The sequence below is a fragment of the Mycolicibacterium austroafricanum genome, from assembly GCF_000612725.1.
Taxonomy (GTDB): Bacteria; Actinomycetota; Actinomycetes; order Mycobacteriales; family Mycobacteriaceae; genus Mycobacterium; species Mycobacterium austroafricanum.
In genome coordinates this window covers 57672-288357 of record NZ_HG964456.1, presented here as the reverse complement: position 1 = coordinate 288357, position 230686 = coordinate 57672, and the positions used below count along the sequence as shown (strand labels likewise).

The 230686-nt window shown below is 67.0% G+C and carries 205 protein-coding genes, 1 other RNA gene and 6 pseudogenes (2 of these 212 only partly in view); 97 read left to right on the top strand and 115 right to left on the bottom strand.

Translation table 11 applies throughout. From position 1 onward, the window contains the following. From BN976_RS23895 to BN976_RS23885, 3 genes are all read right to left on the bottom strand, one after another. A protein-coding gene (locus BN976_RS23895) for a replication initiator (RefSeq protein ID WP_005086571.1) crosses the window boundary here: on the bottom strand, positions 1-1458 show its 5' portion. It extends 33 nt beyond the left edge of the window; the window shows 1458 of its 1491 coding nt (coding positions 1-1458); its start codon is at positions 1456-1458; its stop codon lies off the left edge, out of view. Then, entirely contained in the window at positions 1451-2896 is a 1446-nt protein-coding gene (locus BN976_RS23890) for an FtsK/SpoIIIE domain-containing protein (protein WP_005086572.1), read from the bottom strand. The genes BN976_RS23895 and BN976_RS23890 overlap by 8 nt, the downstream gene beginning before the upstream one ends. Before the next feature lie 104 nt (positions 2897-3000). Then, positions 3001-3345 (bottom strand): SCO3933 family regulatory protein, encoded by a 345-nt coding sequence (locus tag BN976_RS23885; protein ID WP_005086573.1) that lies wholly within the window; start codon positions 3343-3345, stop codon positions 3001-3003. A gap of 254 nt (positions 3346-3599) precedes the next feature. Between BN976_RS23885 and BN976_RS23880 the strand changes: the two genes are divergently transcribed. Together BN976_RS23880 and BN976_RS23875 are read left to right on the top strand one after the other, a co-directional pair. Beyond that, positions 3600-4400, top strand: a complete 801-nt coding sequence (locus BN976_RS23880) for a hypothetical protein (RefSeq protein ID WP_005086574.1) — start codon at positions 3600-3602, stop codon at positions 4398-4400. A gap of 5 nt (positions 4401-4405) precedes the next feature. After that, complete coding sequence (locus BN976_RS23875; protein WP_005086575.1) at positions 4406-4873, top strand: NUDIX hydrolase; 468 nt, start codon at positions 4406-4408, stop codon at positions 4871-4873. Between the two features lie 10 nt (positions 4874-4883). Here the strand turns inward: BN976_RS23875 and BN976_RS23870 are convergent, their stop codons facing one another. From BN976_RS23870 to BN976_RS23800, 15 genes are all read right to left on the bottom strand, one after another. After that, a complete protein-coding gene (locus BN976_RS23870) occupies positions 4884-5420 on the bottom strand; it encodes an HD domain-containing protein (RefSeq protein ID WP_005116484.1) in 537 nt (178 codons plus the stop codon). Between the two features lie 370 nt (positions 5421-5790). Continuing rightward, positions 5791-6990, bottom strand: a complete 1200-nt coding sequence (locus tag BN976_RS23865; protein WP_005086577.1) for an acyl-CoA dehydrogenase family protein — start codon at positions 6988-6990, stop codon at positions 5791-5793. Between the two features lie 159 nt (positions 6991-7149). Further along, positions 7150-8256, bottom strand: a complete 1107-nt coding sequence (locus tag BN976_RS23860) for an NDMA-dependent alcohol dehydrogenase (protein WP_005086578.1) — start codon at positions 8254-8256, stop codon at positions 7150-7152. A gap of 148 nt (positions 8257-8404) precedes the next feature. After that, positions 8405-8815, bottom strand: coding sequence for an SCP2 sterol-binding domain-containing protein (locus BN976_RS23855; RefSeq protein WP_005086579.1), 411 nt, complete (start codon positions 8813-8815; stop codon positions 8405-8407). 91 nt (positions 8816-8906) lie between these two features. Beyond that, positions 8907-9965 carry a BtrH N-terminal domain-containing protein gene (locus BN976_RS23850; protein WP_005086581.1) on the bottom strand — a complete coding sequence of 353 codons (1059 nt, stop codon included), beginning with the start codon at positions 9963-9965 and terminating at the stop codon, positions 8907-8909. Positions 9966-10014: 49 nt separating this feature from the next. Beyond that, positions 10015-11160 (bottom strand): acyl-CoA dehydrogenase family protein, encoded by a 1146-nt coding sequence (locus BN976_RS23845; RefSeq protein ID WP_005086582.1) that lies wholly within the window; start codon positions 11158-11160, stop codon positions 10015-10017. Positions 11161-11198: 38 nt separating this feature from the next. Then, positions 11199-12818, bottom strand: a complete 1620-nt coding sequence (locus BN976_RS23840; RefSeq protein WP_017205326.1) for a fatty acid--CoA ligase — start codon at positions 12816-12818, stop codon at positions 11199-11201. Between the two features lie 26 nt (positions 12819-12844). Further along, positions 12845-13498 (bottom strand): transglutaminase-like domain-containing protein, encoded by a 654-nt coding sequence (locus BN976_RS23835; protein ID WP_011560574.1) that lies wholly within the window; start codon positions 13496-13498, stop codon positions 12845-12847. Continuing rightward, the gene (locus tag BN976_RS23830) at positions 13495-14952 is read right to left on the bottom strand and encodes a cytochrome P450 (protein WP_011560575.1); all 1458 of its coding nucleotides are present in this window, start codon (positions 14950-14952) and stop codon (positions 13495-13497) included. Before BN976_RS23830 ends, BN976_RS23835 begins: the two co-directional genes overlap by 4 nt. 145 nt (positions 14953-15097) lie before the next feature. Further along, positions 15098-16597, bottom strand: coding sequence for a flavin-containing monooxygenase (locus BN976_RS23825; protein WP_017205328.1), 1500 nt, complete (start codon positions 16595-16597; stop codon positions 15098-15100). Positions 16598-16673: 76 nt separating this feature from the next. Continuing rightward, positions 16674-17639 carry an alpha/beta hydrolase gene (locus BN976_RS23820; RefSeq protein WP_012296509.1) on the bottom strand — a complete coding sequence of 322 codons (966 nt, stop codon included), beginning with the start codon at positions 17637-17639 and terminating at the stop codon, positions 16674-16676. After that, positions 17636-19153 carry a flavin-containing monooxygenase gene (locus BN976_RS23815; RefSeq protein WP_011560579.1) on the bottom strand — a complete coding sequence of 506 codons (1518 nt, stop codon included), beginning with the start codon at positions 19151-19153 and terminating at the stop codon, positions 17636-17638. Before BN976_RS23815 ends, BN976_RS23820 begins: the two co-directional genes overlap by 4 nt. A 44-nt stretch (positions 19154-19197) precedes the next feature. Next, positions 19198-20691: a flavin-containing monooxygenase gene (locus tag BN976_RS23810; RefSeq protein WP_011560580.1), complete on the bottom strand. Its 1494-nt coding sequence runs from the start codon at positions 20689-20691 to the stop codon at positions 19198-19200. Beyond that, positions 20688-21611: a hypothetical protein gene (locus tag BN976_RS23805; RefSeq protein ID WP_005086594.1), complete on the bottom strand. Its 924-nt coding sequence runs from the start codon at positions 21609-21611 to the stop codon at positions 20688-20690. The genes BN976_RS23810 and BN976_RS23805 overlap by 4 nt, the downstream gene beginning before the upstream one ends. 13 nt (positions 21612-21624) lie before the next feature. Next, the gene (locus BN976_RS23800) at positions 21625-22479 is read right to left on the bottom strand and encodes an SDR family NAD(P)-dependent oxidoreductase (RefSeq protein ID WP_011560581.1); all 855 of its coding nucleotides are present in this window, start codon (positions 22477-22479) and stop codon (positions 21625-21627) included. A 197-nt stretch (positions 22480-22676) separates the two neighbouring features. Here BN976_RS23800 and BN976_RS23795 point away from each other — a divergent pair, with 197 nt between their 5' ends. Next, on the top strand, positions 22677-23240 hold the full coding sequence (locus tag BN976_RS23795; protein ID WP_005131302.1) for a TetR/AcrR family transcriptional regulator: 564 nt from the start codon (positions 22677-22679) through the stop codon (positions 23238-23240). A 181-nt stretch (positions 23241-23421) separates the two neighbouring features. On the opposite strand, the gene BN976_RS23790 is transcribed toward BN976_RS23795, so the two are convergent. Then, positions 23422-24291, bottom strand: a complete 870-nt coding sequence (locus tag BN976_RS23790) for a metal-dependent hydrolase (RefSeq protein ID WP_011560583.1) — start codon at positions 24289-24291, stop codon at positions 23422-23424. Between the two features lie 69 nt (positions 24292-24360). On the opposite strand from BN976_RS23790, the gene BN976_RS23785 reads away from it, so the two are divergent. From BN976_RS23785 to BN976_RS23760, 6 genes are all read left to right on the top strand, one after another. Next, the gene (locus BN976_RS23785) at positions 24361-25035 is read left to right on the top strand and encodes a TetR/AcrR family transcriptional regulator (protein WP_011560584.1); all 675 of its coding nucleotides are present in this window, start codon (positions 24361-24363) and stop codon (positions 25033-25035) included. A 343-nt stretch (positions 25036-25378) separates the two neighbouring features. After that, positions 25379-26980, top strand: a complete 1602-nt coding sequence (locus tag BN976_RS23780) for an acyl-CoA carboxylase subunit beta (RefSeq protein ID WP_011560585.1) — start codon at positions 25379-25381, stop codon at positions 26978-26980. 5 nt (positions 26981-26985) lie between these two features. Continuing rightward, on the top strand, positions 26986-29019 hold the full coding sequence (locus BN976_RS23775; protein WP_005116476.1) for an ATP-binding protein: 2034 nt from the start codon (positions 26986-26988) through the stop codon (positions 29017-29019). 54 nt (positions 29020-29073) lie between these two features. Continuing rightward, positions 29074-30228, top strand: coding sequence for an acyl-CoA dehydrogenase family protein (locus BN976_RS23770; RefSeq protein WP_011560586.1), 1155 nt, complete (start codon positions 29074-29076; stop codon positions 30226-30228). 26 nt (positions 30229-30254) lie between these two features. Beyond that, the gene (locus BN976_RS23765) at positions 30255-31808 is read left to right on the top strand and encodes an acyl-CoA synthetase (RefSeq protein WP_011560587.1); all 1554 of its coding nucleotides are present in this window, start codon (positions 30255-30257) and stop codon (positions 31806-31808) included. A 219-nt stretch (positions 31809-32027) separates the two neighbouring features. Further along, complete coding sequence (locus tag BN976_RS23760; RefSeq protein WP_011560588.1) at positions 32028-32621, top strand: TetR/AcrR family transcriptional regulator; 594 nt, start codon at positions 32028-32030, stop codon at positions 32619-32621. Here the strand turns inward: BN976_RS23760 and BN976_RS23755 are convergent. The 11 genes from BN976_RS23755 to BN976_RS23705 all read right to left on the bottom strand — a co-directional run bounded on the left by BN976_RS23755 (position 32618) and on the right by BN976_RS23705 (position 41743). Next, positions 32618-34342 (bottom strand): acyclic terpene utilization AtuA family protein, encoded by a 1725-nt coding sequence (locus tag BN976_RS23755; protein WP_011560589.1) that lies wholly within the window; start codon positions 34340-34342, stop codon positions 32618-32620. The two genes, BN976_RS23760 and BN976_RS23755, sit on opposite strands and share 4 nt — an antisense overlap. Further along, the gene (locus tag BN976_RS23750; protein WP_011560590.1) at positions 34339-35151 is read right to left on the bottom strand and encodes a TIGR03084 family metal-binding protein; all 813 of its coding nucleotides are present in this window, start codon (positions 35149-35151) and stop codon (positions 34339-34341) included. The genes BN976_RS23755 and BN976_RS23750 overlap by 4 nt, the downstream gene beginning before the upstream one ends. 1 nt (position 35152) lies before the next feature. Then, complete coding sequence (locus tag BN976_RS23745; protein ID WP_011560591.1) at positions 35153-35920, bottom strand: enoyl-CoA hydratase/isomerase family protein; 768 nt, start codon at positions 35918-35920, stop codon at positions 35153-35155. A gap of 43 nt (positions 35921-35963) precedes the next feature. Continuing rightward, on the bottom strand, positions 35964-36434 hold the full coding sequence (locus BN976_RS23740) for a hotdog family protein (protein WP_011560592.1): 471 nt from the start codon (positions 36432-36434) through the stop codon (positions 35964-35966). Then, entirely contained in the window at positions 36431-36922 is a 492-nt protein-coding gene (locus BN976_RS23735) for an FAS1-like dehydratase domain-containing protein (protein WP_017205330.1), read from the bottom strand. The genes BN976_RS23740 and BN976_RS23735 overlap by 4 nt, the downstream gene beginning before the upstream one ends. A 32-nt stretch (positions 36923-36954) precedes the next feature. Then, positions 36955-37380 (bottom strand): dihydroxy-acid dehydratase, encoded by a 426-nt coding sequence (locus BN976_RS23730; RefSeq protein WP_011560594.1) that lies wholly within the window; start codon positions 37378-37380, stop codon positions 36955-36957. Continuing rightward, positions 37377-37835, bottom strand: a complete 459-nt coding sequence (locus tag BN976_RS23725; RefSeq protein ID WP_036374624.1) for an FAS1-like dehydratase domain-containing protein — start codon at positions 37833-37835, stop codon at positions 37377-37379. The genes BN976_RS23730 and BN976_RS23725 overlap by 4 nt, the downstream gene beginning before the upstream one ends. Beyond that, the gene (locus BN976_RS23720) at positions 37828-38871 is read right to left on the bottom strand and encodes an LLM class flavin-dependent oxidoreductase (protein WP_036374621.1); all 1044 of its coding nucleotides are present in this window, start codon (positions 38869-38871) and stop codon (positions 37828-37830) included. The genes BN976_RS23725 and BN976_RS23720 overlap by 8 nt, the downstream gene beginning before the upstream one ends. Further along, entirely contained in the window at positions 38868-39305 is a 438-nt protein-coding gene (locus BN976_RS23715) for a Zn-ribbon domain-containing OB-fold protein (RefSeq protein WP_005061010.1), read from the bottom strand. The genes BN976_RS23720 and BN976_RS23715 overlap by 4 nt, the downstream gene beginning before the upstream one ends. Next, positions 39302-40468: a thiolase family protein gene (locus BN976_RS23710; protein WP_036374614.1), complete on the bottom strand. Its 1167-nt coding sequence runs from the start codon at positions 40466-40468 to the stop codon at positions 39302-39304. The genes BN976_RS23715 and BN976_RS23710 overlap by 4 nt, the downstream gene beginning before the upstream one ends. Before the next feature lie 270 nt (positions 40469-40738). Further along, positions 40739-41743 (bottom strand): helix-turn-helix domain-containing protein, encoded by a 1005-nt coding sequence (locus BN976_RS23705; RefSeq protein ID WP_036374611.1) that lies wholly within the window; start codon positions 41741-41743, stop codon positions 40739-40741. 115 nt (positions 41744-41858) lie between these two features. Here BN976_RS23705 and BN976_RS23700 point away from each other — a divergent pair, with 115 nt between their 5' ends. From BN976_RS23700 to BN976_RS23690, 3 genes are read left to right on the top strand one after another with little or no spacing between them, the layout of a single operon-like run. Then, complete coding sequence (locus tag BN976_RS23700) at positions 41859-42179, top strand: 2Fe-2S iron-sulfur cluster-binding protein (protein ID WP_036374609.1); 321 nt, start codon at positions 41859-41861, stop codon at positions 42177-42179. 30 nt (positions 42180-42209) lie between these two features. Next, a complete protein-coding gene (locus tag BN976_RS23695; protein WP_036374606.1) occupies positions 42210-43598 on the top strand; it encodes a cytochrome P450 in 1389 nt (462 codons plus the stop codon). Next, a complete protein-coding gene (locus tag BN976_RS23690) occupies positions 43595-44794 on the top strand; it encodes an NAD(P)/FAD-dependent oxidoreductase (RefSeq protein WP_036374603.1) in 1200 nt (399 codons plus the stop codon). The genes BN976_RS23695 and BN976_RS23690 overlap by 4 nt, the downstream gene beginning before the upstream one ends. Positions 44795-44810: 16 nt before the next feature. Here BN976_RS23690 and BN976_RS23685 read toward each other — a convergent pair whose 3' ends face one another. The 4 genes from BN976_RS23685 to BN976_RS23670 all read right to left on the bottom strand — a co-directional run bounded on the left by BN976_RS23685 (position 44811) and on the right by BN976_RS23670 (position 47563). Next, complete coding sequence (locus BN976_RS23685) at positions 44811-45392, bottom strand: TetR/AcrR family transcriptional regulator (RefSeq protein ID WP_199559006.1); 582 nt, start codon at positions 45390-45392, stop codon at positions 44811-44813. Between the two features lie 90 nt (positions 45393-45482). Then, a complete protein-coding gene (locus BN976_RS23680) occupies positions 45483-46394 on the bottom strand; it encodes an alpha/beta fold hydrolase (RefSeq protein WP_036374598.1) in 912 nt (303 codons plus the stop codon). Then, on the bottom strand, positions 46394-46831 hold the full coding sequence (locus BN976_RS23675; protein ID WP_036374595.1) for a PaaI family thioesterase: 438 nt from the start codon (positions 46829-46831) through the stop codon (positions 46394-46396). The genes BN976_RS23680 and BN976_RS23675 overlap by 1 nt, the downstream gene beginning before the upstream one ends. Before the next feature lie 45 nt (positions 46832-46876). Next, entirely contained in the window at positions 46877-47563 is a 687-nt protein-coding gene (locus BN976_RS23670; protein ID WP_109489656.1) for a TetR/AcrR family transcriptional regulator, read from the bottom strand. A 51-nt stretch (positions 47564-47614) separates the two neighbouring features. Here BN976_RS23670 and BN976_RS23665 point away from each other — a divergent pair, with 51 nt between their 5' ends. The 4 genes from BN976_RS23665 (at position 47615) to BN976_RS23650 (ending at position 52272) form a co-directional block, all read left to right on the top strand. Continuing rightward, positions 47615-49108 (top strand): acetyl-CoA acetyltransferase, encoded by a 1494-nt coding sequence (locus BN976_RS23665; protein ID WP_036374593.1) that lies wholly within the window; start codon positions 47615-47617, stop codon positions 49106-49108. After that, positions 49105-50205, top strand: coding sequence for a zinc-dependent alcohol dehydrogenase (locus BN976_RS23660; protein ID WP_036374591.1), 1101 nt, complete (start codon positions 49105-49107; stop codon positions 50203-50205). Before BN976_RS23665 ends, BN976_RS23660 begins: the two co-directional genes overlap by 4 nt. Before the next feature lie 35 nt (positions 50206-50240). Continuing rightward, positions 50241-50819: a carboxymuconolactone decarboxylase family protein gene (locus BN976_RS23655; RefSeq protein ID WP_036374589.1), complete on the top strand. Its 579-nt coding sequence runs from the start codon at positions 50241-50243 to the stop codon at positions 50817-50819. Between the two features lie 145 nt (positions 50820-50964). Beyond that, the gene (locus BN976_RS23650; protein ID WP_409366020.1) at positions 50965-52272 is read left to right on the top strand and encodes an acyltransferase family protein; all 1308 of its coding nucleotides are present in this window, start codon (positions 50965-50967) and stop codon (positions 52270-52272) included. 9 nt (positions 52273-52281) lie between these two features. On the opposite strand, the gene BN976_RS23645 is transcribed toward BN976_RS23650, so the two are convergent. Together BN976_RS23645 and BN976_RS23640 are read right to left on the bottom strand one after the other, a co-directional pair. Beyond that, positions 52282-56220, bottom strand: a complete 3939-nt coding sequence (locus tag BN976_RS23645) for a bifunctional nitrate reductase/sulfite reductase flavoprotein subunit alpha (protein ID WP_036374584.1) — start codon at positions 56218-56220, stop codon at positions 52282-52284. A 7-nt stretch (positions 56221-56227) separates the two neighbouring features. After that, entirely contained in the window at positions 56228-57631 is a 1404-nt protein-coding gene (locus BN976_RS23640) for an MFS transporter (protein ID WP_036374582.1), read from the bottom strand. Positions 57632-57863: 232 nt separating this feature from the next. On the opposite strand from BN976_RS23640, the gene BN976_RS23635 reads away from it, so the two are divergent. Genes BN976_RS23635 through BN976_RS23625 form a run of 3 tightly spaced genes read left to right on the top strand, consistent with a single transcriptional unit; the run spans position 57864 to position 61019 of the window. Further along, the gene (locus tag BN976_RS23635; protein WP_011780692.1) at positions 57864-58217 is read left to right on the top strand and encodes a hypothetical protein; all 354 of its coding nucleotides are present in this window, start codon (positions 57864-57866) and stop codon (positions 58215-58217) included. Between the two features lie 2 nt (positions 58218-58219). Beyond that, positions 58220-60688, top strand: coding sequence for a nitrite reductase large subunit NirB (gene nirB, locus BN976_RS23630; protein ID WP_036374580.1), 2469 nt, complete (start codon positions 58220-58222; stop codon positions 60686-60688). Between the two features lie 28 nt (positions 60689-60716). Continuing rightward, positions 60717-61019: a Rieske (2Fe-2S) protein gene (locus tag BN976_RS23625; protein WP_036374578.1), complete on the top strand. Its 303-nt coding sequence runs from the start codon at positions 60717-60719 to the stop codon at positions 61017-61019. Here BN976_RS23625 and BN976_RS23620 read toward each other — a convergent pair. Beyond that, positions 61009-61617 carry a TetR/AcrR family transcriptional regulator gene (locus tag BN976_RS23620; RefSeq protein WP_036374576.1) on the bottom strand — a complete coding sequence of 203 codons (609 nt, stop codon included), beginning with the start codon at positions 61615-61617 and terminating at the stop codon, positions 61009-61011. The two genes, BN976_RS23625 and BN976_RS23620, sit on opposite strands and share 11 nt — an antisense overlap. Positions 61618-61722: 105 nt before the next feature. On the opposite strand from BN976_RS23620, the gene BN976_RS23615 reads away from it, so the two are divergent. Beyond that, a complete protein-coding gene (locus tag BN976_RS23615; protein WP_011780696.1) occupies positions 61723-62658 on the top strand; it encodes a metal-dependent hydrolase in 936 nt (311 codons plus the stop codon). After that, complete coding sequence (locus BN976_RS23610; RefSeq protein WP_036374574.1) at positions 62651-63808, top strand: DUF7802 domain-containing protein; 1158 nt, start codon at positions 62651-62653, stop codon at positions 63806-63808. The genes BN976_RS23615 and BN976_RS23610 overlap by 8 nt, the downstream gene beginning before the upstream one ends. Here BN976_RS23610 and BN976_RS23605 read toward each other — a convergent pair. The 4 genes from BN976_RS23605 to BN976_RS23590 are packed head-to-tail and all read right to left on the bottom strand — an operon-like array spanning position 63789 to position 67209. Beyond that, positions 63789-64181 (bottom strand): universal stress protein, encoded by a 393-nt coding sequence (locus BN976_RS23605; RefSeq protein WP_036374572.1) that lies wholly within the window; start codon positions 64179-64181, stop codon positions 63789-63791. The genes BN976_RS23610 and BN976_RS23605 overlap by 20 nt on opposite strands. Beyond that, positions 64181-65722 (bottom strand): tripartite tricarboxylate transporter permease, encoded by a 1542-nt coding sequence (locus BN976_RS23600; protein ID WP_011780699.1) that lies wholly within the window; start codon positions 65720-65722, stop codon positions 64181-64183. Before BN976_RS23600 ends, BN976_RS23605 begins: the two co-directional genes overlap by 1 nt. Continuing rightward, a complete protein-coding gene (locus BN976_RS23595; protein WP_036374570.1) occupies positions 65723-66223 on the bottom strand; it encodes a tripartite tricarboxylate transporter TctB family protein in 501 nt (166 codons plus the stop codon). Next, positions 66220-67209: a Bug family tripartite tricarboxylate transporter substrate binding protein gene (locus BN976_RS23590; RefSeq protein WP_036374944.1), complete on the bottom strand. Its 990-nt coding sequence runs from the start codon at positions 67207-67209 to the stop codon at positions 66220-66222. Before BN976_RS23590 ends, BN976_RS23595 begins: the two co-directional genes overlap by 4 nt. Positions 67210-67302: 93 nt before the next feature. On the opposite strand from BN976_RS23590, the gene BN976_RS23585 reads away from it, so the two are divergent. Both BN976_RS23585 and BN976_RS23580 read left to right on the top strand, forming a co-directional pair. Beyond that, a complete protein-coding gene (locus BN976_RS23585; RefSeq protein ID WP_036374941.1) occupies positions 67303-68937 on the top strand; it encodes a sensor histidine kinase in 1635 nt (544 codons plus the stop codon). After that, on the top strand, positions 68930-69595 hold the full coding sequence (locus BN976_RS23580) for a response regulator (protein WP_036374568.1): 666 nt from the start codon (positions 68930-68932) through the stop codon (positions 69593-69595). The genes BN976_RS23585 and BN976_RS23580 overlap by 8 nt, the downstream gene beginning before the upstream one ends. Here BN976_RS23580 and BN976_RS23575 read toward each other — a convergent pair. Continuing rightward, the gene (locus tag BN976_RS23575; protein ID WP_235622120.1) at positions 69592-76530 is read right to left on the bottom strand and encodes a Calx-beta domain-containing protein; all 6939 of its coding nucleotides are present in this window, start codon (positions 76528-76530) and stop codon (positions 69592-69594) included. The genes BN976_RS23580 and BN976_RS23575 overlap by 4 nt on opposite strands. A gap of 826 nt (positions 76531-77356) precedes the next feature. On the opposite strand from BN976_RS23575, the gene BN976_RS23570 reads away from it, so the two are divergent. Continuing rightward, positions 77357-77656, top strand: coding sequence for a hypothetical protein (locus BN976_RS23570; protein ID WP_011780705.1), 300 nt, complete (start codon positions 77357-77359; stop codon positions 77654-77656). A gap of 270 nt (positions 77657-77926) precedes the next feature. Beyond that, positions 77927-78778, top strand: a complete 852-nt coding sequence (locus BN976_RS23565; RefSeq protein ID WP_036374567.1) for a MerR family transcriptional regulator — start codon at positions 77927-77929, stop codon at positions 78776-78778. Between the two features lie 11 nt (positions 78779-78789). Here BN976_RS23565 and BN976_RS23560 read toward each other — a convergent pair whose 3' ends face one another. Continuing rightward, positions 78790-79626, bottom strand: coding sequence for an SDR family NAD(P)-dependent oxidoreductase (locus BN976_RS23560; RefSeq protein ID WP_036374565.1), 837 nt, complete (start codon positions 79624-79626; stop codon positions 78790-78792). Next, positions 79623-79979 carry a hypothetical protein gene (locus tag BN976_RS23555; RefSeq protein ID WP_036374564.1) on the bottom strand — a complete coding sequence of 119 codons (357 nt, stop codon included), beginning with the start codon at positions 79977-79979 and terminating at the stop codon, positions 79623-79625. The genes BN976_RS23560 and BN976_RS23555 overlap by 4 nt, the downstream gene beginning before the upstream one ends. 75 nt (positions 79980-80054) lie before the next feature. Between BN976_RS23555 and BN976_RS23550 the strand changes: the two genes are divergently transcribed. Then, a complete protein-coding gene (locus BN976_RS23550) occupies positions 80055-81284 on the top strand; it encodes a serine hydrolase domain-containing protein (RefSeq protein ID WP_036374563.1) in 1230 nt (409 codons plus the stop codon). Further along, positions 81284-82015, top strand: a complete 732-nt coding sequence (locus BN976_RS23545) for a type 1 glutamine amidotransferase (RefSeq protein WP_036374561.1) — start codon at positions 81284-81286, stop codon at positions 82013-82015. The genes BN976_RS23550 and BN976_RS23545 overlap by 1 nt, the downstream gene beginning before the upstream one ends. Here BN976_RS23545 and BN976_RS23540 read toward each other — a convergent pair. Then, on the bottom strand, positions 81997-83346 hold the full coding sequence (locus BN976_RS23540) for a TIGR01777 family oxidoreductase (RefSeq protein ID WP_036374559.1): 1350 nt from the start codon (positions 83344-83346) through the stop codon (positions 81997-81999). The genes BN976_RS23545 and BN976_RS23540 overlap by 19 nt on opposite strands. 103 nt (positions 83347-83449) lie before the next feature. Here BN976_RS23540 and BN976_RS23535 point away from each other — a divergent pair, with 103 nt between their 5' ends. Further along, entirely contained in the window at positions 83450-84112 is a 663-nt protein-coding gene (locus tag BN976_RS23535) for a phosphoribosyltransferase (protein WP_109489653.1), read from the top strand. Positions 84113-84121: 9 nt separating this feature from the next. Here the strand turns inward: BN976_RS23535 and BN976_RS23530 are convergent, their stop codons facing one another. The 20 genes from BN976_RS23530 to BN976_RS23435 form a co-directional block, all read right to left on the bottom strand. Beyond that, the gene (locus tag BN976_RS23530; protein WP_036374555.1) at positions 84122-84487 is read right to left on the bottom strand and encodes a DUF308 domain-containing protein; all 366 of its coding nucleotides are present in this window, start codon (positions 84485-84487) and stop codon (positions 84122-84124) included. Between the two features lie 30 nt (positions 84488-84517). Beyond that, positions 84518-85333, bottom strand: coding sequence for a DivIVA-like cell division protein Wag31 (gene wag31 / locus BN976_RS23525; protein ID WP_011780714.1), 816 nt, complete (start codon positions 85331-85333; stop codon positions 84518-84520). Between the two features lie 192 nt (positions 85334-85525). Continuing rightward, on the bottom strand, positions 85526-85816 hold the full coding sequence (locus tag BN976_RS23520; protein ID WP_011780715.1) for a YggT family protein: 291 nt from the start codon (positions 85814-85816) through the stop codon (positions 85526-85528). 119 nt (positions 85817-85935) lie between these two features. Next, positions 85936-86568 carry a cell division protein SepF gene (locus tag BN976_RS23515; RefSeq protein ID WP_011780716.1) on the bottom strand — a complete coding sequence of 211 codons (633 nt, stop codon included), beginning with the start codon at positions 86566-86568 and terminating at the stop codon, positions 85936-85938. Next, positions 86565-87392 (bottom strand): YggS family pyridoxal phosphate-dependent enzyme, encoded by an 828-nt coding sequence (locus tag BN976_RS23510; RefSeq protein WP_011780717.1) that lies wholly within the window; start codon positions 87390-87392, stop codon positions 86565-86567. Before BN976_RS23510 ends, BN976_RS23515 begins: the two co-directional genes overlap by 4 nt. Next, positions 87389-88099: a peptidoglycan editing factor PgeF gene (gene pgeF / locus BN976_RS23505; RefSeq protein ID WP_036374552.1), complete on the bottom strand. Its 711-nt coding sequence runs from the start codon at positions 88097-88099 to the stop codon at positions 87389-87391. The genes BN976_RS23510 and pgeF overlap by 4 nt, the downstream gene beginning before the upstream one ends. 14 nt (positions 88100-88113) lie before the next feature. After that, positions 88114-89280, bottom strand: coding sequence for a cell division protein FtsZ (ftsZ, locus tag BN976_RS23500; protein WP_011780719.1), 1167 nt, complete (start codon positions 89278-89280; stop codon positions 88114-88116). 193 nt (positions 89281-89473) lie between these two features. Beyond that, the gene (locus BN976_RS23495; RefSeq protein WP_036374547.1) at positions 89474-90418 is read right to left on the bottom strand and encodes a cell division protein FtsQ/DivIB; all 945 of its coding nucleotides are present in this window, start codon (positions 90416-90418) and stop codon (positions 89474-89476) included. Then, positions 90415-91797, bottom strand: a complete 1383-nt coding sequence (gene murC, locus BN976_RS23490) for a UDP-N-acetylmuramate--L-alanine ligase (protein ID WP_051558551.1) — start codon at positions 91795-91797, stop codon at positions 90415-90417. The genes BN976_RS23495 and murC overlap by 4 nt, the downstream gene beginning before the upstream one ends. 50 nt (positions 91798-91847) lie before the next feature. Beyond that, on the bottom strand, positions 91848-93014 hold the full coding sequence (murG, locus tag BN976_RS23485) for an undecaprenyldiphospho-muramoylpentapeptide beta-N-acetylglucosaminyltransferase (RefSeq protein ID WP_036374544.1): 1167 nt from the start codon (positions 93012-93014) through the stop codon (positions 91848-91850). Continuing rightward, on the bottom strand, positions 93011-94516 hold the full coding sequence (gene ftsW, locus BN976_RS23480) for a putative lipid II flippase FtsW (RefSeq protein ID WP_011780723.1): 1506 nt from the start codon (positions 94514-94516) through the stop codon (positions 93011-93013). The genes murG and ftsW overlap by 4 nt, the downstream gene beginning before the upstream one ends. A 13-nt stretch (positions 94517-94529) precedes the next feature. Then, positions 94530-95981 carry a UDP-N-acetylmuramoyl-L-alanine--D-glutamate ligase gene (gene murD, locus BN976_RS23475; protein ID WP_011780724.1) on the bottom strand — a complete coding sequence of 484 codons (1452 nt, stop codon included), beginning with the start codon at positions 95979-95981 and terminating at the stop codon, positions 94530-94532. Between the two features lies 1 nt (position 95982). Continuing rightward, the gene (gene mraY / locus BN976_RS23470) at positions 95983-97062 is read right to left on the bottom strand and encodes a phospho-N-acetylmuramoyl-pentapeptide-transferase (RefSeq protein ID WP_011780725.1); all 1080 of its coding nucleotides are present in this window, start codon (positions 97060-97062) and stop codon (positions 95983-95985) included. Further along, positions 97059-98591, bottom strand: coding sequence for a UDP-N-acetylmuramoyl-tripeptide--D-alanyl-D-alanine ligase (locus tag BN976_RS23465; protein WP_036374541.1), 1533 nt, complete (start codon positions 98589-98591; stop codon positions 97059-97061). Before BN976_RS23465 ends, mraY begins: the two co-directional genes overlap by 4 nt. Beyond that, complete coding sequence (locus BN976_RS23460; RefSeq protein WP_036374538.1) at positions 98588-100123, bottom strand: UDP-N-acetylmuramoyl-L-alanyl-D-glutamate--2,6-diaminopimelate ligase; 1536 nt, start codon at positions 100121-100123, stop codon at positions 98588-98590. Before BN976_RS23460 ends, BN976_RS23465 begins: the two co-directional genes overlap by 4 nt. A gap of 63 nt (positions 100124-100186) precedes the next feature. After that, positions 100187-102016: a peptidoglycan D,D-transpeptidase FtsI family protein gene (locus tag BN976_RS23455; protein ID WP_234935607.1), complete on the bottom strand. Its 1830-nt coding sequence runs from the start codon at positions 102014-102016 to the stop codon at positions 100187-100189. A gap of 125 nt (positions 102017-102141) precedes the next feature. Then, a complete protein-coding gene (locus tag BN976_RS23450) occupies positions 102142-103173 on the bottom strand; it encodes a cell division protein FtsL (protein WP_036374535.1) in 1032 nt (343 codons plus the stop codon). Between the two features lie 2 nt (positions 103174-103175). Further along, the gene (gene rsmH, locus BN976_RS23445) at positions 103176-104312 is read right to left on the bottom strand and encodes a 16S rRNA (cytosine(1402)-N(4))-methyltransferase RsmH (RefSeq protein ID WP_084182371.1); all 1137 of its coding nucleotides are present in this window, start codon (positions 104310-104312) and stop codon (positions 103176-103178) included. After that, a complete protein-coding gene (locus BN976_RS23440) occupies positions 104287-104721 on the bottom strand; it encodes a division/cell wall cluster transcriptional repressor MraZ (RefSeq protein WP_011780731.1) in 435 nt (144 codons plus the stop codon). Before BN976_RS23440 ends, rsmH begins: the two co-directional genes overlap by 26 nt. A 303-nt stretch (positions 104722-105024) precedes the next feature. Next, positions 105025-105429 carry an SCO2097 family morphological protein gene (locus tag BN976_RS23435; RefSeq protein WP_036374528.1) on the bottom strand — a complete coding sequence of 135 codons (405 nt, stop codon included), beginning with the start codon at positions 105427-105429 and terminating at the stop codon, positions 105025-105027. Between the two features lie 241 nt (positions 105430-105670). On the opposite strand from BN976_RS23435, the gene BN976_RS23430 reads away from it, so the two are divergent. From BN976_RS23430 to BN976_RS23415, 4 genes are all read left to right on the top strand, one after another. Further along, positions 105671-106261, top strand: coding sequence for a GNAT family N-acetyltransferase (locus BN976_RS23430; protein WP_011780733.1), 591 nt, complete (start codon positions 105671-105673; stop codon positions 106259-106261). Between the two features lie 41 nt (positions 106262-106302). Then, positions 106303-106992 carry an LppM family (lipo)protein gene (locus BN976_RS23425; RefSeq protein ID WP_011780734.1) on the top strand — a complete coding sequence of 230 codons (690 nt, stop codon included), beginning with the start codon at positions 106303-106305 and terminating at the stop codon, positions 106990-106992. Positions 106993-107077: 85 nt separating this feature from the next. Continuing rightward, a complete protein-coding gene (gene idsA2, locus BN976_RS23420; protein ID WP_011780735.1) occupies positions 107078-108157 on the top strand; it encodes a bifunctional (2E,6E)-farnesyl/geranyl diphosphate synthase in 1080 nt (359 codons plus the stop codon). A 4-nt stretch (positions 108158-108161) separates the two neighbouring features. Further along, entirely contained in the window at positions 108162-109751 is a 1590-nt protein-coding gene (locus tag BN976_RS23415) for an alpha-(1->6)-mannopyranosyltransferase A (protein ID WP_036374525.1), read from the top strand. Here the strand turns inward: BN976_RS23415 and BN976_RS23410 are convergent. Beyond that, on the bottom strand, positions 109672-110076 hold the full coding sequence (locus BN976_RS23410; RefSeq protein ID WP_036374522.1) for an Rv2175c family DNA-binding protein: 405 nt from the start codon (positions 110074-110076) through the stop codon (positions 109672-109674). The genes BN976_RS23415 and BN976_RS23410 overlap by 80 nt on opposite strands. 52 nt (positions 110077-110128) lie before the next feature. Here BN976_RS23410 and BN976_RS23405 point away from each other — a divergent pair, with 52 nt between their 5' ends. After that, positions 110129-111349, top strand: a complete 1221-nt coding sequence (locus tag BN976_RS23405) for a protein kinase domain-containing protein (RefSeq protein ID WP_036374519.1) — start codon at positions 110129-110131, stop codon at positions 111347-111349. Here BN976_RS23405 and BN976_RS23400 read toward each other — a convergent pair. The 3 genes from BN976_RS23400 to BN976_RS23390 form a co-directional block, all read right to left on the bottom strand. Beyond that, on the bottom strand, positions 111346-112752 hold the full coding sequence (locus BN976_RS23400; protein WP_011780739.1) for a class II 3-deoxy-7-phosphoheptulonate synthase: 1407 nt from the start codon (positions 112750-112752) through the stop codon (positions 111346-111348). The genes BN976_RS23405 and BN976_RS23400 overlap by 4 nt on opposite strands. A gap of 95 nt (positions 112753-112847) precedes the next feature. Then, entirely contained in the window at positions 112848-113339 is a 492-nt protein-coding gene (locus BN976_RS23395; protein WP_011780740.1) for a polyadenylate-specific 3'-exoribonuclease AS, read from the bottom strand. A 1-nt stretch (position 113340) separates the two neighbouring features. After that, complete coding sequence (locus tag BN976_RS23390) at positions 113341-114231, bottom strand: hypothetical protein (protein WP_011780741.1); 891 nt, start codon at positions 114229-114231, stop codon at positions 113341-113343. An 84-nt stretch (positions 114232-114315) separates the two neighbouring features. Between BN976_RS23390 and BN976_RS23385 the strand changes: the two genes are divergently transcribed. After that, positions 114316-115602, top strand: coding sequence for a glycosyltransferase family 87 protein (locus BN976_RS23385; RefSeq protein WP_036374516.1), 1287 nt, complete (start codon positions 114316-114318; stop codon positions 115600-115602). A gap of 60 nt (positions 115603-115662) precedes the next feature. Here BN976_RS23385 and BN976_RS23380 read toward each other — a convergent pair whose 3' ends face one another. The 5 genes from BN976_RS23380 to BN976_RS23360 form a co-directional block, all read right to left on the bottom strand. Beyond that, on the bottom strand, positions 115663-116385 hold the full coding sequence (locus BN976_RS23380; protein ID WP_011780743.1) for a lysophospholipid acyltransferase family protein: 723 nt from the start codon (positions 116383-116385) through the stop codon (positions 115663-115665). Positions 116386-116475: 90 nt separating this feature from the next. Continuing rightward, a complete protein-coding gene (locus BN976_RS23375; protein ID WP_011780744.1) occupies positions 116476-116895 on the bottom strand; it encodes a hypothetical protein in 420 nt (139 codons plus the stop codon). After that, a complete protein-coding gene (locus tag BN976_RS23370) occupies positions 116892-118184 on the bottom strand; it encodes an ArsA family ATPase (RefSeq protein WP_199559000.1) in 1293 nt (430 codons plus the stop codon). The genes BN976_RS23375 and BN976_RS23370 overlap by 4 nt, the downstream gene beginning before the upstream one ends. Then, the gene (locus tag BN976_RS23365) at positions 118171-118608 is read right to left on the bottom strand and encodes an SRPBCC family protein (RefSeq protein ID WP_036374513.1); all 438 of its coding nucleotides are present in this window, start codon (positions 118606-118608) and stop codon (positions 118171-118173) included. Before BN976_RS23365 ends, BN976_RS23370 begins: the two co-directional genes overlap by 14 nt. 71 nt (positions 118609-118679) lie before the next feature. Further along, positions 118680-119069 carry a hypothetical protein gene (locus BN976_RS23360; RefSeq protein ID WP_036374510.1) on the bottom strand — a complete coding sequence of 130 codons (390 nt, stop codon included), beginning with the start codon at positions 119067-119069 and terminating at the stop codon, positions 118680-118682. A 105-nt stretch (positions 119070-119174) separates the two neighbouring features. On the opposite strand from BN976_RS23360, the gene BN976_RS23355 reads away from it, so the two are divergent. Then, entirely contained in the window at positions 119175-120983 is a 1809-nt protein-coding gene (locus tag BN976_RS23355; protein WP_036374508.1) for an AMP-dependent synthetase/ligase, read from the top strand. Here BN976_RS23355 and BN976_RS23350 read toward each other — a convergent pair. From BN976_RS23350 to BN976_RS23335, 4 genes are all read right to left on the bottom strand, one after another. Then, positions 120980-122116: a glycosyltransferase family 4 protein gene (locus BN976_RS23350; protein ID WP_036374505.1), complete on the bottom strand. Its 1137-nt coding sequence runs from the start codon at positions 122114-122116 to the stop codon at positions 120980-120982. The two genes, BN976_RS23355 and BN976_RS23350, sit on opposite strands and share 4 nt — an antisense overlap. Continuing rightward, entirely contained in the window at positions 122113-122940 is an 828-nt protein-coding gene (locus tag BN976_RS23345; RefSeq protein ID WP_036374502.1) for a peptidase, read from the bottom strand. Before BN976_RS23345 ends, BN976_RS23350 begins: the two co-directional genes overlap by 4 nt. Beyond that, positions 122909-124045 carry a peptidoglycan hydrolase RipC gene (gene ripC, locus BN976_RS23340; protein WP_011780751.1) on the bottom strand — a complete coding sequence of 379 codons (1137 nt, stop codon included), beginning with the start codon at positions 124043-124045 and terminating at the stop codon, positions 122909-122911. The genes BN976_RS23345 and ripC overlap by 32 nt, the downstream gene beginning before the upstream one ends. A 150-nt stretch (positions 124046-124195) precedes the next feature. Then, on the bottom strand, positions 124196-124438 hold the full coding sequence (locus BN976_RS23335) for a hypothetical protein (RefSeq protein ID WP_036374930.1): 243 nt from the start codon (positions 124436-124438) through the stop codon (positions 124196-124198). Positions 124439-124556: 118 nt separating this feature from the next. Between BN976_RS23335 and BN976_RS23330 the strand changes: the two are divergent. Further along, positions 124557-126362, top strand: a pseudogene (locus BN976_RS23330) (DEDD exonuclease domain-containing protein); the annotation flags it as partial. Here the strand turns inward: BN976_RS23330 and trpD are convergent. Continuing rightward, positions 126300-127394, bottom strand: coding sequence for an anthranilate phosphoribosyltransferase (trpD, locus tag BN976_RS32895; RefSeq protein ID WP_011780753.1), 1095 nt, complete (start codon positions 127392-127394; stop codon positions 126300-126302). The pseudogene BN976_RS23330 and the gene trpD sit on opposite strands and share 63 nt — an antisense overlap. A gap of 69 nt (positions 127395-127463) precedes the next feature. Here trpD and ctaE point away from each other — a divergent pair, with 69 nt between their 5' ends. Genes ctaE through qcrB form a run of 4 tightly spaced genes read left to right on the top strand, consistent with a single transcriptional unit; the run spans position 127464 to position 131801 of the window. Next, complete coding sequence (gene ctaE, locus BN976_RS23315; protein ID WP_036374493.1) at positions 127464-128075, top strand: aa3-type cytochrome oxidase subunit III; 612 nt, start codon at positions 127464-127466, stop codon at positions 128073-128075. Positions 128076-128128: 53 nt separating this feature from the next. Then, positions 128129-128950, top strand: a complete 822-nt coding sequence (gene qcrC / locus BN976_RS23310; RefSeq protein WP_011780755.1) for a cytochrome bc1 complex diheme cytochrome c subunit — start codon at positions 128129-128131, stop codon at positions 128948-128950. Further along, a complete protein-coding gene (qcrA, locus tag BN976_RS23305; protein ID WP_011780756.1) occupies positions 128947-130155 on the top strand; it encodes a cytochrome bc1 complex Rieske iron-sulfur subunit in 1209 nt (402 codons plus the stop codon). The genes qcrC and qcrA overlap by 4 nt, the downstream gene beginning before the upstream one ends. Then, on the top strand, positions 130152-131801 hold the full coding sequence (gene qcrB / locus BN976_RS23300; protein WP_011780757.1) for a cytochrome bc1 complex cytochrome b subunit: 1650 nt from the start codon (positions 130152-130154) through the stop codon (positions 131799-131801). Before qcrA ends, qcrB begins: the two co-directional genes overlap by 4 nt. 183 nt (positions 131802-131984) lie before the next feature. Here the strand turns inward: qcrB and BN976_RS23295 are convergent, their stop codons facing one another. The 4 genes from BN976_RS23295 to ctaC form a co-directional block, all read right to left on the bottom strand. After that, positions 131985-132644 (bottom strand): DUF2561 family protein, encoded by a 660-nt coding sequence (locus BN976_RS23295; RefSeq protein WP_036374490.1) that lies wholly within the window; start codon positions 132642-132644, stop codon positions 131985-131987. Positions 132645-132659: 15 nt separating this feature from the next. After that, complete coding sequence (locus BN976_RS23290; RefSeq protein WP_036374488.1) at positions 132660-133496, bottom strand: MmpS family transport accessory protein; 837 nt, start codon at positions 133494-133496, stop codon at positions 132660-132662. A 157-nt stretch (positions 133497-133653) separates the two neighbouring features. Continuing rightward, complete coding sequence (locus BN976_RS23285) at positions 133654-134073, bottom strand: cytochrome c oxidase subunit 4 (protein WP_011780760.1); 420 nt, start codon at positions 134071-134073, stop codon at positions 133654-133656. A gap of 9 nt (positions 134074-134082) precedes the next feature. Further along, entirely contained in the window at positions 134083-135174 is a 1092-nt protein-coding gene (gene ctaC / locus BN976_RS23280; RefSeq protein WP_370501419.1) for an aa3-type cytochrome oxidase subunit II, read from the bottom strand. A 102-nt stretch (positions 135175-135276) separates the two neighbouring features. Between ctaC and asnB the strand changes: the two genes are divergently transcribed. Continuing rightward, a complete protein-coding gene (asnB, locus tag BN976_RS23275; RefSeq protein ID WP_036374485.1) occupies positions 135277-137208 on the top strand; it encodes an asparagine synthase (glutamine-hydrolyzing) in 1932 nt (643 codons plus the stop codon). Between the two features lie 12 nt (positions 137209-137220). Here the strand turns inward: asnB and BN976_RS23270 are convergent, their stop codons facing one another. Continuing rightward, on the bottom strand, positions 137221-138192 hold the full coding sequence (locus BN976_RS23270; RefSeq protein WP_011780763.1) for a carbohydrate kinase family protein: 972 nt from the start codon (positions 138190-138192) through the stop codon (positions 137221-137223). A 189-nt stretch (positions 138193-138381) separates the two neighbouring features. Here BN976_RS23270 and BN976_RS23265 point away from each other — a divergent pair, with 189 nt between their 5' ends. After that, positions 138382-139023 carry an Rv0361 family membrane protein gene (locus tag BN976_RS23265; protein WP_011780764.1) on the top strand — a complete coding sequence of 214 codons (642 nt, stop codon included), beginning with the start codon at positions 138382-138384 and terminating at the stop codon, positions 139021-139023. 23 nt (positions 139024-139046) lie between these two features. Here BN976_RS23265 and BN976_RS23260 read toward each other — a convergent pair whose 3' ends face one another. Both BN976_RS23260 and BN976_RS23255 read right to left on the bottom strand, forming a co-directional pair. Next, positions 139047-139424 (bottom strand): HesB/IscA family protein, encoded by a 378-nt coding sequence (locus BN976_RS23260; protein ID WP_011780765.1) that lies wholly within the window; start codon positions 139422-139424, stop codon positions 139047-139049. Between the two features lie 111 nt (positions 139425-139535). Further along, the gene (locus tag BN976_RS23255; protein ID WP_011780766.1) at positions 139536-140597 is read right to left on the bottom strand and encodes a glycerate kinase family protein; all 1062 of its coding nucleotides are present in this window, start codon (positions 140595-140597) and stop codon (positions 139536-139538) included. A gap of 80 nt (positions 140598-140677) precedes the next feature. Here BN976_RS23255 and BN976_RS23250 point away from each other — a divergent pair, with 80 nt between their 5' ends. The 3 genes from BN976_RS23250 to BN976_RS23240 are packed head-to-tail and all read left to right on the top strand — an operon-like array spanning position 140678 to position 143159. After that, the gene (locus BN976_RS23250; RefSeq protein ID WP_036374928.1) at positions 140678-141358 is read left to right on the top strand and encodes a DUF3043 domain-containing protein; all 681 of its coding nucleotides are present in this window, start codon (positions 140678-140680) and stop codon (positions 141356-141358) included. Continuing rightward, a complete protein-coding gene (gene cobT, locus BN976_RS23245; RefSeq protein WP_235622119.1) occupies positions 141355-142410 on the top strand; it encodes a nicotinate-nucleotide--dimethylbenzimidazole phosphoribosyltransferase in 1056 nt (351 codons plus the stop codon). The genes BN976_RS23250 and cobT overlap by 4 nt, the downstream gene beginning before the upstream one ends. A 17-nt stretch (positions 142411-142427) precedes the next feature. Continuing rightward, positions 142428-143159, top strand: a complete 732-nt coding sequence (locus BN976_RS23240; RefSeq protein ID WP_036374922.1) for an adenosylcobinamide-GDP ribazoletransferase — start codon at positions 142428-142430, stop codon at positions 143157-143159. Here the strand turns inward: BN976_RS23240 and BN976_RS23235 are convergent. Together BN976_RS23235 and gcvT are read right to left on the bottom strand one after the other, a co-directional pair. Then, on the bottom strand, positions 143156-144259 hold the full coding sequence (locus BN976_RS23235; protein ID WP_011780770.1) for a branched-chain amino acid aminotransferase: 1104 nt from the start codon (positions 144257-144259) through the stop codon (positions 143156-143158). The two genes, BN976_RS23240 and BN976_RS23235, sit on opposite strands and share 4 nt — an antisense overlap. A 51-nt stretch (positions 144260-144310) precedes the next feature. After that, positions 144311-145420: a glycine cleavage system aminomethyltransferase GcvT gene (gcvT, locus tag BN976_RS23230; RefSeq protein WP_036374478.1), complete on the bottom strand. Its 1110-nt coding sequence runs from the start codon at positions 145418-145420 to the stop codon at positions 144311-144313. 45 nt (positions 145421-145465) lie between these two features. Between gcvT and BN976_RS23225 the strand changes: the two genes are divergently transcribed. Further along, the gene (locus tag BN976_RS23225) at positions 145466-146998 is read left to right on the top strand and encodes a leucyl aminopeptidase (RefSeq protein ID WP_036374475.1); all 1533 of its coding nucleotides are present in this window, start codon (positions 145466-145468) and stop codon (positions 146996-146998) included. Positions 146999-147002: 4 nt separating this feature from the next. On the opposite strand, the gene BN976_RS23220 is transcribed toward BN976_RS23225, so the two are convergent. The 3 genes from BN976_RS23220 to BN976_RS23210 all read right to left on the bottom strand — a co-directional run bounded on the left by BN976_RS23220 (position 147003) and on the right by BN976_RS23210 (position 150403). Next, a complete protein-coding gene (locus BN976_RS23220; RefSeq protein ID WP_036374473.1) occupies positions 147003-148619 on the bottom strand; it encodes an SDR family oxidoreductase in 1617 nt (538 codons plus the stop codon). Positions 148620-148656: 37 nt separating this feature from the next. Beyond that, positions 148657-149970 (bottom strand): alkaline phosphatase, encoded by a 1314-nt coding sequence (locus tag BN976_RS23215; protein WP_036374470.1) that lies wholly within the window; start codon positions 149968-149970, stop codon positions 148657-148659. Positions 149971-150052: 82 nt separating this feature from the next. Continuing rightward, on the bottom strand, positions 150053-150403 hold the full coding sequence (locus BN976_RS23210) for a hypothetical protein (RefSeq protein ID WP_011780775.1): 351 nt from the start codon (positions 150401-150403) through the stop codon (positions 150053-150055). Between the two features lie 160 nt (positions 150404-150563). Between BN976_RS23210 and sucB the strand changes: the two genes are divergently transcribed. The 5 genes from sucB to BN976_RS23185 are packed head-to-tail and all read left to right on the top strand — an operon-like array spanning position 150564 to position 155685. Continuing rightward, entirely contained in the window at positions 150564-152300 is a 1737-nt protein-coding gene (sucB, locus tag BN976_RS23205) for a 2-oxoglutarate dehydrogenase, E2 component, dihydrolipoamide succinyltransferase (protein WP_036374467.1), read from the top strand. Between the two features lie 12 nt (positions 152301-152312). Next, entirely contained in the window at positions 152313-153224 is a 912-nt protein-coding gene (locus tag BN976_RS23200; protein ID WP_036374918.1) for a TIGR01777 family oxidoreductase, read from the top strand. A gap of 10 nt (positions 153225-153234) precedes the next feature. Further along, on the top strand, positions 153235-153933 hold the full coding sequence (gene lipB / locus BN976_RS23195; protein ID WP_036374463.1) for a lipoyl(octanoyl) transferase LipB: 699 nt from the start codon (positions 153235-153237) through the stop codon (positions 153931-153933). Continuing rightward, on the top strand, positions 153930-154928 hold the full coding sequence (lipA, locus tag BN976_RS23190) for a lipoyl synthase (RefSeq protein WP_011780779.1): 999 nt from the start codon (positions 153930-153932) through the stop codon (positions 154926-154928). The genes lipB and lipA overlap by 4 nt, the downstream gene beginning before the upstream one ends. 4 nt (positions 154929-154932) lie before the next feature. Beyond that, positions 154933-155685: a DUF4191 domain-containing protein gene (locus BN976_RS23185; RefSeq protein ID WP_011780780.1), complete on the top strand. Its 753-nt coding sequence runs from the start codon at positions 154933-154935 to the stop codon at positions 155683-155685. Between the two features lie 25 nt (positions 155686-155710). On the opposite strand, the gene BN976_RS23180 is transcribed toward BN976_RS23185, so the two are convergent. Further along, positions 155711-156178 (bottom strand): RDD family protein, encoded by a 468-nt coding sequence (locus BN976_RS23180; protein ID WP_011780781.1) that lies wholly within the window; start codon positions 156176-156178, stop codon positions 155711-155713. A gap of 144 nt (positions 156179-156322) precedes the next feature. Here BN976_RS23180 and glnA (BN976_RS23175) point away from each other — a divergent pair, with 144 nt between their 5' ends. The 3 genes from glnA (BN976_RS23175) (at position 156323) to BN976_RS23165 (ending at position 161725) form a co-directional block, all read left to right on the top strand. After that, a complete protein-coding gene (gene glnA / locus BN976_RS23175) occupies positions 156323-157759 on the top strand; it encodes a type I glutamate--ammonia ligase (protein WP_011780782.1) in 1437 nt (478 codons plus the stop codon). 175 nt (positions 157760-157934) lie between these two features. Continuing rightward, positions 157935-158381 (top strand): DoxX family protein, encoded by a 447-nt coding sequence (locus BN976_RS23170; RefSeq protein WP_011780786.1) that lies wholly within the window; start codon positions 157935-157937, stop codon positions 158379-158381. A gap of 149 nt (positions 158382-158530) precedes the next feature. Continuing rightward, positions 158531-161725: a cadherin-like domain-containing protein gene (locus tag BN976_RS23165; protein ID WP_036374460.1), complete on the top strand. Its 3195-nt coding sequence runs from the start codon at positions 158531-158533 to the stop codon at positions 161723-161725. Here the strand turns inward: BN976_RS23165 and BN976_RS23160 are convergent. From BN976_RS23160 to BN976_RS23130, 7 genes are all read right to left on the bottom strand, one after another. Next, complete coding sequence (locus BN976_RS23160; RefSeq protein ID WP_036374457.1) at positions 161722-162579, bottom strand: TIGR03619 family F420-dependent LLM class oxidoreductase; 858 nt, start codon at positions 162577-162579, stop codon at positions 161722-161724. The two genes, BN976_RS23165 and BN976_RS23160, sit on opposite strands and share 4 nt — an antisense overlap. Then, on the bottom strand, positions 162576-163205 hold the full coding sequence (locus tag BN976_RS23155; protein ID WP_036374454.1) for a PaaI family thioesterase: 630 nt from the start codon (positions 163203-163205) through the stop codon (positions 162576-162578). Before BN976_RS23155 ends, BN976_RS23160 begins: the two co-directional genes overlap by 4 nt. 100 nt (positions 163206-163305) lie before the next feature. Further along, on the bottom strand, positions 163306-166287 hold the full coding sequence (locus BN976_RS23150; RefSeq protein ID WP_036374451.1) for a bifunctional [glutamine synthetase] adenylyltransferase/[glutamine synthetase]-adenylyl-L-tyrosine phosphorylase: 2982 nt from the start codon (positions 166285-166287) through the stop codon (positions 163306-163308). Between the two features lie 38 nt (positions 166288-166325). Continuing rightward, positions 166326-167666 carry a type I glutamate--ammonia ligase gene (gene glnA / locus BN976_RS23145; protein WP_011780791.1) on the bottom strand — a complete coding sequence of 447 codons (1341 nt, stop codon included), beginning with the start codon at positions 167664-167666 and terminating at the stop codon, positions 166326-166328. A gap of 45 nt (positions 167667-167711) precedes the next feature. After that, positions 167712-169229 (bottom strand): alpha/beta hydrolase, encoded by a 1518-nt coding sequence (locus BN976_RS23140; protein ID WP_011780792.1) that lies wholly within the window; start codon positions 169227-169229, stop codon positions 167712-167714. Between the two features lie 78 nt (positions 169230-169307). After that, positions 169308-170840, bottom strand: coding sequence for an alpha/beta hydrolase (locus BN976_RS23135; protein WP_199558999.1), 1533 nt, complete (start codon positions 170838-170840; stop codon positions 169308-169310). Between the two features lie 59 nt (positions 170841-170899). Beyond that, positions 170900-172291, bottom strand: a complete 1392-nt coding sequence (locus BN976_RS23130) for a WS/DGAT/MGAT family O-acyltransferase (protein ID WP_036374445.1) — start codon at positions 172289-172291, stop codon at positions 170900-170902. A 159-nt stretch (positions 172292-172450) separates the two neighbouring features. Between BN976_RS23130 and panB the strand changes: the two genes are divergently transcribed. Next, on the top strand, positions 172451-173293 hold the full coding sequence (gene panB, locus BN976_RS23125) for a 3-methyl-2-oxobutanoate hydroxymethyltransferase (protein ID WP_011780795.1): 843 nt from the start codon (positions 172451-172453) through the stop codon (positions 173291-173293). Positions 173294-173458: 165 nt separating this feature from the next. On the opposite strand, the gene BN976_RS23120 is transcribed toward panB, so the two are convergent. Both BN976_RS23120 and BN976_RS23115 read right to left on the bottom strand, forming a co-directional pair. After that, on the bottom strand, positions 173459-174253 hold the full coding sequence (locus BN976_RS23120; RefSeq protein ID WP_036374442.1) for an enoyl-CoA hydratase/isomerase family protein: 795 nt from the start codon (positions 174251-174253) through the stop codon (positions 173459-173461). Positions 174254-174269: 16 nt separating this feature from the next. Beyond that, a complete protein-coding gene (locus tag BN976_RS23115) occupies positions 174270-176051 on the bottom strand; it encodes a fatty acyl-AMP ligase (RefSeq protein WP_036374439.1) in 1782 nt (593 codons plus the stop codon). Between the two features lie 154 nt (positions 176052-176205). Between BN976_RS23115 and BN976_RS23110 the strand changes: the two genes are divergently transcribed. Beyond that, positions 176206-177714 (top strand): CYTH and CHAD domain-containing protein, encoded by a 1509-nt coding sequence (locus tag BN976_RS23110; protein WP_036374916.1) that lies wholly within the window; start codon positions 176206-176208, stop codon positions 177712-177714. Between the two features lie 2 nt (positions 177715-177716). On the opposite strand, the gene rnpB is transcribed toward BN976_RS23110, so the two are convergent. Next, positions 177717-178137: RNase P RNA component class A (gene rnpB / locus BN976_RS32175), an RNA gene on the bottom strand. A gap of 72 nt (positions 178138-178209) precedes the next feature. On the opposite strand from rnpB, the gene BN976_RS23105 reads away from it, so the two are divergent. Continuing rightward, positions 178210-178650 carry a helix-turn-helix transcriptional regulator gene (locus BN976_RS23105; RefSeq protein ID WP_109489651.1) on the top strand — a complete coding sequence of 147 codons (441 nt, stop codon included), beginning with the start codon at positions 178210-178212 and terminating at the stop codon, positions 178648-178650. A 25-nt stretch (positions 178651-178675) separates the two neighbouring features. After that, entirely contained in the window at positions 178676-179110 is a 435-nt protein-coding gene (locus tag BN976_RS23100) for a VOC family protein (RefSeq protein ID WP_084182369.1), read from the top strand. A gap of 24 nt (positions 179111-179134) precedes the next feature. On the opposite strand, the gene BN976_RS23095 is transcribed toward BN976_RS23100, so the two are convergent. From BN976_RS23095 to BN976_RS23085, 3 genes are all read right to left on the bottom strand, one after another. After that, positions 179135-180460, bottom strand: coding sequence for a 13E12 repeat family protein (locus BN976_RS23095; protein WP_036374433.1), 1326 nt, complete (start codon positions 180458-180460; stop codon positions 179135-179137). Positions 180461-180577: 117 nt separating this feature from the next. Further along, complete coding sequence (locus BN976_RS23090) at positions 180578-181198, bottom strand: class I SAM-dependent methyltransferase (protein WP_036374430.1); 621 nt, start codon at positions 181196-181198, stop codon at positions 180578-180580. Continuing rightward, positions 181195-182109, bottom strand: a complete 915-nt coding sequence (locus tag BN976_RS23085) for an NAD(P)/FAD-dependent oxidoreductase (RefSeq protein WP_036374427.1) — start codon at positions 182107-182109, stop codon at positions 181195-181197. The genes BN976_RS23090 and BN976_RS23085 overlap by 4 nt, the downstream gene beginning before the upstream one ends. A gap of 46 nt (positions 182110-182155) precedes the next feature. Here BN976_RS23085 and BN976_RS23080 point away from each other — a divergent pair, with 46 nt between their 5' ends. Further along, positions 182156-182743: a helix-turn-helix domain-containing protein gene (locus BN976_RS23080; RefSeq protein ID WP_011780809.1), complete on the top strand. Its 588-nt coding sequence runs from the start codon at positions 182156-182158 to the stop codon at positions 182741-182743. On the opposite strand, the gene BN976_RS23075 is transcribed toward BN976_RS23080, so the two are convergent. Genes BN976_RS23075 through BN976_RS23065 form a run of 3 tightly spaced genes read right to left on the bottom strand, consistent with a single transcriptional unit; the run spans position 182734 to position 185703 of the window. Further along, positions 182734-183843 carry a bifunctional RNase H/acid phosphatase gene (locus BN976_RS23075; RefSeq protein ID WP_036374424.1) on the bottom strand — a complete coding sequence of 370 codons (1110 nt, stop codon included), beginning with the start codon at positions 183841-183843 and terminating at the stop codon, positions 182734-182736. The two genes, BN976_RS23080 and BN976_RS23075, sit on opposite strands and share 10 nt — an antisense overlap. Then, positions 183840-184577 carry a zinc ribbon domain-containing protein gene (locus BN976_RS23070; RefSeq protein ID WP_011780811.1) on the bottom strand — a complete coding sequence of 246 codons (738 nt, stop codon included), beginning with the start codon at positions 184575-184577 and terminating at the stop codon, positions 183840-183842. Before BN976_RS23070 ends, BN976_RS23075 begins: the two co-directional genes overlap by 4 nt. 1 nt (position 184578) lies before the next feature. After that, positions 184579-185703 carry a Nif3-like dinuclear metal center hexameric protein gene (locus BN976_RS23065; protein ID WP_011780812.1) on the bottom strand — a complete coding sequence of 375 codons (1125 nt, stop codon included), beginning with the start codon at positions 185701-185703 and terminating at the stop codon, positions 184579-184581. 82 nt (positions 185704-185785) lie between these two features. On the opposite strand from BN976_RS23065, the gene BN976_RS23060 reads away from it, so the two are divergent. The 3 genes from BN976_RS23060 to BN976_RS23050 are packed head-to-tail and all read left to right on the top strand — an operon-like array spanning position 185786 to position 187795. Next, on the top strand, positions 185786-186463 hold the full coding sequence (locus BN976_RS23060) for an HAD hydrolase-like protein (RefSeq protein WP_049778240.1): 678 nt from the start codon (positions 185786-185788) through the stop codon (positions 186461-186463). After that, the gene (locus tag BN976_RS23055; RefSeq protein ID WP_011780814.1) at positions 186456-186950 is read left to right on the top strand and encodes a low molecular weight protein-tyrosine-phosphatase; all 495 of its coding nucleotides are present in this window, start codon (positions 186456-186458) and stop codon (positions 186948-186950) included. Before BN976_RS23060 ends, BN976_RS23055 begins: the two co-directional genes overlap by 8 nt. A gap of 2 nt (positions 186951-186952) precedes the next feature. Continuing rightward, positions 186953-187795 (top strand): SURF1 family cytochrome oxidase biogenesis protein, encoded by an 843-nt coding sequence (locus BN976_RS23050; protein ID WP_011780815.1) that lies wholly within the window; start codon positions 186953-186955, stop codon positions 187793-187795. On the opposite strand, the gene BN976_RS23045 is transcribed toward BN976_RS23050, so the two are convergent. Next, the gene (locus BN976_RS23045; protein WP_011780816.1) at positions 187749-188702 is read right to left on the bottom strand and encodes a cobalamin biosynthesis protein; all 954 of its coding nucleotides are present in this window, start codon (positions 188700-188702) and stop codon (positions 187749-187751) included. The genes BN976_RS23050 and BN976_RS23045 overlap by 47 nt on opposite strands. Positions 188703-188765: 63 nt before the next feature. Between BN976_RS23045 and BN976_RS23040 the strand changes: the two genes are divergently transcribed. From BN976_RS23040 to BN976_RS32890, 7 genes are all read left to right on the top strand, one after another. Further along, the gene (locus BN976_RS23040) at positions 188766-190475 is read left to right on the top strand and encodes an amidohydrolase (RefSeq protein WP_036374420.1); all 1710 of its coding nucleotides are present in this window, start codon (positions 188766-188768) and stop codon (positions 190473-190475) included. Positions 190476-190546: 71 nt separating this feature from the next. After that, entirely contained in the window at positions 190547-193132 is a 2586-nt protein-coding gene (locus tag BN976_RS23035; protein ID WP_235622118.1) for a multicopper oxidase domain-containing protein, read from the top strand. Between the two features lie 5 nt (positions 193133-193137). After that, the gene (locus tag BN976_RS23030; protein ID WP_036374907.1) at positions 193138-193578 is read left to right on the top strand and encodes a hypothetical protein; all 441 of its coding nucleotides are present in this window, start codon (positions 193138-193140) and stop codon (positions 193576-193578) included. Positions 193579-193609: 31 nt separating this feature from the next. Further along, positions 193610-194209 carry an SOUL family heme-binding protein gene (locus BN976_RS23025; RefSeq protein ID WP_011780820.1) on the top strand — a complete coding sequence of 200 codons (600 nt, stop codon included), beginning with the start codon at positions 193610-193612 and terminating at the stop codon, positions 194207-194209. 150 nt (positions 194210-194359) lie between these two features. Further along, complete coding sequence (locus tag BN976_RS23020) at positions 194360-196912, top strand: sensor domain-containing diguanylate cyclase (RefSeq protein WP_011780821.1); 2553 nt, start codon at positions 194360-194362, stop codon at positions 196910-196912. Between the two features lie 497 nt (positions 196913-197409). Beyond that, a complete protein-coding gene (locus tag BN976_RS23015; protein WP_011780822.1) occupies positions 197410-197928 on the top strand; it encodes a helix-turn-helix domain-containing protein in 519 nt (172 codons plus the stop codon). Beyond that, positions 197928-198509 carry a DUF6036 family nucleotidyltransferase gene (locus tag BN976_RS32890; RefSeq protein ID WP_011780823.1) on the top strand — a complete coding sequence of 194 codons (582 nt, stop codon included), beginning with the start codon at positions 197928-197930 and terminating at the stop codon, positions 198507-198509. Before BN976_RS23015 ends, BN976_RS32890 begins: the two co-directional genes overlap by 1 nt. A 33-nt stretch (positions 198510-198542) precedes the next feature. Here the strand turns inward: BN976_RS32890 and BN976_RS23005 are convergent, their stop codons facing one another. Both BN976_RS23005 and BN976_RS23000 read right to left on the bottom strand, forming a co-directional pair. After that, positions 198543-200411, bottom strand: coding sequence for a hypothetical protein (locus BN976_RS23005; RefSeq protein WP_145977982.1), 1869 nt, complete (start codon positions 200409-200411; stop codon positions 198543-198545). 489 nt (positions 200412-200900) lie between these two features. Further along, complete coding sequence (locus BN976_RS23000; RefSeq protein ID WP_109489650.1) at positions 200901-202070, bottom strand: hypothetical protein; 1170 nt, start codon at positions 202068-202070, stop codon at positions 200901-200903. Between the two features lie 644 nt (positions 202071-202714). Between BN976_RS23000 and BN976_RS22995 the strand changes: the two are divergent. From BN976_RS22995 to BN976_RS32880, 13 genes and pseudogenes are all read left to right on the top strand, one after another. Beyond that, a pseudogene (locus BN976_RS22995) lies at positions 202715-202954 on the top strand (ArsR/SmtB family transcription factor); the annotation flags it as partial. 74 nt (positions 202955-203028) lie between these two features. After that, positions 203029-203667 carry a cation diffusion facilitator family transporter gene (locus tag BN976_RS22990; protein ID WP_049778241.1) on the top strand — a complete coding sequence of 213 codons (639 nt, stop codon included), beginning with the start codon at positions 203029-203031 and terminating at the stop codon, positions 203665-203667. A gap of 273 nt (positions 203668-203940) precedes the next feature. Continuing rightward, positions 203941-204201, top strand: a complete 261-nt coding sequence (locus BN976_RS22985) for an SHOCT domain-containing protein (RefSeq protein WP_407635616.1) — start codon at positions 203941-203943, stop codon at positions 204199-204201. Next, positions 204198-204824, top strand: a complete 627-nt coding sequence (locus BN976_RS22980) for a sulfocyanin-like copper-binding protein (RefSeq protein ID WP_011780829.1) — start codon at positions 204198-204200, stop codon at positions 204822-204824. The genes BN976_RS22985 and BN976_RS22980 overlap by 4 nt, the downstream gene beginning before the upstream one ends. Before the next feature lie 87 nt (positions 204825-204911). Then, a complete protein-coding gene (locus BN976_RS22975) occupies positions 204912-205337 on the top strand; it encodes a DUF302 domain-containing protein (protein WP_036374884.1) in 426 nt (141 codons plus the stop codon). A gap of 70 nt (positions 205338-205407) precedes the next feature. Then, on the top strand, positions 205408-205869 hold the full coding sequence (locus tag BN976_RS22970; RefSeq protein WP_011780831.1) for a hypothetical protein: 462 nt from the start codon (positions 205408-205410) through the stop codon (positions 205867-205869). Between the two features lie 531 nt (positions 205870-206400). Continuing rightward, positions 206401-206805, top strand: a complete 405-nt coding sequence (locus tag BN976_RS22965; RefSeq protein ID WP_011780832.1) for an ArsR/SmtB family transcription factor — start codon at positions 206401-206403, stop codon at positions 206803-206805. Then, on the top strand, positions 206805-208775 hold the full coding sequence (locus BN976_RS22960) for a heavy metal translocating P-type ATPase (protein ID WP_011780833.1): 1971 nt from the start codon (positions 206805-206807) through the stop codon (positions 208773-208775). Before BN976_RS22965 ends, BN976_RS22960 begins: the two co-directional genes overlap by 1 nt. Positions 208776-208842: 67 nt before the next feature. After that, on the top strand, positions 208843-209451 hold the full coding sequence (locus BN976_RS22955) for a cadmium resistance transporter (RefSeq protein WP_011780834.1): 609 nt from the start codon (positions 208843-208845) through the stop codon (positions 209449-209451). A gap of 322 nt (positions 209452-209773) precedes the next feature. After that, complete coding sequence (locus BN976_RS22950; RefSeq protein WP_011780835.1) at positions 209774-209968, top strand: antitoxin VbhA family protein; 195 nt, start codon at positions 209774-209776, stop codon at positions 209966-209968. A gap of 12 nt (positions 209969-209980) precedes the next feature. Next, complete coding sequence (locus BN976_RS22945; RefSeq protein ID WP_011780836.1) at positions 209981-210619, top strand: Fic/DOC family protein; 639 nt, start codon at positions 209981-209983, stop codon at positions 210617-210619. 606 nt (positions 210620-211225) lie between these two features. Continuing rightward, a pseudogene (locus BN976_RS33300) lies at positions 211226-211421 on the top strand (ATP-binding protein); the annotation flags it as partial. After that, positions 211413-211643 (top strand): annotated as a pseudogene (locus tag BN976_RS32880) (integrase core domain-containing protein); the annotation flags it as partial. The pseudogenes BN976_RS33300 and BN976_RS32880, both read left to right, overlap by 9 nt. Here BN976_RS32880 and BN976_RS22935 read toward each other — a convergent pair. After that, a complete protein-coding gene (locus BN976_RS22935) occupies positions 211640-212029 on the bottom strand; it encodes an antitoxin Xre/MbcA/ParS toxin-binding domain-containing protein (protein ID WP_235622117.1) in 390 nt (129 codons plus the stop codon). The pseudogene BN976_RS32880 and the gene BN976_RS22935 overlap by 4 nt on opposite strands. Positions 212030-212703: 674 nt before the next feature. On the opposite strand from BN976_RS22935, the gene BN976_RS32875 reads away from it, so the two are divergent. From BN976_RS32875 to ripB, 5 genes are all read left to right on the top strand, one after another. Continuing rightward, positions 212704-213564 (top strand): hypothetical protein, encoded by an 861-nt coding sequence (locus BN976_RS32875; protein WP_011780838.1) that lies wholly within the window; start codon positions 212704-212706, stop codon positions 213562-213564. Between the two features lie 572 nt (positions 213565-214136). Next, complete coding sequence (locus BN976_RS22920; RefSeq protein ID WP_036374876.1) at positions 214137-214907, top strand: helix-turn-helix domain-containing protein; 771 nt, start codon at positions 214137-214139, stop codon at positions 214905-214907. A gap of 48 nt (positions 214908-214955) precedes the next feature. Continuing rightward, a complete protein-coding gene (locus BN976_RS22915) occupies positions 214956-215927 on the top strand; it encodes a sterol desaturase family protein (RefSeq protein WP_036374401.1) in 972 nt (323 codons plus the stop codon). 341 nt (positions 215928-216268) lie between these two features. Next, entirely contained in the window at positions 216269-217492 is a 1224-nt protein-coding gene (locus tag BN976_RS22910; protein ID WP_036374398.1) for a L,D-transpeptidase, read from the top strand. Positions 217493-218014: 522 nt separating this feature from the next. Further along, positions 218015-218788: an NlpC/P60 family peptidoglycan endopeptidase RipB gene (ripB, locus tag BN976_RS22905; protein ID WP_011767914.1), complete on the top strand. Its 774-nt coding sequence runs from the start codon at positions 218015-218017 to the stop codon at positions 218786-218788. 63 nt (positions 218789-218851) lie between these two features. Here the strand turns inward: ripB and BN976_RS32865 are convergent, their stop codons facing one another. The 3 genes from BN976_RS32865 to BN976_RS22890 all read right to left on the bottom strand — a co-directional run bounded on the left by BN976_RS32865 (position 218852) and on the right by BN976_RS22890 (position 221256). Next, complete coding sequence (locus BN976_RS32865) at positions 218852-219448, bottom strand: winged helix-turn-helix domain-containing protein (RefSeq protein WP_235622116.1); 597 nt, start codon at positions 219446-219448, stop codon at positions 218852-218854. Positions 219449-219973: 525 nt separating this feature from the next. Further along, positions 219974-220894, bottom strand: coding sequence for a M56 family metallopeptidase (locus BN976_RS22895; RefSeq protein ID WP_036374392.1), 921 nt, complete (start codon positions 220892-220894; stop codon positions 219974-219976). Then, positions 220891-221256: a BlaI/MecI/CopY family transcriptional regulator gene (locus tag BN976_RS22890; RefSeq protein ID WP_011780842.1), complete on the bottom strand. Its 366-nt coding sequence runs from the start codon at positions 221254-221256 to the stop codon at positions 220891-220893. The genes BN976_RS22895 and BN976_RS22890 overlap by 4 nt, the downstream gene beginning before the upstream one ends. A 380-nt stretch (positions 221257-221636) precedes the next feature. Between BN976_RS22890 and ripA the strand changes: the two genes are divergently transcribed. The 10 genes and pseudogenes from ripA to BN976_RS22840 all read left to right on the top strand — a co-directional run. Further along, positions 221637-223046, top strand: a complete 1410-nt coding sequence (gene ripA, locus BN976_RS22885; RefSeq protein WP_036374388.1) for an NlpC/P60 family peptidoglycan endopeptidase RipA — start codon at positions 221637-221639, stop codon at positions 223044-223046. Between the two features lie 362 nt (positions 223047-223408). Beyond that, positions 223409-223633 (top strand): annotated as a pseudogene (locus BN976_RS22880) (response regulator transcription factor); the annotation flags it as partial. A gap of 801 nt (positions 223634-224434) precedes the next feature. Next, positions 224435-225365 (top strand): annotated as a pseudogene (locus tag BN976_RS22875) (L,D-transpeptidase). A gap of 518 nt (positions 225366-225883) precedes the next feature. Then, positions 225884-226111, top strand: coding sequence for a DUF2933 domain-containing protein (locus BN976_RS22870; protein ID WP_011780846.1), 228 nt, complete (start codon positions 225884-225886; stop codon positions 226109-226111). A 36-nt stretch (positions 226112-226147) separates the two neighbouring features. Next, positions 226148-226909, top strand: a complete 762-nt coding sequence (locus tag BN976_RS22865) for a methyltransferase family protein (protein WP_011780847.1) — start codon at positions 226148-226150, stop codon at positions 226907-226909. Next, positions 226906-227637 (top strand): ATP-binding cassette domain-containing protein, encoded by a 732-nt coding sequence (locus BN976_RS22860; protein WP_011780848.1) that lies wholly within the window; start codon positions 226906-226908, stop codon positions 227635-227637. The genes BN976_RS22865 and BN976_RS22860 overlap by 4 nt, the downstream gene beginning before the upstream one ends. Next, a complete protein-coding gene (locus BN976_RS22855; RefSeq protein WP_036374384.1) occupies positions 227618-229117 on the top strand; it encodes an ABC transporter permease in 1500 nt (499 codons plus the stop codon). Before BN976_RS22860 ends, BN976_RS22855 begins: the two co-directional genes overlap by 20 nt. Next, on the top strand, positions 229117-229524 hold the full coding sequence (locus BN976_RS22850) for a hypothetical protein (protein ID WP_011780850.1): 408 nt from the start codon (positions 229117-229119) through the stop codon (positions 229522-229524). The genes BN976_RS22855 and BN976_RS22850 overlap by 1 nt, the downstream gene beginning before the upstream one ends. Before the next feature lie 151 nt (positions 229525-229675). After that, positions 229676-230203 (top strand): pyridoxamine 5'-phosphate oxidase family protein, encoded by a 528-nt coding sequence (locus tag BN976_RS22845; RefSeq protein WP_011780851.1) that lies wholly within the window; start codon positions 229676-229678, stop codon positions 230201-230203. A gap of 227 nt (positions 230204-230430) precedes the next feature. Further along, positions 230431-230686: the 5' portion of a metal-sensitive transcriptional regulator gene (locus tag BN976_RS22840; RefSeq protein ID WP_011780852.1), read on the top strand. The gene runs 38 nt beyond the window's last position; the window shows 256 of its 294 coding nt (coding positions 1-256); its start codon is at positions 230431-230433; its stop codon lies off the right edge, out of view.

Sequence of the window (230686 nt, the reverse complement as noted above, 5' to 3'; positions counted from 1 at the left end):
CTGGCTGCGTGTGTGGCGACGGGCTTCCACTAGTCCGATGCGGCGGATGTGAATACGTTGGAGGGCCGCGGAATAGACGAGACTGCGATCGCCGAGGCTGCCGGGGCCGGCACGGTCAAACTCCCACGCCACCAGATCATCGCCACCGGCGAAGTCACAGTCGGGATCGTATTGGTATGCAGTGCTTTTCGAGCTTTCCTGACGCGTCCAAATGGCGCGCTGTTCGCGCAGCACGGTCATGGTAGTCGAATAACGGCGGGATTTGCTGGTGATGTGGCCGCGGAATCCGAGGGTGTGCAACCACCGCCCGATGCCGGACAGTCCTTTGTCCGCGAGATCGCTGATGGTGGTCAGGATGGTCCGCACATGCTCGGACACGTCCAGGTCGGGTATGGCTTCCGTAGATAGGCGGCGTGCGCTGATTCCGAGGGCTGCCAAGGATTTGGTGACATACTTGGCGAGATAGCGCGCCACCAGCCGGCTAGACATGGACCGGCTTGAGCCTGAATTGTGCTCATTTGGCGGCGGATCCACCGATGCGGTTAGCGGTTGGGTGTCGATCTGTGTGCCGAACCGTATCGTCTGCCCACCGCCATCGGCTGTCGGGTCGTTGACGGTGAGTGTGACGGTGCGGATGGCGTACTGGATGACCTTAGCGAGTTCGACTGCACCGATAGGTGATTCCCACCCGGGGCGGTCAAGGTCGTCGTGGGGATCCAGGCGGATCAGTGCGTGGATGTGTGGGATAGCGCGGGCTTGCAGTTCGACGATCTTGATGAAGCTCACTCGCACCGTATCCGGGTCAACTCCGGCGGCTTTCAGGCTTTTGCGTAGGGCGCGCCGCAGGGTGATGGTGAAGCGTCGCCACAGTTCGGGCAGGTGCCACGTGAACAGCACATGCCCGGCATAGTCGTAGCACTCCGGACACAGCGGCTGGCCGACCCGCTCGTCGCCATGATCATGGGACATGCTGCACCACAATTGTTTTCCATGCGGGCAGCGTCGGTAGCCGCCGACCCGGTGCTGGTCGCGGCACACCTGCGCTGCCTTCTCCCGTGACTTCGTGGCGGTGTGGACGGCCCCGAAGCTCGGTGCGGTGAGAGTGACAAACACTTGCGGATGATCGGCCACCGTGGTGGGCATGCCGTGGTGACCGCCAGCGGCACCGGCGTGCACGAGTTGCCAGGTGTCGCGGGCGTAGAGATCCGAGCAGGAGGGGCAGATGTGGGCGCGACGGTTGTTGCAGCGCGTCCATACCACCCGCTGACGCCCGTACTCATCGGCACCGATCAGCTGGATGGGGTGGGCGCAGAATCCGACGGATTCTGCTCGTCGCCACCAGGATTCGTATCCCATCGAGGCGGCGCGCCGCACCATCTGCTCGACCACCCGGGCGGTGTCAGCTGTATCCGGAACACCCGGTAGGACAAGCTGCGCCGATGTCGTGGAGCTATTCACCGCTGCCCTCACTCGCGGTGTGGCCGGTATCGGTGTTGTGTGGCTGGTGGGGCTTGTTCGGTCGCCTCGCGGTTCGGCGGAACCGGCTGGCCAGGGCGGTAATGTCGTGGTCGGTGACGTGAAAGGCCCGCACCCGCTGGGCGTGGGCGGTGCCGTCAACCATCATGTAGCCCACCCCGGGGGTGGTGTCGGGGATGCGGTCGCATTCTGCCCCGGCATCGCGCGCCCCTTGGCCGAGGACCATGGTGGTTTGGGTGGCTTCGGTCAGCCGCAACCCGATCCGCACCGTGAACAGCTGCCGTACCGGCAGGGTGTCTTTGGCCGGGTCTTGGACCGCGGCGACCACGCTGATGCCGACTGCGCGGCCTTGGGAGAGCAGCAGGCCCAGGAGTTGTTCGACTTCGGTGCGGACCTTGCGGTCGGTCACGTATGCGGTCAGTGCGGCGATCTCATCGATCACCGCAACGAACAACGGCTCCGACGTCGTGGGGGTGTGTAGGCGGGTGTGGCCGCGCAGACGATTCGCCCGGGCGTGCATCACCGTGACGAGCTGGCGTAGCAACTCCAGGGTGGTGTCGGTGGCGTCGTGGGTGAACACGGTGAACAGGGGTGCTCCGGCACCGAGTTCCATGCCGCCTTTGGGGTCGATGACACACAACCGGACCAGCCCGGTCTTCACCGCGGGGGCAATGCCGGCGATCAACGACCACAGCACTGAGCCTTTGCCTGCGCCGGTTGCCCCGGCGATCAGCACGTGGTGACCGAGCAGCGGCACCTGCCACCAATGTCGCGTTTCGGTGATCCCGACCCGCACCGACACCAGATCGACCGGGGTGGCCGGGGTTGGCATGGGCAGGGCGATCGGTTCAGCCAGCACGTCTGCGCGCATTAACGTGATGCGCAGTTCGCCGGGCGAGATGGCGGTGATGCTGATGCGGCCGGCGCGCCACGCGGCGGCCAGCGCGTCGGACTGTTTATGCCAATCTGCCACGGACTGGCCGGTGACGATCCGCACCACGAGCACATCGGTGGTTTTACCGATCGTCACCGTGCGCAGGGTGGGAGTGAGAGTGCGTCCGCCGAGGGTGGCGGTCAGGCCGTGCAAGGTGCAGGTCGATTCCCAGGTGCGGGTGTAGCGCGACCACGTGAGCCAGCGCCGCCGTACCGGTTCGGTCACCCAGGCGCGAAATGACCCCGGTTGGAGCCAGGCCCAGCCCGCATACCCGGCACTGCACACGATCGCGCAGATCAGGCCCACGCGTGGGCCGTGGCTGATAGCAAGGACGAGGCTGGCGATGATGGGCACGCTGATCGCCGGGAACAGCACCGCCCACCACAGCACATACCCGGATGCGGTGAACAGCGACATGACCAGTTCTCCGAACCAGTCGTCATCGCCTGATCCACTGTTGGTGGTGTTCTTCTTGTTCGATGTCATGAGAGATGCCCTCCGTGAGCGTGTGGTCAACAGCAATGCCCGGGGTGTCGGGGTGGCGGGGTGCGATGATCTGCTCACCGCACCCCACACCCGCTTGGGGGTTGTTACTTCTGCGGGCGTGTCTGCTCACTCGGCGCAGCACCACTGGCGGTGGCGGCGGTGAGGGCATCAGCACGGAACGCCACCCCGCTGCGATCACCTTGGGCCCACGGGATGGCCACCAGACCAACTACCGAAACAGGCTGCGTGACTGTCACTTTGGGGTCTCCTGCCACAGTGACAATGAGCACTTCGCCGCCGGAGTCATCCAGCGCGAGGACCTGGGTGGCGTACATCGGCATCCCGGTGGCGGTGTCGACTTTCGGGGCGCCGGTTTCGAAGTTCAGCCGTGGCTCAGGAGCGCGGGTGACGATAAAACGAGTCCCAGACGTATCGATTCTCAAACGCATTGTCCTACTGGTCCTTTCGTGAGCTGTTGACGCCGGTCCGGCGCTGGACTCAGTTCACGTGGACATCACGGACGTTGCGAGAGACATATGCCGACATTTCCGACACATCCACGGGCATTTCGGACACGGCCCGGACATACCCACGGACATCACACCGGCACTATCGCCGCCGGGTGGCGGCAGTCGCATGGCAAACTAGACACCACGCGCTGAGGGATGGATACGGACGACACGGGAAGATGTGCGCTGGCACGATGGACGAGCAGGACGGCACCGAGGCCGCCATCACTCCCAACGATCGCCTCGTGCAGCGGCTACACGCCAAAGGTCTGTCCTCGCAGCGGTTCGCCACCGCGGTGGGTGTCGATATCAAGTCGGTGCGACGCTGGCTGGCCGATAGCGACTACAGAATTCGCGAACACAACGCCCACAGAGCCAGCGAGGTGCTCGACTGCACCCCGCATGACCTGTGGCCCAACCAGTACCCACCCTCCACCGCGAGCGCAGTGGCAACAGCGTCTGCGGGTGGGCCGTTCACCGCGACCCTGTATGCCAGCCGCACCCAGCTACCCATCACCATGTGGCAGCAGCATTTCGCCGACGCCACCACCGGCATCGACATCCTCGTCCTGGCGGCCACGTTCCTGTTCGACACCCTCGACGGATTCCTCGACACCCTGCTCGCCGCCGCCGCCCGCGGTGTGACGGTGCGGTTTCTCGTCGGGGACCCCGACACCCCCACCACGATCCTGCGCGGCGAGGAGGAAGGGATCGGCGAGGCCGTCATCGCCCGCTGCCGCACGTCCGTGGAACTGCTCGCCCCTCACGCCGGCACCCCGGGGCTGGACATCCGCACCCACGACACCGCGCTCTACACGTCGATCTTTCGGGTCGATGACGCCATGATCGTCAACTTCCACATCTACGGCTCAGCCGGGCGCAACAACCCTGTGCTGGTTCTGTCACGTCACCACGAGCCACGGCTCTGGGCCACCCTTGAAGACGCTTTCACCCAGGTCTGGGACCATGCCAGACCGCTGACCTCGAAAGGCTGACCCCGATGCGCACCGACTACTACAACGACCCCAACGCCCCGGCGCCCAACAGTGTCGTTCCGTCGGCCTCGGCCATCGTCACCGACGAACACGGTCGCATTCTGCTGATCAAACGCCGCGACAACACCCTGTGGGCGCTACCGGGCGGCGGCCACGACATCGGCGAAACTATCGCCGACACCGCCGTGCGGGAAGTCAAAGAGGAAACCGGGCTTGACGTCAAAGTCACGGGTCTGGTCGGTGTCTACACCAATCCCCGCCACGTGGTCGCGTTCACCGATGGCGAAGTCCGCCAGCAATTCTCGCTCCTGTTCACCACCACGGTGCTCGGCGGCACCCTTGCCATCGACCACGAAAGCACGGACATCGCCTGGACTGCACCCGACGAGATCCCTAACCTGGATATGCATCCGTCGATGAGGCTGCGCATCGAGCACTACCTGCAACACCGCGACGGCCCCTACCTCGGCTAACCGGCTGGGTTTATAGCCAGTCGCGTACTCGCCGGACGGCCGCCAACAATTCGTCGCGGCCCGCGTCGACCGCCCGGTGCACCGGGTCCTCGGATCCATAACGCGACAGCACGTCGCGTAACCGATCGCGCGGTGATATCGGCGCCCCGTCAGGTCCGGTCGTCAGATCGCAAAAAGTCAGCACATCAAGGAAATCGCTGGGCGGATCACTGAACGCGGATAAGCCTGACAAGCCCCGCTCGGCAGCCTCCGCGTGCGCTCCGGTATGAAAGGCCACCAAGGAGGCGGCCAGCTCCCCGAAGCCGGCCGCTCGCACGTACTCCGCTCCATCGAGCGGATGAAACCCGGTCCGGCGCAACGACGATGCGTAACCGATATCGTGCAGCCACGCCGCTGCGACCAGACAGTCCGCTGTCTGGGGATCGAAACGCCGACTCAACCGCTCGGCAGTCGCCGCGACGCCCCGGACATGCGCCAACCGCCGCGGCTGCTCAGCCAGCCGCGTCTCGGTCTCGCGCCGTGCACGCTGCGTCAGAACCCCGCTCACAGCCGCCAGCTTACGAGCCACAGCACCATGACGCAGCCCCCTCGCAGCTTATGACGTAGATCCTGGAGGCCAGGATCTGCGAGGAACGGCGGCTACCTGCAGGCTTCGCTACGCTCGCTCTGCTCCCGTACGCTGGCGCTCCCGTCCGCGCCGCTCCCTGCGCTTCGCCCTCCGTCCGCCGCCACGCACACATGCACCCACGACCGGCGCCGGAACTAAGTCGCAGGCCACCACAGCTCTGGCATCACGACGAAGCGCAGCTGCCCTCGCTCCTCGCCGCATCGAGACGCCGCGAGCGGCAGGCTGGACCAACAGCCGCCTGACCGTCGTTGACCTGCGATGTGAGAACTTTCTTTACTGGTATCAAGAACTAGAGTCCGATACGTTTGGCAATGATCTCATTCATGATTTCGTTGGTGCCGCCGCCTATTCCGAGAATCCGGCAGTCTCGGTAGTGTCTCTCGATCTCAGACTCACGCATGTAGCCCATCCCACCAAAGATCTGAACCGCCTCATTGACCACGTAGTCGCACGCATACACAGCGGTGTTCTTGGCCATCGACACCTCGGCAACGACATCCTCCCCCGCTAGCCACCTCTGCATGACCGCACGGGTATAGGTGCACGCCACGTCGACCTGTCGAGCCATCTCCGCGAGCTTATGGCGAATGACCTGGCGCCCCGTCAAGGGTCTACCGAACGTTTCACGCTCCCGCGCCCAACTCTTGGCGAGATCGAGAGCCCGACCCGCCGTCGCGTACGCCTGGACGGCGATGCCGAGCCGTTCAGCCTGAAATTGCTGCATGATCTGCAAAAACCCGCTGTTTGCTGCCCCCACCAGGTTCTCAGCCGGTACGCGAACGTCGACGAAAGACAACTCGGCGGTGTCGCTACATCGCCATCCCATCTTGTCCAACCGGCGGGACACTTCGAATCCAGGCGAATTCTTGTCGATCACGAGCAATGAAACTCCACCGTAACCCGGTCCGCCGGTGCGTACCGCCGTAGTAACGAAGTCCGCCCGAACTCCGCTGGTGATGAACGTCTTTGCTCCGTTGACCACGTAGGTGTCGCCGTCGCGCACTGCGCGTGTGCGCAAATTCGCGACATCTGAACCTGCCCCAGGCTCGGTAACGCCCAGCGAGCCGATCATCTTTCCTGCGAGCGTCGGACGGACATATCGTTCAATCAGGGCGTCGGAGCCATTGGCGGCAATGTGGGGAAGGGCAATGCCATGGGTGAACAAGGCGGCGCAGACGCCAGTGGACCCGCCTGCGGCCAGGATGGCCTCAGTGACCAGTGCAGAGTCAATCGCATTGCCGCCGCTGCCGCCGACTTCTTCCGGGAACCCGATTCCGAGAAGCCCCACCTCGGCAGCATTGAGATGCAGGTCGCGCGGAATCTCACCCACGTGCTCCCATTCCGCTAGCTTCGGCGCGATTTCACGTTCCACGAAAGACCGCGCCATTTGGCTCAGCGCTCGTCGCTCCGGCGTGGTCCACACCTCCGGGGCGATAGCGAAACGAGCAGCCCCATCCCCGCTTGCCGTGGTCGTGCCAGCGTCCGTCATCTCAGCCTCCAGAGAATTTGATAAATGATCTATGAGGTGTCTGATGCTTGCCGTCCTCACGACGGGAAAGAAGGACGCGACGCCAACCACCCAAGCGGCCCGGCCGCATGATCTGCAGCGACGCAAGGACATGAAGACCAGCAGTGGGCATGATGCTCTTCAGAACCGGACCAGCCCTCGGATGTTTTTTCCTGAACGCATATCCTCGTAGCCCTCATTGATTTGGTCGAGGGAGTATTCGCGGGTGACCAATTCATCGAGCTTCAACAACCCAGCGGAGTACAGCTCGACCAGTCGCGGAATATCGTGCGGCGCATTGGATGAGCCATACAAAGCGCCACGAATCTGCTTCTCGTAAAGCGTCATTTCAAGCAGTGATCCTGAGATCGATGAGTCGTCGGGGTGCCCGATGGCCGTGACCACGACGCGCCCGCGCTTTCCGACCAAGGCCAGCGCTTCCGCGGTGTAGGAGGCCTCAGCCACATCGGTGGTGAGGATGCAGACATCAGCCAGCTTGCCCAGCGTCATATCGCTGACCAGCGACCAAGCTTCATCCATCGAGGCCGCGGTGTGCGTCGCACCGAACCCGCTCGCTTGCTCTCGCTTGAACTTCACCGGATCGACCGCCACAATCGCCAGCGCTCCCGCGATTCGCGCGCCCTGAATCGCATTCATTCCGATTCCGCCCGCTCCCACTACCACGACGGTGTCCCCGGCGCGCACCTCCCCAGTCCGCACCGCAGATCCGTAACCGGTCGTGACGCCGCAACCGATCAAGGCTGCCCGATCCAGGGGGATTCCGCCGTCAATCTTGACCACGGACGCCTGCGGCACCACTGTGTACTCGGAAAACGTCCCGAGCAAACACATCTGCCCGACGTCCTCGCCTCGTGCGTGAAAGCGATAGGTGCCGTCGATCTGCGGTCCCATCATGAGCGCCGCTCCCAACTCACAGAGATTGCCCATGCCGCGCGCGCAGTACGAGCAGCGCCCACACGAGGGAAGGAAGGTCAAGATGACAGAATCACCTTCGGACAGTTCCTCAACCCCTTCGCCGCACTCCACGACTGTGCCAGCACCCTCATGACCCCCCACTACCGGCAATGGGATCGGGAGGTCGCCGGTCACCAGATGTTCGTCGGAATGGCACAAGCCGGTGGCCGCCAGCCGCACGAGGACCTCCCCGGGACCTGGCGGATCCAAATCGACTTCTTCGACCTCCCACTTCTGCTCCAAGCCCCACAAAACAGCCGCACGTGTCTTCATGTTGAAGTCCCTTCTATCGAATTACGCTTCTCGAGTAGTTATCCCGACCGCGCACGGTGGTCGCGCGAACTGTCCTGGATGATCTCCGGGCACATCGCCCAGAGGCCCGCGCCGCTCACCCGTGCCCGGGCGCGGTACCGCACCGACATCACACATTGAGCAGGTCGTGACGCTTGTCGGCCTCAAGGATTGCCCGGTATTCCGGAAAGAGGTTCTTTGCCTGCGGTATGAGCTTGATCAGTTTGGTGACAGGACCTTTCGCTCGTACAGTTCCTTTCGCCATCGCCATGGTCAAGTTCACCTTCCCCAACCAGAACCTGTTGCCGGTATCCGCGGACATGAACAATTCGACATTCGGTGTAACGCCACTGTCCGCGCCGGTCTCTACGACCTTCTCCGGCATATCCACGGTTAGTACCGCATCCGGATCGGTGTAGTGGATCCGTAACACCACCCCGGACCCGGCAAGTCTGTTCGCAAGGTCTTCGTTCTCCAAACCTCGTCGAAAGATGCCGGCGAGGTAGCGGTAAACCTCTTCCGCATCAGCGAAGACAGCCATCGTGATTCTCCCTTCTTATGACACAATTCAAAGCGCTCAAATAAATCTGCTGGGTCGCAACCAGTTCGGCTTGCTCCGAAGCAATCAGAACTCATAGGAGTAGATCTCCTGCCTCCCTCAGCGCCTCCGCGAGTCGACGTTCGGCTGTCGGCAATTGCGCAGCCACGGACGCGGCGCCGCTCGCTCTTCGGTGCGGATCTGCACCGCGGTCATAAGCGGCGTGCGCAACCGCGGTCCACAACTCAGATGCGGTCTTTGCAGCCTCCGCTGCTTTAAACGCAGGTTCGAAACTCAACTCTTCAGCGACGCGCCGACATCCACGTGCTTGCAGATCTCGGAACAGACCGCCTCCGGTTCCGGCTTTTTCGATGAAGGCGCTCAGCGCAAACAAGGCTCCGTCGAGGGTGTCGTCGTCAAAGATCTTCGGCCACCGCTTGAGATCCTCCACAAAAGTCGATACCCCTGGTAGCCCACGCACCTGAATTTCACAATCGGAGTCCTCGGTGATCGGCGCGCTCACACACGAACCCTGCATCGCGTCCGCGGACCTACGGAAGGCCGACCGGGCAGCATTGCCGAGATCTGGTGCCGCGCCGGGCCACTCGACTACGTAGGTGGTGTGCCGCGTGGGGACGGGAAATCCCGTCGATGCCCGCGCCTTCCGTAGATTCTCGTAAGGCACGGCTTGAGGTGTATCGCGATCGTTATCGACCACGAAGGCGAGTTCCTCGTCGTCGTCGTACCCTACGATCACGACATCGTGCCGGCTCATACTCAGACGCGTTCTCAGATAGGGCAATTCGGCGATGTCAGTCCACACCATGACCGGCGTACCGGCATCGATCTGTTCGGTCACCCATTTCCACCCGAGATCGGGGTCGTCTGTCGAACGACACTCGAAGCGCGCGCCCAACCGGGTCAAGTATTCGTCTTCGAGGTCCGCGCTGCGTCCAACGAGGTAGATCGGTGGACGTAGGTGGGCCGAGCGAACATACGAGAAGTCGAGGGCCCCGCCGAGAGCAAACACGATGCCTTCGTCCGGGGTGTCATCACCCCAACGGATCCCGGCCCATTCGGTCAAATCCCGAAGAGCCCCCGATCCGCAGTGGCCGCCCATGTCGTGGCGATACGGCACCACCATCGATGCCATCAGTCCTCCTCCTCTAGATGACTAACGTGCGGGCGGCAACTCCTCTGAGTCATAGGGAACGCGAGATGATTTCCTTCATCACCTCGTTCGTGCCGGCATAGATTTTTTGCACGCGCTGATCCACCCACAACCTCGAGATGGGGTACTCGGTCATGTAGCCATATCCGCCGTGAAGCTGCATACAGTCATCGAGTACCTTCATCGCTCGCTCAGTGGTCCACCACTTCGCCATGGCGACGGTCTGCACGTCGAGTTGACCCGCAAGGTGCAGGTCGATGCAGTAGTCGAGGAACACTCGTGCGATGCGCGTTTCTGTCGCGGCTTCAGCCAGCGTGAACTTGGTGTTCTGAAAGCCAAAGACAGGCCGACCGAACGCCTCCCGCTCACGCGTGTACTTGAGCGTCTGCTCCAGGGCAAGTTCCATCGCTGCGACAGCCCCCACCGCGACGATGAGTCGCTCTTGTGGCAGCTGCGTCATCAGCTGAATGAAGCCCTGTCCCTCAGACTGGCCCAGTAGATGCGAGCGCGGAACTCTCACTTCATCGAAGAACAACTCGGAGGTGTCCTGGCCGCGCTGGCCGATTTTGTCGAGAACCTTGCCGCGCCGGAATCCCGCCCGGTCAGCCTCGACAACGATCAAAGAGATGCCCGCAGCGCCCTGGCTCGGATCTGTCTTGGCAACAACGATGATGAGGTCGGCCTGTTGGCCGTTGGTGATGAAAGTCTTGGAGCCGGTGATCACGTACTCGTCACCGTCCAGGAGGGCTTTTGTCTTGACGCTCTGCAGATCGGACCCGGTCCCCGGTTCTGTCATGGCGATCGCCCCGATCATTTCACCGGACGCCATCTTGGGAAGCCACTGCGCGCGCAGCTCTTCAGTCGCGTACTGCAGGATGTAGTGGGCGACGATTCCGCTGTGCAGTCCCGCGCCCCATGAGCTGTCACCTATGCGGGCCTGCTCTTCAAGCACGACCGCTTCGTGCGCGAAAGTGCCACCGCCTCCGCCGTATTCCTCAGGTATAGACATGCAGAGCAGGCCCAGCTCGCCTGCTCGGTTCCACAGTTCTCGGTCGACGTGGTGCTGGTCTGCAAAGCGGTTCGCATGCGGCGCCAATTCGGCCGAGAAGAACTTCGCAGCGAGGTCACGAAGCTCGAGTAATTCGGCATTCATCCAGGGAGAGATTGGTGAGGACATGATTACCTTCCGACTGTTGGAATTCCAGGGATTTGACGTTATGACGTTTCGATTTCGATGAGGTATTCGCCGGCAGAGTGGCGCGCACGGATGACCTTTTTGTCGTACTTTCCGACGCTCGTCCTCGGAATATCGGACACGAAGCTCCATCGCTCGGGAATCCACCATTTGGCGACTTTGTCCGCAAGGAACGATCGGAGTTGGTCAATGTCAACGTCGGTTCCGGGGTGGACGACGACAAGCGCCAACGGCCTTTCCTGCCATTTATCGTCCGCGACGCCGACTACCGCCGCTTCGTACACGGCAGGGTGGCCGATCAGCGTGTTTTCCAGCTCCACCGAGGAGATCCATTCGCCACCTGACTTGATGACGTCTTTCGAGCGGTCGGTCAGTGTCAGATAGCCCTCGGCGTCGATCTTGCCCACATCACCGGTACGCAGCCATCCTTCGTCGAACTTCTCCGTATCGTTGTTTCCGAAATAGGACCCGGTGATCCAGGGACCGCGCGCCTGGATCTCCCCAACTGATTGCCCGTCCCACGGCACGTCTTTCCCGTCGTCGTCCCGCAACCGGATTTCGACACCGCAGATCGGTCGGCCCTGGGATGCGCGCAGCTCCCAGCGCCGCGTCGCGTCGGCTCTGTGAGCCGGACGTGCAACGGTCGCCAACGGAGAGGTTTCGGTCATACCCCAGGCCTGCACAATGGGCACGTCGTACTTCTCTTCGAATGCCCGCATCAACGAAAGCGGAACAGCAGACCCCCCGCACGCGACCAGCCGTAACGAAGAAATGTCCCGCTCAGGGTGCGAATCCAGATATCGGTCGACATCGTTCCAGATCGTCGGCACTGCACCGGCCAAGGTCGGTCTGGTGTCTTCGATGATCGACACCAACGGTTCGGCTTGGAGATACCGGTCAGGCAGTACCAGATCCGCACCGGACATCAACGCTGCGTAAATAAGCCCCCACGCATTGGCGTGAAACATTGGGACGATGGCCAGCACACGGTCGGCCTCGCTGACTGACAAAGCGTTAGCTGTGCAGGCGGTCAGGGAGTGAAGGTACGTCGAACGGTGGCTGTAGACGACGCCTTTGGGATCTCCGGTGGTACCGCTCGTATAACACATGGCCGCGGCGGACAGCTCGTCGAGCTCAGGCCAGTCAAATGATTCTTCTTGGCCGGCAAGCACTTCCTCGTAACGCAGAACGGTCTTCCCGCATCCCTGGAGCGGGGCAAGGTCGCCCTCTCCGGTGACGATGACGGTGTGCACCGACGCCATCGCTGGGAGCGCGCGCGCCAACAACGGGGCAACCGAAGCGTCGACTAGGACGATCTGATCGCTCGCGTGATTGGCGATGTACGCCAGTTGCTCTGGGGCCAAACGAATGTTGAGCGTGTGCAGGACCGCGCCCATGGAGGGAATCGCACAGTAGGCCTCCAGATGTTCCTGGTTGCTCCACTGGAAGGTGGCCACGCGTTGGTCTGCCGTGACGCCAAGACTGCGCAGCGCATTGGCAAGGCGAGCCACTCGCGCCAGCACAATGCGGTAAGGCGTTCTCCGATATCCATTTCCGGTCGGAGTGACGACCTCGCTGTCACCGTGTATGGCTGCCGCATGCTGGACGATCGCCGACACCGTGAGCGGAACATTTTGCATTGTGCTTTGCATCGTGTAGTGCCCTTTCAGGCGAAGAGGTCGGGACGGCTGTTCGGCTGATCGATGAATGTGCCGTAATGCGTTCTCAGTGCTTGCAGGATGTCTGCTAGGGGTAGATCGTCGTAGGCTCCCCGGTCGCGCAGATACTCCATGTGCTGGGTGCCGTCAGCGGTGAAACCATGGAGTAGCGCGTCGCTACGGCCGTCGAATTCGATCGGCGAGACACCGAAGCGTGCGCACAGCTCGCGATTGAACGCCGGGGTGGCCTTTACCCACGCACCGTTGAGGAACATGAGACTGTAGCCGTGGTAGACGAAAACGTCGCTACCACCCATCCGCTCGCGCAATGCCTTGGTCTGGAGGTGGTTTCGGACGTCGGCGAACCCCAGCCGCGCCGGGATTCCCGCCGCTCGGCACGCTGCAGTCAAGAGCACGGCCTTCGGGACGCAGTAGGCCCGTTCTGCGGTCGCGACGGTGCTGGCGCGATACGCGTGCGGGTTGTCGGTCACCGTGTAGGGGTCGTACCAAATGGAGTCACGGACCGCGGTGAAGATGGCGATGGCCTTCTCGGTGTCGCCGCAGGCACCACGGATCGCCGATGACACGAAGTCACGTACCGAATCTTGTTGCCAGTCAAGAAACTCCGTGGGTTCGAGGTAGGGGCTGTGGTCGACGGTCATCGGCGCTTCATCTCCAACGGAAGTCCGTCCACCGGAATGGGCAGCGAGGTGTTGTCCCATCGGACGTGATAGTTCTCCGGAACCTTCCAAGTGAACGAACGCAGCATCCTGTGCAGGATTGCTTTGACTTCGAGCGTCCCGAATTGCATGCCGATGCACTTGTGCGCTCCACCTCCGAACGGAACCCAGGCGAATCGGTGGTGTTGGTCTTCGCGCCGAGGCTCGTCGAAACGTGAGGGATCGAACCGCTCCGGATCACTCCAGATCGTTCGATCGAAGTGATTCACGGCAGGCGTTATAGCGCATAACGTGTTCGAGGGGATGTGATATCCATCGATGGCGACATCTCGAACCGTCTTGCGCATCACCAGCGGAACAGGTGCAAGCAGTCTGAGCGCTTCCTTGATCACGAGGTCGATGACCGTCATCTTCTCCAGGGCCTCGATGTCCGGCAACCCGTCACCGATGGCCGCGGCTTCCGCAGCCGCAGCCTCCTGCCACTGCGGATACTTGGCAAGGAAATAGGTGACCGCTGTGGTGGTGATCGTCGAGGTGTCGTGGGCCGCCATCATCAAGAAGATCATGTGATTCACCACATCCTCGTCGGAAAACCGCTCCCCGTCTTCGGTCGTGGCTTGACAGAGAGCAGCGAACAGATCCTCCGTTTCACCGGCTCGCGCGGCCGGCAGATGCCGGAAGAAGTAGTCCTCCAAAACGCGCCGCCCTTGCACACCAGCGCGGAATCTGGTTCCCGGAAGCGGAGCACGCACAAGGGAACTCGCCGCCCGGACCGTAGCGACGAACGCCTTGTTGACAGCATCGCTCTCGTCCTTGCCGCGGCCGCCCATGAAGACGTCGGTAGCGATGTCGAGGGTGAGTTCCTTCAACAGTGGGTAGATTCGAACCGACGGGCCCACCGGCCACGCAGGCACTGCCGAGCGAACGCATGGCGTTACCTGTTCGACGTATCCGGTCAGGCGCGGACGCGTAAACGCCTCCTGCATGATGCGCCGGTGCATCAAGTGCTCGTCGAAGCTCATGAGCATCAAACCGCGATGGAAGAAGGCGTCGATCAGGAAGGACCAGCCATCCTGAGAGAATGCTTTCGCTTCGCTCGTGAACGCCTCTCGAGTGGCGTCAGGGCCGGCGATGACCACCATCTTGGTGCCGAACGCGCCCATCCACGACACCGAACCCAGACGGTCGTAGCGCTCTCGACTGAAATCCGAGCCGAATCGGATGTAGTCGAGCGTGTGACCTACGAAGGGCAGTCCGGCATCCCCCCGGACGGCTTTCAATCCACTGCCCGCGGGTGCCGGTGCCAGTTCACGAACCGGCCAGTCCCGGCTCCATCGACGCCATCTGTCGTCGACGGCGTGAGGCGCGGGGACCATGATCACAGAGGACAACCGCTCCTTCACGTGGTGCGCAGGTGCGAGAAGGTGATTCGTCATGGTTCCTCCTGGACGCTGGGCCGCTTTGACGGCGTCCACCAGTCTTTACAAAGATGCCATTGATGTCAATATCTAGACATTATTGGCCTAGCGGTTAAGTGCGCGTCTCGTGCCCTTAGTCGGCCAGGCTCGGTTCTGCAGGGTCTCAGACCTTTAGACGCCCGACGTTTCTCAAGACGTAATCGCCGCTGTGCGGCTTCCGGGTAAGGAGTCGATAAACCAAGGTAGGCCCCGGCCAGTTCGTCGGGATTTCCCCGCTCGAGGTTCGATACCAGCTCGCACACAGCGCCCACACCGACCTCCGTAGTCGCCTTCTCAAGCGCGTGTTGTAGCGTTGCGCGCTCTCCGTCCTGACATCGATCGCATGACCCGGATGAGCAGCCACGGCTTTGATGAGCGTTGCGATGTGACGGACTTGTGACTCGATCATGTAGAGGATCGACCCCGAGCCCACATTCGTGTTGGGACCATAAAGCAGGAACAGGTTCGGGAACATGGGGACAGTGATGCCCAGATATGCGTACGCCTGGGTCTTCCACACCTCGGCCAAGGAGACTCCGCGAGAGCCGCGCACGGACATCGGGGCGAGAAAATCGGTGGCGCGAAACCCGGTTCCGTAGATCACGACATCTGCAGGACGAAACTCTCCATCCACGGTCTTGACACCGTTGTCGCAGAGCTCTGCGATAGCCTTCGGCACCAACGACACGCGATCACTCGCGATTGCTGGATAGTAATCATTCGAGAACAGCACTCGCTTGCACCCTGGCGCGTCCGAAGGCATCAATTGCTCGCGCAAAGATGGGCTAGCAACCTGCCGATGTAGGTGGCGGCGCGCGATCGCACCGAGGACGCGTGAGAGGGGCTTCGCGTCGACTAGCGTCACAGCGAGCAACTCGAAAATTAGCCATACCGCGAAACGCTCGAGGCGCAGCGCCATCGGCAATAACTCGCTCACCCTGTCGTGAAGGACTCCATACCTGCTGTCCCACTTCGGCAAGATCCACGGAGCCGTGCGCTGATATAGCGTGACATGCTCCGCCTCCTGGGCGATGTGTGGCACGAATTGGATGGCACTAGCTCCTGTGCCGATGACGGCTACTTGCTTGCCGCGAAGCGAAACCGATCGGTCCCAACGCGCCGAATGAAAGCGCGGCCCCTGGAAGGTGTCTGCGTCGGCAATAACGGGTACGTGGGGCAAGGAGAGCTGACCCACGGCCGAGACGACGACATCGCAGGTTATTGTCTCGTTCGAGTTCGTAACCAGGGTCCAACGCCCTAGCTGGTCATCGAAGGTCATTGCGACAACTTCGGTCTGGGTACGCAGATGCGCGGCCAGTCCGCCACTCTCCACGAGTTGTTGGAGGTACTTGAGTATCTCGGGTTGCTCGGCATATCGCCGTGACCAACGAGGATTGGGCTTGTACGAGAGTGAGTACAACGCTGACGGCACGTCGCAGGCCGCTCCCGGATAGGTGTTGTCACGCCAAACACCCCCGATGTCTGCAGCCTTTTCCAGGATCGTGAAGTTCGTGAACCCGTCCTTCTTCAGCCGGTGGGCCATCGCAACCCCGGCGAAGCCGGCCCCGATGATCACGATCGACGGATCGTATGCGCGACAGGCCGTCGCGAAGTTGCTGCTCATGAGGCAGAGACGACTGACTTCACGCTGCGGCGGTCGAGGTGGTGTAGGTGTAGGAGCATTGCCTGTTCGGACACTTTCACCTGACTTCCGAGGCTTCAAGGAAGCGTCCCGCTCGATGAATCGCGTCTCGGGCTTCGGGAAGAATCCGGAACATAGCCTGGAATACATGGATCTGTCCCCGGTATACCTGGATCTCGACGTGGGATCCAGCTGATTGAAGTCGCTCGGCGAGACGGCGCGAGTCATCGATCAACATTTCTCTCCCGCCCACCTGAATGAGGATCGGCGGCATCGAGGTGAGGTCCGCGTCAAGCACGCTGAGGCGCGGATCTCCGCGATCTGCGCCACCTACGTAGAGGTCAAGAGCGCGCGCCGCTGATTGAGCGGAGGCAAAAGGATCCCGGCGGCGAATTTCACGCGCTCTGGCAAGTTCGCACCTGAGATCCAGGACGGGAGACATCAGCAGCATCGCATCAGGGAGCGGCAATCCAACTGCACGTGCGCCCAAGGCCGTGGCCATCGTGAGCTGACCGCCCGCTGAATCGCCGGCAACCGCGACGGTGCGCTGACAAGAACCCGGGGACCCTCCGCTGGTAAGCCAGCGATACGCATTCAGCGCATCGTCCGCGGCTGCGGGATAGGGATACCGCGGGGCAAGACGATACTTCACTGCGAAGATGGGGCGCCCGCTCGCCGAGGCGAGTTCACCAAGAAGACCGCGGTGCGTCTCCGGCGAGCACATAGAATAGGCGCCGCCGTGGATGTACAGCAAAGGGTTGGCATGCGGATTAATGGCAGGCGTGGTGATCCAGTCCCCACGAACCGGGCCTCCGGCGAATACAGTGTCAACCTTGCGCACTGTGACGCCGCGCCGAGGCCGTGAGGCTACGAGCGCTGTTCGAAGCACGCGATCCATCACCGCAAGTCCGTAGGCGTTTGATGGCATCAGCTGCGCCAGTGGCCGCAGCGTGGTTCGCGAGGACATCGCGACGAGATGACTGGCAAGACTGGGCTGCCAGTCAGGGGCATCCATTCTGGTCACCGGGGACACACCTCTTCGGGCCGATTCTCGAATCGGTAGTCCGAGAGGCGAAAGGTGCGGCTCCGCCAATAGGTCTCCAGAGTCGTTGATGGACGGAGTGGAACGTCACCGTGCCTGTCGAAGTAGTAGCTGTTGGCATTGGAACAGCTCGGCTGCCAGAAAACCTGTCTGTGACGCCGCCTTAGCACTTCGGCGAAATAACGGTCGTTCGCCTCCTTCTTGACCTCCACGCAGTTAGCACCCAGCGCCCGCGCGCGACGAAGACACCGGACGATGTGCCGACTCTGCGCCTCGATGAGCGTGAAGTACGAGGAACCGTTGTAGCCGTACGGGCCGAAGATGTTGAAATGATTCGGAAATCCCGGGACGCTCACCCCTTCGAAGGCCTGCAGTCGATGCTCGTCCCACCATGTAGCCTGCTCCAGCCCGCCGCGTCCCTTCAATACGTAAGTTGGCATGTTGCCCGACTCCATCACTTTGAAGCCGGTGGCCAGGATCAAGACGTCAATGGGATGAGCTTTGCCGTCTCGAGTATGGACGGATGCATGGTCGATATGGGTTATGCCGCTCGTCTCGAGCGAAACGTTGGACCGGTTGTACGTTGCGAGATAGGAATTGTGGAAGCTGGGTCGTTTACAGCCCAACGAGTAGCGCGGAATGAGTTGTTCTCTCGTCGTCGGGTCATGGACCTCACGCCGCATGTACCGCTTTGCGGCGCTCTCCATGACATCGGCGAACGGTATCACCGTATGAAAGTGAGCGGCGATTGGGAAAGTGATTTCCACGAACGCCTGGCTGGCGGTCCGGGTCGCCAATTGTGCCCCCGGCAGGAAATGTAGAAGCCTTCCACCCCACGTCGGTATGGGGAAGTCTGGCTTCGGCAGACAATAAATTGGAGTTCGCTGAAATACCGTCAGACTCTCTGCTTTCTTTGCGACTTCGGGTATCAGTTGCACCGCCGATGCACCGGTACCGATTACTGCAACCCTCTTCCCGCTGAGATCTTTGGCATTGTCCCATCTAGCCGTGTGGAGCGTAACGCCGGCGAAATCTCGCACCCCCTTGATTTCAGGCCACTTTGGCCGACTGAGAACGCCGGAGCAATTTATCACGAAGCGTGCCGTGAACTCCTCACCATTGGCACTGGTCAAATGCCACCGTGTTGCGTTCTCGTCGAAACAAGCCTCGGTAATGGTTGTGTTGAAACGAATATGGTCCCAGAGCCGATACTTTTCAACACATCGCTCGGCATAGGCTTTGAGCTCATTGCCGTGGGCGTACGTGCGCGACCAAGAGGGCCGCATTTCGTATGAGAATTGATAACTGAACGACGGTATATCGACAGCGATACCCGGGTAGGTGTTCCAGTGCCACGTACCACCTACGCCATCGGCGTCATCAACCATCAAGAAGTCGGTAAATCCCGCCTTCATCAAGCTAATGCCAGACCCGATGCCGGAAAATCCAGCTCCTATGATAATTATCTCGTAATTACGGTCGGACTTGCGATCCATTCCTGTATTTCACCGTTCTGACGGTCAGCCCTGCAAACTTGTATTCAGAGTGATTGCGTCAGCTCGACGTGTGTATCGTCGCGCCGGGTTATCACGTAATCATGAGGATCCAAGCGGGATAGTTCTCTCATAAACTGGGTCGCGAAACCTGGGTACATCGTGCCGTTGTAGCCGTCCTCGGTCAAATACCAACTGCTGCACCCCGAATTCCAAGTCGTTCGTCGAAGGCGGCGCTGAATTTCGGAGTGATAGCGGTCCTGACGATCCTCCCTCACATCCAAAGTGCCGATGTCATTTTGCTGAAGGAGCTTGATCGCCTTGACTATATAGTCAATTGCAGCCTCCATATATACGAGCGCCGAGTTGTGGCCTGGCCCGGAATTCGGTCCGAAAGTGAAGAATAAGTTCGGATACCCGGCCACGCTCACGCTCTTGAAGGCAAATGTCCCCTGAGACCATTCATCGCCGAGCTTCCGACCGCCGAGGCCGCTAATCGGGAACGGGGTGCCACGTTTGGCCACATCGAAGCCAGTGGCAAATACGATACAGTCCACTTCGTGCTCGACACCGTCGGCGGTCCGAACACCGTTGGGTGACAATGTGGCGATCGGCCAGCTGATCAGCTTGCAGTTATCCGCCTGTAGCGCAGGGTAATAATCACTGGTCATGAGCATGCGCTTGCATCCAGGCCTGAAATGGGGCGTCAACTGACGTCTCAACCAGGAGTCTTTCACCTGCCGACGGAGATGAGCCTTGGCCGCCAGCTGTATCGCGGACGTCGCGGCGGTGTTCCAGACCATACCCACTGCCATCACTTCGTGGGCCCAAAACCACGCGTCGCGGAGCGCTTGTTCGCTCACCGGCAGGTGTGTGAAGGTCGAACGCGCCCAGGCCGGATGCCTGAAGTTCACCCTGGGCAACACCCAGCCGGGCGTTCTCTGGAAGACTTTGACCGAGGCAGCCGACTTTACGAGCTCGGGAATGATCTGAACCGCGCTCGCGCCTGTCCCGATGACTGCAACCCTCTTACCGCCGAGATCGTAGCCATGGTCCCATCGAGCGCTGTGGATCTTTTTTCCACCGTACGAGTCAATACCCCGAATATCGGGAAAGCTGGCGTTGGCAAGTGGTCCACTGGCCATCACAACTGACCGGGTGTGATACCGCTTTCCATCTGCCGTGTCGGCCATCCAGATGCCGGCACTCTCATCGAATTCCAAGGCAGTCACGTCGGTATCAAACTGGATGAACCGGGCAAGATCGTACTTGTCGACCATATCGTCGATATATTCGAGGATCTCAGCGCTCCCCGAGTAGGTACGAGTCCAGCCCGGATTCGGCTCGAACGAGTAGGAGTAGAGAAGCGAGGGAATATCGCAGGCCGCACCGGGATAAGTATTGTCTCGCCAGGTGCCTCCGACGCGATCTGACCGTTCCAGGATGACGAAGTCATCCGTGCCCTCTTGAAGCAGTCTGATCGCCGCACCGATACCTGCGAACCCGGCGCCGACGATCAACGTCGTCGTGGTGCCTGTCATTTGGCAACCGGTTCGTAGGTCAGTTCGTCCGTCCAGGATGGCGGCCGACCGAAAATCTGAACAGGGAAAACATCGATCGCATTGCCAAGGCGCTGAGACACGAAGTGCAGAGGCTGGGACCGCTTGATGGACGACGACATGTGCGCCTTCAAGATGTGATAGCCGGGCACCCTCCGCGTATGCTCACTGCGATCGCCGACATTGGCATACCGCGTCACTGCGTTGTATAACTTCTCCTCGGACAGACCCATAGCGTTGAGATTCATCAACATGCGCGTCAGGAGCGGGATATACAGCAACGCGCCGGTGAGAATGCGCGGGTCGACAAGAGCACCCGCAGTTTGAATGGCGTGGATTCGCATCGGGCTGGCGCCCAGGTCATTCAAGACCTGGAAGCCAACCGCGAGATGCCTTGATTCGTCGCTGTTGACCTTGTTGAACACCTCCCCGCACACAGGGTCGTCAACCTCATCGAGGAGAAACTTCAGCAGCGCTCCATCGAGCGCAGTCTCCAGTGCCGGAATCGCGGCCCCGATGACGGTCAGGGGCAGGGCTTCCGCATAACGGTCCAGCCATTCGATGACCAGCCGAATATTCTTGTTCGGGACCGGTTTCTCGCCTTCCTCGAGCATGCCCCAGCGACGCATCAAGGCAAGTTCGGCATTGGCGTGACGCTGCTCCTCGGCGTGAAAGTAACGGTAAATGTCTCCGAGCGCTTCGAATGGCGCCTTTGGAGCCATCGCGGCGAAGGCACGTGCTCCAACATGCTCAATCCACACCACGTCGGACATGAATTGCTTGAGTTTGGGACGCTGTTCATCGGTGATCAGTTCCGCGCCAGGGGCGTTCCAATCGATATCGGCAAGAGCCCATTGCTTGTTTTTGATTGTCTCGAGCATGTCACTGTATGCGAAAGCCATTTTCCCTGCTCCTCTACTCGGCTGAATCGTTCCATGAGGCCATGCGCTCCACGAGGCCCAGCGTGCGAGTAAAGGGGCCGGGTAGGGCTCTCTTGAGTTGCCACAAGACTTTGGCATCGAGTTGGGGTACTACATAAATTTGTCCGCGATCGTGCGCGTTCAACGTCGTTCGAGCAACGTGCTGTGGCGAAATGCCGGTCCATTTCATCAGGTTGGCCGCGAGTCTTGCAGCCGCCTCGTCGATTTGAGGATTGTTGACGATGTTCGTCTTCACGAAGGTGGGGCAAAGCACTGTGACGTTGATGTCAGTACCGCTCAGTTCGGCCGCCAATGTCTCCGACAGAGCGAGCACCCCGGCCTTGCTCACGTTGTAAGCCGCCATCCGAGGGGCCGAGCCAAAGCTCGCTGCCGACGCCACATTGATGACTCCGCCATGCCCATTGCTGCGGAGCCGAGGCACAAAAGTCTCGCAGCCGTAGATAACGCCCCAGAGGTTGACAGAAATCGCCGCGTTCCAGTCCTCGATCGACGTCGCGCCGATGCGGTTGCCGCCCGCACCGATTCCGGCGTTGTTGATGACGAGGCTCGCAGCCTTCTCGAACCAGTCTTCGCTCACATCAGCGAGGTTGCGGACCTGCTCAAGATCGGTGACATCGCATTCGATGTCGAAGCCCTCGCCGCCAGCCTGCCTCACCAACTCTGCCGACTCTTTTGCAGTGACGGGATCTTTGTCGGCGCACACCACGCGTCCACCTCGGCGCGCAAGCTCCACGGCGAATGCGCGGCCGATACCGCTTCCTGCGCCCGTGACGACTGCATCGGCGCGGTGCGTTCTGCCTGGTGCGCCGCCGAAGGGCAGCAATCTCATCCGTCTGCCTTTCGGGTCGCGACATGGACGTCTGCTGTGGGGAAACTCTCATCTGGGGGCACCAGCCACCATTGGTGTCGCATGCCACCAGTTTGGTGGTGGAACGAGCACCTTGTCAAGATGGAGAGGTGCGGTCGAGAAACAAGCGCTGGGGTGGTCGGACCGGGGCCGAGCGTCGTGCCGAGCGACGGCAGCAATTGATCGAGGCCGCAACCGAGATTTGGAGTGAGAGCGGTTGGGCCGCGGTCACTATGCGCGGCGTATGCGCCCGCACAGGGCTGAACGATCGATACTTCTACGAGGGCTTCAAGACGCGCGATGAGCTGCTCGTTGCTGCGTGGGATGGCGTCCGCAATGACATGCTCGGCGAGGTCGCCGCGCTCTTCAACGAGCGTGCGAATCGGCCGCCGATCGAAACCATCACCGCGGCGATCACCATCGTGGTCGACCGGATCGCACGCGATCCCGGCCGGGCACGCATCCTCCTCGCTCAGCATGTCGGTAGCTCACCGCTACAAGACCGCCGCGCCGTGGCGCTACAGGAAGCAACGCAGTTGGTCGTTGAGGCAAGCCGGCCACACCTCCGACAAGATGCCGACGAGATAGCCCTTCGCATGGACACCCTGATCGCTGTCGGGGGATTCGTCGAAGTCATCACCGCCTGGCACTCCGGTTTGCTTGCGGTGACCGAGAAAGAAGTGGTCGCGCACACCAGCAGACTTGCTGAAACCCTGGCTCAACGCTATGTCATCAGCGACTGATCGAGGCTCACAACAGGCCAGCCAGCCCCGTGGCGATCGCTGCGAACCGCATTTGCGGGTCCGACCGCCACCTTCACCGGCCACCGAGCACCGAATCCGTGAGTCACCGACGCGTCGCACCCTGTTCGGAAGGAGCGACGCAGGAACGGTGCTCCTGCGTCGCCGCACTTCCGCATCTTTGCTATCCCGACGAAGCGATAACTCGCTGTGAACCGTCTTGGTCGAACAGTTCTTTGCTCCAATGCTCCAGGACCGCGGCGCTGTCCCAATCATCAGGATGGAAACCCGGGCGATTGTAGGAACGGAAACGCCGCAGCGCATCGGCGGTGAACATCGGGGTGCGACTAAAGCGGTACAGACTGCGCACCAGGGTGACCGGGTTATATGAGGCTCTATCAGCGGCCATAGACAAGGCAGTCTGCAGAATGAGCTCGCCGAACAGAATTACTGAAGCGATCCGCATGCCCCGTACACGGGTGCGCTCGGTTGCTCCCACCAGCCGATAGACATCAAAGGCAACCGCTTTGTGCTCCGACTCCTCGAAGGCATGCCACAGCAGAATCGGTCGAACCTCTGTCTGGCCGATGAGCTTCTGGGCGTCTTCGCTGGTAAGAATGATTTCTGCCAGCGTAGCGGTGTAGTGCTCCAACGCGGAGGTCATGGACAGCCGCATTTCCGGCGAAAAGCGCCGTTCCAATCGCTTGATCAAGCGTCCGACATGACGGTCGATTCGCGCGGTCGGATAACCCATGACCTGGAGTCGCTCGTTTAGGAGACGATGCTGGTGTCGATGTGTGGCCTCTTGTCCGATGAAACCCTTGACCGCTGTCTCTAGTTGGGGATCGTCGATGGAACTCTGGAAGTTCCTGACCGAGCGGATGAAGAAATCCTCGCCTTCCGGGAACGTCGCAGAAAGCACCGAGATGAAATGGCTCATCACCAGGTCGCCATCGACAAAATGTTGCCGCTTCGTGGAGGTCGGCATCGGAAACCGAACGCGCCTGGGTTTTGGCAGCACCCGGGTCGGGGTCGGGGCTTGATCGTCCGACATTTGAGGTCCTTCCTCGAAGTTTGGATCTGACTTTATGCCTTGTCAGATAAGACTGCCAGACTGTAGGACATGAGTCCAGCACGTGTCTATGGCGGGCTGTCCGCAACTCAACGCGATGCACAGCGTCGCGTGATGTTGATTGATGCCGCGGTCTCAATCATGGGCACCCACGGAGCTACCGCGTGCACCGTGACCGCCGTGTGTGCGAAATCAGGAGTGACGAGCCGGTACTTCTACCAACAGTTTCGCGATCGAGACGCGCTCTTGCGTGCGGTATTTGCCAAGATCTCCACTACCTTCCAAGCGGTGATAACCAGCGCCATTCCGGACGACACGGTTGCTCCTCAAGAACTGGCTTACGCTCCGATCAAGGCCCTGGTTCAGGTGATCGAGAACGATCCCCGCATGGCCCGCATACTGTTTGTCGAGTCGGGCGCAGAACCCCTCCTTCGGCAGCTGCGAAGCGATCTGATGACCGATTTTGCGGAGCTGGTGCTCAGAGAGGCCCGCTTGCACCTCGATATACCCAGCGATGTGCTCCAAGTCGCAGATCTCGCCGCTACCTACGGTGTCGGGGGCCTGTTCGAGATACTCCGTCGCTGGATAGATGGACAACTGAACCTCTCGACTGAAATGCTCATCGAGCACTGTGCGGGTTTTCTCGGCATTCTCGGCCTGTATACCCTCGGACAGGCGCCTGATCAGGCCGCTCCGCCGCTGGCCAAAGCCGAGGAGACCCGATAGATTCTGGCCGACCGGCGTTATGCACTACTCGGTTGGCTGAAGGGCATGGCGCGACACTGACAATCGCTGCGGGTGTTCACCCGAGATCGCGAACCGTAGACTCCACGCGCGCCGGACGAGGAACTCGATACGACCTCGCACGGGCCCTGTGTGCCGTCCCTCCCCAGTCAATTCCTTCGATCGCTCGATCTGCAGCGAACGCACCGCTTCGATCCTCGCCATTCGACGGAACCACGGCGCGGAACAAATCCGACGCCCGCCTGCGCCGTTGTCACCTGATGTTAATTGCGGCTAACATCAGCGCCTAGTAGATCGACGTCGATGCTCGCCCGGAAGGAAAACTTTGGTACAGGTCCTGCCCGATCGGGTCGACGACACCGCGCCCGGCTATCTCAAGAACCGCGAAGGACTGAGCGCGCAACTCGACACCATCGCGGAGCAACTGGCGCTGGTCAACGGCGGCGGCGGCGCGAAATACGTTGCGCGCCACCGTAAGCGGGGCAAGCTGCTTGTCCGCGAGCGCATCGAGCTGATGCTCGACCCCGACACGGCGTTCCTCGAACTATGCCCCTTCGCCGCCTGGGGCAGTAAGTTCCCCGTCGGCGGTAGCGTGGTGGTAGGCATCGGCGTGGTCGAGGGCATCGAGTCGATGATCATCGCCCACGACCCCACCGTCCGCGGCGGCGCATCGAACCCTTATACCTTCCGCAAGGTGTTCCGCGGCATGGCCATCGCGCGGGAGAACCGACTGCCCATCATCAACATCGTCGAATCTGGCGGCGCCGACCTGCCCACACAGGCAGAGATCTTCGTGCCCGGCGGACAGCTGTTCCACGACTTGACCCAGCACAGCGCAGCGGGGCTGCCGACACTGGCCCTGGTCTTCGGCAACTCGACCGCGGGAGGTGCGTACGTCCCGGGCATGTGCGACTACGTCGTGATGGTGCGCAACCGTTCCAAGGTGTTCCTCGGCGGTCCGCCGCTGGTCAAGATGGCCACGGGCGAGGTCTCCGATGACGAGTCGCTCGGCGGCGCCGACATGCACGCCCGCACCTCGGGGCTGGCCGATTACATGGCCGAGGACGAGCAGGATGCGATCCGCATCGGCCGTCGCATCATGGCGCGGCTCAACTGGCGGAAGAACGGCCCCGGACCCACCACGCCGCCGCACCCACCGGTGCACGACCCCGATCAGCTGCTCGGCATCGCGTCGGTCGATCCGAAGGTGCCCTTCGACCCCCGCGACGTCATCGCCCGAGTGGTCGACGGCTCGGCCTTCGACGAGTTCAAACCTCTCTACGGCACGTCACTCGTCACCGGCTGGGCCTCGATCCACGGCTTCCCGGTCGGCATCCTCGCAAACGCACGGGGCATCCTGTTCAGTGAGGAGGCCGAGAAAGGTTCGCAGTTCATCCAACTGGCAAATCAGATCGACACCCCCCTCATCTTCCTGCAGAACACCACCGGTTTCATGGTCGGTGCCGAGTACGAACAGGGCGGCATCATCAAGGACGGCGCCAAGATGATCAACGCCGTATCAAACAGCACGGTCCCCCACGTGACCATCACCATGGGTGCGTCCTACGGTGCCGGGAACTACGGCATGTGCGGGCGATCGTACTCACCGCGTTTCCTATTCGCTTGGCCTAACTCGAAGTCGGCCGTGATGGGTCCGGCGCAACTGGCCGGAGTGCTGTCCATCGTGGCGCGCGAGTCCGCCGCCGACCGCGGGCTGCCCTTCGACGAGCAGGCCGACGCCCAGATGCGCGCCGCCGTCGAGGAACAGATCGAGCGCGAATCCGTCGCACTGGCCAACAGCGGCCGACTTTACGACGACGGGATCATCGATCCCCGCGATACGCGGACCGTTCTCGGGTTCTGCCTGTCGGTGATCCACAACGGCGAGGTCCGTGGCCAGCGTGGCTACGGCGTGTTCCGGATGTGATGGCGATGCCCAAGATCCGCAAGGTCCTGGTCGCCAACCGTGGCGAGATCGCGCGGCGGGTGTTCCGCACTTGCCGCGATCTCGGGATCGCCACCGTCGCGGTCTATTCCGACGCCGACGCCGACGCGTGGCACGTCGCCGACGCCGACGAGGCCGTGCACCTTCCCGGCTCGTCTGCCGCCGAGACCTACCTCGACATCCACCGGATCATCGCCGCTGCCTCGCTCACCGGCGCGGACGCAGTACACCCCGGCTACGGCTTCCTTTCGGAAAACGCCGGGTTCGCGCGCGCCTGTGCCGCCGCCGACCTCGTCTTCATCGGTCCGCCGCCCGGGGCGATCGACGCGATGGGCTCGAAGCTGCAGGCCAAGAAGACGATGTCCGACGCGGGGGTGCCTGTGCTGCCCGGTGGCGACACGACGGGGCTATCGGCCGAGCAGCTGGCGAAGCTGGCCGCCGACGTCGGCTACCCCGTGCTGGTCAAGGCCAGCGCCGGCGGCGGTGGCCGAGGCATGCGCATTGTCGCGTCGCCGGACGAGCTCGACGAAGCGGTCACCTCCGCTTCGCGTGAGGCCGCCGCCGCGTTCGCCGACGGCACCGTCTTCCTCGAGCGTTACGTCCAGCGCCCACGCCACGTCGAGATCCAGATCATGGCCGACACGCACGGAAACGTCGTCTCTCTGTTCGAGCGCGAGTGCTCCGTGCAGCGTCGACACCAGAAGGTGATCGAGGAGGCGCCGTCACCGGTCGTCGACGACGCGTTGCGCGCTCGGATGAGCGAGGCCGCCATCGCCGCCGCGCGCGCCGTCGGCTACGTAGGCGCCGGGACGGTCGAGTTCGTCTACGACGCCGCTCAGGATGGCAAAGCCGACTCCTTCGCCTTCCTAGAGATGAACACCCGGCTGCAGGTCGAGCACCCGGTTACCGAGCTGATCACCGGCCTCGACCTGGTGCGTGCCCAGCTGCTCGTAGCCATGGGCCGCCCGCTGCCTGAGGAGATGCACAACCCGCGAATTCGCGGTCACGCGGTCGAGGCCCGGCTGTGCGCCGAGGATCCGGCCGATGACTACCGGCCCTGTACCGGCACCCTGCGCACCTTGGATGTCCCGGCGCTTGCCGGCGTGCGGGTTGACTCGGGTTTTCGTGCCGGTTCGGTCATCAGTCATTACTACGATTCGCTGCTGGCCAAGGTCATCGCGTGGGCACCAACGCGCGACGAGGCACTTGCCAGCCTCTCGGCGGCGCTGGCCGGCGCCCGTATTCACGGCGTGACCACCAATCGCAACCTGCTTGTTCGCGTCCTGCGCCATGACGAGTTCGCCGGGCGGGGCACCGACACTGGGTTCCTTGACCGACACGACGTCGCCCAACTCGGCGCTGCCCTCCCAGACACGCAGTCCGAGCGCCTGCACGCCGTCGCGGCGACCGTGGCCGGGGTGGCCGCGCGGCGTGCCGTCGCAACTCTGCAGGCCACGTTGCCCGCCGGCTGGCGCAACAACCCTTCGCAGCCGCAGACCACAACCTGGCAGACCCAGGGCGGGCGCGAAGTGCGCGTCGGGTACACGTTAGGTTCGACAGGGACCTGCCTGCAGGTCGACGACGAGCCGTTGGCCGACGTCGAGGTTGTCGAGGGCAGTAGCGAGCGGGTGGTGCTGCGCGTCGACGGGGTGCGCCGCACTTATGATGTCGTCCTCGACGGCGATGTTGCCCACCTCGACTCGGTCGCCGGCTACTCCGCCCTGCGGCTGGCGCCACGCTTCGTCGACCCGAGCACTCTGAACCCGCCCGGGTCGCTCACCGCGCCGATGCCGGGCTCGGTGATCCGACTACCGGTCGCCGAGGGCGAGACGGTGTCAGCCGGTCAAACGCTCGTCGTCCTGGAGGCGATGAAGATGGAGCACACCGTCGCGAGCCCGATCGACGGGGTGCTGAGCGCCCTGCCGGTCCAGGTCGGCCATCAGGTCTCGAGCGGTGACGTCCTCGCCGTGGTCGAGGCGGTGGACGGCGGTGAAGTGGCGTCGGACGCCACGGAGCTCTAATGAAGCCGGCGCGCTCCCGATCGGTGGCGCGTCGATACCGATGTGAGGAGTGTCATGGAATTGCACGAGACAGAGGAACGTCAGGACCTGCGCAAGGCGGTCGCCGAGATCGCCAAGGACTTCGGACACGAGTACTACCTGGAAAAGTCGCTGGCCGGCGGGAAGAGCACCGAGCTGTGGCAGGCCGTGGGCAAACAGGGCTTCCTCGGGGTGAACCTTTCCGAGCAGTACGGCGGCGGCGGCGGCGGCATCTACGACATGCAGATCGTCGGTGAGGAGCTCGCCGCGGCGGGCTGCCCGCTGCTGATGACCGTCGTCTCGCCGACCATCTGCGGCACGATCATCCAGGCATTCGGCAGTGAGGAACTCAAGCAGCAGTGGCTGCCGGGCATCGCCAGCGGCGAGACGATCATGGCATTCGCGATCACCGAGCCGGACGCGGGCTCGAACTCGCACAACATCTCCACGACCGCGAAACGCGACGGCGACGACTGGGTCATCAACGGCACCAAGTACTACATTTCTGGTGTCGACGAAGCCGAAGCGATCCTGGTCGTCACCCGAACGTCTACCAACGACAGTGGTCGCGGACTACTCAGCTTGCTCGTCGTGCCCACCGATGTCCCCGGGCTCACCAAGTCACTCATCCCGGTGCAGGCGGTCACTCCAGAGAAGCAGTTCACTCTATTCTTCGATGACGTCCGCGTGCCGGCCGCCAACCTTATCGGCGCGGAGAACGAGGGCCTGCGCCAGGTCTTCATGGGCCTGAACCCGGAGCGAATCATGGGGGCGGCGCTCGGCAACGGCATCGGTCGCTACGCGCTGGATAAAGCCGCCGATTACGCCCGCAACCGCCACGTGTGGGGAACGCCGATCGGCTCGCACCAAGGCGTATCGCACCCGCTCGCCCACGCCAAGATCCAGGTTGAGCTGGCCCGGTTGATGACTCAGCGTGCCGCCTCCCTGCACGACGCCGGCGATCCGGGGTCGGGTGAGGCGTCGAACATGGCGAAATATGCCGCAGCCGAGGCGGGCATCCTGGCGCTCGACCAGGCGATTCAAACCCACGGCGGCAACGGCATGGCCACCGAGTACGGCCTCGCCACGTTGTGGGGTCCGGCCCGGCTCATGCGCACCGCGCCGATCAGCCGCGAAATGATCCTCAACTTCGTGGCGCAGCACAGCCTGAAACTGCCCGCGTCCTACTGAGTCGCCGCGGAATGAAAGGGAATCGAATGCAACTCGGCATCGGTCAGTGGGTGAGCCGGCGCGCCTTCCTCAACGGCGGGCGCACCGCGTTGATCAGCAACGGCGCGCACATCACCTACGCCGACCTCGATCGGCGCACCAACCAGGTCGCCGCCGCACTCATCGCCCTCGGCGTGCGCAAGGGCGATCGGGTCGCGATGCTGCTGGTCAATTCGACCGAGTTCATCGAGGTGCTGCTGGGCTGCGCCAAAATCGGCGCACTTGCAGTTCCGCTCAACGTGCGCCTTGCCGGACCCGAGATCGGCTACATCCTGGCCGACTCAGGCGCCGATGTTCTGGTCTTCCACGAGCCGTTCGCCGCGCAGGCCAGGAGCGCCGTCACCGAGTCCGGAGTCCGCGTGCGCCATGTCGTGCGCGCCGGTGGGGTGCCGGCGCCGGGCGAGCTCGGCTACGAAGACGTCGTCTCGGGCGCCGCGCCCGAACCGCTCAACGGTGACGTCGACGGCCGCGACCCCGCGTTCATCATGTACACGTCGGGGACGACGGGCCGACCCAAGGGCGCGATCCTCACCCACGACAACCTGCTATGGAACGCGATCAACGTCCTCGGCACCGACATCGGCCTGCGGGGCGAGGACGTCACCGTCGCGGTGGCGCCGATGTTCCACATCGGCGGGCTGGGAGTACACACCCTGCCGCTGTTGTACGTCGGCGGCACCAGCGTGATCATGCCGTCCTTCGAGCCGCGAGCGACGTTACAGGCGATGGCCGACCACCACGTCACGGTCCAGTTCATGGTGCCGGCCATGTGGACCGCACTCACACAGGTGCCCGACTTCGACTCCTTCAACCTGTCTGCGCTGCGTTTCGCCATGGGCGGCGGGTCGCCCGTCCCCCTCACGGTCATCGACTTCATGCGCGAGCGAGGCGTGCCCTTCACCGAGGGCTTCGGCATGACCGAGACCGCTCCCTTGGTGACCGTCCTCGACGCCGAGAACGTCAGCACGCGGGCCGGGTCGATCGGCCGCGTCGCAATGCATGTCGACGCCCGCATCGTCGACGACGACGACCGCGACGTCGCGACCGACACCGTGGGCGAACTGATCGTGCGCGGCCCGAATGTGTTCACCGGCTACTGGATGAAGGCCGAGGCGAGCGCCGAGGCGTTACGCGGGGGCTGGTTCCACACGGGCGACCTCGGGCGCATGGACGCCGAGGGCTTCATCACCCTCGTCGACCGCAAGAAGGACATGATCATCTCCGGCGGCGAGAACGTCTACCCGATCGAGGTCGAGCAGGTTCTCTTCCGCCACCCGGCGGTGTTCGACGCCGCCGTGATCGGCGGTAAGGACGCGAAGTGGGGCGAACGCGTCGTCGCGGTCGTGGTCGCCGACCCGGCGACACAGGCGCCGAGCGCCGAGGAGATCGTAGCGTGGTGCCGGGAGCGGCTGGCACACTTCAAGTGTCCGCGTGACGTGCACTTCGTCGCCGAACTGCCGCGCAATGCCACCGGCAAGCTGCTCAAGACCGAGCTGCGCGCGCAGTTCACGGGCATCGAGGGCGGAGTCGTTTTGCGCTGAGTCGTGCCGCTGCACATCGCGGGTTCGAAGCAGGGCCCCTAAATCATGAACTGAGAAGAGGATGCGACAGCATCGGCGGGGGCTAGCGGTTTCGTTCACCTCCCTTGATTTGGTGCGGCGGGTGCCGACGCAGGCAACCCCAGCGCCGGTAGGATCCCAGCCCGGCCCAGCGGATCGGACGGCGAACAACGTAACCACAAATCGACAGGAGGCCTGAAAGTGGCCGGTTTGCGCCGCAAACTGCTCCTCGAGGCCGCCGCCGACCTGTTCGCGCGGCAAGGCTTTCACGCCGTGGGCATCGACGACATCGGTGCCGCAGCAGGGGTGAGCGGGCCGGCCGTCTACCGGCACTTTCAGAACAAGGACGCGATCCTGCGCGAGTTATGCGACGCCGCCATGACTGAGCTGCTGGCCGGCGCCCGGCGCGCCACCAACGCCGGCACACCGACGGAGGTCCTGCACGCCCTTGTCGACCTACACGCGGCCTTCGGCGCGCGACGACGCGGCCTGTTGGCCGTCTACGCCCGCGAGCACCGCTCGCTGTCGCCGCTGGCGACCCGTGCCCTGCGACGCCGACAGCACAGGTACGAGTCCTTCTGGGTCGACGCGCTCGTACGAGCACGGGGCGATCTGGACCGTGAGCGCGCACAGGGCCTGGTCGCCGCCGTGCTGTCATTGCTCAACGCGTCCGCGTACATGCCGGCGTCGCTGGACGACGCGACGATTGAGGCGATGCTGGCCGCCGCGGCCGTTGCGGCGCTGTTCAGCCGCGCGGTTACACAGCAGGTAGACGGCGCCCCGCACCGGATTTAGTGTGTGTCGAGCAGCGATTCGGGAACGTCCACCACTCGGGATCGCACGTACTCCCCGAGCCCCTTGGCCTGCGCGTCCGGCCGGGTCGAGGAGGCCACCCCGTCACCGAGCAAGCCGTGCACCACCACGTTGAGCGCGCGCAGGTTCGGCAGTTCGAAGCGCTCGATGCGCAGGTGCGCCGTCTCCGGCCCGAGCAGTGTGCGCAGCCGCTCGACGCTCAGGTACTCGCGCGCCCACGCGTAACCGGGGTCGTCGCGTGCCCACAGTCCGAGGTTGGCGTTGCCGCCCTTATCTCCGGACCGCGCACCGAGTACCGACCCGAGCGGCGCGAGCCGCGTCGGCCCGGATGGCGCCGGCAGCTTCGCGGGCGGGGCGATCCCAGCCGGCGGGACCGCACCGGTCGGCGGGTCAGGGATCACGTGCCGATTGCCGTCGGCGTCGACGAGCACGTGCGTGAGGGCCGAGCGCGGAACGTAGGCCGGCCGGTAGACGCCGAACGCGGTCTCCGAGGACGGTGGCGTGGTGGTGTGGAAGCCGGCGAAACCAGCCAGGGCGATCTCCATGACCCCGCCGGAGAAGGCTCGGCCCACCTTTCGCGGGTCGGCGTCCTTCACCGTCACACGCAGGTGCGCGCAGGCTTGCTCGTTCGTCGGCGCATCGGAGACGTCGAAACGCAACAGTCGCACGTCGACTTCGTCGAAGGCGTCGCGTCCGCCGAGAACGTCGAAGAGCTGCTGTTCGGCGAAGGCCGCCTTGGCCTCGATGTCGAGGCCGGTGAGCACCATGGTCATCGTGTTGCGGAAGCCGCCCACCTCGTTCAGCGCCACCTTCAACGTGTCCGGCGGCGGACTGCCTTTCGTACCGCTGATCGCGACACGGTGCTCACCCTGTTGAGCCAGGCGAATGGTGTCGAAGTGGGCGACGACGTCGGGGCCGAGGTAGGCAGGTTCAGCGATCTCGTAGAGCAGCTGGGCGGTGACCGTGCCGACTGAGACCAGTCCCCCGGTGCCGGGATGCTTCGTGATCACCGAAGAGCCGTCCTCGGCGACCTCGGCGATCGGAAACCCCGGGTAGCGGCGGTCGGTGATCTCGTCGAGGAACGCGTAGTTGCCGCCCGTCGCCTGAGGGCCGCACTCGATCACGTGCCCGGCGACGACCGCACCCGCGAGCCGATCCCAGTCGGCGCGTGCCCAGGCGTGCCACCAGGCCGCGGGACCGACCACGAGGGATGCGTCGGTGACCCGGCCGGTCACGACGACGTCGGCGCCCGAATGCAGCGCCTCGGTGATGCCCCAGGCGCCGAGGTAGGCGTTGGCCGACACCGGTTTGATGTCGCCGACGGGCGGCGTGATTGCGTGGAGGTCGCCACGTAGGTCGTCGCCCTCGACGTGCGCGACGCGCGCGGTGAGGCCGAGACGTGCGGACAGCTCGCGCAACGCGGCGGCCAAGCCGGCGGGATTCAGCCCGCCCGCGTTCGCGACGACCTTGATGCCACGATCGAGACAGGTGCCCAGCACCTGTTCCATTTGGGTGAGGAAAGTCCGCGCGTACCCGCCGGACGGGTCTTTGGCCTGGGCCTTGGCCAGGATGAGCATGGTCAGCTCGGCCAGATAGTCACCGCACAGGACGTCGATCGGTCCGCCCTCGACCATCTCGCGGGCTGCGGCGATGCGGTCGCCGTAAAAGCCGGAGCAGTTGCCGATGCGGACCGGGACGCTCACCGCTGACCCCCTGCGAACTGGCCCGCCACGCGCCCGCCGCCAGGGGGCCCCGCGAAGGCCTGGGCGATCGCGAGCCACTGGTCGGCCAGCGGTCCGTCGGCGACCAAAGCGGTGTCGTCGCGGTGGCGGCGTTGGGTCACCAACAGGCAAAAGTCCAGCGCCGGCCCGCTCACGCGGTTGGCGGCGTCGGCTGGCCCCCACGTCCAGACGCTGCCGTCCGGAGCGGTCAGCTCGACGCGTACCGGGTCCGCGGGGAGGTCCAGACCGTTGGCCAGGTAGCTGAAAGCGCGCGCACCCACCCCGATGTGGGCCACGTGCCGCAGCCGTGCCGTGGCCTCGCGGGTCGCGCCGAGCGCGTCGACGATGTCCTGGCCGTGCGCCCAGGTCTCCATGAGTCGCGCTGTCAGCGACGAGACCGCGCTCATCGTCGGCCCGAACCACGGCAGGCGGGTCGCCGGGGCAATGTCCGCGAACGCCGCAACGAGGGCTGCACGCGACGTGTCGAACCACGCGAGCAGGTCGGCAGCCGGCATTTGACGGTAGCGCTCAGCGATGACGTCGGGTGAGATGCTTCCGTCGGCCATCATCGGCAGGTAGTCGCTGCTGAAACCGTCGGGGTCGGTGGCCGAGCGCACCGCCACGTCGTCGAAGAACGCCAGATGGCTGATCTGGTCGCGGATCGCCCAGCCCACGGCCGGAGTCGGCGCGTCCCAGCCGCGCGGACCTTCGGGCAGCGGTGCGATGAGTTCGCGCAACGCGGCCGTTTCGGCTTCGATGTCGGCGATTACCGACTGCATGGTCACCGCCATGTCAGCGTCCCTTCCACTGTGGTGCGCGCTTCTCGCGGAACGCCGTCGGGCCTTCCTGCGCGTCGTCGCTCAGATAGACCGGCTCCCATATCTCGTCGGCCAGGTCGTAGGCGGCGGCGAGGTGGTGCTGTGCCGAGAGGTACACGGTGCGCTTGGACGCAAGCACCGATAGCGGTGCGTTCGCGGCGATGCTGAGCGCCAACTGCCGGGTACGCTCGCGCAACTGATCGGCCGGCACCACCTCATTGACTAAGCCGACCTGGTGGGCGCGCTCGGCGGTGATCGGGTCGCCGGTCAGCAGGATCTGCATGGCAACGCGTGGGGGCACCAGCCACGATAGCGGTGCCGCCCACGGCGACCCGCGGCCGACTTTGACCTCGCTGACGGCGAAGGTCGCGTGTTCGGCAGCCACGACCAGGTCGCACTGCTGCGCGAGCAGGAAGCCCCCGGCGAACGCGACACCGTTGACGGCCGCGATCGTCGGCTTCGCGACATCGATGTTGCGGCCGAACTGCGGAGCGAAGTCCTTCGGGGGCACCTTGAGCGCGTTCTGCGCCATCTCCTTCAAGTCCCCGCCGGCGCAGAACGCCTTATCGCCCACGCCGGTGAGGACGAGCACCTTCGCCGCGTCGTCGTCATTGAAGCGGCGTACCGCGTCGAAAAGCCCCGTGCGCACAGCGTTGTTCAGCGCGTTGCGCGCCTCGGGCCGGTTGATCGTCAGCCAGGCCACGCTGTCGACGACCTCGTAGCGAACCGGTTGCTCGGCCACCGAGCCTCCGTCCCTCACCGTCGCCTCGCATGTGAGTGGCAGCTCACCCCGGCACCTCGACAAACGGGTCGGCCAGCTCAACGGTGGCTTCACTCGGCACGCACGGACCATCTTCGCTCGAGACGAGCAACTCGAGGTCGACGAGGCGCCGTCCGCCATCGTCGCGTTTGGCCACGACCTTGCCGCTCAGGGTTGCGGTCTGGCCCGGATAGATCGACCGGATCATTGAGATTCTGCGGCGCCGGATGAGCGCGTCGGGTCCGGCCCATTCGTTGAGGCCGCGGTCGATGAAGCCATGGAAGAAGAGGGTTGACAGGTAGATCGTGCGCTGGCCCTGGCTGCGCGCGTAGTCGGGGTCGTGGTGACCGGGGAACCAGTCCCATGTCGAAGCCGCGTTCATGCAGATGCGCTTGTAGCTGATCTCGATCGAGACGGGCGTCAGGGTGTCGCCGACGGCGATGTCCTCGAACCGCACGGGGACGCGGACCATGCTGCGCTCGGTGGAGTCGTTCATGATGCGCCTTCACTATCGGCGGTGTCGTATCGGAAGAGCACGTTGGTGTTGCGGCCGATGACCTCACCGTGCTGGTCGGAGAAGGTGCTCACCGTGGTGATGAACACACCGGTGCCCACCCGCGTCGTCTTGGGCTCGGAGATCGAGGCGATCTCCTCCACGATCGACACGTGATCGCCTACCCGGGGCCGGCGTTCGAACTCCGTCGTCGTCGAGGCGTTGATGATGTGGTGGCCCGGCAACGGGACGCTGAGCGCGAACATCATGTCGGCACGCGCTAGGTACCCGGGCACCCACTGCGGCGCGAAGCCGAGGCTCATCAGCAGCCCGGGCGGGCAGTCCTCACCCTCCCAGTAACGGGGGTTCGCGTCCTCGACGAGCGAGCAGTAGTACAACACCATCGAGCGGTCGATCGGGAACCACGCATGCCGCGGTTCGGAGCGATGACCGACCCACGCCCGGCCTTCGTCGAAGGTCCCGAACGTCATCCCGAGGCCGGTGACGTCGCTCGTTGGCGCGCTCACCGGGTCACCTGCACGACGGCGCTCCCCTTTATCGCGGGTTCGCCGGTCTGGCGCGTGACCACGAGTTCGAGGTCTGCCACCTGCTGCCCTCCGGCCTCGCGCACGCCGGTGACCCTGCCGCCGAAGCTGAGCAGGTCACCGGGCCATACCTGACCGGTGAACCGGATGCGGAACGAGCGGATGTTGGCCAGCCCCACCCAGGCGGTCAGCCGCTGCGCGAGCACACCGCCGTGCAGCAGTCCCATGCCGAACACACCGGGCATGCCGGCCGCGCGGGCGAACTCTTCGTCGTGGTGGATCGGGTTGAAGTCGCCGCCGGAGCCGGCGTAGCGAACGATGTGCGAGCGCGTCAGCGGGCCGAACTGTGAGGTCGGCATCTCGTCGCCGATGGCCAACGCCACCGGCGCGGGGGATGTCGTCATTGGGTGGAGCCTCCGGTTTCGATCAAGACGTCGGTCTGGCGCACGACGAGTTCGTCGCGCTGGTTGGTGAAGTCGGTCTCGATCGTCACGATTGTCATGATGCCGCCGCGCTTCCCCTCGCGGCTGGTCACGTTCGACACCCGACGAGTCTCGGTGAGCTCGTCGCCGACGAACACCGGCGCGAAATACTCCCAGCCGCACTCACCGTGCAGTACGCGTCGCAGGTCGAGCCCGAGGGCGCCGAACATGTCGTCGTCGGCGCGCCAGTGAGCCGAGGAGACGACGAAGGTCGGAGGAGCGGGGATCGCGCCGAAGCCGGCGGCGCGGGCGGCCGCGACGTCCTGGTAGACCGGGTCGCGGTCGCCGAGCGAAAGTGCGAACTCGCGCACTTTGGACCGGTCGACGGGAAACGTGGTCCTCCCGAGTTGCGTCCCGATGAGCGATGCGTCAGCCACTCTGGTCACCTTTCCCGCCGGCGAAGGCCGGCGCACAATCGCGAATGAGGCTGCCGAGGTTCTCGGCGATGCGCTCGGGCGCGAGGCCAATCGAGGGTGAGTAGAGAACGATGTGGTCCAGCACGCCCTCGTAGCGGCGCAGCCCTTCTCGGACCTCGGCGGCGGTGCCGGCCACCGCCATCGCGTCGATCATGTCGTCGGTGACCGCGGCGAACATGGCCGGCAGGTCACGCCGCGCGAACGCGTCGCGGATGGCCGCTCCCTGCCTGGCGAAACCGCTGACGTCGAGCACGTGCTCGTAGGTCTTCACCGAGGAGTAGAACGCGATCTGCTGCGCGGCCTCACGACGTGCGATCTGTGGGTCGTCGTGCACCGCGCAGATGACCATCGAGACGATCTCAATGTCGGCGGGATCGCGTCCGGCCCGCTCCGCACCGCGCACGACGGCTGGGCGGGCGACCTCCTCGACGTAAGCCGTGGTGAACAGCGGATGACCAGCCAACCCGTCGGCTACGCGCCCTGCCACCTCGCACATCCGCGGACGCACGCCCGCGGTGATGATCGGGATCGCTCGCTTCGGCGGCGCGACGTCGCCGGTTGGGACGAGATTCATCCGGTAGAAGCGCCCCTCATGGCGCACGGGGCCCTCGTGCAGGTTCCAGATCCGACGCACGAGCGGGACCAGCTCCTCCATGCGCAGAGCGGGAGCGGAGGTGTCCTCCACGCCGTGCCAGTCGCTCATCATGCGGCGTGTGCCGTTGCCGAGCCCGAGTACGACGCGCCCGCCTGAAAGCTCGTCGAGGTCACGCGCCTCGGTGGCGAGCACGAGCGGGCTGCGCCCGACGCCATACAGGATCGACGACCCGATGCGGCAGCGCTTTGTGCGCGCGGCCATCGCGGCCATCGAGATCGAGCCGGAGCGCGAGTAGAACTCCGAGGCCCAGGCGGCGTCGAAGCCGGCGAGGTCGGTAGCCTCGGCGGTCTCGACAAGGGTGGCCAAGTCCGCGCCGAGCACCGAGACCCCGTACGTGCTCACGACGCCGCCGGCCTGAATCGGACCAGCCCAAGGTCCTCGTTCACCCGCTCGAACACTGCGCGCACTCTTGCGCCGATCGCAACTTCATCGGGGGCCACGCCCTCGAGACTGGCCAACAACTGCGGCCCCTCGTCCAGACGAACGAGCACGACGACGTACGGCTCGCTGCGCGGGAACGAGTCCCACGGGGGGCGGTACACCGGCGCGAAACTGACGATCTCACCAGTACCCGCCGCGGTCTCCCAGGCCAACTCACCGTCATGGCAGACGGGACACACCAGCCGCGGGTAGAGGAACGGGTGGCCGTTCGCGCACCGCTGGAAGACGAGTACGCCGCGGGCCGCTGCTGCGAAGTAGGGACGGTTGACATCGGTCAGCGGCGGCAGCGCCTCAGGATCGTGCAAACCGTCGAGGGAACTCGAAGCTGCGGTCATGACGCTCCCTCCATCACCATGCTGACGTGACTGCACAGCATCGAGCCGTAGCTGTGCACGAACGCGGTGTCCGCCCCGAAGACCTGACGGCCCTCGGCGCGACCGGACAACTGCCAATAACCCTCGAGGATCTGCGAAATGCCAGAGGAGGTCCCGGTGTGCCCGAACCGGATCAGGCCGCCGTCAGTGTTCACCGGAAGGTCGCCGCCCGGATCGGCGCGGCCGTCACGGTAGAAATCGCCTGCCCCGCCGGGCTTCACGAAGCCCGCCTCCTCCAGGATCATCGCCGGGTTTGAGGCGAAGGCGTCGTAGAGCAAGGCGATGTCGATGTCGGCCGGCGCCCGTCCGGAGCGCTCGAAGGCTATCGGACCAGAACGGGCGGCCCCGGTACGACCGGGGCGGGCCAGCGAGGTCAGGAAGCCGTGGGTGTGACCCTCTCCAAACCCGAGCAGGTGTACCGGCCGGTGTTTGCCCTGGCGGGCCCGGCGGGCCGAGCCCAGCACGAGCGCGCCACCGCCCTCGCAGGGAATCGAGCAGTGGTAGAAGTGGAACGGCCCGGCGATCGGTCGGGACGCCAGCACGTCCTCCACGCTCAGGCGTTGCGAGCGGTGCGCGATCGCCGCGGGGTTCAGCGCCGCCCAGCGGTCCTGCGACGCGGTGACCTCGGCGATGTCCGCCTTGCCCTGTCCTGTCTCGTGCATCCAGGCCTGCGCGATCAAGCCGTAGAGCGCCGGCACGGACGGTCCGTAGGGCATCTCGAACGCGTGGTCACACACCAGCGCCATCAGTTCGCGCCCGCCATCGCGTATCGGCGGAAACTCGCCCGCCGACACGACCAGCACCGTCTCGGCCTCGCCTCGGGCGATGACGTTACTCGCCATGCGCGTCATGGCCAGATGGGTCCCGCCGCCAAGCTGACAGGTCATCTGAAGTTTCAGGTTGTGCAGCCCGAGATAGTCCATGAGGTCCTCGGACAGGAAGACCGAGCCCTCGTTCGTCATCGGCCCAGCGCACACGAGACCGTCGACCTCGTCTGGGGCCACCCCTGCGTCGGCGAGAGCCACGACCGCGGCGCGCACATGCAATTCAGTGGAGGTGTACGGAACGTTTCTTCCTGGAGTGAGTTCGGCGGCACCAATGATGGCCGGCTGGTCGTGTGACATCCGGGCTCCTCTCGACCACGCGTTCAACGCCGACCCCGACGTGAACGACGGTTAGCATAGCGTGCCCGGCGGTCCGAGTCACCCCCGCCCCTAGCGCGGTATGAAAAATCTGGAAAGTCGTTGCGGCTCTTCCCAAGACGGTGCCGGGATGACCAGAACCCGCGCCGCTCGTGTCGTTTCTCGACGCTGTCCACGTGACAGATGCGACCGATCGTGGAGCCCGCCGGTTCCGATGGGCGCCCAGCACACGCCAGGACGGATCTATAGCCCTCAGTCGCGCGTTCTTCTGAAGTGGCGCGGTGAACGACCGGTCCACCGTTTAAAGGCATGTGTGAAGTTCGTGAGGTCCGCGTACCCGAGTTCTGCCGCGATCTCGCTTACAGACACCGATCTGTCGAGAAGTCGCAGAATTGCTCGCTCCTGCAAGAACGACTGACGTAACTCGCGAAAGGTGGTTCCCTCTTCGCTGAGGCGCCGCTTCAGCGTGCTCGGGGATATCGAGAGCTCGCCCGCCGTCCGGCTGATGTTCGTTTGTCCGGGATCGTTCTCCAACAGGTCCCGTACTTTTTCGGAGAACGACGTGTCACGTCGTTGATCGAGAGTTCGCTGCAAATCGGTGACGGCAATCCGATACGCCACAGGATCGGAGAATCGACAGACCTCCTCGAGCGTAGCCGCGGGAACGTGGACGAACGAGCTGGGGGCGTCGAAGAAGATCCGACCCGCCAACGCTTCGTCATGAAGAACCCACGACTCCGGCGCTGAATGACTCAGATGCAGTTCAATATCCGGTACGGCACCCGCGAGCATGTCGAGCAGACGCAGCAGCGCCAGCCCACCGTAGGTGACGGCCAGGCAGTTCAGGCCCGCGTCACCGGTGCGACCGGTGAGCCCGATCGTGAGGCCGCGTTCCGTCGAATGGAACGACGGGCTGAGGGCTGTGGTGATCACCGGCAGATAAGCAAGCAACTCGACAACCTCGGCTACCGAGCCCGCGCTGACCAAGGGAACACTGAGTGCCCCAAAGGACGTCAGTTTGGCGTGTTCGGCGAACGCGAAACCCAGACGGGTTCCCTGATCACAATCGAAATCGGGGTATATCTCCCTGAACCACCGTAAGGGGACCTGCGCGTCGCGCCCCACCAACATCGACTCGGTGACGTGGTCGCGAACCATGAGGCTGCGCAGCGCATTGCTTGCGTCATGCCCCAGCGCCTCGCTGTCCAGCATCTGCAGGAAAGCCAGCGCTGGCATACCCGAGTCGTCGAGTTTCACGTGCCTCCCTGCGCGTGAGCTAAAAACACAACTATCTGACTCCTGCGAGCCTAGCGACGCTGGTCACACGCGACAACACTAATTCAGAGAAGTTCCAGATTGAGGAGAGTTAACCATGGCAGTCGTCACCTTCGTCTCTCATGACGGCGAGAAGTACGAAGCCCCCTTGACCGAAGGGCAGTCCTTGATGCAGATCGCGGTCAACAACGCGGTCCCCGGCATCGACGGCGATTGCGGAGGGGAAGCCGCATGCGGAACGTGCCACGTGATCGTCGCTCCCGAGTGGTCGGACACGGTAGGTCTCTGCGGCGCCAACGAAGAGGAGATGCTCGCGATGAACCCCGAGCGTCAGCCGACGTCGAGGCTGTCGTGCCAGATGGCCGCCTCTGAGGCATGGGATGGCTTGACGGTCGAGCTACCCGAGTTCCAGCTCTGAAACAACGTCATGGATTTGGAGAAAACAATAATGAGTATTCCCGCGGCAGTGGCCGCCAAAGCCCAGTCTGCCGTGCCTCTGGAGCTGCAAATCCGCGGCGCACACCTCTACGACAAGACACGCCGGTGGGTAACCGGAACCAATGGTAAGAAGATCTTCACCGAGACGCCCATTCCTCCGGTCGAGGACGTCGATATCGCCGACATCGATCTCAGCAACCCGTTCCTCTACCGCCAAGGCCGCTGGAAGTCCTACTTCGAACGGGTGCGCAACGAGGCGCCGGTGCATTACCAGGCCAACAGTCCGTTCGGCCCGTTCTGGTCGGTGACCCGCCACGCGGACATCATCGCCGTCGACAAAAACCACGAGGCATTCTCCGCAGAGCCGTTCATCATCATCGGGCGACCGCCCCGCTTTTTGGACATCGCCATGTTCATCGCGATGGACCCGCCACAACACGACCTGCAGCGAGCTTCCGTCCAAGGGGTCGTCGCGCCGAAGAACCTGCGCGAGATGGAGGGGCTGATCCGCTCGCGCGTCCAGGAAGTGCTGGACGATCTACCGGTGGATCAGCCGTTCAATTGGGTGCACCACGTCTCCATCGAACTGACAGCGCGCATGCTCGCGACCCTGCTGGACTTCCCGTACGAGCAGCGGCACAAGCTCGTGGAATGGTCGGACCTCGCCACCTCCATGGAGCAAGCCAATGGTGGTCCGTCCGACAACGACAGAGTGTTTCGTGGGATGGTCGACATGGCAAAGGGGCTCAGCGCCCTCTGGCATGACAAGGCGGCCCGTACCGCCAACGGGGAGCAACCGGGCTTCGATCTGATCACGATGCTGCAGGCCAACGAGGACACAAAGGATCTCATCGACCGCCCGATGGAATTCCTCGGCAATTTGGTATTGCTGATCGTCGGGGGAAACGACACGACTCGCAACTCGATGAGCGGAGGGGTTCTCGCTTTGAACCAGTTCCCCGATCAGTTCGAGAAGTTGAAGGCGAACCCTGACCTGATTCCCAACATGGTATCCGAGATCATTCGCTGGCAGACCCCGTTGGCGTACATGCGCCGAGTCGCGAAAAAAGACATCATGTTGAACGGGCAATTCATCCGCAAGGGCGACAAGGTCGTGATGTGGTACGCCTCTGGTAACCGCGATGAGCGTGTCTTCGAGCGGGCCGATGAGTTGATCATCGATAGGAGCAACGCCCGCAATCACATCTCGTTCGGGTTCGGCGTGCACAGGTGTATGGGAAACCGACTTGCTGAGTTGCAGCTTCGAATCCTCTGGGAGGAATTGCTCCCTCGCTTTGAGAACATCGAGGTGGTCGGCGAACCCGAGTATGTGCAATCGAATTTCGTCAGGGGTATCAGCAAGCTGATGGTTCGCCTCACTCCCAGGCCGAGTGCATGACTCCTGAACGAGCAGTGATCGTCGGCGCGAGCCACGCCGGCGCGCAGTTGGCAGCTAATCTTCGAAGGGAGGGGTGGGCTGGGGAGGTCGTGCTCATCGGCGACGAGGGGGGACTGCCCTACCACAGGCCTCCGTTGTCGAAGGGATACCTGGCCGGCAAGAACGGCCTCGACGACCTCCTGATTCGCGGCGCTGATTTCTACGAAAAGCAGAACATTCGACTCTTGAATGCGACCGTGGAGGCGATCCACCGGAGTGCCAAGCGTGTGTCTCTGAGCACCGGCGACACGCTGACGTACACCAAGCTCGCGTTGTGCACCGGCGCAAGGGCCAGACGACTCCCCACACCAGGGGTGGATCTTCCCGGAATTCACTACCTGCGTACCGCTGCAGACGTCGAGTTGATCCGTGCCGCCGCTACACCGGGTCGGAGGGTTGTGATCGTGGGCGGCGGTTACATCGGGTTGGAAACGGCGGCCTCGCTGTGTTCGCTCGGCATGAACGTCACCGTCCTCGAGGCAACCGAGCGTGTACTCGAACGGGTCACCGCGCCGGAGGTTTCCGCGTTTTACACGCGAATCCACCGCGGCGAGGGAGTGGAGATCCGAACACACGCTCTCGTCGAAGCCTTCTTCGGTAACGGTGGGGTGCAGGAGGTGGTGCTGGCTGACGGCGAATCGATCCCCGCCGACTTGGTCATCGTCGGCGTCGGTGTGGTGCCGAACACCGAGCTCGCCTCGGCCGCAGGATTATCCGTCGACAACGGCATCGTGATCGACGACCAGGCCCGCACCAGCGACCCCGACATCGTGGCCGCCGGCGACTGCACCAGCCACACCATGGCTCGATACGGCTCGCGTATTCGTTTGGAATCCGTATCGAGCGCCGGCGAGCAGGCCAAGATCGCTGCGGCGACAATCTGCGGAAAACACAGCGCAATCGCTGCGCTTCCGTGGTTCTGGTCCGACCAGTACGATCTCAAACTCCAGATTGCCGGTCTCAACGCCGGGTACGACGAAGTGTTGCTCAGTGGTGACCCGTCGCGTGAGCGTGACTTCAGCTGCTTCTACTTCCGCGAGGGCGAACTCATCGCCGCCGACTGCGTCAATCGTCCTCGGGATTTCATGTCCAGTAAGCGCGCCATCAGCCAGCAGCTCCGAGTTGACCGCTCAGAGCTCCTCGCCGGCTCGATCTGACACGAGAGCTTGCTGGTTACAAACTGTGGACAACTCCCAGGTACCTGAGTGCTACGCGGGAGATCCGCTCACCGGTGGTGGCGATGTCCGCGGCTGGGAGTACAACATGACTCACTGTCAGTCGCACCAGAACATCTGCGACCTCCTCAACGTCTTCGGGATCGAGATCGTCGAAGTGGTCGTTAAACCACGTGATCAGAGCCGCGGAGCAGAGCTGAAGCAGGGAAGCCGACGTCGGCAGAAGAGGTAGGACTCCAGTAGACGACGAGCCACCGCGATCATTCCCCGAAGGGTTGGACGTCAGAACTGCCTTGAGGAGCGGGCTGTCTTCTGCTTCACAGAGGGTGAATTGCACCGCTGCGGTGATGCCGCCCCGCACGTCGCCCACGTGTTCGGCAAGGACGGCAAGAATGCCTTCCATAAAGCGCTGGCCCTCTGACACCACAAGCGCGTCACCGAGCCCCTGTTTGTCGCCGAACTCTTTGTACAACGTCGGGCGGGACACGCCGACCGATTCGGCAACCTCGCTCATCCGGACCTGATCCCAGCCCTTCTTGATGGTGAGTTCTCGTGTCGCCCTCAAAACCTGGTCGCGCACATGCCGGCGGAAAGACATCCGCACTGGTTCAGTTGGCATAGGAGCAGGATAGGCGCCAGCCCTACAAGGGCAGTCAACCGACTGCAGGGTTCATATGGTCCTGTCGAGGAATTCGACGACTGCCGTCGAGAATGCGTCGTTGTTGTCGCCGGCAATCATGTGTCCCGCGCCCGACACGTCAACGGTTTGCGCGTGCGGAACGACGGTGAGGAAATGCTTTACTGTCTCTTCGGAGACCATGTCAGACAGCAGGCCCCGGACCAGCAGCGTTGGCGCGGACATCTGGCGCGCACCATCAAGAAGGAATGCGCTCATCATGTCGAAGTCTTTAGCGCCTTCGTCTGGATCACCCTGCAGAAACTGAAAATTCGACGTCACGAAGGCTGGATCCCATCGCCAGGCCCAGCGACCGTCTTCGCGACGTTGGAGGACTTTTCGGAGGCCGTTGAGGTTGTCGGGGCGAGGGCGGTGCGGGTTGTAGGCGGCGATCACGTCAGCGGCCGACTCTAGGCTGTCGAAACCTTCGGGGTGTGCCGCCATGAACGCTACGACTCGTCGGGCGCCGTCCATCTCCATTCGCGGAGTGACGTCAACCAGTACGACGGCCTGCCATAGGTCCTGCGGGGCGAGCAAGTGTGTTCCGAGAATGGTCAAGCCGCCCAGAGAGGCGCCGATCGCGGCGACGGGGCGGCCGGAATCGGCGTATGAGCGCACGGCCAATAGGTCGGATCCAAGCCGGTCCATATCGTAGCGTCCGTCGGGGTCCCAGTCGCTGTCACCGTGCCCCCTCGCGTCGTACGCCAACACCGTGTAACCCCGCTGGTGCAGGCGTTGGGCGGTGACGTCCCAGGCGTGTCGGCTTTGACCGCCGCCGTGAAGGAGCAACACGACCGCCCGCGGCGCGTCACAGCGGTAGAGGTCGACCGCCAGCGACAGCCCGTCCGCCGTGGGCACACGCTCGACCACGGGAGCCGACGAATCGCCTGTTCTCTTTGCCGACATCAGGAACTCGTCTTCGGTGCGACGACGGTGACGGTTCCCTGGGCCGCACACACCGCTCTGCCGTCGTTGCTGATGTCGATCCGCGCCACCCCGCTGGTTCTGCCCAGCGCGATGATCTCAGCTGTGGCTACACAGGTGCCGCTGGAGACCGGGCGAAGCAAATTCAGTTTGAACTCCGTGGTCGCGACCCAGGAGCCCATCGGAATCACCGGATAAAACACCACGCCGAGGCAGTGGTCGACCATGGCCGATAAGCAGCCCCCATGCAGGTTGCCGAACGGCGTCTTCAGGTCGTCGCGTGCGTCCATCTCCGCAATGAGCCGTCCCGCAGTGAATTCGGTGTGACGGAAGCCGAGGTAACCGGCCAACCCGCCCGTGGTTTCTGCTGCGCTCTTTAGTTGCTCAGCGACCTCTTCGTTGAACGTGGTGAATTGCACAGGCCCTCCTAACTCATCTGCCGTCGAGACATTACGCCATAGTTGTCACACCGGTCGACGGTGGTCACTTGCCAGGATCGCCGGAAGGAGAAACCTCGACAGAAACGCCCGGAGTCCGTCACGACTGCGCTCCCGCGGCCCCCGAACAGTCAGCAGGCTCAGTATCGTGCGGACAACCCACTCGGCGGCGTCGTCGACGGAGACGCCCGGTTCCACGCAACTCCAGTGTCTGGTGAAGATGGGACGCAGAAATTCGGTGACGATTTCGAAGAGGGACGTCGAGGTCCCCGCCGCGAGACCCACGCCGGCGAGTTCCTCGTCGCTGCCGAACAACAATCCGATGATCTCTTCGCGGCGCGCGGCCTCAACCGTGTATTCCACGAAATCGACGAGCGCGGAGCCCAGGTCGGCGTGCGCCGCGATCCGCGGGCTGATGCGGTCGAGATAGCGCCCGGCGGCGCGAAGGATGACGCCCGACATCACCGCCTCCCGACTGGGGAAGTAGCGATACACCGTTGCCCTGGACACACCCGCTGTTCTGCCGATGTCCTCCATGGTCGTGCCCACCACACCGCAACTCTCGAGGCACCGCTCGGCAGCATCGAGCAACCGGTCGCGAGCTGACCCACGATCTGTCGGCGCGGCGGCGCCCCATCTCAACAACTTCGTCGACACACAGCCAGTATGCCGCGACCGCACACCATTGTGACTTGCACACGCACATGACACCATCGCAGTTATGTCTCAAGTCAGCCCCGAGGCCCTGAGCGGGTGCCGATGCCGATGTCGGTAGAAGCGCGTACCCCCGTTGTCGTCGGCGTGGGCGAAGTCACCCATCGTGGGGACGACTTCGCGGACCCGATCGACTTGGCGGTGCAGGCCGCACGCCGCGCGGTCAAAGACGCAGGTCGCGCGGTCGAGCGGCGCATCGACACCGTCGCGACTCCCGGCATCCTGGTCATACCGCGCGACAATCCCGCCAGCAGGATCGCCGAAGCGATGCGCATCAGTCCCGCCCGCCTGATCAGCTGTCCGGTCGGCGGAAACACCCCGCAGTATCTCGTCGAGGTATTGGGTGGCGAAATAGCCGAAGGCCGCGCAGATGTCGTCCTGGTCGTCGGGGCGGAAAGCGGGCATTCCGCGCGCAAGCGTCAGGGCAGGGCACTTCTCGACTCGCCGCCCCCGCCTCGCTCCGGCGACGAATCCCTGGGCGACGCCCGCCCCGGGCTGAGTCAAGCCGAATTGTCGGTGGGTCTGAGTTGGCCGCACGAGGTGTATCCCATCTTCGAGTCCGCGATCGCCGCGCGCCACGGCCGCGACTTCGATGCTCAACGGGAGTGGCTGGGCACGCTGATGGCACCATTCACAGCCGAGGCTGCACGCCATCCCCAGCAGGCTTGGTTCCCACGCACACGAAGTGCCACCGAACTCAGCGAAGTCACCGCGGAAAACCGCATGGTCTGCTTGCCCTACCCCAAGCTGCTCAACAGCATCATGTCCGTCGACATGGCTGCCGCCTTCATCCTCATGGCGGCCGAGGTAGCGGACGAATTGGGCGTCGCGCGCGATCGTTGGGTCTTTCCCTGGTCAGCAGCGACTTGCAACGACGTGTACTTCCCCGTGGAACGGCCGGACCTCAGTCGCTCATCGGGTATCGAGGTAGCGGCACGCAAGGCTCTCAATGCGGGCCGGTTGACCACCGACGACATTCGGTGGTTCGACCTCTACTCCTGCTTCCCGTCGGCAGTTGAGATGGCTGCAGAGGCTCTCGACTTGGACCCGCTCGACGACAGAGGCCTCACAGTAACCGGAGGCCTGCCGTATCACGGCGGTCCCGGAAACAATTACGTCAGCCACTCGATCGTTGAGATGGTCCGACGGTGTAGACGCGACCCCACCGATGTCGGACTCGTCACCGGCCTCGGGTGGTATTCCACGAAGCATTCGGTCGGTCTGTGGTCGGCCACCCCGCCACCAACCGGGTGGCGACTGCTCGACACGGCGGTCGAGCAAGCTCAGATCGATTCATTGAGGTTGGGTGTCGCAGGCGTCGACGAGGCGACCGGTTGCGCGACAGTGGACGGATACACCGTCGTCTACGACCGAGACGGGCAACCTCGATGGACTCCGATCATCGCGCACCTGTCCGACGGGCGAAGAGTCGTCGCACGCAGCGACGATCCGCAGATTGCCGAGGCGATGGGCGGGGAAATGTATGTAGGTAAAACGGTGTGCCTCCGAAACACAGGGTCGTTCACCGGATTCGAGCTTCCATGATCGCCGAGGCGATGGTGCTGACCGGACCGCGGAGTCTGCAGCGGCGCCAGATGACCATCCCCGACGTCGGCGACCGGGGTGCGATCCTGCGAGTTGAAGCATGCGGTCTGTGCGGAACAGATCACGAACAATTCACCGGACACCTGCCTGCCGGCTTCTCATTCGTTCCAGGGCACGAAATCGTCGGCATCGTCGAACATGTCGGCGCTGCGGCCGGCGAACGCTGGGGGGTGCAGGCGGGCCAGCGCGTGGCCGTCGAGGTGTTCCGGTCCTGCCGAGACTGCCCCGAGTGCCGCCGCGGCGACTACCGGCGGTGCGCGGTGAACGGCATCGCCACCATGTTCGGGTTCGTCGACGTGGAGATCGGCGCGGGCTTATGGGGCGGCTACGCCACCCATGTGGAGCTTCCGTGGGACGCGATGCTGCTCCCGATTGCCGAAGACATGGACCCCGTTCTCGCCACGTTGTTCAACCCTCTCGGGGCCGGTATCCAATGGGGGGCGACTCTTCCCGACACCAAGGCCGGGGACGTCGTAGCGATCCTGGGGCCCGGCATCCGCGGAATCTGTGCGGCGGTGGCGGCCAAAGAGGCGGGAGCCGCGTTCGTCGCGATGACCGGCGTCGGCCCACGCGACGAACAACGACTGGCCATAGCCAGATCATTCGGTGTCGACCTGCCCATCGATGTATCGCAGGACGATGCAGCGACCGCGCTCCAGCGTGAGACAGGCGGACGGCTTGCCGACGTGGTCGTCGACGTCACCGCCAAAGCACCCTCCGCGTTCGCCGATGCCGTCGGCCTTGCCAGGCCCGGCGGCACAGTTGTGGTGGCCGGCACCCGCGGAGGAGGCGGCGCGCCCCGGTTTGAACCAGACTTGTTGGTCTATAAAGAATTACACGTCGTAGGCGCACTCGGCGTGGAGTATCCCGCCTACCGGGCAGCCCTCGAGATTCTCGCCATGGGCCGCTGGCCGTTCGACCGGATCACCAGAGAATCAACCGGATTCGCTGGGCTCGCGCAGCTGCTCACTTCGCTTGCAGATGAAAGTGCCCGATCAAGTGGGGCGCTGCACAACGTCTTTTTGCCCACGCCCTAACGGCGTGGGCAGAGGTTCAACAGAGAGGGCCACCCGTGACCATGGCGGAACGCGTACCGATGCTCGACCGTGAGCAGGCCCAGCTGCGAGCTGCCGAATGTGGGTTGCCCGAAGAGTTGGCAGAACTGTCGGTATTCCGCGTGGCACTTCATCAGCCGCGTGTGGCGGTTGCGCTGTATGGGCTGCTAGACGCGTTACTCTTCCGCGGTTCCCTTGACGCGCGGCTACGCGAGCTGGTCATCATGCGCATCGGCTGGATTACTGGCTCCGAATACGAATGGACTCAACATTGGCGAATCGCCACACTGCTCGGCGTGCCTGAGCATGATCTCCTGGCGGTGCGCGACTGGCAGAATTCCGAAAGCCTCGGGCCAGTCGAGCGTGCGGTCCTCGCAGCGACCGATGATGTGGTACGCGACGGGGTCATCTCCGAGGAAAACTGGGCTGGGTGCCAGAAGGCATTTAATAGCGATCACGCCGTTTTGGTCGAACTTGTCGGAGCAATCGCCAATTGGCGGCTCTTTTCGATCCTGCTTCGATCTCTGAATATTCCGCTTGAGTCCGGTACCGACGGCTGGCCGCCCGACGGGCGAGCTCCTCAGCGTGGCGATTGAGCGAAAAACGTGGACCGATGCTTGACCGAAGCGGTCAGCGCCCCAATCGCCAGACCACGACCCGTGTCGTAGACGGACAAGTCCCCCCTCGGACACAATTCACAGCTCCCGCATTCTCGGAGCTGTGCGCGCCACAATGGCCCTGATGGACACCACCAGAGCCTCGGCACCGGAACGCGAACTCGCGCTCGACCTCTACCGCTCCTCGGCGGTGATTCTCGTCGTCATCGGACATTGGCTGCTGTCGGTGATGACGTACCGCGACGGCGAGTTCGGCCGGGACAACCCGCTGGTCCTGATGCCGTGGACGCAGTGGATCACCTGGGGCTTCCAGGTGGTCCCGGTGTTCTTCGCCGTCGCCGGCTACGCCAGCGCGGTGTCGTGGGCCCGGCGGGACGCCCTTACCACCCGCCAGGAGTGGATCCGCCGGCGCGTCGCCCGCACGCTCGGCCCCACCGGCGTCTATGCGGGGTTCATGCTCGTCGTGATGGTGGTGTTGATGCTGGCCGGCATCGACGGGTCCGTGCTGGAGCTCGGCGGCTGGGCGGTCGCCATGCATCTGTGGTTTCTGGCCGTGTACCTGATGGTGGTTACCCTGACGCCGGTCGCGGTCGCCGCCCACCAGCGTTTCGGGCTGGGGGCGCCTGCCGCCTTGGCGGCATGCCTGGTGGTCGTTGATGTGATCGGCATCGGCGCCGGCCACCCCGAGGTCCGGATCCTGAACTACTTCTTCTGCTGGGCGGCGATCTACCAGCTCGGAATCGCTTGGCACGGCGCCCTTGTGCGCAGACGGCTGCTGGTGGCGATGGCCGTGGTGGCCGCCGCCGCGCTGCCGCTGCTGGTGACCTGGGGTCCGTATCCGATCGCGATGATCGGCGTGCCGGGCGACCGCGTGGAGAACTCCGCACCGCCCTCGGTGGCGCTGCTGGCGCTGGCGGCCGTGCAGATCGGCGTGCTGTTGGCGCTCGTGCCGATGCTCAACCGGGCGCTGGCGCGCGGCGCGTGGCCGCGGATTCTCACGGTGGCGAACGACAACGTGATGGCGCTCTATCTCTGGCAGATGCTTCCGGTGATCGTCGTGACGCTGATCGGTTATCCGACGGGTCTGCTGCCCCAGCCGCCGCTCGGGTCGGGGGCCTGGTGGCTGGCCCGCCTGGAATGGGAGCTGGTGCTGGCGGTGGTGACCGCCGGGCTGCTGTGCCTGCTGTACTGGGGGCGGCGCCTTTTCGCGGCCCCGGTGCCGACGTTCAACGTCCCGGTGACTCCGGTGGTGGGCGAAGCCCTCCTCTACGCGGGGACGGCGGCGTGCGCGCTCGCGCTCTCGCTGCTGTCGGCTGACGGGTTCGCGCCCGGCGGCAGGCTGCCGGTGGTGGCGACGGTGCTGTTCGCCGGCGGGCTGTTGCTCGTCGCGGCCCGACCTTCTGTGGTGACGACCGTGCCTGCGCAGGAATGACGTTCGTCGCTAGTACACGTCGCGCACGTAGCGCTTCTCGGCCACCATCTCGCGCTTGTAGTCGCGGGCCGCATCGGCGCTCATCCCGCCGTGCGTGCGGATGATCTCGGTCAGCGCGTCGTCGACATCCCCGGCCATTCTGGTGGCGTCGCCGCACACGTAGAAGTGCGCCCCGTCGTCGAGCCAGCGCCACACGTCGGCGCCGTAGTCGAGCATCTTGTGCTGCACATACACCCGCCGGGCCTGATCCCGGGAGAACGCCAGGTCGAGACGGTTGAGGAAACCGTCGTCGACCATGTCCTGCAGATCGTCGCGGTAGTAGAAGTTCTGGGCGCGGTGCTGGTCGCCGAAGAACAGCCAGTTGGGTCCGCGGTGGCCGAGCGCGCGGCGTTCCTGAAGGAAGCCGCGGAAGGGCGCGATGCCCGTACCGGGACCGACCATGATCATCGGCGTGTGCGAATCCTGCGGCGGACGGAAATGCGGAGACCGCTGCAGGAACACCGGCACCGCGGTCCCGTCGGGAAGATCGGCCAGGTAGGTCGAGGCCACCCCGCCGCGCGGGCCGCCGTCCGCGCCGCGGTACCGCACCACGGACACCGTCAACTGCACCTCGTTCGGGCTCACCAGCGGGCTGGACGAGATCGAATACTGCCGCGGGGTGAGCCGCACCAGCACCTCCTGCCACAGCTGCGGATCGGCGCGCACGCTGAACTCGCGGACCAGGTCGAGCCCGTTGCGGTTCACCAGCCACCGGTCGAGTTCGCCGCGGTCGTTGCGCAGTCTCTTGGCGGTGGCGGCGTCGCGGCAGTGTTCGGCGACGAACTTCACCAGGTTCGACGTCACTTTGCAGACGTCGTAGTGCGCGGTCAGCGCGTCCCGCAACGCCTGCTGGACACCGTCCACGACAACCGCCTCGTCGCCGCGCAAATCCGTTGCGGCCAGCCAGTTCTCGACCACGAAGTCGGAGTTGACCACGCACACCCCCAACGAGTCGCCGACCGAGTAGGTCACGTCGTGGGCGCTGATGTCGAACCCGATCTGCCGCACCTCTTTGGCCGCACCCTGCGGGGTCAGCCGGGTGTTGCGGCACAGCGGTGCGGCGACGGGTTCGGCCCGGGTGAACAGCGTCGGCTCCTGGGCCGGCGCGGCGGGCGGGGTACCGGGTGCGGCGACCAGCTCGACCACCGAATCCGCCCACCGGGCCAACGGCTGCGCGTCGTAGGCCTCGCACTCGACGCGGTCGAGCATCCGGGTGGCGCCCAGGTCGGCCAGGCGGGCGTCGAGGGATCTGGCGTGGCCGCAGAAGTTGTCGTAGGACCGGTCGCCGATGCCGAGGACCGTGTACCGCACCCCGTCGAGCGAGGGGGCGTGCGGTGATTCGAGACGTTCCCAGAATCCGGCACCGTTGTCGGGCGGTCCCCCGTCCCCGAAGGTGCTGGTGACGATCACGACCTCACCCGCCTCGGACAGGTCGTCGAGCTCGACGTCATCCATGGCGCGCAGCCTGGCTCCGTTCAGTCGCTCCCCCAGCCTGCCCGCGAACTCCTCGGCGTTGCCGGTCTGGGACGCCCACAGCACCAGCGGACCTTCTGTCGCCGGAGTCTCGGCGACCGTGTCCGCTCGGGAGTAGCGCCCGGCCAGCAGCCCGTCGACCCACAACCGGGCCCGCGGTCCGACAGGCGCGGACGCCGGCAACACCGGCACGCCGGGCAGCCCCTCCTCGATTCCTGCGAAGAAACCTGCCAGATAGAGCTTTTCGGTCTCGGTGAACTCGGGTGCACCCGCGGCCGGAACCGGGGCGAGCCGCACCGCGCACACCTTGAACTCCGGTTGCAGCGAATCCGGGTCGACCGCGTCGTTGGTCAGCGCGTTGACCGTCAGGTGGTCGCCGTGTTCGTCATTCCAGTGGAACGGCACCCAGGTGTTGCCGGGCTGCACCCGGTCGGTGAGCACCGCGGGCAGCACCGCGCGGCCGCGGCGCGTCACCAGCTCGACGTCGTGGCCGCCGGAGATCCCCAGCGCGGCAGCGTCGTCGGGGTGGATCTCGACGAACGGACCCGGGTTGAGCTTGTTGAGTTTGGCGACTTTGCCCGTCTTGGTCATGGTGTGCCACTGATGCTGCAGCCTGCCGGTGTTGAGCACCAACGGGTAGTCGTCGTCGGGCAGTTCGGCGGCATCCATGTGCGGGCGGGGATGGAACACCGCACGCCGTGACGGCGTGGGGAATGCCAGCCGGGGTCGGTGACCGTCGGGGCCGACGTACTGATCCTGGGAGACACCGTCGTTGAGGTAGCGGATCGGGTTGCGGTCGGACTGCTCGGCCGACGCGCACGGCCACTGCACCGGCGTGTCCCGCAACCGCTCGTAGGTGATGCCGCGCAGGTCGTATCCGGTACCGGGATTGTGGAATCGGCGGATCTCGTCGAAGATCTGTTCGCTGGACTTGTAGTCGAAGGCGTCACCGAAGCCCAGGTGCCTGGCCACACCGCAGATCAGCTCCCAGTCCGGTCGTGCGTCACCGACGGGTGGGACGGACTGCTGCAGCAGGGTGAGGTTGCGGTCGGAGTTGACCATGACGGCGTCGGTTTCGGCCCACAGCGTGGCGGGTAGCACGACGTCGGCGTAGCGGTTGGTGGCCGTGTCGGCGTACGCGTCCTGGGTGATCACCAGTTCCGCCGTGCTCAGACCCGCCACCACGGCGTCCCGGTTGGCCACGCTGGCAACCGGATTCGTGCAGATGATCCAGGCCGCCTTGATGTCACCGCTGCCCATCTGCCGGAACATCTCAACCGTCCCCGGCCCGATGTCGGCACGGATGGTACCCGGCTCCAGGTCCCACTGTTCTTCGACGAACGCGCGGTCGGCGGCCGATGCGACCGACCGCTGCCCGGGCAGACCCGGCCCCATATAACCCATCTCGCGTCCGCCCATGGCGTTGGGCTGTCCGGTCAGCGACATCGGCCCGCTGCCGGGACGGCAGATGGCGCCGGTGGCCAGATGCAGGTTGCAGATCGCGTTGGTGTTCCAGGTGCCGTGGGTGCTCTGGTTGAGCCCCATGGTCCAGCACGACACCCAGTCCCCCGCCTCGGCGATCATGTCGGCCGCGGCACGGATGTCGGCCTCGCAGAGTCCGGTGATGGCGGCGACCCGGTCCGGCGGGTAGCCGGCGAGGAACTCCGGCATCGACTCCCAGCCCTGTGTGTGCTCGGCGATGAATTCCTGGTCGACGGCACCGTTTTCGACCAGGAGGTGCAGGATGCCGTTGAGCAGGGCCAGATCCGTGCCGGGCCGGATCGGCAGATACAGGTCCGCCTTGTCGGCGGTGGCGGTGCGGCGCGGGTCGACGACGATCAGCTTGGCGCCCGCCTTGAGCCGGTCGGCCATCCGCAGGTACAGGATCGGATGGCAGTCGGCCATGTTGGATCCGATGACGAAGAACAGGTCGGTGCAGTCGAAGTCGGTGTAGGAGCCGGGTGGACCGTCGGCACCGAGCGACTGCTTGAATCCCGTACCGGCGCTGGCCATGCAGAGCCGGGAGTTGGATTCGATGTGCACGGTGCGAAGAAAACCCTTGGCCAGCTTGGTGGCCAGATACTGCGCCTCGATCGACATCTGCCCCGACACGTAGAGGGCGACGGCATCGGGGCCGTGCTCGTCGAGGATCGCTCGCAGCCGCGCACCGGCCTCCGCCAGCGCGTCGTCCACGTCGGTGGCTACCGGTTCCGCGTCGCGTGACGGCCGCAGCAGTGCCGTCGTGAGCCGCCCGTCGGTGGCGGCCATCATCTCCGCGTGGGTGGCGCCTTTCGTGCACAGCCGCCCGAAGTTACTGGGGTGCAGCTTGTCTCCGGTCACCCTTGCGATGACCGGGACACCCGTAGCGGGGTCGGTGCGGGTCTCTACCGAGATTCCGCACCCGACCCCGCAGTAGGAGCAGGCGGTTCGGGTCACAGGACGGTCACACGCCCGCCTGCGCCATCCGGGTGCCCTTACGCATGTAGAAGAACCATGTGACACCGAGCAAGACGATGAAGAAACCGACGTAGAACTGAAGGGCCGGCTGGATATTGCCGAACTGGGACTTCGACCACGCGTAGGCCAGCGGCACGATGAAGCCACCGAATGCGCCGACAGAGGAGATGATCCCGAGCGCTCCTGCAGCCTGACGGCGCATGTGCAACATCGTCAGCGGATCGCCACCGGCGTCTTCACCCTTGACCCGGAAGATCTTGGAGATCATTCGGTAGGTGGAGCCGTTACCGATTCCGGTCGCGACGAACAGGAACATGAAGGCGATGAAGAACACCGGCATGTTCTTGGCCTGCACCGACCACAGTGCACCGGCTGCGCCGATCGCCAACATGGCGAAACTCACCGCCGTGATGCGGGCGCCGCCGACCCGGTCCGACAGCTTTCCGCCGAGCGGCCGGGCCACCGACCCGATGCCTGCACCGAGGAACGCCCACATCAGAGCGATGTCACCGCGATCGAAGACCGCCTTGAGAAGCGTCGGAAACGCCGCCGAATAGCCGATGAACGAGCCGAACGTTCCGATGTAGAGCAACGACATGATCCAGGTGTCGGCGTGGCGCAGCGACTCCCACACCGGCTTCACATCGGCTTTGGCCTCGGTGAGGTTGTTCATGAACAGGAAGGCGCACACCGCCGCCGCCACGGTGAAGGGAATGTAGAACAGTCCGGCCAGCGACAGCGCCACGCCGGCACCGAGGGTCACCACGACCGGGATGATCTTCTGCGCCACGGCCACACCGATGTTGCCTCCTGCGGCGTTGAGGCCCAGCGCCCATCCCTTTTCGCTCTCCGGGTAGAAGAACGAGATGTTGGCCATCGAGGAGGCGAAGTTCCCGCCACCGAATCCGGCGGTCGCCGCGATCAACAGCAGCACCGCGAAGTTGATGTCCGGGTAGCTCACCGCCCAAGCCAGTCCCAGGCAGGGAATCAGCAGCAGCAGTGCCGAGATCACGGTCCAGTTGCGGCCGCCGAAGACCGGGACCGCGAAGGTGTAGGGCAACCGCAGGAATGCCCCGACGCCGCTGGGCACCGCGACCAACCACAGGGCCTGGGTGGTCGTGAGGGCGAACCCGGAGGCGGCCGGGCTACCGTCGGCGCCCGCGGTCATCTGAACGACGACGATGCTCCACAGCAGCCACACCGAGAATCCGATGTGTTCGGCAAAAATCGAGAAGATCAGGTTACGTCGGGCGACGGGCTTGCCGGTGGTCGCCCAGAACTCAGGGTCTTCGGGACGCCAGTCGTCGATCCAGTGCTTGCCGCGATGGCGCTCTGGTGCGGGCGCAGCAGTCGCGAGGGCGCCCGTCGATTCGCTATCGGTAACGGTCACTGAGGTCTCCTGTGCTGGATGGGTTCGATGCAGTCACGTGCCGCCACTAACGGCCTGCGCCAACTCAACTGCCAGGGCATTCCGCACCCATTGCACGTCGATGACCCTTGTGAAAACTAGCCCTCACACGTCGATACAGCTCACGGTGAGGCGACCGGGACGTGACCACGGGGATCCACGGCCGAATTACAGGGGAAACGAACGCGTAACAACCTGCTCATAGCTTCGGGGTGTGACCGACGGAAGCAGCCCCCGTTTCCTGCAAGGCGCCTACGCGTTTACCGGCGGTGGATACGACAAACCGGTGCCGATCGACGATTCGCTGCGCTACGTGGTGCCCGCCGGGGTCACCACCCAGCCGGTGTACTTCCGGGGCGGAAACTCGACGAAACAGATGATCAGCGTGGTGCTGTTCCGCGACGGGGCGCCCATGCGCCACTTCCCGATCGCGGCCAAGGGCGCCACCCACGTGGCGCTGCGGGTGGTGGAGGATCTGCTCGCCGACACCGTGCTCGAGCTCTGCGTCGCCGCGCCGGACGGGGTGGCGGGCACAGTGATCGTGGACCTGGGCCTGGTGGAGGTGTAGCCGTGGCGCAGCGCCTCGTCGTCGTCGGCAACGGTATGGCCGGCGTCCGCGCCCTGGAGGAAGTGCTCGCCCGCGGCGGCGGGGAACATTTTGAGATCACCGTCTTCGGTGACGAACCCTACGGCAACTACAACCGCATATTGTTGTCCAATGTGCTTGCCGGAGTGGATGATCCAACCGAGATCTATCTGAACACGCTGGACTGGTACAACGACAACGGCATCGACCTGCGGGCCGGGGTGCGGGTGGTGCGCCTGGACGCGTTCGCCCATCTGGTGCACGCCGACGACGGCACCACACTGCACTACGACAAGCTGATCCTGGCCACCGGGAGCCGCTCGTTCTTCCCGCCGATGGCCGGATTGTGGTCGGACAACCGGACATTGACCGACGGCGTGTTCGGGTTCCGCACGCTCGACGATACGGCGGCGATGATCGCCGAGGCGGCCTCCCGCAGCAAGGCGGTCGTCATCGGCGGCGGGCTCCTGGGCCTGGAAGCCGCGCGCGGGCTTCAGAATCGGGGTCTCACCGTCGATGTCGTCCATGCCGGACCCACGCTGATGAACGCCCAGCTCGACGACCCGGCAGGGGCGATCCTGCGGAAATCGGTGGAGGATCTGGGCATCGGGGTACACACCGACAAGCGCACCACCGAGGTGATCACCGACGACGCCGACAGGTTGCGGGGTGTGCTGTTCTCCGATGGTTCCCGGCTGGACTGCGACATGCTGGTGATCGCCGCGGGCATCCGGCCCAACGTCGGGCTGGCCCAACGGGCCGGGCTGACCGTCGAGCGGGCGATCGTCACCGACGACCACATGCGCTCGATCGACGACGACGACGTGTACGTCGTCGGTGAGTGCGCCCAGCACCGTGGGCAGGTGTACGGGCTGGTCGCCCCGCTGTGGGAGCAGGCCAAGGTGCTGGCCGACCACATCACCGGAACCGATCTCACGTCGGCGTATCACGGGTCGCGGGTCGCGACCAAGCTCAAGGTGGCCGGCGTCGACGTCGCCTCGATGGGCGTGAAGGCCCCCGAACATCCCGACGACGAGTTCGTGCAGTACTCCGAACCCAAGCACGGCGTCTACAAGACCGTCGTGATCCGCGACGGGAAACTCGTGGGCGCCACGCTCGTCGGCGATGTGTCGAAGGTGTCGTTCCTGACCCAGGCATACGACAGCGGGCTGCCGCTGCCCGACGAGCGGGTGGCGCTGATGTTCGACATCGGCACCCCCGATGTCGGCGTCGGGGTGGCCGAACTGGCCGACGACGCCCAGGTCTGCAACTGCAACGGCGTGACCAAGGGCGCCCTGGTGTCCTGCGTGCACGGCGGCGAGACGTCGTTGTCCGGCGTGATGGCCAAGACCAGGGCAGGCAAGGGCTGCGGATCATGCAAGGAGCTGGTCGGCCAGATCGTCGAGTGGGCCGCCGGTGGCGCGGTCACCGAGGATCCGTCGGCATCGTGGTATGTGCCCGGGATCCCGTACGACAAGCCGACGTTGATGCGCCACATCCGTGAGCTCGAACTGCATTCGGTGTCTTCGGTGTTCGCGGCGCTGGCACCGGACGGCAGGGAGGACGCCGGATCGAAGATGGCGCTGGCGTCACTGCTGGAGACGATGTGGGCCGACGAGTTCCTCGACGAGCGCGACGCCCGCTTCATCAACGACCGGGTGCACGCCAACATCCAGCGCGACGGCACGTTCTCGGTGGTGCCGCAGATGAAGGGCGGGGTGACCAGCGTGGGGCAGCTGCGCAGGATCGCCGACGTGGCCGAGAAGTACGAGATCCCGATGATCAAGCTGACCGGCGGACAGCGCATCGACCTGCTCGGGGTGCGGAAGGAGGATCTGCCCGCGGTCTGGGCCGACCTGGACATGCCGTCGGGCTACGCCTACGGGAAGAGCTTCCGGACCGTGAAAACCTGTGTCGGCAGCGACTTCTGCCGCTACGGCGTCGGCGACTCGACGGCGCTGGGCATCGCGATCGAGGAGCGCTACCAGGGGCTGGCCAGCCCGGCGAAGATGAAGCTCGCCGTCACCGGATGTCCACGCAACTGCGCCGAGGCGCTGTGCAAGGACCTCGGCGTCGTGGCGGTCGACGGAGGCCGCTGGGAGATCTACGTCGGCGGCGCAGCGGGCGCGCACATCCGCAAGGGCGACCTGCTCGCCACCGTCGACGACGCCCAGACGGTGATCACGCTGACCGGCAGGTTCCTTCAGTACTACCGCGAGAGCGCCAATTGGCTTGAGCGCACGTACAAATGGGTACCGAGGGTGGGCATCGAGCACATCCGCGCGGTGATCGTCGAGGACGCCGACGGACTGGCGGCCGGGTTGGACGAACGGATGCAGAAGTCGGTGGACGCGTACCGCGACCCGTGGCAGGACGGCCGGGAACCGGCATCGGTCGGCCAGTTCAGGTCGGCCCTGCCGTTGCTTCCGCTGCCCCGGGTGCCGGTGCGATGAGCGCTTGCGCGAAGAGCCGAGGATACCGATGAGCGTCGATGTCGGCTCGGTCAACGAGATCCCGGTGGGCGAAGGGCGCACGTTCGCGGTCGAGGGCACTCAGGTCGCGGTGTTCCGGTTGCGCGACGGTTCGTTGCGCGCGGTCGACGCGGTGTGCCCCCACCGGGGCGGGCCGCTGGCCGACGGCCTGGCCGACGACTGCGTGGTGGTGTGCCCACTGCATGGCCACACCTTCGACATGAGCACGGGCAGCGAGGTGACCGGTGCCGACTTGTCGGTACGCAGCTATCCGGTCGACGCAGTGGACGGGACGATCCGCCTCACGCTTTGACGCTCTGCGCCAGAATCGCGCTGCCCAGCCACCTCGTCAGGAAGCGGCGCAGCTCTTCAGGGGGGCGCACGTTGGGCGCGACGAAGAACGACAGCATGGTCCGAAGCGTGAACTCGACGAGGTCTCGCAGCGCCGCGTCGTCGTACCCGTAGCGCTGCCAGTCCACGTCGAAGCGGGTGATCATGCGCATGCCGAAGTCCTGCGCGAGGTCCGAGGTGACCTCGCTGGGCCTGGCGGCCTCACTGGGCGCCGACAGCAGGATCGCCAGGTGCGGGATCGCCGCGACGGCGTCGAGGGTGAACATCACGCCCTCGGTCATCGCGTCGGCCGGATCGTGAATGCCGCGCACATGCGCGGCGAGCTGGTCGAGGAATCCGTCGACGGATGCGATCGCGGCGGCGCGCATGAGTTCGTCGGCCGTCGAAAAGTAGCGGTACACCGTCTGCCGGGTCACCTCGAGCGACTCGGCGACGTCGGCGATGGTGATGGCCGCCCCCGTCCGGGCGATCAGATCGACGGCGGCAACGACGATGCGCTGCGCGGCTTCGGAGTCGGTGGCGGGCGGATCACCGCCCCAACCTCGGCGTTTGCGGGCCATCGTGGCACGACGGTAGCACAGGCGTTGACGCCGGACCGGCGATGCAGTAACCATACAAAGGACGATCTATTTGTATGATGACTGACGATTGCCGAGGACTTGGCCGTGACCGAACTGATAGTGCGCAAGCTGCGATTCGCCTTCGCCAACCACCACGTTCCGTTCCTGTGGAATGAGGACAACCCGGCGTTCTCGGCGATGGCGAACGCGGTGTCGTTCCTGGCGGTCGGGTTCGAGAAGATGATCGGCGGCATGATCCCCGAGGCGATGCCGCACATCACCGATCCGGCCGTCGCCGAGGAAGCCGATGCTTTCGTCCGCCAGGAGGGCCAGCACTCGATGGCGCACCGGCAGCACGTGAAGGGGCTCATCAAGGCCTATCCCGGATTGAAGGGAACGCTGGACAAGGTCATCGACTCCTACGACGAGATGACGGCGAGCACCCCGCTGAAGTACCGGCTGGCCTACACCGCCGATCTGGAGGCGACGTTCACCCCGGTGTTCAAGCTGATGCTCGACCATGACGACACGCTGTTCGCCACCGGCGACGACCGGGTGGCGTCACTGTTCTTGTGGCACTTCGTCGAAGAGGTCGAGCACCGCAGCTCCGCGCTGATCATCTACGACGCGGTCGTCGACGACCCGTGGTACCGGATGCGGGTGGCGCCGTCGATCTTCAAACACGTCATGGGCATCATCCGGATGGTGTCGGAGGAGTTCAACGAGCACGTTCCGCTGTCGGAGCGCAAGGTCGACGCCATGTCGACGTTCCGCATCCACCGCCGTAAAAAAGCTCTGCTGCAACGCCTTCCGTTCGTGGACGCGCCGTATGACGGCCCATTCGCCAACGCCTTCAGCCATCTGCCGCTGCGCGAGCAGCTCACCGCGCTGAGCGGCGTCGTACGCAGCCAGATCCCCGGCCACGATCCTGCCCACGAGGAGCTGCCCGCCCTGGCCCAGCAGTGGTTCGACCGTTACGAGGCAGGCTACGACGTGACCCGGTGGTACACCGCGACCGAGAGCGAGTCCGCCAATGTCTGAGCTGTGCACCCCGACGTTCGCCGACCTCGCTGCGCGGCTCGGCTTCTCGTGTGAGACGGCCGGCGGGCTCGTCGAGGTCCGTAACCCGTTCGCGTTGGAGAACTGGACGCTTCCGGTGCTCGAACTCACGGTCATCGTCGGCGCGGTGCTGGCGCTGGCGTACGCGATCCGACGGCTGCGCAGGCACAACGACCCGACGAACCTGGTGCTGTGGTTCGGCGCGATCGCCTACCTGCTCATCATCGAGCCGCCGCTGTACTTCCCCGGGGCGTTCGGCATCGCCGAGCACGTCGACACGATGTTCGCCCACAACGTGTTCACCGTGGAGTTCCTGTGGGGCCGGCTGCCGCTCTACATCGTGGCGATCTACCCGATGATGGCGACGGTGGCCTTCGAAATCGTCCGCCGCCTCGGCGTCTTCCGCCGGTACGGCACCCTCGTCGGCGCGGTGTGCGTCGGGTTCGTCCATCACGCGTTCTACGAGATCTTCGACCACCTCGGACCGCAGCTGCGCTGGTGGGAATGGACGCTGGAGCATCCCCTCAACCAACCCTTCTTCGATGCGGTGCCGCTGCCCAGCGTGGTGGTGTTCGCCGCGCTGTGGCCGATGTCGCTGGCGTTGTGCGTGCAGTTCTTCGTCGGGCGCCACGTGGATCAGGGTCAGCGGTTCAGCATTGCCCAGATTGTGCTGCGCACCATCGTGATCGGCGTGCTCGCCTCGATCGGCACCGTGATCCTGCCACTGCCGGCCACGCTCGCGGGCGGTATCTCGGGCAGCACCACGGTGGGCGGCGCGGTCTACGCCGCAGAGCTGGTGGCGATGGCGGCGGTCGCGATCCCGGTGCTGTACCTGCAGTGGCGCCGGCGCGCCGAAACTAGCGTCGTGTCGGAGGATTCCAGCCGCGTGATGTTCGGTTACGCCGCGGCCTACCTGGTGGTGATGGCCGCGCTGTGGGCCGCGGCGCTGCCCGCGTATCTCGGGGCCGACGGCGGCGTGACCGCGGCGGGCGATCCGATCGGCAGCCTCTGGTACACGGTGGTCTGCTTCGTGATCGCGGGATTGAGCCTTGCCGCGGCGTGGAGCACCGGATCGCGACGGGAGCGCATGCCGGAAAACCAGGACCGGACCGTCACATCTCCTCGGGTTTGACCGCGAGCACGGGTTTCGGGCATTCCAGGATCAGCTTCTGCGCAACACTGCCCAGCAACAACTTGCCGACAGGGTTGCGATGCCGGATGCCGACCACCAGCAGCTGCGCATCGCTGCGTTCCGACGCGGCGAGAAGTTCGTCGGCCGGGTCGACCCCGACCGGCTGGCGCAGCTCGTAGACCACCCCGCACTCGGCCAGCCGGGCCGCCACGTCCTGCACCTCGGACTCGCCGGCGAACCGCGCGTCGACGTAAGACTCCCCCGACGTCGCGTTGATCACCAGAAGCCCGGTGCCCCGCAGCTTGGCCTCGGCGATCCCGTGTTCGAGTGCGGCGTGTCCGAACGGGTCCGCGGTGTATCCGACGACGATCATCACACTTTCCCCGCCTTCTCTTTCTGGTCCCGGTCGTCCTCGACCACAAGCAACGTCTCCTCGCTGCGGTGCATCAACCGCAGCACCAACGGCGCGGCCAGCAGCAGGATCATCAGCACATACGTGATGATCGCGACGGGTTCGGTGAACAGGCTGCCCCACTCCCCGCCGCCGAGCTGAAGGCTCTGCCGCAGTTGACGTTCGATGCGCGGGCCGAGGATGACACCGATGATCAATGGCAGCACCGGGAGACCGAAGCGGCGCATCATCAGACCCATCAAGCCGAATATCAGCAGCAGCACCAGATCCAGCGGCTGCAGGTTGACCGCGAACGCACCCAGGGTGGCGAAGAACAGAATCCCGGCGTACAGGTACGGCCGCGGCGTGCGCAGCAACCTCGCCCACAACGGCGCCAGGGGCAGGTTCAGCACCAGCAGCAGGAAGTTGCCGATGAACAAGCTCGCGATCAACGTCCAGATCAGCAGCGGCTCCTTGTCGAACAGCGTGGGTCCGGGCTGGATGCCGTACGAGACGAACGCGGTCAGGATCACCGCCGCCGTCGCGTTGGTCGGTAGGCCCAGCGACAGCATCGGCACCAGGGTGCCTGCCGCGGAGGCGTTGTTGGCCGCCTCCGGTCCGGCCACACCTTCGATGGCGCCCTTGCCGAACTCCTCGGGATGCTTGGACAGCTTCTTCTCGGTGATGTAGCTCAGGAACGTCGGCAGCTCGGCGCCGCCGGCGGGCAGCGCACCGAACGGAAAGCCGAACGCGGTGCCGCGCAACCACGGTTTCCACGACCGGCCCCAGTCCTGCTTGCTCATCCAGGGGCGGCCGACCGGGATCACGTCGACCGGTCGGCGCCGCAGATGGGCGGCCACCCACAGCGCCTCCCCCACTGCGAACACGGCAACCGCGATCACCACGATGTCGATGCCGTCAGACAGCAGCGGGATTCCGAAAGTGGCGCGGGGCTGACCGGTGAGCGAGTCGATACCCACCACACCGATCGCGAGGCCGAGCAGCAGCGAGATCAGCCCGCGCATCTTCGACGAACCCAGAACCGCCGTCACCGCGACGAGCGCGAACAGCATGATCGCCAGATACGAAGGAGCACCGAGAGTCACGGCGAACCGCGAGATCATGGGCGCGAACGCCGCCAGCAGCGCGGTGCCGATCGAACCTGCCACGAAGGAGCCGATCGCGGCCGTGGCCAGCGCCTGGGCGGCGCGACCCGCTTTCGCCATCTTGTTGCCCTCGATGGCGGTGATCACCGACGACGACTCGCCGGGAGTGTTGAGCAGGATCGAGGTGGTCGAGCCGCCGTACATGCCGCCGTAGAAGATGCCGGCGAACATGATGAATGCCGCGCTGGGGCTGACGTTGTAGGTGATCGGCAGCAGCAGCGCGACGGTCATCGCGGGACCGATGCCGGGCAGCACGCCGACGGCGGTGCCGAGCAGGACGCCGATCACGGCGTAGAGCAGGTTCGTCGGAGTTGCCGCCTCGGCGAACCCCTGCAGGAGCCAGTCGAAGTTCTCCATCTACAGAATCCCATCCAGAATGCCTGCGGGCAGCGGGATTCCGAGCCCGGAGTAAAAGCCGTAAAAGCTGACGAGCGCCAACACCACGCCGATGACGACGTTGCGCAGGTAATGCCTGCTGCCCAGCACCGTGGCGCATCCGGCGAAGAACAGCGCGCCGGCGATGGCCCAGCCCAGAGGCTCGACGAGCACGATCAGCATGACGAACAGACCGACCAGCAGACCGACGGTGCGCCAGTCGCTGGGCATGTCGGGGTCGATGTCCTCGCCCGCGTCGGCCTCGCCGCGGAAGCCGCGCGGGATCGCGATCGCCAGGACGGCCGCCATCACCAACAGACCCACCCCGATCGCGATTGGAAACAGGCGTGGCCCCACAGGATCCACCTCGGCAAAACCACCCGGCATCGACATCGCGTCGTAGATCAGGAACGCACCGACGGCGACCATCACCGCGCAGACGACGTACTGCGCATAGTCGGGCTTGCGAATCTCGGTGTTCATACCAGCCCCAGGTCCGTCAACGTCGTCTCGACCCGCTTGTCCTGTTCGGTGAGGAACTCCTCGAACGGTTCCCCGGTCATGAACGCATCACTCCAACCGTTCTTCACCAGCGCCTCCTTCCACGCCTCCGTGGCGTGCAACTCCTCGAGCACCTTGACCATCGCGGCCCGGTCCTGATCCGAAATCCCCGGTGGCGCAATGACTCCGCGCCAGTTGGTGAAGGTCAGGTCGATGCCGGCCTCGGTGAGTGTGGGCGCGTCGACGCCCTCGACCCGCTCCTCGCCGGAGACGGCGAGTACCCGTACCTGACCGGACTCGATCTGGTCGACGTACTCGCCCAGGCCGGAGGTGCCGGCGGCGATCTTGTTGCCGAGCAGCGCGGTGAGCAGATCACCGCCGCCGTCGTAGGACACGAAGTTGACCTTCGTGGGGTCCACCCCGACGGCCCTGGCGGTCTCCATCGGGAACAGGTGGTCCGGGCCGCCCGGGTTGGAGCCCCCGCCGATCGTCACCTTGGCCGGATCGGCCTTCCACGCGGCCACGAAATCCTGCACCGTCGTGAACGGTGAGTCGGCCGGAACGAGAATGCCTTCCTGTTCCTCGACCATCTTGGCCAGCGCGGTCGCGTCCGAGGCGCGGGCTTTGGAGCCGTTGGTGAAGGTGGCGCCCACGACGCCGAGGCCCATCATCATCATCAGGTCGCCGTTGCCCTGTTCGTTCATCAACCGGGCCATCGCGACGGTGCCGCCGGCCCCGATGACGTTGAACACCTCGACGCGACCGGTGATCTCGTCGTCCTCCATGATCTTGACCGCAGTGCGCGCCGTGAGGTCGTAGCCTCCCCCGGGACTGTTGGGCACCATCATGCGCAGCCGGTGCAGACCGGTCTGTTCACCGCGGGTCACCCCGCAGCCGGTGAGCAGCAGCGCGGCGATCACGGCGATGGTCAGGCCGATGAGCGTGCCGCGCCGACTGGATGCGAACATGTCGTCCCCGATCACTTGGGTGGTGATGCTCAGCAATACTGGACCCCGACAGTGACCCACGTCACCCATGTGAACGCAAAGGAAGTATTGGTCATTAAGAACACGCCGTCGGCTGTCGTCGGCCTGGTACGGGGGCGCAGCCTCGCCGGGCAGTTCCTGGCGTCGCAGCTGGTCGTCGTCGCGGTCGTGCTCGTCGCTGTGGCCGCGGTATCGGTGGCCCAGTCCGAGGGCGAGTTCCGCGAGGTGCGCGGGCAGCGCATGATCGCCGTCGCGGAGAACATGGCATCCGCCCCGATCGTGCGGGAGCGCAGCGAGCAAGACCCGGCCGACCCGTTCATCGCCCGCACGCTCGCGCCGGAAGTCGACCGGGCGGTCGCGCTGTCGGGCGCCGACCTCGCCGAGTTGCTGGGTCCGGACGGCACCGTGCGGGCGTCGTCGGATCCGTCGCGGATCGGCGCCCGGGTGGATCTCGGGGTCAGCCGCGCCGACGAGGGCCGGGCGTGGTTCGGCGACGCCGACATCGACGGCACGCACAGTCTGGTCGGCCAGGTGCCGATCCTGTCCACCGACGGAGGGGTGCTGGCGGTGGCCTCGGTCAGCGAGGGGTATCCGTCGACATGGGCACTGCTGACCCGCGCCGGCGAAGGTCTGTTGGTCTACCTCGGCCTCGGCGCGATGTTGGGCCTGGTGGCGTCGTGGCTGCTGTCGCGTCGGATCAAGCGGCACACCCGGGGGTTGGAGGTGGCCGAGATCGCCAGCCTGGCCGATCACCGGGAAGCGTTGCTGCACAGCATTCGTGAGGGCGTCATCGCGGTGAACAACGACGGTGGGATCACCCTGCTCAACGACAGCGCCCGCACCCTCCTCGGGGTGCCGGACAGCGCGGTCGGACAAGGTGTCGACACCGTCGGGATCGACCCGGCCGTTGTGTCGTTCCTGATGTCGGGTGAGGACGACGGTGGTGACGGGGATACCGTCATCGCGACCAGGACCCGCGTGCTGGCGCTCAGCCGTCGCGCCACGACCAGTGGTGGCAGGCGGATCGGGACCGTCACGACCATGCGCGACAGCACGGAACTCGCCGCGCTGCAGGGACAACTGTCCTCACACAAGAGCGTGACCGACACCTTGCGGGCCCAGACCCATGAATTCGCCAATCAGCTGCACACGATCTCGGGGCTGGTGCAGCTCGGTGAGTACGATGCGGTGCGTGAGCTGGTGGGCACGTTGACGCGCCGGCGCGCCGAGATCAGTGATGCGGTGACACAGCACATCTCCGATCCCGCGGTGGCCGCCCTGCTGATCGCCAAGACCTCGTTGGCGGCCGAGAGCGGGGTATCCCTGCTGCTGGACCCGCGATCCCACCTGAACCCGCTCGACCTCGCGATGGCGACGGACGTGATCACACTGCTCGGCAACCTCATCGACAACGCCGTGGACGTGTCCGTCGGCGCTGCGGACGCGCGGGTGACCATCTGCATCGACGACCGTGACGGGCTGGCGATCTCGGTGCTCGACACCGGACCCGGTGTGCCCGAACACCTTCGCGAGGCGATCTTCGCGCGGGGTATCACCTCCAAACCCGAGGTTCCCGGTGGCCGCGGTATCGGGCTTGCGCTGGTGCGGCTGGTGACCGCGCAGCACGGCGGCACCATCGAGGTCAGCGACGGACCCGGCGGCGGGGCACGGTTCCTGGTACGGCTGAAGGCGGTGTCGCACCATGCGTGACGTGCTCGTCGTCGACGACGATTTCATGGTCGCCGACATCCACCGCCGGTTCGTCGATCGGGTGGACGGCTTCCGCGCCGTCGGCGTCGCGCGCACCGGAGAGGAGGCGTTGACCGCCACCAAGGAGCTGCGGCCGCAGTTGATCCTGCTGGACGTATACCTGCCGGACATGACCGGTCTGGATGTGTTGCAGCGCCTGCGCTCCGAGGGCGACCGCGTCGACGTCATGATGATCACCGCCGCCCGCGAGCTGGACACCGTACGCGGAGCCCTCGACGGCGGCGCGGCGGACTATCTGATCAAGCCGTTCGAGTTCGCCCAGTTGCAGGCCAAACTGCAGGCGTTCGCCGCCCGCGCGGACGCACTCCAGTCGGCGAGCGGCGTCGACCAGACGCTGATCGACACGTTGTTCGGCGGCCCCGCCGTCACCCCGGCCAAGGTGCTGCCCAAGGGCCTCGGGGCCGAGACCGGCGAGCTGGTGCTCGCGGCAGTACGCGGCGCCGGCGAGGTCTCGGCGGCCGAATGCGCTGATGCGGTCGGCATTTCGCGGGTGAGTGCCCGGCGCTACCTTGAGCACTACCTCAGCGTCGGCGCCTTGGAGCTACGCCTGCAGTACGGCGTCGGGCGTCCGGAGCGCCGATACCGGATCGCCGGCTAGACGATCACCCGGTCGACGATGGTGCCGGCGCCGGTCGGGTCGGCGATCGTCGCCCCGGCCGGACTGGACAGTGTGACGACGAAGCTCTCGTCGCCTTCCATGATCGTGTCTCCGAAGACGACCACGGTGATCGTCTTACTGGTCTCGCCCGGCTGGAACGTCAGCGTGCCCGAGGTGGCAGCGAAGTCGCTGCCGCCGGTGGCGGTGCCGTTCGACGTCGCGTACTGGACCGTCACGGCCTGGGTGGACGGGGCGGCCAGCGACACCACGAAGTGTGCCAGCACACCGGGGCTGCCTTCATCGAAGTCGAACTGGATGGCCTGCAGGTAGGCCATCTTGTTCGTGTTGACCGTGTTCCAGTCGTCGGCCAGGATCCCGCCGGTGTCGGTGGAATTCGGGTTCCACGACCAGAACGTCCACGACATGTCCTCGGTGCCGGCCGCGATGTCGATGGTGCCGTTGTTGTCGAAGTCGCCGGACAGATACGACGTGATCGCCTCGTACCAGACGACGTCCTTCGGGTCGGTCATCCTGGTGCCGAACTCGCCGAGGTAGATCGGCGCGATGTTCTGCTCGTAGATGTAGCCCCACATCTGCTCGAACTTGTCCGGCAGCGCCGCCCCGAAGTCGGCGGTCTGGAACCACGGCTGGTTGTACACCGAGTTCGGGTAGTCGTGCGGTGAGTACACCACCCGGTCGGGCACGTTCAACACGATCGGGCGGTCTTTGACGCCCATCAGGTTGCCACCCCACCAGTAATTGTTGCCCTGGTCGGTCTCCACGCCCTCCACGAAGATCAGCCAGTTCGAGTTCACCGAGAGCACGGCGTTACCGGCGCGCTCGGCAGCGGCGGCCCAGTCGGTGGCTCCCCCACCGCCCCACGTTCCATTGTGCGGTTCGTTGTGCAGGTCGGCACCGATCACCGTCGGATCGTTGGCATACCGCTGCGCCAGCATCTTCCAGTCGGCGATCCACGCCGCCTCGGTGTAGGAGCCCTCGTACCACAGGCCGTTGCCATTCGGGCCCGCTCCTGCACTGCTGCGGTGATGGTCCAGGATGACACGCATCCCGATTTCGCCGGCGTACGCGACGATCTTGTCCATGATCTGCAGCGAGCTCAGCCCGACCAGGTCGGGATTCTTCGAGAAGTCGATGCCGGACGGCGCCTTGGTGGTGTGCAGGCTCTCGCTGGAGTACGCGAGCCGGATCGTGTTGAAGTCCAGCGCCGCCATCTGGTTCATCATGTCTTTGTAGTTGCGCGTCCACAGGCCGTGCGGCGTGAAGATGTCGCTCTCCATGCCGAACCAGTTGACGCCGGCGATCTGTACCGGGTTGCCCGCCGAATCGACGATCTGGTTGCCGGCGGTCTTGAACCAGCCGGCCGCGACCCCGGTGCCGGGCGCGCCTTCGGTCACCGAGGCATCCGAGATGCTCAGCGACACGTTGCCGGGCACCGCGACGTCGTCGTTGGTGATTGTCCCGGTGGCGGAGCCGTCGGACACGGTCGCGCCGCTGGGGTTCGAGAGTGTCAGCGTGAAGGTCTCGTTCGCCTCGACCGCGGTGTCACCGGTGATGGAGACCTGGATCTGCTGCGAGAGCACTCCCGGGGCGAAGGTCACCGTCCCCGACTTCGCGGTGTAGTCCACGCCGGCGGTGGCCGTACCGTTGCCGGTCGCGTAGGTGACGGTTACCGGCGTGGTCGACGCCTTCGACAGTGTCACCACGAACGTCATCTGTGTTGCGCCGCTGTGTGCTTCGTTGACTGCGGCATCGGCGACCGACACCGTCGGCTGCACAGGGGCCGACGCCTGTCCGTTGACGACGAAGTTGGTGGCCGTCGCCGAAGCACCTCCTGGAGATGCCTGAAAGCCGAAGCTGACGGTCTGGTTCGCCGCGACCTTGGGGTTCCAGGAGGCATTGCGCACCACGTAGTGGTTGCCGACCCTGCTCACGATCTCGGCGTTCCAGATGTTGCTGATCTGCGCAGGGGTGTCGAATTCGACTGTCCAGCCGTCGAGTCCGGCAGACCCGGCTGTCACGGTGACGGTAGCGGTGAAGCCGGAGCCCCAATTGTCGTTGACCGCCAACGTGGCCGACGAATTGCCCGGCGTGGGGGTGGCCACGTCGTCGTTGGTGACGGTGCCGACCGCGGAACCGTCGGCGATGGTCACCCCGTTCGGGTTCGAAAGGGTCAGCGTGAACGTCTCGTTCTGTTCGACGACCGTGTCGCCCAGGATCGGGACCGTGATCTGCGCGGTGGTCGCACCGGCGGCGAAGGTCAGAACACCCGAGGTCGCGGTGAAGTCACTTCCGGCGGTCGCGGTGCCGTTCGACGTCGCATAGGCGATGCTCACCGGCGTCGCCGGCGCCTTGTCCAACGTCACCACGAACACCATGTTCTTTGTGCCGCTGTCGGATTCGGTGACACTGGCGTCGGCGATCGCGACCTTCGGCAACACCACCGGGGCCGGACCCTGACCACCGGCGGGCACGCCGTTGACGACGAAGCCGGTGGCCGTCGCCGTGGCGCCGCCAGGGGACGCCTGGAAGCCGAACTCGACGGTCTGCCCGGCGACGACCTTGGGGTTCCACGAGACGTTGCGCACCACGTAGTGGTTGCCCACCTGGCTGACGATCTCCGCGTTCCAGATGTTGCTGATCTGTGCCGGCGAATCGAATTCCACTGTCCAGCCTGAGAATCCGGACGTCCCCGCGGTCACGATGACCGTCGCAACGAAGCCGGATCCCCAGTTGTCGTTGACGACGTACGTCACCGACGAGTCAACCGGGGTCGGGGTGGTACCACCGTCGTCGTCGGTGATGGTGCCGGTGGCGGTGCCGTCGGCGATGGTCGCACCGGTCGCACTCGACAGCGTCACGGTGAGCGTCTCGCTCGATTCGGCAAGGGTGTCGCCGAGGATGTCGACGTGCACGGTGCGCGACGTGACGCCCGGCGCGAACTCGATGACACCCGAGGCTGCGGTGTAGTCCACGCCGGCGGTCGCGGTGCCGTTGGCTGTGGTGTAGTGCACCGTCACCGCCTCGGTGGACGCCCTGTCCAGGGTGACGACGAACATGAAATGGGCATGATCGCCGTTGCCTTCGGCCACCGCGAGGTCGGCGATGGAGATCACCGGCGGCGGTCCGGACACCGGGTTGACAGTGCCGTAGTCGTTGAAGACGTTGCTGAAGCTGCCCTCGGGGGCGTTGGTCCCGGAGGTGTTGGTGGTGGCCTGGCCGAGATTGCCCGGTTTGTCGCGGTTCACCGACCACATCGACAGCATGCCGAGATCCTTTGCGCGGGCGAAGTCTTCGAGTGCCTGCGCATCGGCGACGGTGAACACCTCGGTCAGAACGTCGTTGACGCCGATCATCGGGGTGACGCCGAGCTGGTTCCAGCCGAAGCTCTGCCCATGCTGGGTGTAGAGCGCGGAGAGCTGCGCGTGGGTCGACTCCGCGGCCTGGATGGCGTAGGCGCCCATGGTCTTTGCGTTCGGCCCGCTGGTGGGCGCAGCCGACTCACCGTAGTCCATCGCCATCACGTTGACGCCGTCGAGCTTGACACCGGTGGTCAGCGCGGCGCGTACGACGTTGAGGCCGTCGGCCGTCAAGCCGGTGGGCAGCACCGGCAGGGTGTACCAGATCTCCAGGTCGGGCTTCTGCTGTTGCAGCAGTTTCAGCGCCTGGGCGTTCAGCGCGATCGACGCCTGGTCGGCCACCGCGGCACCTTCGATGTCGAAGTCGATGCGGTTGAGGTGGTAGGTGTCGACGATGCCGGCGTATGCGGTTGCCAGTGCCTGCGCGCTGAGCCCACGGGTGGCGTACCACTGCGCCAGGCTGGTTCCCGACGCCCCGCCCAGGGAGATCATCACGTCGCCGCCTGCGGCCTGCAGCGCCGCGATCGACTGGTTGATCGCCTTGGCCTGGTCGAAGTCGGAGTCCGGGGTCAGCGCCGACAGCCCGGCCCACGCCAGCTTGCCGTCCGGCGTCGCCTGCAGGAAACCGAGGGTGATCAGCGACGTGCCGTAATTCCGGGCGATGGCCAGCAGATCCGGCACCGGCCACGCACCCATGTCGACGTAGGGCGCGAAGTACGCCTCGCCCCAGAGCGCGTCGCCGGGGTTACCGGAGTTGACGCCGCCGGTGCCGGGCACCACGGTGTCGTCGTCGAGGATCGTCCCGGTCGCCGAACCGTCACCGATGGTGGCGGCTGTCGGGCTCGACAGCGTGACGAGGAACGTCTCGCTCGTCTCGGCGAGCGCATCCCCCACGACGTCGACGTGTACCAGTTGCGAGGTCACGCCGGGTGCAAAGGTGATGGTGCCCGAGGTCGCGCTGTAGTCGAGGCCGGCGATCGCGGTGCCGTTGGAGGTGGCGTAGCTGACGGTCACCGTCTCCGTCGACGCCTTGTTCAGGGTCGCGACGAACATGAAATGGCTGTGATCGCCGTTGCCTTCGGTGACGGACAGGTCGGCGATGGAAACGGTCGGCGGCGTGGCAGGCGCCTGGTCGATGTCGTCGTTGCGGATGGTGCCGACTCCGCTGCCGTCGGCGATGGTCGCGTTCAGCGGGGAGGACAGCGTCAGCGTGAACTGCTCGTCGAGTTCGACGAGGGTGTCGCCGTTGACCGTGACCGTGACGGCCTTGGTCGTCTGTCCGGGCGCGAACGTGAGCGTGCCGACCGCCGGGGCATAGTCGCCGCCTGCCGCGGTGGCGGTGCCGTTGCTCGTGCTGTAGCTGACCGTGACCGTCTCGGTGGACGCCTTCGACAGCGTGACGGTGAAGTTCACCGTCGACGTCCCGGAGTTCCCCTCGGACACGCTGCCGTCGCTGACCGACAGGCTCGGCTGCGAAACAGACTGCCCCGCACTGTAGATGAGGTTGCTCCACTTGGTCCGCGCACCGTCGTCGAGCGCGACGATGTTGCTCGTCTGCAGCTCGCCGATGGCCACACCGGTGAGGGTGTACGACTGGTCGTTTCCGGTGATCGCGATGCGGGTGGAGCCGGCGACCTCGGTGACGTCGAACTCGTGGGCCTTGAACCAGCCGAAGTCGAGCTTATCCGTGGACGGGTCGAAGTCGAGCGTGGCGTGACTTCCGTACTGCCAGGAAATCGTTGTGGTGGTGCCGGTTTCGCCGGCGGGCGGCTGGCCGTCACCCGCGGCGGTGGGCCAGCTGTCGGTACCCGCCACCGGGACACCCTGGGGCAGGATCTGCGAGTCCGACACCGCTCCGATACCCAGCTGCTGGTTGAGCCGGTCTTCGCGCACCTGGGCATTGTGGAAGATGAAATTGCTCGCGGTGAGCTGGCTCTTGGTGACACCTTGCAGGATCAGGGCCTGACCGGTGCCGGCGTTGGAGATCACCACGCCCTCGGGGGTGTCGGACATGTACACCTGTTCGCGGGTGCCGAAATAGCGGAAGTCGACCACATCGGTGGCCGCATCGAAGGCCACCCTGTCGATCTGTCCGACTTCGTGGGACCGTGCATAGACGGTGTCGGGCTGCGGGGTGACACCACTCTCCCAGGCGAGCGCGCCGGAAAGGTCCTGGCGGAGATGATCGTTGATGACCGGAGTGAAGCTGTCGACGGTGAGCTGGCTCAGAGACACACCCTTGACGACAGCGGTCTCGCCGGACCAGGGGTTGCGGAAGCCGACCCCCTCGGCCGTGTCGACGACGATGAAGTTGTGCACCGACACATCGCCGAGATCCAATTTGTCTCTGGCAGGATCGAATCCGACGATGTCGGGCCCGGATGTGACGACGTGGTGGATCGTGCCCGTCGCGGCGCTGGTGGCCGCGAGTGCGGTGGCGCCGCTGCGCGCAGACGTCGTCTTGGTGACCACGCCGCCGGAGTCCACGGTGATCGCCACGGGGACCCGAGTCTTGGTGGGACTCACCGAGATCAGGTGGAATCCGGCGTCGCGAACCTGAATGACGAAGCTGTCGGTGCCGGCGGCCGAAGCCAGCAGCGGGTTGACCGTGTAGGTGAAGTTGCCTGAGGCGTCGACGGTCACGGTGCCCTTGGTCGGCGCCTGCACCACCGTGTAGACCAGTCGGTCACCTTCCGGATCGGAGGCGGTCAGCGTTCCGGTGATCAGGCCGGGCGCCGGCTGGCTGGACCACGCGAGCGCGGCGGTCGGCCCGTGGTTGGCGAAGAGTCGGTCCATCTCGCGGCGGATCGCGCCGAACACCGCGGTGACGAACTCGAACGCCGGCAACGGCACGGCGCCGTTGGCCGCGGACGGACCGATTCCCAGCACACCCAGGAACTTCGACACGATGCTCGCCAGCCCGGTGGACGCGGTCGCGGTGTCGGTCTCGGCTGCTGCAGACGAGACCGACACGGCCATCGTCGGGGTGGCGGGCTCGACTGCCGGTGGGGCAGCATCCGGCGTGACGGCGTCGTCGGCACCGCGGTGGCCGGCCGGCGCGTCCGTGGGCTCGGGGCCGGTGTCGAGATCGTCGGCTTCCGGGTCGGCGTCCCCGTCGGTTTCCTCGTCGACGGGCGAGTGCGCCTGGTGGCGATCGGCCTGCTGCGACTCATCGTTCGGTTCGGCAGCCGGCGTCGCATCGTCTGCAGGCGGCTCGGCCGCGACTTCTCCCGGCGGAGTCGCGGTGTCCTCGTCGTCTCCCTCGGGCGAACCGTGCTCCGCCAGGTCGTCAGATTCCTCGGCGTCGGGACCGTCGGAGTCTGCATCCTCCGAGCCCACGTCGTCGGTCTCCGACGAGGTATCCCCCGGGTCTTGACTGCCGACGCCGGCGGCGTCGGACTGGTCAGCCTTCGCGCTCGACTCACCTGCGGTGCTGTCGTCGGTCGAGTCGGCGGCCGCCACGGCGGGGACCGCGAGCCCGATGCCCAGCGCCACAGCTAATGCACCGACACGACCAACAAATCGTCCGTAACCCATCAGCAACGCACTCCCGTCCATTTTGCGACACCCGACCCACGGGGTTGAGACCAAACTCGCCGCCCATCACAATGTGATATTGACGACTATGAAAGGCATAGAACACGAGTCGGGGCGGATCGTCAAGCAACCAAGTTCAGACCGGGTCGGTAACGCCTGCCGCGGCACCAAGCAAACTATCGAAACGTGATAGACCCTGGAAGTTGCCTGTGTAAATTTGCTTTACACCGAGGGGTCGCACAGGACAGCGAATGTACAATCCAAGCGTCTGTGCCGCACAGTCTCGAGCCGGCACGTGCGGCGCTGTCGAGCGACTGAACAATTTGTCGCCGTACGCCAACAACAATTACAGCGAACGCTGCCGCGTCAATCGAACACCTCACGTCCGTGAACGGGCTATTTCGGATAAGTTCAGGCAAACTCACTAATTCACAAACCGCGGCTACCGCGCAAACACGAGCAAAGCTCAAGACGCGGCGGGTCGTCGCCGTAATCGGGTTGGTGGCCGAATGAGTCGAACTGGCGGCCGGGAGCTCCGGTGCCGCGTCCCAGGGCGCACTGGGAGGCATTCGACGGCGATGCGGGCGGTGCGGTTCTGGGTGCGGCCGGCGCCGACACACCAGATCATGCATCGAATGCGTGTGCGAGCCCAACGGCCGGTCCGACGAGTTTCACCGCTGTATTACTGCCAACCGGCGACCAATTTCTGCCACCGGAATTATTGACCTGACCTGCGGGTTTAACCGGTCAGATCGATCACGATCTACCAGAACGGAACACCACCACACGTCGAAACCGCGCGACACGCTCCACGGCTCCGACCCCGGACAAAGGGAAGAGCAGAACCATGAAGAACCTCACCATCGCCACCGCCGTCGCCGCCGGCCTGAGCGCCGCCGTACTCGGCCTGGCCGCCCCCGCGATCGCCGCCCCCACCGGCGGTAACGCCGACGCGACGATCAGCCAGCTCGAAGCCCAGGGCCACCGTGTCGTGGTCAACCGGCTCTCCGATGCCCCGCTGAGCGAAGCCAGCGTCGTCGGCGTCCACAAGGGCGGCGACATCCGCTCCACCGTCCGCGACGACTTCACCGACCGCACCTACCAGCAGACGGTGACAGGCAGCGTCTACTACGTCGACGTGCGCTGAGCGCACAATTCTGCCGACGTGCGCTGAGCGCACAATCCGGCCGACGTGCGCTGAGCGGATAACCCGGCCGACGTCACGTAAGCGGCGACGTCGGTAACCGTCAAAGCCGAAACGGGGCACCTCCAACAAGGAGGTGCCCCGCTTCCGTCCCGCAGCGCCTGAGATGGAAACCGGTCACCGGTATCAGCAGGCCCGCGACGCTGCCGATCGCCCTCGACAACGGTTACCGACCGCCCTGTCGGGGTGGCGGCGATCTGCGATAGTGCAGGGGTGAAACGAGAAGCCGTCCAGGCATCTCCGAAGCTGACCATCGGCGAGTTCGCCACGGTGACCCACCTGAGCGTGCGCACGCTGCGCCGATATCACGAGGGCGGACTCCTGGAGCCTGCCTGGGTCGACGGGTACACCGGTTACCGGTACTACACGCCCGAACAGATACCCACCGCGCAGGTCATCCATCGGCTCCGGCAACTCGACGTCCCGCTGGCCGACATCGAATCCATCCTCACCGCAGACGATCCGCAGCACCGAGCCCAGGTGATCTCGGACCATCTGCGTCACCTGGAGGCCGAACTCGACCGGACCCGCGCCGCGGTCGTCTCGCTGCACAGACTGCTGAACCCCGATCCCGCCGACCTCGAGGTCCAGCTCCTGTCGGTGCCGGCCCGCACGGTCGCCGGGATCAGTGGCCATGTCCGCCAAGAGGATTCGCTGACGTGGTATGACTCGGCGATGGCCGAACTCGACGCCGCCTTCCCGCTCGCCGAGCACACGGGACCACCCGGCGGTCGTTATGACAACGAGCTTTTCACCCACGGCGCGGGCGCGTTCGCCGTCTTCCGGCCGGTCCGGAATCCGAAGCCCGCCGGCAGAATCCGCGTTCTCGAGCTGCCGCAGGCCGACCTGGCCGTCACCGTGCACACCGGCAGGCACGACGACATCGACGTCACCTACGGCCGTCTCGGCAGTTGGGTCGTCACACACGCCCTGGCAGTCGACGGTCCGATCCACGAAACCTATTCGGTGGGTCCGCGGGACACCACGGACCCTGCCGAGTGGCGGACCGAGATCGGTTGGCCCGTCTTCCGCCTCGCCGCCGGCGAGCCGTCCGCGCAGAAGTGACCACCGCCCGGTCATTGGGGGAAATCCGCTCCGCGAGAAAGCGTCTCGTTTTCGTGTAGTTCGGCCAGCGCCGCTTCCAGTTCCGCCTTGACTGCGTCGAACCCGTCGCCTCCCAGGACCAGGCGATGGGGTGGCGGATCCTGCGCCATGGCCGCCAACACCGCGCGGGCGCCGCGCCGGGGATCGCCGGGCTGCATGCCGTCCTGGGCGATCATCGCCTCCCGGACCCCCTGCAACAACGCGCGATACTCGGAGACCGGTTCGCGGACGGGCTCGTCGGCGAACCCGGAGTAGGCGCGGGTACGGAACGCTGCGGGCTCGACCGCCATCACGTTGATCCCCCACGGCGCCACCTCGTCACGGAGCACCCCGGTGATCGCCTCGACGGCGAATTTCGTTGCGCTGTAATGACCGAAGCCGGTCACACCACGCAGCCCCGCAACGGACGACACATTGACGATCCAACCGCCCCGCCTGGCGCGCATACCGGGCAGCGCGGCCCGCAGCACGGACAGCACTGCGAAGAAATTGAGCTCGAACATCGCCCGCAGCTCGGACTCGTCCATGCCCTCGACCGTTCCGGCCCAGCCCCGGCCCGCGTTGTTGACCAACACGTCTATGCCGCCGAACCGCTCCTCGGTGGCCTTCACCGCGACGCGCACCTGCTCGGGGTCGGTCACGTCCAACGGCACCACCAGAACCCGGTCCCCGTGCTCCCGCGCCCAGCCGTCCAGCTCCTCGGGCCTGCGAACCGTGAGCGCTACCCGGTCCCCGGCCCCCAGGGCGGCGTCGGCGAAGGCCACGCCGAACCCGCCCGGCGTGCCTCCCGTGATGAACCAGGTTCTCACGGCTCGATCACAAGTCGGCCGATCAGCCCGCCCACCAGCGTGAATCGGTAGTGCAGATCGGCCACTCCGCCGGGGAAGTCGCCTTCCAGTCGCTGCCGAACGTGGTAGTCGGATGGGCCGACCCGGGCCGCGCCGACGAACTCGGTGGTGTAAGTGAATTCGCTGCCCGCATCGGCCAGCCAGGCGGCGATCTCGGTGCGTCCACGGTGGACATGGCCCTCATCGGTGACCGAGGCGTCGTCGGCGAAGGTCACCAGGGCCGCCGCCGCGTCACGGGCCTGGTGTGAGGTGAGGTAGGCGTTGACTGCCACAGGCAGTGCATCCCACGCGATCATGGTCTCTTGAACGGTCATGGCACCCACGGTGGTGTCTCCCCCGGGGAGAGAGTCAAGAACTGCCCGGACGCGGCGGTACGAGAGGATGCGGGCATGACCGTCCTGCGCCGTCTGGCCGCCGCCTGCATCCTGCCGATCCTCGCCGCCTGCGCACCGCCCGCGGTGGCGCCCGACTCGGATGCCCCGAAAGCCGACCCGGCCAAGGCCGACGCGGTGATGCGCATCGTGCGGGAGACCATGGCCGAAGCTCACCTGAAGGCGGTGATCGTCCGGGTCACCGTCGACGGTCGCGAGGTGCTCACCGAGGCGGCCGGCGAATCGATGACCGGCGTGCCGGCCAACACCGCCATGCATTTCCGCAACGGTGCCGTGGCCATCTCCTATGTGGCGACGCTGCTGCTCAAGCTCGCCGAAGAAGGCACGGTGAGCCTGGATGACAAGCTGTCGACGTGGCTGCCGCGAATTCCGCACGCCGACCGGGTGACGCTGCGTCAACTGGCCCAGATGACGTCCGGCTACGTCGACTACGTCATCGGGAACACCGCCATGAACGACGCGTTCCTCGCCGATCCCTTCCGGGCGTGGACCACGCACGACCTTCTCTCCTACGCCACCTCCAAACCCCTGCTGTACGAACCGGGTACCAACTGGAACTACGCGCACACCAACTACGTCCTGCTGGGGCTCGCACTCGAGAAAGCCACCGGCGAGACCATGTCGGACCTGTTGTCGGACAAGGTTCTTCGCCCGCTGGGCCTGACCGACACGGCCGCCTCCCTGACCGCCGACATCCCGTCACCGGTACTGCACGCCTTCACCTCCGAGCGCCGCGAGGCACTCCGGATACCGCCCGACACCCCGTTCTACGAGGAATCCACGTTCTGGAACCCGTCCTGGACGATCACCCACGGCGCGATTCAGACCACCAACATCTACGATCTTGAGGCGACCGCGGTGGGCATCGGATCCGGTCGGCTGCTCAAGCCCGAGTCGTATCGGCAGATGGTGTCGACCGACCTGCGCGGCAAGACCCGCTCACAGCCCGGCTGCGCGACCTGCAGGCCGATGGACGAGCGCTACACGTACGGGCTCGGCGTCGTGATCTCCGGAAACTGGCTGCTGCAGAACCCGATGTTCGCCGGGTACGCCGGCGTCGAGGCATACCTGCCGGCGCAGAAGATCGCCATCGCCGTCGCCACCACCTTCGCCCCTGAAGCGTTCGACGACTCCGGCGACTACCGCAACGAGGCCGAGACACTGTTCCGCAGGATCGGGGCCGAGATGGCCCCCGACGATGCACCACCGGGGCCCGCGCCGAGATAATGGCGGACGTGGCATCCAAGGTTCTGTTCCTGGTCAACGAGCACATCGCGACCGAAGCGCTGCTGGGAGACGCATTCGCCGAGCAGGGATTCGACGTCGACACGTTCGAGGTGGTCCCCGCCGAGCGCGTCGGCGCACCCGCGGGCGAGGTGACGTTCCCCGATCCGGGCGGCTACGACGTGATCGTCCCGCTCGGGGCGAGCTGGCCGGTGTACGACGAATCGCTGCGCGACTCCTGGGTCGGCACCGAGATGCAGCTGCTGCGTGACGCCGCCGACGCCGGGATCGCGGTGCTGGGGGTGTGTTTCGGCGGCCAGTTGCTCGCTCAGGCGTTCGGCGGTTCGGTGGCGCGCTCCCCGCGACCGGAGATCGGTTGGTACGACGTGCTCAGCGACCGGCCCGAGGTGGTCCCGGGAGGACCGTGGTTCCAGTGGCATTTCGACCGCTGGACGCCGCCTCCCGGCGCCACCGAGATCGCGCGGACGCCGAACGCCTCACAGGCATTCGTGCTGGGCCGCACGCTGGCCCTGCAGTTCCATCCCGAGGTCGACGGGGACCTGCTGAAGATGTGGCTGGCCGCCGACCGTGACGGAGACGTGATCGCCGCCGGCCTGGATCACGACGAACTACTGACCCGCACAACGGAACTCGCGCAGGATACCGGGCCGAGGATCCGCTCCCTGGTGCGCGGCTTCCTGACGCACGTGGCGGGTCACTCCCGCCCGAGCTGATGGGCCAGCGCGCCGCGGAGGTCGGGGTGGCGGAACGGTTGCCCGGCGGCCAGTAGCTTCGACGGCACCACGCGCTGACTCGCCATGGCGAGCTCGCGAGCTCCCTGCTCCCCCAACAGAATCCGCGGTCCCAGCGCCGGCACCGGAAGCAGAGCGGGCCGGTGCAGCACCCGGGCCAGCTCCCTGGTGTAGTCGCTGTTGCGGACGGGGTCGGGACCGACCGCGTTGACCGGCCCGCTGAGCCCGTCGTCGTAGAGCGCTCGGTGGTAGACGTCGACGAGGTCGTCCAGACCGATCCAGGACAGCCACTGCCTGCCGTTGCCGAGCCGCCCGCCCAGCCCCGCCGCGAACAGCGGACGCAGCAGATGCAGCGTGCCACCGGCGGCGGCCTGCACGATGCCCGTCCGCACCTTGACCACCCGCAGACCCGCGTCGGCGGCCGGCGTGGTCGCCGCCTCCCAGTCCGCGACCACGTCGGCGAGGAAGCCGTCCCCGCGGGTGCTGTCCTCGGTCAGCTGCGTGTCGCCGCGGTCGAAGCCGTAGAAGCCGATCGCCGACGCGCTGACGAACGTGCGGGGGCCGTCGGGCGCCGACGCGGCGGCCGACGCGAGCAGCCGCGTCGGCTCGATTCGGCTGTCCCGGATGGCGGCGCGGTGCGCCTCGGTGAAGCGGCCCGCGATCGACGCGCCGGCCAGGTGCACCACGGCGTCGACGCCGGTGAGCAGGTCGGGTGCCGGGTCGCGCGGATCCCACTGGCGTTCGTGCGCACCCCGCGCGGGGCCCCGGACCAGCCGGATCACCCGGTGACCACCGGTGCTCAGGAACGCGCTGAGCGCCGAACCGACCAGGCCGGACGCCCCGGTGATCGCGACGACCATGGGCGCCGCGCCGGCCTCGGCGGCCCTGCGGTGCGCCGCCAGGTCGTCGGCGAGCTGGCGGTGGCGGTAGACGAAAGTGGACCGCAGCGCGGCGGCCGGCACCGCCGTGTCGACCTGGTCGTGCACGCGGGTGCCGCCGTCGGCGTCGGCGAATGTGTGGGTGTGCCGCCACCCGCCGATCACCCGGGGTGGCCACGACGCCGGGCCGTCCGACGACAGCTCGTCGACGAACCGGCGACCGGCCACGTACTCCGCCGGGTCGTGGCGTGCCACCCAGCGCAGCCCGCCCGGCAGGCCGAGCACCGCCACCCCGTCGGCCAACGACTCCGCCTCGGACACCACGGACATCGGCTGCCACGGCGGTACCAGGCGGCGCATGGCGCCGGGCCGGGCGTGCCACTGCCAGACGTCGTCACGCGGGTGCTCGACGACGCTTTCGTATTCGATCCCCATGGCCGCCCTCCCTGGCGTTCGTTGCGGTGTCCTCAGTCATTCGGTGCACTCGCGGTGTCGGATTGCCCCACACTCGAGGGGGTACTCCCCTGCGGACGGTCCGATGACACACGACGAGCGCATGACGCACAAGAAGCGAACGTTCCGCGACCGCCGCGAGGCTGGTCAGGTGCTGGCGCGCGATCTCGCTCGGTACCGCGGTACGCGCGACCTCCTGGTGCTCGGACTGGCGCGCGGCGGGGTGCCGGTCGCTTGGGAGGTCGCCCACGCGTTGCACGCCCCGCTCGACGTGTGCCTGGTGCGCAAGCTGGGGGTCCCCCAATGGCCCGAGCTGGCGATGGGGGCGATCGCCACCGGCGGCGGCGTGGTGCTGAACACCGGGCTGCTGCACGATCTCGGCATCTCCGACGACGAGGTGGGCGAGGCCATCACCCGGGAGACCGCCGAACTCGACCGACGGGAGCAGGCCTACCGCGGTGATCGCGGGCCGGTGTCGGTAGCGGGCCGGTGCGTCATCCTCGTCGACGACGGCATCGCCACCGGAGCCAGCATGGTCGCGGCCATGCGCGCCGTCCGGCAGGCCGGGGCGGCGCGGGTGATCGTCGGAGTTCCGGTCGGACCGGCGTCGGTGTGCAGGCAATTGCTCGACGAAGCCGACGACGTGGTGTGCTCGACGATGCCCGAGGACTTCCGGGCGGTCGGTCAGATGTTCGTGGATTTCCACCAGGTCAGCGACGACGAAGTCCGCGAACTGCTCGCCGGTTGACCGGGTCGTTCAGTTCTTCGGCGACTCTTCGCTCTGCGGGGGCGCCGGGGGCGCCTCGTCGGACGCGAGGTCGGACTCGACGTCCACGGCGACCGTGTCATCCGCCGGGGTCTCGTCGTAGTCCTCCGCCAACGGGGCCTCGTCGGGATAGTCCTCGACGTACTCGCTGCCAGCCTCATCGGGTTCCGTTGCCGCCGAGGGGTTTTCGTCAGCGTTGCGCTTGGACCGGTCGCGCAGCGCGTCGACGATCAGAAGCACGACACCGATGACGCTGGCCACGATGCAGACCCAGGCGATGAGCTCGTTGCTCGTCACCACTGCCATCACCAACGCCGCCAAGCCGATGACGGCGAGGACCAGAGCAACAATCAGCATGGGCCAACCCTAGGTGGAAGGGGCACGCGACTAGTTGTTGCCCCGGTTGAACTGGTTGAAGCCGCCGTCGTTGTTGGCGCCCGAATCCACCGGTGCGGCCGAGCCACGCTGGCCGAGCTCCTCCAGCTGGGACTCGAGGTAGGTCTTGAGGCGGGTGCGGTACTCGCGCTCGAAGGTGCGCAGCTGCTCGAGGCGACCCTCGAGGACGGTCCGCTGCTGGTTGATGGTGCCCATGATCTCGGAATGCTTGCGCTCGGCGTCGGCCTGCAGGGCGTCGGCCTTCTCCTGCGCCTGGCGCAGCTGGGTTTCCGAGCGGTTCTGGGCGTCGGCGAGCATCGCGTCGGCACGCTGGCGCGCCTCGGCCACGGTGGTCTCGGCGGTCTGGCGCGCCTCGGTGACCATCTGGTCGGCCTGGGCGCGGGCGTCGGAGAGCATCTTCTCGGACTCGGCCTTCGCGCTGCTGGTCAGGCGGTCGGCGGTGTCCTGGGCCAGGCTCAGCACCTTGGCTGCCCGCAGGTGCTGGTCTTCGGTGACCGGTGCGGCGGGCGCCGGCGTGGGCGCGGCCTCGTACACGGGCTCCGGTGCCGGTGCGGGTTCGGGCTCCGGCTCGTAGACTGGCAGCGTCTGCGTCGCCTGGACGCCGCCCTCGCCGCGGCGGGCTGCGGAGAGCTCCTGATCCAGCTCGGCGACCCGCTGACGCAGATCGCTGTTCTCCTCGATGAGGCGGGACAGCTCGTTCTCGACGAGGTCGAGGAAGGCGTCGACCTCGTCCTCGTTGTAGCCGCGCTTGCCAATGGGTGGCTTGCTGAATGCCACGTTGTGCACGTCGGCAGGAGTGAGCGGCATTGTCTGCCCCCTTGAAGTCTGGACCGTCAGTGATTCGGAGTGTAAAGCCTTGCTGGAACGTAACTGGCGTCCATCCTGTCACACCTGACCCGGCGGTTGCAGGAGAGGTCGATAATTAAGGCCGAAACTCAACATTCCGGCCTGCGGACCCAGCGCCCGGCGACACCTGTTTGCCCAGCTCGGCCGGGGACGTCAGACTGCCGCCCCGAAGGCCAGCTGCATGCCGATGAAGGCGACCAGAAGCAGCACCATGATGGACAGGTCGAACCGCACCGCACCTATCGTGAGCTGCGGGATTATCCGCCGCAGCAGCTTCACGGGCGGATCGGTGAGCGTCATGATGATCTCCAGGATCACCACCGTGGCACCCCGCGGATGCCAGTCCCGGCTGAACGAGCGGATGAACTCGACCACGACCCGGGCGATCAGCAGGAGCCAGAAAACAAACAGCGCGAAACCCAGGATCTCGAAGAAGAGCGCCAACGAAGCCGACCTCACTCAGGCAGATGTGTGACTTTGACTACAGGCCGCGGCGGCCTGGGCCGCTTCGAAGCGGCAGTGCCCGTGCGACGCAGCCAGCCTACCCGGGGTGACGTGGGTGGCTACTGGTAGGAGTAGAAGCCGGCTTCGGCGATGCGCCGGCGCTGTTCGGCGGTCACGTCCACGTCGGCAGGCGAAAGCAGGAAGACCTTCGTCGCAACCTTGTCGAACGAGCCGCGAAGCGCGAAGGCCAACCCGGCCGCGAAGTCGACCAGTCGCTTGGCGTCGGCGTTGTCCATCGAGACCAGGTCCATGATCACCGGCGTGCCGTCGCGGAACCGCTCGCCGATGGTGCGCGCCTCGCTGTAGTCCTTCGGCCGCAGCGTGGTGATCTTGGCCAGCGGGCTTCCTGCCTCGAAGAGTTCGGCCATGCCACGCGGATCCATCGCCAGCGCACCGCGCGTCGAACCCCTCAAGCCGCCGAAACGCGGTGGGGTGCGGTCGAATTCGCGCGGACCCCGAAGGCGGGGCTCGAAGCGGGCATCGTCGAATCCACCCCGGTAGCCGGCGGGCTCGTCGTACTCCCGGGCCCGGTCGTCGTACCCGCGCGGGTAAGCCTCGTCTTCGAAGCGATCCTCGCGGGGACGACGGTAGCCCCGCGCCGGAACGCGGTCGTCGTCCTCGTAGTAGTCGTCCTCGTAGTCGTCCATCGGCGCCATACCGAAGTAGGCCTTGACTTTGTGCAGTGTGCTCATTGTGAGGACCCTTCTGGCGGTGAAGACTCAGGTAATTCCGGCGAATCTGGTGTCTGTGATGAAGGTGTGACTGGTGTGACTACTTCCGGTGACGTTAGCGGTCGCGATCCCAGAAGCGCGGTACCGACACGCACACAAGTGGATCCGTGTCGCACCGCTTCTTCGAGGTCACCCGACATCCCGGCGGAAAGCCCGAGGCGTTGCTGGAAGCGGCGTTGCACCCGGTCTCGCTCCCGTTCGAGTCGGGCGAACGCTTCGCCGGCATCCGCGTTCAGCGGCGGGATCGCCATCAGACCGACGAACTCCAGACCCCGCGCGCTGTCGACGGCCCCGCACAGGTCATCGATCCGGTCCGTGGCCGCGACGTCCACCCCGCCCCTCGCCTCGTCGCCATCGAGGCTGACCTGCAGATATACCCGAAGTGGGGCCGGTCTGCGGCCGTCGTCGAGCGCCTCCTCGGCGGCCCGGTCCAGTGCCGCGATCACCTTCGGGCTGTCGACCGAATGCGCGGCGTACGCCCACTGCGCCACCGAGCGCGCCTTGTTGCGCTGAATCCGTCCGACCATGTGCCAGCGGATCGGATCGTTCCCGACGAGTCCGCCGACCTCTTCGACCTTCGCCGCCGCTTCCTGATCGCGGGACTCCCCGAACGCCGAACACCCCAGACGGTGCAGGGCCACCACGTCCGAGGCGGGGAAGAACTTCGTCACCGGCAGCAGCTCGATGTCCCCGGCGTCACGCCCGGCGGCCTCGGCGGCCCGCGCGACCCGCAGCCGCAACGCGGTCAGCGCCAGGCTCAGCTCCGCGTCCCGCGCGGCCGTCATGTCGCGGGCTCCAGCCAGATCAGCGAGGCCAGGCGCCCGGTCGGGGCGTCGCGCCGGTGACTGAACAGGTTGGGATCGTCGACCGTGCACCGCGGGTCGACGTCCACCGACCGCACACCCAGCGCGCGCAGCTGGGTCGCGATGCCCGCGCGGAGATCCAGCCCCGGCGTCCCCCGGCCGGTGGTGGTACGGCTGCCGGGCAACGCCTGCTCGACCTCGGCGGCCATCGCCTCGGGCACCTCGTAGTTGCGACCACTGACTGCGGGGCCCAGCAGCACCGAGACGTCTTCGACGCGGGCACCCGCGTCGGTCATGGTTTTCAGCGCCCGCGCGACGATGCCTGCGGCGGCGCCCACCCGGCCGGCGTGCACCGCGGCGACCACCCCGGCGCGCGCGTCGGCCATCAACACCGGCACGCAGTCGGCGGTCACCACCGCGAGCGCCAGCCGCGGCACCGTGGTGACCAAACCGTCTGTGGCATCGACGGTCTCGCCGCCGTGGTCGACGACGGCGACATTGGCACTGTGCACCTGGTTCATCCAGACGATGTTGTCCCCCAGCCCGACGGCTGCCGACAGTCGGCGCCGGTTGGCCGCGACCGCCTCGGGGTCGTCGCCCACGTGATCGCCGAGGTTGAAGGTCGCAAACGGCGGTTTGGAGACCCCCCCGGCGCGGGTGGTGGTCACGCGCCTGACCCTGAAGGCCACGAACCGCGGGCCGGTCAGTGACGCATGAACGGCGGCACGTCGACGTCGTCGTCGGAGATGCCCCCGTCGTCGCCGCCGCCGATCCGCACGGTCGCCCCGTTGGTCTGCCCGGCCGGCACGGCGGCGGGATCCGACGGCTCGAAGATCGACGAGTTGACCCGGCCCGCCTTGCCCGGCGCGATCGACTGGGCCGCCGCGGGCGTCGACTCGCCGGTCACCGGCTTGCGGCCCGGTCCGGCCGCGTCGAAGCCCGCCGCGATGACCGTGACGCGGACCTCGTCGCCGAGCGAGTCATCGATGACGGTGCCGAAGATGATGTTGGCCTCGGGGTGGGCCGCCTCCTGCACCAGCGACGCGGCCTCGTTGATCTCGAACAGACCCAGGTCACTACCGCCGGCCACCGACAGCAGCACGCCCTGGGCGCCCTCCATCGACGCCTCCAACAGTGGCGAGTTGATCGCGATCTCGGCGGCCTTGAGCGCCCGTCCGTCGCCGCGCGCCGAGCCGATACCCATCAACGCGGTACCCGCGGAGCTCATCACGCCCTTGACGTCGGCGAAGTCGACGTTGATCAGGCCCGGAGTGGTGATCAGGTCGGTGATGCCCTGGACACCGTTGAGCAGCACCTCGTCGGCGCTGCGGAACGCGTCCATCAGCGACACCGCGGCGTCGCCCATCTGGAGCAGCCGGTCGTTGGGGATGACGATCAGGGTGTCACAGCTCTCCCGCAGCGCGGCGATGCCGTCTGCGGCCTGGTTGCTGCGCCGCTTGCCCTCGAAGGAGAAGGGCCGCGTCACGACACCGACGGTCAGCGCGCCGAGCTTGCGTGCGATCGACGCCACGACGGGCGCGCCGCCGGTGCCGGTGCCGCCGCCCTCACCGGCGGTGACGAACACCATGTCGGCGCCGCGGAGCAGCTCCTCGATGTCGTCCTTGGCGTCTTCGGCGGCCTTGCGGCCGACCTCGGGATCCGCGCCGGCGCCGAGTCCTCGGGTGGAATCGCGCCCGACGTCGAGTTTGACGTCGGCATCGCTCATCAACAACGCCTGCGCGTCGGTGTTGATCGCAATGAACTCGACGCCCTTGAGACCCTGTTCGATCATCCGGTTGACGGCGTTGACGCCGCCGCCGCCGATGCCGACCACCTTGATCACAGCGAGGTAGTTATGCGGGGGGGTCATCATCGCCCTTCCTGCTTGGGTTTCATGTCCTGAGCGGAACCCTCGACCGTGTCCCTAAACCCTCAACCTCAACCATAGGCTTAGAGTTATGTCAAGTTGTTCCGCGCATCCAGAACGGTAGGGCCGGCCACCGCGGTTGCCGGGCAGGCGCGCCGAGACGACACGACAAAAATCTGGCGTGTGATCAGCGCGACTACTTGACCGTCGGCAGATCGGGACTGGACACGTCGTAGACCTGGCCCGGCTGGGTCAACAGCGCGGCCAGCTTGAGCGCCTTCTCCTCGGTGCGGTCGGTGGTTCCCCACACCACGGTGCGGCCGTCGACCAGCGTCAGCGTGATCGCGGCGACCGACGGCGCCGAGACCCGGCCGACCTGGCTGGCCACATCGGGCCGCAGCGACGTCATGACCTGAAGCGCAGCCTGGGTCGCCGGGTCGCTCGGTCCCGGGTTCTCGGTGTCCAGATACGGAATTCCCGGCGGCGGCGGAGCGGTGGCGAAGTCGACCCCGTCCCGGTCGAACAGGTGCACGCCGTCCGGATAGTCCTTGAGCACCACCGGCACCCGCTCGATGACCGTGATCCGCAGGGTCGACGGGTACTGGCGCTGCACCCGCGCAGAGGCGATGCGCCGGATTCCGGCCACGCGTTCGGCGACGCCGTCGGTGTTCACCTGCAGCAGCGGCGTTCCCGGCGCCACGGCCGCGGCGGCGACGACCTCCTCCTGGGTCACCGCGCCCACGCCGGTGACCACGATGCTGCGCGCCGACATGATCGGGGTGAAGTACAGCAGCAGGCCCAGCGCCACGACGAGGACGGCGGTCAGCGCGGTCCACATGAGCACCTTCAGCCCCCGCACCGTCCCGCGCCCGAGGGTCCTGGTCTGCGGTTGCTGCTTGCCCAGAGCCCGGCGCTTGGCCTCTCGGCGGGCCGCTTCGATCGCGGTCGCCCTGGCCTGCGCCGCGCGGCGCTCCTCGCGCTCGCGCCTGGCGCGCCGCCGCGGGCCCTCGAAATCCTCCTCGGGCGCCTGCGTTTCGGGCGCCGGCGTTTCGGGCGCCGCCGCTTCGGCGGCGGGCGTTTCGGCGGCCGGCGTCCCGGTGACCGGTGTTTCGGTGGCCGCGTCGTCGGTCGGGTCGGTCACGCCCTGGCCTCCACCTCGGCCAAGATCTCCCTGCCGAGCAGCGTGACGTCACCGGCGCCCATCGTGACCACCACGTCGCCGGGCGCGACAGACGCGGCCACCCGCGCCGCCACCGCCGAGAAATCGGGAAGGTAGGTCACCGGCGCGGACACCGCGTCGGCGACGGTGGCGCCGCTGACACCGGCAAGGGGTTGCTCGCGCGCGGCGTAGACGTCGAGCACGAAAACCTCGTCGGCAGCGCTCAGCGCTGCACCGAACTCGGACGCGAAAGTTTCGGTGCGCGAATACAAATGGGGCTGGAACACCACGATTGCACGACCACTGCCTGCCTGGTCGACGACGGCACGCAACGCGGTGAGCGTGGCGCGCACCTCGGTCGGGTGGTGGGCGTAATCGTCAAAGACACGGACACCGTTGGCGCTCCCCACCAGCTCGAAGCGCCTGCGCACGCCCTCGAATCCGGCGAGCCCGTCGAGTACGGATTCGAGGTCGGCGCCGGCCTCCCTCGCGGCCAGCAGCGCGCCGAGCGCGTTGAGCGCCATGTGCCTGCCGGGCACCGACAACCTCATCGTCAACGGGCGGGCCTCGGTACGCAGGGCGATGCTGGCCACCGCGCCGGTGCCCTGCTGGGTCCACTCCAGCAGCGTGGCGTCGAGCGCACCTGTTCCGGTGCTGCCGTAGCGCAGCACCCGCAGTCCCGACCCCGACAGCCGCTCGGCCAATGCCCGGGCACCCGGGTCATCGACACAGACCACCAGGGCGCCACCGGGGTCGATGCGACCGGCGAATCGGTCGAACACCTCGGTGTAGGCCTCGACGCTGCCGAAGAAATCGAGGTGGTCGGCCTCGATGTTGGTGACGACCACGATGTCCGGGCGGTATTCGAGCAGGGAGCCGTCGCTCTCGTCGGCCTCGGCGACGAAGCTCGAACCGCTGCCGTGGTGTGCGTTGGTGCCCGCCTCTCCGAGGTCACCGCCGACGGCGAACGACGGGTCGAAACCGCTGTGCTGCAACGCCACGATGAGCATGGACGTGGTGGTCGTCTTGCCGTGTGTGCCGGTCACCATCAACGTGGTGTGGCCCGCCATCAGCCTGGCCAGCACGGCGGGCCGCAGCAGCACCGGAATGCCGCGCCGGCGCGCCTCGACGAGCTCCGGGTTCGTCTTCGGGATCGCGGCGTGCGTGGTCACCACGGCGGTCGGCCCGCCGGCAAGCATGTCCAGCGCGGAAGGATCGTGCCCGATCCGGATCTCGGCGCCGCGGGCCCGCAACGCGATCACCCCGCGGGACTCCTTGGCGTCGGAACCCGACACCAGGCCGCCGCGGTCCAGCAGGATGCGGGCGATACCCGACATCCCCGCTCCCCCGATGCCCACCATGTGCACCCGCTGCAGCTCGGCGGGCAGGTCGGTGCGGTGGCCGGGCACGGTCACCGCCGCGTCCTCAGGTCACGGGCGCGGCGCGCCACCTCGAGGGCCACCTCGGCGACCCGACGCGCCGCGTCCGGATGCCCGGCCAGGGCCGCGGCGGCGGTCATCGCGGCCAGTGTGTCCGCGTTGTTGAGCAGGCCCGGCACCGTTTCGGCCACGAATTCCGGTGTGAGCGAACGATCCTCGACCAGGATGCCGCCGCCGGCCTCGACCACGGGCAGTGCGTTGAGCCGCTGTTCACCGTTGCCGATCGGCAGCGGGACGTAGACCGCAGGCAGACCGACCGCGCTGACCTCGGCGACGGTCATCGCACCGGATCGGCACACCGCGAGGTCGGCGGCGGCGTAGGCCAGGTCCATCCGCTCCAGATAGGGCACCGCGACATACGGCGGGTCGCCGGGCCGCGGGGCGGGCAGATCCAAGGTGTTCTTCGGCCCGTGCGCATGCAACACCGAGATACCTTGCTCGGCAAGCTTTTCCGCGGCGCCCGCGACGGCCCGGTTGAGGGACTGCGCACCCTGGGATCCGCCGAACACCAGCAGCACCCTGGCGTCGTCGGCGAAGCCGAAATGTGCGCGCGCCTCTGCGCGCAGCGCCATCCGGTCCAGCGACGTGATCGCCTCCCGCACCGGCACTCCCACCACCTCGACGTGGGGCAGGCCGGGGTCGGGCACCGCCGAGAGCACCCGCTGCGCCGAGCGGGCGCCGACCTTGTTGGCCCAGCCGGCGCTGGCGTTGGCCTCGTGCACCACCACCGGCACCCGCCGGTGTGTACGGAGGCTGCGCGCGGCCAGGTAGGCGGGGACCGCGACGTATCCACCGAATCCGACGACGACGTCGGCGGACACCTCGTCGAGAATCCTGCGAGTCTGCCGCACTGCGCGGAGGACCCGCATCGGCAGCCGGAACAGATCGGCGGAGAGTTTGCGCGGCAACGGCACCGGAGTGATCAACTCGAGGTGATACCCCCGCTGCGGCACCAACCTGGTCTCCAGCCCCCGCTCGGTCCCGAGCGCGGTGATCCGCACGTCCGGGTCGAGCGCGGTCAGCGCATCCGCAACCGCCATCGCGGGTTCGATGTGGCCCGCCGTGCCACCGCCGGCAAGAACGACAGAGATCCCCCGGTCGCTGCGCTCCTGCCCCGCCGGGACCGAAATCCGCGTCACCCGTAACGCTGACCTTCCAATGTGCGGGCCCGTCGGCCCTGGTTTCGCCGGGTATCACCGTAGCCGCCGGAGGACCGGCCAGACCGCACCGGGTGCCCGGCGGCAGCGCGCCCGGACCGCCGCTGCGGGCGTTCGGCGGCCTTCGGCGCGGGGGTGCGCGGGCGTTTGCGGAGCCGGTCGCGCAGCGCCTCGGTGCGGGTCGGCACGTACGGTGCGGGCAACGGGAGCCGAAGCAGCCGGTTGACCCGGTCGTCGCGGCCGGCACGTAGCGCCGCGACAGCCTCCGGCTCGTGCCGCGCGGCGTTGGCCATGATGCCGATCATCAGCAGCGTGGTGGCCGTCGAGGTGCCGCCGGCGGAGATCAGCGGCAGCTGCAGGCCGGTGACGGGCAGCAGACCCACCACGTAGCCGACGTTGATGAAGACCTGAGACAGGATCCACAGCGTGGCGGTGGCGGTGAGCAGCCGCAGGAACGGGTCGGCGGAGCGGCGCGCGATGCGCATGCCGGTGTAGGCGAACAACCCGAACAGCAACAGCAGACCGACGGCGCCGACGAACCCGAGCTCTTCACCGATGATCGCGAAGATGAAGTCGTTGTGGGCGTTGGGCAGATAGTTCCACTTCGCGGTGCCCTGCCCGAGGCCGTCGCCGAAGACCCCGCCGTTCGCGAGCGCGAACCGGGCCTGGCGGGCCTGATAGCCGGAGCCCTGGGCATCGGCGGCGGGATCGAGCCACGACTGCACGCGCGCGGAGCGGTAGCCCGCCGACATCGCGAGCACCGCGCCGGAGATCAGCACCGCACCCAGCGAGCTCAGGAACACCCGCAGCGGCAGTCCGGCGTACCACAGCAGGCCGAGCAGGATCACGCCCATCGACAGCGTCTGGCCGAGGTCGGGCTGCGAGACGATCAGCCCGAGCGCGATCACGGCCGCGGGCACCAGCGGCACGAGCATCTCGCGCAGCGACGCATGTTCCATGCGCCGCGCCGCCAGTAGGTGAGCGCCCCAGATCGCGAACGCGATCTTGGCCAGCTCCGACGGCTGCATGGAGAACCCGGCCACCACGAACCAGCCGCGAGAACCGTTGGCCACCTTGCCGATTCCCGGGATCAGCACGAGGATCAGCAGCACGACGGAAAAGGCGAAACCGGCGAAGGCGAACCGGCGCATCACCGCGACCGGCATCCGCAGCGCGACGTAGAACGCGAGCAGCCCGATCGCCGTCCACAGCACCTGCTTGCCGAACACCGCCCAGGGCGAGCCCTCGAAATCGTAGGAGTACACGCCGGACGCGGACAGCACCATGGTCAGGCCCATGGTGATGAGCAGCGCGGTCACGGCGACGATGAGATGGAACGACGTCATCGGCCGCCCCAGCCAGGCGCCGACCCGGGTGCGCGGCAGGTGCAGTCCATCGGATGCGGCTTTGCCGCCGGTGACCGCCTGGGGGTCGGCAGCCGGATTCGCGCGACGGTTGCGCAGCCGGCTCAGGATGCTGCTCACGAGCCTCCGCCTGCTACCTGATGGCGGCGCGCACCGCCGCAGCGAATGCGTCGCCGCGGTGGCCGTAGCCGGTGAACTGGTCGAATGACGCGCCCGCCGGGGCCAGCAGCACGGTGTCCCCGGACGTGGCCAGGCCCCGCGCGGCGTCGACGGCGGCGGTCATCACCGCGTCGGCCAGCGTCCGATCCCCCGTCTGGATCACTCGAGTCACACGAGTAACACCTGACTCATCTTTCTCAAGCACCACAGAATCCTCCCCCGTCACAAGCTCTACGACGGGGACATCCGGTGCGTGTCGCGATAACGCGTTGCCGACGATCGCGCGGTCGCGACCGATGAGCACGACGCCGACCAGGCGGTCCTTCGTCGCCTCGACCATCTCGTCGACCGAGGCACCCTTGAGCAGTCCCCCGGCCACCCAGACCACCCGCGGAAACGCGGAGACCGAGGCCTGCGCGGCGTGCGGGTTGGTGGCCTTGGAGTCGTCGACGTAGGTGATGCCGTCGGCGACCGCGACGACCTCCGCGCGGTGCCTGCCCACGTGGAACGTTGCCAGCGCCTCGGCGATCGCCGCGGCCGGCACGTCGACCGCGCGGGCCAGCGCGGCCGCCGCCAGCGCATCGAGCACACCGACGGGACCCGCGACCGGGATGGTGTCGGCGTCGGCGAGCGCCAGGTCGCGGCCGAACGCGTTGTCGATCAGCACGCCGTCGCGCACCCCGAACTCGCCCGGCCCGGGATCGCCCAGCCGGAAACCGACCTTCACCGGCGCCGGTGCGTCGGCCAGCAACCCCGCGGCGATCGCGTCGTCCAGGCCACCGACGGCCACCCGCCCGGTCAACGCCCTGGCCTTGTCGCCGGCGTAGGCCGCCATCGAGCCGTGCCAGTCCAGGTGGTCCTCGGCGACGTTGAGCACCGCCCCGGCTTCGGGGCGCAGCGACGGCGCCCAATGCAGCTGGAAGCTGGACAGCTCGACGGCCAGCACGTCGGCGGGCCGGTCCAGCTGCGACAGCACCGGGTCGCCGATGTTGCCGCACAGCACCGCACGCCGGCCGCCCGCTTGCAGCATCGCGTACAGCATCGACGTCGTCGTCGTCTTACCGTTGGTGCCCGTCACCACCAGCCACTGTCGGGGCGGCCCGAACCGGCCGGACCGATCGAGGTGCCAGGCCAACTCCACGTCACCCCATACCGGAATCCCGGCGGCCGCCGCGGCGACGGGGATCGGCGCAGTGGGCGGGATACCGGGGCTGACGACCACGAGGTCGAAGTCGGCGATCCGGTCGACAGCGGTTGCGGGGTCGAGCACCTCGACACGCTGCTGGGCGGACGCCGTCAGCGCGGTCGGGCTGTCGTCGGTCAGCGTCGCGCGGGCACCGAGCGGGGCGAGCGCCGCCAGCACCGCGCGACCGGTGATCCCGGCGCCGACGACCAGCACGGCCGCCCCGGGTGAGATCGGCTGCATGTCAGGCACCGACGGTGGTCAGCCACTCGCTGTAGAACAGGGCGACGCCCAGACCGCAGGCGATTGCCGTGAGCAGCCAGAACCGGATGATCACGGTCGTCTCGGCCCAGCCCACCAACTCGAAGTGGTGGTGGAACGGCGCCATCCGGAACACCCGGCGCCCGGTGGTGCGGAACGCGAGGATCTGCACCACCACCGAGGTGACCTCGGCGACGAACAGCGCGCCGAGCACGACGGCCAGCATTTCGGTGCGGCTGGTGACCGACAGACCCGCGATGATCCCGCCGAGGGCCAGCGATCCGGTGTCGCCCATGAAGATCTTGGCCGGCGCGGCGTTCCACCACAGGAATCCGATGCAGGCACCGGCGGTGGCCGCGGCGATGATCGCCAGGTCCAGTGGGTCGCGCACGTTGTAGCAGCCCACCCCGGGGCTGGTGGCGCACGCATTGCGGAACTGCCAGAACGTGATCAGCACGTAGGCGGCGCAGACCATCGCCATCGCGCCGGCGGCCAGGCCGTCGAGCCCGTCGGTGAAGTTCACCGCATTCGACCAGGCACTGACGACGACGACGCAGAACAGCACGAACACCGCAGGCGCCAGCGTCACCGTGGCGATCTCACGCACATAAGACAGCTCGGCGCTGCCCGGGGTCAGCCCGTCGACGTTGCGGAACTGCAGGGCCAGCACCCCGAACAGCACGGCGGCGACCAGGATGCCGACCGTCTTGGCGGTCTTGTTCAGACCGAGGTTGCGGGCGCGGCGGATCTTGATCAGGTCGTCGAGGAAACCGACGGCGCCCAGTGCCGTGGCCAGCCCGAGCACCAGCAGACCCGACGCCGACGGGCCCTTGCCGTCGATCACCACGCCGACCAGGTGGGTGCCGAAGTAGCTGGCCCAGATACCTGCAACGATCGCGACGCCGCCCATCGACGGGGTGCCGCGCTTCTTGTGGTGGCTCGGCGGGCCGTCCTCGCGGATCTCGTGGCCGAATCCCTGCCGGGTGAACAGCCTGATCAGCACCGGGGTCAGGAGTATCGACACCGCCACCGCGATCGCGACGGCGATGAGTATCTGCCTCATCGGTCACCGTCGCGGGCGACGTCGGAGACACCGTCGCGGGCGACGTCGGAGACCAGAGCGTCGGCCAGCGCGCCCAGGCCCGCGGAGTTGGAGGCCTTCACCAGCACCACGTCGCCGGGCCGCAGCTCGGCGCGCAGGATCTCCAGTGCGGCGTCGGTGTCGGCGACCGGGATCGCCTCAGAGCCGAACGACCCTTCCATCACCGCCCCGTGCAGCATGGCGCTCATAGGCCTCCCGGATCCGACGACGATGAGTCGAGAGACATCTAAGCGCACCGCCAGTCGGCCGATGCGGTCGTGTTCGGTTATCGCGTCGTCGCCGAGTTCGGCCATCTCCCCCAGCACCGCCCAACTGCGACCTTTGGACGCGCCACCCCGACTCATCCATGCCAGTGCCTTCAACCCCGCGCGCATCGAGTCCGGGTTGGCGTTGTAGGCGTCGTTGATGACCGTCACGCCGTCCTCGCGCGCGGTGACCTGCATGCGGTGCCGCGACACCGGGCCCGCCGTGGCCAGGGCTGCGGCGACCTGCTCCGGGGTGGCCCCGCACTCGAGTGCGACGGCCGCCGCGCACAGCGCGTTGGACACCTGGTGGTCGCCGTGCACGGCCAGCGTGACCGGAACGTCGGCTGCGCCTGTGTGCAGCGTGAAACTGGGCCTGGCCAGCGCGTCGAGGCTGACCCCGTCGGCGCGCACGTCGCGCGCCTCGGCCCCGCGCCCGACCCGCACGACGCGGGCCGCGGTCTTGTCGGCCATCGCGGCGACGGCGGGGTCGTCGGCGTTCAGGATCACCACGCCGGATTCCGGAACTGCTTGCGGCAGTTCTGATTTCGTAGCCGCGATGACCTCACGGGAGCCGAATTCCCCGAGGTGGGCGGTGCCCACGTTGAGGACGACCGCGATCGACGGCACAGCAATGCGGGCCAGCGCGGCGATGTTGCCGGGGTGGCGGGCCGACATCTCCAGCACCAGGTAATCGGTGGACCGGGTGGCCCGCAGCACCGTCCACGGGTGGCCCAGCTCGTTGTTGAACGAGCCCGGCGGTGCGACCACCTCCCCGAGGGGCGCGAGCACCGCGGCGATCAGGTCCTTGGTCGACGTCTTGCCCGACGAGCCGGTGATGCCGATGATCGTCAACCCGCCGGCGACGAGCTCGGCGGCGACCGCGGACGCCAGCCGCGCGAGCGCCGCGAGCACCGCTGCGCCCGAGCCGTCGACGTCGTGTTCGAGCACACCGGCCGTGCCGGGCGCAGCGGGGTCCGGCCGCACCGGGTCGACGACGACCGCAGGCACGCCGACGGGGCGGGCCGCCAGCACCCCGACGGCACCCGCCGCCACCGCCGTGGCCGCGAAGTCGTGGCCGTCGGAGCGGGCACCGGGCAACGCCAGGAAGAGGCCACCGGGCGTCACCGCCCGTGAGTCGAACTCGACGGTGCCCGTCACCACGGTGCGGGCCGCATCCTCGTCGGACACGTCGGCCAGGCGGCCGCCGACGATCTCGGCGATCCGGGCCAGCGACATTGCGATCATCCGCCGGCCCCCCGGGCGCCTCGCGCCTCGAGCGCGGCGGCGAGCTCGTCACGGTCGTCGAACGGCCGGGTCTGCCCGCCGCTGGTCTGTCCGGCCTCGTGCCCCTTGCCTGCGATCAGCACGATGTCGCCGGCCCGGGCCCACCCCGCCGCGTGGCCGATCGCGGCCCGCCGGTCACCGATCTCGACGACCTCGGCACGCGCGCCGGCCGCGCCGGCCAGGATCGCGGCACGGATGACGGCGGGATCCTCGTCGCGCGGATTGTCGTCCGTGACCACCACGAGATCGGCCAGCTCGGCGGCCACCCGCCCCATCGGCTCACGTTTGCCCTGGTCGCGGTTGCCGCCGGCACCGAACACCACCGCAAGCCGGCCGGTGCACTGCTCGCGCAGCGTCTGCAGCACCGCACGCAGCGCGCCCGGCTTGTGCGCATAGTCGACCAGCGCCAGGAACGGCTGGCCGCGGTCCACCGACTCAAGCCGGCCGGGCACCGTCGCATCCCGCACCCCGGGCGCGGCCTGCTCCGGCGACACCCCGACCGCGTCGAGAAGCGCGATGGCCAGCAGGCAGTTGGCCACGTTGTAGCCGCCGGGCAGCCCGATCTCCAGGCCGTGATGGACCCCCGCCGGATCGACCGCGACGAAGTCCTGCGCGCCGCCGCCGGCGGACCGGACGTGCTCGGCCCGCCAATCGGCGGGACCGGTGGTGCTCACGGTGACGGGCCGCCGGGCGCGGGCGGCCATGGCCCGGCCCCATTCGTCGTCGACGCAGATCACCGACCGCGCGGCGTGTGTCGCGCAGGCCGGATCGAAGAGCCGCGCCTTGGCATCGAAGTAATCCTCCATCGTCGGATGGAAGTCCAGATGGTCGCGCGACAGGTTGGTGAACCCGCCGACCGCGAAAGACACCCCGTCCACCCGGCCGAGAGTCAGCGCGTGGCTGGACACCTCCATCACCACGGTGTCCACGCCCTGCTCGAGCATTGTGGCCAGCAGGGCCTGCAGTTCCGGGGCCTCCGGCGTCGTCAGCCCGCCGGGCTGCTGCCGGCCGTCGATCCGCACACCGACAGTGCCGATCAGGCCGGCGACCCGGCCCGCCGCCCGCAGGCCCGCCTCGACCAGGTAGGTGGTGGTGGTCTTGCCCGATGTCCCGGTCACACCGATGACCCGCAGATGCTGCGAGGGCCTGCCGTACACCGCCGAGGCGAGCTCGCCGAGTACCGCCCTCGGGTCGGGGTGAACGAGGACCGGCACGTCGGGGGCACCGCGGGAGGCGATCTCGGCCTCGCCGGCCGCGTCGGTGAGCACGGCGACCGCTCCCCGGCCCACCGCTTCGGCGGCATACCGGCCGCCGTGGGCGCGGGAACCGGGCAGCGCGGCGAACAGGTCGCCGGGCTGCGCGTCCTGGCCGCGCAGCGTCACGCCGGTGACCTGTACGTCAGGCGCCCCACCGCCGCCGGCGGCGACCGCAGCGACCAGATCGGCCAGCACGCCGAGGGCAGCTCCGACGGGATGGCTTGGGCGCAGGTTCATGGCGATGACACATTACCGATCTCGCCGGGCTGCTTTCGCATTCGTGGCGGCAGATGCCCGATGTCAGCCCGCCTGAAGGGTGAGCGGTGCACCCGGATCCGGGGACAGCGGAACGTTCTCCCGTCGCAGCAGCCACGACGCGATATTGTGGAACAGCGGTGCGGCCGAGGACCCCGGTGACCCGTCGGCGGCGCGATGCGGCGCGTCCAGCATCACTCCGATCACGTAGCGCGGTTCGTCCGCCGGGGCCATGCCCGCGAAGGTGATCCAGTAGACGTCGTCGTAGTAGCAGCCGCAGCCCGGGTTGATCTGCTGGGCGGTGCCGGTCTTGCCTGCGATCTGGTAGCCCTCGACGGCGGCCTGCGGGCCGGTGCCCTGCTGGATTCCGCGTGGATCTCGCTGCACCACCGACCGGAACATATTGCGTACGGTTCGTGCGGTCTGAGCCGAGACCACGCGGACACCTTCCGGCCGCGGCTCCTCGGTTCGGGTGCCGTCGGGTGCGAGGACGTCCTTGATGATGCGTGGCGGGACCCGCACGCCGTCGTTGGCGATGGTCTGGTAGATCCCGGTCATCTGCAGCAACGTCATCGAAAGACCTTGCCCGATAGGAAGATTGGAGAAGGTGCTGCCCGACCACTGGTCGATCGGCGGCACCAGCCCGGAACTCTCGCCGGGCAGTCCTACGCCGGTGCGCTGGCCCAGGCCGAACATCTTCAGCATCTCGGCGTAGCGCTCCGGGCCGAGACGCTGCGCGAGCATCAGCGTGCCCACGTTGGACGACTTCCCGAACACTCCGGTGGTGGTGTACGGCATCACGCCGTGGTTCCAGGCGTCGCGGACGGTGACCCCGCCCATGTTGATCGAGCCCGGGACCTGCAGCACCTCGTCAGGGGTGGTCAGGTTGTTCTCGATCACCGCTGCAGCGGTGATCATCTTGTTCACCGAGCCCGGCTCGAAGGGCGAGGACACCGGCAGGTTGCCCAGTTGCCGATTCTCCTGGCGGCTGAGGTCCTGCGCCGGGTTGAAGGTGTTGTCGTTCGACATCGCCAGCACCTCACCGGTTTTGGCGTCGAGCACCACAGCGGAGGCGTTCTTGGCGCCGGAGGCGTCCTTGGCCATCTGGACCTGCTGCTGCACGTAGAACTGGATGTCGTCGTCGATCGTCAGCGTGACCGTCGAGCCGTTGACCGCGTCGTGGCGGTTGCGGTAGCTGCCCGGGATCACGACCCCGTCGGAACCCCGGTCGTAGGTAACCGAGCCGTCGGTGCCGGCCAGCACGGAGTCCATCGAATCCTCAAGCCCCAGAAGACCGTGACCGTCCCAGTCGATACCCCCGACGATGTTGGCGGCCAGCACGCCGCCGGGGTACTGGCGCAGGTCCTGGCGCTCGGCGCCGACCTCGGGGAATTTCGTGGTGATCGCCTCGGCGATCGCGGGGTCGACGGCGCGGGCGAGGTAGACGAACGTCTCGTTGCTGCGCAGCTTCTTCAACACCGTCGCGGTGTCCGGTTTGTTGTCCAGCCGCGAGGAGATTTCGGCAGCGATCTCGCGCAGCCGGGCATCGGGGTCGGGTGCCGCCAAAGACTCCGAAGACTCGACCTCGCTGTTCTTCGCGAAGGCCTCCTCCAACTGCTTGCGCACCTTGACCGGCTGGAACGTCAGCGCCCTGGCCTCGATCGTGAAGGCCAGCTTGTCGCCGTTGCGGTCGACGATCGCACCACGCAGCGCCGGGTCGATGTCGGTGACCTTGAGCTGGCCTGCGGCCTCGGCGCGCAGCCCTTCGGCACGCGGCACCTGCAGCGTGAACAACTGCGCCGCGGCCACCACCAGCAACAGAAAGATCACCGCGTTGCCTGCGCGGTGACGGAAGACGAACGACGCACTGCGCAGCCCGTTCTGGGGCGCGGCCTGCCGGGTGCGTCGGGCCCTGGCGGAGCGTTCCTGGTTCGGCGCTTTGGCAAGCGCCTTGCCGGGGGTGGCCGGCGCGGCTGCGCGGGCCCGTCGCTTGTCGCGGCTCACGCCGGCGCCCCGGGTGCGGGCGCCGGCGGCAGCTGCGACGTCCCGGCATCCAGCGGCGCGGCGGGCACAGGCGCGGGGCCAGGCACAGGCACAGGCACAGGCACGGACCCGGGCACAGGCACAGGCCCGGGCGCCGGCAGCTGACCCGAAACCGCGTGCGGCACCTCTACATTCGGGACAGCAACGTTCGGGACGGCTCCGGGAACGGCCAGGGGCAGCGCGGGCGCCGTGCCGGGGATCGCCTGCGGGGCGGTGACCGACGGGAGCCGGACCGGCACCTCGAGGGGTTCGACGACGCGGGGGGCGGGCGGCGCGGGCGGGGCCGGTTCGGGCAGCGGCGCGTTCAGCGGCGGCGGCGGAACCCCTTCGGCCGGCTTGGGTGTTCCGACGACGACCCAGTTCCCGGACGGGTCCTGCACCAGGTGCGCGGTGTCCCGCGACGGGATCATGCCCAGGTTGCGGGCGGCCTCGGCGAGTGCCGGCGCGGCCTGGGCCTCGAGCACGTCACGTTCCAGCCCCTCCTTCTGCTGCAGCAGAGCCTGATTGAGCTGGCGAGCCGCACCGAGCTGGTAGGAACGTTCGGCGGCGTCGGTGGACAGCCACAGGGTCACACCCAACCCCAGCCCGAGTGCTCCGATGACCAGCACCACGAACGGCACCCTTGCGATCAGGCGACGTGGATCGAGCTCGATCGACGCCAACCGGACCAGGATCCGCTGGCGGAGTGGTGGGCGAACAACCTTGGGCGCCTTGGCCTTGCGCGCCTTGGCACGGGCCTTGGCCTGGCTTGTGCTCTTGGGCCGCGCCGGCACGTCCTTGGGCCGCGCGATCGGGGTGGTGCGCGGCGCCGAGCGCTGCGGGCGCGCGTCCCGTGTCTGCTGACGACCGCGTGGCGGCGCGTCGACCGGGGTGCGCTTGGTCTCGCGCACCGGCCGGCGCTTGGCCGCGCGGGGCGACTTCTTCGCCGAGGTGCGGGCCCGGCCCGGTTCCCCCGTCGCGGTCTTGCGCATCGGCTTCTGTGCCTTCATCGCTACTGTCCCCCAACTTTCTCCAGTGCGCGCAACCGGACCGGGGCGCTTCTCGGATTGCGTTCGATCTCCTCGGCATCGGCGCGTTCGGCACCTCGTGTCAGCGCCACGAACCTCGGCCCGTGTCCGGGGAGTTCCACCGGCAGACCGGGCGGCGTGCGGGACGCGGTGGCGGCGGCGAACTCGGTCTTGACGATCCGGTCCTCCAGCGACTGGTAGGCCATCACCGCGATCCGTCCGTGCGGTCGCAACACCTCGAGTGCGGCCGGAATCGCGAGCCGCAGCGACTCCAACTCGGCGTTCACCTCGATACGGAGCGCCTGGAAGGTGCGCTTAGCGGGGTGACCTCCGGTGCGGCGTGCCGGCGCCGGAATCGCCTGGTAGAGCAGCTCGACCAGTTCGCCGGTGGTCGAGAACGGCGTGTTGGCGCGGCGCCTCACGATCTGGGCGGCGATGCGGCCCGCGAACTTCTCCTCGCCGTACACGCGCAGCACGCGGGCCAGCGCCTTCTCGTCATAGGTGTTGAGGACCTGGGCCGCCGTCAGGTCGGACCCGGAGTCCATCCGCATGTCCAGCGGCGCATCGACGGAGTACGCGAACCCCCGCTCAACCCGGTCGAGCTGCATCGAGGATACCCCGAGGTCGAACAGGATAGCGTCCACTCCCGTTGCAGCACAGTTACTTTCGGCGACTGCGGCGGCGATTCCGTCGTAACGGGTGCGCACCAGAGTGACCCGGTCGCCGAACCGGGCCAGCCGGTCGCCCGCGATCTGCAGTGCGTCGGGGTCGCGGTCCAGACCGATCAGCCGCAGCGCCGGGAACTGGGTCAGGAATCGCTCGGAGTGTCCGCCGGCCCCCAGTGTGGCGTCGACCAGCGTCGCGCCGGAACCGTCGGTGGACGTCCTGGTCAGCGCGGGGGCGAGCAGCTCGACACATCGGTCGAGAAGGACCGGGATATGAGGCTCGTCATCCACCATCGCTGCACTCGGGGAGGTCGGGGCGGCCCCTGCAGTGAGGTCCCTGTCCGAGGGTGCGGACCTGACGTCGGGGAAGTACGTCAGGGCCGGTTCGGGCAGAGGCCGCACTGCACGGGCCTGCGGGCCGGTGGCCAGATCAGAGAATGTCGCCGAGTGCTTCATCGCTGGCCGCGGAGAAGTTCTCTTCGTGAAGCTCCTGGTAGTCCTGCCACGCCTGGGCGTCCCAGATCTCCAGGAACCCGATCGATCCCGTCACCACGCATTCCTTGGTCAGGTTCGCGTAGCGGCGGTGCTCGGCCGAGAGGGTGATGCGGCCTTGTGCATCCGGGTACTGCTCGTCGGTACTTGCGGCCAGGTTGCGCAGGTAAGCGCGGGCCTGGGGGTTACCGCGCTTGGCCTTGGCGGAGATCTCGGCGATCATCTCCTCGAATTCGGCCCGCGGATGGACAGCCAGGCTGTGATCTTGGCTCTTGGTGACCATCAACCCTCCTGCCAGCGCGTCGCGGAACTTGGCGGGCAACGTCAGTCGCCCTTTGTCGTCGAGCTTTGGCGTGTAGGTGCCGAAGAACATCTCGCCACCTCGCAGACCTCACTCAAGCCTTGCCCTCAACGGAACCCCGGTCGCTCCGTTGTCCGCCACTTTACCCCACAATCCCCCACTTTGCTCCAAATGTCGGGCCGAGTTTTGCCCCACCGGCGCGCTTTCAGGGCCATCTTCCGGGCAGTCAGATCCCCGGACCGCCCGCAGCCCGCATATCGACATGGAAAAACCCCAGCTCAATGCCTTGTTCTGGGCGGCGGGGCCGGGGTGGGGCGTTGTGGGGCAAAAAAACGAGGGGCAGCCCTATGGGCTGCCCCTCGTCAGGTCTTCGGACTAGTCGTCGAAGCGCCGGCGGAACCGGTCCTCCATCCGACTGGTGAATGAACCACCGCCGCCCTTGGCACGCTTCTGACGTGCAGCGGGCCCACCGGCACCGGTCGCACGGTCCACCTTGGCCACCCGCGGACCGGTGATCGCGAAGACGACGCCGCCGAACATCACGATGAAGCCGATCACCGACAGAACCGGCAGGCTGCCGATCCAGGTCGCCTTGAACGCCACACCGGACACGAGCATCGCCAACCCGAGCACGAAGAGCGCTGCACCCTGCAGTCGGCGCCGTGTCGAGGGGGCGCGCAGGGTTCCACCACGGACGCTGGACGCGAACTTGGGGTCCTCGGCATAGAGCGCGCTCTCGATCTGGTCGAGCATGCGCTGCTCATGATCGGAGAGTGGCATTCGTCCCTCCCTCTTGCCGTGGGGGCGTCGCAGTCGTTCAAGATCACGGGTGCCCGCGTATGTACGGGCACTTAACAGTAATGATACGAGCTCAATCTGAGCCGTACCACCTAGTTCGATGCCCGATTCTATGACGTACACCGCCTTCGACAGCTGATGCCCTCGCCCGTCCGATGCCCGGGTGGCGCTGGGCCCGATAATGGGTGTCGGCCACACGACACCTTCGGGGAGGGGTAGACACTTGGCGGCACGTCTGATCGATCTGTCGCCGGGCGATATGCAACAGCGCCTCAGGGAAGCGTTGGCGGTGTATGTCGACGCCATGCACTACCCCCGCGGCACCGAGGATCAGCGCGCGTCGATGTGGCTCGAACACATCCGCAGGCGCGGCTGGAAGGCCGTCGCCGCGATCGACGTACCCGACGTCCCCGACCCGCAGGCACTCCCCTCGTCCGCGCCGCTGCTCGGCATCGCGTACGGCTACTGCGGGTCCCCCGATCAGTGGTGGCAGCAGCAGGTCGTGTCCGGACTGAAACGCAGCGGCGTCGACGGGGCGCGCATCACCGAGCTGATGACCAGCTATTTCGAGCTCACCGAGCTGCACATCCACCCCCAGGCGCAGGGCCGCGGCCTCGGCGAGGCGCTGATCCGGCGCCTCCTGGACGGCCGCTCCGAACAGTACGTCCTGCTGTCCACCCCCGAGATCAACGGCGAGGGCAACCGCGCCTGGCGGCTCTACCGCCGGCTCGGCTTCACCGACGTGATCCGCGGCTATCACTTCGCCGGTGATCCCCGGGCGTTCGCCATCCTGGGCCGCCCGCTACCTCTGTGATCTGAAGAGGAGATCTGCAACCGATCTGGCACGATGACCAGGTGCTGAACCGTCACCGCGCCCGCAGACGCCTCTTCGCGCTGGTGTTGTTGCTGTTGGTCGTGGCGCCCTCACTCATCGGCTGTGTCCGGATACGGGCCTCGATCACCGTGTCGCCCGACGACCGGGTGTCGGGGCAGATCGTCGCGGCGGCCATTCCGCGCGACGACAACGACAAGGGCCCCCAGCTGCTCAACAACCTGCCGTTCGCGCAGAAGGTGGCCGTATCCGACTACAGCCGCGACGACTACGTCGGATCGCAAGCGGTGTTCTCCGATCTCACCTTCGCCGAACTGCCCCAGCTGGCCAGCATGAACCGGGACGCCGCCGGGGTGGACATCTCGCTGCGCCGCGCCGGCGACCTGGTGATCCTCGAAGGGCGGGCCGACCTGACCTCGCTCAGCGATCCGGAAGCCGACGTGTCACTGTCGGTCGCCTTCCCCGGCGAGGTGACCTCCACCAACGGTGAGCAGATCTCGTCCTCGGTCGTCGAGTGGAAGCTGCGGCCCGGCGTGGTCAGCACGATGAACGCCCAGGCCCGCTACACCGACCCCAGCGCGCGGTCGTTCACCGGAGCCGCGATCTGGCTCGGGATGGCGTCGCTCGTGGTCGCGGGCATAATCGGCTGGCTGGCCTACTCCAACCGGGACCGATCCCCGCGCCCCGGCGAAACACAGGAACCGACGCGGTAGGGCTTACCGCCCCCTTCTGGGCGGCAGGCTCTACGCTGAGCACCCGGGGGCGTGTGCGAAGACGAGAAAGGGGCGCGCGCTGAGCGTGGATGCATCGGCACCGTCAGCCGTCGAGCTGGCAGCGGCCGTCACCGAACAGCTTCGCGACTACCTGCGTGCTCGCCGCCGAGATGCGGCATACATCGGCGCGGGCTATGCGGTGTTGACCGAGGCCGTCGAAGAGTTCGTGCTGCGCGGCGGGAAACGACTTCGCCCCGCGTTCGCGTACTGGGGCTGGCGCGCCGTCGCCGGCACAGAACCCGGACCGGAGGCGCTGCGGTTGTTCTCCGCACTCGAGCTTCTGCACGCGTGCGCACTCGTTCACGACGACGTCATCGACGCCTCGGCCACCCGGCGCGGCCTGCCGACCGTGCACCGGATCTTCGCCGAACGGCACCGCAGCAACAACTGGCTCGGCTCGTCGGAACAGTTCGGCCTGTCGGCGGCGATTCTGCTCGGCGACGTCGCGCTGGTGTGGGCCGACGACATCGTCGCGAGCGCCGAGATCGGCGTCGAAGCACACCGGCGGGTTCAGCGGGTGTGGGCGGCGATCCGGACCGAGGTTCTCGGCGGGCAGTACCTGGACATCGTCAACGAGGCCACCGGCGCAGAGACCGTGGCGTCGGCACTGACCGTCAACATCTACAAGACCGCGTCCTACACGATCTCCCGTCCGCTGCAGCTGGGCGCCGCGGCCGCTGCCGACTGCCCCGAAGTGCTCTCGGCGTTCCACGAACTGGGAACCAGCCTCGGGGTGGCGTTCCAGCTGCGCGACGACGTCCTCGGAGTGTTCGGCGACCCGGCCGTCACCGGCAAGCCGTCCGGCGACGACCTGCGCTCCGGCAAGCGCACGGTGCTGCTCGCCGAGGCCGTCGAGCTCGCCGAGAAGCACGATCAGATCGCGGCCAAACTACTGCGCACGTCCATCGGCACCGACCTGACCGACGCCCAGGTCAAGGAGGTGTGCCTGGTGATCGAGTCGGTCGGGGCGCTGGCGGCCGTCGAGAGCCGGATCGACACCCTGACCCGGCGCGCGCTGGACATCCTCAACTCCGCGCCCATCGACGTACAGGCCAAGGCCGGGCTGGCCGAGCTCGCCAGGATGGCCGCGAACCGGTCCGCCTAGGAGCATGACGACCCCCGCCCCGCCTCAGGCTCCGAGAACCGACCTGTCGGATCATCTGCGACGCCTCAGAGAATTCACCCTGTCCCCGCAGGCCCGGCCCGCGCTCGTCGGTGCGCTCGGCGCCACGCTGATCACCGCAGGTGGCCTCGGCGCGGGCAGCACCCGGCTACACGACCCGGTGCTCGAATCGATGCACCTGTCCTGGTTGCGGTTCGGGCACGGGCTGGTGGTGTCCTCGCTGCTGCTGTGGGGCGGTGTGGCGCTCATGCTGATGGCGTGGCTGTGGCTGGGCCGTCGGGTCGTCGACCGCACCGCCACCGAGTACACGATGATCGCCACCACAGGATTCTGGTTGGCGCCCTTGTTGCTGAGTGTTCCGGTGTTCAGCCGCGACACCTATTCCTACCTGGCACAGGGGGCGTTGCTGCGCGACGGATTCGACCCCTACGTGGTGGGCCCGGTCGAGAATCCGAACTCGTTGCTCGACGACGTCAGCCCGATCTGGACCACGACGACCGCCCCCTACGGTCCCGCGTTCATCCTGGTCGCCAAGTTCGTCACGATCCTGGTCGGCAACGACGTCGTCGCCGGCACCATGCTGCTGCGCCTCTGCATGCTGCCCGGGCTGGCGCTGCTGATCTGGGCGGTGCCGCGGGTGGCCCGCCACGTCGGGGCCAGCGGCGTGGCCGCACTGTGGATCGGCGTGCTCAACCCGCTGGTGATCGTCCATCTGATGGGTGGCGTCCACAACGAGATGCTGATGGTCGGGCTGATGATGGCGGGCATCGCGCTGTGCCTTTCGGGCCGCAACGTCTGGGGTATCACGTTGATCGCGGTCGCTGTGGCGGTGAAAGCCACCGCGGGACTGGCGCTTCCGTTCATGGTCTGGGTGTGGGCACGCAGACTGCGTGACCGCCGCGGCTTGGCACCGGTGAAGGCGTTCGCCGCGGCCACCGCGGCATCGCTGGTGATCTTCGTCGCGGTTTTCTCGGTGCTGTCACTGGCGGCCGGTGTCGGACTGGGCTGGTTGAACGCGCTGGCCGCCGGAAACGTCAAGATCATCAACTGGCTGACGGTGCCCACCGCGCTGGCGAACCTGATCAACGCCGTGGGCGGCCTGGTCTTCCCGGTGAACTTCTACGCCGTGATCGACGTGACGCGCATCGTCGGTCTGGCGATCATCGCGATCTCGGCGCCGGTGCTGTGGTGGCGCCTTCGCCACACCGACCGGGAAGCGTTGATGGGCATCGCACTGGTGATGGCCGTGGTGGTGCTGTTCGTACCGGCGGCCCTGCCGTGGTACTACACCTGGCCGCTGGCGGTCGTCGCCGCACTGGCGACCTCCCGCCGGTCGATGGCGCTGATCGCCGGCTTCTCGACGTGGATCACCGTGATCTGGCGGCCCGACGGAGCCCACGGCATGTACTCGTGGGGGCACGTGCTGCTCTCGCTCTCGTGTGCCGCAGCCGCGTGGTACTGGCTGTACAAGGCTCCGGAGGGGACCGCCGAAGCGGTCAGTACGCCATCGCCTGCGCGCGACGAACCACCTCACGAGCCTGATGCGAGTGCAACGCATCGACCGGGCGGGCGTTAGCCTGCCCTTCGGTCGAGCCGTCGCGGCGGATCGTCAGCGACGCGTCGGGGGTGAAAAGCCACCGCACGATCTCGGTTTCGGTGTACCCACCGTCGCGCAGCACCACCAGCAGGCCGGACAGGCTCTTGACCACATGCCCACTGTCGTCGAAGAAGACTTTCGGCACCACGATGGTTCCCCCGCGCCGCACCGCGACCAAATGTCCCTCCCGCAGTTGCTGGTGAACCTTGGTCACGGGCATGCCCAACAGTCGTGCCACCGTGGGCAGGTCGTACACGGCCTCGTCGGATTCCAGGACATCCTCGGAAGTCGGAATGCTGCTCATCGCAGAGAGTCTAGGGCTCGGCTGCACAGCTGTCGCGGTCCCGACTCGTACCATGAATCCGATGGAGACCTACCAGCGATCCAGCCCACTGACCGGGGCCGTGCTGGACGGTCGCTACCGGGTGGACTCGTTGATCGCCACCGGCGGCATGTCTGCGGTGTACCGCGGCCTCGACCAGAGGCTCGATCGCCCGGTTGCGTTGAAGATCATGGACTCCCGGTACGCGGGAGACCAGGATTTCCTCACCCGGTTCCAGCGTGAGGCCCGCGCCGTGGCACGGCTGAAGGATCCCGGGCTGGTTGCGGTGTACGACCAGGGCATCGATGGTCAGCACCCGTTCCTGGTGATGGAGCTGGTCGAGGGTGGCACCCTGCGCGAGCTGCTGCGCGAGCGCGGCCCGATGCCCCCGCACGCCGTCGCGGCGGTGCTCCGTCCCGTGCTTTCAGGGCTGGCCGCCGCACACTCCGCCGGGCTGGTGCACCGCGACATCAAGCCCGAGAACGTACTGATCAGTGACGACGGCGAGGTCAAGATCGCCGACTTCGGTCTGGTGCGTGCGGTGGCCGAGGCCAAGATCACCTCGACGAGCGTGATCCTCGGGACCGCCGCCTACCTCTCCCCCGAGCAGGTCGCCACCGGCGAAACCGACTCGCGCGGCGACGTGTACTCCGTCGGGATCCTGGTCTACGAGTTGCTGACCGGGCGCACGCCGTTCACCGGAGACACCGCGCTGGCGGTGGCCTACCAGCGCATGGATCGCGACGTCGCACCTCCGAGCACTGTGATCGACGGTGTGCCACGGCAATTCGACGACCTCGTGCTGTGTGCGACGTCACGCGACCCGGCCGACCGGTTCGCCGATGCCGCCGAGATGGCCGAGGAACTCGAGACCATCGTCCGCGAACTCGCACTCCCGCAGTTCCGGGTCCCCGCGCCGCGGAACTCGGCGCTGCACAACTCCGCGAACACGTCGACGGTTTCGCAGGATGCGCACGACACCACAGTCCACCTCGACAAGCCGGACCCGGCGGGTCCGGTGAACCGGGACACCAGGGTGTTCAGCCGCGACGAACTACCGGTCGACGACGGATACGACGACGAATACCGTTCCACCGCAGGACGATTCGCCGGAATCGAGCTCGATGAATTCTACTGGGCGCGCCAGCGCTCCCGGCGTGTGCTGTTCTTCTGGGTGGTCGCGGTGATCACCCTGGCTGCGCTGGCCGCCGCCGGGGCGTGGACCCTCGGCACCAACCTGAGCAACCTGCTCTAACCGCGGAGCATCTCCGCGACCAAGAACGCCAGCTCCAGCGACTGCTGCGTGTTCAGCCGCGGGTCGCAGGCGGTCTCGTAGCGGCCGGCCAGGTCGGTGTCCGAAATGTCTTGTGCGCCACCGAGACACTCGGTGACGTTCTCACCGGTGATCTCGACGTGGATGCCGCCGGGGTGCGTGCCGAGCGCGTGGTGCACCTCGAAGAAGCCCTGCACCTCGTCGACGATGCGGTCGAAGTGGCGCGTCTTGTAGCCGGTCGAGGACTCGTGGGTGTTGCCGTGCATCGGGTCGCACTGCCAGACGACCTGATGCCCCGAGGCCTGTACCTTCTCGATGATCGGCGGCAGCACGTCGCGCACCTTGTGATTGCCCATCCGGCTGACCAGGGTGAGCCGGCCCGGCTCGTTGTTCGGGTCCAGCCGCTCGACGTATTCGACGGCAAGCTCGGGCGACGTGGTCGGGCCGATCTTGATACCGACCGGGTTGGCGATGACCTCGGCGAAGGCCACGTGGGCGCCGTCGAGCTGGCGGGTGCGCTCACCGATCCACACGTAATGGGCCGACAGGTCGTAGAGCTTCGGCGGACCGTCCGAGGCCGGATCGGCGGAGTCAGCGATGTTCATGCGCAGCATCGCCCGCTCGTAGTCCAGCACCAGGGCCTCGTGGCTCGCGTAGATCTCCGCGGTGTCGAGGTTGCGATCGTCGACCCGGCACGCGCTCATGAAGCGCAGGCCGCGGTCGATCTCCCCGGCCAGCGCCTCGTACCGGGCACCGGCGGGCGAGGTGCGGACGAACTCCCTGTTCCAGTCGTGCACCTGGTGCAGTGAGGCCATCCCCGACGACGTCAGCGCCCGCACCAGGTTCATCGCGGCGCTGGCGTTGGCGTACGCGCGCACCAGACGCGACGGGTCATGCTCGCGGACCGCGGCGTCCGGGGCGAAGCCGTTGACCATGTCGCCGCGGTAGGACTTCAGGCCCAGCGCGTCGGTGTCCGAGGAGCGGGGCTTGGCGTACTGCCCCGCGATACGGGCCACCTTGACCACCGGCATGCTCGCACCGTAGGTCAGCACCACGGCCATCTGGAGCAGCGTGCGGATGTTCGCGCGGATGTGCGGCTCGGTGTTGTCGACGAACGTTTCGGCGCAGTCGCCGCCCTGCAGCAGGAACGCCTGACCCCGAGCGACGTCGGCCAGCTGCGACTTCAACCGTTCGATCTCCGACGGGACCGTGACGGGCGGCACGCTCTCGAGCACCTTGCGCATCGCCGCGGCCTGTCCGGCGTCCCAGGACGGTTGCTGCAGTGCCGGCCTGGCCAGGGCGGCGTCGAGGCGCTGCCGCAGATCCTCGGGCAGCGGCGGGAGCGCAGGCAGCTGGTCGATGGGTACGTCGACGGTCCAGTTCACCCGTTTATGGTAACCACGCCGCAAAACCGCACTTCGCGACGCGTGCGTTGCCGCCGGGGTCAGCCGCCCGCTATCTGGGCGACTCGCCGCGCCTGCTATCTCGGCGGCTCGCCGCCCTTCATCACCCGGTAGCGCACCAGGTTGTGCTTGGCGTCGACGAGCGCGTCGTGCGCATCAGGGGGCCGGGGCGGCATCCTGGGGCAACCGTGGTCCTCCCAGAGTTGGCGCAGCTCGCGGGTGAAGCGCGGGATGGCGGGCGGCAGGTCGGTCATAGGCCCCCAGAGCTGGCACAACACCACGTGGTCGTAGGCACCGACCCAGGCCCACAGCTCGATCGGCTCGTCGCCGTCGATGCCGAAGAAGTCCTCCAGCTCGGTGCGGATCTGCCTGCGCGAGCGCCACAGCGGCGACGCCGGCGAAGGCAGCTTGGGCAGCACGTTCTTACGCACCCAGCGACCCGCCTGATCTGGGTTGAATTCCGTTGAGATCGCGTAGTATTCGCGACCGTCCTCGGCGGCGACGCCTATCGAGATCAACTCGATGGTGCGGCCGTCGTCGATGAATTCGGTGTCATAGAAGTACCTCAAGTCATGAAGCTTTCTGGGTGACGGGCTCGGGGTTGCCCGGGGCCGGTGCCGCGTGGATCTCGCGGTCGAGTTGTTCGTCGACCAGCGCGTCGTCGGGGAACTTGGGCATGCCCGCGATCGCGTCCTGCAGCCACAGCTTGGCCTGTACGACCGGCCGGCGCAGCCACCGCTCCCGCTCCAGCGCGCGGTGCATTTTGCGGGGCCGCTTGGTGTAGCGCCAGCGCGCCCACGGTGCGTGTGGCCGCGACAGCCTGATCGCGCCGACGAACAGCAACGGTGTGATGAACATGCCGACCAGGCCGGTCCACACCTTGCCCTTGAGCAGCACGATGACCGCGAGTGCGAGCGTCAGCACCGCCGCGACCACCACGATGGTGCGCGCGGCCACGGAGTGGTCGTTCTGCCAGATGCCGACGTCGAAGAACGACAGCGGGTTGAAACCCAGGATCAGCAGGCCGGCGACCGCGACGGCCACGAAGACGGCGTCCACCGAAGTGCGCCCGTCCTCGGCCCAGTACACGTCGGACAGGTGCAGGATCAGTGCGAACTCGTCGAGGACCAGCGCCGCACCGATACCGAAAAGGATTGACGCAGCCGTGAACTCGGGTATACCCCCGTCGACAGCAAGTGCGACCATCGAGATGCCGGACACCATGACCAGAATTACACCGATCACCATGTGGTGGATGTGCAGGCCGCCGCCGCCGGAGATGTTGTGCGGCTGCCACCACTTGCGGGGCGCATCGCTGTCGGCGTGGCTGCGGATGTACCGCACGATCGTGCGGGTGATGAAGAACGTGAGGATGAATGCCACCAGGCAGCAGACCAACGGCAGCCGCGAGGGCGGGAGATGTGTCGAGAAGCCCAACTCGACGTCAAGGTCCGGTCGCACCCAGAAAACTTACGCCGACCTGCGCGTGGCGAGCCCGGGATACCCGACGACTCGCCGGTGGGCACCGATAGTCTGGTCCCCGACATGAGTAACAGGCAGTCGCCCGGCGGGGCTGGTTGGAAGCCGACGCTGGCGTGGCGGCTGTTCCAGCTCTTGACGTTTGCAGCTCTGGCGGCGGCGGCGTGGCGCCTCCTCGGGCACGTTCCGTACCGCATCGACATCGACGTCTACCGGATGGGCGGCCGGGCCTGGCTCGACGGCCAGTCGTTGTACGCCGACGGCGCGATGTTCCAGACGCGGGGCGGGTTGGAACTGCCGTTCACCTATCCGCCGCTGGCCGCCGTCGCGTTCGCGCCGTTCGCGCTGCTGTCGCTGGAGGCGGCAAGTGTGGCGATCACGCTGACCACGCTGATCCTGCTGCTGGTCTCCACGGTGATCGTGCTGACGCGGCTGGACGTGTGGCCGAGCACCCGGGTCACCTCCGAGCCGGCCTGGTTGCGCAGGTGCTGGCTGGCGGCGGCGATCGTCGCGCCCGCGGTGCTCTATCTGGAACCTCTGCGGGCGAACTTCGACTTCGGCCAGATCAACGTGGTGCTGATGACGCTGGTGATCGCCGACTGCGTGCCGCGTCGCACACCGTGGCCGCGGGGAGTGCTGCTGGGTGTGGCGATCGCGGTGAAGCTGACACCTGCGGTGTTCCTGCTGTATTTCCTGCTCCGTCGTGACGTGCGCGCGCTACTGGTCACAGCGGCGTCCGCGGTGGTGGCGACGCTGGCCGGCTTCGCGCTGGCATGGCGGGATTCCTGGGAATACTGGTTGGAGACCGTCCGCAACACCGACCGCATCGGCACGGCGACCCTGAACACGAACCAGAACATCGCGGGTGTGCTGGCCCGGCTGGGGCTCGGTGAAGGTGAACGCTTCGTGGTGTGGACCGTGTTGTGCTTCGCGGTGCTCGGCCTCACCGTGTGGGCGGCGCGGCGGGCCCTGCGCGCCGAGCAGCCGGTGCTTGCCCTGATCTGTGTGGCGATGTTCGGCCTGGTGGTCTCCCCCGTGTCGTGGTCGCACCACTGGGTGTGGGCACTGCCCACGGTGCTGGTGACGGCCGTGCTCGCGGTGCGGCTGCGCCATGTCGCGCTCGCAGTGGTGTCGGCGGCCGGGCTCGCGCTGATGGTGTGGACACCGATCACGTTGCTGCCCGAGCACCGGGAAACCACCGCATCGCTGTGGCGTCAACTCGTCGGCGGCTCCTACCTGTGGTGGGCGCTCGCCGTGATCGTCGTCAGCGCGACCGTGACCCTTCCACGGCCCGGCAGGGACGCTCCCGGCCTGGGTGCGGCCGAACCGGCCACCAACGGCATCAAAGCCTAGATCGGCTCAGCCGGCTCAGCCGGCTCAGCCGGCTCAGCCGGCTCAAGTTGAACTGCCGGCTCAGCCGGCGGCGGCTTCGGGGAGCCGGGTCGGCGGCTTCCCGGCCGCATCACCTTTTCCCAGCTTGACGTCGGCGGCATAGAGGTCGACGTACTCCTGGCCCGACAACCGCATCAGCTCGTACATCACCTCGTCGATCACCGCACGCTCGATGAACCGGTTGCCGGCCAGCCCGTCGAACCGGCTGAAGTCCATCGGCGGGCCGATCTTGATCCTGACCCGGCCGAAGCGCAACCCCTTGCCGGGAGGATTGACGACGTCCGTGCCGATCATCGCGACCGGAAGCACCGGGACCTGCGTCTGCAGCGCCAGGCGGGCCAGCCCGGTCTTCCCCTTGTACAGCCGACCGTCCGGCGATCGCGTGCCCTCGGGATACATCCCGAGCAGCTTGCCCTGACCGAGAATTCGCTCGGCGGTGTTCAGCGCGGCCTGGGCGCTGTCGGCGTCGGTGCGATCGATCGGCACCTGACCGACAGCGGTGTAGAACCACGCAAGGAAGCGCCCTTTGACTCCGGTGCCGGTGAAGTACTCCGACTTGGCCAGGAAGGTGATCCGCCGACGAACCATCAACGGCAGATAGAAGCTGTCCATCACGGCCAGGTGATTGCTGGCCAGAATCGCCGCTCCACCCTGCGGAACATGTTCCAGCCCTTCAATTTTGGGACGGGCAATCAGCGCCAGAAGAGGACCCAACAAGACGTACTTGAACAGCCAGTACCACATGGATCCTCCGGATCGACCGACCGCGGCGCGGTCAATATGCTCTTGGACAACCTTACCCACGCCCTGTGCGTCCAACCACAGCTGCGGCGCCTATTCTTCGACGCTCACCGGGATGTGCTGGTAGCGGCCGGGCGACGGCGGCGGCGACGGCGGTCCGCCGGGGCCGTCCGGATCAGGCGGCGTCGGCTCGTCCGGCGGCGGGCCGCCGGGAGGGGGCTTCTGACCCGGCCCCGTGTTCGCGGAGGTCTCGACGTCGTCGACCATCGCCTTGAGAAGCGTCAACAGTGCCACGCTGTGCTCGGCCACCACGCTGAGCAGCGGATGCTGCTCCCCCGAGATCAGCGCGGCCAGCGCGCAGACCGGACACCACACCTGCTGACATCGTCCGGGACCGCTGCCGCCCGCCTGGGCCCGGGCCGCGGCAAGGCGGACCGCGGGATCGAGCTTGTCCAGGATCGACTGGGCGAGCACTCGCAGTTCCGGCCCCAGATCGGAGTGAGCCCCACTCAACGCGGCCACACCTCCGGGTTAGGTCGGAATCGCACCGTCAGCTCGCTTCCGCGCAGCTGCGCGCCGATGACGATGCATCGCCGAAGCACCGACGCGAGGCGAACCCGGCGCCGCATACCTCCGACGCCGATGATCAGGTCGTCATCGACCCTACCCAACGACAAAGCCGAGGAGTCGAGCTGCGGCAATTCCAGCCGCAGCCGGTACACGGCATCGAGGCCGGTGCCCGATTCCCGGTCGACGATCGGATGTAGCGGACCCGGCGGCGGCGACCCGCCCCTGCTGCGGGCGCATTCGAGGAGTTCACCCAGCGCCTTGGCGCCGATCGGCTCGCCGGACAGGTGCGGCACCATCACCAGTTGCACGTCACCGATCACGCGGTCGAGTTCGGTGAGCACCGCCTGCTGCTCGGAGATCCTCTCGGAGTACCAGTCAAAGGCCGGATGGGCGGGGAGATTGCGATACTCGAACGAATCATCCTGCACCAAAACCTGATTGACGATGAATTCGGCGATCTGCACACCCATCAACGACAACGTGCCCAGCGTGCGGACCGCTTCGGCGGCCACCACCCGTTCGGCCGTCATCACCAGGTGCGCGCTCACCCGCGACCCGTCGGTGAGCAGCGTGTCGAGCCGATCGGTACCCGCCCCGATCCGCTCGAGTAGTTCGACCACCGCCGCCGACCGGACATCGTCCACACCGGACAGCCGGCGATGCCTCGGCCATGCGCGCTCCAGGTAGAGCGAGAACGTCGCAGGCAGCGTGAGCATGCGCATCGCGTCGGCGGTCGAGGCACAGTCGACCACGACCAGATCCCACTGCCCGGAGTCCGCGAGTTCACCGACCTCGTGCAGACCCAACACCTCCTGGACTCCAGGTAACGCCGAAAGCTCTTCTGGCGCAATGTCTCCCACGTCCGATTCGGGGAACCTGGCGGCGAGCGGGCCCGCGATCAAGCGCCAGCGCTCGGAGAGCACCGCCAGCGTGTCGAGGGCGAGCGCGTCGAGGAACCCTCCCCCGGACTCCGCCGTGTCGAGCTCGGCCAGCACGCGGGTGGGATCCCGGCGCCCGGTCGGAACGAGGTTGACCCCCAACACGTCACCGGTGGAATGCGCCTGGTCGGTGGACACGATGAGGACCCGCATCCCGGCGCGCGCCGCACGCACTGCCGTCGCGGTCGCCAGCGTCGACTTGCCCACGCCACCCTTGCCGACGAACAGGCCGATCCGGGCCGCCCCGGGCGTCCACGCCGCGTCGGTGGCGCCTCTGCCCTCAGTCAGCCTCAACTCGTTTCTTCAGGTCCTTCAGTGCGGTATCCGTCAGACGTCGTTCGGCCTTCCTCTTGAGCAGCCCGATCATCGGGATGATCAGGTCGACGGAGAGCTCATAGGTGACGTCGGTGCCAGATCCTCTCGGCACCAAGCGATATGCCCCGTCCAGCGATTTGAGCAGGGAGCTGGAGACCAGCGACCAGGTGACCGAGTTGCGATCGGCGGGCCACCGGTAGGCCAGCACCATGCTGTCTTTGAGCACCGCGGCGTCGAGGACCAGCCTGGCCACCTTCGGATAGCCCTCGGCGTCGGCTTCGAGAACCTCGGCCTCCTTGTACTCGGCGACCCATTCCGGGTAGGAGCCGATGTCGGCGATGACGTCCATCACCGTCGAGGGATCGGCATCGATGTAGATGGTCTGCGCCGTCTTGTCCGCCACTGGAACCTTCCCCGCTATGGTCTGGTCACTGGCCAGAAATCTACCCTCCTACCGAGGGGATGGCCGCGTACTCAGGCCAGCCGCGACACCCCGACCGGACGATCCGCCTCCAGCCTGCGCTTGATCTCGAAAGCCATCTCCTTGCCCGCCACCCGCCTGCGGTGGTTCAGCTTCGGCAGGTTCATCTTCTCCAGGTCCCGCGCTGCGGCCCCGGACGGCTCGGCGTGCAGGAAGTAATGCAGCACCACACCGTCGAACGTCTTTTCCAGCCACACCTCCATGGTGCCGGTCAACGCCCCGGTCACCGACCACCGGTGGCCGGCCTCGCCGCGGTCCTCGACCACCACGAGCCGCAGGTCGGGCCACCACCGTGACCAGCAGGCCTTGTCGGCGACGGCCTGGCCCACCGCGACGGGATCGGCCGCGATGAACGTCTCGTCGGCGATCTGGATGCTGTACATGACTGACTAGCTTCACACATGCGCAGGCATCGGCCCTCGCCGGGCGACACGGGACGACTAGGCTGGACACGGCATTGCCGCCTGTAAATCGAGAGGGCATCGACTGTGCGCGAGTTCAGCGTTCCGGCAACATTCACCGTCGGCGAGAACGACAACGTCGTCAGTACCGTTTACTCCCACGAGCGCGACGATCCCGATCACGTGATCTTCCAGCGCCTCGTCAACGGCACCTGGGTGGATGTGACGTGCAGGCAGGCCGCCGAGCAGATCCGCTCGGTAGCATCGGGGTTGATCGCCGAGGGGGTACAGCCCGGCGACCGGGTCGCGCTGTTGTCGGCGACGCGGTACGAGTGGCCGATTCTCGACTACGCGATCCTGTCGGTCGGCGCGGTGACGGTCCCCATCTACGAGACCTCCTCCCCCGAGCAGGTGCGCTGGGTCCTGGAGGACTCCGGCGCGGTACTGGCGTTCGTCGAGCTCGAGGCCCACGCGCTGATGGTGAAGGAACTGCTCAACGAGTTGCCCGCGCTGCGCAAGGTGATGGTCATCGAGACAGCGGCGCCCTCGGCGCTCGACGCGCTGGCCGAGGCGGGCGCGACGGTCGACCCCGGGGAGGTGGACCGCCGGGTGGCCGCCATCAGAAGCGCCGACCCGGCCACACTGATCTACACCTCGGGCACCACCGGCCGCCCGAAAGGCTGCCAGCTGACGCACTCCAACCTGCTCTACGAGACGCGCGGTGCGACGGCCTGTTTCCCCGGTCTGCTTCGCAAGGGCGAACGCCTGCTGGTGTTCCTGCCGCTGGCCCACGTGCTGGCCCGCGCGCTGTCTATGACCGCCTTCGCCAACGGTGTGACCATCGGCTACACCAGCGACATCAAGAACCTGGTCCCGATGTTCGGACAGTTCAAGCCGACGGTCATCGTGTCCGTCCCGCGCGTGTTCGAGAAGGTGTACAACACCGCCGAATTGAACGCGCAGGACAGCGGCAAGGGCGCCATCTTCGCGATGGCCGTGCAGACGGCCATCGACTGGAGCATGGCCCAGGACACCGGGGGGCCCGGCCTGCTGCTGCGGGCCAAGCATGCGCTGTTCGACCGGCTGGTGTACGGCAAGCTGCGCGCGGCCACCGGCGGCGACTGCCGCGCGTCCATCTCCGGTGGAGCCCCCCTCGGCGCCCGGCTGGGTCACTTCTTCCGCGGTGTCGGCCTGACCATCTACGAGGGATACGGCATGACCGAGACCAGTGCCGCGATCACCGCCAACCGGATCGGTGAGCTGAAGGTCGGCTCCGTCGGAAAGCTCCTGCCGGGCAACAGCATGGCGATCGCCAACGACGGCGAGCTGCTGGTCCGCGGCGGCGTGGTGTTCAACGGGTACTGGCGTAACGAGAAGGCCACCAGGGAAACGGTCGTCAACGGCTGGCTGCACACCGGCGATCTGGGCAGCATCGACGAGGACGGCTACCTCTCCATCGTCGGCCGCAAGAAGGAGATCATCGTGACCGCGGGAGGGAAGAACGTCGCCCCCGCAGTCCTGGAGGATCAGCTCCGCGCCCACCCGCTGATCAGTCAGGCGATGGCGGTCGGCGATGCCAAGCCCTTCATCGGCGCGCTGATCGCGATCGACACGGAGGCCTTCGAGGTGTGGAAGCAGCACCACGGCAAGGCGCCGGCCGCTTCGGTGGCGGAGCTGATCGACGATCCCGACCTGGTCGGCGAGATCGACCTGGCCGTCAAAAGTGCCAACCAGGCGGTGTCGAAGGCCGAGGCGATCCGCAAGTTCCGGATTCTGCCGGTCGATTTCACGGTGCTCACCGGTGAACTGACGCCGACCCTGAAGGTCAAGCGCAATATCGTCGCCGACAAGTTCGCAGAAGAGATCGAGAGGCTCTACACCACGGACTCGGCTTAAAGCAGGCGGGCCAGCTTCTCGGCCTGCCTGCTCCAGCGCCAGTTGTCCAGCACCGCCTGTCGGCCCGCCGCGCCCATTTCCGCGGCGCGGGCCGGGTCGGCCAGCAGGTCGCCGACGGCGGCGGCGATCGCCCCGACGTCCCACCCGTCGACGACGACGCCCGTCTGCCCGTCGACGACGGTCTCCGGAGCCCCGCCGGACCGGCCCGCCACCACCGGCACCCCGGTGGAGGATGCCTCCAGGTAGACGATCCCGAGGCCCTCGACGTCCAGTCCGGAGCCCCGGGTCCGGCAGGGCATCGCGAACACGTCGGCCATCGCGTGATGGGCGGGCAGTTCCTCGCCGGGCACACCGTCGGTGAAGACCACGTCTTCGGCCACCCCGAAGGTGTGCGCGAGCCGATGCAAGGCAGTCCGGTACGGGCCGCCTCCCACGATGACGAGCGCCGCGCCGGGAACCCGCTGCCGGATCGCCGGGAGCGCCCTGATCAGCATGTCCTGCCCCTTGCGTGGCACCAGCCGCGACACACAGACCACCACGGGCCGCTCACCCAGGCCGTAACGGGCCCGCAGTTCGGCCCTGGCCACCTCGTCGGGGACGAACCGGTCGGTGTCCACGCCCGGCGGCACGTGTTCCAGCGCCGCGTGCGGCCCGAACGCCGACGCGAACCGTCCCCGCGTGTAGGCGCTGATGAAGGTGACGACATCGGTGTCATTTCCTATGCGGCGCAAGGCCGTTCGCGCCAACGGCAGCATCGACCAGCCGACTTCGTGGCCGTGGGTGCTGGCGATGACGCGCCGGGCGCCGGCGGCGCGGGCCAGCGGCGCCAACAGCGCGAGCGGCGCGGCGGCGCCGAACCACACGGTGTCGATGCCGCGCTCGCGGATGAGCCGCCGCATCCGCAGCGCCACCGTCGGCTCGGGCACCATCAGCGTCCCCGGATGCCGGACCACCTCGTACCCGGTGGCTGCGGCGACGGAGTCGTAGTCCTCGGCGCCCTTCCACTTCGGCGCGTACACGGTCAGGCTGTGCTCGCCGGACGCCACCAGATGCTCGACGAGAGCTTCCAGGTACGCCTGGATGCCGCCGCGGCGCGGCGGATAGTCGTTGGTGACGAGCAGGATTCGCTTCATCGGGGGCTCGCCGACAGCGTGGACAGATCGGCGCCGAGGACCTCACGGACCGCGGTGTCGACATCGGCGTGGCCGTGCCCGCACGCTGCGACGTAGAGCGCTCTCAGCTTCTCGACGCCGTACGTGGCGGCGATGTGGGAGGCGAACTGCCACGCCCGGTCGTAGGCGTCCGAACGTCCGGGGCCCGGCGTGGCCAGTTCGGTGTCGGTGGGCAGAAATGCCGGCGCGCCGGACGGCTCCGCTGCGGGCGGCCTGCCGACGAAGTCCGCGACGCCCTCGGTCAGCCACACCGGCGCGTCCGCGGCGGTGTCGGCCCTGGCCGCATAGTGGAAAAGCTCGTGGCGCAACACCGTTCGGAGATCGGCGGTGTTCATCCCGGCGGCAGCCGGGGAGAACATGATCCGTTCGGGGGTGGTCGTGGCAGCGACGTCGGCGCCGCCTCCGGCCAGCGTGGCGAACTGCTCGGCGGACCCGGCGAGCACGATGGTGATGTCACGACGCCACTGCGGTCCCCAGAACGCCGTGACCGCCTCCGTGGCAGCGGGTAGTTCGGCGGCGATGCGGTCCAGTGCCGCGCCGCCCTCGCCCCCGAGATCGATGATCTGCGCCGTACGGCCGTCCGCCGTCAGGACTGTGTGCGGGACGGGCGACGCCGACTGGGTGTAGGACATCGGGGCGGCCGGCCCGGTTGCGGCAGGTGCGATCCGCGGAACCCCCACGAGAACGAGCGCGCAGACCAGTTCCGCACCGAGAACGGCGCCGACCCGCCGCCGTGCTACGGCGCCGGACTGCTCAGTACCGACGGACGTTGTGGATCGGCGCATTGTTCACCGGGGCGACCCGCACCGGTGTGCCGTAGGTGGAGGCGTGCACCATCATTCCGTCGCCGATGTAGATACCGACGTGCGACGCATCGGAGTAGTAGGTGACGAGGTCACCCGGCTGCATCTGGTCCATCGACACCGGCTGCCCACCACGGGCCAGCGCCTGACTGGAGTGCGGCAGCGAGATGCCGGCCTGCTGGAACGACCACATCACCAGGCCGGAGCAGTCGAAGGCACCCGGACCCGAGCCACCCCACGAATAAGGGGAACCGATACGACTCAGCGCGGCCTGGATGACGGTGCTGGACACCGGCGACCCCGGAGGCGCGATGTCGCCGGGCGGGATCGCCCCGAGGGCAGGGGGTGCCGGCGGAGCGGCCAGGACAGCCGGATCCTGGCCGGGCGGCGGCGGCACTGGGGCCGCGGCAGGTACCGGAGGCGGCGGCGGTGCGGCGGCGAGCACGTCGCGCTGCTGCGGCGTCAGCGCCTCGTACTGCGACTTGACGACGGCGATCTGGACTTGGAGCTGGCTCTGCTTGGACTGCAGATCGGCGCGCACGGCGGCGGCCTGTTCGGCCGCGGTCTTGGCTTCGGCGGCCGACGCGGCCGACGCCTGCTCGGCGACCTCGGCCTGCCTGCCGGCCTCCCGGAAGCTGGTCATCTGCGCCTGCATCTCGGTGGCCATCACCCGCTGAACAGATAGCTGGTCGATCAGGCCCTGCGGAGAAGAGGCGGTCAACATCGCGTCGAAACCCGACGGGCGGCCGCCCATGTACTGGGCCGCGGCCAAGTGATCGACCTTGCTCTGGAAGTCGGACAGCTGCGCCTTGGCCGACTCCATCGCCGCCGCATCGCTGGCGTGCTTGAGGTCTGCCGCCTGCTGAATCGCCAGCTTGTTGTCCAGATCCAGCTGCGCCGAGTGCATCGCCTCGGTGGTCTGCTCAGCCTGTCGGGAGAGCTGGTTCAACTTTGCCAGCGCGTCCTCGGCGGGATCGGCGTAAGCCTGTCCTGTCAGCACTGCGCCGAGTACAGCCAAGCCGGCTATCGCGCTGATGAGGGGTTGCCGAGTACGACGTGTGCTCCTGTGCGCGCGGTCGAGCCTCAAGATTTTGCGTCCTTCAACTGCCGTGATGAGCCGCCCTGAACCTCTTTTAGGTCTCAGTTAGGTTACGAAACGGCATCGGCCTTGTCCAACGGAAGACGCAAATTTAACAGCCCCTCCCGAGTTCCGCACACCGCCGTCGGCGGCATGTCGTCAGGCGACTCCGGAGCCACCGTGTCGGTGGATCGGGACCAGCCTAAGCCTCGGCGCAAGCCCGACCTCGGCCAGTACCTCCAATGCCCGGCGTTCGTCGACGTGCAGGGTTTCCGGGACCCCGAGCAGCACGCTGACCACGCAATCCTGGCACCCGGGCCCACGGACGGCGCAGTCGTCGCAGTCGATCTTCACGGTGCCGGTGTCCGGGCCCTCGCCCGGCGGCCACTGGTTCTGTGCCATCGCACCTGTCCTCTCCATCGCGGTGCGCGCACGGTATCGACGGGCACCGACAAGTCCGTCCGGCGACTCCCGGCGCTGCGTCACCGGACTTGTCACCGCGGGCGCCTAGGTTCATCGCATGGGGCAGCTCAGCTTCGCCGATGTCGACCCGGCGGCCGACCCCACGCTGCGGGAGACCACCTTCGTCGTCGTCGACCTGGAGACCACCGGCGGCCGCGCGTCGGGCGATCAGCACGACTCCATCACCGAGATCGGGGCGGTCAAGGTCCGCGGCGGCGAGGTGCTCGGCGAGTTCGCTACTTTGGTCGATCCCGGGCGTGCCATCCCGCCGCAGATCGTCGCGCTGACGGGAATCACATCGGCGATGGTGTACGACGCACCGAGGATCGACGCCGTCCTCCCCTCGTTCCTCGAGTTCTGCCGCGGCGCCGTGCTGGTGGCCCACAACGCCGGGTTCGACATCGGGTTTCTGCGCGCAGCCGCCGAGCGCCACCAGCTGCCCTGGCCGAAACCACCGGTGTTGTGCACCGTCACACTGGCCCGCCGGGTGCTCACCCGAGACGAGGCGCCCAGCGTGCGGCTCTCGGCGCTCGCGCAGCTCTTCAGGGCCGGCACCACGCCCACCCACCGCGCACTCGACGACGCGCGCGCCACCGTCGACGTCCTGCACGGGCTGATCGAGCGCGTCGGCAACCAGGGCGTGCACACCTACGCCGAGCTGCGCTCCTACCTGCCCGACGTGACACCTGCCCAGCGCAGCAAGCGTCACCTGGCCCGGGCCCTGCCGCGCAACCCCGGTGTGTACCTGTTCCGCGGCCCGACCGACGAGGTGCTCTACGTCGGCACCGCCGTCGACCTGCGGCGCCGCGTCTCGCAGTACTTCAACGGCGCCGACCCGCGCACCCGGATCAAGGAGATGGCGTCCCTGGCCATCCGTGTCGACCACGTCGAGTGCGCCCACGACCTGGAGGCCGGGGTACGCGAGCTGCGCCTGCTGGCCGCCCACGCACCGCCGTACAACCGGCGATCCAAGTTCCCCCACCGGTGGTGGTGGGTGACGCTGACCGACGAGGCGTTCCCCCGGTTCTCGACCGTGCGCACCCCGCGCACCGACTGCGCCGTCGGCCCGTTCCGGTCCCGGTCGGACGCGACCGAGGCCGCGGCGCTGATGGCGCGCTTCACCGGGGTGCGCACCTGCACCAACCGGCTGGGCCGGTCGGCTGTCCACGGGCCCGCCTGCCCAGAGCGTGAGGTCGCCCCCTGCCCCGCCGTCCGCGGCGCCGACGCCGAGGCATACGCCGCGGCGACGCGGGATGCGCTCGCGCTGATCGACGGCGGTTGCAGTCGGCCGCTGGCAGCCGCGTTGTCTCACATCGCCGATCTCGCCGAGCGCAACCGTTACGAAACCGCGGCCCGACTACGAGACCACACCGCCGCGGCGATCGACGTGCTGTGGCGCGGTCAGCGGCTGCGGGCACTGTCGGCGATCACCGAGTTGGTGGCGGCCAAGCCCGACGGCAACCGCGGCTGGCACCTCGTCGTGGTCCGGCACGGTCAGCTCGCGGCCGCGGGCGTGGCGCCGTGCGGCGTACCGCCGATGCCGGTGGTGGACGCGCTGACCGCCGCCGCGCAGGCCGTGCTGCCCACCGGGGGCCCGCTGGGCGGCGCGCTGGTCGAGGAGACGGCGCTGATCGCGCGGTGGCTCACCCAGCCGGGGGTGCGGATCGTGCGTGCCGACGCCGGCTACTGCTCACCGGTGGGCGCCGCCGGACGCTTCGCGGGCTGGGCCGCCACGGCACGCTCGGCGCGTGTTGCCGCCGAACAACTCACCGACCGGTTCGGCGGCTCGGAGCCGGGCCGTTCAGAGCTGTTGAGTGAACCGCACCCAACGCGCGAGCAGCTGTTCGGCCGCCCCGGAGTCGATCGCGTCCTTCGCCCGCGCGAGCCCGGACTCCCACGCCGGAACCCACTTGGCGTCGCTGGATAGCCCGGCGTGGGCGACGAGCGCGCCGGCTGCGTTGAGCACCACGGCATCTCGTACCGGGCCCTTGGCCCCGCCGAGCACCGCCCGCGCCGAGGCGGCGTTCGATTCGGCGTCGCCGCCGGTGAGTTCGGAGACGTGGGCCCTGGCGAAGCCGAACGCGGCGGGATCGAAGGTCAACCGCTCGACGGTGCCCGCCTGAACCCGCCAGATCGTGCTCGTCGTCGTGGTGGTCAGCTCGTCGAGTCCGTCGTCGCCGTGCACGACGAGAACGCTGGACCCCCGGGTGGCGAACACCCCGGCCATCACCTCGGCGAGATCCGCCCAGGCGCAACCGATCAGGCCCGCGCGGGGGGACGCCGGGTTGGTCAGCGGTCCGAGCAGGTTGAACACCGTCGGCACACCGATCTCGCGGCGCACCGCACCGGCGTGCCGATAAGAAGGATGGAATTGCGGAGCGAACGCGAAGCCGATACCGACCTCGGCGACGCAGCGCGCCACCTCGTCGGGGCCGAGATCGATCCGGAGCCCGAGCGCCTCGAGCGTGTCGGCGCCGCCCGACAGCGACGACGCGGCGCGGTTTCCGTGCTTGACCACCGGCACACCGGCGGCCGCCACCACGATCGCCGCCATTGTCGACAGGTTCACGGTGTTGGCGCCGTCGCCGCCCGTACCGACGATGTCCACCGTGGCGGTGCCGATGACGTCGGTCGGCACCCGGCGGGCGTGCTTGAGCATGATGTCGGCCAGCTCGGTCACCTCGGCCGACGTCGGCCGCTTCATCTTCATCGACACTGCGAACGCGGCGATCTGAGCCGGCGTCGCGGTGCCGGTCATGATCTGGTCCATCGCCCACGCCGTCTGACCGGGCGCAAGCCCCTGACCTGTGGTCAACCGGCCGAGGATCATCGCCCACGTGGGCGTGTCCCCGGAGGGGTTCTGGGCCGATGCGAGCTGCGGCGGAGGCGTAGTCACGGAAGTGATTATGACGAATTGCTCGACCCGGGTGGAGTTCGACAACTACAAAGCGTCATACTTGCTCCTGTGACGAGCGCTGTAGGGACGTCGGGAACCGCAATCACGTCGCGCGTACATTCGCTGAACCGGCCGAATATGGTCAGTGTCGGCACCATCGTCTGGCTTTCCAGCGAACTGATGTTCTTTGCTGGGCTGTTTGCGATGTACTTCACCGCGCGCGCGCAGGCACACGGGGACTGGCCGCCAGAACCGACCGAGTTGAATCTTGCACTGGCCGTGCCGGTGACGCTGGTGCTGATCGCATCGTCGTTCACCTGCCAGATGGGCGTGTTCGCCGCCGAACGGGGCGACGTCTTCGGGCTGCGCCGCTGGTACACCCTCACGCTGGCGATGGGCACGTTCTTCGTGCTCGGGCAGGGCTACGAGTACATCCACCTCGTCGAGGAGGGGACGACGATCCCGGGCAGCGCCTACGGCACCGTCTTCTACCTGGCGACGGGCTTCCACGGTCTGCACGTCATCGGCGGTCTGATCGCGTTCGTCCTGCTGCTGATCCGCACCAAGATGAGCAAGTTCACGCCCGCGCAGGCCACCGCCGCGATCGTGGTGTCCTACTACTGGCACTTCGTCGACATCGTGTGGATCGCGCTGTTCGCCGTCATCTACTTCGTGCGATGACTCGATCTGTACCAAAGGCCACCGGAGACACGGGAGCCACGGGAACCAAGCGGATGAGAAGGGGTTCGATGACCAGCAAGTCGCGCCGACGGCTGCGCCGCCGCGTCACGGCGGCTCTGCTGCTGCTGAGCGGATTGGTGATGGCCGGTGGTCTGGCGGCCACTTTGACGCCATCCCCGCAGGTCGCGGTCGCCGATGAATCGGCGTCGGCGCTGCTGCGCACTGGTCAGCAGCTCTACGAAACCTCCTGCGTGTCCTGCCACGGCGTCAACCTGCAGGGTGTCGCCGACCGCGGTCCCAGCCTGATCGGTGTCGGCGAAGCCGCCGTGTACTTCCAGGTGTCGAGCGGACGTATGCCCGCGATGCGCAATGAGGCGCAGATCGAGCGCAAGGATCCTGTGTTCGACGAGGCCCAGACCGACGCGCTCGGCGCCTACATCCAGGCCAACGGCGGTGGCCCGGTCGTCCCCCGCGACGAGAACGGGCACGTCGCCGAGCAGTCGCTGATCGGCAACGACGTCGCCCGCGGTGGCGACCTGTTCCGGCTCAACTGCGCGTCCTGCCACAACTTCACGGGCAAGGGCGGTGCGCTGTCCTCCGGTAAATACGCACCCGACCTGGGCGTGGCCACTCCGGCCCAGATCTACACCGCGATGGTGACCGGCCCGCAGAACATGCCGAAGTTCTCCGAGCGTCAGCTCTCGCCGGAGGAGAAGCGCGACATCGTGGCCTACGTTCGTGAGGCTGCCGAGACGCCCACACCGGGCGGTCTCGGACTGGGTGGCTTCGGCCCGACGTCCGAGGGCATGGTCGCGTGGATCGTCGGAATGGTGGCCATCATCGCCGCCGCACTGTGGATCGGAGCACGGGCATGAGTGACGGGCACGACGACGTGAAGGGCACCGACGCCCCCGGGCAGACCGGGGCCCCCGGGCAGCCCACCGACGCCGAACTGGCGAAGATGTCGCAGGAAGAGCTGCTCGAGCTGGGCGGCAAACTCGACGGTGTCGAGATCGTCTACAAGGAGCCGCGCTGGCCCGTTCCCGGCACCAAGGCCGAGAAGCGCGCCGAGCGCACTGTCGCGTATTGGTTTCTGCTGGCCGGTTTTTCGGGCTTGGCCCTGCTGCTGATCTTCCTGTTCTGGCCGTGGGAGTACAAGCCGTTCGGCGACGAAGGTGAGTTCCTGTATTCGCTGACCACGCCGCTCTACGGCCTGACCTTCGGCCTGTCGGTGCTGGCCATCGGCGTCGGCGCGGTGCTGTTCCAGAAGAAGTTCATCCCCGAGGAGATCTCGATCCAGGAGCGCCACGACGGCCGCTCCCCCGAGCTTCACCGCAAGACCGTCGCGGCCAATCTCGGTGATGCGCTGGACGGTTCGACGATCAAGCGGCGCAAGATGATCGGGCTCTCGCTCGGTATCGGGTTCGGCGCGTTCGGCCTGGGCACCGCCGTCGCGTTCATCGGTGGCCTCATCAAGAATCCGTGGAAGCCGGTGGTTCCCACGGCCGAGGGCCCCAAGGCGGTGCTGTGGACGTCGGGGTGGACTCCCCGATTCCATGGCGAGACCATCTACCTGGCCCGCGCGACCGGCAAGCCCGGCGAGTCCCCGTACGTCAAGATGCGGCCGGAGGACCTCGACGCCGGCGGCATGGAGACCGTCTACCCGTGGCGGGAATCCGACGGTGACGGGACGACGGTCGAGTCGGAGCACCACCTGTTCGAGATCGCGATGGGTGTGCGCAATCCCGTGATGTTGATCCGTATCAAGCCCGCCGACATGAAACGCGTGGTCAAGCGTCGTGGGCAGGAGAGCTTCAACTTCGGCGAACTGTTCGCGTACACGAAGGTGTGCTCGCACCTGGGCTGCCCCTCGTCGCTGTACGAGCAGCAGACCTACCGCATCCTGTGCCCCTGCCATCAGTCGCAGTTCGACGCGCTGCACTTCGCCAAGCCGATCTTCGGACCGGCTGCCCGCGCGCTGGCGCAGCTGCCGATCACGATTGACCAGGACGGCTACTTGGTCGCCAACGGCGACTTCATCGAACCCGTCGGACCGGCATTCTGGGAGCGCAAGTCATGAGCCCACGTCCAACCGCCGCCGAGATCGCCGCCCGACAGGGCAACGCGATCGATTCGCGGTACCACCCGTCGGCCGCGGTGCGTCGACAGCTCAACAAGGTCTTCCCGACGCACTGGTCCTTCCTGCTCGGCGAGATCGCGATGTACAGCTTCATCGTGCTGCTCCTCACCGGAGTCTGGTTGACGCTGTTCTTCGATCCGTCGATGGCCCACGTCACCTACGACGGCGTCTACCAGCCGTTGCGCGGTGTCGGCATGTCGCGGGCCTACGAGACGACGCTGGATATCAGCTTCGAGGTGCGCGGCGGACTGTTCGTCCGACAGGTCCACCACTGGGCGGCCCTGCTGTTCGCGGCGTCGATCATGGTTCACCTCGCCCGTATCTTCTTCACCGGTGCGTTCCGCCGGCCGCGCGAGGCCAACTGGGTGATCGGCTCACTGCTGCTGATCCTGGCCATGTTCGAGGGTTTCTTCGGTTACTCGCTGCCGGACGACCTGCTGTCGGGCACCGGCATCCGCGCCGCACTGTCGGGCATCACGATGGGTATCCCGATTGTCGGCACCTGGATGCACTGGGCGCTGTTCGGCGGTGACTTCCCCGGCGACATCCTGATCCCGCGGCTGTACGCGCTGCACATCCTGTTGATCCCGGGAATCATCCTGGCGCTCATCGGAGTTCACCTCGCGCTGGTGTGGTTCCAGAAGCACACCCAGTTCCCCGGCCCGGGCCGCACCGAGACCAACGTCGTCGGCGTGCGCGTGATGCCGGTGTTCGCGGTGAAGTCCGGTGCGTTCTTCGCGATGACCGTCGGCGTCCTCGGCCTGATGGGCGGTCTGCTTCAGATCAACCCGGTGTGGACGATCGGTCCGTACAAGCCGTCGCAGGTGTCGGCGGGCAGCCAGCCCGACTTCTACATGATGTGGACGGACGGCCTGATCCGGCTGTGGCCGGCGTGGGAGTTCTACCCGTTCGGCCACACCATCCCGCAGGGCGTGTGGGTCGCCGTGGGCATGGGCCTGATCTTCACGCTGCTGGCGGCCTACCCCTTCATCGAGAAGAAGCTCAGCGGCGACGATGCGCACCACAACCTGCTGCAGCGTCCACGTGACGCACCGACGCGCACGGCGGTGGGCGCCGCAGCGATCGCGTTCTACATCGTGCTGACGTTCGCGTGCATGAACGACATCATCGCGCTGAAGTTCCACATCTCGCTCAACGCGACGACATGGATCGGCCGCGTGGGCATGGTGGTGCTGCCGGCGATCGTGTACTTCGTCGCGTACCGCTGGGCGGTGGGTCTGCAGCGCAGCGACCGCGCGGTGCTCGAACACGGCGTCGAGACGGGCATCATCAAGCGGCTGCCGCACGGCGCGTACGTCGAGCTGCACCAGCCGCTGGGCCCCGTCGACGAGCACGGTCACCCGATTCCGCTGGAGTACCAGGGCGCTGCGCTGCCCAAGCGGATGAACAAGCTGGGCTCTGCCGGCGCACCCGGCAGCGGCAGCTTCCTCAAGGGCGATCCGCTGTCCGAGCACGAGGCACTCGACGAAGCTGCCCATGCAGCCGAGCGCCGCGCGCTCACGGCCCTGCGCGAGCACCAGGAGCGCACCAGCGCCTCCAACGGATCGTCAAACGGGCACCACTGACGGTCCAGACGACACAAATGATCCGCCTCAGCCGGCCAGGGTGAGGCGGATCATTTGTTTTGGGCAGTGCGCGCGCCCGTCTCCCCCGTCGCACACATCCACGCTTCACAGCGAGAGCGCGAGAAGGGCTCTGCCGACGACGGATTCGTGTGGCAGCTGGGCCCACAGCGCGCCGGAAGCGGCTCAGCTGACGGCGTCGGCGCGCAGCTCGCGCAGGAAATACCACGGGATGGCGACCATGCCCACCGTGACGACGCCGACGACGCCGTAGAGCACCCATGCCGCCGTGTCGCTGTCGACGGCCATCAGGTACGTCGACACCGAGACCAGCAGTGTGGCAACGCCCATCGCGCTCGCGATCGACGCGGTGCAACGCAGGAACACCTGGTCGGTCACCGCGGAAACGGGAGCAGCCGACGACCGCAGGGCGCGCGGCAGCGGCCCACTGCCCTCGCTGGGGCGCGCGGCGCGCAGCTTCTCGGTCGGCGCGTCGATCCCCCGCGCCGGCGGCGGCGGTGCGGTCTCGGTCACCGGGCGCTGCGGCGCGGCCGGGGCGTCCGCCTCGGCGGTGCGCCGGGCTCGCAGTAGCAGCGGCACGGCCGCCACGATGACCGCCGCGGAGACACCGATGATCGTGTAGAGCACCCACGGTGTGCCGGAGTCCGCGGCCGATTCCACGTGACCGCGGGACAGGTCGACCAGCGCGACGGTCGCCGCGACGCCCGCGCCGAGCGCGGCCAGCCAGACGACGACGGCGGCGCCGAGCAGGATGCGGTCGGTGCGGTCGAGTGCCGCGACGTCGAAACCGCGACGCGTCCGGGTGTTGTCGGTGAGATTCGTCATCTACGGTGCCATGCCCTAACAGCTGGTCTGCGCGGCGTTGCTGGTGTTGGAGGACAACACCGTTCCGTCGCTGGTCGTGATCGAACAGTTCAGCCGACTCACCATGAACAGGCTCGATGCCTGCACCGAGCCGACCTCGGACTGGGAGATCGGGGTGACCGTCAGTGACCACGGGATGTAGACGTTGCGTTGGGTGCGGCTGCGTCCCGACGCGTCGATGTAGGTGACGGTGATGATGTCGCCCGGCGCCTTCGTGCCGGTCACCGAGTAGGTGACCTGTCGCGGCCCGGCACGCGTCGTGGTCGTCGGCGGCGGCGGAGGCGGTTCGGTGGTCGCCGGGGGCGGTGGAGGCGGCGCCGCGGTGGTTTCCGGCGGCGGCGGTGGCGGCTCTGTCACCGTGACCGTCTCCGGTGGTGGCGGCGGAGGCTCCGTCGTGGGCGGTGGAGGCGGCGGTGGCGGCGGTTCGGTGGTGGTGAACTCGTCCTGCACGGGCGGCGCCGGCCGTGTCGTCGTCTGGGGCGTGGCGAGATTGTCCGTGTCGCTACGGGTCACCAGTACCGACACCGACACGACCAGTGCGATCGCGGCGACGATGGCGACGATGCCGACGACCCACGGCCACCGCGGCGGAGGCGCCAGTTCGGCGTCGGCGTCGGCGTCGTAGGTGTCGTAGTCATAGAGTGACGCGTCGGCGGGCACGTAGGGCGGGCTGACGAACTGTTCGGATTCCGGCGCCGAGTAGGCGCGCGAGTAGAAATCGGTCTGGCCGGTGTCGGGGTTGTCGACTCCCCGGGTGGCGTCGTCCGGGGCGGGCTGGCCACCCGGCTCCTCAGGAGGATTCGGCCCGCTCATCTACCTATCCTTTTCGACTGCTTCTCCGGCGCCGGTGGTCGCCGTGACGGCTCATGGCGCCTCGGCAACACTACCCAACGGCAGCACCCGAACGGACGGCTCAATGCGTGTTGCAGGCGAACTCATGCCCTGATTGTGACCTTGCGCCGACGCCGGGTCAGTGCTTCTCGGGTCCCCAGTGGTACTCGAACACCAGGCCCGCCACTGTGGTCAGGATGAAGCAGACGCCGGCGACGATCAGCCAGGGCAGCCACAGCGCCATGCCGACCGCGGTCACCGAACCAGCCAGCGCGATCATCACCGGCCACCAGCTGTGCGGGCTGAAGAAGCCGAGCTCCCCCGCGCCGTCGGCGATCTCGGCGTCCTCGTAGTCCTCGGGCCGGGTGTCGAGCCGCCGCGCGACGAACCGGAAGAACGTGCCCGTGATGAGCGTCAGGCCGGTGGTGAGTGCGAGCGCGGTGGTGCCCGCCCACTCGATGCCGCCGCGAGCGAACAGATCGGTCAGCACGGCGTAGACCACGGTCGACAGCGCGAAGAACGCCGTCAGGAATTCGAACAACCTGGCTTCGATGTGCATCTGCTGTCCTTACCTGCTCGCCTGGGGCATTTGCGGCGCCAGCTCTCCGCGCCGGGTGTCGAACGGCTTGGTGGTGATCGCCAGCGGCGGCTGGTTGATCGCGAGCAGCGCTTCGGCGTTCGTCTTCCCTGCGCTGCGCTGGTCGAGGTAGGCCTTGAAGTCGTTGGGCTCCACGACGCGCAGCTCGAAGTTCATCATCGCGTGGTAGGTGCCGCACATCTCCGTGCACCGGCCGACGAAGGCGCCGGTCTGGTTGATCTCGCTGATCTGGAAGACGTTGTCGGAGTTGTTCTCCTCGGGGTTGGGCATCACGTCCCGCTTGAACAGGAACTCGGGCACCCAGAACCCGTGGATGACGTCGGCCGAGGCGATTTCGAACTCGATCCGCTTGCCCGCAGGGACCACCAGCACCGGGATCTCGGTGGACGAGCCCAGCGTCTCGATCTTGTCGAAGTTCAGGTAGGAGCGGTCCTCGGGGTTCTTGCCGTAGATCGCACCGACGCGGTCGTTGCCGTGGCTGTCGACGCCCTCGGGCCGCGACACCATGGCCTCTTTGCGCGCATTGTCTTCACCGTCGTAGGTCAGCGTGCCGTCGGCGAAGTCGACCTTCTGGTAGCCGAACTTCCAGTTCCACTGGTAGGCCGTGACGTCGATGACGACCTCGGGGTTGTCCTCTTTGTGGACCATCTTCTCCTGCACCACGACGGTGAAGTAGAAGAGCACCGAGATGATGATGAACGGGATCACCGTCAGCGTCAGTTCGAGCGGCATGTTGTAGCCGAACTGACGCGGCAGCTCCGTGTCGCCCTTCTTCTTGCGGTGGAAGGCCATGGTCCAGAACAGCAGGACGTAGACGATCGCGCCGACGACCAAGGCTGCGATCACCGAACCGATCCAGAGTTCACGGTTCAGATGCGCTTCGGGGGTGATGCCGTTGGGCCAGCCGAGGCCGAGCACCTCCGACCAGCTGCATCCGCTGAGTAGCACCGTCGTCCCGCCAAGGAGCAGGGACAATGCCACCAACTTCAGGCCGCGAGCGGACACGTTGGCGCCTCCTACCAAGTCGATTGACCGGCGCGCGGTCAGACGGCTGAATCGAATACTACGCAGCGTAGACCACGCCCGGGACGTCGCGCGAAGCGACTGCTGAATGCGTGTGCGTGCCGGGTTCGACGGGCGTTGCGGATTAGGCATACTGGCGCGGTGTGCGGACTGCTGGCGCTGGTCATCGACCCTTCCTCTGAGGTTTCCCCCACCACCGTTGATGCGGTGTCGGCGGCGTCGGCCCAGATGCGTCACCGCGGCCCGGACGAGCCGGGGACGTGGAACGACACCCGCGTGGTGCTCGGGTTCAACCGGCTCTCGATCATCGACATCGCCCACAGCCACCAGCCGCTGCGGTGGGGGCCGCCGGAGGCGCCGGGCCGCTACACGCTGGTGTTCAACGGCGAGATCTACAACTACCTGGAGCTGCGTGACGCACTCCGTTCCGAATTCGGCGCGGAGTTCCACACCGACGGCGACGGCGAGGCGATCGTGGCCGCCTATCACCACTGGGGCGCCGACGCGCTGACGAGGCTGCGGGGCATGTTCGCCTTCGCGCTGTGGGACAGCGTGGCGCAGGAACTGTTCTGCGCCAGGGATCCGTTCGGCATCAAACCGCTGTATCTGGCCACCGGCACGGGCGGTACCGCGGTGGGCAGCGAGAAGAAGTGCCTGCTCGACATCGCAGACCGGCTCGGTTTCGACCTCGGCGTCGACGAGCGTGCCGTCCAGCACTACACCGTGCTGCAGTACGTCCCCGAGCCCGAGACACTGCACCGCGGAATCCGCCGGCTCGAGTCGGGCAGCTACGCGCGGGTCCGCCCAGGTGCGCAACCTGAGGTGACCCGCTACTTCCGGCCGCGATTCGACGCGGTGGCGTTCCGCGCCGGTGCTGAGCAGGCCCGCTACGACGAGATCACCGCGGCGCTCGAGGACTCGGTGGCCAAGCACATGCGCGCCGACGTGACCGTGGGCGCGTTCCTGTCCGGCGGTATCGACTCGACCGCCATCGCAGCGCTGGCGATGCGGCACAACCCGCGGCTGATCACGTTCACGACGGGTTTCGAGCGGGAAGGGTTCTCCGAGGTCGACGTCGCCGTCGCGTCGGCCGAGGCGATCGGCGCGCGGCACGTCACCAAGGTGGTGAGCCAGCAGGAGTTCGTCGCAGCGCTCCCCGAGATCGTCTGGTACCTGGACGAACCCGTGGCCGACCCGGCGCTGGTGCCGCTGTACTTCATCGCCAGGGAAGCGCGCAAACACGTCAAGGTGGTGCTCTCCGGCGAGGGGGCCGACGAGTTGTTCGGCGGCTACACGATCTACCGGGAGCCGTTGTCGCTCAAGCCTTTCGACTATCTGCCGCGGGGGCTGCGCAAGTCGGTCGGCAGGATGGCCGGCCCGCTGCCCGAAGGTATGCGCGGCAAGAGCCTGCTGCACCGGGGCTCGTTGACCCTTGAGGAGCGCTACTACGGCAACGCGCGCAGCTTCTCCGACGCGCAATTGCGCGCGGTGCTTCCGCGGTTCCGCCCGGAGTGGGTGCACACCGACGTGACGGCACCGGTGTACGCCCAGTCGCAGGACTGGGACCCGGTGGCGCGGATGCAGCACATCGACCTGTTCACCTGGCTGCGCGGCGACATCCTGGTCAAGGCGGACAAGATGACGATGGCCAACTCGCTGGAGTTGCGGGTGCCGTTCCTGGATCCCGAGGTGTTCGCGGTGGCCTCGCGGCTGCCATATGACCAGAAGATCACCAGGTCGACGACGAAGTACGCGTTACGCCGCGCCCTGGAGCCGATCGTGCCCGCGCACGTCCTCAACCGGCCGAAGCTGGGCTTCCCGGTGCCGATCCGGCACTGGCTGCGCTCGGGCGAACTGCTCGACTGGGCCTACGGGATGGTCGGCACGTCGGGCGCAGGCGACCTGGTGGAGCTGGCCGCCGTACGCGCGATGCTTGATGAACACCGAAGCGGCACAACCGATCACAGCCGTCGACTGTGGACCGTGCTCATCTTCATGCTGTGGTACGCGATCTTCGTGGACAAGACCGTCACCCCGCAGATCAGCGAGCCGACGTACCCGGTGCAGCTCTAGGCCGGCACAGCGTCAGATGGCCGCGGCGATGTCCGCGGCCGCGTCGGCCCCGTACGCGTCGGTCAGGCGCTGCACGGCCGAGTCCTTGTTCCAGGTCCACTCCTGCGGTCCGGGGGCCTCGAGCACCAGCGTCGCCACCATGGAGGCCAGCTGCGCCGATCGCTCCAGCGACAACCCGGCGTCACGCCCGGTGAGGAAGCCGGCGCGGAACGCGTCGCCGATGCCGGTCGGGTCCTCTTTGTGGGTCTCGGGAACCACGTCGACGTGGACGAAGGTGCCGTCGCGGCCGACGAGGTCCACCCCCTTCTCGCCCAGCGTGGTGACGCGCAGCTGGATCTGGCTCATCACCTCGGCTTCCGACCAGCCGGACTTCTGCAGCAGAAGATCCCACTCGTAGTCGTTGGTGAACAGGTACGCCGCACCGTCGATCAGCCTGCGGATCTCCTCGCCCGACAGGCGGGCCAGCTGCTGGCTCGGGTCGGCGGCGAAGGCCAGACCCAGCGTGCGACACTCCTCGGTGTAGAGGAACATCGCCTCTGGGTCGTTGGCACCGATGATCACGAGATCCGGTGTGCCCGTTTGCTTTACGATGTCAGCGAGCTTGATGTTGCGAGCCTCCGACATCGCGCCGGGATAGAACGACGCGATCTGGGCCATGTCCTCGTCGGTGGTGCACACGAACCGCGCCGTGTAGGCGCTGCGGGAGACGAGCACGGTGTCGCAGTTGACCCCGTGTCTGGTCAGCCACTGCCGGTACTCGTCGAAGTCCTCACCGACGGCGCCGACCAGTGTCGGGCTGCCGCCCAGCACGCCCATGGCGAACGCCATGTTGCCCGCCACACCGCCGCGGTGCATCACGAGGTCGTCGACGAGGAAACTCAACGACACCTTCTGCAGATGGTCGGCCAGCAGCTGCTCGGAGAACTTCCCCGGAAAGCGCATCAAATGGTCGGTCGCTATCGATCCGGTCACCGCAATGGTCACGCAGTCCCACCCTTCGTCTTCATCGGGATTTCACCCTAGTGTCGGGCACTCCGGGGTGCCGATGTCGGCCCCGTGGTGGCCTCGTCGCCGGCAGGGGCGTCCCGAGTACGTGCGCTAACCTGCCTATAAGTGCCTGCCCGGTCACTGTAGATGCCGCAGGACCCCACCGACTTCCCTGGGAGCAAATCTATGACCGGTCCGTACCCGCCCCCATACGGCGCTGGACCAGCCGGCCCGCAGATGTATCCGGAGCCGTATCCCCCGCAGACCTACCCGCCGCTGGGTGCGACGTACCCGGGCACGCTGCCGCCCCCGGTCCAGTACCCCAAGCGCAGACGGCCGTGGATCATCGCCGTGGTGGCCGCCGTCGCGGTGCTCGCCGTCGTCGGCGTGGTCGCCGCTGTGGCGCTCACAGGGAGCCGCGACGAGGCCGCCCCGAGCGGGGCGCTGACGGAGGCCTCCGCTCAGACCGCGATCCAGGACTACCTCGACGCGCTGACCAACGCCGACGTCGAGACCGTGGCCCGGCACACCCTGTGCGGCCTGTACGACGCGGTCAACGAGCGCCGCTCGGATCTGGCGCTGGCGAACCTGTCCAGCGACGCGTTCCGCAAACAGTACGAAAGCGCCGAGGTGACCTCGATCGACAAGATGGTGCTGTCGTCGCCGTCGCAGGCACAGGTGCTGTTCACGATGCGCGTGACGCCGGCCGGCGGTTCGTCACGCAATCAACCGCAGCAGGCCGACGAGCAGGCCGTCGCGCAGCTGCTGTCGATCGACGACGAGGTCCTGGTGTGTTCCTACCTGCCGCGGACGGCGGGTCAGTACTGAGCCGAAACCGGCTCGGAATCAGCTCAGTTGAACGAGTCGCCGCAGGCGCACGAGCCGGTGGCGTTCGGGTTGTCGATCGTGAAGCCCTGCTTCTCGATGGTGTCGACGAAGTCGATCGTGGCGCCCTGCACGTAGGGGGCGCTCATCCGGTCGACGGTGAGCGCGACGCCGCCGAAGTCGACGGTCAGATCACCGTCGAGCGAGCGGTCGTCGAAGAACAGGTTGTATCGCAGCCCTGCGCATCCGCCCGGCTGGACGGCGATCCGCAGCGCAAGGTCGTCCCGACCCTCCTGGTCGAGCAGGGCCTTCGCCTTGGCGGCCGCGGCATCCGACAGGGTCACGCCGTGCTGGGCCTCGGTGGTCTGGCCAGCCTGCACAGCCGACTCGTCCTGAACAGTCATGGAATCTCCCGTGTGGATGTACGTGGCTGGGGCCCCGCGGTTGGCCGAGATGGCCGTACGACGTTCGGCCCCACAAACTCAACGGTACCTCGTCGCGCCCGTATTCCCCATCTATCCCCAGCCAGCGGCAACCTCGCAGGCCAGGCCGGTGAGCTGGTTGGCCGCATCCTCGATCGCCCGCTGAACGGATCCCGCGTGGTCGGTGACCGAGTGGGCCGACGCGATGCCCGCGGTCTGCAGGGCGGCCCGGTCCAGCGTGACCTGGCCGGCGAGCACCAGCACCGGGATCCGTCGCGACCGGGCGCCTGCGGCCAGCGCGCTGACCACCTTGCCGTGCAGGGACTGGTCGTCGAAGCGGCCTTCACCGGTGATGACCAGGTCGGCGGCGGCGATGTCGGCGTCCAGGGCGGTGTGCTCGGCGATGATCGCGGCGCCCGATTCGCGCCTGCCGCCGAGCGCGAGCAGCGCCGCGCCGATGCCACCGGCCGCCCCGGCACCCGGATCGTCGCGGATGTCGCGGCCCGCGGCGGCGTTGAGCTCTTGCGCCCAGGCCGTCAACCGCGCTTCGAGGACGGCCACGGTGTCGGGGTCGGCGCCCTTCTGCGGCCCGAACACCGCGGCAGCGCCGGTCGGGCCGAGCAACGGGTGCTCGACATCACTGGCGGCGATGAGTTCGACGCCGGCGAGCAGGTCGCGCGCGGCCGCCGGACCGCCCAGCGCCTCGACCATTCCGCGCCCGCCGTCGGTGCAACTGCTTCCGCCGAGGCCGACGACGATGCGGCGGGCCCCCGCGGCGCGCGCGGCGGCGATGAGTTGGCCGACTCCCCTGCTGTGCGCGTCGAGCGCGGTGCGCACGGTCGGCGGTCCGCCGAGCAGCGTCAGCCCGCAGGCCTGCGCGCATTCGATGTAGGCGGTGACCGGCGGGGAGCTGTCGAGGACCCACTGTGCGTCGACGTCCGTGTCGAGGGGACCGCTGACCGACGTCGTGCGCACTTCCCCGAGCCGGCTGGCCAGCACCTCGACGAAACCGGGGCCACCGTCGGACTGCGGCGCCAGGGTCAGAACGTCCTGCGGGCGGGCCCGTCGCCAGCCCGCGGCGATGGACTGCGCGGCCTGCACCGCGGTCAGGCTGTCGCCGAAGCAGTCGGGGGCGATGAGGATGGCTGCCACCACGGCAGACTATGGCCTCGACCGAGGTGTCGCAGGCCGCCGCGGATTGGGTGGCCCGGCGGCCGAGAAGTAACCTGGCAGGCGTGAAATTGCTGGGCCGCAAGAACGACGACGCAGGCGAACCCGAGGACTCCGTGCCCGCCGCCGATGACAGTGCCGACGCCGCCGCAGCGGGCGAGCGCACGACGACCCCGCCGAAGGGCAAGCCGACCCCCAAGCGCAGCGAGGCCACCCGCAGGCGCGGCCCGGTCGCGCCCGCGCCGTTGACGAGCGCCGAGGCCAGGAAGCGTCGCAAGGAGATGCGTGGCCCGAAGCTGTCCCGCGAGGAGCGCAAGGCCGAGCGCATGGTGCGCCGGGCGGAGATGTCCGAACGCCGCGAGAAGATGATGGCCGGCGAGGACGCCTACCTGCTGCCGCGTGACCGCGGCCCGGTCCGCCGCTACGTGCGCGACGTGGTGGATTCGCGACGCAACCTGCTGGGCCTGTTCATGCCGTCGGCCTTGTTCCTGATCTTCGTGATGCTTGCGGCGCCGTCGGTGAAGGTGCAGGCATTCCTGTCGCCGGCCATGCTGGTGCTCGTGCTGATCATGGTGGTCGACGGCTTCTTCCTCGGCCGCAAGGTCAACCGGATGGCGGACCAGAAGTTCCCGGGCAACACCGAGACCGGCTGGAAGCTGGGCTTCTACGCCGCCAGCCGCGCCTCTCAGCTGCGCCGGATGCGTGCGCCGCGGCCGCAGGTCGAACGCGGCACCCCCGTTGCGTGACGCCGCAGGTGGCGTACTTTCCTGAGATTCCCGCACCCGACGCCGACGCCGCCGCTGCGGCGCGGGCCCGGCAGGCGCTGCTGACCAAACCCGCGGGCGCGCTGGGCAGGCTCGAGGACCTGTCGGTCTGGGTGGCGGCATGCCAGGGCGGCTGTCCGCCCAGGCAGTTCGAGCGGGCGCGGGTGGTGGTGTTCGCCGGGGATCACGGTGTCGCCGCGTCGGGGGTGTCGGCGTACCCCGCCGACGTGACCGCGGCGATGGTGGCGAACATCGCCGCCGGCGGCGCCGCGGTGAACGTGCTGGCCGAGGTGGCGGGCGCGAGCGTGCGGGTCGCAGACATTGCCGTCGACACCGCCGAGCCGCTGTCCCCCGCAATCGGCGCCGACAAGATCCGCCGATCCAGCGGCAACATCGCCGTCGAGGACGCTCTGACACCGGACGAGGTGGTGGCAGCCGTCGACGCCGGCCGCCGGATCGCCGACGAGGAGGTCGACTCCGGCGCCGACCTGCTGATCGCCGGCGACATGGGCATCGGCAACACCACCCCGGCGACCACGCTGATCGCCGCGATGACCGACTCCGAGCCCGTGGCGGTGGTCGGCCGGGGCACCGGGATCGACGACGCCGGCTGGGCGCGCAAGACGGCCGCGATCCGCGACGCCCTCTACCGGACGCGCCGCCTGTCGGCCGATCCCATTGCGCTGCTGAGGATCTGCGGCGGCGCCGACCTCGCCGCGATGACCGGGTTCTGCGCACAGGCGGCGGTACGCCGCACGCCGTTGGTGTTGGACGGGATGGTGGTGACGGCCGCCGCGCTGGCCGCCGAGCGGCTCGCACCCGGCGCCAGGCTCTGGTGGCAGGCCGGCCACCGCTCCACCGAACCGGCGCACACGCTGGCGCTGCGTGACCTCGGGCTCGAGCCGCTCGTCGAGTTGGGGATGCGGCTCGGTGAGGGCTCCGGCGCCCTGGTCGCACTTCCGGTGCTGCGCGCCGCCGTCGCCATCCTGGCGTCGATGGCCACCTTCGAAGAAGCCGGGATCGGCGGCGGATAAGTCGGGTGATCCGCGCGGTGATCTCTTCCCTGACAGGGGCTTTCGCATTCGCGACAGTCCTGCCCACGCCGACGCGGGCGACCGCGATGGTGGGCCGCGGGGTGCTGACCGCGCTACCGGTGGCGGGGGCGGCGCTCGGTGTGCTGGCCGCCGGGGTGCTGTGGGCGGGTTCGTGGGCCTTCGGTGACGGTAGTGCGCTGGCCGGGGTGCTGACCGTCGCGGTGCTGCTGCTGGCCACCCGTGGCCTGCACATCGACGGACTCTCCGACACGGTCGACGCGCTGGGCTGTTACGGCCCGCCCGAGCGGGCGCTGGCGGTGATGCGCGACGGCACCGCGGGTCCGTTCGGGGTGGCCGCGGTGGCGGCGACGCTCCTGGTGCAGTCTCTGGCGTTCGCGCAGTCCGGGTGGGCGGCGGTGTTCATCGCGGTCGTCGCGGGCCGGGTGGCCGTGGTCGTCGCGTGCCGCCGCGGGGTCCCCGCCGCGGCGGGCAGCACGCTGGGCGCTCTGGTCTCGGGAACCCAGCCACGGTGGGTGGCCGCCGGGTGGACGGTCGCGGTCGCCGCGGCCGCGGTGCCGGTCTGCGCCAGGCCCTGGCAGGGGCCGCTGGTCGTGGTGCTGGCTCTGGCATGCAGCGCCGGACTGGTCGCCCACTGCGTTCGCCGGTTCGGCGGGATCACCGGTGACGTGCTGGGCGCGGCCCTGGAGGTGACGACGGCGATCGCGGCCGTCGGCTTGGCGGTCCGTTAGGACAACCGCGCCATCCATCCATGGGTATCGGCGAAGGTGCCGCGCTGGATGCCGGTCAACGTGTCGCGCAGCGCCATCGTGATCTCGCCCGGTTCGCCGTCGGCGATGGTGAACTCGCCGTCACCGTGCTTGACGTGCGAGACCGGGGTGATCACGGCGGCGGTGCCGCACGCGAACACCTCGGTGATCTCCCCCGCGGCCGCCTTCTTCTGCCACTCGTCGACGTCGATCTTGCGCTCCTCGACCGCAAACCCCGCGTCGGTAGCCAACTGCAGCAAGGAGTTTCGCGTGATACCCGGCAACAGCGACCCCGACAGCTCGGGGGTGACGAGCCGGGCGGTGCCACCGCTGCCGAAGACGAAGAACAGGTTCATGCCGCCCATCTCCTCGATGTAGCGGCGTTCGATGGCGTCCAGCCAGACCACCTGATCGCAGCCGTGCGCAGAGGCCTCGGCCTGCGCCAGCAGGGACGCGGCGTAATTGCCGCCGAATTTGGCGGCACCGGTTCCGCCGGGCGAGGCGCGCACATATTCGTGCGAGAGCCACACACTGACGGGTTTGATCCCGCGCGGGAAGTAGGCCCCCGCCGGCGATCCAATGACCAGGTAACGATATTCACTGGCCGGGCGGACGCCGAGACCGGGCTCGGTGGCGATGATGAACGGCCGCAGGTACAGCGATTCCTCGCCGCCGGCCGCAGGCACCCACTTCTCGTCGACGGCGATCAGCTCACGCAACGACCTGATGAACAGCTCGTCGGGCAGCTCGGGGATCGCCAGCCGGCGCGCCGAGGTCCGCAGCCGCGCGGCGTTGGCCTCCGGGCGGAAGGACACGATGGACCCGTCGGCCCAGCGGTAGGCCTTCAGCCCCTCGAACACCTCCTGCGCGTAGTGCAGCACGATCGCCGACGGATCCAGTTCGATGGGGCCGTACGGCATCACCCGTGCGTCGTGCCAGCCCTTGCCGTCGGTGTAATCGATCGACACCATGTGGTCGGTGTGGAACCTGCCGAAGCCCGGGTTGGCCAGAATCTGCGCGCGTACCTCGTCACTCGCCGGATTCGCGTTGCGATCGACGGTGAATTCGAGGCCTTCAGTCATGAAGGCGATTGTATAACCCGCTGGCCAACGGTTTTTGGCGGCCGTGCGGCGTCACCGGGTGCGGGTGTCGACGAACGGCGGCTTGACCACTTCGCACTCGATGCGGCGGCCGCGCACGTCCACGTCCACGTGCGCACCGTCGGCGATGTCGGCCTCGGTGTCGATCAGCGCGAGCGCGATCCCGACCTTCAAGGTCGGAGAGAAGGTCCCCGACGTGGTGACCCCGACCCGGTTCTCCCCGTCGAGGACCGTCAGGTCCTGGCGCAGTACCCCGCGCCCGACCGCCCGCAGGCCGCGCAGGGTGCGTCGCGGGCCTGCCGCCTTCTCCGCCAGCAGTGCGTCACGCCCCCAGAACGCGTCCTTCTTCCACCCGATCGCCCACCCGCAGCGCGCCTGCAGCGGCGAGATGTCCAGGGACAGCTCGTGGCCGTGCAGCGGATAGCCCATCTCCGTGCGCAGCGTGTCCCTGGCTCCGAGGCCGGCGGGCTCGCCGCCGGCCGCCTGCACCGCCTCCACGAGTGCGTCGAACACCACCGCGGCCTGATCCCACGGGGGCAAGAGCTCGTAGCCGTGTTCCCCGGTGTAACCGGTGCGGCACACCCGCACCTCGACCCCGCGGAACTGGGCGTCGGCGTAACCCATGTAGTCCATGTCGGTCGGCAGGCCGAGACCGCCGACCACATCGGCGGACACGGGGCCCTGCACGGCCAGCACGGCGCGTGAGCGGTGCTCGTCGGTGATGGTCAACCCCCCGGGTGCGCGCTGCTGCAGCGCGGCGACCACGGCGGCGGTGTTGGCGGCGTTGGGGACGAGGAAGATCTCGTCGTCGGAGACGTAGTAGGCGATCAGGTCGTCGATCACCCCGCCGTCCTCGGTGCAGCACAGGGTGTACTGAGCCTGCCCGGGCCCGATCCGGCGCAGATCGTTGGTGAACGCGGAGTTGACGAACTCGGCGGCGCCCGGCCCCTTCACCAGGGCCTTGCCGAGGTGGCTGACGTCGAACAGCCCGACAGTCGTGCGGGTGGCCGTGTGTTCGGCGACCGTGCCCGCGTAGGACACGGGCATCAGCCAGCCGCCGAATTCGGCGAAGCTCGCCCCGAGTTCGCGATGACGGTTCTCCAGAGGGCCGGCCAGCAAGTTGTCAGTCACGGCGAACCACATTAGTGCGCGCGACGCTTTCCAGACCGATCGCTAGGGTGATTCCCCGTGAGCACCTCAGCCGGTTACCAGTCCCCCGTCGTCACGGTCGCGAGCGCGCTGCCCAAGCGCCGGGTCGACTCGTCGGTCCTGATCGTGCCCGTCGTCAGCGGCGGCGACGGCGAGGAAGGCACTGAAGCCAGGGCCGCCGTGGTGGCCGGTCCGCATCTCGACGCCGACGCCGTCGCCGAGATCGAGGCGGCGCTGCAGGCGCTGGGCGCCAAGGGCGGCAGCGAGCAACTGACCCGCGTCGTGGTGCCCGCGCTGCCGGTCACCAGCGTGCTCGCGGTGGGGCTGGGCAAGAGCCGTGACGACTGGTCGGCCGAGACCATCCGCCGCGCCGCCGGTGCGGCGGCGAGGTCGCTGTCCGGCGTCGAACACGTCATCACCACGTTGTCCGACCTGGACCTGGAGGCCACGATCGAGGGTCTGGTCCTCGGTGCCTACCGGTTCTCCGAGTTCCGCAGCGAGAAGACCGCGCCCAAGGACGCCGGGGTCCGCAAGATCACCGTGCTGGCGCCGGACACGAAGGCCGCGACCAAGGACGCCGCGGCGCACGCCGAGGCCGTCGCCGCCGCCGTGGCCACCGCCCGGGACTTCGTCAACACGCCGCCCAGCCACCTTTTCCCCGCCGAATTCGCCAAGCGGGCAAAGGCTTTGGGCGAAGCAGCCGGGCTGCAGGTCGAGGTGCTCGACGAGAAGGCGCTCGCCAGGGACGGATACGGCGGCATCGTGGGCGTCGGCAAGGGCTCGTCGCGTCCGCCGCGCCTGGTGCGGCTGGCCCACCTCGGCGGCGGCCGCAAGGGCAAGAAGGTCGCACTGGTCGGCAAGGGCATCACGTTCGACACCGGCGGCATCTCGATCAAGCCCGCGGCCAACATGCACCACATGACCTCGGACATGGGTGGGGCGGCGGCGGTGATCGCGACCGTCCTGCTGGCCGCCCGGCGGCGGTTGCCGATCGACGTCGTGGCCTACGTGCCGATGGCCGAGAACATGCCGTCGGCGACCGCGCAGCGGCCCGGTGACGTGCTGACCCAGTACGGCGGCATCACCGTCGAGGTGCTCAACACCGACGCCGAGGGCCGGCTGATCCTGGCCGACGCGATCGCGCGGGCCTGCGAGGACGCGCCCGATTACCTGATCGAGACCTCGACACTGACCGGGGCGCAGACCGTCGCGCTGGGCGCACGCACCCCCGGCGTGATGGGCAGCGACGACTTCCGCGACCGGGTCGCCGGGATCTCGCAGGCGGTCGGTGAGAACGGCTGGGCGATGCCGCTGCCCGAAGAGTTGAAGGACGATCTCAAGTCGACGGTCGCCGACCTGGCCAACGTCAGCGGTTCCCGGTTTGCGGGCATGCTGGTGGCGGGCACGTATCTGCGGGAGTTCGTCGCCGACGGCGTCGAGTGGGCGCACATCGACGTCGCGGCTCCCGCCTACAACTCGGGTGGACCCTGGGGCTATACCCCCAAGGGCGGCACGGGAGTTCCCACGCGGACGATGTTCGCGGTCCTGGAAGACATCGCGGCCAACGGCTGATGTGTCACATGATGTTCCCGCCGCGGGCCGCGCTGCGCATGGCCTGCGGCAGCGCGTGTGCGACGCCGTAGACGAGGTACGCCTCCGTGGTGACGGGCCGCACCGGCTTGTTCTTCTGGACCGCCGCGACGATGGCCTTGGCAACCTTGTCGGGTCCGACCCGTCGCACCGCGAAGCCCTGGCGGGCCCGTCGGCGGATCGATTCCGCGTCGTCTCGGCGGGCCTCCGGCAGCGAGAAGCGGGTGGTGTCGACGATGTTGGTGCCGATCACACCCGGACAGATCGTGGTGACCCCGATTCCGGCCGAATCCAGTTCTGCGCGTAGACAATCGGAGAACATGAAGACGGCCGCCTTGGACGTGCAGTAGGCGTTCATCACGTTGACCGGCGTGTAGGACGCCATCGACGCGACGTTGACGATGTGGCCGCCGGTGCCGCGGTCGACGAGGCGCCTCCCCCACGACCGGCACCCGTTGACGACACCGCCGAAGTTGATGTCGAGCACCCGGTCGAACTCCTCGGCCGGGGTGTCGAGGAAGAACCCGGCATGCCCGACGCCCGCGTTGTTGACCACGATGTCGGGCACCCCGTGGTCGGCGCACACGAGTTCGGCCATCGCCTCGACGGCCGCGGCGTCGGCGACGTCGACGGTGTAACTGTGCGCCGCCGCCCCGGCCGCGGTGACCAGCCGCGCGGTCTCCTCGAGCCCGGCCTCGTCGACGTCGCTGATCACCACGTCGGCACCGGCCCGGGCGAACGCCAGCGCGGTCTCGCGGCCGATCCCGCTGGCGGCGCCGGTGACGGACACCAGGGTGTCGCCGAACGCCTTGCGGGCGCGGCCGACCTGCGCGCGCAACAACTCTCGCGGGGCCGGGGCGCCGCCGAGGTGGTCGACCAGCTGGTCGACCGCCCGTGCGAGGACCTGCGGATGTGAGCCCGGCGAGAGGTCGCCGGTCTTGATGTCGCGCCGCCACAGCCTCGAGACCGACGCGGACATGCCGTCGTAGACGTGCGGCCCCACGTGTGGGTCGTGGTCGGGGACGATCAGCTGCACCGGGACGTCGACGGGAACACCCGCCGGCGCGGCGGGCCGCAGATTCGCCCGGTACGGCTTGGCCGTCGCCGCCCGCGGTGCGGCCGCGGCGAGGCGCACGAGCTGGCCGGCGCCGCGGACGAACCGGCGCGGGCTGGTCAGCGCGGCGCGCACATATCCGGCGACGTGCTCGGGGCTGGGGCCCGACACCGAGGTCAGCGATGCGACCCGCTCGGGGGCGTCGGCGCGCTTGAGGTACTGCCACACCCCGGCGGCCCCCCATCCGTGCGCCAGCACGTGCACGGGTGTGTCACCGCCGACGGCGGCGGCGACGGCCGCGAAGTCGTCGGCGAACCGATCGACGGTGTATGCCGAAGTCTGTTTGGGCGCACCGGAGTTGCCCGCTCCCCTGGTGTCGTAGGCGACGATTCTGAACCGGTCGGCCAGCAGCGCCACCACCGGATCCCAGACCCGGTGGGTGTCGCGAAGTCCGTGCACCAGCACGAGTGTGGGCCCGTCCGGATTGCCCTGTTCGGAGACGGCGATCCGGACACCGTCACTGCTCTCGACGAACCGCTGCGTGCTCACGAGCGGACAGTACCGGAGCGCGCCCTCACGGCATCGGCTACTGGTCGCCCCACAGTTCGGTGACGACGTCGTAGACGTAGGTGTTGGGGTGCACGCCGGTGAACCGTTCGGCCAGTGGTCCGGCAGCGGTGACCGGCACCATCGTGCCGGTGTGCTCCGGGGTGGTCCAGTCGACCTTGAACTGGCGGTCGGTGCCCTTGATGGGGAACGGGCCGCTGCGCTTGGGCACCCCACCGCCGGGCAACGGCATGTTCTCGGGGATCTCGGCCCAGTACGGCACCGGATCATCAGCGACCTGATCGCTGTTGGGTTCGGGTTCACCGTCGTCGAGGACGTTCTCGATCGTCATACCGCCGGTCTCGTGATCGGCCGTCACGATCAACAGCACTTCGGGATGATCCTTCTGATACTCGGTGATCACCTTGACCATGTTGTTGACGGACTCTCCGGCCAGCATCATGTTCTGCGCGTCGTGCTCATGCCCGTCGGAGTCCAGGTCATCGCTTTCGATGACGAGAAAGAAGCCGTTCTCGTTGGTGCCGAGGATGTCGAGCGCCTTGGACACCAAGCGCTCGGGAGCGACGTAGTTCGGGTCGCTGCTGTAGTCGTGCCCTTCGATCTCGGTGGACCGGCGCTTGGCACTGTCCTGCACCAGCGCAAGGGCTTTCGGGCCTGTCAACGCGTCGAACGTCGGCTGGTCGTAGGCGTATTGGTAGCCGTCCGACTGTGCGCGGGCCACCAGGTCCTCGTCCCCCTCACTGGCGTCGTCCTCGCCCGCGTCGGGAATCCGGCCGGGGTCACCCTCCGGGTACCAGTACTTCTCACCGCCGCCGAACAGCACGTCGACGCCACGATCGAGGTAGCCCCTGGCGATGTCGACCTTGAGGTCGCGGTCGGGTACCGGCGAGCCGAAGGCGGCCAGTGTTGCGTTGGTGACGTCGTGGTCGTTGACCAGACCGGTTGCCATGCCGCGCTTCTGGGCCAGATCGAGCAAGGTGGGCACCGACTCTCCGTCGGGCCCCAGCCCTGTCGTGCCGTTGGGGACCTTCTGTCCGATCGCCCAGGCGGTGGCTCCGGCCGCCGAGTCCGTCACCGCGTACTCGGGGTCGCCGGGAATCGTGTCCAGGAAGCCGGAGTACGGCAGCGCATCCATCGGCTGACGCTCGTCGAGCCCGTACAGGTAGTACTGGATCGCTGTGCGCTGCTGCGGGCCCATACCGTCCCCGCTGAGGATGATGACGCTCGGGTTCTTCGGCTGATTGTCGTCGCTGCTGCCGCACCCCGCGAGCACCAACAGGGAGGCGGCCGCAACGGCGGCGCATTTGACGGACGCGTTATGAACAGCGGGCATGAACGCAGACCTTTGCAACAGCAACGATCCGCCGGGCCACGGTCACATGAACCGCCGCCGAACAACTGCGGACCGGCCAGCGCTAGCGGTCGAGTTCCTCACGCGCGGCGCGTTTGCGCTCGACCCGCCTGCGGGCGTCATAGTCGCGCATGCGTTGCGGGTAGCCGACTTTCTGGACGTCGTAGACCGGGATCTTCAGGCGGTCGGACAGGCGCCGGGCCCCGGCGTCTCCGCCGGCCCTGCGCCGGGTCCATTCACCGTCGGCAGCCACCAGGACGACGGTGACGTCGGTGACCGTCGTCTTGGGCTCGACGAACGCCTCCACGCCGTGGTGCTCGGCAACCCACTGTTGCAGGTAGCGCAGGTCGGCCGCGGGATCGTCGGCCGCCGTCGCCGCCCGTCGCCGGCCGCGCAGCCTGTCGAGAAGTCCCACCTGGCCCCTGCTCCTTCCGGCCATCCCCGTCGCCATGCGTCATTTCGATAGTGCCAGAGCCGTCAGTGGCCCGTCCGCGGCGAAACATGACGTGGACGTGACAGGATGGGTCACGACACTTCAGACACTGCGACCGACCGTGCAAGGGAGCCACGACACTATGGCCATCTCCGTCCAGATGCCCGCACTCGGAGAGAGCGTTACCGAGGGGACAGTCACCCGCTGGCTGAAGCAAGAGGGAGACACGGTCGAGGAGGACGAGCCGTTGCTGGAGGTGTCAACCGACAAGGTCGACACCGAGATCCCCTCACCCGCCGCGGGTGTGCTGAAGAAGATCGTCGCCCAGGAAGACGACACCGTCGAGGTCGGTGGTGAACTGGCCGTGATCGGTGACGCCGACGACAGCGACGCCGGCGGCGACGAGAAGCCCGAGCCTGAGCCGGAACCCGAGCCCGAGGCGGAAGCCGAACCGGAACCGGAACCCGAGCCGGAGGCCAAGCCCAAGGCGAAGCCCGCCCAGTCGTCCGGTTCGGCCACGCCGGTGCTGATGCCCGAGCTGGGCGAGTCGGTCACCGAGGGGACCGTCACCCGCTGGCTCAAGAAGGTCGGCGACAGCGTCGACGTCGATGAGCCGCTCGTGGAGGTGTCGACGGACAAGGTCGACACCGAGATCCCGTCGCCGGTAGCGGGCACCCTGCTGTCGATCACCGCCGAGGAAGACGACACCGTCGAGGTCGGAGGCGAGCTGGCCAAGATCGGCGACGCCGGGGCCGAAGCCGCCCCCGAGCCCGAACCCGAGCCAGAGCCAGAGCCCCAGCCCGAACCGGAACCCAAGACGACCACACCGTCGGCCAAGCCCGCCGAGGAAGCTGCGCCCGAGCCCAAGCCGGAACCCACGCCCCAGCCGAAGCCGGAGCCTGCGCCCGCCGCGGCCGCGGAGTCCTCGGGTGATTCCAGCCCGTACGTGACACCGCTGGTGCGCAAGCTGGCCGGTGAGCACAGCGTCGATCTGGCGTCGGTCAAGGGCACCGGCGTCGGCGGACGGATCCGCAAGCAGGATGTGCTGGCCGCAGCGGAGGCGAGCAAAGCGCCGAAGGAGGCCCCGAAGGCCGCGCCGGCGGCCGAGGCCCCCGCCAAGGTTCCCGCGCCTGCGCCCGAAGGCGCGTTGGCGCACCTGCGCGGAACCACGCAGAAGGCCAACCGGATCCGTCAGATCACCGCGAAGAAGACCCGGGAATCGCTGCAGACCACTGCGCAGCTGACCCAGGTCCACGAGGTCGACATGACCAAGATCGTGGCGCTGCGGGCCAAGGCCAAGGCCAAGTTCGCCGAACGTGAAGGCGTCAACCTGACCTACCTGCCGTTCATCGCGCGGGCGGTGATCGACGCGTTGAAGATCCATCCGAACGTCAACGCCAGCTACAACGAGGACTCCAAGGAGATCACCTACTACGACGCCGAACACCTCGGCGTCGCCGTCGACACCGAGCAGGGTCTGCTGTCGCCGGTGATCCACAACGCCGGCGACCTGTCGCTGGGTGGTCTGGCGCGGGCGATCTCCGATATCGCGGCGCGGGCACGGTCGGGCGACCTCAAGCCCGACGAGCTGTCCGGCGGCACGTTCACGATCACCAACATCGGCAGCCAGGGCGCACTGTTCGACACCCCGATTCTGGTACCGCCACAGGCGGCGATGCTGGGCACCGGCGCCATCGTCAAGAGACCGAGGGTCATCGTCGACGACTACGGCAACGAGTCGATCGGTGTGCGGTCGGTGAGCTACCTGCCGTTGACCTACGACCACCGCCTCATCGACGGCGCCGACGCCGGACGCTTCGTCACGACGATCAAGCGCCGTCTGGAAGAGGGCGCCTTCGAGGCCGACCTGGGGCTCTAGACAGCAGTGTCGATGCCATCAGATTCGGTCGTCGCTGTCGCGGGATCATCCGGTCTGATCGGTACGGCGCTGGTGTACGCGCTGCGCGCCACCGACCACCGGGTGATCCGCATCGTGCGGCGGGCACCCTCGAACGCCGACGAGGTGTTCTGGAACCCCGACACCGGCGAGTTCGACGCCGACGCCCTGCATGACGTGGATGCGGTCGTCAACCTGTGCGGGGTCAACGTCGGCCAGAAGCGGTGGTCAGGCGCGTTCAAACAGAGTCTGCGTGACAGCCGCATCGGCCCGACCGAGGTGCTGGCCCGCGCCGTGGTCGACGCCGGGGTGCCGGTGCTGGTCAACGCGAGCGCCGTCGGCTACTACGGCGACACCGGCGGCACGCCGGTCGACGAGACGGCGGGTCCCGGCCACAACTTCCTGGCCCGTCTCGCCGTCGACTGGGAAGCCGCCACGATCGTGGCCGCCCGGGCCGGCGTCCGCGTGGTGTTGACGCGCACCGGCCTGGTGATGGCGCGGGCGGGCGGCATGCTCAGCCGGCTCAGACCTATGTTCTCGCTGGGGCTGGGCGCCCGACTGGGCAACGGACGCCAGTACCTGTCGTGGATCAGCCTCGAGGATCAGGTGCGGGCGCTGCTGTTCGCGATCTCCCACGACGAGATGATCGGGCCGGTCAACATGACCGGACCGGCGCCGGTCACCAACGCGGAGTTCACCACCGCGCTGGGCCGCTCGGTGAACCGTCCGACACCGTTGGTCGTGCCGGGGTTCGCGCTGCGGCTCGCGCTCGGGGAGTTCGCCGACGAGGGTGTGCTCGGCGGCCAGCGCGCGATTCCGGCCGCACTGGAGCGGGCGGGGTTCCAGTTCCACCACAACACGATCGGGGAGGCGCTGGCGTTCGCCACCGCGCCTAACGGTGAGTAGCGTCGAACCCATGGCGGTATCGATCCGGGCGGATGTTGCCCCGGTGCAGGTGCGGAAACTGGGCACCGTCGACTACCTGGCGGCGTGGGATCTGCAGCGCGAGATCGCCGAAGCACGCGCCGAGGGCGGTCCCGACACCCTGCTGCTGCTCCAACACCCCGCGGTGTACACGGCGGGCAGGCGCACGCTTCCCGAAGAACGGCCGGCCGATGGCACGCCCGTCATCGACACCGACCGCGGCGGCAAGATCACCTGGCACGGGCCCGGTCAACTGGTCGGCTACCCGATCATCGGGCTGGCGGAGCCGCTCGACGTCGTGAATTTCGTTCGGCGCCTTGAAGAGTCGTTGATCACGGTATGCGCGGAACTCGGTCTGCCAACGGGGCGGGTGGAGGGGCGCTCCGGGGTGTGGGTGGAAGCCGACGGTGTCCGGCCCGCCCGCAAGATCGCCGCCATCGGCATCCGGGTGGCGCGCGGCACGACGCTGCACGGGTTCGCGTTGAACTGCGACTGCGACCTCAATGCGTTCGGATCGATCGTGCCCTGCGGCATCCGCGATGCCGGGGTGACATCGCTGACCGCCGAAATGGGCCGCACGGTCGGCGTCGGGGAGGTCATCGACCGGGTGGCCGACGCGGTTCTCGACGCGCTCGACGGCCGCATCGCGGTCCGTGTCGAACCGGCCGCGCGCGTAGAATCGGCCCGGTGACTATCGCCCCTCGATCCGATGTCGCCGGCCATGCGGCTCCGGAAGGCCGCAAGCTGCTGCGTCTGGAAGTTCGCAACGCCGAGACGCCGATCGAGCGTAAGCCGCCGTGGATCAAGACCCGGGCGAAGATGGGGCCGGAGTACAAGGAGCTCAAGGGCCTGGTGCGCCGCGAGGGACTGCACACGGTGTGCGAGGAAGCGGGCTGCCCCAACATCTTCGAGTGCTGGGAGGACCGTGAGGCCACGTTCCTGATCGGCGGCGAGCAGTGCACGCGACGCTGCGATTTCTGCCAGATCGACACCGGCAAGCCCGCCGAGCTGGACCGCGACGAACCCCGCCGGGTCGCCGAGAGCGTGGCCGCGATGGGGCTGCGGTACTCCACCGTGACGGGGGTGGCCCGTGACGATCTGCCCGACGGCGGCGCGTGGCTCTACTCCGAGACGGTCCGCCAGATCAAGGCGCTGAACCCGAACACCGGTGTCGAGTTGTTGATCCCGGACTTCAACGCCGACCCGGCGCAGCTGCAGCAGGTCTTCGAGTCGCGCCCGGAGGTGTTGGCGCACAACGTCGAAACGGTGCCCCGCATCTTCAAGCGGATCCGGCCGGGCTTCCGTTACGAGCGCAGCCTGTCGGTGCTGACGATGGCCCGCGACTACGGCCTGGTCACCAAGAGCAACCTGATCCTCGGGATGGGTGAGACCCCCGAGGAGGTGCGCGAGGCGCTGGTCGACCTGCACCGGGCCGGCTGCGACATCGTCACCATCACCCAGTACCTGCGCCCGTCGGCGCGCCACCATCCCGTCGAGCGGTGGGTCCACCCGGACGAGTTCGTCGAGCACGAGCGCTACGCCACCGGCCTCGGCTTCGCCGGCGTGCTGGCCGGCCCGCTGGTCCGCTCGTCCTACCGGGCCGGCAAGTTGTATGCGCAGACCATCGCGTCGCGACCGACCGGAGCCGCTCCGGCGGCGATGCCGACGTCGACGTCAGTATCCTGAACGGATGGCGAAATCGCGTAACCCCGCCGAGACGAAGGCCGCAAAGGCCGAGGCGAAGGCCGCCCGCAAGGCGGCGTCCAAGCAGCGGCGCAGTCAGCTCTGGCAGGCGTTCCAGATGCAGCGCAAGGAGGACAAGCGACTCCTGCCGTACATGATCGGCGCGTTCGTGCTGATCGTGGCCGCGTCGGTGGCGGTGGGCCTGTACGCCGGCGGGTTCACGATGTTCATGCTCATCCCGCTCGGCATCGTGCTCGGTGCGCTGGTGGCATTCATCATCTTCGGCCGGCGCGCCCAGAAGTCGGTCTACCGCAAGGCCGAGGGCCAGACAGGTGCGGCGGCGTGGGCACTGGACAACATGCGCGGTAAGTGGCGCGTCACTCCCGGCGTCGCGGCGACCGGACACTTCGACGCGGTGCACCGGGTGATCGGTCGCCCCGGCGTGATCTTCGTCGCCGAGGGTTCCCCCACCCGGGTGAAGCCGCTGCTGGCCCAGGAGAAGAAGCGCACCGCCCGTCTCGTCGGCGATGTGCCGATCTACGACGTCATCATCGGCAACGGCGAGGGCGAGGTTCCGCTGGCCAAGCTGGAACGGCACCTGACCAAGCTGCCGGCCAACATCACCGTCAAGCAGATGGACTCGCTGGAGTCGCGCCTGGCCGCGCTGGGAACCAAGGTGGGACCCGCCGCGATGCCGAAGGGGCCGCTGCCTGCCCAGGCGAAGATGCGCGGCATACAGCGCACCGTGCGGCGGCGCTGACCTGCTCCCCCGGGCGTGAGGGCCGTCAGCGTCTGACGACGGCGGTCTTGGTGGCCAGATCGTGCAGGCCCCGCAGATCGCTGTCGGTGAACAGCGCCGGGATGACGAGGGCGATGAGCAGTCCGCGGGCCAGTGCCCGACCCGAGCCCACAAAGGCGCGGTTGTCCACCGACACCACCTTCAGGCCGAGCGCGAGCTGTCCAGGCGTGAAACCGAACAACCGCACCGACACCACGCTGAGCACCAGCCACACCACGAGCACCGCGGTCGACAGGGCGCCCAGGCTCACCCACCCGAACGTCATCGCCAGGGCGGCCAGCCCGTAGCTGACGAGCCAGTCGACCAGCAGCGCCGCGATGCGACGGCCGAAGCGTGCGATGGAGCCGGGGCCGGTCTCCGGGAGACCGAGACGTTCGCCGGGGTAGGTGGACCGCTGGCGGGGATCGTCGGACTGCGACGGTCCCGAAAGCCAGGACCCAATCGTGCGGGCCATGCCCCAAGGATATGCGCCGACCGATAGTGTCGATCACCGGCGCAGCCGAGATGCGTAACGTCCGCGCAACATGCGGTTGACGGCCGTGCAACATCGTGTCCATACCGTCACCGGCGGGCTACCCAAGTCAAAGGAGAGCAATAAGTGGCAGAAAAGACCGCCGACGACATCATCAAGCTGATCAAGGACGAACAGGTCGAGTACGTCGACATCCGGTTCTGTGATCTGCCCGGCGTCGTCCAGCACTTCTCGATCCCGGCTTCGGCATTTGACGAGAGCGTGTTCGAGGACGGCCTCGCGTTCGACGGCTCGTCGGTGCGCGGCTTCCAGTCGATCCACGAATCCGACATGATGCTGCTGCCGGATCCCGAGACCGCCCGCATCGACCCGTTCCGCGCGGCCAAGACGCTCAACCTGAACTTCTTCGTGCACGACCCGTTCACCCGTGAGGCGTACTCGCGCGACCCCCGTAACGTCGCCCGCAAGGCCGAGAACTACCTCGCCAGCACCGGGATCGCCGACACCGCCTACTTCGGCGCCGAGGCCGAGTTCTACATCTTCGACTCGGTGAGCTTCGACTCGCGGATCAACGGCACCTTCTACGAGGTCGACTCCGAGTCGGGCTGGTGGAACACCGGTGAGCCGCTCGAGGCCGACGGCAGCCCGAACCGCGGCTACAAGGTCCGCCCCAAGGGTGGCTACTTCCCCGTCGCGCCCTACGACCACTACGTCGACCTGCGCGACGAGATGTCGACCAATCTGATCAACGCCGGCTTCACGCTCGAGCGTGGCCACCACGAGGTCGGCACCGCCGGACAGGCCGAGATCAACTACAAGTTCAACACGCTGCTGCACGCGGCCGACGACGTGCTGCTGTTCAAATACATCATCAAGAACACGGCGTGGCAGAACGGCAAGACGGTCACGTTCATGCCGAAGCCGCTGTTCGGTGACAACGGTTCGGGTATGCACGCTCACCAGTCACTGTGGAAGGACGGCAAGCCGCTGTTCCACGACGAGTCCGGTTACGCCGGTCTGTCGGATCTGGCCCGCCACTACATCGGCGGCATCCTGCACCACGCGCCGTCGCTGCTGGCGTTCACCAACCCGACGGTGAACTCCTACAAGCGTCTGGTGCCGGGTTACGAGGCCCCGATCAACCTGGTCTACAGCCAGCGCAACCGGTCGGCCTGTGTCCGCATCCCGATCACCGGCAACAACCCGAAGGCCAAGCGCCTCGAGTTCCGTTGCCCGGACAGCTCGGGCAACCCGTACCTGGCGTTCGCGGCGATGCTGATGGCCGGCATCGACGGCATCAAGAAGAAGATCGAGCCGCTCGCCCCGGTCGACAAGGACCTCTACGAGCTGCCGCCCGAGGAGGCCGCGAACATCCCGCAGGCGCCGACGTCGCTGGCGTCGGTCATCGACAGGCTCGAAGAGGACCACGAGTACCTCACCGAGGGTGGCGTGTTCACCACCGACCTGATCGAGACCTGGATCTCCTACAAGCGGGAGAACGAGATCATGCCGATCCAGATCCGGCCTCACCCGTACGAGTTCTCGCTGTACTACGACGTTTAGTCGGCTCGCCGACGCGACGTTTAGTCGGCTCGCCGACGCGACGTTTAGTCGGCTCGCCGACGCGACGTTTAGTCGGCTCGCCGACGCGAAGCCGGGCGCCCCGCAAGGGTCGCCCGGCTTTTCGTTTCGACGAACACCTATCCGGACCGCAGTCCGCGGCGGTAGGCTCTGGCACATGACCACGAATCTGGACGCACGCCTGACGAGCTACTCCGCCCCCGTGCTCAGCATCTTCCGCATCGTGTTCGGCCTGCTGTTCACGTTGCACGGAGCCCAGAAGGTCCTGGCCTGGCCGACCGGCATGCAGGCCGGCCCCGGGGACTTCACCGGCCCCGCAGTCCCGGTCGGCACCTGGCCCTACTGGTGGGCCGGTCTGCTGGAAATCGTCCTCGGCCTACTCATCACCGTGGGCCTTTTCACCCGCATCGCGGCGTTCATCGCCGCGGGCCAGATGGCCGTCGCGTACTTCTGGCAGCACCTGCCCAAAGCGTTCTTCCCGATCGAGAACGGCGGCGAACCCGCGATCCTGTTCTGCTTCGGCTTCCTGCTGCTGGTCGCGATGGGCGCCGGCGCATGGTCGATCGATGCGCTGCGGCAGGGCCGGGCCGTCGTGCGCAGCTGACCCACCGTTTGCTCTCCACCTCCCGCGCAGGGGCAAGTTTCGCCGACGCGCGCGTGAATATTGGGAAACGTCAACCAGCGGCGCCGTAGGACCTCATAGGATTGCCCCCTAGTTGACAGCGGAAGTATTTCTTCGGGGGGAGGAATGCCGTGGGGCATTCGACGTACATCGGCCGCATCGGTGCACTGGCGTTTGCTCTGGGCGTGGGTGTGGGGCTCGGCGCCACACCCGCCGTCGCATTTGCGGACGAGACCGGCACCTCGGCGAGCTCCCCCGCCGGTGAGAACACGACATCCGGTCCGGGCACCGCAGCGGACGCCCCGACCGAGACCGACGTCGACGAACAGGACGAAGCAGCTGTCGACGAACAGGACGAGGCAGCTGTCGACGAACCGGAGCAGCCCGCCGAGGAGAACGACGCAGACGCCGTCGAAACCGTCCAGGACCGCCAGGACCGGATCGTCGACACCGACCCGGAACCCGTGGCCGCATCCGACGATGCCCCCGAAACCGAACCGGAACCCGAGCCAGATGTCGACGAGGCCGTCACCGCGCCCGAAGACGCACCGACCGGCGATCCGGCGCCCGACGTCGCACCCCCCACAGGCCCCGAAGCCGACACCGTGGCCGAGATCCCGTCTCCTGGCGCGGAACCGGTAGAGGCCCCCGCCTCCACGTCAGTCACACTCTCCACGATCCTGTCCTCGCTGCTCGCACCGCCTCGCACCCCGGACGCGCCCTCCGAGTCACCGCTGTGGCTGGTGGTGGCCGCCGCGCTGCGCCGCCAGCTGGACTCCCCCACGACTTCCGGGGAAGCCGGCCTCAGTTCGACGCTGCTCACCCCGGAAGAGGCCGAGGCGATCCGCCGGCTGGGCGACATCGTGACCGGGCCGAACCCGACAGACGTGGTCTCCACCGACACGCGCGCGTATGTCGCTCATCCGGGCAGCAGGTCGATAACGGTGATCGACACGGTGAACGGCACTGTGCTGCAAACCATTTCACTGTGGTCCACCCCGACGAAGCTGGCCCTGAGCCCCGGAGGTGGCCGCCTCTACATCAGCAACGCCCTGGCAGGCACGGTCTCGGTGATCAGCACCGCCACCAACTCGGTCGTCAAGACCATCCGCGTCGGCGACACCCCGACCGGAATCGCGGTGAGCCCGGGCGGCACCCGGGTGTACGTCGTCAACAGCGACGACGGCACGGTGTCGAAGATCAGCACGCTGACCAACAAGGCTGTCGGGACCGTTTACGGTGTCGGCAAAGGTGTTTCGACGATCACGGTCAGTCCCGACGGCGCGACGATCTACGCCCTCAACGGAACCACCGGCGAGATCTCCCACTTCTCAGCCGCCTCGCTGTTCGCCGGGAAGATCACCGGCGTCACGCCGGGATCCCAGGGCATCACGTTCAGCACCGACGGTTCCCGCGTGTTCGTCGCCGACCTTGCCGGCAGCGTGAAGGTCATCGACACCGACTCCCACGAGGTTGTCGACAGCATCATCCTCGCCACAGGTGCGCCGTTCGACCTGGCGGTCAGCCCGGACGGGACGACGCTGTTCGTGGCACGCAGCGGCGACGGCAAGCTGTCGGTGTACGACATCGCCACCAAGACCGAACTCACCTCGATCGTCGCCAACCCCTACCTGGTCGACGGTGCGCCGACGATCAGCGCGAGTCCAGACGGCACGCAGCTGTACTGGACCGACTCGGGCAGTGACCGGGTGCATGTGATCGCGCTTCTCGCCCCCAACGGCGATCCGGTCGCCGGAACACCGGTCGTGAACGCCCCCAACGCTTCCGGGGCGGTCACCGGATCGGTCACCGTTACCGATCCGGAAGGCCGGCCGCTGACCTACACGGTCAGCACCCCCGACAAAGGCGCCGTGACCGTGTCCCACGGTGAGAACGGCGACTTCGTCTTCACCTACACCCCCACCGCCGCCGCACGCCACGCCGCGGCCGCCGTGAGCGGCGCGCCCGGCGCCGCCGTCGACACGTTCACCATCACGTTCTCCGACGGCCGGCGCGGGGTGGTCACGGTCCCGATCACCGTCACGATCGCGCCTGCCAACGCGGCCCCGACCGCCACGGCCCGATCGAGCCTGTCCTGGTTCAGCCCCAAGGTGTACGGCACCGTCACCGCCAAGGACGCCGACAAGGACACGCTGGGCTTCACCGCGTCACCCACCGCCAAGGGCGGGACGGTCACGATCGACGCCGACGGCAAGTTCACCTACACGCCCACCGCGGCAGCCAGGCACGCCGCCGCGAACGCCGGTGCCACCGAAGCCGATAAACACGACACCTTCACCGTTCTCGTCGACGACGGACACGGCGGGGTCACACCGCTCACGGTGACCGTGAAGGTCAAGCCCGGCAACGCCACCCCGACAGCCACCGTCCGAACCAGTTCGTCATGGTTCAGCGCCAAGGTGTACGGCACCGTCACCGCCAAGGACCTCGACAGGGACGGCCTGGCCTACACCGCGTCCGCCACCGCTAAGAGCGGGACGGTCACGATCGACGGCAGGGGCCGGTTCACCTACACCCCCAGCGATGCCGCCCGCCACGTCGCCGCGGCGGAGGCAGCGACGCGCGAGGACAAGCAGGACACGTTCGACGTCGTCATCGACGACGGGCACGGCGGCGTCGCCACCGTGGCCGTCACCGTGAACATCAAGCCCGCGAACGCGGCGCCGACGGACGCGGCCACGGCGGACGTGTTCACCAACCCGAACAGCGGCGTCATCACAGGGAAGATCACCGCGGTCGACACGGACAGCGACGCCGTCACCTACCGGGCCGCTCCGGCCACCAGCAAGGGAGTCGTGAGCATCGACGCCGACGGGACGTTCACCTACGTCCCGACGGCGGAGGCCCGGACCGCCGCGAGCAGGCCGTTCGCGCCGTCCTGGGACAAGAACGACCGGTTCCGGGTGACGGTCGACGACGGCCACGGTGGCACCACCACGCTGACCGTCCGGGTCGCCATCGCGCGGCTCGGGCATGTCAACCAGGCCCCCACCAACGGCAGTTACTCTGTAGGACAACCGAATCCGGCCAGCGGGAAGGTCGCCGGCACGGTGTCGGCGACCGACCCCGAGCGCGATGCCGTGACCTTCGCAGGCTCCGGTGTCACCGGCAAGGGCAGTGTGATCGTCGACGCCGCAGGTGGTTTCGTCTATACACCGAGCGACGAGGCACGCCACCGGGCCGGCGCGGACGACGCCACGCAGGCCGACAAGCAGGACACGTTCACCGTCACCGCCGTCGACTTCTACGGCGCGAAGCTGGCCGTCCCGGTCACCGTGACCATCGTCGGGTTGACTGCTCTCTAGTCCAACCCGAGGTCCTTGCGGAACCGGCGCATCCCGTCGACCTTGTCGGCCAGGGATGCGTCGGGGCCGCTGTAGAACATCCACGGCATCGTGATGATCCCGGTGATACCGCCGGCCTCGGCGCGTTCGTAGTGCTCCGCAGTGAACGCATCGGTCAGCGGCGTGATCACCTCGAATCCGTGCATGTCCAAACCGTTTTCGGCGCGCAGCCCGCGCAGCGTGGCTATCCGCTCCAACGCCTTGTCCGTGGTGATCAGATCGCCGATCCACCCGTCGTGTCGGGCCGCGCGGCGCAACGCGATGTCCGAGAGCCCTCCGACGTAGATCGGTATGGGTGGCGGCGTGGGCTCCATCTCCATCCGCGGCGCGGTGTAGAACTCGCCGGAGAACTCCGTCCAGCCCGGCGACCACAACGCCTTCATCAGCTCCAGCATCTCGTCGGTGCGCCTGCCACGCCGTTCGAACTGCTGACCAAGCAGTTCGAATTCCTCACGGCACCAACCCACCCCGACACCGAGCTCGAGTCGCCCACCGGCCAGCACCGCCGCGGTGCCGATCGCCTTGGCCGCAGAGTACGGGTCCCGCATCGCGGGCAGATACACCGTCGTCACGAACCGCAGCCGTGTGGTCGCCAGCGCGATCGCGCCGATCATCACCCACGGGTCCGGCCAGTCGGTGAACGCCTCCCACCGCCGCTGGCCGTCTTTCGTGTACGGGTACGGCGTCTGCAGAGTCTCCAGGTTGATGACGTGGTCGGGGATCGCCATCCCGTGATAACCCAGATCGTCTGCCGCCTTGGCGATCTCGACGGCCTCCCGGGTGTCCAGGAACGCCGTGCTGACATAGAACTTCATCCTGCGTCACGCGCCCACGCCGGCGTGATGAACACCCCGTCGGCCTCGACGGTCACACCGTCGGCATCCATCAGATAACCGCGGGCGAACGTCTTGGCCCCCTCCGAGCGCTCGACAAAGGCCTCCGCGCGAAGCGGGCCCAGCGGTGTGCCCCGCAGATAGCGCAGGCTGATCGTCCCGGTGAACCTCGGTTGAGTGAGCCCGTCGCTGGCCACCTCGCCGAGGAGATGGTCGAGCACCAGCGCTGCGATTCCGCCGTGCACCCAGCCCGGCGGGCCTTCGTAGGCGGGGCCGAGGGTGAACTCGCTCCAGCAGGTGCCGTCCGGCTCGTGCTCGATGCGCATCGGTGGAGCGATCGCGTTGCGAAGGCCCACAGCAGGATTCGCCCAGGCGACGGGCCGTCCGGTGTCGGCATGCCGCAGCGTCGACCGACCCGACCGCTGCTGCCGCCCCAGCAGCTCCTCGGCCGCCGCAAGGTGGGTGAGCGCCTGCTGCACCGTCGCGTCCTCGACCTCGGTGTGGATGCCCACATCGATCAACCTGCGCAGCGCATCGGTCAGCGGCTCGTAGCTGGCCCGCTGCCGGTCATACTCCTCGGCGCTGATCGCCTCGAACGTGAAGTCCATTTACCCTCTCCGGCCCATAGTCGGCTCAGCCTCTCCTGCCCATAGTCGGCTCAGCCCCTCCTGCCCATAGTCGGCTCAGCCTCTCCTGCCCATAGTCGGCTCAGCCTCCGAAAACTCTCAGGACCACGGCCTTCGCCCGCCGTGTCACCCGCAGGTAGTTGTCCAGGAACTCGCCACCGTCGCCGCCGGGCCACCCGGCGGCCACCGCGACCGCCGTGAGCAGCTTGCCCGGCCCGGGTAGCTGATCGGTGGGCTTGCCGCGCACCAGCACCAGCGCATTGCGGGCCCGGGTCGCCGTCAGCCATGCCTCGCGCAGCAGTTCGATGTCACCCTCGGCGATCAACTCGGCAGCGCCGATCGCGTTGAGGGTCTCCAGCGTCGAGGTGGTGTGCAGCGCCGGGATTTTGTGCGCGAAACGCAACTGAAGCAGTTGCACCGTCCACTCGATGTCGGCGAGCCCGCCGCGGCCCAGCTTGGTGTGGGTGTTCGGGTCCGCTCCGCGGGGCAGCCGCTCGGCGTCCACCCGCGCCTTGATGCGGCGGATCTCCCGCACGGTCTCCGGCGACACTCCGCCGGCGGGGTACCGGGTCTTGTCGATCATCAACAGGAACCGCTCCCCCAGTTCCAGGTCGCCGGCCACCCGGTGCGCACGCAGCAGCGCCTGGACTTCCCAGGCCTGCGCCCACTGTGTGTAGTACGCCTCGTAGGAGGCCAGCGTCCGCACCAGCGGACCGCTGCGCCCCTCGGGACGCAGGTTGGCGTCGACCTCCAACGGCGGGTCGGCGCTCGGGGTGCCGAGCCGGGCGCGGACCTGTTCGGCGACCGTGGTCGACCACTTGACCGCGGTGGATTCCTCGACACCGGCGTGGGGTTCGCACACGAACATCACGTCGGCGTCCGAGCCGTACCCGAGTTCTCCGCCGCCCAGCCGGCCCATGCCGATGACGGCGATCCGTGCCGGCGCCTTGCCGTCCGGCGAGTTCGCCCGAATCACCGCGTCGAGTGCGGCCTGCAGCACCGCCACCCACACCAACGTGAGCTGCTTGCACACCGCGGTGACGTCCAGCATGCCGAGCAGGTCGGCCGAGGCGATCCGGGCCAGTTCGCGCCGGCGCAGCGATCGCGCCGCGGCGATCGCGCGCATCGGATCCGCGTGCCGGGCCGCCGAAGCCACCAGTGACTTTGCAAAACTCTCGGTGTCGACATCGCACAGTTTCGGTCCGTTGGGGCCGTCGGCGTAGAGCTGGATCACCTCGGGTGCGCGCATCAGCAGTTCCGGCACGTAGGCCGACGTGCCGAGCACATGCATCAACCGTTTGGCGACCGCGCCCTCGTCACGCAGCGTCGCCAGATACCACCGCTGCTCGGCGAGTTCGTCGCTGATCCTGCGGTAGGCCAGCAGCCCCGCGTCGGGGTCGGGCGTGTCGGACAACCAGTCCAGCAGTGTCGGCAGCAGCACCTGCTGCACGCGGCCCCGCCGGCCGGAGCTGCCCGTCAGGGCGGCCAGGTGCGTCAGCGCGCTCTGCGGCCCCTCGTATCCGAGCGCGGCGAGCTGGCGCTCGGCGGCATCGGTGCTCATCACGTCCGAAAGACCAAGGGACGCTTGGCCGACCGATTCCAGCAGCGGCTGGTAGAACAGTTTCGCGTGCAGCCGGGACACCCGGTGGTTCTGCCGCTTGAGCTCCTCGCGCAACACCCCGAGCGCATCGTGCCTGCCGTCCGGACGCATGTGCGCGGCGCGCGCGAGCCAGCGCATCGATTCCTCGTCGTCGGCCTCGGGCAGCATGTGGGTGCGCTTGAGGCGCTGCAGCTGCAGCCGATGCTCGAGCAGCCGCAGGAATTCGTAGGACGCAGTCATGTTCGCGGCGTCGTCGCGGCCGATGTAGCCACCGTCGCCCAACGCCGCCAGCGCGTTGACGGTCGAGGCCACATGCAGAGACTCGTCGTTGCGGCCGTGCACCAGCTGCAGCAACTGCACGGCGAACTCGACGTCGCGCAGACCGCCTGAGCCGAGCTTGATCTCGCGGGTGCGGACCCCCGCGGGCACCAGCTCTTCGACCCGCCTGCGCATCGCCTGCACCTCGGGCACGAAGTCCTCGCGCTCGGACGCCGTCCACACCATCGGCATCAGCGCCTCGGTGTACCGGTTGCCCAGCTCCATGTCGCCGGCGGCGGGTCGCGCCTTGAGCAGCGCCTGGAACTCCCACGTCTTGGCCCACCGCTCGTAGTAGGCGATGTGGGAATCCAGCGTGCGCACCAGCTGGCCTTGCTTACCCTCCGGGCGCAGCGCGGCATCCACCTCGAAGAACGCCTCGGAGGCCAGCCTCATCATCTCGCCGGCGATCCTGGTGGCAAGCGCCAGGCTGCTGTGGGAGCCGTCGTCGGTGACGAAGATGACGTCGACGTCGCTGACGTAATTCAGTTCCTGCGCACCGCATTTGCCCATCGCGATGACGCTCAGTGCCGGTGCGGGCTGGTCGCCGCACACCGAGGCCGTGACCACCCGCAGCGCCGCGGCCAGTGCCGCGTCGGCGAGGTCGGAGAGGTGTTCACCGACCACGCTGAACGGCAGCACCGGTTCGTTCTCCACTGTGGACGCGACGTCGAGGGCGGCCAGCACGAGCAGACGGTCGCGATACAGCGTGCGCAGCGGCGGGATGGCCGCCGTCGCCCCGTCGACACGGTCGGCCTGATCGGCGAACATCTCCCGCAGTTCCTGCGGGTACGGAAGTTTGACATTGCCCGCCAGCAGGCGCCACGAGTCGGGATTGGCGACCAGGTGGTCGCCGAGGGCCAGAGAAGACCCGAGCACCGCGAACAAGCGGCCGCGCAGTGAGCGGTCGGTCAGGAGCTCGCCGTCGAGTTCGGCCCAGCCGGGGCCGAGCGCCTCGGAGAGACGGACGATGGCCTTGAGCGCCGTATCGGCATCCGGCGCACGCGACAGCGACCACAACAGCTCGACATGGGCGTCGGTGTTCCACCCCAGCGTGTCCAGATCGGCCTGCGCCGTCGGCTCCACGAGCCCGAGCCGACCGACACCGGGCAACCTGGGGCGCTGTGTCGCGGGTTTGGCCACGCCCATCAAGGTAGCGTGGCCGGCCCTTCGTCAGAGGGACAGGGTCAGAGCGACAGGTAGTTCTTCAGCTCGAACGGCGTCACATGGCTGCGGTAGTTCTCCCACTCGCTGCGCTTGTTGCGCAGGAAGAAGTCGAACACGTGCTCTCCGAGCGCCTCGGCCACCAGTTCGGAGTTCTCCATCTCGGTCAGAGCGACGCCGAGGCTGCCGGGCAACTCCTTGTAGCCCATCGCGCGTCGCTCTTCCGGCGTCAGGCTCCAGACGTTGTCCTCGGCCTGCGGGCCGAGCACGTAGTTCTTCTCGATACCCCGCAGTCCCGCCGCGAGCAGGACCGCGAACGTCAGGTACGGGTTGCAGGCCGAGTCGGGGCTGCGCACCTCGACGCGCCGCGAGGACACCTTGTGCGGCGTGTACATCGGGACGCGGACCAACGCCGAGCGGTTGGCCGCACCCCAGGACGCGGCGGTCGGCGCCTCGCCGCCGTGCACCAGACGCTTGTAGGAGTTCACCCACTGGTTGGTGACGGCGCTGATCTCGTTGGCGTGTTCGAGAATGCCTGCGATGAACGACTTTCCGACGTCGGACAGCTGCAGCGGATCATCGGGGCTGTGGAAGGCGTTGGTATCGCCTTCGAACAGGCTCATGTGGGTGTGCATCGCCGAGCCCGGATGCTCGGCGAACGGCTTGGGCATGAACGACGCGCGCACCCCGTCGGCCAGTGCCACCTCCTTGACGAGGTAGCGGAACGTCATGACGTTGTCGGCCATCGAAAGGGCGTCGGCGTACCGCAGGTCGATCTCCTGCTGGCCGGGTGCGCCCTCGTGGTGGCTGAACTCGACCGAGATGCCCATCTGCTCGAGCGCGTCGATCGCGTGCCTGCGGAAGTTCGGCGCGGCGTCGTGCACGGCCTGGTCGAAGTAGCCGCCGTTGTCGGCGGGGATCGGCTGCGTGCCGTCGTCGGGTCCCGGCTTCAGGAGGAAGAACTCGATCTCCGGGTGGACGTAGCACGAGAACCCGAGATCGCTGGCCTTCGACAGCTGGCGGCGCAGCACGTGCCGCGAGTCGGCCCACGACGGTGAACCGTCGGGCATCGTGATGTCGCAGAACATCCGTGCCGAGTAATGATTGCCCGCGCTGGTGGTCCAGGGCAGCACCTGGAACGTCGACGGATCAGGGCGCGCGACCATGTCTGCTTCGGACACCCGGGCGAAGCCCTCGATCGAGGAGCCGTCGAAACCGATGCCCTCCTCGAACGCACCCTCCAGCTCGGCGGGGGCGATCGCGACCGACTTGAGGTATCCGAGTACGTCGGTGAACCACAACCGGACGAAGCGAATGTCGCGTTCCTCCAGCGTGCGCAGCACGAATTCCATCTGCCGATCCATGCCCGAAGCCTAGGTTCCGCCTGTTAATTCTGTGTTACGCCACCGCTAGCAGCGCAAACCTGCAGGCGGCGGTGTGGAGTTCACCAGGAACTCGACAGTGGCCGTGTCGACGCACGCGTCACCGTTGAACACCACCGTGTGCTGGGTGCCCTCGAAGGTGATCAGCCGGGCGTCCATCTGCTGCGCCAGGTTCACCCCGGCCTGGTACGGGGTGGCCGGGTCGCCGGTGGTGGACACCACCACCACTTTGCCGGGCCCCGGCGACGACGCGACCCCGACCACCGGTGTCGGCGGGACCGGCCACATCGCGCACAGGTCGCGCGGGGCGAAACCGGTGAACGGCCCGTACGACAGGAACGGCGCAACCTCCCGTGAGCGCCGGTCCGCCTCGACCCACGGCGCGGAGTCGGTGGGGTAAACGGCGTCGACACAGCGGATGGCGTTGAACGCGTCCTGCCGGTTCTTGTAGTGCCCGTTGCGGTCGCGCTGCTGGTAGTCGTCGGCGAGCAGCAGCAGGTCGCCCGGATCGGTGCCGCGCTGCAGCCCCAGCAGACCGCTGGTCAGGTAGGGCCAGTACCGCTGCGAGTAGAGGCCGCTGGCGGTGCCGGTGATCGCGTCCTGGTAGCCCAGACCCCGCGGGTCGCTCGTCGCGGCCGGCCGGGTCACCAGCGGGTCGACGAGCTGGTGGAAGCGCGCCACGAACTGTGCCGGGTCGGTACCCAGCGGGCACCCCACCGACTCGGCGCAGTCGGCGGCGTACGCCTCGAAAGCCTTTTGGAACCCCGCCTGCTGGTTGAGGCTCTCGGTGATCGGATCGAGGCTGGGGTCGACGGCTCCGTCGAGCACCATCGCGCGGACCCGGTCGGGGTAGCGCGCGGCGTAGACGGCGCCGAGCTGGGTGCCGTAGGAGAAGCCGAGATAGTTGACGCGGTCCTCACCCAGCGCGTCGCGCACCACGTCCATGTCGCGCGCGGCGGTCGCGGTGCCGACGCTGGCGAGGAATTCGGCGCCCATCCGGTCCAGGCACTGTGCCGCGAAATCCCGAAGCACCCCTTCGATGTGGGCCACCCCGCCGGGGCTGTAGTCGGCCAGCGGCTCGGCACGGAAGGCATCGAACTCGGCGTCGGTGCGGCACCGCAGTTCGGGTGTGGAGTGCCCGACGCCGCGCGGGTCGATGCCGACCAGGTCGAAATGGCGTCCGATCTCGGAGCCGGCCAGCGCGCCCCCCATCGAGGCGACGGTGTTTACGGCCGAGGCGCCCGGACCTCCCGGGTTGACGATCAGCACCCCGACCCGCGGTCCGGAGGCCGGCACCTTGATGATCGCCAATTGCGCTTGGGCACCTTCGGGTTTGGCGTAGTCGACGGGGACGGCGACGGTTCCGCACTGCGCGGTGGGAATCCGGGACACATCCGCGATCCAGGGTGTACACGAACTCCACACGGCCGCAGCGGTATACGGCTCCTCCACCGCGACGGGGGCTGCGGCTGCCGTCGGGCACTGCGCCGCCGCGGTCACGGCCAGCGCTGCGATCAACCGGGCGGCACGCAACATGGCAGCCATCGTCGCACGGCGGCCGGGCAGCGTCTCCCCCCGGGACGCAACGGTGACCGCGCCGTTATCAGCCGCTCACCGGGATCGTCAGCACCGGGTGTCCGGAGGCGGAACGGTCACGTCGACCAGGTAACGAACGGCGATGTCGTCGATACACGAATCACCTTGCAACGAAACGGTGTGCTGGGTGCCCTCGAACGTCACCAGGGTGCCGTCGAGCTGACGGGCCAGATCGACGCCGGCCTGGTACGGGGTGGCCGGATCGTTGGTCGTCGAGATGACCAGGATCGGCGGCAACCCGCTGACGTCGAGCTCGTGCGGGACGCTCGTCGGCGGCACCGGCCAGAACCCGCACGTCGTCATCGGGGCCAATCCGGTGAATTCCCCGTATGCCATGAACGGCGCGGCCTCACGCACCCGCCGGTCCTGCTCGACAAGGGTGGCCCGGTCGGTGATTGCGGGCTTGTCCACGCAGTTGACCGCGACGCGCGAATCGGTGTCGTTGCTGTAGTGCCCCTGGGCGTCCCTGCCCATATACAGGTCGGACAGCGCGAGCATCGTGTCGCCACGGCCCTTCTTGATCTCTGTCAGCGCCTGGGTCAGGTGCCGCCACAGCCCCGGCGAGTACAGCGGCAGGATGGTGCCGACGACGGCGTCGTTGTAGCTGAGGCCGCGCGGGTCGGTGGTGTCTGCCGACGCGTCGACCAGCGGCCACACCAGCGACCGGTACACGTCGACCGCCTTGGCCGGGTCGGTGCCCAGCGGGCAGTCCTCGTCGATCGCGCAGTCGGTGGCGTAGTCGTCGAACGCCTGCTGGAACGCCGCGGCCTGGCGGACGTCGGCCTCGACCGGGTCGGCGTTGGGGTCGATGGCGCCGTCGAGAATCATCGCGCGCACGTTCTGCGGGTATTCCTCGGCGTAGCCCGCACCGATGCGGGTGCCGTAGGAGTAGCCGAGGAACGTCAGCTTCTCGTCGCCGAGTGCGGCCCGCAACGCGTCGAGATCCTTGACCACACTTTCGGTTCCGACATTGCTGAGGAAGTCGGTGCCCATCTTGTCGACGCAGCGCTGCACGAACTCCTTGGTGAGGTTCTCCAGATGTGCCACGCCCTCGGGGGTGTACTCGACGACGTTGTCGGCGCGCAACCGGTCGTGGTCGGCGTCGCTGTTGCACCGCACCGCAGGGGTGGACTCGGCCACCCCGCGCGGATCGAAGCCCACCAGGTCGAACCGCTGACGCACCTCCTCGGGCAGCGTCGGGGCCATGACGGCAGCCGATTCCTTGCCCGACTTGCCGGGCCCGCCCGGGTTGATGATCAGGGACCCGATCTTCTCTCCGGCCGCCTTGATCCGCAGCACCGCGATCTGGGCGACTTCGCCGTCGGGGGCGTCGGCGCGGACCCAGTCGACGGGCACCGAGAGCATGCCGCATTCGGCGCCGGGCGGGATGCGCACCTGGTCGGACGGTCCGGCCTCACAGGGCCCCCATTCGATGGGTGTGCCCGGCCGGGGGACCGAGATCAACGCGCGTCCGGCCACCACCTGGCTGCAGCCGGCGACCAGCAGCACGGCCAGGGAGAGGAGAAGGCCGGATCGTGCGACCCCGGTCTTGAGCTTCATGGCACCACATGCTGCCATGAACCGGCATCCACGCTGGCACGGCGCGTCGCGGCGGTCCGCTACCGCGTGGCGTCGAGCAGTTCCTGCAGGGCCACGCCGAAGGTGTCGGCCATGTCCCACAGATCGGGTAGCAGTTCGGGGCACGAGACGATGCCGACGTCCAGTTTTCCGGACAGCGACATCACCGTCATGTTCAGACCGGAGCCGTGGAAGATCGGACCGAGCGGGTACATCGCCTTGACCTCACAGCCGAGCATGTACAGCGGCCCCTGCGGGCCGGGCACGTTGGAGATCACCAGATTGTGCACGGGCCGGGCGCCGCTGAGCCTGCTGCTGGCGTACACCCGCATGGCCGCACCGAACACCGCGGGCGCGGCGAACTGTGTCCAGTCCTGCAGGAGCGTTGCCGCGATCGCCGAACTATGTTGCTTGGCAACAGAATTGGCTTCAGCGATGGCCTTGAGCCGGGTAGCCGGGTCTTCGATGTTGGTCTCCAGCCGGGAGAACATGCCCGACACCTGGTTACGTCCGGGCCGGTCGGACTTGTCGTGCACCGAGACGGGCACCATCGCCACCAGGGAGCTTTCCGGCAGCTCGCCGCGCTCCAGCAGAAACGTCCGCAGCACGCCGGACACCAGCGCCATCACCACGTCGTTGACCTTGACGCCGAAGTGATTCTTCACCGTCTTGATGTCCTCAAGGTCCAACTGGGCGAAGGCGACGTTGCGGTGACCGGTCACGTTGGCGTTGAACGCGGTTTTCGGTGCCGCGAACGGCGGCGCCATGGTCAGGCCGTTGCGGGCCCGCTTTACGGTGTCGATCACCGTGGACACCGTGTTGGGCACGACGTTGACCAGCTTCAGCGGCCTGGTTGCGAACCGCACCGCGCCGCTGACCGCGATCTCCAGGTCCGTGCCGCCGCCGGGCCCGGCCACCGGATCCGGCGGCGGGGCGTCGGGCTCGGTGGTGCACAGCTTCGACATCAGGTTCGCTCCCGTCACGCCGTCGACGGCGGCGTGGTGCACCTTGGTCATGACCGCAATGCGCCCACCGGCGTGCGCGTCGGTGCCCGCGACGTTCTCGATCACCCACATCTCCCACAGCGGGCGCGTTCGGTCCAACGGCAGAGACGCGATGTGCCCGCAGATCTCGGCCAACTCGACGCGGCCGCCCGGGGACGGAAGCCCGATCCTGTGCAGATGGCGGTCGACGTCAAAGTCGTTGTCCTCCACCCATACCGGATGATCGAGGTTGAAGCGGCTGTCGGCGATCTTCTCCCGGAACTCGGGCATCGCCTTGATGCGCAGGGCAAGCCCGTCGCGCAGCCGGTCGAACGTGTAGCCGCCCGGCATCGTCGAGGTGTCGAGCTCCAGAATCGAACAGACATGCAGAGGCTGGGCCGCGGATTCGAGATACAGGAAGCTGGCGTCGAGTCCGCTGAGCCGTTGCATGCCGCCGATCGTATGCCGGGGCGGCGCAGGTGTGAGCAAATCCACTTAACGCGCCGTTCAACTTCTGGTGACACGGTGGCAGACTGGCGTGGTCAGTGAAACCCGGGGACCCGATTCGGGCCTCGAGGATTCAAACGACTCACCCATTGGGGGACAACGATGTCTGAGCAGCCTGTCTACGGTGCCGCCGCGGAAGCACCCAAGCCGCGTGTGAAAGTCCGCACGCACCATCTGCACAAGTGGAAGGCCGAGGGCCACAAGTGGGCCATGCTGACCGCCTATGACTACTCCACGGCGGCGGTCTTCGACGAGGCGGAGATCCCGGTGCTGCTGGTCGGTGACTCTGCAGCGAACGTGGTGTACGGATACGACACCACCGTTCCGGTGACACTCGACGAACTCATCCCGCTGGTGCGCGGGGTCGTGCGTGGAGCGCCGCACGCCCTGGTCGTGGCCGATCTGCCGTTCGGAAGCTACGAGGCGGGCCCGCAGCAGGCGCTGGCCACCGCGACCCGGATGCTCAAGGAGACCGGCGCGCACGCGGTGAAGCTCGAAGGGGGTGAGCGGGTGGCCGACCAGATCGCCGCCGTAAGCGCCGCAGGCATCCCGGTGATGGCACACATCGGTTTCACCCCGCAGAGCGTCAACGGCCTCGGTGGGTTCCGGGTCCAGGGTCGCGGCGACGCCGCCGAGCAGACCATCCACGACGCGATCGCCGTGCAGGAGGCCGGCGCGTTCGCGGTGGTGATGGAGATGGTGCCCGCCGAGCTGGCCACCCAGATCACCGGCAAGCTGACCATCCCCACCGTCGGTATCGGCGCCGGCCCCAGCTGCGACGCGCAGGTGCTCGTCTGGCAGGACATGGCCGGGATGACCAACGGCAAGACCGCGAAGTTCGTCAAGCGGTTCGGCGCCGTCGGAGACGAGCTGCGCCGCGCCGCCTCCGACTACGCCAGGGAGGTCGCCACCGGCGCCTTCCCGGCCGACGAGCACTCCTACTGACTCAGATCCAATCGTCAGCCCGCTGATCCGGCCCAATCGTCAGCCCGCTGACCCAGATCCAATCGTCAGCCCGCTGACTGGACCCAATCGTCAGCCCGCTGACTGGACCCAATCGTCAGCCCGCTGACTGGACCCAATCGTCAGCCCGCTGACTGGACCCAATCGTCAGCCCGCTGACTGGGCCCCGAACTTCGGCCTGCGCTTGGCCAGGAACGCGTCGACACCCTCTCGGCCGTCGGCGGATTCCGCACGCGCGGCGATCAAGCGGCCCTCCAGCTCCATCTGCTGTTCCAGACCGTTGGCGAAGGTGTCCGACAACAACGCCTTGACTCCGCCGTTGGATCCGGCGGACGTCTCGGCCATCTGTTCGGCGAGTTCGTCGGCCCGCGCCTGCAGCCGATCGTCGGCGACGATTTCGCCGACGAGCCCCCACTGCAACGCCTCCTGCGCGGACAGGGTGCGGTTGGTCAGCATCAGCTGCTTGGTCTTGGCGATGCCGATGAGCCGGGGCAGGTGGTAGGACGCGCTGCCGTCGGGGCTCAGCCCGACGCGCGTGTACGCCATGGTGAAGGAGGCCGATTCGGCGGCGAGCACCAGATCACCGCTGACCGCCAACGAGAAACCGGCGCCGGCGGCGGTGCCGTTGACCGCGGTGATCACCACGGCGTCCATCCGCGCGAACGTCGAGATGGCGCGGTGCAGATCGTCGGCTACACCCTTGACGTGGCGGCCCCTGCTGGGCGCCGAAGCGAAATCCTTGAGGTCCCCGCCGGCGCAGAAGAACCGCCCGGCTCCGGTGATGACGACGACCTTGGTCGCGGCGGTGTCGCAGCGGGCCGCCGCGTCGGCCAGTTCCCGAGTCATGGTGCCGTTCATGCCGTTTGCGGCATCGGGTCGGTTCAGCGTGATGCGGGCGACGACCCCGGCCTGCTCGAAGGTGATGGTCTGGTATTCGGTCACCCACGGACTGTAGCGGTTACAGTTCGCCGTTCAAGTAGGCGGCCCGGCACGCCTGGCGCGCCAGTTTTCCACTGGTCGTACGGGGAATGACGCCCGCGGCAACGAGTTTGACGTCTTTGACGGGCAGCGCGTGGCGCCGCGACACCGCCGCGCGGATCGACTCCTGGATCGGGGCGGCTTCGGCACGGCCTGCACCCGGTGCGCGTTCGGCGACGATGACGGCCTCTTCCCGCCCGTCACCGGGTACCGAGAACGCAGCGACGAACCCGGACCGCACCGACGTCGAGGCCTCGCCGGCGGTGGCCTCGATGTCCTGCGGGTAGTGGTTACGTCCGTCGACGATCACGAGGTCCTTGATCCGGCCGGTGATGTACAGCTGCCCGTCGAGGTACACCCCGAGGTCCCCGGTACGCAGCCACAACGCGTTCTCGGGGCAGTTCGAGGCGTGGCTGCCGGCGGGCAGCCGGGCCTGGAGCTTGTTCTGGAACGTCAGCTCCGTTTCTTTCGGGCGACCCCAGTAGCCGCGACCGATGTTGTCGCCGTGCAGCCAGATCTCCCCCACCCGGCCGTCCGGCTGCTCGGTCTCGGTGCCCGGGTCGACGATCACTGCCCACTGGCTGCGCGAGACCGTGCCGCACGACACCTGGGGCACCGCGTTGGGGTGGTCGGCGTCGACCCGCACGGCAATCCCGCTGGTGAGCCGGTCGCGGTCCAGGTAGGTCGCCTCGGGACGGGCGTCCGGTCCGGAGGTCGAGACGAACAACGTCGCCTCGGCCATTCCGTAGGACGGCTTGACCGCGCTCGGGGACAGGCCGTACGGCGCGAACGCGGTGTTGAACTTCTCGATCGAGGCGATGCTGACCGGTTCGGATCCGTTGATCAGTCCTGCCACGTTGCTCAGATCGAGCGTGTCCCCCGCCGGCGGCAGACCGCGCTGGGCGGCCAGCTCGAAGGCGAAGTTCGGCGCCGCCGCGAACGTGGGTGCGTCGGAGGCACCGAGCTCCTTGATCCATCGATACGGGCGGCGCACGAACGCCACCGGGGACATCAGGGTGATGTGTCCGCCCGCCAGCGCGGGGAACATGATCATCAGCAGACCCATGTCGTGGAACAGCGGCAACCAGCTGACACTGCGGATGTCGTGGTGCAGGCCTACGGACAGGCTCATCTGGGCGACGTTGGTACACGCCGAACGGTGGGTGATCTCCACGCCCGCGGGAGCGCGGGTGGAGCCGGAGGTGTACTGCAGGTAGGCGATGGCGTCGGTCTGCAGCGGCGCGGGTGCGAAATCGGCGCCGACGCTGTCGGGCACGGCGTCGACGGCGATGATGCGGGGCCGACGCTCTCGTGGCAGCTTGCGAATGAAATCGCGCACGGACTGCGCGGCAGCCGTCGTGGTCAGCACGACCGTGGGTTTGGCGTCGTTGAGGACGGCGTCGAGCCGGTCGGCGTGCCCGGGCAGTTCGGGCGCGAACAAGGGGACGGCGATGGCGCCGGCCAGGATGGCCGCGAAAAAGCCGACCACGTATTCGACGCCCTGGGGGGTGAGGACGGCGACCCGGTCGCCTGGGTTGGTGACCTGTTGTAGGCGCGCTCCGACGGCACGTAGCCGCGTTCCGAGCTGTGTCCAGCTCAGTTCCACGGTGCAGTCGCGGTCGAAATCCAGATACCGGTATGCCGGCGCATCACCGAGTTCCGCGACGTTGCGGTCAAGAAATCCGGTCAGCGTGACGCCGGCCGGAATAGCTATGTTGCCTTCGCGGTCGAGATAGTCGTCGAGCCGCAAAATTGGACTCATAAGACAATTCTAAGAGACGCACACCCCAAATGTGTGCATCCGGGTGCAGGCGCGCCGATTTCCGGTCGCAGATCCGGTCACCGGGCTGTGCCGGCAGGTTCACCTCGGTGTGGCACGCTATGGTCCCCGCAACCACGGCAGAGACAGGGTGACCATGGCGGCCAATTCGCCCGAAACCTCCAGGCACACGGAGACCGAGCGCAAATTCGAGGTGGTGGAGTCGACCGTCTCCCCCTCTTTCGACGGGCTTTCGGCGGTCGGGCGTGTCGAGCGGTCACCGTCACAATCGCTCGATGCCGTGTACTTCGACACACCCGGGCGTGACCTGGCCCGACATCGCATCACGTTGCGACGCCGCACCGGCGGGACCGATGCCGGGTGGCATCTGAAGCTGCCTGCGGGCGCGGACAGCCGCACCGAGGTGCACGCACCCCTGTCCGACGACGGCGACGCAGCGCACCCGACCGTGCCGGAGAGCCTGCGTGACATCGTGCTGGCGATCGTGCGGGACCGGCCGCTGGCCCCGGTCGCGCGCATCAGCACACTCAGGAACGTCGACGTGCTCTACGGGCCGGACGGGTCAGCGGTCGCCGAGTTCTGTGATGACCAGGTGACCGCGAGCGCTGTCGGTGGCGACGAGCAGAACTGGCGGGAGTGGGAACTCGAGTTGCGCCCCGGCGCCGACTCCGAGGTGTTCGACCGGCTCACCAACCGGCTGCTGGATGCGGGGGCCCGGCCTGCCGGACACGGCTCGAAACTGGCCCGCGTCCTCGAGTCCAGCGCGCCAGTGGAAGAGACCACCGAGGCGGTCGCGGCGTCGACCGATCCGGCGCGCCGCGCGGTGGCTGTCCACCTCGAAGAGCTGATCGAGTGGGATCGCGCGGTAAGAGCGGATGCTTGGGACTCGGTGCACCAGATGCGGGTGACCACCCGCAAGATCCGCAGCCTGCTTCAGTCGTCTGAGGGCTCATTCGACATCGCCGACCACGAGTGGGTTCTCGACGAGCTGCGCGAGTTGGCCGCCGTGCTAGGTGTCGCCCGCGACGCCGAGGTGCTGGCCGAACGCTATCAACGCGCCATCGACCAACTGCCCGAGGCGAACGTCCGGGGACCGGTGCGGGAACGGCTTGTCGACGGCGCCGAGAAGCGGTATCAGACGGGATGGAAGCGGTCGCTGACCGCGATGCGTTCGCAGCGCTACTTCCGGTTGCTCGACGCGCTCGAGGAGCTGATCGCCACCGAGCCTGTCGCGTCCGGCCAGGGTGAGACACCGGCGGAGCTGACCATCGACTCCGCGTACAAGCGGGTCCGGAAGGCTGCCAAGGCCGCCCGCGCCGCGGCGGCAGACGCCGGGACCGAATCCGACGAGGCGCTGCACCGGATCCGCAAGCGCGCCAAGCAGCTCCGCTATACCGCCGCGGCCATCGGCGAGAACAAGGTGGCCGAGCGGGCGAAGGTGATCCAGTCGCTGTTGGGTGATCACCAGGACAGCGTGGTCAGCCGGACACATCTGAGCCGGCAGGCCCAGGCGGCCCATGCCGCCGGCGAGGACACCTTCACCTACGGGCTGCTGTACCAGCAGGAGGACGACCTCGCTGTGCGCTGCGAGGAGCAGATCGAGGATGCGCTCCGGCAGCTCGACAAGTCGGTGGGCCGGCGTTAGGGCGGATGAGCCGGCCTGTAAGCCGGATTCTGTTCCTCACGGCCATCTCTGGCAGCGAGGCGGCGACCATCCATCTGGACACACCGTCGCCGGGTGCCTCGAGCGGCCTACCCGCAGGCTCGGGCGAGCAACCCTCGAACGCCTGCGCGGCCGCAACCAGGTTGCGACCTTCTTGGCCTTGCTTCGGGTGGGGTTTACCAAGCCACCCCGGTCACCCGGGATGCTGGTGCGCTCTTACCGCACCTTTTCACCCTTACCTCCGGAGCGTCCTTGGGCCCGAAGGCTTGGGGCGCAGTGGAGGCGGTCTGTTTTCTGTGGCACTTTCCCGCGAGTCACCTCGGATTGCCGTTAGCAATCACCCTGCTCTGTGAAGTCCGGACTTTCCTCGACACTGTGGGGTGCCGCGGCCGCCCAGCCAGCTCATCCGCCCTAACAACGTAATGGTTCGGGCGTCGATTCCGTAAACGAACGCCGAGCTCAGCCCCGCGCCATACTGTGGGCATGCTTCCTCCCGCCCGCTATCTGATGCGGGCCAAGGACCTGGTCGACGCGCGCTATTCCGAGCCGATCACCGTCGACGATCTGGCGGCCGCCGCTGGCCTGTCCCGCGCCCATTTCAGCCGGATGTTCAGCAAGACGTTCGGCGAGTCCCCGCGCGCGTACCTACAGACCCGCCGGCTGGAGCGCGCCGCGTCGCTGTTGCGCCACACCGACCGGTCGGTGGCCGACATCTGCGTGATGGTCGGACTGCAGAGCGTCGGGTCGTTCACCACCAGCTTCGCGCGCACCTACGGTATGCCGCCGGCGGCATACCGGGCGTCGATGCCGCCCGCGGCCGTCCACGCGCGGATTCCGAGCTGCATCCTCAAACGCGACACCCGTCCGAAGGCCGACACCCGCGTCGACAAGACAGCACACGGGGAGAAGACGGGCTGATCGACGGGGCCGTAGCGTCGCGGTCATGATCAGAATCGCCAGTGCCCACCTCTGGGTTCACGACCAGGAAGCCGCGTTGAAGTTCTGGACCGAGAAGGTCGGTCTGGAAGTGCGCCAAGATGTTTCACTGCCCGATGTCGACGGCATCTTCCGGTGGCTGACGGTCGGGCCGCCCGGCCAGGACGATGTGTCGATCGTGCTGATGGCCGTCCCCGGCGAGCCCGTCATGGACGACGCCACCAAGAAACAGGTACTCGACCTCACCGCGAAAGGCTTCGCAGGCACCATCTTCCTGACCACCGATGACTGCCGGGCCAGCTACGAGGAGATGAAGGCGCGCGGCGTCGAGTTCACCGAGGAGCCCCACGAGATGCCCTACGGCATCGACTGCGGATTCCGGGACCCGTCGGGCAACAGCGTGCGGCTCACCCAACTCGCCGAGATCCCGCTCGGCACCTAGGCGCGCGTCGACGACGGCGGTTCCTCAGGCGGCGTCGAAGGTGACGAGGTCGATGCTGAGTCGGCCTTCGAGCAGGCTGAGTCTGCGCCGCACGGGTGGTCCGGGCAGGGGTGGTGCCGTGGAGCGGTAGACCGCGCCGGTGGGGGTTTCGAAGTCGGCGGTGTGTGCGCCGTCGACGTCGCCGGTGGTGACCGTCCAGCCCGGGGCTTCCTTGGCGTAGTTGCAGGCCTCGCACTCACCCAGGCCGTTGAGCGCGCTGGTCGGCCCGCCCGCCCGGTCGGGGGTGGCGTGATCATGGTGACGGATCGGCGCATCGCAGTACGGGGTGCGGCAGGTGCGATCCCGACGCTGCAACAACATGCCCAGCCCTTTCGGGAAAATCCGCGCCCGCGACTCCATCGCCACCAACTGCCCACTCGTTGGGTGCCGGTACAGCCGCCGCAGCGTGGCCTTGACCTCAGCATCAGCATCAGCATCAGCCTCGGCCTCGGCGTCGGCGTCGGCGTCGGCGACCGCGTCCCCGATCAACGCCCGGCAGAACCCGGCCGGGACCGGGCCGTAGCCGTCGAGCCAGCCCAGTTCGTCATCATCGCCGGCCAGCGTGGTGTCGGCCATCACCAGGTTCAACGCCACCGGCACCGGCGTGTCCGCCGCCCGCCCGGTGACCCGTTCATAGACGGTGTCGGTCATCACCTGCCCGCGCGGGCGCCCGTCGAAGGTGGTGTCGGCGGCCCGTTTACAGGCGGCGTAGATCCCGACCCCGCGGGTCAGCGGCAGCCGCAGCGTGACATAGACCATGTTGTTCGGCGCCGGCCGGCACGTCACCGCACAATCAGCGGCCGCCTTCTCCGTATGGTCGACCACCGCGGCCGCGTCCAGGCGGGCCGCGATCGTCTTGGCCTCAGCCTCCACCCGCTTGTTGCCCCACCCCGCCAACCGCGACACATCCCCACACAGCTCTTCATCGAGTGCCCGGCGGTGCTCCACCGAAAGACACGCCGACTCGCGCACGATCAGGGTGGCCCGCCACTCCGACAGCGCCCCACTCTCCAGCGCGGCCAGGGTGTGCGGCATCTCCTCCACCAGGGCCTTGGCGAATCCCAGGTGCCGGTTGCCCAGCACCGGCGCGTCGTGGCGGGCCAACGCCACCTCCGACGCCAACCCCTTGCCACGCTTGGCCGCAGGCACCCCACGAGCCTGCTCGGCGGCACGCCGTTTGGCCGCCCACAGCGCGGTCGCGCGCGCTTGGGCGGCCGCGGCCTGAGATTTCAGCCGCTCGCACCGCTCCACCGCCGCCCGCAACTCGGCCTCCGACGCCCCCACACCGACATCGAACAAACTTTCGAACATAAACCCGACGCTACACCGCGCCCCCGACAAAAAACTGGCTGCAGTTCTTCGCGCAGCGGTTCTACCGGGACGGCGATGTCGACGGATTCGGGGATCAGGAGCCGCAACCCGACAAACCTAGAGTCGCCGCAAGACGATCAGATTGTCGATCAGCACCGCCGGCTGCCCGTCGGGCCCCGTTGCGTCGCGCTCCACCCGATCGGCCCGCACGCGCCGCCACTGCCCGTCGCCGAGGTCGACGGTGGCGAGCACCTCCTCGACACCGGGAAAGACATGTTCGCGGATGTGCTCGGGAGCCCAGGACGGCGCCGCGCCGTGATCCACGATCACCAACACCCCGCCGGGTGCGACCGCGCGCGCCGCGGCGGCGAAGATCCGCTCCCGGTCCAGGTGGACCATCGACTGCAGGAACTGCGCCGACACCAGATCGAAGACGCCCTCCGGGAACGCCTCCGACAGATTCATCTGCACCAACTGCACCCGGTCGGTCAAGCCCCGGGTGGCAGCCTCGGCGGCCGCTCTGCCGAGCGCGGTATCGGAGATGTCGACACCCAGCACCTGCCAACCGTGTTCGGCCAGCCACACGGTGTCGCCGCCCTCACCGCATCCGAGATCCAATGCGCGCCCGGGCTTCTCGCTCGCCGCAACCTCGGCAAGCCAGCGGTTGACCCGCCCGCTCCAGATCCGGTCACGCTCGGCGTACCGGTCCTCCCAATGCTGCTTCACCTCAGATGTCATCGTTCCTCCTGGAAACTCGCCACTATCGATGCGGCCGCAGCCGAACCGGCCGCGATCGCTGCCGCCACCTGCGGCATCTGTACACATGCGTCCCCCGCGGCGAACACACCGGGAACCGAGGTCCGATGCATTGCGTCGATTTCGATCGCCTCCACCGAGACCGGGCCCGGCGCAGCGAAACTCACCCCCAGCTTGGCCGCCAACGCGGAGCGCTGGTGCAGCGTGACGGCGACCAGCAGCCCACGCCGGGCAAGGCTGGTTCCGTCGCCGAACACCACTGCCGCCAACTCGTCGCCCGCCGAGACCAGATGGGAAACCGCCCGCTCGTCCACCGCCACCCCGGCATCGGCCAGCCGCGACCGGTCGGTGTCGGTCAGCTCGGCCGGCCCGCCTGTCAGCAACACGACGTCGTCACTCCACCCGCGCAGCAACGTCGCCATGTGAGTGGCGCGTTCTCCGTTCGCCAGCACGGCCAGCGGTCTGTCGCGAACCTCCCAGCCGTGGCAGAACGGGCAGTGGAACACCGACCTCCCCCACAGCTCGGCCAGTCCCGGAAGCGACGGCGCCTCGTACCGCATACCCATGGCCAGCAACACCCGTCTGGCCTGCACGACGCCGCCGTCCGCCAACTCCAGCGTGAAGCCACCGTCGGACGCCGCCCCCGTCACCACCTCGCCGTCGCGCACCTCGACGCTCGGATAGGCGGCGAGCTGGCCGCGGCCCTGCGCATACAGCTGCCCAGGCGGCACGCCGTCGAATCCCAGCAGCCCACCGATTCCGGTTGCGGCGAGGTTGCTTTGGGCGCCGGCGTCGACGACGAGCGTGCGCCGCCTCGCCCTGCCGAGCACCAGCGCGGCGCTCAGCCCGGCGGCCCCGCCCCCGATGATCACGCAATCCCACAACTTGTCCATGACACGACCTTGCCCGGCGACCTCGTCAATGCCAAGCTTATTTGCCATGAAGGCAAATGAGGAGGATGACGGCGTCGACGCCCGGGTGCGACGACGCCTGCGGGACTTGCGATTGCAGCGGGGTATGACGCTGGAGGACGTCGCCACCCGGTCGAACATCGACATCTCCACACTGAGCCGTCTGGAGTCCGGCAAGCGCCGCCTGGCGCTGGATCACCTGCCCCGCCTGGCCTCGGCGCTGTCGGTCAGCACCGACGAACTGCTGCGCGCACCCGAGGTCGAGGATCCCCGCGTCCGCGGCAACTCCCACACGCACAACCTGATCACGTTCTGGCCGTTGACCGGGCAGGGCCCCGCGGGCGGGTTGCACGCCTACAAGATCCGGATCAGCGCCCGCAGGCGTACACCGCCCGCCGAGCTCCCGGTCCACGAGGGTCACGACTGGATGTACGTGCTGTCAGGTCGGCTGCGGCTGATGCTGGGCGATCGCGACTTCACCATCAAACCCGGTGAGGCTGTGGAATTCTCGACGTGGACCCCGCACTGGTTCGGCGTCGTCGACGGCCCGGTGGAGGCGATCATGCTGCTCGGCCTGCACGGTGAACGCGTGCACCTGCACAGCGATCAGAGGTAGGTGGTCTGGTTGACCAGCCGGACCGACGCCGCGCCGTCCGGGTAGAACTCCGCAATTGACAGCGACGCCAGATCCAGGTGCAGCCGGTAGAGGATCGCCGGGCCGGCGTCGAGCGCCATCCGTAGCAGCGTTTTGATGGGCGTCACATGCGACACCAGCAGCAGCGTCTGGCCGGGATGCTTCGCGATGAGGCGCTGGTGCGCCCGCGACACCCGCGCCGCGACGGCGTCGAAACTCTCCCCGTCCGGCGGCGGCACCGACGTGTCGCGCAGCCAGCGCAGGTGCAGCTCCGGATCCCGTTGGGCCGCCTCCTGAAAGGTCAGCCCTTCCCATGCGCCGAAATCGGTCTCGATCAGGTCGTCGTCGACCTCCACGTCCAGACCCATCGCCTTGGACGCGGCCGCGGCGGTGTCGTGGGCACGTTGCAGCGGCGAGGAGATGACGGCGTCGATCCCGCCCTTCTGCCCCAGATAGCGCGCCGCCGCGTCGGCCTGCTGAATGCCCAGCTCCGTCAGCTCGGGGTTCCCCCGACCCGAGTAGCGGCGCTGCACCGACAGTTCGGTCTGCCCGTGGCGCAGCAGCAACAGCCGGGTCGGCGCTCCTTTGGCGCCCGTCCAGCCGGCCGGGTTGGTGACGACCTCCGATCCGCCACCGGCCGCGTCCATCGATCCGCCACCGGCCGCGTCCATCGATCCGCCACCCGCCGCGTCCATCGCCTCGTTGGCCAGACGGTCGGCACGACTGTTCTGCGCGCGCGGGACCCATCGGTAGCTGACCCGCTGGAACCTCCGCTCGAGATCGCGGGCCTGCTGGTGCAGCGGGGCCAGGGAGGGGTGCCTGACGCGCCACCGCCCTGACATCTGCTCCACCACGAGCTTGGAATCCATCAGGACCTCGACCTCGGTGGCACCCAGCTCCGCTGCGGCCTCCAGTCCGGCGATCAGCCCGCGGTATTCGGCGACATTGTTGGTCGCCGTGCCGATCGCCGAGCTGGTTTCGGCGAGCACCGAAACCCGGTCCGCCGACACCACCACCGCGCCGTAACCCGCAGGCCCCGGGTTGCCGCGCGACCCCCCGTCGGCCTCGACGACCACTCTCACCTGCGGGACCCCTTGACCCGCAACAGGATTGCCGAGCACTCGGGGCACCGCAGCACCTCGTCCTCGGCGGCCGCGGCGATCCTCGCCGACTCCCCTTGGTCGATCTCGATCCGGCACGCTCCACACCTGCGGCCCTGCAGCACACCGGCACCCACGCCGCCACGGGCGCGCTGACGTTCGTAGAGCGCGACGAGTTCCCCGTCGATGGCGGACACCAACTCGGCGCGCCGCGCCGCGGACTTCTCCCGGGCCTGCGCCAGTTCGGCGCGGGCGTCGTCACAGGCACGCTGGGCGCCGGTCAGCGCGGTCTGCAGCTCCTCGATGGCCGCCTGCTCACGGGTCTGCTCGGCCGCCAACTCCTCACGCCGCTCCATCACCTCCAGCTGCGAGTCCTCCAGGCTGGCCTGTCGCCGCTGCAGGGTGTCGAGTTCGTGTTGCAGATCGGTGAGCTGCTTGGGGTCGACGGTCCCGCCGTCCAGCAGCGCCCGGTCGCGGTCCTCGCGCTGCCGGACGCCGTCGATCTCGCTCTCGAGCTTGGCGACCTGCGCGTCGATGTCGGCCAGGGCGAGCTGCAGCGCGGCGAGGCGGTCACTGGCCTCGCGATGCGCGGCCTGGGCCTCCTCCACCGCCTTCTGCTCGGGCAGGTTCTTCGTCCGGTGCTCGTTCCGACTCACCTCGGCGTCGAGCTCGGCGAGATCGGCGAGCAACTGCTGTTGTGCCACTGGGGCTTTCACGTCAACATCCCTCGATATTCCATGGATCGGTACGCACATCGGACACCGTGACCGGCAACGATGCACCGAAGTGGTGGCGCAGTAACTCGGCGGCTTGATTGCACCACGGGAACTCGGTGGCCCAGTGGGCGGCGTCGATCAGCGCGACGTCCGAGCTACGGCGGTGCTCGTCGGCGGGGTGGTGGCGCAGATCGGCGGTGACGTAGGCCTGCACCCCCGAAGCCGCCACCTCGGACAGCAGCGAGTCACCGGAGCCTCCGCACACCGCCACCCGCGCCACCGTCGTGGCGGGGTCTCCGGAGGCGCGGACACCCCACGACGTGGCGGGCAGCGCGCGTCGGACCCGGGACACGAACGCGGGCAGCGGCTCCGGTTCGGGCAACGTCGCGATGCGTCCCAGCCCGACATCGCCGGGCGGGGTCTGCAGTGCGACGACGTCGAATGCGGGTTCCTCGTACGGATGGGCGGCGCGCAGGCCGGCCAGCACGGCGGCCCTGCGCGACGCCGGGGCCACCATCTCGACCCTGTCCTCGGCCACCTGCTCGAGCGTGCCCACCGAGCCGATCGCCGGCGTCGCGCCGTCACCCGGCAGGAACTGCCCGGTGCCCGACACGCTCCAGCTGCACTGCGAGTAGTCGCCCAGCTGGCCTGCGCCGCCGGCGAACATCGCCGAGCGCACCGCCTCGGCGTTCCCGGCCGGGACGAACACCACCCACTTGTCCAGCGCCGGACCCGACGGCACCGGCGAGAGCACGTCGCAGACCTGCAGGCCGAGCGCATCGGCGAGGGCGTCGGACACCCCCGGCGAAGCGCTGTCGGCGTTGGTGTGCGCGGTGAACAGCGCGCGACCGGTCCGGATCAACGAGTGGATGAGCGCACCCTTGGCCGTGTCCGCCGCCACCGAGTCCACCCCGCGCAGCAGCAGCGGGTGATGGACCAGCAGCAGCGCACGGTCGGGTACCGAAGCCACCACCTGCGGGGTGGCGTCGACCGCGATCGTCACCGACTCCACCGGTTCGGTCGGATCCCCGCAGACCAGCCCGACGGAATCCCAGCTCTGCGCCAGACCGGGCGGATAGGCGGCTTCGAGCACGTCGATGACGTCAACCAGCCGGACAGTTGCCACATCACGACAGTAGTGCGCAGGGTGCTCGGGAACCTATCGGCGCCCCCGGGCCCGGCTCAGGGACAATGGACGCGTGACAGACATGCTGGACGGCACCCGCGACCTCGCTCCCGTGGAGCGGGGCGACGTGGTGATCTTCGATCTCGACGGCACGCTGACCGATTCCGCCGAGGGCATCGTTGCCAGCTTCCGCCATGCGCTGCACGCCGTCGGGGCGCCCGTCCCCGACGGCGACCTGGTCAGCCGGATCGTCGGCCCTCCCATGCACGTCACACTGCAGCAGATGGGGCTCGGCGAGCACGCGGACGCCGCGATCGCCGCCTACCGCGCCGACTACGTCAGCCGCGGCTGGGCGATGAACCAGCCGTTCACCGGGATCCCCGCCCTGCTGGCGGATCTGCAGGCGGCCGGGGTCCGGATGGCGGTGGCCACCTCGAAGGCCGAGCCCACCGCGCAACGGATCCTGGCCCATTTCGGCCTCGACGGACACTTCGAGGTGATCGCAGGCGCCGGCGCCGACGGCACCCGGGCCGCCAAGGCCGACGTGGTCGCGCGCGCCCTGGAACAACTGGCGCCGGTGCCGCAGCGGATGGTGATGATCGGTGACCGGTCCCACGACGTCGAGGGCGCCGCGGTCCACGGCATCGGCACGATCGTCGTCGGCTGGGGGTACGGCGGCCGCGATTTCGCCGACGGCGACGGCGGCGCGCTGGCCCACGTCGCAGACATCGACGACCTGCGTGAGGTGCTGGGTGTCTGAGCTGTTGCACGTGACGTTCATCTGCTCCGGCAACATCTGCCGGAGCCCGATGGCGGAGAAGATGTTCGCCCACCAGATCGGCGAGCGCGGGCTGGCGCATGTCGTCCGGGTGACCAGCGCGGGTACCGGCCACTGGCACGAGGGCGAACCCGCCGACCGGCGCGCCGGTCACGTGCTGCGGGCGCACGGCTATCCGTCCTCGCACCGCGCCACCCAGATCAACGACGACCACCTGGCCGCCGACCTCGTCGTGGCATTGGGCCGCAACCATCAGCGGATGCTGCAGCACATGGGGGTGCCCGCGGAACGACTGCGGATGCTGCGGTCGTTCGACCCAAGATCGGGGGCGCACGTCCTCGACGTGGAAGATCCGTATTACGGCACCCACGACGATTTCGAGGACGTATTCACGGTGATCGACGCGGCGCTGCCAGGCCTGCACGGCTGGGTCGACGAGCGGTTGGCCGACCGGGAACAGGTCGGTTGACGATGCGACGCTGGGCTTTCCTGCTGCGGCCGCAATGGCTGGCGTTGTTCGTCGTCGTCCTCGCGTTCGCCTACCTGTGCTTCACCGTGCTGGCACCGTGGCAGCTGGGCAAGAACACCAAGACCTCCCGGGAGAACGACCAGATCTCCCGGTCCCTGGACGCCGACCCGATTTCGGTGACAACGGTGCTGCCGGAACAGGATTCGGCCGCCCCGGACGAACAGTGGCAGCAGGTCACCGCGACGGGCCGCTACCTGCCCGAGGCGCAGGTGCTGGCTCGGCTGCGACTGATCGACGGCGATCCCGCCTTCGAGGTGCTGGTGCCGTTCGCCGTGGACGGCGGCCCGACCGTACTCGTCGACCGCGGCTACGTGCGTCCGATCGAGGGCTCGAAGGTGCCTCCGATCGACGCACTCCCGACCGGGACGGTGACGATCACCGCCCGGCTGCGGGACTCCGAAGGGGTGGCCCGGGACAAGACGCCGTTCGAAGCCGACGGTGTCAAGCAGGTCTATTCGATCAACACAGAGCAGATCTCCTCGGTCACCGGTGTCCCGTTGGCGGGGTCCTACCTCCAGCTGGTCGCCGACCAGCCAGGCGGGCTCGGGGTGATCCCGCTCCCCCACCTCGACGCGGGACCGTTCCTGTCCTACGGCATCCAGTGGATCGCGTTCGGCATCATCGCCCCGATCGGCGTCGGCTATTTCGTATACAGCGAGATCCGGGTGCGCCGCCGGGAGAAGGCGTTGGCGGACGCCGCATCGTCCGAGTCCAGCGGTGACGAGCCCGCCGCGCCGCTCAGTACCGAGCAGAAACTCGCCGACCGCTACGGCAAGCGACGCTGATCGCCACCACGGCCGCGAGCAGTTGCACCGCCCGCGACAGTCGCACCGCCCGCGCCAGGTCGTCGACATCGGGGGTCCGCCCGTCACCGAGCGTCGGTCGGATCTCCAGCTCATAGGCGTACTGCGTGGGCCCGCCGAGCCGGACACCGAGCGCCCCGGCGAACGACGCCTCGGCGACGCCGGCATTGGGGCTCGGGTGTTTGCGCGCATCGCGTTGCCACACACGCCATGCCTCGGCGGGTGACCCGCCGACCACCGGCGCGCACACCACGGCAAGCACACCTGTCAGCCGCGCCGGGGCCAGGTTGAGCAGGTCGTCGAATCTGGCGGCGGCCCAACCGAATCGCGCGTACCGCGGGGACCGGTTGCCGATCATCGCGTCCAGCGTGTTGGCGGCGCGGTACACCAGCACCGCGGGAGCGCCGCCCACCGCCGCCCACACCAAAGGGCCGATCTGGGCGTCCGAGGTGTTCTCGGCGATCGATTCCAGCGCCGCCCGCGTCAGCCCTGCCGCGTCGAGCACCGACGGGTCGCGCCCACACAGCGACGGCAGCAGCCGGCGGGCGCCCTCGACGTCGGAGGCACGCAGCAGTCGCACCATCTGCTCCCCGGTGCGGCTCAGCGTCGTGCCGCCGGCCGCGATAAACGTCGCCGCCGCGACGCATGCCGCCTCGGCAGGCACTCCACGGCGCCGCCCAGCCTGCTGCACGACCGCCGCGGCGACGCCGACGCCGGTCAGAAGCGCCGCGGTGTGCAGCGCGCCTGCACGACGGTCGTCGGCGTAGGTGTAGCGCTCCAAAGCCGCTGCAGCGCCACCGAAGAGCGCCACCGGATGACCCCGCCTCGGGTCCCCGAACGCCAGGTCGGCCGCCACCCCTGCGGCCATGCCGATTCCGCGAGCGAACATCCCGGCAGCGTCTCACAGCCGGGAGTGCCCGCCGCGGCGAGGTTCCGATGACACACTGTGCCCATGGCTGAACTGATCTTGACCGCCGGGACCATCATCACCATGGCCGACGGCGCTCCGCGAGCTCAGGCGGTCGCGGTGTCCGGCGAAAAGATCGTCGCGGTGGGCAGCGTCGACGACTGCCGCGCCGCCCTGCCGGACGCCGAGGTGGTCGACACCGGGGCCGCCGCGCTGGCACCGGGATTCATTGAGCCACACGGCCATCCGCTCATCAGCGGGGTGGCCACCCAGGCGCCGGCCCGATCGATCGCCCCCTGGGACTGCCCCACCTGGGCCGACGTGCAGACAGTGTTCACCGACGCGCTGGCGACCACCGACCCCGACACCCCGCTGTGGTTCGCCGGCTACGACGCGCTGTTGCACGGCCATCCGGCACCCGACGCCGAGGAACTCGACGGCATCTTCGGCGACCGCGTCGCACTGCTCACCGACAACTCCGGGCACGGCATCTACTTCAACTCCGCTCTGATCCGCAGCTACGGCTGGGACAGCGAACCACCGGCCGACCCGGTCGCCTCGCACTACGGCCGCAACGCCGACGGCTCGCTGACCGGGCAGGGTTTCGAGTTGCCCGTGGTCACCGCGGTGACGGGACCGCTGATGGCGAAGATGGGCAATCCCCTGGTCTCCGCCGCACACTACTTCGCGCTGATGGCCCGCGGCGGTTACACGTCGACGTCGGACATGACCTATGACCCGAAGTTCGCCGCCGGCTACGAGGCGCTGGCCGCGGCGCCGTCGTGCCCGCTGCGGGTCAGCATGTGGGAGATGTCGATCACCGACACCTATTCGGATCCCGCGACTTTCGCCGCCGGCGAGGCCTGGCTGACGAAGGCCGGCGTCAAGCTGTGGACCGACGGCTCGCCGTGGGTCGGCAACATCGCGATCTCGTTTCCGTACCTCGACACCGAGGCCACCCGCACCGCGGGTATCGACCCTGCCACCGCCGGTGGCACGCAGTCGATGAACTACAGCCGCGAACAGCTCGACGCGATCCTTGACCGCGCCGCGCCCGCCGGCTGGCAGATGGCGTTCCACGCCAACGGCGACCTGGCCCTGGATCTGGCGCTCGATGCCTACGAGGACGCGCTGACCCGGCACGGATTGCTCGGCAGCGACCACCGCTGGCGGCTGGAACATTGCGGCGCTGGAACCAGGGCACAGTTCGACCGGGCCGCCCGGCTCGGTGTGCACGTGTCGTTGGCGCCGTTCCAGTACTACTACTGGGGCGACCTGCTTGACGGTGCGATGTTCGACCCCGAGCACGGGGCGCGCTGGGCGGCGTTCGGCGACGCCGTCGCGTCGGGGGCATGCGTGTCGCTGCACAACGACGGTTCCGTGTCGCCGCCGACGCCGGTGATCAACATCGCCACCGCCGTCACCCGGCGCACCCGAGACGGCGGCGTGCACCGGCCCGATCAGGCCATCACACTGGATCAGGCGTGGCGGGCCCAGACCATCGACGCTGCGCGCACCCTGCACCGCGACCACCTGGTCGGCTCCGTCGAGGTGGGCAAGCTGGCCGACTTCGTCGAGCTGAGTGCCGACCCGTGGGCCGTGGACCCGGACGCGCTGATCGACACGGTGACGGTGACCGGCACCTGGCTGGGCGGTCGCCGGATCGATCTCGACGAGTTCCTGGCCGCGGTCGGCGGCGCCGACAACGCCGCGCATGCGCATCTGGCCGAGCGTAACGCCAAGAGCTGCTGCTGAGGGCCACCGGCGCCGGATTCCGGGACTAACGTCCCTACACCAACTCCGCGTGGCGGAGTTTGCTGGTCAACGTGTCTGCTGACTTGATGACCGCACAGGCGCCCCGCCGGCGAAACAGCCTGCGCGGACCGGTGTTCCTGTGGGCCAACGTGGTCGTGCTCGGCTGGCTGGCGGTTTCGGTCGGGCTGCTGGCCGCGCACTCGTGGCTCGGGCTGCCCGGCTGGGTTGCGGTGCACGCGCTGCTGCTCGGTGCCGTCACCAACGCCATCGTGATCTGGTCCGAGCACTTCGCGGTCGCCTGGTGTCGGATGCCCAGCCCGCCGCAGCGGCGGCTGGCGCTCGGGCTGACCGCGCTGAACCTCTGCGTCATCGCCGTGCTGGTCGGCGTGAGCACCGACACGGCGGCACTCACCGGGGTCGGCGGCACCGGCATCACGGTGATCGCCGTCGTGCACACCGTGCATCTGCGCCGCGCCACCAGGTCCACCAGGTCTGAGGCGCCGGGCACCTTCGGCTACCTGATCGGCTTCTACGGTGCGGCGGGCATCATGCTCGCGTCGGGCGCCGTCCTCGGCGCCCTGCTCGCGCTCGGGTCGGGCCAGTGGTACGTCCGGCTGTGGTCGGCGCACGTCCACCTGACCCTGCTGGGCTGGGTCGGGCTGACGGTCCTCGGAACCATGTTGACGCTGTGGCCGACGACGTTGCGGGCCAGGATAGGTTCGGACACCCACACCGCGGCCCGCCGCGCGCTGCCGGTCCTGTGCGCCGGCCTGGCGCTCACCGCTGCGGGCATGCTGGCCGCCGTGGTGTGGCTGACCGCCGCCGGGCTGCTGTGCTACGCCGTCGGTGTCGGTGTCGTCGCGGTTCCGTTGGTGCGCAGCGCTGTTGCGCGACGTCCGCAGGGGCCCGCGGCATGGATGCTTGGCGCGGCCACGGGCTGGTTGGCCGCCGCGGTGGTCTACGAGGCCGGGCGGCTGCTGGTCGCCGGATCGGTGCAGGCCCTGCCCGCCGTCACCGCGGAGACGCTGCCGATCCTGATCGTCGGCTTCACCGCGCAGGTGCTGATGGGCGCGCTGACCCAGCTGTTGCCGATGCTGGTCGGGCGCGGGCCCGCCGAGCACAAGGTGGTGGCCGAATTGTTGTGCGCGGGCTGGCCCGCCCGGGTGGCGGCAATCAACGTCGCCGTACCCCTGGTGGCCGGGAACTGGCCGGACCCGCTGCCGCTGCTCGGCTGGGTGCTGGCCGCGGCGGCCGTCGCGACGTTCGTCGTGCAGGCCTTGCGGGTGGCGCTGCCGATGGCCCGGCGCGGGTCGATCAGCGCTCAGCGTCAACGCATTCCGGGGACCGGCACCGGTGTCGTCGCCGGACTGGCGGTGGTGGTGCTCGCAGTGGCGGTGGCCGCCACCGGACACGACGCTCCAACCCAGACCGTGACCTCGGGCCCGACCCGCACGGTCGACGTCACGTTGCAGGCGATGCGGATGAACCCCGACGTCGTCGAGGTCGCGGCGGGCGCCCGCCTGGTGCTGCGGGTCACCAACGTCGACGCCATGCCGCATGATCTGCGCGTCGAGACGGGTGAGAAGACACCGGTGCTCGGTCAGGGCGAGACGGCGACGCTGGATCTGGGGGTGATCGACGGCCCGCGGCAGGCCTGGTGCACCGTGGCCGGGCACCGCGCCGCCGGCATGACGATGACCATCCGCACCGACGGTGGCGAGACCGCCTCCACCCATGACACACACTCCCCCGGCGATATGGGGGCGGCGATGCCGGCAGCCCTGGACCTCGGCGCCGACCCCAGCCCCGGATGGACACCCCGCGATGCCCGGCTGCAGCCGGTGGCCGGAACCGTGCACAAGATCGAGCTGACGGTCGCCGAGCGGGACGTGGAGGTCGCGCCCGGAAGGTTCGAGCGGCGATGGACGTTCGGCGGTTCGGCGCCGGGACCGACGCTGCACGGTCGGGTCGGCGACCAGTTCGAGATCACGCTGGTCAACGACGGGACGATGGGGCACAGCATCGACTTCCACGCCGGCATGCTGGCCCCCGACGTGCCCATGCGCACCATCGCCCCGGGCGAAAGGCTGACCTACCGGTTCACCGCCCACCACGCCGGGGCCTGGCTCTACCACTGCTCGACCATGCCGATGGCGCTGCACATCGCCAACGGCATGTTCGGCGCGGTGATCATCGATCCGCCCGGCTTGGCGCCGGTGGACCGCGAGTACGTCCTGGTCAGTTCCCAGCTGTATCTCGGCGAGCCGGGAAGTCAGACCCAGACCGACAACCTGCGCGCCGGTCAACCCGACGGCTGGGCCTTCAACGGCATGGCCGCCCAGTACGACCACGCACCGCTGACCGCCGTTGTCGGGGAGCGAGCCAGGATCTGGGTGGTCAACGCCGGGCCCGGCGACAGCACCGCGTTCCACGTGGTGGGCGGACAGTTCGACACCGTGTACTCCGAAGGCGCATGGCTGCTGCGACCTTCGGTCGGCACGGAAAAGAGCGGTGCCGCACAGGTTTTGAACCTCGCCCCGGCGCAGGGCGGCTTCGTCGAGTTGACGTTCCCGGAGGCAGGGAACTATCCGTTCGTCGACCACGACATGCGGCACGGCGAGAACGGCGCCCACGGCGTCATCGCGGTCGCCGGGTGACGCAGATGTTCGACATCTGGACCGTCATCCGGTTCGTGCACGTGCTCGGCGCCATCATCTGGGTCGGTGGGCAGTTGACCATCACACTGGTGGTGCTGCCGCCGGTGCGGGAACGCCTCACCACCGCCGACCGGGCCGAGGTGCTGCGCGCGGTCGGCAAGCGGTTCGCACTGATCACCATGACCGTCTTCGTGCCGGTGCAGATCGCCACCGGGGTGCTGCTGGCCTGGCACTACGGCGTCACGTGGGCGTCGCTGCTGCAACCGGGCTACGGGCGGATCCTGGTGATGAAACTCGTGCTGTTCACCGGCGTGATGGTCGCCGCGACGCTGCACGGCATCGCGCAGTCCCGCGGTCAGGCCGAGCGCGCCAGAGCGATGTCGCTGGCCTCGCTGGTCGGCTCGCTCGGCGTGGTGCTGCTCGCGACCTGGCTGACCGAGGGATGAGCAGAACGAGGGCAACGGGTATCAAGGAGTGATGTTCGCGAAGATCACCAAGACCGCAACCCTGATCGCCGAGGGCCTCGGCGGGCTGGTCGGCATCCGCGCCGGCACCGAGGAACCGATGTTCGTCCGTGAGGCGATGATCGGCTCCGGGGCCGGCGCCATCGAGATCCGCCGGTACGGCCCGCGGATCGCCGCGCAGACGGTCGTGGCCGGCGACGAGGAGATGGCGCGCAACGCCGGCTTCCGCCGGCTGGCTGGCTACATCTTCGGCGGCAACCACAGTCAGAGCCAGATCGCGATGACGGCCCCGGTCGCGCAGGCCCGCAACGCCGACGGTCAATCGGTGATCCGGTTCTTCATGCCGTCGAAGTGGTCCATGGAGCTGCTGCCCGCGCCGGACGACGAGCGCGTGGAGTTGGTCGAGGTGCCGGGTGCGACGTACGCGGTGCTGCGGTTCAGCGGCGACCGCAGCCCGCAGACGGTGGCGACCAAGTGCGAAGAACTGCTCAAAAGCCTTGGGGACAGCGGGTTCACGCCGCGGGGAGAGCCGACGGCCTGGTTCTACGACCCGCCGTGGACGCTGCCGTTCCGTCGTCGCAACGAGGTTGCGGTCGAAGTCGGCACCGGCTGATCTGTTGCGTTCGCAACCGTCTCCTCGCGTTCCGCATCCTATCCGATTTCCCACTGCTGCAACGGAATCAGCACGGTCGAGCTGTTCGCGCTTCGAGCGCGGCGTCGACCGGTTAACCTTGCGGTGTCGTTCGCTGCTTAGTGAGGTCCGATGAAACGTCTATCGCCCTCCGCGGTGGCGTTCTTGACGTTTCCGGTCGTCTACGCGGTGTCGATCCTCGCCGGACGCGCCACCCGGTTGGGTGGCGGCGAGATCGCGCTGGTGTGGCCCGCGGCCGCGGTGGCGACAGTGTGGCTGCTCGCGGCGCGGCGTTTCAGCAGGTGGCAGCGTGTGGCCCACCTGTCGGCGCTAGCCCTCGCGACGTTCGTGGTGAACCTCTTCACGCACGCCACGCCGCAGCTCAGCGCATGGTTCGTGCTGGTCAACCTTGCGCTCGCGCTGGTGACCGTCGAGATCATTCACTATCGCCGCGACGAGGTCGTCCTGCGTGACCCCACGGATCTGGTGCGGGTCATCGTCGCGGTAACCGCCGGCACCGTGTGCGCGGCCGCCCTGGCGACGATGTACCTGGTGCCGGTCACGGGTGCGCCGGCCTGGGAGACGTTCGGGCTGTTCACGGCGCGAAACGGGGCGACCGCGCTGATCGGTGTTGCGGCGTGGCTGCGGCTTCGTGACGTCAGGTGGACGCGCCCACGCCTGTCGCCGGCAGCCACCGTCGAGATCATCGTCACGGGGGGTGTCGTCGGGTTCGTCCTTGTGTGGATCTTCTGGTTGAGCACCGGGATTCCGCTGGGCTTCCTCGTGCTCCTGCCGGCGATGTGGGTGGCGCTGCGGTACAGCACCACGGTGAGCACCGTATTCCTGCTCGTGGCTGCGGCGTGGATCATCTACTCCACACTGTCCGGCAGGGGCGCGTTCATCGTCCCCGACATGCAGCTACGTGCGCTGTTGGCGCAGGCCATGGTGTTCAGCCTGACGGTGCTCGTGCTGGCCCTGGCGCTGTTCCGCGACTCGCGAATGCGCCTGATCGGCCAACTTGAGGCGGCGCGGGATCGCGCGGATCAGGACTCCGAACTGTTGGGCGCCGTGCTCGACAGCATCCACGACAGCGTGGTCCTCGCCGACCCGGACGGTCGGGTGGTCCTGCAGAACGCCCGGGCGACGGACTCGGGCCTCGTCAGCGATGTCGTGTCGGCAGTGCATACGCCTGGCCTCGTCGACGACATGGCTGCGTCGGCATCCCATGCCCCGCGTGACATCGTCGTCTCCGTCGAAGACTCACGAATCCTCGAACTGGCGACGACCCCGCTCTCCCGGCAGTCACAGTTCACCGTGATGGCGTTTCGCGACGTGACCGAGGAACGCAGAAATGCCCGGGAACTGCGCGAGGCACGCGACTTGTTCGCCGGGGTCCTTGAGGCGGCGTCCGAGCAGGCGATCGTCGGCACCGATCCGTCCGGCTGCATCACCGTGTTCAACAACGGCGCGGAGCGACTCCTCGGCTGGACCGAAGAGGAGATGCTCGGCCGCACCCCGATGGATTTTCACTACCCGCCCGAGGTGCGCGCAAGGGCCGAAGAACTGGGCATACCCGAAGGCTTCGAGGTCTTCGTCCACAACGTCACGCCGGACGCGGCGGAGATACGCGAGTGGACCTTTGTGCGACGCGACGGCGGCCACGTCGATGTCAGCCTCGCGGTCTCCCTGATGACCGATGAGCGCGGCACCTGCGTGGGATACATCGGGGTGGCCACCGACATCACCGACCAGAAGGCCGCCGAACGTGCGCTGGCCGAAAGCGAGGAGAGGTTCCGGCTCGCGTTCGACACCGCACCCGTCGGCATGTTCATGTTCGATGTCACCCCCGACGGCACCGGGCGGATCACCCGCTGCAACACGACCCTGGCCGACTTCCTCGGCCGGTCGACAGCCGACGTGCTGGGGAGTTCGACCACCGAGCTCGGCGCCGACGAAAGTACGTCCTCGACAAAAGGTTTGACGGGACTCCCCACGCTGAGAAAAGGAGAGCCGTGGGGCGCAGAGGTGGCCTTTCGGCGAGCAGACGGCGCGACGGTGTGGGGCGCGGTGTCGGCCTCGCTCGTCGCTCCACCGGGGGCCGACCCGTACGGGATCTGCCTCGTCGAGGACATCACGAGCCGCAAACGCGCCGAGGCCGACCTTCAGTTTCTGGCCCTGCACGATCCACTGACCGGGCTGGCCAACCGCACACTGTTGATGAACCGGATGGAGCAAGCACTCGCGGACGAAGGACGTCACGTCCCCGGTCGTGTCGGACTGCTGTTTCTGGACCTCGACGGGTTCAAGCCGGTCAACGACACGTGGGGTCACGCGGCGGGCGACGAGGTACTCAAGGCGGTCGCTCGGCGGATCGAGAACTCGATCCGCCCGGGAGACACCGCCGCGCGGCTGGGTGGCGACGAGTTCGCGGTGCTCTGCCCGGTGATCGGCGAAAACGGGGAATTGCACGGCGTTGCCGAACGCATCCAGACCGAGCTGAGCCGACCGCTCACGTTGATCGGCGGACAGAGCTACGACCAGCTCTCCGCGAGCGTCGGCGTGGCGATGTCGGGCTGCGGGCGCACCGCGGAGGAACTCCTGCACCACGCCGACCGGTTGATGTATCACGCCAAACGACAGGGCAACGGCGGCCTCGTCGGTGATCACACTCCAGCGGGAGCATGAAAGCTGCTGTGGGCGCGGACGGTATCGAACCGCCGACCGCTGGTGTGTAAATGCGTTTCGCCAGCTTCTTTAGCGTCTCAGTCCGTCTACTCCGTACGTATATCTCCAGGTCAGCGGTCTCATTGGTCTCACCGCGTCGCTCCCATCTCGGCTGTTTATGCGCGTCTTGGCACACTCTCGGCACAGCGGGGTTAGGCATCCGCTCACTCTGTGACGCCTTCCCGGCGCCTACCGGCCTTAGGCGCGGACACGGCCCACTAGGCGGGGTTGCACGTCCGAGATGGGTCAGTTCCGAGACGCTGAGCGACGACTCGCACATGCCCCGGGGTGAAGGGGACTCGGCGATTATTGCTAAGCATGCTTCGGATGGACAGGCTTGAACAATCGGTGAAAGCGGAGGAAGCCGTCGAGGTGATCTTGCGAAGCCTTGATGTACGCCTTCTCGGTGCGGGCCGTCAAACCCCGAGAATGTATAGTATGGTATGCTATATTAAGACATGAGTGATCGTAGCGGCGTGCTGCGGACGGTGATGCACGAAACAGGTACTTCCCAGTCTGAGCTGTCCCGGCTCAGCGGCGTACATCAGCCAAGCATCAGCCAGTTCCTTTCTGACAAGGTTGAACTCAGTGATGAGCAGCTCGACCGGCTGTTGTCCTGCATGGGTTATCGGCTCGAAATCACCCGCCAACCAATCATTCCCGAGCTCACGCGCTCAGAGCGCCGTTCATGGAAGCTTCACCGCGAGCTGGCCAAACACCTCACACGTTCTACCCTCGCCCAATGGCAACCCGCGGCCGAACGTAATTTAGGACGATTACGGTCCACCGTCACCGGGCAGCCCCACACGCGCAACCTCGACCGTTGGCAGTCCCTGCTGAGCGACGGCGATATCCCTGGTATTCATCGTGTCTTGACTGGCCTCAGCCGTGACTGCATCGAGATGCGTGAGGTCTCGCCGATGGGTGGACTTCTTTCCGATGAGGACCGCATCCGCGTGCTGCGGACGGTCAGCTAATGCGACGCGACCAGCTCGAACACGCGATCCGGGCCGCCTGCCAAATCGCCGGCCTGACTGAAGTGATCATCGTCGGATCACAGGCGATCCTCGGGACCTACACCGAAGATGAACTGCCCTTCTACGCCACCAGGTCAGCAGAAGTCGACGTGCTGCCGATCGCGGATGGTAGCGACGAAATCGCCCGTCTCGCAGACGAAATCGAAGGAGTAGCTGGCGAGTTCTCCCCGTTTGCGGAGCTTCACGGCTTCAACATCGACGGTGTGGATCTGCAGACCTCGGCCCTCCCCGAGGGATGGCGTGGTCGGCTCGTCAAGGTTCAGAACCCGAATACGGCCGCCCCATCGGGAGAACCTCAGTTCATCGGTTGGTGCCTCGACAAGGAGGACCTGTGTGTGGCAAAACTGTGCGCTCTCCGAGAAAAGGACCAGAACTTCGTCGACGCACTCATCACCGCAAATCTTGTAGACCCGCGTGTGATCACTACCCGCCTTACAACCGTGCCAGAGGCGCATCGGCCAGCCGCCGAACGAGCTGCACACTGGCTTGCTCACCGCACAAGTAGCGCTGGTGGTGGTTAGAGGCCGGCGGCCCACACCGCAGAGTCCGCCCGGCTAAGTGCCCGTGACCCGTCGAGACGTCAACTCGTCCCTGACGCGTTGCCCCAGCGCGAGCAGTCGACGATTGAACGGTCGGGCGACGATGCCGACGGCGGGCATGAAATCCTGCAGCGTGATCGGCAGTGGCCCCGCGGCGACCGTCTGCCGCCATAGTGCCAATAGCTCGATGGGGCTGCGGTTATAGTGCTCGGCGACTCCGTGCAGAAGGTGCAGGTCGCTGAGGCTGACGATGGCGGGGGGCAGCACGTTGCGAGTGAGCAACCCGTCTATGGTTCGCGCGCGGGTGACCACCTCGTAATCAACCAGTGCGGTGTAGGGAAGGCCGCCATCTGGTACCGCGACCAGCGGAACCCACAGCGTGTCGTCGGCGACGTCGAATCGTCCCGATAGGCCGCCCTTGGCGCGCAGCAGTGCGATGGTCGATGCGAGTTGGTCGAGTTTCGTCTTTCCAGAGTCAGCGACGTCGCCGATGAGGTTGTGGCCGATGTCGTTTCGGAACTCCTCGAGCGAGCCAGTGCGTTCGGCGAAGGGCTGATGCAGAACGCGGTTGTTGGCGTCGATAGTGACGACGAGTCGGCCGGAGGCGAGAACCCAATCACAGGTTGAGGGCCGGTTGGCTCCCGTGCGCAGCGCGCGCACCAGTTCGTCTTCGTTCGCGACGGTGGCCGCGCCGTTCAGAGCCGGACTAGCGGCGATGCGCTTGATCACCTCGCCGACCCGTTGCTCGAACACGTGGGCCATGGCCCGTTGAAAGTCGTTGGCCGCCTGCGCTTGCGGCCCTCCGAGCTTGGACCAGACCTCCCAGTACAGCAGCCCACCGAAGAAGCGCTGAATGCCGAACTGCGACTTGACGAGCAACAGACGCCCATCTCCCAGTCGCACGAAGGGGAACCGCTGGAAGGTGTATCGAAGCCACTGGGTCTCGGCAACCCTGCGGCGTTCTCTGATCACCTCGCGCCGGAGTTTGGTCACGTCGATCGACATATATTCCCGCACGAACTGGACCGCGTCGGCGCTGGCTCCCCGCGAGATTAGGTCGTCGTCGGTGAACGCGACGACGCCGTCGGCGGCCAAGTCGAGGATCAACAGCCCGGCGGCCAGCAGATCATCGAACTGCACCCCGAACGCTGCGGTGAACGCCTCGGCGGGTGAGTGAGTGTCCACCGGTACGGGCATGGGGGCCGGCCAATTCCGCCGCCAGGTGTCGTGGGTGGCTGCGATCGACGCGATCAGCGACTCGACGCGCTCGAAGGACGCACTCGCAACCTCATCGACCATCATCTCGCCACGTTCGACATCGATCGCGTCCTGGCCCAGCGCCGCGAAGTACTCCTGGACGCGTTGCAGCGACTCCGGGTCCACATCGTCGATGGCGGGCAACCCCGCCAACCGGCGCGGTCGATCGTGCTCGGCGTTGATCGACGCCACGACGTGCAACAACTCCCCTTCGAGCAGGGGCGGACCGCCGTCGGGGCTGCAGTGTTCGACGATCTCTTTGACGAGCTGAATGAGGGCACGCCCCGAAAAGCAGCTGTTACCCTGCTGCACCTCGGATCTCGCGGTGGCGGCGGGCTGACCGTCGATATCGGAGAGCCAGGCGAGTTCCACCGCCGGTCGGGTGCCTTCGACCGTTGCGAAGTCGATCGCGGAATGCAGGGCCCCCACCGCGCACAGTGATGCGTCCCGCCCGAAACCGGCCAGACGCTGACCTCGCTGCTCCCGGTCGAGCTCGCTGAAACCCAGGCGTGACGCCACCAGTGTCCGCGGTTGCTGCAGTCCTGCCGCGATAGTCGGGTGCGCGGCCTCACCGGCGGTCAGGGGCGCGGATAGAGGTACGGGCGGTCCTACGTCGGGTGCGGGCATGTCGAACGTCTTTCGGGGATCGGATCGCCCGCGACTTCGTGGTAGAACCGAGCAGCGGTCGCGACGAATGTCGCGCATCAGAATGCTATGCGACTGCCCCGACCGCGAGCTTCAGGGCGAATCGCCGATCCGGATGCCGGTCAGGGCTCCCAGGGTCCGGGGTCCGGGGTCTGCTGTCCCGCCTATCATGGTCAATTTGGGTAGCGGAAGTGCTGCGGTTCATATGAAATTACGGGGCATGACCAATCTAAATGTCGAATTCTAGAACCCAACCGTTGTTCAAGAAATCCCACGGCGACTCTCGTTCGCCGTGGTCTCGCACTGCCCTGTACACCAGGAATAGCCGGTGAGAATAAAGCCATCGCGGACTTAAGGAGTTCGACTCCTCGGGGCCGCCGACCGCTATCAAGCATGACCAAGCTGTCAGGCTGCACGCGTTGGCAATCCGCCGAGGTAGTGGCTTGTCCGGTGCAGCGCCAGGCACTCTTGCTAACGCTCCCGCTGAAATCCTTTACGTACGAACGGTAGATACCCGGTTGTAGCAGGCGTATGAACATCCTGCGGGCGAAGAGGAAGCTCGATCTGACGCAGAGCGGGCTTACGCTCCTTGCCCTGCGGGTCCCAGTTGTCGGGAAAGTCGTACATCGTTATGTGATGCTTTGGTTCATCAGCGTTACCGTCAGGCTTCAACTTCGAGAGTTCGGTAGACATGCGCCGCATAGCCTTCGCGGCGTGGTCCACTGGTCCATAGACCGCCAAGTGCACCGCACTAAGGTTCAGGCACCAGATAGACCCTGGCTCACCGATGTAGCGCCGACGCGCAACAGCCCACAGCGACTCGATGGCCTGTGTGATTACGAACGCCACAGACAGATCCCGCTCCGGATTGGGGTCGTCAATACTCACAAACCACTGGCTATCTGATGGGCTCGCAGTCGGATTGAGCTTCTGATGTAGGTAGATGTGTGCAGGTCCCTCATGCAGCGGAATTTGCGTGCCGTCCTCATCGGTCGCCTCCATCTTGGGAGTGCCGCCGGGGAGATCGATTGCGGCCAAGCCATGCTTCACGGCGTTATAGAGGTACGCGTCATCGATGAAACGGCAGCCACAGTCCCACAACAGGAAAGACAGAGCCTTTACCGCGTCATCGAACTCTTCTTGAGTGATGTCGATACCTGCGTCGACCGGACTTGAGCCACCCATGAAGAGTTCTGCAATCACCTTGCGGTCAAATCCCACATCAAGTAAGTCCCCGACCCTCTCTTTCAACTCCACGAAATTCGTCGACGCTGACATACCCAACCAAGGAGATTCGGGATGGTCGATATGCGCGAAGTACAAGCGCAGCAACGTCTCTGATGCGTGATGCACGATGGCGACTGTCTCGGTTCGCATGTATTGCATGCGCAAGTCAAGGTCTGGAACTGGCCCGGCCGTCACTCTGACCGAACCGAGCTCGCGGTCAACGGCGAAGGCCGGAGCCAAAGCAGAATCGGGAGCCGCGATGAGAGCCATCACGTTGATGCGCATCCTGATGAAATCAGAGGGGCTCGCGGTGTAGAACAGCGCATTCAACTCTGGGAACTGGCTTTGATCGAGGACTCTGCCCTGGTCGTCAGGCTTCTCCCATTTCCGCTTCAAACTAGCTTTTCCTGTCACGATATGCCAGTTTAAGCACCCGCCGGCACACGTTGGGTACGGGTTTTCTCGTCCAGTCCCTGCTCCCACCAGAGCGACACAACCTACACATTCCGACCGGCGCATAGTGGTCGTCCGCGCCTCACTGTCGTCTCTCGACTGTGCTACTCGGCTCTAGCAAGCAATGGTCAGAAAGTAATGGTCAGACTTTTTGACATCCGAGATGTCGAATTCGACATCGTTCGTACATTTCGCATGGCAATTCGACACGGAGAATGGCAACCTACACAACATCATCATCATCATGTAGGTTCTCTTTTCCCGTGACAATCAGTCACCATTTGACCTGCATTGCTGCTTGCTTTCTCATTTCGGTGTCATCGATGTTTTTCTCACTTTCGTGTCATTTCCTCAGGGTCCTTCTTCTGGCGGATACGGCCTAGCGGGGAGATCACTGACACCACACTCAGCCGTTGTCGCATTTCGTCAAGTGACGTTTCGTTCGTGCCCTGTCGGTGATCAGAACATGCTCGCGCCTGGCGATTCGGTGCGCTGAGTGAGCGGAATCGAACGCGGTTGGGCGTTCAGGTCGCTTGTTTGGGGCTGGTCGTAAACAGTTCGTGCCGCGCTGCCGCCCAACGCGCGGGCCTGCTCTACGAACGCCAGCACGGGTGGTGGACCTGACCGGACGTCTGGGCCTGGCTCAGTCCACGGTGTCACAACACCTGGCATGCCTACGGGACTGCGGGCTGGTCACCTCGCAACCCGTCGGACGGTCCTCGGTCTACTCCCTGGCCCAGCCCGCATTGACCAATCTGTTGGCTACCGCGGAGATCGTGCTGGCCGCGACCGGCAACGCGGTCGCCGTATGCCCCACCTACGGAGCACCCCAGGAGGATGCGTGACCGAGATACGGGCAGTGACGACACCGAACCTCGGCAGCACCTCCGCGGACTGCGCCGCCGACTGCTGCGCGGCAATTACGACGCCGGTAGTTCGGGATGCCGGCTGGCATCGTGCGGCTCGGCAGGCCCGGTTGCTGGCCTGGGTGTCGCTGGTGTGGATGGGCGCCGAAGGCGCGATTGGGCTGTGGCAGGGCTTCACGGTCGGGTCGATCGCCCTGATCGGATGGGCGTCGGGCAGCGCGGTCGAGGGGCTCGCCAGCATCATCGTGGTGTGGCGGTTCACCGGTGCTTGGACCCTGTCGGAGACCGCGGAGCGCCGCTCCCAGCAGGCCGTCGCGGTCAGCTTCTGGTTGCTGGCACCGTACGTGGCGATCGAGTCGGTGCACGACCTGCTGACCGGGCATCGGGCCGAGGCCACCGTGCTGGGCATGGTGTTGGCGGGTTCGAGTCTGGCTGTCATGCCGGTACTGGGGTATGCCAAGCAGCGCCTCGGGGCCCGCCTGGCCTCCGGGGCAACCGCCGGTGAGGGCATCCAGAATTACCTGTGCGCCGCCCAAGCCGGTGCCGTGCTGCTCAGCCTGGCCGTGACCGCCAGCTGGGCCGGCGGATGGGCCGGCGGCTGGTGGCTCGACCCCGTCATCGGTCTGGTCATCGCGGCATGGTCGATATGGGAAGGGATCCAAGCCTGGCGCGGCGAAGACTGCTGTCAATGAAACAACGAAGCACCGGGGCAAGCGGATTCGGATCATCGACGCCCCGGCCTCGATGCCGCACGATCTAGCTTCGAGTTTGCGGCTGCCCACACGTAGGACTGGCACCGAAATCGATGCCATCTCCGATCTAGAAATAGCAACACAAGACAGCCAGGTCCTTTGACGTCTGTGCTGGGGACCATTGGCACTACATCGGATCTGCGCGCAGCGGGCAGGCTGATGGGCGGGTAGCTCGCAAGGGCGCGGTTCGTGACTCCTGAAAGGCGCATGATGATGATGTGGTACGGCAGTGGCGGATGGGGTTGGGGCGGCTGGCTCCTAATGAGCGTGGCTATGGTGCTGTTCTGGGGGGTGGTGATCACCGCTATCGTCGTCGGCATCCGCTACCTGACGGGTTCAGGGAGCAATACCTCGCACCCGCCTGGTTCCGGTCCGTCGCGCGCGGAGGATCTGCTCACCGAACGGTTTGCGCGCGGTGAGATCAACGACGAGGAGTTTCGGCAGCGTCACGCCTTGCTGCGTGAGCACCGGTGATCACGTTGCGCCCGCACCGATCCCGGCTGGTCCTGGCCATCGCGGTCACATCCGTGGTCCTCGGACTAGCCGCTACGGCGACACTGCACGCGGCCATCGGCGCATCGGCTCACCCAGGACCAGGTAACGGCCGCCTATCGTGCGCCGCCCCGGCGTTGCCTGGGTCGGTGGTTGACGTCACCACCACTGACATGGGCGCGATGATGGGCCCGGGAATGATGGGATCCGGAATGATGGGCTCGGGAATGATGGGGCCGAGCGCAGGGATGGGCATGATGCGGCTTCTGGCCAACCCGGCCGCCGTCCCGGCGGGCCCAGTTTCCTTGCGGGTCACCAACACCGGCGCGTTGAACCACGAAGTGGTCGTGTTGCCACTGGCGGCGGGCCAGCCCCCCGGGCAGCGTGTCAGCGGTCCCGACGGCAGGGTCGACGAGTCCGGCAGCCTGGGGGTGGCCGCCCGTAGTTGCGGTGCCGGCGACGGCGACGGCATCGTTGCCGCAGCGACCGGCTGGACCACCCTCACCTTGCCCGCCGGACGCTACGAACTGGTCTGCAACATTGCCGAGGGCCACTACGCGGCCGGCATGTACGCCGAACTCGACGTTGTCAGCCAACCCACGTAGATGCACATCTAGCCAGTAGTCCGGATCCGGGATCAGCCCACCATGATGTGAGCGTGCGACACCGTGCCGAAGAGAAGGAAGTAAATGATGTCACTCGCCTTATCGACCACACTGCTGCATACCTCGTTCGAGGATGCGGTGGAACGAACCCGGAAGGCGTTGGCCGATCAGGGTTTCGGTGTGCTCACCGAGATCGACATGAAGGCCACGCTGAAAGCCAAACTCGGCGTGGATATGGAGGACTACTTGATCCTGGGGGCCTGCAACCCGTCGCTGGCGCACCGCGCGGTCAACGTCGACCGTCAGATCGGCCTGCTGCTGCCGTGCAACGTCGTGGTGCGCGCTGATCCGGGGGCCAGCGACGACACGGTGATCATCGACGCGATGAACCCGCAGCTGATGGTGCAGGTCTCCGATCAGCCAGGGCTGCGTGAAGTCGCCGACGACGCCGCAATCAAGCTGCAGGCCGCGGTCGACGCCCTCGGCCAAACCGCCGACATGCGGGCGATGTGATGTCAGCCCGGCATCAAACGTTCTGCAGGACTGCTGGTATCGACCTACGACAAAGTAACGGAGCGCACGCATGACCGAAACACCTGAAACCCGGACCGAACCGACAGCCGCGACCACGGATCGGCGGGAATCATCCGCAGTCCAGCGGGACCGGCCCAACAGACTCAACCGGATCGCGGCACTGGTAGGCATCGTCGCCGGTGTCGTCTTCATCATCGCGGCGATCTTCTTCTCTGGATTCGTCCTCGGCGCGCACTCTGGCGGCGACTTCGGCCGCGATCATCGCGGCGACGAGTTCGGGATGATGAACCGCGACGGCAGGCAACCAATGGGCCCCGGCGGAATGATGGGGCCTGGTCAGATGGGGCCCGGTCAGATGGGGCCCGGTCAGATGGGGCCCGGTCAGATGGGGCCCGGTCAGATGGGGCCCGGTCAGATGGGGCCCGGTCAGATGGGGCCCGGCCAGATGACCCCAGGTCAGCAGCAGTCGCCGACAACGACGACGGCCGTTCCGAGCTCGCCCCGCCCGTAGCAGAATCACCCGAACTTTGTTTGACCCATTCAGAAGAGGCCGGGTACGCCTTAGTGCAGACTGCGCGACCGCGCCCATGGTGAGCCCCGGTCTGACGTCGTCGACGCCGCTTTTTGATCGGTGCGGGTGGTGTCAGCGCCGTGGCGGTGCTGGCCAGGTGCCGTAGCGCTGCACCCGGCCGTTCGTCGATGGTCGAGGACGCCCTTGCCCGGGGACCGGATCGGAGCGGGTTCACCGCGTATCTTGGCGGGCGAGCTGGCCCGGGCAACGCACCGTCGAAGTTGCCCTGTACGCGGTGGCGGGGCCGATTGACATCGGCGCCCGCACGGTCCAGACCTGGTCCTTTGGCGGCGAGCTCCCTCCGACCGCCCGCCACCCGTCATGACGGGCAGTCCCGAATCTAAAGAATGTGGACGTCTCAGTTCCTGTCTTGGGCGCTCTGGCCCACCACGGCGCGGCGGACCAAACCCCAGACTTACCGGCACCCGACCCGGCGTCGAAATATCGCTAACGACCGGCTATCATCGTCATATGACGATGAATAAGGCGGATGGCTGCCTCGCCGGAACTACATCGGGAAGTTCGAATCTGGATGCCGCGGTAGCGCTGTTTCACAGTCTGTCCGATTCTGCGCGGTTGGCGATCGTGCGCCGCCTGGCCGACGGGGAGGCCCGTGTGGTGGACCTGATCGGGGAGCTGGGCTTGGCGCAGTCCACCGTGTCGGCCCATGTGGCGTGTCTGCGGGACTGCGGCCTGGTCACCGGTCGCCCCGAGGGCCGGCAGGTGTTCTACTCGCTGACCCGCCCGGAGCTGCTCGACCTGCTGGCCTCGGCCGAGACACTATTGGCCGCCACCGGCAACGCCGTCGCGTTGTGCCCCACCTACGGAACCCGCGCCCGCACGGGCGCGACGACCGACACCAAGGAGTCTCTCTGATGAGCGATGCTTGCGGCTGCGGCAACGACGAACCCCGCGGCGACGACGACGACCACGATGGTGAGCCCGAGAAGCTGTGGCAGATCAAGGAACTGCAGTTCGCCGCCCTCTCCGGGGTGTTCCTGCTGGCAGCCCTAATCACCGGAGTCCTCGACGCCGCCGAGCCGGTCGTCCTGGCACTCGAAGCGGTGGCGCTCGTGGCCGGTGCCTACACCTTCGTACCGTCCACCCTGAAGCGGCTGGTGACGGGCAAGATCGGGGTCGGCACGCTGATGACCATCGCCGCGGTGGGCGCGGTGATCCTCGGCGAGGTGGGTGAGGCCGCGATGCTGGCCTTCCTGTTCTCCATCAGCGAGGGACTCGAAGAGTACTCGGTGGCCCGTACCCGCCGCGGTCTCCGCGCACTGTTGTCGCTGGTGCCCGACGAGGCCACCGTGCTGCGCGACGGGACCGAAAAGACCGTTGCGCCAACCGATCTCCAGATCGGCGACCGGATGCTGGTCAAGCCCGGTGAGCGTGTCGCGACCGACGGCATCATCCGCCACGGCCGCACCGCGCTCGATGTCTCCGCCATCACCGGCGAGTCAGTTCCCGTGGAAGCCGGGCCCGGTGATGAGGTGTTCGCCGGGTCGATCAACGGCACCGGGGCACTCGAGGTGGAGGTCAGCACCACCGCCGAGGACAACTCACTGGCCCGCATCGTGCGCATCGTGGAGGCCGAACAATCCCGCAAGGGCGCCTCCCAACGCTTGGCCGACCGCATCGCCAAACCCCTGTTGCCCGGAATCATGATCGTCGCCGCACTGATCGCGGTGATCGGCAGCCTGCTCGGTGACCCGGCCACCTGGATCGAACGCGCCCTGGTGGTGCTGGTCGCCGCCTCACCGTGCGCGTTGGCGATCTCGGTGCCGGTCACCGTGGTGGCCGCCATCGGCGCCGCCAGCAAGCTGGGTGTCCTGGTCAAGGGCGGCGCGGCACTGGAAGGGCTGGGCAGAATCCGCGGCGTGGCCTTGGACAAGACCGGCACGCTCACCGCGAACCGGCCCGCCGTCATCGACGTGGCCACCACCAACGGTGCCACTCGCGAGCAGGTGCTCGATGTGGCGGCGGCCCTGGAATCGCGCAGCGAGCACCCGCTGGCCGCGGCGATCCTCGCCGCAACTGATGACGTCATCCCTGCCACCGACGTCGAGGCTGTCACCGGTACCGGACTCACCGGCCACCGCGACGGGCACACGCTTCGCCTCGGCCGGCCCGGCTGGCTAGACCCCGGGCCGCTCGCCGGTGATGTCACCCGGATGCAGCAGGCAGGCGCCACCGCGGTCCTCGTCGAACACAACGGCCAGGTCATCGGCGCCATCGCGGTGCGTGACGAACTGCGCCCCGAGGCCGCCGAGGTGGTCGCCCAATTGCGCCGCGACGGCTATCACGTGGCGATGCTCACCGGCGACAACCACGCCACCGCCGCCGCGTTGGCCCGCGACGTCGGGATCGAGGACGTGCATGCCGAGCTGCGCCCCGAAGACAAGGCGCGACTGATCGAACAGCTCCGCGCCCAGCGGCCCACCGCGATGGTCGGCGATGGCGTCAACGACGCTCCTGCGCTGGCCACCGCCGACATAGGTATTGCGATGGGCGCGATGGGCACCGACGTGGCCATCGAAACCGCCGATGTGGCGTTGATGGGCGAAGACCTGCGTCATCTGCCCCAAGCGTTCACCCATGCCCGGCGGGCGCGGCGAATCATGCTGCAAAACGTCGGCCTATCCCTGGGCCTGATCGTGGTGTTGATGCCGCTGGCACTGTTCGGGGTGCTCGGGCTGGCCGCGGTCGTGCTGGTCCACGAACTCGCCGAGATCGTGGTCATCGCCAACGGTGTGCGGGCCGGACGCACCACACCGCTGGCCGCCACGCCGGTCGATCCGGCAGCCAGCCACAGCGGCGTGGCGCCGGTGGGCGCGCCGTCGTGACCGCCGGCCACACCAGCGGTGTGGCTCGGTGGCGGGTCAGCGACACCGCAGACACCGGGGCAGGCGCATGATCCTGTCGTCTGTTCTGCCCGCCATTGGCCTGTTCATCGTCACCAACATCGACGACATCATCGTGCTCTCCTTGTTCTTCGCCCGCGGCGCGGGACAACGCGGGACGACGGCCCGGATCACCGCAGGCCAATACCTGGGATTTGCGGGGATTTTGGGCGCGGCGGTGCTGGTGACGCTGGGCGCCGGAGCGTTCCTTCCCCCGCACGTCATCCCGTACTTCGGGCTCATCCCCCTGGCCCTGGGACTGTGGGCGGCATGGCGAGCCTGGCGCGGCAACGACGACGATGACGACGATGACGACGATGGCAAGGTTGCCGGCAAGAACGTCGGTGTCTGGACCGTCGCCGCAGTCACCTTCGCCAACGGCGGGGACAACATCGGTGTCTACGTTCCGGTCTTCTTGAGCGTGGGACCGGCGGCCGTGGTGGCCTACTGCGTCGTGTTCCTCGTGCTCGTCGCCGTCCTCGTCATCGCCGCACGATTCGTCGCCACCCGCCGGCCGATCGCCGAAGTCCTCGAACGCTGGGAACACGTCCTGTTCCCCGTCGTCCTGATCGCCCTGGGCATCTTCATTTTGGTCAGCGGCCTGGCCTTTGAGAACTAGGCGGCCATGAACCGCGGCGGTGGGATCGGCGACACCGTGGTCGTCGCACCTATCCGACCAGCGGCAGTGTCTCTTTTCTAGACAAAAGAGACACCCCTCAAGGCGCCACTCCCCCAGCGCGTAACCCGTGGTCGACCTGTCTCGTTTCCTGTCTCACGGCGCAAGTCTCAGATCCCCGCTGTCGGCGGGCAGGCCATCTGTCGCCAGCCCAGGATTCGGAGCGCTAACGTCGATCGCCGGACATGCTGTCCTCGGCCCAGGCGCAGTGGAGCCTCCGCGCGATGTCGGTTCCGTCGACTATTCTGGAGGGACTCGACTGAAGGTGGGTGTCCAGGTGACCGAGGTGCAGAAGGCCCAGCGCCGGGTCAAGACTGTCAGGGCGATCCGCCGCAGCACTGAGCTCGAAGGCTCGCGCAGCACCAACGCCACCCGTGCCGATCAGGACGCCTATGTCAGCGGAACCATTACCGCCGCTGAGCTGAGAGATCGCGTGCGCCGGCGGTACAACATCACGTAACCCGGGCCACAAGTGCCGCACCCCTGGGACACCGGCGATCTCGAACGGAACTGGCAGGGTTATTTCATCCCTAGCACTGGCGTTCTTAGGAACAGAGTCGGCGCCACGACACTCCCCGCACTGCGGGACGCGGAGAACGATCTGGTCGAGGCACGTGTCATCGAACTCCGCGAGGCTCCTGACCTTTTGGGTGACCGTTCATATGATCTTGCGTACCTGCGAGTGATCCACCGCCAGCTCTTCCAGGACGTGTACGACTGGGCCGGTGATGTGCGGACCGTCGGTATCGAGAAGGGCGACGAGTCCTTCTGTCCGCCGGGCAGCATCAGCCAGCCGATGGACCATGTCGCCGCGGAGATCTCCCGCCTCGAACAACTCAAGGCTGTTACCGAAGCAGATCTCGCGCGCACCGTCGCGTACCTGTACGACTACGCCAACTTCGCCCACCCCTTTCGTGAGGGTAATGGCCGCTCCACCCGCGAGTTCTTTGACCTCCTCCTCTCCGAACGCGGCGCCGGGCTGGACTGGAACAAGACCGACCTGGCCGAGTTGCATAGCGCATGCCACGCTGCGCGAGCCCAATCCGACCTCGGAGGGTTGATCGCGATGTTCGCAAAGATTCTCGACGCTGACCCCGCATACGACTTCTGATGCGCGGTCGAAGATCGAACCAGTAGCTCCGTCGTCACGACGGCCAAGCCCCCGGTCATCCCGAATTCTCAAATTCGTGTCATCAATGACACAGCGATGACGTCAAAATTGAGAAGATGACATTACGTTTGAGAACCGACAACCCGGCGGACCTCGATGTGGCCGCTTGGTATGGGAGAGAACTTCGCGGTTTAGCCAGGGGTTGGCGCCTCGATGGCCATCGTCGGTGAGACGGCCATCATCACGTGCTCAAGTGTGCCCGGGCAGACCAGTTGCACAGGATGAGGTCCCTTTCCTGGATGTCGTTGCGGTTTACGGCTTGACCGGCGTTCACGAGGTCATAGATGGTGCGGGGAATGCGACAGGCGACCTCTAAGGTATGAGCCGGTCAGTCGCCGCCTCACGCGGTCAGTTGTGTCCTGAATGCCCAGGTCAGGTCACTTAGTGCGTCTCCAGTGTCATTCTCGTTCGGCCTCATCTCACGCTTTACGCACTGTTTCGTTCACAAATCCGTTCACACCGGGGCCAGAGTCTCTTGGCTTGGTGGAAGCCGACTGACAGCAGCCGGTGCTCGTCTTCCCACAGCTTCGGGGTGCCGCGGGCGGAGTCCTGGGCAATCTGCTCGAGAATGCGCTGCGGCACACTCCACCGGGCGGTTCTGTCGAACTCGGCTGTGTCCGCGACGGCGACCGGCTGACGATCGCCGTCGCCGACAATGGCGAGGGAATCGCTGCCGAATGCATCACCCGGGTATTCGAACGGATCTACCGCGCCGACGCCGCCCCGCGACCGCGAGCACGGCCGCTCTCGGCCGTACCTGCCGCAAACCAACGGCAAGGTAGAAAGATTTCACCGAACCCTCGCCGACGAATGGGCATACGCCCGGCTCTACACCAGCGACGCCCAACGCTGCGAGCAGTTCCCGATCTGGCTACACACCTACAATCACCACCGCGGCCACACCGCACTCGGCGGCCAACCACCCGCCACCCGCATACCTAACCTCTCAGGTCAGTACAACTAGGCATGGTAGGTGTCGGTGATAAACGCGTCCGCGGCGCGAAAGACAGCACCAAACTGATCTTCACGTAGCAGTTGCGCCGGCGTGATCCCGTCTAGGCGAGGATTCGCAGAAATCAGCCAGTTCCGGGCAACCTGGTCGTTCTCGGCTTCCTCGATCAGCCAGAAGACGGTACGCGTTGCCGTCAGCCGCCGCGCTTTCTCAATCGAGGGTTCGGCGTGGTTGCGCTCCCCCGGAGGGGTGGCCCACCGGGCTGGCATTGCACGACTTCGTGAACTGGCGATATACGCCGTCAGGGTGGGTCCGAGGCGCGCCAGAAGGTAGGCGACAACCTCGTGGGTGTCCATCCGCGCGGTGTCGTCCCCAGCCTTGACCAACAAGTCGGACATCTCGCGAGCACCTCCTTCGTCAGCAGCGACTCTACAGCGCCTAACCATGAAAGCGGCGAGGATAAACCGCAAACTGACTCAACAAGCTCCACAAAACATACACATAATGCGCGTTATTTGCCCCTCTCAGACACCCTGTCGTGCAGGTAGACGCCCGATTACAGCGCCTAAGACGCCGCCGCCACTACCCAATCAAGTGGCATATTCCGGCCAATGCTCGCGGATGTCGTCGAGGCGCCGTAACGGCACCGTGCAACACGAAATGCTCGAAGGACAACGGGCCGTCGCGTTCGCAGCGGACGATGCGCTTGAGATCAACGTTGACTGCCGCGTGGACGTGGGCCGGTTGGCGGCACCGGTCCGCTATGGACTGGCGGCGACGCTTGAGGTTGCCCCGACCATCAGAGTCGACATCCACCAAGAAGTACGTCAACAATTGCAGGTCCGACTGCGCACCAGGACCCGCTGACACGCGTATCCCGGACGAATGTTTGCGACCGCTCCTCAGCAGCGAGCAACGACCCGCGAAATCGCTACATTCGCCGACGCTAAGTGCGAGCGGGCGTCCTACCGCACGGCCAAGCGGCGGTGGTCGAGACTCAGAGGGTGGCATCGACGGCATCTACGTAGGAAGACAGTAGTTGATGACAAACGAATCTCGGTCGTGTTGAGATGTGGTGTCATGCAACCGCTGTCGCGGGTGGCGCTGTCATCCTGGTTCGGTGACGCCAAGGACAGCGAAGAAGACCGACAGCAGGCTGGCCGCTCGGCTCGCCGCGCTCGCATCGCTGGGCGCCGCGGTCATCCACTTCGCCGTCGTACCCACCCACTGGCAGGAGTGGATGCCAGCAGGCTTGTTCTTCGCAACGATCGCACTCTTCCAACTGCTCTGGGCGCGCCTGGTTCTCGCACGAACCACGACTCCTGTGCTTGCTGCCGGCATCATGCTCAACGTTGGAGCCATTGCTCTTTGGGCCCTGTCCAGGACCGTGGGAGCCCCGTTCGGCCCCAGCGCGGGAGAAGCGGAATTGGTCCAAGCCGCTGACCTTTGCGCGCTGCTGCTTCAGATTTACGTCGTGATGGGCGCCAGCTGGGTGTGTTACCGCGGCCTGCAAGGAGAGCCGATACCGTCGTTCGGCAGCGCATTAGTGCTCATGGGCGCAGTTGGTGTCGTGGCGCTGGCGTCTACGGTGGGGGTTGCGTCAGGTCTGCGGCACGGTGATCATGGGCCAGCGAGCGCAGATGGCGGTCACCACGGCACGGGCCCCGAGGATGCGCATGGAGAGCCCCACGGGACGGCTCCCGAAGATGCACATAGCAACCACCACGGCGCTGGCGCCGAGCCCCGGGAGGCCGATGACCATGGGACGACCGGCGGGGATGTCTATCGCCCTGACAGCAGCCACGAGCCGATCGCCCCGCCGCCGGTGAGCGAGCCTGCCGACGAGTCGGCGGCACCGGCGCCGGCCGAAGTTCCGGCCCCACCCACGGTGCCGCTGCATGACGACCACGGCGATCATGATCACGGCGAGTAAACACCTGACTTTTCCGCTCGTGTGTGCACAGGCGTCAAACTAAGCTTACGCATCTCTGAATCGCTTGGGCGCTAGTCGTTTTCACGGAATCTGGATGAGGAGTACGCCGCGGGCCTGACCGTCCCAGCCGACGGCGACCACCGTCTTGCCCTGCGCTTCGGCCGCTTCTTTCGCCTGCACCGATTCACTTTGCGATCGACCGCGTGGTCGAACTGTCGACGAGCCGCCGGAATTTCTCTTGTGCCGTCACGAGCAATAGGCCTTTCCAGTCGACGGGGCACCCGCCGCGGGTACAACCGCAACATACCCCTCCGGGGTATCCGCGTACAACGTGGGCTCCATCAGAGGGTGCTCGCCCGCTCTGTTATTCGGCGCCTAAGTGCATCGGTAGCGCGAGCAGCGCGGCGAGTTCGGGGCAGAAACAGTGCGGGACGGGAGCTGACATCAATCCATGACACGGACCCATCGCCGCCGCTGGCGGACATGCCCGTCGGCGTCCGACTCATCATCGTGTCATTGCTGGTGCCGCGGCGAATCCAGCCATGGGAGATCGTTAGCATCGTTTTGTGGCGATGACTCGGGCTGGCGGTGATACCACCGGTGCACCGCGCTGGGGCGGGGCCGCGCTGCTGCGCCCGGGGGTGTTGGCGTTTACCGGATCGATCGGTACCACTGATGTTCACGCCCACCACGCCGTCCAAATCATGACGGCCACTACACCTTTGACGGTGCGTGACGGGCACGGCATCGGGCATCGCGGCATGAAGGTGGTCGTGCCCGCCGATGCGCCACACCGGATCGAGGTCGGCGCGCAGGAGGGCACGGTTGTGTTCTTGGAACCGGAGTCCGTGCCGGGGCGGTCGGCACATCTGCGCGCGGTCCATTCCGGGTGGACTGTTGCTCCCGTGTTGACGTCGACGCGACGACGAACTCTGGCCGCCGTGGTGGACGAGCTGGTCGAGCACCTGGCGCCCGTCCTGACCGGAGACGGAGCAACGCCACGCCATCCCGCCGTTGATGACGCGCTACGCCTCCTGCCCAGCCTTGTCGCCGCAGGCCCCGTCAGCGGTACGGGTCTCGCTGCTCAAGTAGGCCTCTCGGTGAGCAGGTTGACGCATCTATTCACTGATCAGGTCGGCATCCCGCTACGCCGCTACGTGCTGTGGTCGCGGTTGCGGCTCGCGGTCATGCGGGTGCAGGCCGGTGATGACCTGACCGGCGCCGCGCACGGTGCGGGGTTCGCTGATAGCGCTCACCTGACCCGCACCACCCGCGAGATGTTCGGCCTGGCGCCCTCGGTGCTGAGCCGGCACGTGTCCTGGGACCTCGAAGCCGGCCTTTAGCCGGATCATTCAAGCGCCGCCGCATCGGTTACCGCGACGATTCACGGCATGAGCACGACTTCTCCGACATCGACGGCGGCTACCGCGGCCCAGGCGGTGGCCCGCTACGGCTACGTGCCGTTCATGCTGATCGGCCTCAACGGCGTCGGCATCGTCTTCACCGCCGGCGGCGCCCAGAAGTACTGGCTGCTGGCCGTCCTGGTCGTCGCGATCACGACGACGTTCCTGGTAGAGCTGGTCATTCCGTATGACACCGCGTGGAACCGTGACCGGGCCGACAGCACGCGCGACCGCATCCACGTCGCGGTCAACGAAACCCTCATCCTGGCAAGCGTGGCCGCCATCCCGCTGCTGGCCGCGATCGTCCCCGCACCCCCGTTGTGGCCACACAGCTGGCCATTCATCGCACAGGTCCTCGCCGCGATCCTGGTCGCGGACCTCGGCATCACCGTCGTACATCTGGCCAGCCACAAGATCGGTGTGTTGTGGCGTTTTCACGCGGTGCACCACAGCATCACCCGGTTCTACGGGCTCAACGGCCTGATGAAGCACCCACTGCACCAAACCGTTGAGATGGCCGCCGGTGTCGCACCGCTGATTCTGATCGGACTGCCCGTCGACGTAGCCTCCGTACTGGCGCTGGCGGTGGCAATCCAGCTGCTGCTGCAGCACTCCAACGCCGACTACCGCGTCGGCCCCGCCAAGTACGTCTTGGCCCTTAACGAAGGCCACCGCTTCCACCACCTCAAATGGGTCGGCATCGGCGACGTCAACTTCGGCCTGTTCACCCTGGTGTGGGACCACCTGATGCGCACCTACGCCTACGATCCCACCCGGCGATTCGACTCCACCCAGCTCGGGATGGCCGCCAAACCCGACTACCCCACCAGCTATCTGCGGCAGATGATCTACCCGTTCACCCACGCCGGCGGCTGCAGCCTCAAGTCCTTGACCACGGCCACGACGGCCGACGGCAACGCGCCGATACCGCCATCCGACCAAGTCTCAAACCATCTGTAGTCGTTGGTCCCCACATATTCACCGGTGCAGCGTCGCTCGACCCGGCGGCCGCCGTCCTCGCCGCGGTCCACGGCAACGACAGCCGGCTCCACCACTTTCAGCTGGGATCAACAGACGGACGCGCCCCCGATTTCGCGGTTGCGCAAACCCGAGGAGCCAGCTCTTGGTGCCGCCTTTATCGAATCTTCATCGAAGGACTAAGAAAGCCAAAGAACTCAAGAGCACACTTGAAGGCATACCCGTGAACGGTGCACCGTCGCCCGCGACCGGCCCTCGCGACGCACCAGGCGGTGCCCCGCCCGTTAGCCGATGACGACAACCCGATACGGAGAGCCCCACTCATGCCGCAGACAGGCTGCCCCCCAGCGTTTCGAGCGACGACGCAGTGGTTGCGCACGACCGTCCTCGCGGTGGCGGTGCTGCTGATCGCGACCGCCTGCACCTCGTCTCCGGCGGCGGCGCCCACCCCCGACGTCATCACCGACAAGGGCACGCCCTACGCAGACTTGCTCGTACCGAAACTGGAAGCGTCCGTAACTGATGGTGCCATCGGCGTCGCTGTCGATGCCCCCGTAACCGTTACCGCCGGCGACGGTGTTCTCGGCCAAGTGTCGCTGACCAACGAGGAGGGCGAACTTGTCGACGGGCAGCTGGGCCCCGACGGCGTTACATGGTCATCGGCGGAACCGCTGGGCTACAACAAGCAGTACACCCTGCAGGCGCAAGCACAAGGGCTTGGCGGAACGACAAGCACCAGCGCAACATTCGAAACCCATTCCCCCGAAAACCTGACGATGCCCTACGTCTTGCCCAATGACGGCGAAACGGTGGGCGTGGGTCAACCCATTGCGATTCGTTTTGACGAGAACATCACGAACCGGGTTGCGGCGCAGCAGGCGATCACCGTGACCACGAACCCACCGGTTGAGGGCGCCTCCTACTGGCTCAGTAATCGTGAAGTCCGCTGGCGCCCCGCCGAGTACTGGGAGCCCGGAACGAAGGTTGAGGTGTCAGTCAAGGCTTACGGTGTCGACTTCGGCGGCGGGCTCTTCGGCCAGGATGACGTCACCACTCGCTTCACAATCGGCGACCAAATCATCGCCACCGCCGATGACGCCACCAAGACGATGAGCGTGCGGCGCAACGGCGAAGTCGTCAAAACCATGCCCATCTCCATGGGCAAATCCAAAACGCCCACCGACAACGGCGCCTACATCATCGGCGACCGCTACTCATTCCTGGTGATGGATTCGTCCACCTACGGAGTCCCCGTCAACTCACCCGACGGGTACCGCACCGAAGTCGAATGGGCCACGCAAATGTCCTACAGCGGCATCTACGTGCACTCTGCCCCATGGTCGGTGGGTAGCCAAGGCATCGCCAACGTCAGCCACGGATGCCTCAACGTCAATCCAGCCAATGCCCGCTGGTTCTACGACAACACCCGACGCGGCGACATCGTGGAAGTCATCAACACGACCGGCGCAACCCTGTCAGGAACCGACGGACTCGGAGACTGGAACATCCCCTGGGAGCAATGGAAGGCCGGAAACGCCAACCTCTGAGCATCGGAAGTTAGTGACACCGGGCTGACATGCCCGGGTGCCCAGCGTCGCTGAACCCCTTTCTCCGCGGCGCATTTGGGGTCACTCCTGAGACGCCGTTGCCGTACGGGCGGTTGTCGGCGTGGCTGGAGCTCATCGACTCCCCGATGACCGAAGGCGGCGCGCTACCGCCGACGAGGCTTCACGTGACCGCGCGGGGCAGAATTGTTGCTACCCCCGACGACGGCCCATAGTGCCTCCTTCTCCGAGAAGCTCGCACAGTTTGCGTTCATCGGCGCGCTATTCACGCGCGTCCTCCCGACCGTAAAAACGGTTCTAGTCCAGTACTTGCCGCATCCAAACCGAGCTGTCGCAGCGAATTTCACCATTGTAATTATGTGGCTACTGTTACTGGTGGGGCTTTTGTGAGTTACGCTTTTCTACGTAGGAGCTACGTATTTTGGTGCTGCGCCGTACTTATGCGATTCAGCCCCGCTATTGGTGCGTGTGATAGCTCACCGCGCGGCGCACCGAGGAGAAGACATGGAATCACACGTCCGGAGCAAGGGTGCTCCAACTGCCCGCGCTGACCGCTGCGACCCCACAATCCTTGTAGCAGCACAGGCGGTTCGGCGGCTCTCCGGTGTGATCGCCATCGTCGTCTTGCTTTTCCTTGCGTGCGCACCGGTCGCGTCGGCCCAACCTGCCGCCGGCCCTTGGGATCCACTGCTTCCTAAGGTGGCGAGCGCAGGCGCTCCCGGTGATCCGGTTGCCATCGCGAACGCCTCTCTTCAGGCAACGGCCATGGCGACGCAGACCGCCATGAGCATGGGTCGCAACTTCCTCAGCAGCCTGGGGCTCGTCAGTCCCGCCGCGGATCCGTCGACGAGCGTGCGCGGAAACCGGGTCAATGGTGCGCAAGCGATCGAGTACGTAATCCGGAGGGCGGGAACGCAAATCGGCGTTCCCTACTCCTGGGGTGGCGGAAGCCTCACCGGTCCAAGCCGCGGCGTCGACCAGGGGGCAGGCACCGTGGGCTTTGACTGTTCAGGCCTGACACGGTTCGCCTTCGCCGGCGTTGGAGTTCTGCTCCCGCGATGGTCCGGTGATCAGTACGACGCCGGCCGCAAGGTGCCACCCTCCCAAGCGAAGCGGGGCGATCTGCTGTTCTGGGGCCCGGGCGGGAGCCAGCACGAAGCTATCTATCTCGGCGGCGGGCAGATGCTCGAGGCACAGCAGACCGGCGTGCCAATCAAGATCTCCCCAGTGCGCACGTCAGGGATGACGCCCTACGTCGTTCGCATCATCGAAAGCTAAGTCCTCGCCGCAATCTGTCACCAGCTGCATCACTGCGGCGCACCAGGCACTCGCTGCCCCCACTTAGCCGGTCAGACAGTAACCGGTCCCGCGCACCGTACGGAGATACCGCGGTGAGTGTGGGTCCTCACCCAGCTTGCGCCGAAGATTACCCACATGCACCCCCAGAGTGGACCGGCCACCGTCGGACGCATCCCCCCACAGGCTCAGCTGCAATTGACGACACGTCACCGGTTCACCGGGACTCTCCGCCAGCGTGCAGAGAATCTCAAACTCCGTGCGGGTGAGCGGCAATGGCTCGTCGCGGAGGAACACCCGACGCGCGGCCACATCAATACGGAGATCTCCGATCTCACGGCGATGCGTCTCGTCGCCGTGGCCGCCGCCACGTGGTTCGCCGCCGACACCGCAGCGCCTCAGCGCCAGCCGAATTCGCACGTTCAGCACCTCGATGTCGCCCACACAGACGACCCCGGTACTCACGAGCAGCGGCGTAATATCGCCGTCGCTGAGAGCAACCACGCCGACTTGAGTTTCCTGACGGATGCGGTCAAGCATGGCCGTGCCCAGCCCCTGAGTGCCGACGCCCACCACGACCACATCGGGATCACGCTCGCGCAGCCCTGTGAGTGCAGCACCTGGCGAATAGGCCACCTCCACGGCGAAACCGCCGGCGCGTAAGTGTCGCGCCACGGTGGCCGCATAGATGCGTCGAGGCTCCACCAGTAGCACACGGATGCGGCCAGCGGCCGCCACTGGCGGTACGGAACCAGCGACATAGCGGTGCGACTCGATCGTCGTGGCATTCTCCTAGCCGTTCACGAAAACTAAAGCGCGCCTATGCATCCTCACTGCACCGCCTACGAGACAGCCTACCGCCATCTATGTAGTTACTACGTAGATGGCGCGCCGACCGGGACATTTAGCGCCGGGTCGCGTCATCAACGGCCTTCGGCGTTGATCCCAGCCGTCCTCGCTGATCCAGGCGGTACAGCGCAACCGCCGACAGCAAGCCTTTGCACTGGTCATCTACGGTTTGACTCCGTAGATAATCTACGCTGTGGACGCAGGCGTCAGGCGGTCAGCGAAGACTTTGCTGGGTGGGCCGATACCCGACCGTCGAAGGGTTCTCGTCCGTCGAAGTGCGCATTGGCCGACCCGAACCCGGATCAGAGCTAGGGGCACCTAGTGGTGGCAGAGCACCTGGATGAATGCCGGTGTGGCGAGCATCGTGGCGATGGCGGCAACCAGGAGAGCGCGATGACGCCACTGCACGTGCCGACGCGTCGGGGTGACTAGTCGCTCGGCGCGGGTGATGACCGCCATTGCCGCCGCGGCCAGACCTTCGGCCACCGGAGGTCGGTGACCGGCCAGCGCGAGTAACCCCGCCAGTAGAGGACGAGTGCCGACGCGACGAGCGGCGGTATCGTCGGCGCACATCTCCAGCAGTTCCGCCACAGCCTGATGTGCGCAGGCGAACAAGGGCAGGTGAGGAAGGGTGGCGGCGAGGGCACGCAGCACCATGAGAATGTGGTGATGATGCCCTGTTAGGTGAGCATTCTCGTGGGCCAGAACCGCTTTCAGTTGCGCTCGGTTCAACGATTTCACGGCCGCCGAGGTGACGACGATGGCATGGGGGCGGCCGATGACACAGTAAGCGGCGGGAAGGTCCGCCTCGACGACAACGACGTGGGGATGGTCGGTGGGCCGACCGACGATCCGCGCGGCGTGTGCGTGCTCGTGGCTTCGGGTGCGCAGTCCGGCCAGGCAGCGACCCAGTCGCAGCGCCACGACCGCCGAGGTCAGCAGCCCCCCGCCGATGAGCGCAATAGAGCCGAGGCGTCCCGCCAGCGGGGTGTGATCGGAGAACCCAAACAGTTCCAGGCAGAGGGTCACGACCGAGCCGTCGAGGATGCTGTTTGACGTCGCGTTGACCACCAGCACCACTGCCGCCAGCCATGCCGCAAGCACGGCGGCAACCGTGGCCAGCCAGGCGGCCACACCCATGGACGGACTGACCCCGCCACCAGTAAGGCGCCGCAGTACCGGTGGAGCAAGCCACGCCAGCACTGCGCCGTAGAGCACCAGCCACAGCGCCGTCGTCATGATCGCCGCCCCTTAAGCAGCGCCGCCTTCAGTTGGGCTGATTGCTCTGTACTCATCTGCTCGACAAAAAATGCCAGCACAGTGTTGGTGTCGCCGCCGGAGTCGAAGGCAGCTTTCATCAGCCGCGCCGACCGCTCTTCACGACTCATCGCCGCCCGGTACACATAGGCCTTGCCGTTGCGCTGCCGTTTTAGCCACCGCTTGCGATACAGGTTGTCCATGGTCGACAGCACCGTGGTGTACGCGATTGGCCGCTGCTCAGACAGGTCCTCGAACACGTCGCGTACGGTGACCGGCTCCTGGTGATACCACACCCAGTCCATGACCACCGCTTCGAGATCGCCGAATCCTCGCTGTTCCATCCGCCGCAACTCCTGCTCGCTCTAACGAGGTGGCCGATTCGCACAGCGCGGCACCCTGCAGCCTCCTAATGTAGCCGCCAACAGACCAGATGTCGGGGACCTCGCCGTGGCTGCGCAACCGATTTCGCCCCGGCGTGCGTCATCGAATCGGATCCAAGGCACCGGCACCTCGGGCCAACAGCAGATCCTGCCGGCCGGTCAGGTGTTACCGAGTTGAGACTGTGACAGGCGCTTCTCCTGATGCTGCAGTGATGTACGTTCCAAATACGTACTATGCCACTACGTACCTACAGAGGTAGTAGGCCGTCAGACATGACACGTCGGCGCACTGCCCCGTCCGACTCGCGGCCACCCGGCAGCCGCCCCACTCAGGAGAATTGATGCGGCGCCTCACTTCACTTCTCATCGCCGGGGTACTTGCGTCAATGCTGGTGCTTCACACCTCGGGCGTCGCAACGGCCGGCCACGGAAGCGAACCTGATGGTGACAGCGAAACGGTCGCAGGACTTGTCGCCGCCGTCGCCGAGGTCAACCAGCACGTCGCCGATATCGGCGCGGACATCCAACACAAGCAGGAGAGCGTCAATCGGGCCCTGGTTGAGCTTGCCACCGCCCGCGAGGCGGTCTCCGAGGCGCACCGCAGACTCGCCGACAGCGAGAAAGCACTCGCCGACAGCCAAACCGCCATCGACGCGACGCAGCAGCGTTTCGACGAGTTCGCCGCCTCGACCTATATGAACGGTCCCTCGCGCTCACTGCCGCTGGCAAGCAGCCCTGAAGACATCCTCTCGGCAGCCTCGACGCAGCAGACCTATCTCCTTGCCTTCGGCAGGGTCAAAGACGATCTTCGCCGAAGCCAGACTGAACGCGCCAACCGACTCTCAGCCGCCAAGCAGGCCCGGCTGGACGCCGACGCCGCAGCGGCCGAGGCGCAACGACAGCAGGACGGTGCAGTCGCGGAACTCGTTGCCGCGCAACGCGCATTCACCAATCAGCAGTCCGACCTCACCCGGTTGGCCGCCGAACGCGACTCCGCACAAACCCGACTCACTACTGCCCGACCGGTAGCAGCCACCACGCGCCAGCCCACGGCCGCACAACCCGGTACCCCGGTGCCGCCGAGCGGCCAATGGGACCGCTCCAGCCCGGCACCGGCGGACAGCTCGGGCACCGGCCAGTGGGACACCACGCTGCCGATGGTGCCCAGCGCCAATGTGGCCGGCGACCCCATAGCCATGATCAACGCCGTCCTCAAAATCATGGCGACCTCGCTGCAACTCACCGCCGACATGGGCCGAAACTTCCTCACCAAACTGGGCATCCTCTCCCCCGCGACCGCTGCTGCAGATCCCGGCATCACCAATGGACGCATCCCCCGCCTGTACGGCCGCCAGGCCTCGGAGTTCGTGATCCGACGCGCCATGTCACAACTCGGCGTTCCCTACTCATGGGGCGGTGGCAACGCCAACGGGCCCTCTCGGGGAATCGATCAAGGAGCCAACACCGTCGGCTTCGACTGCTCCGGCCTCATGCTCTACGCCTTCGCTGGAGTCGGCATCAAGCTCGACCACTACTCCGGATCCCAGTACAACGCCGGCCGCAAAGTTCCGTCATCGCAGATGCAGCGCGGCGATCTCATCTTCTACGGCCCCAACGCCAGCCAGCACGAAGCCATGTACCTCGGCGACGGCATGATGATCGAAGCCCCCTACACGGGGTCAGTGGTCAAAATCTCACCCGTACGCAGCTCCGGCATGACGCCCTACGTCACGCGCTTGATCGAATACTGACACCCCGCGCGAGCGCTACGTTCGGCCGCGTTGCTGACCAGTCACTCCGCCCCGACTTGGCCGCTGCGAACAGGCTCCTCTATTGCCTCACGCCGCTGCCTGCGGCGCGGCCGGCCAGAAGCGTGGAACAGGGCCGTCGCGCCGGCGGCTCACATCACGACAATGACGGCGCACAGGATCAGCCACGTTTGCCACCCGAGATTGTTCGGGCAGACGTCCATCAGCCAGCGCATGTCAGGCCCTCCTCCATAGTGAGCGTCTCCCAGCCGAAGGACGTAATCGGTATGAGTCTCGTAAAGATCTGCTGAAGATCGCGCCGCTTCGGGCGGTCGTGCGCCGCCGCGGCTGCTTCAGCGGGCACCATGCGGGATATGGAGGATCAACCGGGTACACCTGAGCAGGCGAAGGGATACCCTGTCCTGGTCGTCGACGACGAACTTCCCCTGGCCGAAGTGGTGGCCAGCTATCTAGAACGCGAGCAGTTCGAGGCGGTCGTGGCCGGCAACGGCGTCGACGCGATCGCCGTCGCGCGCGACCTCGATCCCGATGTCGTCATCCTGGGCATAGGTCTGCCCGGCATCGATGGTCACATCAGCGTCGTTGTGGGCCGCGTCGCTGCTCGCAGCGCTCGGCGATGACTGAGAGTCTGTTGTCGCATTCGAACAGGCAGTGATGAACAGGGCCGACGCTGCCAACGCCGCAAACCCAGTTCCACATCGCTTGTGCTGCATCGCGCATCCTTCTCATACAACTTCGTGACACCAGGCCACGCGGCAAGCGCTCTCGCCGCCTCGGTCCAGCCTCAAGATTCCGAGTATGGGTCGGTTCGTGTCCCGATGAAGACTTGATGAAGAAGCCTCACTGTCCTGTCGGTACGCGCAGCCCTGCCCAGGGCGTCATACCAGCGTCGCGCCGTTGCCCTGTGCCGCCCATCTACTATTGCACTACGTAGATAGTCCGCGACCGGAAGGTTTCTAAGTCGATCTGTGCGGTGTGCATGGCCTCAGTGGTCTGCTCGGCTGGCGGGACAGCTCATTCATGCGGGCCAGTGCGTCCGATGCCGGATCGGCGTTGACGTCGCTGACGACCGCGACACACAGCAAGGTCGCAACAGCGACCGCACCAGCGAACGGGAGATCCGCCGGATCGGTTCAAGGATCACGACGTCGGATGTCCTTTCGTTGCGCAGGAACCAAGTACGGTCTCGATACGTAGATCACAGTTAGGTTACGGACGTACGTGGCGGTTGTCCACACGGAGCCGCTGCCGCACCGCACGGTAAGCGAAATCGGTCGACCTACTGCCAACGTACGTAGGTAGTAGATCTGGAAGTACTCGTCGTGCTTCTTGGGTTGCACGGCGGAAGAATCTAGGCGAGGAGACCGGTTATGGAGCGGCGGCTAGTGCGCAAGCTGGGACTGATGTTGGCCGCGACTGGCCTCGCCGGCGCACTAATGCTGAGCACCGGCTCCGCTGCGGCGGAGCCGCCCCTTCCCGGACCGCCGGCGCCGATCGATCCGATGGCAATGCCGGGATCCCCGCCAGAACCGTTCGTCCTCTCCCCCGATTCGATCCAGGGTCCGCTAAGTGATCCTTCACGGCCGGCGCCCCCGGCCGGGCTTGTTCGCGCCGCCGACGTTCAATCCCGTCAATCGCGCGATGGTCGGGGTGGCCAAGCCGATCATCATCAACTTTTAACGGCCGATCGCCGACCGCTCTATAGCAGAGCAAGCGGTTCACATCTCCTCCAACCCGCCCGTGCCCGGCAAGTTCTACTGGATGAATGACACCCAGCTTCGGTGGCGACCCATCGACTTCTGGCCTGCCAACACAACGGTGAACATCGATGCCAGCGGGACCAAGTCGAGCTTCCGGACCGGCGATGCGCTCGTCGCAACCATCGATGACAGCACTCACCAGATGGAGATCATGCGCAACGGCAAGCTGGAGAAGACTTTTCCCGTCTCTCTCGGTAAGAAGGGTTACGAAACCCCCAACGGCACCTACTACGTGTTGGAGAAGTTCGCGTATATCGTCATGGACTCCTCGACGTACGGCGTCCCCATCGATTCGGCTGAAGGCTACAAGCTGAAGGTGCAGGACGCAGTTCGCATCGACAACAGCGGCATATTCGTTCACAGCGCGCCCTGGTCAGTCAACGATCAAGACAAGCGCAACGTAAGCCACGGGTGTCCAAACCTCAGTCCGGCCAACGCTCAATGGTTCTATGACAACTTCGGCAGTGGAGACCCCGTGGTCGTCAAGAACTCCGTCGGCACCTACAACCAAAACGACGGCGCCCAAGACTGGCAGATCTAACGAAGGCACTCCCAGTAGGTGGTGCGACAGTCAGCAAGGCGCCTTTTTGCCCCCATCACGTACACCTGACGAAGTTCTCGACGTACCAGTCCACCGGGCCGCGGTTGACTCGCTACTCGTCGTGGTTGTGATCAACGCCCGTTTCGTGGCGAAGCGACTCAGGCGAAGGAGCCTCGACAGGCGCCGGTGTCGCTGGCGTGCCGGCTGACTCGACGACCGGCTACGTAGCGGGTGGCGCCGCACGACCGTGATCGTCCGCGTGTCCGATCGTGGTGATCGGGTTTCACACCGCCGGCTCGTGATGACCGTGCCGCAGACCGGATGCGACGCCTACCGCCGATGCCAGCACCGACGCCGATGCCGACGCCGACGAGAACGATCGCGTTGGCGGGTCCGCCATAGGGCCTCTGGGCGAATCAGACAGGGACTTTCGTCCTACGTATCACCTACGTAGTTCCATGGGCATCGCCAGGGTAGAAGCGCATGCTTGAGGGCGGCCCGAACGGAAGGACCTCGAGATGAAAACACAGTACCTACCCTGGTACGCCTTGGCCTTGGCCGCCGCTTTCGTAACTGCGCTGGCCATCGGTGTTCCGCTGTCGACGTCGGCGCTGCTGCTCTTTGCGCTGGCATGCCCATTGATGATGATGTTCATGATGGGCGGAATGGGCGGCGGGCACGGTAACGACACCAAGCATGACCGGTCCGATACGCCGGAGCATCGCGACTCTGCGGGACGGTCATAAACCTCCACGTCCATCACCGATCAGGAGGTCTTGGCGATGGCAGATGCAGCCTACGGATTATGGCCGCTAGTGATCGTGAACACGTTGTTGTTCATGGCTTTTGGGCTGAGCTTCTTTCGTCCGAGAACGCATCGAGATTGGCGGGCAATGGGCGGCTACACCGCGTTCTTGGTGGCGTTGTTCACCGAGATGTACGGCGTCCCGTTGACCGTGTACCTGCTCGGCGGCTGGCTGGGATCGCGCTTCCCGCTCCTACGTGACACCCACGCCGGCGGGCACCTGTGGAACGACCTCATCGGCTGGACCGGCGACCCGCACCTGAGCCCCTTTCATCTGGCCAGCTACGCGGCGATCGGTGGCGGTTTCTGGCTGATCGCGGTCGCCTGGCGACACTTGCATGCGGCCGCCCAAGCCGATCGACTCGCCACAACCGGCCCGTATGCCTGGGTACGTCACCCGCAATACGACGGCTTCCTACTAGTCATGCTCGGCTTCTTGCTGCAGTGGCCGACGATTCCCACACTGATGATGTTCCCAGTGCTGGTTTACGTCTACGCGCGGCTGGCGCGCAGCGAAGAACGCGACGCGGCGGACCAATTCGGCCCCGCATGGAACGCGTACACGGCACGCACTCCGGCATTCATGCCGCACTTGCGATCTCGTCCCCAAACCGTGCCGGAAACCGCTCACTCCGGTGACAGCCGCACCGCCTGGCATCGCCCGACACCGCCGCCCCTGCCCACCGGCGCCTCGCCACCGCCCAGCACCGACGGCTCCCACGCAGGAGGTCGGTCATGAATCACACCACTGGGACCGACGCCATAACGAAGCTGCCGGTGGTCGAGGCCGCCGCCGCGGTGTTAACGGCCGGCGGTATCGAGAAGTCGTTTCGCCGCGGCACCTGGCCGATCTCGCACCACCAGCAGGTGCTGCGCGGCGTCGATCTGACGCTGCAGCCTGGCGAAGTGGTCGGTCTTGTTGGGGAGAACGGCTCAGGCAAGTCAACAATCATGAAGATCTTGGTTGGCGAGCTTGCCCCAGACGCGGGCACGGTGGCCCGCTCCGGCGTGCTGGGCTATTGCCCGCAGCAGCCGGTGGTATACGAACGCCTGACCTGTGATGAGCACATTGAGCTGTTCGCGCGCGCCTACCGTATGACGCATGAGGCCGAACGGCGCGCGCGCCGAGATCTCTACGAGGCGTTGGGATTTGAACGATACGCCGGCACACGGGCGGATCGGTTGTCGGGCGGCACGCTGGCCAAGCTCAACCTGACATTGGCGATGCTGGCCGACCCGCAAGTGCTGCTGCTGGATGAGCCCTATGCCGGCTTCGATTGGGACACCTATCTGAAGTTCTGGGATCTGGTGGCCCGTCGTCGCGACGACGGACGGTCGGTGCTGATCATTAGCCACTTCGTCGCTGACGAGCACCGCTTCGATCGCATCGTCAAGCCGTGTGACGGGCGGCTATGCGAAGGACAGTACGGAGGGCAGGGGGTCCCCAGTGACGACCGCAGCCCATGAGCAGTGGCGGCCGACGCTGCTGCTGACCCGCAGCTTCATCGCCGACTATGTCCGCAACCCGGTGAACCTGATCATGCTGGTCCTGGTGCCGCTCGTGTTCGTGCTGGTCGCGGCCGGTTCGATCGCCGACGCGATGGAACTGTTACGGGGACGACCCGGCATCGCAACCCAAACGGCGACCGCCGGCTGGGCAGCTGGCTTCCTGTCGGGGCTCGCAATGTACTTCCAGATCCGCTCGGCGCGACGCGCGGACAAGCGGTTGCAACTGGTCGGCTTACCAACGGCGCGGTTGCTCGCTGCCCGGGCGGGCACCGGTCTGCTCATGGCGGGACTCGTCTCGGGAGTGGCGCTCGCCGCGTTGGCCGTGCGTGTCGGTATCGACCATCCGGTCCGGGTGATCGTCGGTACGCTGATGTTCTCCGTCATCTACCTGGCGATCGGTGCGCTAGTAGGGATAGCGGTTGCCAATCCGGTCAACGGTGCGGTGATCATCTTGTTGATCTGGATGATCGACGTGTTCGTCGGGCCTGCCGGCAGCGGCGGCGATTACGTGTTCACTCGCTGGTTTCCCACTCACTTCGTCACGTTGTGGATGGTCGACACGCCCTCGCACCACGCTGGACGGCTCGGCGATCTCGGCCTCGCCTCGGTTTGGATGCTCGGCGCTCTTGCTGTGGCCGGCGCGTTGGTGGCGGCGGGTTCTCGCACCGCGCGACGGCGTCAGCGCACGGCCGGCCAGTTACCGACTGCGCTGAGGTTCGGTCTGGTCGATCTGCGGCGAAACGGCGTGCTGCTGGTGCTGCTAGTTATTGTGCCGGCGGCGTTCGTGCTGCTGTCGAAGGTGACCACGCCGGGGCGATCTCTAATGGTGTCGGTCACCGAGAACGGCGCCGTTTCAAACCAGTCGTTCTGGTTTCCCGAGGTACACGCCGGAGCGATGGCCCCGATCGGCATCGGTGCGCTGGCTGCACTGGTTGGGATGTTCGTAGTGGTCGATGCTGCCGGCGGGGACCGACGCCTGCGGCTGGCCGGCTACCGCACTGGCGTGGTGCTGGCTGCCCGATTGGGCGTGGTCGCCGTAGCCGCCATCGTCATCACGGCGGCCACCATGGGGGTTACCGCGACCGTCTTCGACGCCAGGCAGTGGCCGGGCTACATTGCTGCCAACCTGCTGATCACCGCCATCTACGCCCTGATCGGTGTAGTCATCGGGCCACTGCTGGGCAAGGTCGCGGGGGTGTTCGTCGCATTCTTGATCCCTTTTCTCGACCTGGGAATCATCCAAAGTCCGATGCTTCGCCCTGTATCTCAGGAGTGGGCCCAGTTTCTTCCCGGGTACGGCGTGACCAGGTTGCTATTTGATACCAGTCTCACCTCGCGTTTCGACGAAACCTGGCCATTACTAACTGGGTTCGTCTGGCTGGGTGGGCTATTGATCGTAGCCTCAGTGGTCCTCACCCGCGGCGGGAAGTCGACCTGATGATCGCCGCCGCATGGCTGTTCGGCGTCGGTGGCGCGATCCTCGTCGGGATTGGCGGGTTCTTTCGGTTGGCCCGGCCTGCTCTGCTGCCCGAGGACTTGCGCTATCTACGCCGCACCCCGGACGAGATCGATGCTGCCGTACCGAGCCTGCGTGGGTGGTTGCGTCTGGTGTTCATCGTCCTTGGCGGATACGCAGTGGCTACCGGAACACTCACCATCTACCTGGCAGCCACTGACATTCGCAACGCCGAGTCGTCGGCGGTCGCGGTGCTGGCGGTCACCGGCGCATCGTCGATTGGGGTTATGGCGTTGGTGAATTTCGCGCTGCACTCCACATTTCGGTGGCCGCTCTCCGCTGCGGCGGCACTCTGGATCGTGGCGACCCTGATGGCGGTGGTGTCGTGACCTGTGTTCGGGAGTGGGCCGGGCAGGTGCCTCGTCCCTGTAAGCACCCCGGCGTCCACGCCACGGGCTCTTTCCAACGAGTCCCGCAACACATGGGTCGGCGGGTGCACATGAATACCGCGCTTCGTCGGTCACCGAGCCGCCGGGCGTCATGGTGAAGGATCACCCTGTCACGTTCGAGCTGGTTCTCGGCCATCTACGGAAGCAAACGTTTGCGGTACTTTCGACGACCGACGAAGAGGGCAAACCGTGCTCAGCGGGAGTCAACTACCGCGTGTCTGAGCTCGGCGGTGCCATCTCCATCTTCGTTATGACCCGCCGGCACCTGAAGAAGGCGCGCAATGTCGTGCGGCATCCGCGGGTCTCGCTCGTGGTTCCGCTGCCGAGGCGGCTCCTGTGGTTCCTCCCACCAGCAACCCTCCAGTTGAGCGGACACGCGAAGATCCTCGACTGGACTGACGACGAAGGGCGGGATGCCTTCCGCCAGTTCTGGATAGGCCGCCGAATCCTCAAGGCTTACGAAGAGTCTTACCGCCGCGGCGAAACGCGAATCTGCTTCCTGAAGATCACACCAGATCCTGCGATCAACACCTACATGGTCGGCTCCAACATCTGGCAGCTCAGGAATCACATGGAATCAGGTGCGGCCAAAGTAATCGACCCGCGCGGGAACCCATGAGCAACGGGGCGGGTCGGCTTGATGATCATGCGGCGGGCTGATGCGCCGCACGCGGGAGGGCCAGTCGGCGCGCTGAATTGCACACCCTCGACGCCCACGCGGGCGGGCCCGGTTATGCAGCTGAGGTATCCGTCGCACTTCTGGTGACGTTGGCCCCTTGACAGATTGATACCCCATAGGGGTATATTGCTTCTTATACCCCTATGGGGTATTAGGGAGGAGGAGTCATGGATACGAAGACACCCGGGTATGCAGCCTCGAAGGACGCACATCTCAAGCGACTGCGCAGAATTGAGGGGCAGGTCCGTGGCCTTGCGCGCATGGTCGACGAGGACGCCTACTGCATTGACGTGCTCACCCAGATATCGGCGGCAACCAAAGCGTTGGAGTCGGTGGCGTTGTCGCTTCTCGACGAACATCTGTCCCATTGCGTCCGTGACGCAGTCCACCAGGGCGGCGACATCGCCGAGCAGAAGATCGATG

Coding starts and splice junctions, on each gene's coding strand:
- mraY (WP_011780725.1), bottom strand. CDS start 97,062: ATGAGGCAGATACTCATCGCCGTCGCGATCGCGGTGGCGGTGTCGATA.
- BN976_RS23140 (WP_011780792.1), bottom strand. CDS start 169,229: ATGGCTGCCATGTTGCGTGCCGCCCGGTTGATCGCAGCGCTGGCCGTG.
- BN976_RS23750 (WP_011560590.1), bottom strand. CDS start 35,151: ATGGCGGTGACCATGCAGTCGGTAATCGCCGACATCGAAGCCGAAACG.
- BN976_RS22960 (WP_011780833.1), top strand. CDS start 206,805: ATGAGCGATGCTTGCGGCTGCGGCAACGACGAACCCCGCGGCGACGAC.
- BN976_RS23200 (WP_036374918.1), top strand. CDS start 152,313: ATGCCATCAGATTCGGTCGTCGCTGTCGCGGGATCATCCGGTCTGATC.
- BN976_RS22920 (WP_036374876.1), top strand. CDS start 214,137: ATGACTCGGGCTGGCGGTGATACCACCGGTGCACCGCGCTGGGGCGGG.
- BN976_RS22850 (WP_011780850.1), top strand. CDS start 229,117: ATGATCGCCGCCGCATGGCTGTTCGGCGTCGGTGGCGCGATCCTCGTC.
- BN976_RS23590 (WP_036374944.1), bottom strand. CDS start 67,209: ATGTTCGCATCCAGTCGGCGCGGCACGCTCATCGGCCTGACCATCGCC.
- BN976_RS23090 (WP_036374430.1), bottom strand. CDS start 181,198: ATGACATCTGAGGTGAAGCAGCATTGGGAGGACCGGTACGCCGAGCGT.
- lipB (WP_036374463.1), top strand. CDS start 153,235: ATGGCGGTATCGATCCGGGCGGATGTTGCCCCGGTGCAGGTGCGGAAA.
- BN976_RS23060 (WP_049778240.1), top strand. CDS start 185,786: ATGCTGGACGGCACCCGCGACCTCGCTCCCGTGGAGCGGGGCGACGTG.
- ripA (WP_036374388.1), top strand. CDS start 221,637: ATGCGGCGCCTCACTTCACTTCTCATCGCCGGGGTACTTGCGTCAATG.
- BN976_RS23015 (WP_011780822.1), top strand. CDS start 197,410: ATGAGTGATCGTAGCGGCGTGCTGCGGACGGTGATGCACGAAACAGGT.
- BN976_RS22895 (WP_036374392.1), bottom strand. CDS start 220,894: ATGACGACGGCGCTGTGGCTGGTGCTCTACGGCGCAGTGCTGGCGTGG.
- ftsZ (WP_011780719.1), bottom strand. CDS start 89,280: ATGACCCCCCCGCATAACTACCTCGCTGTGATCAAGGTGGTCGGCATC.
- BN976_RS22890 (WP_011780842.1), bottom strand. CDS start 221,256: ATGGAACAGCGAGGATTCGGCGATCTCGAAGCGGTGGTCATGGACTGG.
- BN976_RS23150 (WP_036374451.1), bottom strand. CDS start 166,287: ATGGGCGTGGCCAAACCCGCGACACAGCGCCCCAGGTTGCCCGGTGTC.
- murD (WP_011780724.1), bottom strand. CDS start 95,981: ATGCAGCCGATCTCACCCGGGGCGGCCGTGCTGGTCGTCGGCGCCGGG.
- panB (WP_011780795.1), top strand. CDS start 172,451: ATGTCTGAGCAGCCTGTCTACGGTGCCGCCGCGGAAGCACCCAAGCCG.
- BN976_RS23550 (WP_036374563.1), top strand. CDS start 80,055: ATGACCGTCCTGCGCCGTCTGGCCGCCGCCTGCATCCTGCCGATCCTC.
- BN976_RS23025 (WP_011780820.1), top strand. CDS start 193,610: ATGTTCGCGAAGATCACCAAGACCGCAACCCTGATCGCCGAGGGCCTC.
- BN976_RS23440 (WP_011780731.1), bottom strand. CDS start 104,721: ATGTTCTTCGGCACCTACACGCCAAAGCTCGACGACAAAGGGCGACTG.
- BN976_RS23385 (WP_036374516.1), top strand. CDS start 114,316: ATGAGTAACAGGCAGTCGCCCGGCGGGGCTGGTTGGAAGCCGACGCTG.
- BN976_RS23415 (WP_036374525.1), top strand. CDS start 108,162: ATGACGACCCCCGCCCCGCCTCAGGCTCCGAGAACCGACCTGTCGGAT.
- BN976_RS23880 (WP_005086574.1), top strand. CDS start 3,600: ATGGACGAGCAGGACGGCACCGAGGCCGCCATCACTCCCAACGATCGC.
- BN976_RS23860 (WP_005086578.1), bottom strand. CDS start 8,256: ATGAAGACACGTGCGGCTGTTTTGTGGGGCTTGGAGCAGAAGTGGGAG.
- BN976_RS23510 (WP_011780717.1), bottom strand. CDS start 87,392: ATGACGGCCGCGCGGGACGCGGAGCTGAGCCTGGCGCTGACCGCGTTG.
- BN976_RS23605 (WP_036374572.1), bottom strand. CDS start 64,181: ATGATCGTCGTCGGATACACCGCGGACCCGTTCGGACACGCCGCACTC.
- BN976_RS23030 (WP_036374907.1), top strand. CDS start 193,138: ATGTTCGACATCTGGACCGTCATCCGGTTCGTGCACGTGCTCGGCGCC.
- BN976_RS23680 (WP_036374598.1), bottom strand. CDS start 46,394: ATGTCGGCAAAGAGAACAGGCGATTCGTCGGCTCCCGTGGTCGAGCGT.
- BN976_RS23650 (WP_409366020.1), top strand. CDS start 50,965: ATGGACACCACCAGAGCCTCGGCACCGGAACGCGAACTCGCGCTCGAC.
- BN976_RS23875 (WP_005086575.1), top strand. CDS start 4,406: ATGCGCACCGACTACTACAACGACCCCAACGCCCCGGCGCCCAACAGT.
- BN976_RS22975 (WP_036374884.1), top strand. CDS start 204,912: ATGTCACTCGCCTTATCGACCACACTGCTGCATACCTCGTTCGAGGAT.
- BN976_RS23405 (WP_036374519.1), top strand. CDS start 110,129: ATGAATCCGATGGAGACCTACCAGCGATCCAGCCCACTGACCGGGGCC.
- BN976_RS23810 (WP_011560580.1), bottom strand. CDS start 20,691: ATGACAGGCACCACGACGACGTTGATCGTCGGCGCCGGGTTCGCAGGT.
- BN976_RS23170 (WP_011780786.1), top strand. CDS start 157,935: ATGACCACGAATCTGGACGCACGCCTGACGAGCTACTCCGCCCCCGTG.
- BN976_RS32890 (WP_011780823.1), top strand. CDS start 197,928: ATGCGACGCGACCAGCTCGAACACGCGATCCGGGCCGCCTGCCAAATC.
- BN976_RS22970 (WP_011780831.1), top strand. CDS start 205,408: ATGACCGAAACACCTGAAACCCGGACCGAACCGACAGCCGCGACCACG.
- BN976_RS23620 (WP_036374576.1), bottom strand. CDS start 61,617: ATGGCCCGCAAACGCCGAGGTTGGGGCGGTGATCCGCCCGCCACCGAC.
- BN976_RS22860 (WP_011780848.1), top strand. CDS start 226,906: ATGAATCACACCACTGGGACCGACGCCATAACGAAGCTGCCGGTGGTC.
- BN976_RS23580 (WP_036374568.1), top strand. CDS start 68,930: ATGCGTGACGTGCTCGTCGTCGACGACGATTTCATGGTCGCCGACATC.
- BN976_RS23665 (WP_036374593.1), top strand. CDS start 47,615: ATGTCGGTAGAAGCGCGTACCCCCGTTGTCGTCGGCGTGGGCGAAGTC.
- BN976_RS23155 (WP_036374454.1), bottom strand. CDS start 163,205: ATGGACTTCACGTTCGAGGCGATCAGCGCCGAGGAGTATGACCGGCAG.
- BN976_RS23130 (WP_036374445.1), bottom strand. CDS start 172,291: ATGCAACGGCTCAGCGGACTCGACGCCAGCTTCCTGTATCTCGAATCC.
- ripB (WP_011767914.1), top strand. CDS start 218,015: ATGGAATCACACGTCCGGAGCAAGGGTGCTCCAACTGCCCGCGCTGAC.
- BN976_RS23670 (WP_109489656.1), bottom strand. CDS start 47,563: ATGGTGTCATGTGCGTGTGCAAGTCACAATGGTGTGCGGTCGCGGCAT.
- BN976_RS23515 (WP_011780716.1), bottom strand. CDS start 86,568: ATGAGCACACTGCACAAAGTCAAGGCCTACTTCGGTATGGCGCCGATG.
- BN976_RS23540 (WP_036374559.1), bottom strand. CDS start 83,346: ATGGGGATCGAATACGAAAGCGTCGTCGAGCACCCGCGTGACGACGTC.
- BN976_RS23290 (WP_036374488.1), bottom strand. CDS start 133,496: ATGAGCGGGCCGAATCCTCCTGAGGAGCCGGGTGGCCAGCCCGCCCCG.
- BN976_RS23085 (WP_036374427.1), bottom strand. CDS start 182,109: ATGGACAAGTTGTGGGATTGCGTGATCATCGGGGGCGGGGCCGCCGGG.
- BN976_RS23465 (WP_036374541.1), bottom strand. CDS start 98,591: ATGATCGCAATGTCGCTGGCCCGGATCGCCGAGATCGTCGGCGGCCGC.
- BN976_RS23775 (WP_005116476.1), top strand. CDS start 26,986: ATGCCCAAGATCCGCAAGGTCCTGGTCGCCAACCGTGGCGAGATCGCG.
- BN976_RS23295 (WP_036374490.1), bottom strand. CDS start 132,644: ATGACGAATCTCACCGACAACACCCGGACGCGTCGCGGTTTCGACGTC.
- BN976_RS22910 (WP_036374398.1), top strand. CDS start 216,269: ATGCCGCAGACAGGCTGCCCCCCAGCGTTTCGAGCGACGACGCAGTGG.
- BN976_RS23350 (WP_036374505.1), bottom strand. CDS start 122,116: ATGAAGCGAATCCTGCTCGTCACCAACGACTATCCGCCGCGCCGCGGC.
- BN976_RS23040 (WP_036374420.1), top strand. CDS start 188,766: ATGGCTGAACTGATCTTGACCGCCGGGACCATCATCACCATGGCCGAC.
- BN976_RS23890 (WP_005086572.1), bottom strand. CDS start 2,896: ATGACATCGAACAAGAAGAACACCACCAACAGTGGATCAGGCGATGAC.
- glnA (WP_011780791.1), bottom strand. CDS start 167,666: ATGGATCGGCAGATGGAATTCGTGCTGCGCACGCTGGAGGAACGCGAC.
- BN976_RS23570 (WP_011780705.1), top strand. CDS start 77,357: ATGAAGAACCTCACCATCGCCACCGCCGTCGCCGCCGGCCTGAGCGCC.
- BN976_RS23835 (WP_011560574.1), bottom strand. CDS start 13,498: ATGACCGTCGACCACAGCCCCTACCTCGAACCCACGGAGTTTCTTGAC.
- BN976_RS23110 (WP_036374916.1), top strand. CDS start 176,206: ATGGCGGCCAATTCGCCCGAAACCTCCAGGCACACGGAGACCGAGCGC.
- BN976_RS23850 (WP_005086581.1), bottom strand. CDS start 9,965: ATGGCATCGATGGTGGTGCCGTATCGCCACGACATGGGCGGCCACTGC.
- BN976_RS23735 (WP_017205330.1), bottom strand. CDS start 36,922: ATGACGTTCGGGACCTTCGACGAAGGCCGGGCGTGGGTCGGTCATCGC.
- BN976_RS23715 (WP_005061010.1), bottom strand. CDS start 39,305: ATGACCGCAGCTTCGAGTTCCCTCGACGGTTTGCACGATCCTGAGGCG.
- BN976_RS23625 (WP_036374578.1), top strand. CDS start 60,717: ATGAGCGTCGATGTCGGCTCGGTCAACGAGATCCCGGTGGGCGAAGGG.
- BN976_RS23435 (WP_036374528.1), bottom strand. CDS start 105,429: ATGCCACTCTCCGATCATGAGCAGCGCATGCTCGACCAGATCGAGAGC.
- BN976_RS22845 (WP_011780851.1), top strand. CDS start 229,676: ATGGTGAAGGATCACCCTGTCACGTTCGAGCTGGTTCTCGGCCATCTA.
- rsmH (WP_084182371.1), bottom strand. CDS start 104,312: ATGAAGCACTCGGCGACATTCTCTGATCTGGCCACCGGCCCGCAGGCC.
- BN976_RS23790 (WP_011560583.1), bottom strand. CDS start 24,291: ATGTCGGACGATCAAGCCCCGACCCCGACCCGGGTGCTGCCAAAACCC.
- BN976_RS23690 (WP_036374603.1), top strand. CDS start 43,595: ATGACTCCTGAACGAGCAGTGATCGTCGGCGCGAGCCACGCCGGCGCG.
- BN976_RS23450 (WP_036374535.1), bottom strand. CDS start 103,173: ATGAAGGCACAGAAGCCGATGCGCAAGACCGCGACGGGGGAACCGGGC.
- BN976_RS23215 (WP_036374470.1), bottom strand. CDS start 149,970: ATGCCCGCTGTTCATAACGCGTCCGTCAAATGCGCCGCCGTTGCGGCC.
- BN976_RS23160 (WP_036374457.1), bottom strand. CDS start 162,579: ATGAAGTTCTATGTCAGCACGGCGTTCCTGGACACCCGGGAGGCCGTC.
- BN976_RS23555 (WP_036374564.1), bottom strand. CDS start 79,979: ATGACCGTTCAAGAGACCATGATCGCGTGGGATGCACTGCCTGTGGCA.
- BN976_RS23185 (WP_011780780.1), top strand. CDS start 154,933: ATGGCGAAATCGCGTAACCCCGCCGAGACGAAGGCCGCAAAGGCCGAG.
- wag31 (WP_011780714.1), bottom strand. CDS start 85,333: ATGCCGCTCACTCCTGCCGACGTGCACAACGTGGCATTCAGCAAGCCA.
- BN976_RS23730 (WP_011560594.1), bottom strand. CDS start 37,380: ATGACGACATCCCCCGCGCCGGTGGCGTTGGCCATCGGCGACGAGATG.
- BN976_RS23660 (WP_036374591.1), top strand. CDS start 49,105: ATGATCGCCGAGGCGATGGTGCTGACCGGACCGCGGAGTCTGCAGCGG.
- BN976_RS23535 (WP_109489653.1), top strand. CDS start 83,450: ATGACACACGACGAGCGCATGACGCACAAGAAGCGAACGTTCCGCGAC.
- BN976_RS23610 (WP_036374574.1), top strand. CDS start 62,651: ATGTCTGAGCTGTGCACCCCGACGTTCGCCGACCTCGCTGCGCGGCTC.
- BN976_RS23005 (WP_145977982.1), bottom strand. CDS start 200,411: ATGCCCGCACCCGACGTAGGACCGCCCGTACCTCTATCCGCGCCCCTG.
- BN976_RS23800 (WP_011560581.1), bottom strand. CDS start 22,479: ATGAGATTGCTGCCCTTCGGCGGCGCACCAGGCAGAACGCACCGCGCC.
- BN976_RS23885 (WP_005086573.1), bottom strand. CDS start 3,345: ATGCGTTTGAGAATCGATACGTCTGGGACTCGTTTTATCGTCACCCGC.
- BN976_RS23260 (WP_011780765.1), bottom strand. CDS start 139,424: ATGACTGTTCAGGACGAGTCGGCTGTGCAGGCTGGCCAGACCACCGAG.
- BN976_RS23265 (WP_011780764.1), top strand. CDS start 138,382: ATGACCGGTCCGTACCCGCCCCCATACGGCGCTGGACCAGCCGGCCCG.
- BN976_RS23235 (WP_011780770.1), bottom strand. CDS start 144,259: ATGACTGAAGGCCTCGAATTCACCGTCGATCGCAACGCGAATCCGGCG.
- BN976_RS23575 (WP_235622120.1), bottom strand. CDS start 76,530: ATGGACGGGAGTGCGTTGCTGATGGGTTACGGACGATTTGTTGGTCGT.
- BN976_RS23855 (WP_005086579.1), bottom strand. CDS start 8,815: ATGGCTGTCTTCGCTGATGCGGAAGAGGTTTACCGCTACCTCGCCGGC.
- qcrC (WP_011780755.1), top strand. CDS start 128,129: ATGAGAAGGGGTTCGATGACCAGCAAGTCGCGCCGACGGCTGCGCCGC.
- BN976_RS22955 (WP_011780834.1), top strand. CDS start 208,843: ATGATCCTGTCGTCTGTTCTGCCCGCCATTGGCCTGTTCATCGTCACC.
- BN976_RS22915 (WP_036374401.1), top strand. CDS start 214,956: ATGAGCACGACTTCTCCGACATCGACGGCGGCTACCGCGGCCCAGGCG.
- BN976_RS23285 (WP_011780760.1), bottom strand. CDS start 134,073: ATGCACATCGAAGCCAGGTTGTTCGAATTCCTGACGGCGTTCTTCGCG.
- BN976_RS23460 (WP_036374538.1), bottom strand. CDS start 100,123: ATGAACCTGCGCCCAAGCCATCCCGTCGGAGCTGCCCTCGGCGTGCTG.
- BN976_RS23765 (WP_011560587.1), top strand. CDS start 30,255: ATGCAACTCGGCATCGGTCAGTGGGTGAGCCGGCGCGCCTTCCTCAAC.
- BN976_RS23805 (WP_005086594.1), bottom strand. CDS start 21,611: ATGGCTTTCGCATACAGTGACATGCTCGAGACAATCAAAAACAAGCAA.
- BN976_RS23595 (WP_036374570.1), bottom strand. CDS start 66,223: ATGAACACCGAGATTCGCAAGCCCGACTATGCGCAGTACGTCGTCTGC.
- BN976_RS23135 (WP_199558999.1), bottom strand. CDS start 170,840: ATGAAGCTCAAGACCGGGGTCGCACGATCCGGCCTTCTCCTCTCCCTG.
- BN976_RS23335 (WP_036374930.1), bottom strand. CDS start 124,438: ATGGCACAGAACCAGTGGCCGCCGGGCGAGGGCCCGGACACCGGCACC.
- BN976_RS23530 (WP_036374555.1), bottom strand. CDS start 84,487: ATGCTGATTGTTGCTCTGGTCCTCGCCGTCATCGGCTTGGCGGCGTTG.
- BN976_RS22935 (WP_235622117.1), bottom strand. CDS start 212,029: ATGTCCGACTTGTTGGTCAAGGCTGGGGACGACACCGCGCGGATGGAC.
- BN976_RS23100 (WP_084182369.1), top strand. CDS start 178,676: ATGATCAGAATCGCCAGTGCCCACCTCTGGGTTCACGACCAGGAAGCC.
- BN976_RS23845 (WP_005086582.1), bottom strand. CDS start 11,160: ATGTCCTCACCAATCTCTCCCTGGATGAATGCCGAATTACTCGAGCTT.
- BN976_RS23080 (WP_011780809.1), top strand. CDS start 182,156: ATGAAGGCAAATGAGGAGGATGACGGCGTCGACGCCCGGGTGCGACGA.
- gcvT (WP_036374478.1), bottom strand. CDS start 145,420: ATGTGGTTCGCCGTGACTGACAACTTGCTGGCCGGCCCTCTGGAGAAC.
- BN976_RS23020 (WP_011780821.1), top strand. CDS start 194,360: ATGAAACGTCTATCGCCCTCCGCGGTGGCGTTCTTGACGTTTCCGGTC.
- BN976_RS23710 (WP_036374614.1), bottom strand. CDS start 40,468: ATGTCACACGACCAGCCGGCCATCATTGGTGCCGCCGAACTCACTCCA.
- BN976_RS22865 (WP_011780847.1), top strand. CDS start 226,148: ATGGCAGATGCAGCCTACGGATTATGGCCGCTAGTGATCGTGAACACG.
- qcrB (WP_011780757.1), top strand. CDS start 130,152: ATGAGCCCACGTCCAACCGCCGCCGAGATCGCCGCCCGACAGGGCAAC.
- BN976_RS23770 (WP_011560586.1), top strand. CDS start 29,074: ATGGAATTGCACGAGACAGAGGAACGTCAGGACCTGCGCAAGGCGGTC.
- murC (WP_051558551.1), bottom strand. CDS start 91,797: ATGGTGGGCATCGGGGGAGCGGGGATGTCGGGTATCGCCCGCATCCTG.
- BN976_RS23345 (WP_036374502.1), bottom strand. CDS start 122,940: ATGCGCCGATCCACAACGTCCGTCGGTACTGAGCAGTCCGGCGCCGTA.
- BN976_RS23825 (WP_017205328.1), bottom strand. CDS start 16,597: ATGAGCAGCAACTTCGCGACGGCCTGTCGCGCATACGATCCGTCGATC.
- BN976_RS22965 (WP_011780832.1), top strand. CDS start 206,401: ATGACGATGAATAAGGCGGATGGCTGCCTCGCCGGAACTACATCGGGA.
- BN976_RS23360 (WP_036374510.1), bottom strand. CDS start 119,069: ATGTACAGCATCCAGATCGCCGACGAGACGTTCATCGCGGCCGATCCC.
- BN976_RS23785 (WP_011560584.1), top strand. CDS start 24,361: ATGAGTCCAGCACGTGTCTATGGCGGGCTGTCCGCAACTCAACGCGAT.
- BN976_RS23815 (WP_011560579.1), bottom strand. CDS start 19,153: ATGGATCGCAAGTCCGACCGTAATTACGAGATAATTATCATAGGAGCT.
- BN976_RS23095 (WP_036374433.1), bottom strand. CDS start 180,460: ATGTTCGAAAGTTTGTTCGATGTCGGTGTGGGGGCGTCGGAGGCCGAG.
- BN976_RS23865 (WP_005086577.1), bottom strand. CDS start 6,990: ATGACGGACGCTGGCACGACCACGGCAAGCGGGGATGGGGCTGCTCGT.
- BN976_RS23115 (WP_036374439.1), bottom strand. CDS start 176,051: ATGAGTCCAATTTTGCGGCTCGACGACTATCTCGACCGCGAAGGCAAC.
- BN976_RS23740 (WP_011560592.1), bottom strand. CDS start 36,434: ATGAACGACTCCACCGAGCGCAGCATGGTCCGCGTCCCCGTGCGGTTC.
- BN976_RS23180 (WP_011780781.1), bottom strand. CDS start 156,178: ATGGCCCGCACGATTGGGTCCTGGCTTTCGGGACCGTCGCAGTCCGAC.
- BN976_RS23840 (WP_017205326.1), bottom strand. CDS start 12,818: ATGCAAAATGTTCCGCTCACGGTGTCGGCGATCGTCCAGCATGCGGCA.
- BN976_RS23545 (WP_036374561.1), top strand. CDS start 81,284: ATGGCGGACGTGGCATCCAAGGTTCTGTTCCTGGTCAACGAGCACATC.
- BN976_RS23600 (WP_011780699.1), bottom strand. CDS start 65,722: ATGGAGAACTTCGACTGGCTCCTGCAGGGGTTCGCCGAGGCGGCAACT.
- BN976_RS23700 (WP_036374609.1), top strand. CDS start 41,859: ATGGCAGTCGTCACCTTCGTCTCTCATGACGGCGAGAAGTACGAAGCC.
- BN976_RS23380 (WP_011780743.1), bottom strand. CDS start 116,385: ATGTGGTACTGGCTGTTCAAGTACGTCTTGTTGGGTCCTCTTCTGGCG.
- BN976_RS23050 (WP_011780815.1), top strand. CDS start 186,953: ATGCGACGCTGGGCTTTCCTGCTGCGGCCGCAATGGCTGGCGTTGTTC.
- BN976_RS23045 (WP_011780816.1), bottom strand. CDS start 188,702: ATGTTCGCTCGCGGAATCGGCATGGCCGCAGGGGTGGCGGCCGACCTG.
- BN976_RS23830 (WP_011560575.1), bottom strand. CDS start 14,952: ATGACGAATCACCTTCTCGCACCTGCGCACCACGTGAAGGAGCGGTTG.
- qcrA (WP_011780756.1), top strand. CDS start 128,947: ATGAGTGACGGGCACGACGACGTGAAGGGCACCGACGCCCCCGGGCAG.
- BN976_RS22985 (WP_407635616.1), top strand. CDS start 203,941: ATGATGTGGTACGGCAGTGGCGGATGGGGTTGGGGCGGCTGGCTCCTA.
- BN976_RS23410 (WP_036374522.1), bottom strand. CDS start 110,076: ATGAGCAGCATTCCGACTTCCGAGGATGTCCTGGAATCCGACGAGGCC.
- BN976_RS22870 (WP_011780846.1), top strand. CDS start 225,884: ATGAAAACACAGTACCTACCCTGGTACGCCTTGGCCTTGGCCGCCGCT.
- sucB (WP_036374467.1), top strand. CDS start 150,564: ATGGCCATCTCCGTCCAGATGCCCGCACTCGGAGAGAGCGTTACCGAG.
- BN976_RS23695 (WP_036374606.1), top strand. CDS start 42,210: ATGAGTATTCCCGCGGCAGTGGCCGCCAAAGCCCAGTCTGCCGTGCCT.